This window comes from Acidovorax sp. K2F (assembly GCF_025246485.1).
GTDB lineage: Bacteria > Pseudomonadota > Gammaproteobacteria > Burkholderiales > Burkholderiaceae_C > Acidovorax > Acidovorax delafieldii.
Map to the genome: position 1 here is coordinate 1 of NZ_JAOBSQ010000036.1, position 164,693 is coordinate 164,693.

Below are 164,693 nucleotides of genomic sequence, written 5' to 3' on the forward strand. Positions count from 1 at the left end.
ACCCCAACGCCCAGCACCATGGCCGCACCCCAGCATGTTCCGTTTGTGACGGTGGAAGACGAAGACGACTGGGTGGTTTCGTTCGCCCTGGGCCCCCGAGGGACCGACCGCCTCACCCTGGTGCGCACCCCCCACCTCGAATTCATGCTGCGGCCCGAGCAACGCGGCGTGTCGGTAGGTGCCGAGGCAGGCCAGCGCCCCGCCCTGCTGGTCGCGGTGCAATGGGGCCACAAATGTGTGGACGTAGTGTCCACCGCCAAGCGCTACAGCCTGGACATCAGCAAGGTGGACAACGCCACTTGCAACGCGGCGCTGCGCATGCTGGGCAAGATGAACTTTGACCAGCGGTTTCAGCTGGCAGAAGCTTGAGGACCGAGGGTTTAATCGTTCAAAGCGACGACACGCCAAGTACCCCTGCCCCACGCTACCGCCACCGCGCCAAGCGTTCGCGGCTCGCGCACGGAAATCAGCGCATCATCTGAAAAAGCGCCGTGGTGATGGCCACCTGCGATTCATCCAGCGAAGTCACTGTGGTGGACCCAAATGCCATCCGGTCATCAATGGGCCAGGCTTGGCCATTGAGTTCAGCGATGGAATTGGCGAAGGAGATATCGCGCCAGCGCCCAAAACGCGCATCACTGCGTCCGTCGATCTGCTGGTCCAACGCAGCCGCCAAGGAAAACGTCACACCACGGACCACCATGATGTTGCGCTTGCGAGATACAAACACTCCCCCGGTGGCGCCAGGCTCAGCCCAGTCACGGCTTTGAAAACACACCCGCACTTCCTGCGGGTTCCCATTGCTGTCCAGATACACATAGCGGTCCTGCTGGCCCTCGGTACGGCCCGTGGGCAGGCGGATACCGGCGGCCAGAAATGCATTGATCATGTCCGCACCACACAGCTCTGTACCGGGCGTGGCAGCGTTTCCATTGACCTGCCCTGTGGGCGCGGTCGGGTTGTCACCGGGTGGGTAACCCACACCGTTGAAGAAGCCTTCATACGCGAGTTGCCAGCCCTGGATGAAGTCGGTGGACAGCCGCTGATTGGCGGCAGAACGCTGCAAATCACGACCAACAGCAACGGCACCCAGCAACAAGCCGATCACGATCAGAACGACGCTCAGCTCGAGAAGCGAAAAACCACGTTGTCGACGCGAGGCAGCGCCGTGAGGGTGAATGTGAAATGGGGTCATGGTGCGTCACTCAGTAAACGTCGGTCATCAAATTCATCAGTGGCCAATGGCGTCAGCCCGCAACGCGTTGGTATTAATGTCTCGTGACAATTCGGTCATTGCCGTCGTGCGTGTCGCGAAGCCATCAAAAACATCCTCAGCTTCTGCAAGAGAAAGCGCAGCATCCACCACAGCGGCCGCAGCCGCAATATCGCTGGCCACAGCCAATCCGATGCCCACAGCCGCCAGTGCTATCTGAAACGCACGAGCGCCCACAGACATGGTGGTATCTGCCACGGCGGACACCATCTCCTTCGCGGCATCTAGCGACCCAGCAGCTGCAGAAAGCGCTCCGGCCGCCGCCGCGGCAACATCAGCACGAGCCAGCACCACAGCGATGTAGAGTTGATCACGGTAGTCGTACATCGCACGCTCCATCACAAAAGCTCCCGTGGCTACGTTGAAATGAGCGTGTGAAATGGCGGACAACGCTGCCCCACATTGCAGCTCTGCAAACAGCTCGGTGTGACTCGCGGCCAGCACGATGTCATCGTACTGTTCGGTTACAGCCTGACTGGGCGAAGCGAAAGTGGGGTCAGCGTTGGATGCAGCGGCATTGGCGCCGTCAAACGCCTGGCCATTGCCTTGGGCGTCCAACAGACCTGGCGCGGCGATCACGAAGGCAGCGGTGCGCCGGGTTGCTCCGACCTGGGTGGCCAACCTGCCAGCAGGAGCCACCAAAGCATCGCTGGCGGTGTTCAGCGCCAGGCAAATGTCAATGAGATTGACCGCATTAACTACACCCAATGGACAGGCCGGGTCACCGGCAGCATCGCAGGCTGGGTTCAGTGGTGCCGCATCATTGCCAGACTGGGTAACTCCCAACACGCTGTTCAAGCTGGACAGCACTTCCGGAATGGGAGGCGCGTTTGGGTTGGGGGCCTCTGTGTGGTTCTGGGGTTTGGGAGATGGGGTGCGTACACGCAGCGGGTTCATGCGGTCGCGAGCCACCGCAAGGTCCCGGTCCGAAGGAGCGGCAACCATCGTGGCACCTGAAGGCTCGCGGTATACGCCGTACCGCAAACGTCCCGCCTCAGGACGCGGAAGGTTCAACGTACGCCAAGGGAGATAGCCCACCTGGCGAATCGCGGCACCATCCGTGCAGGACTCCACGCCATTGGCATCCGCAGCCGGGCATGGCAACCTGTAATGAGAATGCAGATAACCCAGCAGTGCCTGGCGCGACTGCTGTTGCGCGTCCATTTGCACGGCCGCCACGCGATGCCGCTCTGACAACTGCCAGAAGATGACAGCACCAGGCAATATCAGACCCAGAGCCAGCAACACCAGCGACAGCTCGACCAGTGTGAAACCCAGCATGCGGTGTCTCATGGGTTAAGCCCTTTCTCATCCAGCCGGTTCGCCGCCGTCAGCGCTTGGGTAAAAGTTTCAAACACCTCGATCACATAAGCCCGCGACGCGAGTTCCTTGTCTTTGGAGTCTTGCAGTGCCTTCTCGGCCTCACGGAGATCGTCCGCCGCAAAACCCAACTCAAAACCTGCAGCTGCTACATTGGCTACGGACAAAACCAGCCCGAAAATCGTGATCCCTTCGGTGTTGGCAGCGGAAGCGATGGCCAGTGCCGCGCTGCCAGCAGCGAGAGCAGCGTTCATGGTCGCCATGATGACGCCCGTTTGTGCGGCCTCCAGGGCTGACTGTGCCTGCTCAATATCGAACACCCGCAAAGACCAGTATTCCTGCACCACTCGCACGTTGTCATAAGCGGTGTAGGCCCCCTGCGCGGCAGCCTGCATAGCACCCAGACGCGACACGCACCCAATGCCGGACGCAAGGTCGCCCGCGCCAACAGCCACGGACAGATCATCGAAATTGCTGTCCTGCGCGCGTCCGGGCATATCGAATCTGAACCCCGCTGCACCTCCCGGCACATTGCTGCCCTCAAACACGCCATTCACCCCCGGGTGCGCGATCACAAACGCGACCGGAATACTTGCGGTGAGATTGCCCGCAGTGAGGACACCCGCCGCCGTGGGATTGGCCGCAAGACGGCGCACCACACGGCACCAGTCAAGGCCATTGATAACGGCGCGCCTGCCATTTGCTGCCGTGATGGCGCCCGTCAACGCGGCTGCAGCAGCGTTGACGCCCGCATCGGTTGACAAAGCCAGCACCGGAATAGCGGGGGTGTAATTGATGTTGAGATCAGGGAAAGCGGAGGCCGTCGGCGCACTGGCGAGATCCAGCGAAGCACCGCGATTGACGCCATAGTGCAACTGGCCCATGCGACTGGGTAACCCCAGAGTGCGCCACGGCAGCAAGACCGCAGCAGCGCTGGTGTTGCCACAGTCTTCTGTGCCATTGGTGCCGGATGCGGCGCAGGGCAGCCGATGATTGGCGAGCACAAAGCCTTCCACCGCTGCTTGGGCTTCAGTCAGCTGCCCCATGATGGCAGTGCGATCCATAGGAGCACGCGTGTCGGCCACCCATCGCCAAGTGATGATGCCAATCACCCCGACGATTGCCATGGCAACGCCCAGCTCCACCAGTGACAACCCTGTCTGGCGCAGGCGCGAAGGTAATTGCGCGTCCGCTCTCATGAACATCATCGCGTCCCTCCCTTGCGATCTACATCCGCCAAGATGGACTCGGCTTGCTCGGGTGTCATGGGCACTACGGCCGAGCCCGTGGCGTTGCAGGGCGGCGGGTTATTGACACGGTTTTGCGCCTCCAGCAACCGGGCATCGGCCGTGGCCTTGCGATCTTGCGCTGCCGCCAGACGTTGATTCAGAGCATCCAGCTCTTTTTGCAGCTTGACGGGTTTAAGGTACTTGGCGTCGGTGCTCGGGCTGGTCATCGCGCCCAGTCCAAAAAGGTCGACCAGCGCGGAGCCCAGTTGGCCCACGCTGTTGATATTGACGTCGCCAGCCTGACAGGCGGTCGTGCATCCATAGGCAACCACGGCCCCGCTGCTGTTATAGATGTTGTAGCGGGCCGTGCCGTTGACAAAGTTTGAAATGGCACTTTGGTAGCTCGTCTGCGCCGTGGAATAGGCAGCGCTGGCAGCCGTTTGCGCAGCAACGGCGTTGTCCAGTGCCGTCTGTGCGCTGGCCAGTTCAGCCACAGCTTTGTCTCGCACGGCCGTGAGTCCGGCTACATCACCAGCCAATTTGCGCTCCGCATCCTTGCCGTCACGCTCATTCTGAAGGTCTGTCTTGTTGGGCGGATTGGTGGCAATGAGCAAGTCCAGTGCAGCAATCTCGCTATTCAATCGGGCGAGAGTGCCCGGTATGTCTGCCAGCATTGCGTTGTACTTGGCGACCTCGGCCGCCCAGCGATCACGCAGCTGCGTAGCCTGCGTGACCTTGGAATCGGCGGCAGCGCTGGCGTACGATGTACTGCCCCAGGTACCGGCAGCAGCCAGCAAGGTGTTGAGCAATCCGTCGATCTGCGAACTGGCTTGGCCATTTCGAATCAGGCTGGTCAGACTGGTGACGGCGGCAGTTCGCTGCGCGATGGCGGTATTGAGTTCTGCCGTCTTGTTGTTGACAGCCGTAGTCGCGGCGGCCAGTTCGGCATTGGCATCCGTCACCTCCTGCTGCGCGATGGACAGCATGAGGTTGTTCACCGCCGGATCCATGGGAGGGCATATATCGTTAGCCGTGGCGCTACTATCGGCCAGCGTCAAAGCTGTACCGGCAATGCCAGCCGCCACTGCATTGGCAACCACGGCAAGACCGTTGGCGATGATGACGCCCCCCGCCAGCCCAATCGCTACAGTGTGCTGGGGTGCGGCCGCACAGGCATTGACCGCCAACCCCAGCGACGCCGCACAGATGGCCCACTCTGCGGCGGCGTTGCCAGCATCAGAAGCCCCCTCTGCCACGGCCAGGGCAATCTCCAGAGACGTCATGATGGCCGCCAAAGTGCTGAAGGCAACCGAACGACGGGCAGACGAGATGTTGTCGGCACGCATCTCAGCCACGTCTCCGGCCACATCATGGGCCAGAGCTACTGTGTTGATGGAATCGATCAAAGGGCGGCAATGAAAAGCCGACAGCAGGCTGTCGTAAGACCGCTCCAGCACGATGTCGTTGTACCCCGCCAGGAGCGAACGCCGGTTCGGGTCTTCCATGCGGTTGACATTGGCTGCGGCATTGGAATTGGCGCCGTCAAATAGATCACCGTCACCATCCGCATCGTTGTTTCCCGGATGGGCCAGCGCATAGGCGATGGCGCGCGGGGTCGGCGCATTGACTTGAGCCATGGTGGGTAACATCGTCGCCCTGCGGCCGGTGTCAAGTCTTTGGCACAGGTCGGTCAACGTGAGGATGTCCGCTGGGTAAGGAGCTCCGCGCATGGCGAAAAAGCCGTCGGCTCCGTCGCTGTACTCGAGAGGAGTCCACGTATCCGTCAGCATCGTGAGGTCGTTGGCACCACCTTGGCGCTGAACGAGGTAGCGCAACTGCCCCACGTCCACTCCGGGGTCAACGCCTGCCATGCGAAGGGTCGCCGTTGGCAGCCATCCCTTTTGGGTAGCCGGTGCACCGCAATCCTGCAAACCGTCTCGATCAACGTCTGGACACGGCAAGCTGCGGGCTACAGTGGCATAGGCAATCAACGCCTGATCAGCCTGTGCCAGGGCCTGACGTTCCTGGCGGGACGAATCCAACGCGGAACGTTCGCGCCATTGAAGGTAGCCCATCGTGGCAAGACCGGACATTACTGCGATGAGCAGCATCACTTGCAGCAGGCCAAATCCGCCTGCGCGGCGTGCAGCGCTTCGGAGCGGCAAGGAGAGACAGGTCGTAGACATCGGCAGCATGAAAGTGAAGGAGGGGATTGCCGTCAAGGCAGGCTCTTGCGCAACCACCCTGCCAACTGCGCAGGTGACTCCGCGATCACCACGTCATCCGACGCAAACCGCAGCGGCGCTGAAGGGCTCGCTGCGCACAAACTGGTGAGAGTGTGAGGGGCATCCAGGCGGTTCCCGTCGCCGTCTTTGTCTTGAAGTGGCACCACCACCCAGTACGCTGCAACCATTACACGATTGGCAGCGCAATCAATGGCTCCCGCCGCACCGCCGTCACCTGTGAGATACGTGCGCGCTGACGACACTGGCTTAGTAGACGCATTGTTCAAAGCAACGATCAAGTCGGTGATGTCCCGATGCGTAGGCGCACCCAGCGAATCACCCGTTCGCTCCAACTCCACAGCCAGATCTGCGTCTTGCGCAGGCACGGCGAGGTTCGCTTCTCGGAAAACCGAATAGCGGGCACGCAGTCGATCCGTGGGCAATTCCAGACCGACGCTCACATAAGGAAACCAACCCAGCTGGACCCCTGATGCACACACTCCACTGCTCAGCGCCTCATATCCGTCAGGCGTGCTCGCAGGACATGGAAGCCGCCCATTGCGCAGTGCAAATGCCCGCAGAATCGACTGCAATTGCTCTGCCTCGGCTCGACCACGTTCGATTTCCTGTTGTTCGGATACCGTCACGTACCCACTGAAAGCCGCCCAAGTCATTAGCCCCGCTACCACGAGCGCGATCGCCCCTTCGACCAGGGAAAATCCCCTCTGCGTGGCACGCTTGTGCAATGCGCCAGAGTAAGAACCACTGGAACTCATGGAGCTTTTACCTCAGGCGTGGGCTTGGGCATGAAGGCCTGCATGGCCTTTGCTTCCGCAGCCACGCGCTCGCCTATTGCACGCATTTCGGCGAGGATGGCTTCCTGTCGCGCTGCATCCTTGGGGGCCTTGCTTTTGGTGAGGACTTGCAGTTCTGCGTTGAGTTGCTGCAGTTTTGCGTTCTGGTCCAGCATCGTCCGCAGCGACTGGAAATAACGCGGATCGAAGCTGGGGCCGGACAAGGCCTCCAATTCATCCACCAACGCCCGCATTTTCTGCGGCGATGCCTGCGCCCCTTGAGCACTCAGCGCCCTGAATTCCGCGCGCACTTCCGCCAGGCGGCGGCGGCGGTCCTGCCTTGCCAAGTCTGCCTGTGGAATGCTCTGTGCTGTGCCCGGAGCCATGGAAGCCGCTGGGGCTGACGGCACGATCCGGGGGCTCGTCGTGCGAGGTGGTATTCCACCGACAACTGGCTCGGGATGCTTATCAGTTATCCATACACCGACGGCGATCGCGACCAACAGCAGCAGTCCTAGACTCGCACCTACCAAAACGGGCTTACGCATTCAGTCTCCTGCCCAGCAGAACGGGCAGGCCTCACCAGCATGAAAACTCTCAAACAAACCTATGCCAGAAACAGGGGTTGGAATGTCTGCGCGAAGTGACAACAAAGAACGTGACATCAGCCGCCTCCCATACTTTGAGTGACCGACTGCCGCACCAGGTCGTAAACAGGCAACAACAGCGCAACGATCAGGAAAAGAAACAAGCCCCCTGCAACCAGGATGATCAGAGGCTTGAGGATTTCCGCGAGCGACTTGACCAACACCTCGAGGCGCTTGCGATAGTCCGCTGCAAGGTGAGAGAGCTGCTGATCCAGGCTACCGGACTCTTCCCCCACTGAAATCATGCGCACTGCCATGGCGGGAAAACCGCCTACGCGCCGCATCGATGAGGACACGGACTCCCCGCGCGAAACCGATTCCGCCACATGGATGAGGCGGGTGCGGTAGTAGCGGTTCTTGGTGGCCCGCCCCAGAACGCGCAGGCTGGACACCATGTCTACCCCCGCACGTACGAGGATCGAGAGATGCTCGGTGATATGTGCCATGCCGGAAGACACCAGCAACGTACGAGCAATAGGCAAACGGTGCATGAAGGTATAGGTTGCAAGCTGGAATCGCTCGGACCGTCTGAAGGCAATGACGCCGATCGACACCACGATGACCGTGACCAGCAGCACCCAGGGCAGATGGGTGGACAGCAAGTTCGCAAAGGCCACCAGCCCTTCTGTGATGGGTGGCAGTTTCGCCTGCAGCTGCTTGAACAGGCGCGCCATGTTGGGCACAACGTAGTAGATCCAGAAGATGGCGACGCCAATGATGGAGGCGAACACAAACGCCGGATAGATCAGAGCAGTCTTGATATCGCGCCGGATATTGATCATGCGCTCCACGTGCTCGGCGGCTTCGCCCAGCATGCGGTCCAGAGTACCGGTCTGGTCCCCGATGGAGATCAGGTTGCGCACGGTCTCGGGGAACACATTGGGGTGCCGGTTGAAAGCTTCGGTCATGCCCACACCCGCGTTCAGGTCGTCCAGCATGTTGCGTGCAACGGACGCCATGGCAGGGTTGCCAACACTGTGGCTTTCTTCCACCAGGGTGGTCAGCGCATCGAGGGCGGGAACGCCTGCGCGCATCATGAGGCCCAGGTCGCGAAGGAAGCCCGCAAGGTCTTCGCCGCGCACTTGCTTTCGGAACAGATGCAACAGCGCATCGGCCACCACTGCAAGCCAGGCAGGAAAACGCCAGAGGCTGATCACCGTGCCGTCAGTGTCGGCCTCCAGCCGCATGCGAGCCGATAAGTCGCGCTTGACTGCCAGGCGCAACAGACCCGAGCGCACCCCGCCATGGGGCAGCAGTACGCGGTAGTAATAAGTGTTGAGATTGGCCATGCAATGCTTCCGCCAAAGCGGCTCAGTCCTCGCCCACGGTGCGGAGGATTTCCTCCATCGTGGTCTCACCTGCCAACACGCGGTGCCGCGCCAACGTCAAGATGGGTCGCATGCCTGCTGCCAGCGCGCGCTGCCGCATTTCGGCCCGCGTAGCATCAGAGGCGATGGCGTCCGCCAGATCACGGTTGACCACCAGCATTTCGTACACCGGCAGGCGGCCCAGATACCCTGTGTCGCGGCAGTGATGACAGCCGGCACCATGGAACACCTGCAGCATTTCGCCCGCAGCGCCCTGCCCCAGCCAGCGGCGCTCATCGTCAGTCGCAAGACGTGGCTTGGCACAATGCGGGCAGATTCGGCGCACGAGGCGCTGGTTGATCACTGCCACCAGGTTTTCGGCGATCGTTTCGGTATCCACGCCTAGCAGCTTGAGGCGAGGCATCACCCCAAAAATGCTGCCAACGTGCAAGGTAGACAACACCAGGTGCCCGGTAGAGGATGCGTCGAGCGCTGCGCGTGCAGTCTCGGAGTCCCGGATTTCACCCACCAGGATGATGTCGGGGTCATGCCGAAGAAAGTGCCGCATGGCATTGGCGAACTCATAGCCCGCACGGCGGTTGACTTCGGTCTGGCAGGCGACAGGGACACGGTATTCCACCGGGTCCTCCACGGTCAACACATTACGCTCGATCAAGGGCTGCATGCGCAGCGCGGCGTGCAGCGTCGTGCTCTTGCCTGAGCCGGTAGGGCCCGTGATCAGGATGAGGCCGTGCGGACGCGAGAACGCCTTGGCCATGACAGCGACATCTTCCTCCAGAAAACCGAGGTCTGCCAGCTTGTCCAGGTTGCTGCGCTCGGGCAGCAAGCGCAGCACCATACGCTCGCCAAATTCGGAGATCAAGGTGGAGACACGGATGGTGAAGTTGTGCTCCATCACCTGTGCCGTAAAGCTACCGTCCTGGGGCAGGCGCTGTTCGCTGGCATCCATGTCAGCCTGCAGCTTGACGTAGACCACCAGACGGTCCAGGGCCGGCGAGAGCGCGAACACCGGACGCAAAACGCCGTCTACGCGCAGCAGCACCGAACGGCTACGCGCCGTGGGCGCCAGATGGATATCCGTCGCACGTTCGCGCACCGCCAGGTGGAGCATGTGTTCCAGCAAACGGGCGGGGCTGTAGGCACGATCCACGTCAGCTTCGAGCTTGCGGACCTCGCTCTCGATCAGGCGTGCCGGCGGGTGCTCTGCGAAGTAATAGTGCTGCTGGATGGCCTGGGCAACACTATCGAATTCACCTTGGAAAAAATGGCATCCCTTGCCCAGCTTGCGCTGCACAAGTTCGGTCACCGTATCAGGCTGTGCGTCGCCAAGCACTACCTCGATCAGGCCTTCGTCGTTTTCCCGTACAGGCAGGAAGCCATAAGTCAGGCACAACGATCGGTTAAAGATGCCGGCTACGGCCGTATCGGGCTCCGGCATTTCATCGGCGTTGACAAAGCGAAGTCCGCGCTGGCCAGCAAGCTGGCGTGCGACCTCGTTGGCACTTGCGAAACCCAGCTCCACCAGAAGGTTGCCCATAGGCACCTTCTCGATCTTCTGTTTTTGCAACACATAGTCGATGGCGACTGCAGACACAAGGCCGGCATTGACCAATGCAGCGCCCAGGGAAGGACTCTTGTCACGCAGCACCGCCAGGCGATCCTCGGCCGTAGGGCCTGCGGGCTGCAACTGGCCCGAGGCCTCTAGCAATGATTCAGCGGGGGGATGCATCCTGATGCTCCAGAAGTAAGAAGGTCAGTTCGTCGGGCTTGCCAGTCGGCGGCAGACCCTGCTGCAGTTGAAAGCGGGCGAACGCCTCTCCAGTCTTCGAACCAAAAAAACCGTCGTCAGGCTCGCGCTTGTCCAGAAGGCCCATGCCCTTGAGCTTGCCCTGTACCTTGCGCGTGACCTGCTCGGCGGCCTCGATGTTGCGCGTGTTGTTGCGACTCAGCCATGCGACCCAGGTCTCCTTGTCCACACTGAAGCGGCACAGGCGAGTCGACGGTTTCAGGCTGTCGGCCATGCCATCGGGCAGGCGGTAAACATGCACCACCTCGTCAGCAGCAGCTGCCGCCTTGAGCTGGTTTTCACAGGCTTGGCGAGCAGGTACCGCAGCCGCAGGCTGCGCCTTGGTTGTCGGTGCAGTCGCCACGAAGGCGGTCGCAGAGCTGCCATTGGGCGGTAATGCTGAGGCCTCGCCCGACACCGTTGGCCGAACTACCTCGGGGGCGGGAGCTGCCACCACGGGGGCTGCTGGCGATACATGCTCGCTGGGTTGGGTAGCCAACCCCCAGCTGGCCAACGCGACTGTTGCTGTCGTGCCCGCCACCAGGCCAGCGAGCACCCAGGCCTTGCGACCGCGATGGCCACCAGTCACCTTGGCGATCACTGCGGCTTCATCCCCCAATGCAGGCAGATCAGCCACCGCACGCTGAACCAGGGGCTCGGTCACCACAGATGCCCTGGTACTCGCCAAACCGTACAGACAACGGTCCAGCACCAAGTGAATGCGTCGCAGGTTTCCCTGCGTGGCGCGGTGCAAAACGTCCGCTGCGGCAGGTTCGATGGAGAGACGCCCCTCTGCGCCCGCAGCGTTCACACGAAAATCGAAGTAACGGGTGACTTCATCCTTTTGCAGACCCGACAGCCGAGCGTGTTTGATGATGCGACTCTTGAGCTGACGCAACTCCGGCGTCGCCAGGGTTTCCTCCAGCTCGGGCTGTCCGACCAGCAGGATCTGCAACAGCTTTTCCTGGCCGGTTTCCAGATTGCACAACAAGCGCACCAGCTCGAGCGATTCCACACTGAGGTTCTGCGCATCATCGATCACCAGCAAGCTGATCTCGCCTGCCTGGTGCCCCGCGATCAGGAACTCGGTCAGTCGCGCCAGCCCCTGCTCTACGGAGTCCGAAGGCGGCAAACCGAAGTCAGACTGTATGGCAGACAACAGAGCACTGTCTTGCAAAAAGGTGTTCAGGATCAGCGCGGAGTGGCAGTTCTTGCCACTGAGGGTGTCCAGCAAGCGCCGCACCAGAGTGCTCTTGCCCAGCCCCACTTCTCCTGTCAGAAGAACAAAGCCCTTGCGCGCCTCGATGCAGTGCACGATCTCCGCGAAATCCTCCTCCAGCCGAGGCGTGAAGAAGTACGAACCCGCATCCGGCGTCGGCGGAAACGGGTTGCGTGACAACCCCAGCGTGGCATAGATGGAATTGGCCGTCATTGGCGTGCAGCAGGGGTGAACTGGGCCAATGCGGCCCGCAACGCAGCCGAATCTGGTTGCAGTCGCGATGCGGCATCAAGGGTTGCGCGGGCTTCTTCAGTCTTTTGCTGGCGCGACTGAATGCTGGCCAGGTTGATGGCGGCCTCTTCATCGCCAGGCAGCCGCTCAAGGATGGCGCGATAGCCGTCTGCAGCAGCAGCATCGCGGCCGGCGCGCAGGTCAAACCAGGCTTGCGCGCGCAACAGTCCCAAAGACCCTGCCGGCAGACGCTCCTTCAACGCAGCCAATTCACGTTCAGCATCGGCCGTACGTGACTCTTTCATGGCGGCGACGAAACGGGCAAAGCGCAGCTCCACCGGAGTGTCATCCACGGCCGGGGCCGTCGCCACTGCGGGCGCAGTCGCCGTATTGGAGCGGTTTGCACCATGCGCCTGTCGCATCGCACTGCTGCGGGTCACCGCAGCCGGTGCTGGCGTAGCAACATCACTGCGTGGGCTGGTTGCCACGACCATCTTGGGCGCAGCGGGCTCCATGGCAACAGCCGGAGCGGGAGTCGCTGACTGCACTGGCGCAGCTGCGGGAGCCGCCACAGCGACTGCTGGAGCTGGCACGGCAACAGGCGCAGGAACTACCGGTGCAGGAGCAGCAGCCATGGCAGAGTTGGCGGCCGCAGCAGGGTCAGCAGCGGATACCGTCACTGGCGTTGGCAACGCCGCAGCAGGCGCAGCCGTTTCAGCGACCGGCGAAGCGACCGCCACCGGGGCTGGCGCTGCAGCGGGGGCCGGACTTGGCGCAGCAGCCATCGGCGGCGGCAATGCCTTGGGCTTCATCTGGGTCTGCCAGACAAACCACCCCAGAATCCCCGCCCCCAATACGACGGCGAAAGCCAGCATGGCATCCAGCCATGCAGGACGGCCACGCACCGCCGCCTTGGAAGCCCTTGCCATGGCAGGCTTGGAATCTTGAGGCGCATCCATGGATTTCAGCGCGTCGTGGATGAGGCTCATAGCACACGCACCCGCAAGACGATCACCAGCTCACGACTTCCGTGCACTTTGTTCTCATTGCCGAACAGCTTGCCCAGCAAAGGCACGTCAGACACCCCAGGTGCTCCACGGTCGTTATTGGAGCTCCGCTGGTCGATCAACCCCCCGACCACCACCACGTCGCCATCGCCCACGTTCAAGGTCGTGGTCAGCCCCTTGTAGCTCACCTTGGGAAGGGAGACGAGGTTGTCTCCCCCCACAGCCACCAGTTGCAGGCTGGCAGGGTCGACATCGCTCTGCATGGGATTCAGCAACAGCTCGATGCGGCCATCGTCACGGACCATGGGCAGCACCCCCACCATGACACCGGAGAACACGGTGTCAGTCTGTACGCTGGAAGATGTAGTGGACGCACCGCCACCAGGAACGGTTTGCGTGGATGCGGACTGCGACACGTAGCGCGAGCTAGTGCCAACGGACAGCAATGCAGGCGTGCCGTTGCGCACTTGCACGTTGGGATTGGACAGTACCTTCAGATTTCCGTAGGAGCGCAGTGCGTTGATCACAATGCCATAGTTGCTGCCTTGGTAAGACATGCCCAGTGCAGGCCCAGCCACGCTACCGATCAGCGCTGCGGGGATGGAAATGGCCCGCGAAGGGTAGCCCGTGCCGGCATTCGGCAACGTACCCGAGCTGCCACCCAGCTGCATGGGCGACGAACCAAAGCCTGCCGCCAGACGGCTGCGCAAGGACGTCCAGTCCACACCAAACTCGAAGTTGTCAGACAGCTGTACATCGATCAGCTGCGCCTCGACATACACCTGCTTGCCCAGCACCTTGTGCACCTGGGCCAACATCTTCTCGACGGCGCGCATCTTGGAGGGACGGGCTTTTACGTACAGCGTGCCAGTCATCTTGTTCAATGTGAAGCCGCTGTCTTCATTCATCGTGGCCAAGGGCGCTTGCGGCAACTGGGCGGGACGTGTTGGGTTGGCCCCACTCCCAATCCAAGGCGACGAGGACGAGCCCGGGGTCGTCATGGTCAGGTTCTGCTGCTGCATTTGCTGCTGCTGGGCCAGGCGGTCTTGGTGCGAGTCACCCAATACCGACTTGAGGGCGGTTTCGATTTCCAGGTACGGATCCGTACTTCCGCCGCCAGAGCCCGACATGGTCAGGCTGCCCTGTTGGGCACCCGATCCGCCGCCCCCGCTGCTTCCACTCCCGCTTCCGCCCCCGCCGCCCGAATTGGAGCTGCCGAAAACGTTACCGCCAGAGCCCATCTGGATGCTGGTCTTGGTGTTGAGAAAGTTCAATGAAAAGAACTTCTCCTCGGTAAGGTTCACGCGCAGCGTATTGCCACGGAATTCGCCTGCCACGTCATAGGTGCGCAGCACTTCGTTGAAGCCTTCACGCAGTGTCACCTGGCGCAAGTGCATGTCGGCAAGCTGCCCGCCCTTCAGCACATTGGGATCAACGATCAGGTTCAGGTTTCCTGCGTCGGCAAACGCACTCAAGATCTGGCTGATGCTGGCTCGGGACATGGCCACATTGATCAGCTTGCCTTCCAGCGGATCAAACACCGGGGCCACCGGAGCGATGACCGGTGCCGCTGCCGTCTTGTTGATTTCGGCCAGCAACATCTGCTGATGTACCAGCAAACGCTGGGCCTCTTGCGCAGCGTGCTCGCGCATCTGGTCTGCTGCAGTGGTATCTGGCGGCGGGAGGCTGGAAGCGCTGCGGGGCGAAGGGCTGGCGCAACCAGCCAGCACCAGGGCGGCACATACCAGCGCCAATGGCTTGAAAAATGGAGGATTGTTCATGTCGCTGTCCTTGGCGCTACTAGCGTGATTTCTTGAAATGGTCATGAGGAGAAGCCAACGGGAGCCCACAACGCGATGCACGCGTCGAGCCGCGAGTCACGTTGTCTGTCTGCTGCCGGCGGGCCTTCGTGGTCATGGCAAGCTCTTGATAGGGCCAGGTTGTCCGCCCGGCAGACCCGAGCGGAACTCCTGGGTATTAATGCTTGCCAGCGATCCGTCGGGCCAGCGCAGCGTTCCCACCCGCAGTTCCCCCTGAGGCAGCGTCAAAGTCTGACGACCCAGCCGCTCGGTAACCACCGCCTCGCTGGGGCGCACCTGCACAACACGCCCACCGCCCTCCAGCCGTGCACCCTGGCGTGCCAGTTGGCCGTCAATCACCACAGACTGCCGCTCAGAGGCCAGATCGTCCAAATGCAATGACAGGGAGCGGCGCGGCATTTGCACACTGCCCACCACATCACTGCCAGGCACTGGCAGCGCGATCAGACGCTGCGGATCGGTGCCTGCCGCCATCGTCTGCGCCTGGATGCGAGACATGGCGCCAAAGGCCTCGGTCACGCGCTCCTGATCCGTGCGCAAAGCGGCTGGCAAGGGCGCCAGCTCCACGGTCATGGGACGCATCGACGGAGTGCGCGCTTGAGTGAGCTGAAACACGCCATAGAGCCCCCAGCCGAGCAAAAGAATGGCAAGCCCATTGAGAAGTAAAGCCGCGTATTTCATGGTTTCACATTTCCTGGAGCAGCTGCATTGGCCACCAGCTCATACGAGAAAGAACCTGGCAGCGTGAAGGTGGGATCCACTGCCCGGAGCGTCCAGCCAGCCGCTGCCATCTGGGAGACCCAGCGTGTCACAGAAGCCGAGGCACCGGGTGCGACCACGCCGTCTACACGGAAGGCTTTTTTACCGGGTTGTGCACTCCCTAAAGAGCTCGTCGTTTCCAGACGTACTCGCTGAATCCGAATGTCCTTGTTGGAGGCAGCTTTCAACACTGCCATGAACGCCACTGGGTCATGGCGCGCGCCCTCATCCAGCGTGCGCGAGAACTCGGCCACCGGCAGCAGCTTCCCCGGAGCTTCCACCAACGACACCGCCTGGATTCGGCTTTGCAGCGCCTCCAGCTCGGCGCGCTGGTTCATTCCCGCATTGCGCTGCTGATCCGCCAGTTGCCCGACCAGCACGCCCACAATGGCCAGAACGATGCCGACGAGCGCCGTTACCACGGTGATAGGAGCCACCCAGCGCTCGGCACGCCACGCCACCCGCTCCAGACTAGGATTCAGTGCATGGCGGCCTGCAGCCTTGCGCGCCAATGTCGGCATCACGGTATGTACCCGCTCAGCAGCCAGCGTCATCTCTTGCGCATGCATGATCACTGGCGCCCCGCCCACTACGCTGCGTACAGCTGCGAGGCAGGTGTCTACATCCGCAGGCTGCGTAGACCACAGCGTGCACCACTCCACAGCCTCCGCACCCAGCCGCATCAACAAGGTACTGTGGTTGCTGGTCAGCACCTGGGCCGCACTGGCCATGGCAGATGGCCCAGAACCCAGCGCCTGGGTAGAGCCAAAAACCATGCCTTCTTCGGATTGCACAAAACACATCAGCCGCCGCTGGGACAGCACGACGCGCGCACTGCCAGACGCCACGCCGTCACACAGGAGCCCGCCAGCCATCATCACCAGGCAATGGTCGTCCTGCTCCTTGGCCCATTGCGTGCAACGCTGCCACAGATCCAGCGAAATCGCCGAGAAGAACACCTGAAAGCCGCCCGGCAATTTGACCAGCCGGTGCACCACGACATGGGCCGCGCCTTCGACGAGGCCTTGCGTACGCACACGCTTTTCAACCAAAGCGGCTGCGTATTCGGTCTTGCCCTCGAAACGCCAGACGTCGGTATAGACGTCGTCCATGTCCAACACCACCAGCGCGCTGTGGGTCAGACGCGGCCATGCAGGAACTTCTTCGACCTGATGCCCGTGGCAGTGCAACCAGCCGGAGCTGGCGACGCGATACACATGTTCTGCACTCATGGAGTCACCTTCGGCGATGGAGAGACAGACGCCGTCTGAAAGTGCAGCGTGCCCGTGACACCCAGCAAAAGCCCTTGGTCGCCGGGCATCGGGGGTTGGAACAGGCTGGCTTCAGGCGACACAGTAGCGATCTCGAAAACATCAGCCACGAATATCTGCCCTGCTCCGCCACGACCCAGTTCACCCAGGAACTGAGCAGCCTCGACCCGCGTCGCGGGGGCTACGGCCCGGCGTAAGCGACGTTCACCCCATTGGGACGGGTCAAAGCCCATGCGTTCCACCTGTTGAGAAACGTCTTTGATAGAACGCACCAGTTGCTCGCGCCGCTGCACTTCAGGCACAAGACTGCGGGCGCTTTCGAGCCCCTGTTGCAACTGAGCGAATTGCTGGCGCTCCCAAGCCAGTTGCTTGAGACCGCGCTGCGCCAACCAGGCTCCACCGCCGAGCAGGGCAGTGGCCAGTGCCAGACAGGCCAGCTTGAGCGTACGGGTGCCGTTCAATTACTGCTCCATGATCCAGTGGGCGGTCAGCAAGATGACCTGGTCTTCGTCGAAGGTGCGGCCTCCAGCCGTGCCTCCCGCGTTCCCAGCGGCATTGACTACGGGCGAGCGCGCATCACTGGTGTTCATCTGAGTGCTGTTGCCGCCCACATTGATGGCAACGCCCTGCGTGTTGTTGGCCTCCCACTGGGTGCCGGGTGCATTGGCTTCGGTGGATGCCGTCTGCTGGGGGCGGCCCTGGATGCGGAAGCGGCCTTCGCGGGAATCCGGCTTGCCATCGATCACCTGGTCCATGAAACGCGCAAGATCGGGCGTCAGTCCACGAATCACCATGACGTTCCCCGCCCCGCTTGCGACGCCCGCGTTGTTGAACTGGAAGCAAACTTGCAGCTCAGCCGGGTTGCCATTGGAGTCGATGTAGAGGAAGCGGTCTTCGTGTCCTTCACCACGGCCAGGGGGCATACGCACACCAGCACGGGTCATCAGTTCGCGCAGGTTCAGTGTTGCCAGCGTAGTGTCGCCAGCACCGACCGTGTCTGCAGCGTAGCCCTGGCCAGAGCAGATTTTGCGACCACGGTCTGTGAAGCTGGCTGGAATGCCGGGAACAGCCATGGAACCCGCACGCGTACAAGCGTTGCCGCCGTTGATAGAGGTTTCAGAGCCATCCACCATGTAGGTTGGCGCCTGCTGGCAATCACCCACCACCACGCCGGTGCGCTGGTAGTACTGGTCATAGGCCATCTTCCACTGATAGGCAAACTTGTTGACGGCCTTCTGGTATTCAGCATTGCGCTGGACGTCCTTGGCGATGGCCACGGCACCGATGATCAGGCCGATGACGGCCAGCACTATAGCCAGCTCAACCAGAGTAAAACCTTGCTGGACCTTGCGGCCCAGCCCACGAAACGAATGCATCTTTTTCATTGAAACCTCCGACGAGGGGAATAAGTTGTGTAAAGGGTCAAGGGTGGAAGGGCTCAAGCCACATCACTGATTCATGCGATAGATGGCCGTGACGATGGCAATCTGGTCTTCGTCAAAAGCACGATCATTGGTCGTGCCGATCTGGTCACGGTTGGAGGCTTGCCACTCCTGCCCCGGCGCATTGGGATTGGTGCCGCCAGCGTTGTTCAGCACGCCCTGGCGACGGAAACGGCCTTCACGCTCATCCGGTTTTCCGTCGATCATTTGATCCAGCGCGCGTGCCAAGTCAGGCGTCAGGCCGGTGATGACCATCACGTTGCCCATGCCATCACCCACTGCATTCGCGGCAGAGCCATTACCGAGCGGCACGTTCCACTGGAAGCACACCTGGACTTCTTGCGGGTTGCCATTGGTGTCCAGATAGACATAGCGGTCTTCCAGACCTTCTGCACGGCCGGGAGGCATGCGGATACCGGCACGCGTCATCAGGGCGCGCAGGTCAGGATCCGTACCAGCGGTGAATCCTCGCGTCATGCCCTGCCCTGCTGCCGCACGGCAAATGGCGTTGGGTGGCGTGACACCGGTCATGTCGCGGCCAGAGCGTGTACCAGCTGCCAGAAAACGCTCGCCGTTGACCATGTTCTGAGGGGCAGTCTGGTTGTCTCCCAGCACGACGCCCGTGCGCTGGTAGTACTGGTTGTACGCCTGCTCCCACTGGTCAATGAACTTGTTCTTGATCTTGGTGTACTCGGCGTTGCGCTGCACATCCTTGCCGATGGCCACGGCACCGATGATGAGACCGATAACTGCCAGCACAACCGCCAGCTCGACCAGCGTGAAACCCTGCTGACGCGTTGATGGCGAGCGGCGGGCCAGGTTCTTGAATACTTGGTTCATGATGTTGTTTTCCTCGCCCTGATTACTGGTTCATCTTGTAGATGGCGGTCAGGGTGATGACCTGCTCTTCGTCACGGGTGTTGCCCGCGCCGGTGGCCGTGGTGGCGCCTGCGCCGCGGCCGAAGGAGTTGTTGGCAGACCATTCCACACCAGGACCATTCGGCGTGCCGTTGGCAATGCCCCGCAGGCGGAAGCGACCTTCTTGCGCGTCAGGCTTGCCATCAATCATCTGGTCCAGCATGCGTGCCAGGTCGGGAGTCAGGCCAGAGATGACCATGACGTTGCCCGAGCCCTCGGGTGTCGTGGGTCGGTTCCATTGAAAGCACACCTGGATCTCCTGCGGCGAACCGTTGGTATCGGTGTAGACATACAGGTCTTCCTGCCCCTCTGCACGACCGGGCGGCATGCGGATGCCTGCGCGCGTCATGTAGGCACGAAGGTCATTCACATTGACCGTAAAAGGAGAGTCTGAGCGCATGGTCCCGGCTTCAGGATTGCGCGAGCAAACGGGGACTGGCTCGGAGCCAACTGCGACCAGTGCAGCCATGTCACCACCCGAAGTGGGAGAACCTGCTGCTGCCACGTAAGCAGTCCCGTTCACCATGATGCGGGGCGCGGTCTGGCTATCGCCCACCACCACGCCGGTGCGCTGGTAGTACTGGTTGTACGCCTGCTCCCACTGGTCAATGAACTTGTTCTTGATCTTCGTGTACTCGGCATTGCGCTGCACATCCTTGCCGATGGCCACGGCGCCGATGATCAAGCCGATGACGGCCAGCACAACAGCCAATTCCACCAGGGTAAAACCACCCTGCGTCGCTCGGGAACCGGGAGAACAGTGTGCACGCCGAGCAGGCAGGACGGAGAAAAGTGATCGCATGATTTCCTCAGGCGTTGAAAGAAGAGTGAGCGCGGAGATTACTAAACGTAACGAAAGTAAACAATTAAAAATTGGCGTCAGCGATCCACGCGTTTTGCATCCCTCAACTGCCTTGCGGCACTGCTGGCAACGCTTGCTTGGTGGCGTCCGACCCGCATCCCATCCATCTATTTTTTTGATATGAATCAATGGCTTACTGCCACTCTTTGTTTAATCACCAACTTCAAAAGATGGTGCGCAAGCATCGCGCAAGTGCCCTCGCTTAGCCATAGTGCGTATGTATTAGTGACACAACAGCAACAAAAACAAACAATTAGTCACCATTTCCAATAGCTCAGAGCTATTGGAAAAATAAGGGTTTTCCTGGCTCGGAAATTGAGGACATTCGGAGCTTGACGCTAGCCTTGGCATGGGGCTGGTCGAGCACAGACACGTGTACGAAGCCGCTCCGCAACGTAAGCTTGATTCAGCCAACCCAGAAGACTCCGCCGAAGGTCGGGATAGCGGTTATCGCGGCAACCCAACCTTCGGAGGGATACGCGACGAGCGCCCTCCGTCCAGGGCTGCGGCCCGTGCAGCCTAAATCAGAGTCGCATGCGAGTTGTGACCCTTATCAACGCTGTTTCATCGCTTTGATCGCAGGGCTACAGCTTCCATGCGCCGCGACGCGAGCGTTGCTCAGCGCAATGCCGTCCACTTCTGCTCACTGGCCGCAGAAGCCAACACCCGCTCGATAAAGTGCACGCCACGCGCCCCGTCTTCCACGCGCGGGTAGTCGGCGTGCAGGGGGTCGGCCGCCGTGCCTGTCTGCCGCGCGCGGATGTCGGCAGCAACACCCAGGTAGACGTTGGCGAACGCTTCGATGAAGGCCTCGGGGTGGCCCGCAGGAATGCGCCCGGCCTGCAGCGCCGCCGGGCTGAGCCACGGTGAGCCGCGCGTGAGGATGCGGCGCGGGCCGTCCACCGGGGAGTGGATGAGCTGGTTGGGGTCTTCCTGCCGCCAGGTGATGGTGCCCAGCGTGCCCGACACCTGCAGGCGCAGGTCGTTCTCCAGCCCCGCTGCCACCTGCGATGCCACGATGAAGCCACGTGCACCGCTGTCGTAGCGCAGCAGCAGCTGGGCGTCGTCGTCCAGTTGCCGCCCGGCGCCAAAGGTGGTGAGGTCTGCACACACCCAGGCAGGGTGCTGGCCGGTGACGGTGGCGGCCAGGTTTTCGGCGTGTGATCCGATGTCGCCCAGGGTGCCCGCGCTGCCGCTGCGCGCCGGGTCCAGCCGCCAGTCGGCCTGCTTGTTGGCGCCGCCCTCTTCCACGGCTGTGGCCAGCCAGCCCTGGTTGTATTCGACGGTGATCTTGCGGAGCTGGCCCAGCACACCGCTGTGCACCAGGTGGCGCGCCTCACGCACCATCGGGTACCCGGTGTAGTTGTAGGTCACGCCGAACACGGTGCCCGCCTTCTTCACGGCGGCCACCAGCTCGTCGGCCTGCGCGCGGGTGTGCACCAGCGGCTTGTCGCACACCACATGGAAGCCCGCCTGCACAAACGCCAACGCCACCGGGTGGTGCACATGGTTGGGGGTGACGATGCTCACCAGGTCGATGCGCTGATGCGCCGGGCGGCGCAGTTCGTCGGCCAGCAGGTCCTGCCAGCTGCCGTGGTTGCGGTCGTCCGCCAGGCCCAGTTCGGCGCCGGATGTGCGCGCCCGCTCGGGCGATGACGAGAGCGCACCGGCCACCAGCTCGAACTGACCGTCGAGCGCCATGGCCTTGCGGTGCACCGCGCCGATGAAGGCGCCGTGGCCGCCGCCGACCATGGCGTAGCGGAGCTTTCTTTCACTGGACATACGAAAAGTCTTTGCTCGCTGTGTGTTGTTGTTATCGGTGTTATGGACGGAGCGCGGCTAGGCCTGCTTGTCGCGCGCAAACACGGCGTCGAATGCGCCAGCGGCGGGCTTGAAATCCAGCCGCTTGCAGAACGCCGCGCTCTCTGTGGCGCCGTGCACGCGGTCCATGCGGCTGTCCTCCCACTCCACCGAAAGCGGGCCCTGGTAGCCGATGTCGTTGAGCGCCACGATGATGGATTCGAAATCGATCATCCCGCGTCCCACGCTGCGAAAGTCCCAGTTCCGCCGCGCATCGCCAAAGCTGGTGTGCCCGCCAAAGGTGCCCACCGTGCCGTCGCCCTTGCCCCACCACACGTCCTTCATGTGGGCGTTGTAGATGCGGCCGGCAAACTGGCGGATGAACTTCACGCAGTCCACGCCCTGGTAAGCCAGGTGGCTGGGGTCGTAGTTGAAGCCGAAGCGCTTGTTACCGCCCACCGCCGCAATCGCGCGCTCGGCCGATGCGATGTCGAACGCGATTTCGGTGGGGTGCACCTCCAGCGCGAAGTTGATGTCGTGCTGCTCGAACACATCGAGGATGGGGCCAAAGCGCTTCGCAAAATCGGCAAAGCCCTTGTCCCAGTATTCCTGCGTGGTGGGCGGAAAGGCATAGATCGAATGCCACACCGACGAGCCGGTAAAGCCCGTCACCGTCTTCACGCCAAAGTTCGCGGCAGCGCGCGCCGTGTCTGCCAGCTCGCTAGCAGCGCGCTGGCGCACACCCTCGGGCTCGCCATCGCCCCACACATGGGGCGGCAGGATGGACTGGTGGCGCTCGTCGATCAGATCGCACACGGCCTGGCCCACCAGGTGGTTGCCGATGGCAAAACATTGCAGGCCGTGCTGGGCCAGCAGCGCATGTTTGTTTTTGACGTACTGGGGCGAAGACAGCGCCTCCTGCACGTTGAAATGGTCGCCCCAGCACGCCAGCTCCAGGCCATCGTAGCCCATGCTTTTGGCCAGGGGCGCGAGTTGCGCCAAAGGCAGGTCGGCCCACTGGCCGGTGAAGAGGGTGACGGGTCTTGGCATGGTGGCTCCAAGGGACGTTGGGTTGCAGGTTCGAAGCGGCTATAAGCTATATTTTCAATAGCTTCTAGCGCTTACTGGATAAGCGCTAGAGGCCAATTTGGCTTGATTTTTCACACATCTCAGATCGCCCCTCACTCCCGCTCCCCTGGTGGGAGAGGGCCGGGGAGAGGGGGGGGGCGAAACGGGCGCGGCGCGGGTGCAGCCCCTCTCCCCAACCCTCTCCCGCGAGGGGAGATGGGGTCAACCCCCAGCGCCGCTGCGGGTGCACGGGCTGATGTCCTCATCTGAGGGATGTTCCTGACTTGACTCACATTGACGCCATCAAAACGGCGAGTCAGGGAAGTAAAAATCCTTCGCCGTTTCCTTGGTGATCAGCACCGACGGAATGATGGTGTTGGCGGGCAGCTTCTCGCCCTTGATCCGCGCCTCGGCCGTGAGCTTGATTGAGTCGTAGATGAACTTGGGGCTGTACGACACGTTGGCCTGGATGAGCGGGTTGCTGCCGTCCATCAGCGTCTTGATCATGCCCTTGGCACCCGCGCCGCCAAACACCAGCTTGATGTCCTTGCGCTTGGCCTGCTCGATGGCCTTGAGCACGCCCACGGCCATGTCGTCGTCGGCGGCCCACACGGCGTCGATCTGCGGGAAGCGGGTCAGGTAGTCCTGCATGACTTTGAAGGCGTCATCGCGGTTCCAGTTGGCGTACTTGGCATCCAGCAGCTTGATGCCGGGGTGGTTCTTCAGCACGCTGTTGAACGCGTCCATGCGCTCGTTGTCCAACGTGGTCGCAATGCCGCGCATGGCCACCACGTTGCCCTTGCCGCCCAGTGCCTTGGCGATGTACTCGGCCGGGATCTTGCCAAACGCCGTGTTGTCACCCGCGACATACGCGTCCTGCGCGCTGGTGTCGGTCAGGCCACGGTCCACCACCGTCACGTACACGCCCTTGGCCTTCACCTGCGCCACCGGCTTGGTCAGCGCGGCCGATTCAAACGGGAAGATGACCAGCGCGTTGATCTTGTTCACCGTCACCAAGTCCTGCAACTGGTTGGCCTGCTCGGGCGCGCCGCCTGCGGTCTTCACGATGACCTGCAGGCCGGGGTGGGCCTTCTCCAGGTCCTTCTTGGCCTGGTTGGCCCAGTACACGATGCCACCGGTAAAGCCGTGCGTGGCCGACGGAATGGCCACGCCCACCACCGTCTTGTTGGCCTGCGCCATGGCGGGGGCGGCCAATACAAGGGCAGCGGCGCCCACGGCCGAGAGGGCCAGGCGGCGGGTGAAAGAAGTAAGTTGGCTGTTCATGCGTTGTCTCCTGTTGCTTTGGAATATGGCCAAGAAAGCTGGCCGGCTGGGGAACACGAAAGTCAAACGACCTACCGAGAAAACCAATCCAGAAAATCCATCACCGTTTTCCGCGCTGCATGAACGCTACGGCAATGATCACGAAGCCCTGCACCGCCGCATTCAGGTACACGCTGATGATGCTGGTGAGGTTGAGGATGTTGCTGATGACCGAGAGCAGGATGGCGCCCACCACCGTGCCGGTGATGCTGCCCGCCCCGCCCTTCAGGACGGTGCCGCCCACGATGACGGCGGCAATCGCCTCCAGCTCCCACAGCAGGCCCGTGGTGGGCGATGCAGAGCCCAGGCGCGGCACATACAGCAGCGTGGCAATGCCCACGCACACGCCGAGCAGCATGTAGGTAAGGATCTTGATCTTGTGCACATCCACCGCGGCGTACTGCGCCACCTGCTCGTTCGAGCCGATGGCCTGCACATAGCGGCCATAGGCCGTGCGGTTCAGGATCACGCCGCCGATGACAGCCACCAGCAAAGAGATCCACACGGGGATGGGCACACCCAGCAGGTTGGCGTAGTACACCGGGCTGTAGATGTCCGACAGATCGTTCTCCAGCGTGATGGCCCCGCCATTGGAGAAGTAGGTGAGGTACGCGCGGAAGATGCCCAGCGTGCCCAGCGTCACGATGAAGGGCTCGATGCGCCCCTTGGTGATGAGCAGGCCATGCACCAGCCCGAATACCGCGCCCAGCACCACCGCCAGCAGCATGCCCACCACCACGGCCGCCAGGGGCGAGCCCAGCACGGGCGCCATCGCGTTCATGAACAAGATGACCGAGCCTGCGATCAGAGCCGCCATGGAGCCCACCGACAGATCGATGCCGCCCGAGATGATCACAAAACACATGCCCACCGCGATGATGCCGATGAAGGCCGTGCGCGTGAGCACGTTCATCACGTTGTCGTAAGTGGCGAAGTTGCTGTTGAGCAGCGTGCCGGCAATGCACAGCAGCACCAGGCCGATGACAGGGCCCAGCCCGTGCAGCTTGCCCCACCAGGCCGTAGCGCCGCCGTGGCGGCCCGCTGCAGTGGTGGCGTTTTCAGCGGGTACCTGTGGCATGTGCGATCAACTCCTCTTCGGTCAAATTAGGCTCTTGGAGCGTGGTCTGCAGCCGCCCGGCGCGCATCACCGCGACGCGGTGGCACAGGCCGATCAGCTCCATCAGTTCAGACGAGATCACCACAACAGCAAGCCCCTGCTCTGCCAGGCGCTGCACCAGGTGATAAATCTCGCGCTTGGCGCCCACGTCCACGCCGCGCGTGGGTTCGTCCAGCACCACCACGCTGGGGCCGGGGTGCAGCACCTTGGCCAGCGCCAGCTTTTGCTGGTTGCCGCCCGACAGCGACGACGCGCGCACGTCCAGCGACCCGGTGCGGATACCGAACTCCTGCACCGCATCGCGCAGCGCGGCGTGCTCGGCCGCGGGGTTGAGCCAGGGCTTGGCATAGCGCTCCAGCGCCATCAGCGTCAGGTTGGGCCGCAGGCCAAAGTGCACATGCAGGCCTTTGCCCTTGCGGTCTTCGCTCAAATACGTGAGGCCATGGCGCGCCGCATCGCGCGGGCTTTTGAGCTGCACGGGTTTGCCAGCAATCTCCACCGTGCCGGCCGAGCGCGGGCGCAGGCCCAGCAGGCCCTCGAACAGCTCGGTGCGGCCAGCGCCCACCAACCCGGCAAAGCCCAGAATCTCGCCACGCCGCACGTCAAAGCTCACGTCCTCGGCCCAGCCCGGCACCGAGAGGCCACGCACCTTGATGGCGGGCTCTCCACCCGCAGGCGCGGGCAGCTTGGGTGGGAACAAATCCGCCAGCTCGCGGCCTACCATCAGGTTGGCCATCTGCCGCCGCGTCACGCTGGCCGTGGCCTCGCGCGCCACCAGCAGGCCGTCGCGCATCACCACCACCTCGTCGGTGGTGCGCTCCACTTCGTCGAGCTTGTGCGATATGTAGATGATGGTCACGCCCGCCGCCTTCAGCTCGGCCATCAGCGCAAACAGGCGCTCCGTCTCGCCCGGGGTCAGCGTGGCGGTGGGCTCGTCCATGATGAGCAGACGCGCATTGCGGGCCAGCGCGCGGGCAATCTCCACCAGCTGCTTTTCGGCCACGATGAGCTTGCGCACGCGCGTGTCGGGGTCCAGTGGCAAACCCACCTGTGCCAGGGCAGCGCGCGTCTTCTCGCGCATCGCCTTGTCGTCGAGGAAGGGGCCGCGCTTGATCTCGTGGCCCAGGAAGATGTTCTGCGCAATCGTCAGGTCGTCCGCCAGGTTGAACTCCTGGTGAATGAGCACAATGCCCTGCGCCTCCGCCGCGCGCGAGCCGCCGCCCGGGGCGCGCACCGCGCCATCCACCACCACCTCGCCGGTGGTGGGGCTCTCGTACCCCGCCAGAATCTTCATCAGCGTGGACTTGCCCGCGCCATTCTCGCCCAGCAGGCCATAGACGCGGCCCGGCTGCAGCGCAAAGCCCACGCCGTGCAGCACGCGCACGGGGCCAAACTCCTTGGTGACGTTGCGGAACTCGACGGCCACGCTCATCGCGCTGCCCCTGTTCCTACAACTGCTCCAACGCCCACACCCGCCACCGAGCCCGCGCGCGACAGGCTCTCCTGCATCGCCAGCACGCCTGCGCCCACCACACCAGCATCGTCGGCCAGCGGCGCGTACTGAATCTCCAGGTGCCGCGTAGAAAGCGCCAGCGACCGGTGGTACACGCTCTGCCGCACCGACGCCAGGAACAGAGGCCCCATGTCCGTCACCCGCCCCGCAATGAACACATGCGACGGGTTGAAGAAGTTCACGATGGACGCCAGCATCTGCCCCACCAAGCTGCCCGCGCGCTGAATGATCGCGTTGGCCGCCACATCGCCCGTGCGGCTGGCCTGGGCCACGTCTTCAATCGTCAGCGTGCCGGTGCTTTGCAGCCGCTCGGCCAGCAGTGCGCTCTCGCCGCGCTGCGCGGCCTCAGTGGCCATGCGCGCCATGGCGGGCGCTGCAGCCATCGCCTCCACACAGCCCTGGTTGCCGCAGTGGCAGCGCGGGCCGTGCTGGTCCACACAGATATGGCCCACGTCGCCCGCCGAGCCATTGGCGCCCCGGTACACCTGCCCGTGGCACACAATGCCGCAGCCAATGCCCGTGCCCACCTTGATGACCAGAAAGTTGGGCAGATTGCGCTGCAGCCGGTACATCTCGCCCAGCGCCATCAGGTTCACGTCGTTGTCCACAAACACCGGCGCGGCAAACGCCTCGCGCAGGTAGTCGCGAATGGAAAAGCCGTCCCAGTCGGGCATCAGCGGCGGGTTGACGAGTTGCCCGCTTTCAAAATCCACCGGCCCCGGCACGCCCATGCCAATGGCAATCACCTGGTGTGCCGCCAGCCCGCAGCGCGCCAGCAGCTCGCGCATCAGCCCCCGCACCCGCGCCAGGATCACGCCCGGCCCCTGGCGCACATCAATGGGCTCGCGGTGCCGCGCCAACACCGTCATGTCGGGCCTCATGATGGCTATTTGCATGCTGGTCGCGCCCAGGTCGGCGCCGATCACCACGCCCAGGGTTTCGCTCAGTCGAAGGGTTTCGGCACGCCGGCCGCCAGAGGATTCCTGCAGGCCCACCTCGTCGAGCAGGCCTTCATCGAGCAGCGCCGCCACCATGGCGTTGGCCTTGCTCTTGGAATAGGCCAGGCGCTGCGCCAGCGCATTGCGCGACGCGCCTGCGGACCAGAAGATGGTCTGCAAGACGCCCAGGTCTTCGGCGCCGCAGTGACTCCAGCGGGTGGATGGCAAGGCTTGTCTCCTGTCGTTGTTGTGCAGCACCTCATGGGGGCGGGTGCTTGACAGGGATGCTATGCGGTCTACTTTGGCCGGACAAGACTGAACTTTGACCCAAATTGAACCAAAGAAGATGCTCCGCAAGGCTACGGCGCCCTCCGTGCAAAGCTCACCGAGGACTATGTGATAAAGAGCTTGGCTGTTTGTAGTCGCTTTGCTAGGCTGATGTAGAGCTAACGACATGCCGAAACCGCCGCGCCTACGACAAAGTACTACCGCCACCGACTCTCTTTCCAATCAGTTAAACAATAAAAAATTCCAAACCCAATGGACAAGATTACAAAATCATTACTCGACACCTTCTCTAATCAGAACGATTTAGGCAAGCTAGACGAATCTACCCAGTTCGAGCACTTCTCAAATTATTGCATTACATCCAAGATCAACAGAACAAGCTTTGAGCTCGAGGATATACACACCGGAAGTGGAGGCGATTGCGCAATTGATGGATTGTTTTTAAATGTAAATGGCAAAATAATTACCGACGCCGATGAGCTACGAGAACTCGTAGAGGCAGCAGGACATCTGGATGCTGAAATTGTTTTCATACAATCTAAAACAACCTCTTCGTTCAATGGCTCCGAAATAGGATCCTTTATACACGGCGTGAAAGATTTTTTATCCGATGAACCAAAATTAGTTCAAAATGAAAAAATCAAACTAATGAAGCAATTATGGGATGAGTCCATTTCACTCTCCTCGCACATGATAAATCGCAGGCCATTTTGCAAGCTATTCTATGTTTGCACGGGCAAATGGGTCGATGATCAAAACCTACGAGCGGTGATTCAAAGTGGCGAATTCGAAATTGATGCCATTGGTGTTTTTGACGAGATCAAAATTACTCCATATGGAGCAAACGAGATTCAAAAACTATATCACGAAACAAAGAACAAATTATCAGCAACAATAAATTTTCAAAACAGAATTACACTTCCAGACATTAAAGGAGTCAAAGAAGCATACCTAGGCGTTATACCTTTTCCAGAATTTGCAAAATTAATACAAGATGAAAATCAAACCATCCACAATATATTTGACGACAACGTCAGAGACTTCCAAGGAGAAAACGCCGTAAATCAAAAAATAAAAAACACTTTGACCAAGGGTGATTTTGATCTATTCTGCGTGCTCAACAACGGCGTAACTGTAGTCGCAACCTCAATAACTCCAGCCGGCAACCGGTTCACCCTTCGCGACTATCAGATAGTCAATGGCTGTCAAACAAGCAATGTGCTTCACGACTGCCAAAATATCGAAGGTATTGAGGCAACCAATATTCCAATAAAAATCATCGTCACAGACAATGACGAGATCAAAACCGAAATCACTCTCGCAACCAATAGCCAGACAGAGGTAAAGACAGAGCAGCTAGAGGCTCTAAATGCGTTTCAAAAGAAACTTGAACTTTATTTCAACTCTGAGAAGACTGATCCACGACTCTATTATGAGCGGCGATCGCAACAATACAATTCCCTACCGGGAATTAAGCGAAATCAGATCATCAGCATACCAATCCAGATCAAGACCTTTGCTTCGATGTTCTTGCAGTCTCCGCACCTTGTTTCTGGGTACTACGGAACTATAGTGAATAGATTTAAAGGGAAAATCTTTGCATCAGATCACAAGTTTTTTGCCTTACTTTGTAAGCGCGCTTTGCTACTTTCGATTGGAGCAGATGTTCAGAAGCGGAGATTTACAAAATGAGTACAAGAAGGCACGATTTCAATTAATTTTGATTGCAAGAATCGTTGGCATGGGTGTGGATTTGGATCCACTCGGGAGCAATAAGATAGAAAAGAAATGTGAAGCATTCAAGCAAGTTTTATTGGATGACGTCAAAGCACTGAAGCTATTTTCAACAGCCATCAACATATTCAAGCAATCTGGTGTGGATCAATTAAAGTCGCGCTACAAGGCAGAAACCGAAACAGAAATGCTCGTCAAGGCAGCAGTAGAATTTGCCAATAAAAACCCGCAATTCGTTTGAAATTAATCAAAGATCAATCTTTTTGATTTAGCCCCCTGCACGCCAGCCTCCCCCGGTACAGACCCCTATAAAACATTCGCACATCAGTAAACCCCACCTCCCGAAGAATCGCCTCATCTTCCTCGGGCTTGAGCACCGCCTGCTCCGCAACCGCCTTGTCCGTGCCCTAGCCGCATACTCCGGGGCCACGCTGGACGCCGCCTGAATAGCCGCATAGCGCCATACAAAATGACAAGTCAGTAGCCTTATAGCGCGGTCGCCAGGCACGCCTGCGCTGTGCAGCCGCTGCGCTACCAAGTGCAGCATGGGCTGGTTGGGTCCACGCGCTATGTCTTTCAGCTCCAGCCTCAGGCCCCGAGCGCAACCGAGGGCGCAATGCGTGAAATACGCACTCAGCGCAAATCTCGCGGCACCACGCCCACCGCTTCGCACCAGCGGTGATAATCCGCCCGCCGATCAGCCGTTGTGATCCGCTGCAGCACCGCATGGTGCGGCCCCAGGTATTCCACGCTGCCCTTCACCACCACATGCACCAGCAGCGTTTCGGTGCCCGTCGCCTCCCACCAGTCCACATTGCCAGCAGGCTCGTGGATGTAGTCGCCCGGCCGCACCACGCGGCCGTCGTTCAGGCGGCGCTCGCCTGCCAGCGTGAGGGCGTGCACTTCGCCCGTATGCCGGTGCAGGCCCAGCCGCGTGCCGGGTGACAGGCGCATCAGTTCCACCCAGCCGGCATCGTCGGGCAGGAACTGAATGGGCAGGGACCACTTGCCTTCGCCTTCAGGAATCCAGTCCGCCAAGCCCGCAAGCTCCAGCGTCTGGGCCACGATCACGTCGGCGAGGGGGTTGTTCGTTGTCGTCATCGTCATGTCGGTGCTCCTGGGTGGGTATTGATGATGGATTGATCGCTTATTGCTCGGGGTGCTGGTGGCGGTATTCCTGCGTGCGGCCGCCAAAGCCGTATGCGGTGGCGCGAACGTCCTGCACGTAGACATAGCTTTCGGGGTGCAGCGCGCCCAGCAGGCGTTCAAAGGCTGCGAACGCTTCGGCGATGTAGCGCGCCTTTTCGGCCTTGGTGTTGGTCTCGTCCACCACCTTGACGTCGAAGTAAAAGCTCGACTGCTTCAGGTCGGCCAGCGACCGGCCGGCGACGTACCAGTCGGCGGGGTCGACAAAGGTGATGACCACGGCGGTCAGGTCGCGCCGCTTGCCGAGCACGCGGGTGGTCAGGTCCAGCAGGGTTTCTGCAATGCGGGCAGACAGCTCGGGTGTGCGTTGGGCAGACACTTTGACGTTGAGGATGGGCATGGAGGGCTCCTGTTGATTGCATTGGGTTGAACGAGCCTTCACTGTAGAAATTGCGCCCCGCCACGGAAACCGCCCGTGGTGATAATGGCTTTTGCTCCGCACGCAAAGGCGCGCTCGATGAAAAAAGAACCCCGCTCCTTCCTCCCCGATCCGGCCGACCTGCGGTGGCTGGTGCGGTCGCTCGACCTGCGCTCGTTTTCTGCGGCGGCGCGCGAGATGGATGTGGCGGTGTCGGTCGTCGCGCGCGGTGTGGACCGGCTGGAAGCCGGCTACGGCGTGCGCTTGCTGCGCCGGTCCACGCATGGCCTGTCGGCCACGCCCGAGGGCGCAGAGCTGGCGCAGGAAGCGCGTGCCTTGTTGGCGCAGCTGGAGGACATCGGTGCATCGCTGTCGGACCAGCGCAGCCGCGTGGCGGGCACCCTGCGCCTGGCCTCCAGCCAGGAGATCTGCGAAGCGCTGGTGCTGCCCCACCTGGCAGACCTGCAGGCGCGCTACCCCGCGCTGCGGGTGGAACTGCTGGCCGACGACCGCGTGGCCGACCTGGTGACGGAAGGCATTGACGTGGCGCTGCGCACCACCGTGGGCCACAGCGATCTGGTGGTGGCGCGCGCGCTGGGCCGGTTCGAGCGGCGCCTGTACGCGGCCCCGGAGTATCTGCGCCTGCACGGCACGCCCGCCGAGCCTAGCGAACTGCAGCAGCGCCACACCGTGACGCACACGGCGCAGGGGCCGGCGGTGACCTGGGCCTTTCGCAATGCACAAGGCAAGCCGCTGGAGGTAACCGTGCGCTCGCGCCTGGCCGCCAGCAGCTCGGCCCTGGTGCACCACGCACTGGTGAGCGGCGCGGGCATCGGCATGTTGTCCAGCCCGCTTGCGGCAGCCGATGTGGCGCAAGGCCGGTTGGTGGAGGTGCTGGCGCCTTTTGCGTCCGGCACCGTGCACACGCTGTACGCGGTGTCGTCACCGGGCCGGCGCAACGCGGCCAGGGTGAAGGCGGTGATTGATTTTCTGGTGAAGGCGTCGAAGGACCGGTGGGCGCTGGCGCCTGTGCGTTGAAGTTCTTTTATGCCCTACGGCTAGCTGGCCGGGGGCTGCCGACCCCAGCCGCAAGACAGCCTGACAGGGAGCAAGTTGCGGACATGCGGGTTCAATGAACTGGCCCGCTTTCATTGCTAGCTAGCAGGTCGATGCCACCCAGCCCCTGAACGCAAAGCCCATGTAAAACATCTGCACATCGCTGAATCCGGCCTCGCGCAGAATCGCCTCGTCTTCCTGCGGCGTCAGCACCGCCAGCTCCGCCGCAATCTTGTCTCGCGCCCTGGCCGCGTGCTCCGGCGGTACACCGGACGCGACCTGGAACGCGGCGTAGCGTGACAGCCACAGATCGCGCTCCCCTGCCCCGCCATCGCCGCCGACGCCTACCCCATCCGCCACGCTCAGATGCGCCACCACCAGCGGCGCCCCGGGCTTGAGCCGCCGCCGGATCTCCACCAGCATGGGCACCCGATCCTCACGCGGCACAAAGTGCAAAGTCAGCAGGCACGTCGCGCCATCGAACGGCCCGGCCGGTGCGCTCTGCACAAAGCCGTGGTGCAGCGCCACACGGTCGCCGGGCACGCCCGCGCTTTGCAGCCGCTGGGCGGCCAAGTCCAGCATGGGCTGGCTGGGGTCCACGCCGTCAAACCGCCAGCCGGGGTGCGCCCGCGCCATGTCTTCCAGCTCCAGCCCGCCGCCTGCGCCCACCACCAGCACGCGGCCGTCGGCGGGCACGCGCTCGGCCAGCAGGATGCGGGACATGCGCAGCAAAGCGTCGTAGCCGGGCACGTTGCGGCGGGGGCCTTCTGCGTAGCGGGCGACGGCGGCGAGGTCGGTGAAGGGGGACGTGGTGGGATGAGTCATGGGGTGGTCTGGTGTGCGGTGGGTGCGACGGTTGGCGATGGGCTGGGTCCGCCGGTTTGCCAAGCCCGCGCAAGGTTTTGACAGGCTCAACCCGAACGGTTGGGGTGGGCAACGTGTCAAAGAAATCAAGCCAAATTGGCCTCTAGCACTTATCCATCAAGCGCCAGCAGCTATCAATTCAGTAGTTTTCTGTTCGTGCGCCAGCACTGTTTCTGATTGCATGCTAGCATCACGCAACTTTAAATGTTGCATGAAACGAGATAGCCGACTTTCCAATGTTCTCCACGCACTGCTGCACATGGCAGAGATGGAGGGGCCCGCCACGTCTGAGGCGATGGCGCAGGCCATGCAGACCAACCCGGTGGTGGTGCGCCGCCTGATGGCGGGGCTGCGGTATGCGGGGTTTGTTTCGTCGGCCAAGGGGCATGGTGGCGGGTGGGTGCTGTCGTGCCCGCTCACCGACATCACGCTGCGCGACATCTACGAGGCGCTGGGCGCGCCCACGCTGCTGGCGGTGGGCAACCGCGTGGAGAGCCCCGGCTGCATCGTGGAGCAGGCGGTGAACCGCGCGCTGACCGAGGCCTACCAGGCGGCCGAAGAGGCGCTGCTGGCGCGGCTGGGTGCGGTGACGCTGGCACAGCTGTCGGCCGAGTTTCATGAACGCATGGTGGCCGGGTGCCACGGTCACAAGGAGATTGAGCATGGCGACAGCGGCAATGGCAAAAACCCAGGCGTATGAGGTGATCGTGATAGGCGGCAGCTTTGCCGGCCTGTCGGCCGCGATGCAGCTGGCGCGGGCTCGGCGGCGCGTGTGTGTGGTGGACGCAGGCCAGCCGCGCAACCGGTTTGCGGCAGCGTCGCACGGCTTCTTTGGGCAAGACGGCGAGCCGCCGCTGGCGATGATCGAGCAGGCGCGGCGCAAGCTGGCGGCCTATCCCAGGGTGGGTTTTGTGCAGGGCACGGTGGTGTCGGCCACGGCGCAGCAACGCGCCGGATCACCAGAGAACGGGTTTGAAGTGGTGCTGGACGATGGCACGCACATGGAGGCCCACAAGCTAGTGCTGGCCTTTGGCGTGCAGGATGGTTTGCCCGAGATTGCAGGCCTGCGCGAGCGCTGGGGCGCATCGGTTTTGCACTGCCCGTATTGCCACGGCTATGAATTTGCAGGCCAGCGGCTGGGCGTGCTTTACCACTCGGCAGGCTCAGCCATGCACGCGCAGCTGATTGCCGACTGGGGCCCAACCATCCTCTTTCTGAATGGCGACACGACGCTGGAGAGCGCCGAGCGGGAGCGTCTACAGGCGCTGGGCATCACCATCGAGCCCGCGCCCATCGCCGCGCTGGAAGGCCCGGGCCAGGCGCTGCAGGGCGTGCGCCTGCAGGCCTCCGGCAACGGTGATGCGCGCGTGGTGCCGCTGGCTGCTATGTATGTGGCCGCCACTACCCGCCCCGCCAGCCCGCTGGCCGAGCAGCTGGGCTGCGCGTTCGACGATGGGCCCATGGGCCCTTACCTCCGCACCGATGCCAACAAGATGACCACCGTGCCCGACGTGTATGCCGCTGGCGACCTGACGCTGATGCGGCACAACGCCACGCTGGCATCGGCCGAAGGCGTGCTGGCGGGCGTGGGGGCGCACCAGGCGCTGGTGTTTGGGGCGTGACCCACGCTTGCCGGGTGCGCACAGGGTGTGACTGGGGGACTCAACACACGGCACACGGACCAACGGTTGACGCAGCCCGCAGCGGGCACCTACACTGCCCTATCGCGTCCGGCCCTTTGGGCCTGAGCGAACCGTAAAGCCCTCCACCACCGTTGAGGGCTTTTCTTTTTGGTCCATCGCATTGAAGGCTCTCCCTGCTTGCAGAGAGGGCTTTTTGCATTTCTGGAGCCCTTTTTGATGCACGCCACTTCCACACACACGGCCCCCGCAGGCGCCGCCGCCGCCTCCCCGCGCATCCATCTGGTCATCGGGCCCGTGGGTGCGGGCAAGTCCACCTTTGCCCGCCAATTAGTGCACCAGCACCGCGCAGTGCCGCTGAACCTGGACGACTGGATGGCCACGCTGTTTTCGGCCGACCGGCCCGATGCGGCGGACGTCATGGCCTGGTACGTACCCCGCACGCTGCGTTGCTTGGAGCAGATCTGGAAGACAGCCGAGGCCGTGCTGAACGCGGGTGGCGATGTGGTGCTGGAGGTGGGCCTGATCCAGCAGCACCAGCGCGATGCGTTTTACGCCCGCATGGGGCCATGGGCCGATGCCATGGTGGTGTATGTGCTGGATGCCCCGCGCCATGTGCGGCGCGCGCGTGTGTTGCTGCGCAATGCTGAACAGGGCGCAACGTTTTCGATGGTGGTGCCACCCCACATCTTTGAGCTGGCCAGCGACCTGTGGCAGCCACCGGACGAAGTGGAGTGCGCGAACCACACCGTGGTGTGGGTGCCCGTGGCGGACCACGGGGCTTGAAGACATGGCGCTGGCCTGGCTGCAATTTGCACTGTGGGCAACGGCGCAGCCCGGGCCGCACCGTCCCAGCCGCGCCGCTCAGGCCTGGGCCACCTGCTGCAGCAATGCGTCGAAGTTGCCGTGCAGGGCCTGGCTGCCCAGCACACGGCGGCGGCCGGTGGCGGCGTCGCCCACTGCCAGTTGTGGCACGCCTTGCGCACCCAGGGCTTGCATGTCGGCCCGGGCGGTGGCCACGCGCTGCAGCATGGCGGCGCGCAGGGCATCGGTGGGCTCGCGCACCAACTCCGCGGCTGCATGCAGGCCCAGTGCGCTCAGCACATCGGCCAGCACGGTGGGCGCCGTGGTGTCGCGCCCGTCCACATACCGTGCGCGTTGGAAGGCGTGCAGTGCCTCCAGCTCGCGCGCGGGCTCGGTCTGCGCCACGGCGGTGAGGGCCAGCGTGGCAGGGCCCGAGTCAAAACGTCCGGCCGGCTGGCCCAGCACCTGCTCGCGATAGGCCTGGCTGAACGGCTGGCCGGTGAGCTGCGCGATGCGCTGGTCGTTGGACCAGGCGTAGGCGGCAAATTGCGCGTCCATGGGCCGGGCGCCTGCGCCTGCAAACAAGCCCGTGGGTGCCAGCACCACCTGCACGCCGGGCGTGGCTTGCAAGCGGGCCAGCACGGGTGCGGCGGCGTAGCACCAGCCGCACAGGGGGTCGAACAGGTACGTCACGGTGACGGTGGGCGTGGAGGGCATGGATCAGGGTCTCTCTTCAGAATCTTCAGGATCAGGCGGTGTGGCGGCGGCTGGTGCCCCTGGGGGCGCAGCCTGGGCAAGTTGGGCAACGTGTGCGGCCAGTGCGGCCTCAAACGCTGCGATTTCTTCGGCCAGCGTGCCCCGGCTGCGGAAGTGGCGGGCGGCGCGGTCGTACCAGTTTTCGGCGTCTTCCAGGTCGCCCTCTTGCAGGTGCAGGATGCCGTGCAGCCAGGCGCCGAGCATCGTGCCGTCGTGCTGCACCAGATCGTGCGCCGCATTCCAGCGCCCGGCGTGCAGGTGCTGCAGGACTTGTTGGAGCGGGTGCGTGGTCACGATCTGGTTCCTTTCAACAACTTGCTTTGACAGCTTTCAACACGTCATCTCACCACTTCATCTCGCCCTTGTTGACCTTGGCGCCGATGTCCAGCGACAGGCCCATGGGCGCTGCGGGGTAGGCCTTCTTCATCGCGTCGATGAGTTCGGCGCTGGTCTTGGTGGCGGCGGCGTTTTTCTCAAACGCTTGCAGGTAGCCCTTGGTGTAGCTGATGTTGGCGGCATCCAGCGCGCCACCGGCGGGCATGTGGCCGGGCACCACCACGGTGGGCTGCAGGGCGGCCATTTCGTCGAGCTGGGCCACCCAGGCGCTGCGCTCGGCCACCGTTTGCGTGTCGGCCGTCCACACATGGGTGTTGGTGCCAAACACGCCGATGGTGCCCACCACAGCCTTGATGGACGGAATCCACGCATACGGGCGGTGCGCCAGCAGGCCGGTGGTACCACGGATCTCCACGGTTTGGCCGTCCACGCTCAGCGTGTTGCCAGCAATCGCCTTGGGCAGCACGGGCGTGCGCGGTGCGTTGGCGCCCATCTTGGGGCCCCAGAAGGCGAGCTTGCCAGCCAGCTTGGCGTTGATCTTCTCCAGCACGGCGGGCGTGGTCACCACGTCGGCCTTGGGGAAGATTTCTTTCAGCGTCTCGACGCCAAAGTAGTAGTCGGGGTCGGCCTGGCTCACGTAGATGGTCTTGAGTTCTTTGCCGGTGTCGAGCACGTTGGCGGCAATGCGCAGCGCGTCGGCACGGGTAAAGCCGGCGTCGATGACCATGGCTTCCTTCTCGCCATAGACCAGCGTGGAGTTGACGTTGAAGCTGTTGCCGTCGGCGTTGTAGACCTTGACCTGCAGCGGCTGGGCGGCCTGGGCGCCGGTGAAGGCAACGGCGAGGGTGGCGGCGATGAGGGTGGTGCGGAACATGGTGGTTTCTCCGGTGTGTTGAGCGGTGGTGCAGATGACGGAACGAAGTTTATTTGCGCCAATCGATCCAATAAACCCGATAATTCGCGCATATTTGTTTCGCCAATCGATCAAATAACCCTAAAACTTTCACGTTATGGACCGCCTGACCGCCATGCATGTGTTTGCCGAAGTCGCCACCAGCGGCAGCTTCAGCGCCACGGCCGACAAACTGGAGATGTCGCGCGCCATGGTCACGCGCTACGTGGGCGAGATGGAGCAGTGGCTGCAGGCGCGGCTGCTGCAGCGCACCACCCGCAGCGTGACGCTGACCGATGCGGGCGAACACGCGCTGCGCCGCTGCCAGCAGATGCTGGCGCTGTCGCAAGACCTGGAAGAAGAAACCGCCACCACCACCGAGGGCGCATTGCGCGGGCAGCTGCGGCTGACCTGCAGCGTGTCGTTTGCGTTTGCGCAGATGGGTGCGGCGATTGCGGACTTTCTGGCACAACACCCGCAGCTCAAGATCGACCTGGACGCGAGCGAAGGCTCGCTCAACCTGGTGGAAAAGCGCATCGACCTGGCCATCCGCATCAGCGCCGAGCCCGACCCGCTGCTCATCGGCCGGCCGCTGGCCCGCTGCGATTCGGCCCTGGTGGCATCGCCCGCCTACCTGGCCGCGCACGGTGTGCCGCAGCAACCTGCCGACCTGGCGCAGCACCGGTGCCTGAGCTACGCCAACTTTGGCAAAAGCGTGTGGCAGCTGACGCGCGGCGAGGTGGTGGAGCGCGTGGGCGTGAGCGGCCATTTCAGCGCCAACGAGGCCACCACGCTGATGCGCGCCGCGCTGGCGGGCGGCGGCATTGCGATGCAGCCGACGTATCTGGTCAACCCCTACCTGCACAGTGGCGAGCTGCAGGCCGTGTTGCCGGGCTGGGACTTGCCGGTGATGACGATCTATGCGCTGTACCCGTCGCGCCGGCACTTGTCGCCTGCGGTGCGGGCGTTGCTGGATTTTTTGGTGGCCCGGTTTGCGGGGGTGCCGTGGTGAGGGTGGCAGGACGGCCAGAAAACGCTACGCTTTTGATAGCTGCTCAGACATATTTCTCTAGCGCATCCGGCCACATTGGCTGAAAAAACGCCCCCAACCCTCTTGCGAGAGGGTTTGGGGGCCTGCAGGGGACAGCACGGCACAGGGCCGTGCGGGTCGTCACGTCACCTCAGGGCAGCACGGCTGCGGCCTTGGCGCGCGCAATCTGCAGGTCCGCATCGCGCGGCAGCAGCAGGCGCTGGGCCACCAGGTCGTTGGCGGCCTGCGTCACCGCAGCCACATACCCATCCTGCGTGCCATACAGCTCCTCCAGCGACGGCCGTGCATCGCCCGCCGCCAGCCGCGCGGCGCGCGTCTTGTGGAAGGGGATGAAGCTGCCCGTGAGGTTGGCCAGGTCGGTGATGCCGGGTGTGGCCACGTAGTTGAACTCAATGCTGGTGCCCAACGGCGCGCGCGCCTCCACGCTGCGAATGCCGGCGCGGGTGAGGCCCGTGCCGCCATCGACCTGCGGCACCAGGATGGCGTAGTCGCGGCCCAGGTTGCGCGGGGGCAGCACGGTGGCAATGCCGGCCTCGTCCTGCGGGATGTACTGCGGGCCAAAGTCAAACAGCGGGAAGTTGTTGTACAGGCCCCGGTAGCTGAAGTCCGGGATCGCCGTCTGCACGCCGCCCACCGCCCAGGTCAGCCCCTTCATGGCCGGGAAGGCCAGCGCCTCGGGCCGCACCAGCGTGCCGTCGGCCAGCTTGGGCACCTGGCTGGCGGGCGGCAACGTGCCGCGCACCACCCAGTCTTCGAGGTTCAGGAACAGCGCGCGGAAGGTGTCGTTGAACTGCACCACCGTGCCGGTGGGGTACGTGGCGCGCGTGGGTGCATAGGCAATGCTGGCCGTGCCCCCTGCCCCGCCGTGCTGGGTGCTGGAGTAGTAATAGATGCGGGCGTTGTCGGGCTGCGCCAGGTCCTTGGTGCCGCTGGCGTCGGTCAGCACGGGCGAGCCCTGCAGCTGCCAGAACTCCGTGCCCGACAGGCCCAGGAAGAACTTGGGGCAGGTGCTGGTGGCAGCGCAGCGCTTCATCACGCCACCCTGGCGGCCGCTGATGTCGTCCTGGTAATCCTTGTCCAGCCCGCGCGGCGCTGTCTGGCCGAAGGCGGTGTGGTCGGTGCGCAAGCCGCCGCCGCCACCGGGCACGGCAAAGCGGGTGTTGATGTTGGTCTGGCGCGCCGCCACGTGGGCGTACATGCCGTCGAACACCTTGCCGCCATCCAGCGCCTGGTTGAAGCCCAGGTGCAGGAAGGTCTTCATGGCGTTGCCCGACTGCGAGGTGCCCTGCCCCAGCGTGTGGGTGATGCGGCCTGCGAGCGGGTTGGGGGTGCCGGTGGAATCGGCCGCCTTGCTGCGGAAGAAGCTCACCGTGTCGCGCAGCGCAGCCAAGCCCACGCCCATCACCTTAGGGTCTTTGGCAACATAGACCAGCTCGTACAGATAGGCTGGGTCAAACCCGCCCTTCAGGCACACGCTGGTGGGGCTGGGCGTGCCGGGGAAGGCGTTGGTTCCCGTGTCGCAGGTGGCGAACTTCCAGTCGCTGGCGGGCACAGGCACGCGCGCATCCGTCTCGTTGGCACGGCGGGTGAGCGAGTAGCCGGGCTGCGTGTTGTCCAGGCTGGCGGGTTCGTAAGGAATCATGGTGCCGTTGAACACGCCGCCGGGCAGCGTCATTGAGGGGCTGGCGGCGGTGGGCACCAGCTCGGCGCGGTAGGGGCCGGTGATGCTGCTGCCGTCCTTGTTCTTGGCCACGGGCACCGTCACCGTCAGGCGCGCAGCGGTGCTCTTGGGCACATCGCCCTGCCAGGCCGAATACAGCATCACATAGCCGCGCTCCAGGTACACCGCATCGCTGGGCGTGGCCGTGGGGTTCAGCATCGTGAGGATGTTGCCGCGGTTGGGTGCGTCGTAGCGCAAGACACCGCTAGCCTTGGCCATGTTTTTCGGTTTGAGCATGACGAAGTCGGCCTGGTACTCGACCATTCCGTTGGCGTTGGTGGGCGCCAGGGCCAGGTCCTGGATGACGGCGTTCTTGGGGTCCTTGGGGTCCACCTCGCCGCTGATGGTGCCGGTCACGCGCTCGTATTCGCCCACGTCGCCATAGGTGCCGGGGAAGGCTTCGGTGGCGGTGATGGCCAGCTTGAGCGCGGGGCCCTTGGGCGCATCGTTGCTGGAGCCCCCGCAGGCCGTGATGGCGGCTGCAGCGGCGGCCGTGAGCGCGAGTTTTCCGAATGCACGAAGAGGTTTCATGGTGTCTGTCTCCTTGGATGGATGGTGGTGCGGGCCGCTGGAACGGCTCTGGAACAAAACGGCAACGTCTGTTGCGCTGCGCGCGGGCAAGGCTTCGCCCAGACCTGCCAGCAAAGGCAGGCTGAGAGAAGCTAAAACGGGAATGAAACGGCCCGGTGGGTGGGCCTGGCTGGTGAGCCGGTGGATGGGCCGGTGGCTTATTCGGCCTCGATACCTGCGGCCTTGATCACCTTGCCCCACTTCTGGGTTTCGGCGGCCTGGAACTTGGAGAGTTCATCGGGCGTGGTGGTCCAGGCTTCGGAGCCGGCGTTGTCATAGAAGCTCTTGGCCGCAGCGCTCTTGGTGGCTGCCGTGAGCAGCTCGTTCAGGCGCGCCACCACCGGCGCGGGCGTGCCTGCTGGCACGTAGGCCGCAAACCAGTAGCCCATGTCGTAGCCCTTCACACCGGCTTCGTCGATGGTGGGCACGTCGGGCAGCTGGGTGCTGCGCTTTTGCGTGGAGTAGCCCAGCGCACGCAGCTTGCCCGCCTTGACCTGCGGCACGCCGGTGGAGGTGTCGGTGATCATCAGGTCGATCTGCCCGCCCAGCAGGTCGGTGATGGCCAGCGGGTTGCTCTTGTAGGGTACATGCAGGATGTCCACGGCCGCCAGCTGCTTGAGCATTTCGCCCGCCATGCGGCTCGATGAGCTGCCGCTGCCAAAGCTGAGCTTGCCGGGGTTCTTCTTGGCAAAGGCCAGCAGCTCGCCCACGTTTTTGTAGGGTGCGCTGGCGTTGACCACCAGCACCTGCCCCCCTTTGCCCAGGCCGGTGACGGGGGCGAAGTCCTTCACCGGGTCGTACGAGAGCTTTTTGTACAGGTGCTCGTTGGCGGCGTGTGTGGTGTTGGTGGTGATGAGCACGCTGTAGCCATCGGCCGCCGACTTGGCCACGGCCGACGCGGCGATCATGCCGCTGGCGCCCGCCTTGTTGTCGATGACCACGGGCTGCTTGGTGTCGTTGGTGATGGACTGGCCCAGCGCGCGCGCCAGCTGGTCGGTGGCGCTGCCTGCGGCAAAGGGCACGACAAAGGTGATGGCCTTGGCCGGGTAGGCACCGGCCGCTTGGGCGAACGCAGCGGGGGCGTGCAATGCGCCGAGCGCCAGCAGGGCGGCAGTGGCGAGCAGAGCGCGGCGGGGGGATGACTGGGTCATGTTGTCTCCTGGTGTTGGTATGGATGGAAAAGAAAACGGTGCTACACGGAAGGGCCGCCAAAGTGCGTTGCCAGGTGCGCGGGCACGGTGACGGGCATATCGAGCAGCAGGTAGCTCAGTGCCTTGCCATGGCTGTCGAGGTTGAGCGAGTCGTTCACGCCGCCGTCGAGCACGTCGTCCAGCACGAGGTTCATGGCCTGCAGCTGGGGCAGCAGGTAGCGTGTGACCTGGCGCGGGCGGCGCTGCGCAAACTGCTGTGCCACGGCGGCCTCGGTGACTTGTTCGACCAGCACATCCCACAGCGCGGGGTGCCAGGCGATGACGCTGATGTTGGAGCGGTTGCCTTTGTCGCCGGTGCGGCTGTGGGCCAGGCGATACAAGGGAACAGTGACGGTAAGGTTTGTAGTGGTCATGGCTTGAGTCCTCAATCCACCATCTCGAAGTAAACGGACACGGCCTCGCGCGGCACCAGGCACGAGACGGTACCCAGGCGCGGCCGCATCGCCGTGCGCACGCCACCACCGCCCGCGGGGCCGCAGGTGTACAGCGCGGTCACTTCGCGCACCAGGCGCTGGGCGATGACGTGGTCGCGGTGCTGCAGGGCCACGCGCAGGCGCACATCGCGGGCTTCGTCGTTGCCGTGGGCGGATGCATCCAGCCAGCGGCTGGTGTCGTCGCCAAAGATGCTGGTCACGCCGATCAGGTCGATGCGCAGCGGGCCTAGGCCGTGCAAGCGCTCGCGCAGCACCTCGCCCGCCAGGCGGGCGCGGGCCTCTGCGCGCGGGCCGGCGTAGGAGATTTCGCCCTCGGCAAACCAGCCCGATTCAAAACACACGTTGACCTTGAGCGTGGCGGGCCGCGCGTGGCCCTGCACGCCCTCCAGCCGCACCGCGTCAGCGCCCACCGTGGTCACGCGGGCGGTGGTGATGTCGGCCACCACATCGGGCGTGAGGTACGCCGCCGGGTCGTGCAGCTCGTACAGCAGCTGTTCCTTCACCGTGCGGTCGGTGATGCAGCCGCCCGTGCCCGGGGGCTTGGTGATGGTGCAGTGGCCGTCGGCGTCGATCTCGGCGATGGGGTAGCCCAGTTGCGCCAGGCCCGCCACGTCTTTGTAGCCAGGGTCGGCAAAGTAGCCGCCCGTAACCTGGGCGCCGCATTCCAGCAGATGCCCGGCCATGGTGGAGCGCGCCAGCCGATCCCGGTCGTCCAGCGCCCACCCGTAGTGCGCCAGCGCGGGGCCCAGAACCAGCGACGGATCGGCCACGCGGCCGCAGACCACGATGTCGGCGCCTGCGCGCAGCGCGTCGGCAATGGCCTGCGCGCCGATGTAGGCGTTGGCGCTGACGATGGGCTCGGTGGGCATCGCGCTGCCCAGCGCGCCCTGCAGCAGCGCGCGGTGTTCGGGGCCGCTCAGGTCGTCGCCTTGCAGCACGGCAATGCGCGGGCGGGCCAGGCCCAGCTCGGCCGCCAGCGCGTGGATGCGGCGCGCGGCACCGTGCGGGTTGGCCGCGCCAAAGTTGCTGACGATGCGCACGCGGTGCGCCAGGCACTGCGCCAGCACGGGGCGCAGCAGGTCCACCAGCAGCGGCTCATACCCAGCATCGGGGTCGGTGCGGCGCGCGAGCTGGGCCAGGGCCAGCGTGCGCTCGGCCAGCGTCTCGAAGATGAGCACCGCAGGCTGGCCGCTGGCGATGAGCGCCTGCACCACGGGCAGGGCCGCGTCGGTGCGGTCGCCCGAGAAGCCGGCGGCGCAGCCCACCAGCAGGTTGGTTTTATGGTCGTTCGGCATGAATCCGTTGTCTCCTGACCGTGAATGTAGGAACATGGCTGTATTCTGTGAAATCGATTGTTACGATGAATCCATCTGAAATTCAGATGAATCACACCCACCCCGCATGAGCGCCCCCCATCTCTCCAGCCGCCAGCTCGATGCCTTCCTCGCGCTGGCCGAGCAACGCAGCTTCACGCGCGCCGCCACGTTGTGCCACCTGTCGCAGCCCGCGTTCAGCGCGCTGATCCGCGCGCTGGAGGACGACCTGGGACTGCGGCTGTTCGACCGCAGCACGCGGCATGTGGACCTCACGCCCGAGGGGCAGAACTTTCTGGAGTCGGCCCGCCGCATCCGCGCCGAAATCACCAGCGCCCTGGCCGCCGTGCGCAGTGCCGCCACACTGCAGCGCGGGCGTGTGGCCGTGACGCTGCTGCCGTCACTGGCGGCGGGCTGGCTGCCGGGCGTGCTGGCGCAGTACCGCACCGCACACCCAGGCATCGAGATCGACATTGCCGATGTGCTGTCCGAGCCCTGCATCGACCGCGTGGCCAGCGGCCATGCCGACTTTGCACTGGCCGCCATCCGCGCTGACACGCCCGCGCTGCAGGCCGAGCCGTTTTGCAGCGACGACTTCTACCTGGTATGCCCCGCCGACCACCCGCTGGCGCGCAGGCGCAAGGCCATCACCGCGCAGGACCTGGCCGCGTGGCCCTTCATCCACCTCGCGCGCACCAGCAGCGTGCGCCAGTACCTGGAGGCCGCCCTGCACCCGCAGGCCATGCACACGCTGATGGAGGTGGAGCAGCTCGCCACCGTGATGGGCATGGTGCGCGCGGGGCTGGGCATCAGCGTGGTGCCGGCGCTCACGCTGTTCCACTTTGACCAGCCGGGGCTGGTCACACGGCCGCTGTCGCTGCCGGGGCTGACGCGACAGATCTATCTGGTGCGGCGGCGGGACGAGAGCCTGTCGGTGGCGGCGCAGGCGCTGTATGCGCTGGTGATGGCGCAGCGGCCTTGAGGGGCTTAGCGATAAAGCTACATATTTGATAGCTTAAAGCGCTCAATAGACGCGCGGTGAAGGCCGTTTTTGCTTAAAAAAACTAGCCCATCAGATCGAACTGGCTCCGGTGTTCAAACCGCCCACCCACCACTTGCCCCACCCACAGCGCAGCCACCTGGCCGGGCACAGACACGCCCGCCTGGTTGCGCTCAGCGCACCACGCGCGCGCCATGGGTGCTGACTCGAAAGTGCCTACGGTGATGTGCGGGGTGTAAGGCAGGTCCAGACGCAGCGCGTCGGCCAGCGCGCCGGTGTAGAGCGCGTCGTGCAGCAGAGACAACGCGGCATAGCCTTCGTCCGGCACCAGATAGGCATGGGCGCGCGGGCTGTGGGCGTCGGCCCCCAGCATGGCGTAGCGGCAGTGGAATGCGATGGGCGCCGTGCGCGTCGCCACCGCCGCCACATGGGCAAGGTAGGTGGCTTCGTCCACCGCGTTGCTAGCAAACACCAGGGTGAAATGCGGGCGCACCAGCGCGTGGCCGGTGGGGTCGTGGGCGGCGCGCCAGGTTTCGATGGCCTGCACGTCTTGCGGCGCGCAGGTGGGATAAGCAATGGTGTACAGGGTGGGATTCATGGGAGTAACCTCCGCACTGAGTCTGAAAAATAGCAACTGTTAGCTGAGACTGAGAGCAAGTATTCAGAGAGACAGTTCGTTGTTGGACCAAGCCACGGCGGAGCGTAAATGGAAGACATCCAACATCAAGCTCCCATAACAAACGCCACTTGTTCAATCACACCCAGGATGGGACGATGAAAGTTTATGTTGATACAGGTGGCATGTTGAAAGAGGTCGCGGAGCTTGAGGCTTCCGGACTGATCACAACTCACTACTTCCCTTTTGAACAACGCAGCCGGAAGGTGACAAATTTCGTCCCAGGATTGGCTTCCACTTGGGAACAAGCCCATTTGAGCTGGGCTGAAGATACGGGCAGTTGGGATGACGATGCACCAACAACTAACTTTGAGCCACTGAGAAAACTCATCGGTAAACGCGTCGATGCGCAACATCTCGACTCCGCTCTCAAAGCCGGGTGCTCCATCTTCATCACCAGTGACAAAACAGATATTTGGTCAAAGCGAGAGGCCATCGAAGCCATGACAGGCATCCGCGTATTACACATGCCCACGGAGCTTGAAGCGCTGAGGCGATTGGCGGGCAGTCCACCTCGCAAGTCACCGTAAACACAGCCGGCTCACGACATGAGCCGGGCCGCACGGACTAAGCGCGCGCCAGCACCGCCAGCTCCTGGTGCAGCAGCAGTTCCACCTCCGCCGGTTCAAACTGGTCCTGCAGCAGCGGGATGGCAAAGCGGTATTCGCCGCCCTCGTGTTTGCGCAGCACATAGGCCAGCTGCAGGCGTGCCAGTGACTGGCGCAGGGCCTGCGCGTCGCCCGCGATGCCGTGGCTTTGCAGCAGTTGGGCCAGGGTGACCAGGCTGGTCTGCCCGGCCTGGGCTGTGTGGTAGACCACGATGCGGTCGAGGCGGCAGGCGGCTTCGTCGTGGCTCAGGCGGCCCCAGCCGGCCAAGGCGTCTTGCACGGCTTGCGAGGCCAGGGCCTGGGTGAGGTGGCGGGCCTCAATGACACGTTCGCCGGGCAACAGCGCCTCCAGGCATTCCTGGCACAGGATGGCGACCAGGTTGGCGCGCTGGCCGCTGGCGTCCACCAGGCGGTTCACCAGGTGCTCGTTGTCAAAACCCAGCCGCAGCTTGCGCAGTGGCTCGGTGGCCAGTTCGCGGCAGGCATCGCGCTCCAGGCCGCCGATGGTCAGCACCTCGCCAAAGTTGCGCAGCGGGCTTTGGTAGTCCAGCACGGCGGTGGCGTACAAGTCCCAGAAGCCCGCGAGCATGAACCAGCAGCGGCCCTCTTCGCTGAGCGCGCGCAGGGTGGACAGCTGCACGTAGCCGTTGGCCGATTCGTCGCGGAAGAAAAGGTCGGCCTCGTCGATAAGCAGCACCAGGCGCTTGCCCTGGTACTGCGCCTGCAGGTGGTCCACGATGGCTTCGAGTGGTGTGTCGGCGGGCAGGCCAAACTGCAGCGCCATGCGTGGCGCCAGGCGGTGGTCGCGCAGCGAGACGTAATGGCACACGGTGTGCGGGTGGCCCGCCATGCGGCGCTGCACGGCCTTGAGCAGGCTACTTTTGCCCAGCTGGCGCCCACCCACCACCAGGTAGTTGGCGGGCTCGCGGTTGATGACGCGGGCCAGCAGTTGCGCGCGGCCGAAGAAGGCGCCTTCGCGCGTGACACCGCCGCGTGTCTGGTAGGGCGAGATGCGGGTGATGCGCAGCTGCGCAGCCAGCAGGCGCAGAAGCACTTGCAGGGCGTCGCCGCCAATCAGCCACTCGGTCTGGCTGGCGCTGTCGGCCATCACATGCAGGTTGGCGCGGTCTTGTGCATGCGCGTGCAGCAGCGGCCAGGGGGTGTCCACGCTGTGCTCGCTCAGGATCAGCAGCACGTCGCTGCCGGTCTGCACGGCGCGCAGCTGGCGCAGTACGGTGGCTTCGTCGATGCCGTGCGTGGGCACAAAGACCAGGCAGCGGTCCAGCGACACGGGCAGGTCGGGCGGGAACGACCACTCAAACACCGCACCGGGCAGCGCCCAGTCGGTGCTGGGCTGGCAGCGGGCGGACACGCGTTCGGCCAGCGCGCGGGCCAGGGCCGGGGCGCGCTCGCTGCCCGTGGCCTGGGCGCAGGCCACCGCGCGGCGCCAGTCCACCAGGCGAATGTCGGCGGCCTGCAGCGTGGGTTCCAGCCGCCGCAGCCAGCGCAGCAGCCGGTCGATCTGCGGCAGGCGCGCCAGCGGTGTGCGGCGCAGGCGCGCGGGTCGCAGCTGGCCCGCACCGATGAGCGGGTGGCGCACCACCCACAGCACTGCACCCACGCCAAAAATGACCGCGCACCACGTGATGAGCGAGCGCATCCAGCCGAAGGGGTCTGCGTCCGGCACCGGCTTGGCAGGCTCGAAATCGTCGGTGCTTCCTTGCTGGCAGTTGATGGGCAGGTAGCCCTGCGGGATGGGCGGGCTGCCGGGGCGGCAGGTCCAGGTGTGGGTACCAGGCTGCAGCTCCACCACCACCTGCGTGCCCGCCAGCTTGCCAAATTCAGGGTTGTGGGCAATGTCGGCCTGCAGCACATTGGGGCGCGGGGAGGTAAGGCGCAGCTGCGGGTTGGCAATGGGAGGCGCGTACTTCTGAATGTCCGTGGGCCAGGCATCCAGCTCGTTGCGGGCGTTGACCATCGCCACACGCCACTGCACAAGCTCGCCCCACAGCGGCCCGACGTTCATCGCCGCCATGAACCTGCCCCGCGTGGCCGGGTTGTGCTGGGGCGTGAACACGGCGCTGGCCACAAACAGCGTGACCAGCGCAATGACCACGGCGCGCACCACGGGCCGGGACAGCCAGGGCGTCAGTCGGCCGAGCATGAATCCAGCACCATCCAGCCGGCCTCGCGCACCGTGGGGCTGCGCCAGTGCAGCCGCGCTGCGTCCCCCACGCCGCGCGCAAGGATGAGGTTGCCCCAGAACAGGCTGCGAAGGTCGTCGTCCTGCAGGTAGGGCCGTGCGCGGCCGAGGTCGTCCGCGCCCAGCAACTGCTGCAGGCGCGCCCGGCTGGCTGGCACCTGCGCCAGCGGCAGGAACGTTTGCCACAGGCGCGGGCTGCTGGCCAGGTGGGTGCGCAGGGCGCTGAAGGCGGGCTGGCCTTCGTGCAGGCTGGCGCCCGCGCCGGGGTGGTCCACCAGCCATTGCAGGCCTTCTTCAAACAGCGCGGGGTGGCCGCCGCTCAGGGCCTGCAATGCAGCCACCATCGGCTCGGACCAGGGCTGCTCGGGCCAGCGGTGGCGGGCCAGTTGCAGCAGGTCGGCAAGCGACGGGTCGGGCCAGTGGTGGACCTGGGCGATGTTGAGCAGCGACAGGTCGCCACTGCGGTACTTGAGGTCGGCCAGCGCCTGCCCTCCGCACAGCAGCAGGTGCAGGCGGCCGCTGTGCATTTCGCTCAGGCTGCGCAAAATGCCCGCAAGGGTTTCGCGCAGCGCGGGCGTGCCCTGCTCGAATCGGCTGACCAGGCAGAAGATGCGCTCGCCCGCCAGCAGGCGGCGCTCCAGCGCGTATTCAAACTCGTAGTCCGACGCCACATCGCCCAGGCCACATTGGCGGCCGATGGCCGCGAAGTATTCGGCAGGCACCGTGCTCACGCTGTAGGGCGGCTGGATGTGCAGCACCGAGCCCTCGCCGTACTGCGCGCGGGCGCGCTGCAGCAGCTCGTGCCGGAACGGCGGCTGCCCCCAGTGCGCGGGCGACAGCAGCAGCGAGATGGGGTATGGCACCGCCTGGGCCAGTTGCGCAAACACCTTGTCCTGGAACGCGGCAAACGGCTGCGCGCCGGTGGATTCGGCCTGCAGGGGAAATTCTGGCGCAAACCCTGCGGCGCTGAGCAGGCGGTTGGCCTCACTCTCCGTCAGGCGCAGGTACCGGGTGCAGGCCACCAGCTTGTCGCGCGAGCGCGGGTTGGGCACCGAGATGCCGTTGCGCCAGTTGTTGACGGCCTCACGGCTCAGGCCAATTTCGGTGGCCACACCGGAGGCGCTGGCGCGGATGCGCCGCATGTAGACCGACAGAAGATCGGCAAAGGAATCGGGGGACATGGAGTTGTGGACTAACAAAGGCTGGTACACCGAGCCAAAACCAAGGGCTGCGAAAAACATGGGGATGGTGGGCAGGCATTGTCAGCCGTGCCAGACCACTGCCATCCCACTGCGCACTGCGGATGCACTACGCCAGGCGCTGCACCATGGGCCAGGCCTTGTAGCTGGCGAGGCCACAGGCCGTGAGTACCGGGCTGTACAGCACCATGGCGCCGACCACCGACATCAGCCAGCCGGGCTCTTCGTACTCGTCGGTATCGTCGGCCTTGGCTGTCGCGCCCTCTTTCAAGGGCTCCTTGCTGCGCCCCTCTTCTTGGCCCTCGCCCGAATCGCCGGTCATCTCCTGCACCAGCATCACGGCCACCACCAGCAGCGAGACGGCCAACAGCACCAGGTAGCCGTATTGCAGCGCGGGCTGCGTAAGCGGATAGAAGTAGCCCGCCAGCAGCACGGCCGGGGCCAGAAAGAACGCGTGCATCATGAGCCGGTACCAAGGGATGCCGTCCACCGGCCTCTCCAGCGCCCCCATGACCATGCGGTAGGTGAACGCCCCCAGCACAAAGATCACCCCACCCCACCATTCGATTTGCGTCAGCATGTTGTTGTTCTCCTGAGATTCTTTTACTGCGCTGCCACCACTGTGGCGGGGCCGTCGTCGCCAGGCGGGTCGGCGTCATCGTCTCCGTCGTCACCGCGCAGCTCCTTGTGTTCGGTGGCCATGTAGTACAGCGGCAGCGCCACGGCCAGCACCAGCCCCAGGCCCATCCACAGCCAGAAGCCCTTGAACAGCAGCACGGTGACCACCGTGAAGACCACTGCGTGCACCAGCCCCTTGAGCCCGGCGCGCAACAGCAGCACGGCCATCAGGCCCTGCACGGGCGACTTGCCGCTTTTGCCCATCGCCTTCGCCATCTCGACAAACGCTTCGGCCGCCTCCTGGGCCTCGCGCTTGCGCTTTTCTTCCTGCTGGCGCAGCTTGGCCACGGCCAGCGGCTTGGCCGGGTCTTTGGAACAGGCGTAGTGGTCTTCGGCCTCCCCGTCCTGGCCTTCGCCGTCCTGCTGCGCGGGCTCCACCACAGCGCGCCACTGCGGGTTGGCGTCCATGAACGCCCGGCGCGACACCCACTGGCCCCGGTCAAAGTGCATGCGCTCGGTTTCACCGACCTGGTCGTAGAACACCTCCAGCACCGCAGCCCGCAGGCCGTGGGCGAACAGGGTCTCCAACGCGCGCAGCGGCAGGTCATCGTGCGTGCCGGTGTCGAACCTCAGCGTGAGGTGACCGGGTTCGGCAACCGCCTCCTGGTTGAACCATTGGGCATCCCACAGCGCATCGAGATCGGCGCCGCCAAGCTTGTCGGCCCAGCGCCGTGCCTGCTCGGTGTTGCCCGTGGCAAGGTACTGGTAGACCAACTGGCCCATCTTGAGCTTGATCGGGTCTTCGAAGAACAGGTGCAGGGTATGGGTGTTTTGCGACATGGCTCTGTGGATGGGGTGGGTCCGTGTGAAAGTGCACGAATTGTTACCGCCGGATCAGGACCTGTCCCTCGCGACGTTGTCCACCCCCCACACCCTGTGCACTGGACAGGATGTCAACCGCCCACACCACCCAAGCCGCCCACGCCGCCCGCAGGTGCGGCGCACCGGGCGCGCTCAGCCCTGTGCGCGCTGGGCCTGTAGGCGCGCCCGCGTGCGCAGCGCCACGTCCTTCACCCAGGGTTGGGCAGCCCAGTGGCGCTGGGCAAAGGCCTGTATCTGATCGGCATACGCCAGCGATGCGCCGATCACATCTTGTCCCTGCAGGAACATGCTCTGGTGCCGGTCGGACAGCACAAACTGCGCGCTGTGCCCCGCGCTGCGCACCATGCGCTGCTGCACATCGATGGTAATTGCCAGGGGGCCCTGCACCTGCGCAGCCTGCGCCTTGAAGGCCTGCACATCCGCCTCGGAAACCATGGCCAGCAGCAGGCGGTTGTTGAGCGCATTGGAGTAGAAGATTTCGCCAAAGCTCGACGCCACCACGGCCCTGAAGCCGTACTGCTGCATGCCCCACACCGCGTGCTCGCGGCTGGAGCCGCAGCCATAGTTGGAGCCCGCGATGAGCACGTCCACCCCCTGGAAAGCCGCCTGGTTGAGGACGAAATCCGGGCGTGGCAATCCTTCCCCGTCAAACCGCAGGTCGTAAAACAGACCGGGAGCCAGACCCGACTTGTCGATCCCACGCAGGAACTGCTTGGGCATGATCTGGTCGGTGTCGAGGTTGGCAATGTCGAGCAGGGCTGCCTGGCCGTGCACGATGGTGTGGTGATCGGCGCTCATGCTGGCACCTCCAGGGTACGGACGTCGGTGATGCAACCGGTGACGGCGGCGGCTGCAGCCATGGCCGGGCTTACCAGGTGGGTGATGGCGCCCCGGCCCTGGCGGCCTTCGAAATTGCGGTTGGTGGTGGATGCGCAGCGCTGGCCGGGGGCGAGCACGTCGTCGTTCATGGCCAGGCACATGGAGCAGCCGGGCTGGCGCCACTCAAAGCCTGCAGCCACCAGGCGCTCGGCAATGCCTTCCGCCTCGGCCTGGGCCTTCACTGCGCCGGAGCCGGGCACCACCATGGCGCGCACGCCGTGGGCCACGTGGCGGCTGCCCACAATGCGGTCCACCTCGCGCAGGTCTTCGATGCGCGCATTGGTGCAGGAGCCGATGAAAACATGCTGCACGGGCACACCCTGCAGGGACTGGCCGGCGACGAGCCCGGTGTAGCGCAGCGCTTGCTCGGCGCTGCTGCGCTGCACGGCATCGGCCATTTCTTCGGGACGGGGAACCGTGGCGTTGATGGCCATGGCCTGGTCGGGGCTGGTGCCCCAGGTGACGAACGGGGGGACGTCAGCCGCGTCAAACACATGTTCCGCATCGAATGCCGCGCCCTCGTCACTGTGCAGGGTGGCCCAGTGCGCCAGTGCCTGCGCGCGCACGTCGCCCGCAATGTCGGGGGCCTTGGCCAGCACGTAGTCAATAGCGGTGGCGTCGGGTGCGATCAGTGCGCCGCGCGCTCCCGCCTCCACGGCCATGTTGCACAGCGTGAAGCGCGCCTCCACCGACAGCGCGCCAATGGCGCTGCCGCAGAACTCCACCACGTAGCCGCGTGCGCCCTGCGCACCGATGCGGCTGATGACCATGAGGATCAGGTCCTTGGCCGTGGTGCCGCTGGGCAGCGCGCCGTCCACGCGGATGCGCATGTCTTTGGCCAGGCGGTAGACCAGCGTCTGGGTGGCCAGCACATGCTCAACCTCCGAGGTTCCGATGCCAAAACCCAAGGCGCCCAGTGCCCCGTAGGTGGTGGTGTGGCTGTCGCCGCAGATAATGACCATGCCCGGGCGCACCATGCCGTGTTCGGGCGCGATCACGTGCTCGATGCCCTGCAAAGGGTCGTTGGTGTCGAACAGCGGGATGCCGTGGCGGTCGCAGTTGGCCTTGAGGTTGGTGGCCTGCAGGGCCGAGGGCGGGTCCTGGATGGTGCGCCAGCGCACCGGGTGCGTGGGGATGATGTGGCTCACCACCGCCACGTTCTGCCCCGGCACGGGTACGCCGCGCCCGGCCTCGTGCAGGCCGGCAAAGGCCTGGGGGCTGGTGTATTCGTTCATCAGGTGCAGGTCGCAAAACAGCAGCACGTTCTGTTCGTCCAGAACGGCCACGGTGTGCGATGCCACCAGCTTCTGGTAGAGCGTTGAGGGAGTGGTCATGGTCAGCGTCGGGGGTTGTCGTTGGGTGCGGCCTTACCGGTCGGCCAGCAGGAAGGGCAGCGCCGCGTCGAGCAGCGCATCAGGGGCCTCCTCGGCGATGTAATGGCCGCAAGGCAGTGCATGGCCGCGCACGTCGGCCGCCACACGCTGCCACTCGGCCAGGGGCTGGAAGCACTGGTGCACCACGCCCTGCTCGCCCCACAGCGCCAGCAAGGGCATGGGCAACTGGCGGCCCGCATCGCGGTCGGCACGGTCGTGCATCAGGTCGATGCCCGCCGAGGCGCGGTAGTCCTCGCAGATGCCATGGGCCGTGCCGGGCAATGCCAGGCAGCGCACGTACTCGGCCAATGCCCGCGCATCGAACGGGGCCAGACCCGCACTGCGTCGGCCCATCACGTCGCGCAGGTAGGCGGCAGGGTCCGCCTCGATCAGGCGCTCGGGCAGCGGCTCGGGCTGGATCAGGAAGAACCAGTGCCAGTAGGCACGGGCAAAGGCGTTGCTGGCCTGTTCGTACATGGCCAAGGTGGGCGCTATGTCCAGCAGCACCACGCGCTGCACGGCCGCCGGGTGGTCGGCCGCCAGGCGGTGCGCCACGCGGGCGCCCCGGTCATGGGCCAACACGGTGAAGCGCGGGTGGTCCAGGTGCTGCATCACAGCCAGCATGTCGGCGGCCATGGTGCGTTTGCTGTAGAGCGCATGCTCCGCGTCGCCCTCGGGCTTCGCCGAATCGCCATACCCACGCAGGTCCGCCAGCACCAGGGTGAAGTGCTGCGCCAGCTTTGGCGCCACCTTGTGCCAGATGGCCGAGGTCTGCGGGTGCCCGTGCAGCAGCAGCAAGGCCGGGCCTGTGCCGCCCACCAGCGTGTGGATGTGCTGGCCGTCGGGCGTAGGCACGCGGCGGGCGGTGAAGCCGGGGAAAAGCGGGGTCGTCGTGGTCGTGGTCATGGGTGTCGGTGGGTATTGCAGCGCAGGCGTGTTCACTCTGCCGTGATGCCCCGCTCCTTGATGAGCTTGGCCCACTGCGGCATTTCCTGCTCCAGCCGGGCGCGGGCCTGCTCTGGCGTCGAAGGCGTCGGGTCGAATCCATCCCTGGCCATGCGCTCTCTCAAAGCGGGGGTGTTGAGTGCCTGGTTCAGGCTGGTGTTGAGCTTATCGATGACTGGCTTGGGTGTGCCGGCCGGCGCAAACACGATGAACCAGGTTTCAAACGTGTAGCCCGGCAGGCCAGCCTCGGCAATGGTGGGCACATCGGGCATCAGTGGTGAACGTTTCGTGCCCGTGACGCCCAATGCACGCAGCTTGCCCGCCTGCACATGCGGCTGCGCTGCAGACAGCACCGGGAAGCTCATGGCCACCTGGCCGGACATGGTGTCGATCATGGCCGGGCCGCCACCACGGTAGGGGATGTGCACGATGGGCGTGCCTGCCACGGCCTTGAACAGCTCGGCCGACATGTGGAAGGTGCTGCCCGCCCCCGCTGAACCATAGGAGTATTGCCCCGGCTTGGCCTTGAGCAGGGCCACCAGTTCCTTGACGTTCTTGGCTGGCAACGCGTTGTTGACCACCAGCACATGCTGCGAACTGGCCACCATGCCGATGGGCGCCAGGTCCTTCAGGGTGTCGTAGGGCATCTTGGCCGTCAGGCTGGGGTTGATGGCCAGGGACACGGTCTGCAGGCCGATGGTGTAACCGTCCGGTGCGGACTTGGCCACCATGTCCACGCCGATGTTGCCGCCCGCGCCGCCCTTGTTCTCGATGAACAGCGAGCCGCCAAGGGCCTTGCCCCATTCGTCGGTGATCAGGCGGGCCGCAATGTCCGCGCTACCGCCGGGTGCATAGGGCACCACGAGCTTGATGGCCTTGGCGGGGTATGCCTGGGCCCATGCGCCAGCGGCGGCAGACAAGGCCAGTGCGGCCGTGGCCACGGCGCGCCATGTTCGTAACCGCCGGGGATGGGATGTGTTCATGGGTTTGTCTCCTGCAAGGTTCTTGTGTGGTGTTGCAGTGGCATCTTATGAGTGAGCAGGATTCACATAAAGTCATTCAAAATTACTTCATTCGTAAATCAAACACACTAATCACCCACAAGCCCATGGACGCTTTTTCAGACTTGCGGTTTTTTGCACTGCTGATGAAGGAAGGCAGCCTCGCGGCTGCCGCCCAGCAGATGGGCATCACTCCGCCGGCCGCCAGCAGGCGCTTGGCGCAGCTGGAACGGCGGCTGGGCGTGCGGCTGCTGCGCCGCACCACGCGACGCATGAGCCTGACGCCCGAGGGTGAGACCTACCTGCTCGATGGCGCGCGCATCCTCGGCGACCTGGATGCGCTGGAGCGCACCGTGGCAGGCGCGCGCAGTTCGCCACGCGGGCTCATCAAGCTGGCAGCCACGCTGGGTTTTGGCCGAATGCACATTGCCCCCGCCCTGTCGGCGTTTGCACGCGCCTACCCCGAGGTGGAGGTGCAGTTGCACCTGACCGACCGGCCCGTGAATCTGGTGGAACAAGGCTTTGACGCCGCCGTGCGATTTGGCGACCTGCCGGACTCACGCCTCACGGCCCGCAAACTGCTCGCCAACCGGCGTGTGCTGTGCGCATCGCCCACCTACCTTGCCCAGGCAGGCGAGCCCGTGCAACCGGCAGACCTGCTGGCCCACCAGTGCATCGTGATCCGCGAAAGCGACGAGACCTACGGCACCTGGCATCTGCGCCAGGGCGTGCGCCAGGAGACGGTGAAGGTGCGCGGCATGCTGAGCACCAACGATGGCGCAGCTGCCACCACCTGGGCGCTGGAGGGCCACGGCGTGCTGATGCGATCCGAATGGGACGTGGCGGTCCACCTTTCTGCAGGCCGCTTGCTGCGCGTGCTGCCAACATGGTCGCTGCCGGCGGCCGATGTGACGCTGGTCTACCCCACACGCAGTGATCTGTCGGCCAAGATGCGCGCGCTGACCGACTTCCTGCGGGAGTGGTTCTCGGCACCGCCACATGCATGAAGGCCCGCAGGCTGAAGTCATCGCACGGGCCACGGCTTGAGATTTCTGCGGATGTGCCGATAACACAGCATGCAGATCTCAAGTGCAACCCCTTCGACGGGCACAGCGTCCAGCGCCAGTGCAGCCAGCAACATCAACAAGCTGCAAAAACGGATGCGCGAACTGACCGACGAACTGCGCAACGTCGCCGGACAGGACATGGAGCCCAAGGCCAAGCAGGAGAAGGTCAAACTGCTGCAGGCCCAGATCCAGATGGTGCAGCAACAGATAGCAGCCATCCAGCGCCAGATGCAGCAAGAGCAGATGGACCGAGCCCAGGCACAGCAACAGGCCAAGGCCAGCCAGCAGCCACGATCCACCCCGGTGAACAAGCCGCAGAGCCTGCCGGGGTTGGGAGAGTCGGTCGATACCTTTGCTTAGTGCTGTGGCACTGCGCGAGTACATGCTGCGGAGCGTGCAGCGTCACGCCGTCTTGGATAACGGCTAGGGCCTGTTCATCAGGGTCAGCGTGGCAAACGGCAGGTGGTGCATCAGCTCGCGCAACACCAGCAGCGTGCCCGCAAAGACAGGATCCTCCGGCAGGCCTTCGTGTGCGGCCGGGCGCCCCTCGGCCACAGCGGCCAGGCGGTTGAAAAGACGCTCCATGGCCTCCAGCGTCAGCACGCGCTGGGCCCCCGGCGGCACGCCCGCCAAGGTGGCCAGGTCATACAACGCTGCATCTGCAGACCATGGTGCCCACACCTGCCCGCCGGGCAACAGGCCTTGCAGTTGCTGGTGGCCCACATGGACCTCATCCTCCACTACGGCAATGGCGTTCTCCAGTTCCAGAGGTGTGGGCACGGCATGGCGGAAAAACTGGCGCGCCGTGCGCTCGCCACCCAGCAGCAGACTCAGCCGCACGGACGGCATGGGGGTATCTGCCCCCGCAGCCCAGAGCACCTGGTGAGGCCCCAGGTGCAAGCCACAGCTCCACGCACCCGGCAGGCCGTTGCGACGCGCCTGCTGGTAGCTGCGTGTGGCCGGGTCGTCGGCAGCAAGACTGTGTTGCTGCGCCTGTGCCGAGGCGGCAGGGAGCGCAGAAAGGGATGGAGAGCTGGGATGGTTCACGGGACCTCCTTGACAACATAACGGCCGAATGCGGGAGGGGTGGAGAGGCCCCACTGCCGTTGCCCTGCAGCACTCTAACCCCGCACGGTGCAGGCTGCATGCATACATCGATGACAACGCACAGGACGTGCGGCACGCGGGCTGCTCAAAGCCCACGCTACGGCGACCACCACCGGACAGGGACACCAGACCCGCCGCACTGCCGACACCGTGCGCCAGCGCCTTCCTACACCGGGCGCATTCCACGGTCCCTACAGTCGGTTGCGAGGAGAGGGGCACAGCCAACGCGCTGGCCCCGCCACCAGAACTCACCCACAGGAGAACCCGCCATGCAAGCCATCCGCACCGCACCTCGCCGCACCCCCTGGCCGCTCATCGTGGGCGCGGCTGCGTTGATGGGCGTGCTGGTGCTGTCAGCGTGCTCGACGCCACGCACACCGGATGGCGTGCAACCCATCACGGGCTTTGACGTGGACCGGTATGCAGGGCACTGGCACGAGCTGGCGCGCATTGAAAACTCGTTTGAGCGGGGGCTGACCCAGGCCAGCGCCACGTACAGCCGCAACGCGGACAACACCATCAAGGTGGTGAACCGAGGGTACGACCCGGTGCGCAAGCATTGGAGAGAGGCCGAAGGCCGGGCAGAGTTTGTGGACAGCCCCGACCGGGCCGCACTCAAGGTGTCGTTCTTCGGACCGTTCTATGGCGGCTACAACGTGGTGGCGCTGGACGAAAACTACCAGTGGGCGATGGTGGTGGGCTCCAGCACCGACTACCTGTGGGTACTGTCGCGCGCCCCCACCCTGCCCTGGCAGGTGCGCGAACACCTGATGGAGCGCGCTAAGGCCCTGGGGGTGGATGTGAGCAAGATCGTCTGGGCGCAGCCCGGTGCAGAGCAACATGCGCGCCGGGTGGCGGTCAGAACCTGATGACAGCGCAGCGGGGCCTGAAGGCTTGCGGCGCCCAGTCAACAGCTCGGCGCCGACGGCACCAGATTATCAAAATTGATAGCAACCGGCGCATTTTGCACTAGCGCCTGCGGCAGATTTGGCCTGAAACTCACCCACCAGGCACTGTGGCGGCAGCTACCAGACGCTGGGTGTACGGGTGCTGGGGGGCATCCAGCACATCGGCCACGCTGCCACTTTCTAGCACCGCGCCGTCCTTCATCACCACCACATCGTGCGCCATGGCGCGGATCACATCCACGTCGTGGGTGATGAGCAGGTAGCTCAGGCCCTTTTCTTTTTGCAGGCGCTGCAGCAGGCCCAGCACCTGCTGCTGGATGGTCACATCGAGTGCGCTGGTGGGCTCGTCCAGAACCAGCACCTGGGGCTGCACGATCAGGGCGCGCGCAATGGCCAGCCGCTGGCGCTGGCCGCCGGAGAATTCGTGCGGGTAACGCTCGAGCAAACGCGGGTACTGGGTCTGGGCCAGGCCCACCTCGTCCAACGCGGCCTCGACGCGCACGCGGCGCTGGGCCACGGTCAGTGTGGGCTCGTGCACCTTCAGGCCCTCACCCACGATCTCTTCGACTGTGAGGCGCGGTGACAGCGATGAGAACGGGTCCTGGAACACCACCTGCACCCGGCGGCGCAGCTGCTGGTTGGCAGGGGTGTTGCGCGTGGCAGGCTGTTGCCACGCCTGCCCTCCCACCTGCAACTCACCCGCGTATGGCAGCAGTCCCAGGATGGCCTGGGCCAGCGTGGACTTGCCCGAGCCGGATTCGCCCACTACGCCCAGCGTCTGGCCGGGCAGCAGTTGCAGAGTGGCGCCTTGCACCGCCACAAACTCGCCCTTCTTGAACCAGCCCCTGATGCCCGGCAATGGCGTGGGGTAGACCACGCGCAGATCCTGTGTCTGCACCACGGGCGCAGTGCCTGCGGGTGGGTCGGCCTCCACCACATCGCGGCGCGGCTGGCTGGCGATCAGACGGCGGGTGTAGGCATGCTGGGGCGCGCCGAACACCTCGGCCACTGGGCCCTGCTCTACCAGCACCCCCTGCTCCATCACGGCCACACGGTCGGCAAAGCGGCGCACCAGATTCAGGTCGTGCGTGATCAGCAGCACCGCCATGCCCGTCTGGCGCTGCAAGTCGCTCAGCAGGTCCAGGATCTGGCCGCGCAAGGTCACGTCCAGTGCGGTGGTGGGCTCGTCGGCCAGCAAGAGCTTCGGCGCGCTGGCCAGGGCCATGGCGATCATGGCGCGCTGGCGCTGGCCGCCCGAGAGCTGGTGTGGAAAGCTGTTGGCGCGGCGCGCGGGCTCTGGGATGCCGGTTTGCGCCAGCAGCTCGATGGCGGCTTGCGCGCACTGGGCGCCGGTGAGCCCCTTCTTGAGCAGCAGGATTTCGGCGATCTGCTGGCCTATCGTCATCAGCGGGTTGAGCGCGGTCATGGGCTCCTGGAACACCATGGCGATGTCGCCGCCACGCACGCCGCGCATCTCGCGCTCGGTCATCGCCAGCAGGTCGCCCCGCCCTTGCAGCAAGGCCTGGCCGGTGATGGCGGCATTGCCCGCCAACCGCAGCAGGCTCAACGCCGTGATGGTCTTGCCCGAGCCGGACTCGCCCACCAGTGCCAGCTTTTCGCCCGCAGCCAACGTGAAGTTGACGCCGCGCACCACCTCTTTTGAGCCAAAGCGCACATGCAGGTCGTGGACGCTCAACAGCGGCAGACCCGCAGCCGAGCCGCCGCCGGGCCGCCCCAAGGCGGCGAGAGCCCCCTGGGGGGGCAGCGAGGACACGCCAGTGCCGAGCGTGGGGGACGTCATTGGTCTGCCTTTCGCGGGTCGAGGGCATCGCGCAGCGCGTCCCCCATGAAGGTCAGCAACAACAAGGTGACCACCAGCACGCCGAAGGTGGACAACGATATCCACCACGCATCAATGCTGTTCTTGCCCTGGCTGAGCAACTCGCCCAGCGAGGGCGTGCCGGGCGGCACACCCAGGCCCAGAAAATCCAGCGATGTGAGCGCCAGGATGGCCCCGCTCATGCGGAAGGGCAAAAACGTGACCACGGGCGTCAAGCTGTTGGGAAGGATGTGGCGCCAGATGATTTGGGCATTGCTCACCCCCAGGGCGCGCGCCGCCTTCACATAGTCAAGCTGGCGGTTGCGCAAGAACTCGGCCCGCACATAGTCCGACAGCCCCATCCAGCCGAACAGGCTCAGCAAGATGAGCAGCAGCGCAATGCTGGGCGCGAATACCGCGCTGAAGATGATGAGCAGATACAGCTCGGGCATGGAGCCCCAGATCTCGATGAAGCGCTGAAACGCCAGGTCGGTCTTGCCGCCAAAAAATCCCTGGATGGCGCCGGTGAGCATGCCCAGCAACACGCCTGTGATGGTGAGCGCCAGACCAAACAGCACACTCACACGGAATCCGTACAGCAGCTGCGCCAGCAGGTCACGTCCGCGGTCGTCCGTACCCAGCCAGTTGTCTGACGTGGGCGCCGAGGGGTTGGGCGCCTTGGCGAAGTAATTGAGCGTGTTGGGACCGTAGGGGTTCAAGGTGTAAAGCGCCCAGTTGCTGCCAGCGGAGAGGCGCTCCTTGATGAAGGGGTCCAGGTAATCGGTTGGTGTCTCGAAGTCTCCGCCGAAGGTCTTTTCGGGGTAGTCCTTGAGCATGGGGAAGTAGGTTTGCCCCTCGTAGCGCACGATAAGAGGCTTGTCGTTGCTGACCAGCTCGGCGCACAGGCTCACCAGCACCAGGGCGCAGAAGATCAGCAGGCTCCAGTACCCCAGGCGATTGCGCTTGAAACGCAGCCACGCGCGGCGGGAGGGCGAGAGCGAAGGCGATGCGGGAGCAGAACTCATCAGGGCCATGGGTTCGTTCGGGCTAGTCAAACTTCACGCGCGGGTCCACCCACACATAACAAAGGTCGCTGACGAGCTTGGTGACCAGCCCGATCAGCGTGAACAAATACAGCGTTCCCAGCACCACGGGGTAGTCGCGGCGGATCACGCTCTCGTAGCTGAGCAGGCCCAGGCCATCGAGCGAAAACAGGGTTTCGATGAGCAGCGAGCCCGCAAAGAACGCACCGATGAAGGCAGCGGGAAACCCGGTGATGATGGGGATGAGCGCGTTGCGGAACACATGCTTCCACAGCACCTGCCGCTCGCTCAGGCCCTTGGCACGGGCCGTCAGCACGTACTGCTTGCGGATCTCTTCGAGGAACGCGTTCTTGGTCAGCATGGCCGTCACGGCAAAGCTGCCCAGCACCATGGCGATCACCGGCAGCGTGATGTGCCACAGATAGTCCACGATGCGCGCACCCCAGGACAGTTCGTCCCAATTGGCCGACGTGAGCCCCCGCAGCGGAAACCACTGCAGCTGCCCGCCAAAGATGACCAGCAACGCCACGCCCAGCACAAAGCCCGGAATGGCGTAGCCCAGCAGGATGAGCAGCGTGGTCACCAGGTCAAACCGCGACCCGGCCCGCACCGCCTTGGCCACACCCAGCGGCACGGCGACGAGGTAGCTGATGAAGAAGGTCCAGAGGCCCAGGCTGATGGAAACGGGGAGCTTCTCGACCACCAGTTGCCACACGTCCTTGTTCTGAAAGAAGCTCTTGCCCAGATCAAAACGCGCGAACTGGCCCAGCATCTGAAAAAAACGTTCATGTGCAGGCTTGTCAAAGCCGTACAAGGCCTTGATCTGCTCCAGCCGCTTGGGGTCCACGCCCTGCGCGCCCCGGTAGCTCAGGCCGCCGCCTTCGGCACCACCGCCCCCGCCAACGCCAGCCTTGGCTTCGGCCATGTACTGCTCCACGGGACCGCCCGGCACAAACTGGATCACCACAAAGGTCAGCAGCAGCACGCCCAGCAAGGTAGGGAGCATCAGCAACACGCGTTTGAGGATGTAGGCAAACATGGGTGGGCTGGCGGGTGGTTATTTTTTGTCGGGCGCGGTCTGTGGCGGTATGCGTGCCCACCAGGTGTCAATGACCCAGCCCTCGCCGCTGGAGTACGGCGGCACCGTGGCGGGCTTGGCCAGTCTCCAGGCGTTGTAGGCCATGCGGTGCGTGGCCGCCGTCCATTGCGGAATGAGGTAGTGGCTGTGCGCAATGATGCGCTCCAGCGCGTGGCAGGCGGGCAGCAGCTGGGCTTCGGTTTTGGCCGAGGTCATGGCCTTGATCATGGCGTCCACCGCCGGGTTCTTCACGCCCGCAAAGTTGCCGGAGTCCTCCACGTCGGCCGCCTGGCTGCCGAACATGTCGGCAAACTCCTGCCCCGGGTTGTGGGTGCCCTGGAAGGCCATCGAGGTGATGTCGAAGTCAAACTTCTGCAGGCGCTGCTGGTACAGCGCAAAGTCCACGGAGCGGAAGCGCAAGGTGACACCGATCTTTTCGAGGTTGCGCATCCAGGGGGTGATGGTGCGCACTCCACCTTCGTTGCTGTCCATGTATTCCAGCACCATGGCCTCGCCCTTTGCGTTGCGCAGGGCGCCATCGCGCACCTCCCAGCCCGCCTGTTTGAGCAGGGCCTGCGCGCGGCGCAGGTTGGCACGCAATGACGAATCGCCGTCGGTGCGCGGGGGCACGGTCATGGGGCCAAAGGCGGTTGCGGGAATGTCTTTGCGGTAGGGCTCCATCAGCGCAAGCTCCTCGGGCGACGGGCTGCCCCTGGTTTCGCACGCGGTGTTGCCAAACAGGCCGTTCACGCGCTGGTAGGCGCCGTAGAACATCTGGCGGTTCATCCACTCATAGTCCATCGCCAGGCCCAGGGCCTCTCGCACGCGCGCATCCTGCAGCAGCGGGCGGCGGGTGTTGAGCACGTAGCTCTGAAAGCCCGACGGCAGCTTGTGCTTGAACTCGCCCTTGACCAGCTCGCCGGTGTCGAATTTTTTGCCCGTGACGCGGCGGGCCCAGTCGCCCGCGCTGAAGAACCGCATGAGGTCGAACTCGCCCGCCTTCAGGGCCTCCAGCCGCGCCGTGTTGTCCTTGTAGATCTTGACCAGGATGCGGTCGAAGTTGGCCGTGCCCTTGCGCACATTGAGGTCGCGCGCCCAGTACTGCGGATCGCGCACATAGGTGATGTCCTTGCCAAACCGCACGGGCCCGATCTTGTAGGGGCCGCTGCCGATGGGGATGTCCATCACCACCTGGTCAAAGGGCTTGGCCTTGCCGTTTTCCACCCCCCAGTCGCGGCCGAACACCGGCAAGCCGCCCACGGTGATGGGAAGCTCGCGGTTGGGTTGCTTGAAGCGGTAGCGCACGGTGCGGTCGTTGATCACATCCACGCCCGCCACCTCGATCAGCAAAGTCTTGTACGCAGGCGAGGTGAAGGGACCCACCAGCGTTTCGTAGCTGTGCTTCACGTCCTGGGCCAGCACTGGCTTGCCGTTGTGAAACCGCGCCTCGGGCCGTAGGCGGAAGGTGGCAGACAGCCCATCGGGGGCGACTTCCACGTCCTCGGCCAGCAGACCATAGCCGGTCGCGGTCTCGTCCATGGAGCCCACCAGCAGCGAGTCGAACATCAGCGACGACAGGTAGGCGGGTGCGTTGCCCTTGATGGTGAACGGGTTGTACTTGTCGAAGGTGGAGACGCGCAGGTTGCTGACCAGCCGCAACTCGCCGCCCTTGGGGGCGTCGGGATTCACGTAGTCGAAATGCGCAAAACCCGCCGGATAGCGCGGCGCGCCCCACAAGGCATACGCATGCGCTGCCCACGCTGGAACAGCACACCCCATCAGCAACAAAGCCAGCCAAAACCGCATGCGACAATTCTGCACTACGTTCGCAGGGGCTTGCAGCCAAAGCCGCATATCCACATGCACCGGGCGCCAAGCCTGCATTCCGCTATTCCACAAGGAGATTTCACATGGGTTTTCTGACCGGCAAGAAGCTGCTCATCACGGGCGTGCTGTCCAACCGCTCCATTGCCTACGGCATTGCCAAGGCCTGCCACGAGCAAGGCGCCGAACTGGCGTTCAGCTACGTGGGCGAGCGCTTCAAGGACCGCATCACCGACTTTGCGGCCGAGTTCAATTCCCAGCTGGTGTTTGACTGCGACGTGGCCAGCGACGAGCAGATCGCGCGCATGTTCGCGGATCTGTCGCAGACCTGGCCGAAGTTTGACGGCTTTGTGCACAGCATCGGCTTTGCACCGCGCGAAGCGATTGCGGGCAACTTTCTGGACGGCTTGAGTCGCGAAGGCTTCCGCATTGCACACGACATCAGCGCCTACAGCTTCCCGGCCATGGCCAAGGCGGCCCTGCCCTATCTGAACGACAAGTCGTCGCTGCTGACACTGAGCTACCTGGGCGCGCTGCGCTCCATCCCCAACTACAACACCATGGGTCTGGCCAAAGCCAGCCTGGAAGCCAGCGTGCGCTACCTGGCAGAGGCCGTGGGCCGCACCGAAGACGGCCGCAGCATCCGCGCCAACGGCATCAGCGCAGGTCCCATCAAGACGCTGGCTGCCAGCGGCATCAAGGACTTTGGCAAGCTGCTCAGCCGCGTGGCCGATGCCTCACCCCTGCGTCGCAACGTCACGATTGAAGACGTGGGCAATGTGGCGGCCTTCCTGCTGTCGGACCTTGCCTCGGGCATGACCGCCGAGATCACCTATGTGGACGGCGGCTTCAGCCAGACGGCGGGCCTGAGCGCCGACCAGGTGTAAATCCTCGCCAGGGCTGCACGCTCACTACGTAATTGGCTTCTAGCGCACATAAATCATGCGCTAGAAGCTATTTTTTGATAGCGCCACCTACCTATGCTCCGCAGACACTGGCTGGCCTGTATGGGCCTTGCACCCCTGGCAGCACTTGCAATACCCCAGGCCTGGGCCGCCGACGCGCCCGCCCTGTTGCTGGCCAATGTGTACCGCCCCGGCATGCGGCTGGCGGACTACTGGGTGAGCGAAAAATACGATGGCGTGCGCGGCTTTTGGGACGGCCACACACTGCGCACGCGGGGCGGCGAGACCGTGGCGGCCCCGGCATGGTTTACCGCCGGCTGGCCTGAAACTCCCATGGACGGCGAGCTGTGGGCAGGACGCGGCCGGTTCAGCCACGCCCAGTCCACCGTGCGCCAGCAGAAGCCGGACGATGCCGCATGGCGCGAGATGCGCTTTATGGTGTTTGACCTGCCCGCCCATAGCGGCACGTTTGACCAGCGCCTTCCTGCACTGAACAAGCTGGTCGAAGCGCTGGACCAGGCTTGGGTGCAGGCGGTGCCACAACAGCGTGTGGCGAGTGACGCAGCACTCCAGAAGTTGCTGCTGCGCACCGTGCGTGCGGGTGGCGAAGGACTGATGCTGCACCGTGGCGCATCCATGTACCGAGCAGGTCGCAGTGACGATCTCATCAAGGTCAAGACCCACGAAGACACCGAGGCCCGCGTGGTGGCCCATCTGCCCGGCCAAGGCCGCCACGCGGGGCGGCTGGGTGCCTTGGTGGTGGAGATGCCTTCGGGCCAGCGGTTCCGGCTGGGCGCAGGGTTGACCGACGCCGAGCGCGACCACCCGCCGCCCGTGGGCAGCTGGGTGACCTACCGCTTTCGGGGCACCCACGACAGCGGAGTGCCGCGCTTCGCGAGTTTTGTGCGAGTGCGAGAGGACGTGCCGCCGATCCGCTGACAGCGGCCACAGCGACCCCTGGCCGATCCCGGCCCTGCGATGCGGCGGCCATGCCAGCGGGCGGGCAGCCCCTCCCATCAGTTGCGCAATCAGTTCGGCAACAGGACCTTGTCCACCACGTGGATCACGCCGTTGGACTGGTACACGTCGGCAATCGTCACCGTCGCCGTACCGCCCTTTTCGTCCGTCACCATGACGGCATTGCCGCTGGCCTTGGCGGTGAGCGTACCGCCCGCCACCGTCTTGAAGTTGGCCATGCCTTTGCCGTCAGCAATCATCTTGGACAACGCAGCAGCGTCGTACTTGCCCGCCACCACGTGGTAGGTGAGCACCTTGGTCAGGGTGGGCTTGCTCTCGGGCTTGAGCAGCGTGTCCACCGTGCCGGCGGGCAACGCGGCAAACGCCGCATTGGTGGGCGCAAATACGGTGAACGGACCGGGGCCCTTGAGCGTCTCTACGAGGCCAGCCGCCTTGACCGCCGCCACCAGGGTGGTGTGGTCCTTGGAGTTCACGGCGTTGTCGATGATGTCCTTGCTGGCCAGCATGGGCGCACCGCCCACCATGACCTGTGCCGCGGCAGGCATTGCGGCAGCAGCCATGGCTGCGGTGAAGGCGATGGTGGCAAGGCGGGCGTTGAATCGAAGGGTCATGAGAATCTCCTGAGAGGTGTGTGAAGACAGTCGTCACCGCATGAAAACCACGCGGCTGACAGTCAATACGGCAGCACCACAACAGCGGATTCAAATGCACAAAAAAATCGCTCCGCCAGCCATGCCGGGGGAGCGATTTTCGAGACGCAGGTGCACCCACACACCAGCGCGAAGACGTGCTTATACGTTGCGCCCGTACGGACCGTCGTCGCCCACCTGCACCAGGTTTTTGGCCGTTGCCAGTGGCTTGGGGTTCTTGCCGGTCTTGCCTTGCTCTGCCACGCAGTCGGCGTAGTAGCGCACCTGGCCGTTCTCGTCTTCCACTTCCACCAGGCCGTGGATATCGGTCTCAAAGCCCGGGCACAGCTTGGCGAATTCGCGCGCGAACTTGAGGTAATCCACGATCTTCTTGTTGAACACCTCGCCCGGGATCAGCAGTGGAATGCCTGGGGGGTACGGTGTGACCAGACCCACGGTGATGCGGCCTTCCAGGTGGTCGATCTCCACGCGCTCGGTGGTGCGGTGCGCAATGTGCGCGTACGCATCCGAGGGCTTCATGGCGGGCGTGAGGTCCGACAGGTACATCTCGGTGGTCAGGCGCGCGATGTCGTACTTGGCGTACATCTCGTGCACGTGCTGGCACAGGTCCTTGAGGCCCATGCGTTCGTAGCGCTTGTGCTGCTGGCAGAACTCGGGAAGGATGCGCCACATGGGCTGGTTCTTCTCATAGTCGTCCTTGAACTGCTGCAGCGCAGTCAGCAGCGTGTTCCAGCGGCCCTTGGTGATGCCGATGGTGAACATGATGAAGAAGCTGTACAGGCCCGTCTTCTCCACCACCACGCCGTGCTCGGCGAGGTACTTGGTCACGATGGACGCGGGGATGCCGGTCTTGTCGAACTTGCCGTCCAGGCTCAGGCCCGGCGTGACGATGGTGGACTTGATCGGGTCCAGCATGTTGAAGCCGTCAGCCAGCTGGCCGAAGCCGTGCCACTTGCTGCCCTTCTTGCTCTTGCTGTCGCTGCGGATGATCCAGTCTTCTGCGCGACCAATGCCCTCGTCGGTGAGCTTTTCAGGGCCCCAGACCTTGAACCACCAGTCGTTCTTGCCGAACTCTTCCTCCACCTGGCGCATGGCGCGGCGGAAGTCCAGTGCCTCCAGGATGCTTTCTTCCACCAGCGCGGTGCCGCCGGGCGGCTCCATCATCGCGGCGGCCACATCGCAGCTGGCGATGATGCTGTACTGAGGGCTGGTGCTGGTGTGCATCAGGTAGGCCTCGTTGAACAGGTGGCGGTCGAGCTTGGTGGTCTGCGAATCCTGCACCAGCACATGCGATGCCTGGCTGATGCCAGCCAGCAGCTTGTGGATGGACTGTGTGGCGTACGTCACCGAATGCTTGGGGCGTGTGCGCTTTTTGCCCATGGCGTGGTAGCTGCCATAAAACGGGTGGAACGCCGCGTGCGGCAGCCAGGCCTCGTCAAAGTGCAGGTTGTCCACATAGCCATCGAGCATGCCCTTGATGGTCTCGGTGTTGTACAGCACGCCGTCGTAGGTGGACTGCGTGAGCGTCAGCACGCGGGGCTTGACCTTCTTGGCATCCACGCCTTTGAGCAGCGGGTTGGCCTTGATTTTGGCTTCGATGGCCTTGGGCTCGAACTCGCTTTGCGGGATCGGGCCGATGATGCCGAAGTGGTTGCGCGTGGGCTTCATGAACACAGGGACGGCCCCGGTCATGATGATGCTGTGCAGGATGGACTTGTGGCAGTTGCGGTCCACCACCACCACATCCCCGGGCGCCACAGTGTGGTGCCACACCATCTTGTTGGATGTGGACGTGCCGTTGGTCACAAAGAAGCAGTGGTCGGCATTGAAGATGCGCGCGGCGTTGCGCTCGCTCTCGCCAATGGCGCCGTTGTGGTCCAGCAGCTGGCCCAGCTCTTCCACCGCGTTGCACACGTCGGCGCGCAGCATGTTTTCGCCGTAGAACTGGTGGTACATCTGGCCCACGGGGCTCTTCAGGAACGCAACGCCGCCGGAGTGACCAGGGCAGTGCCAGCTGTACGAGCCGTCTTCGGCGTAGTCCAGCAGCGCCTTGAAGAACGGTGGCTGCACGCTCTCCAGGTAGCTCTTGGCCTCGCGGATGATGTGGCGCGCCACGAACTCGGGGGTGTCCTCGAACATGTGGATAAAGCCGTGCAGCTCACGCAGGATGTCGTTGGGCAGGTGGCGGCTGGTCTTGGTCTCACCGTGCACATAAATGGGCACTTCGGCGTTCTTGCGGCGCACTTCGCCAATGAAGTTGCGCAGGCTCAGCACGATGGGGTCCAGCCCTTCGCCCTCGGAGAATTCTTCATCGTCGATGGACAAGATGAAGGCACTGGCGCGGCTCTGCTGCTGCGCAAACTGCGAGAGGTCGCCATAGCTGGTGACCCCGACCACTTCAAAGCCCTCGGCCTCAATGGCCTGTGCAAGCGCACGAATGCCAAGCCCCGAGGTGTTCTCGGAACGATAGTCTTCATCGATGATGATGATGGGAAAGCGAAACTTCATGCGCAGCCTCCAAGGAGCCGTGGCCTGCCCGGCCAAAAAACGAAATAGGCGCGAAGTGTAAGGAATAACGTTGACGCGCCTTTGAACTGCCATCCTTTTGACCCAGAATGTGGTGCACTAAACACAACCACACAAGGAGGTTCTACATGGAGGCATCCACCATCTGGTGGCTGGCAGCAGGGGCCGTGGTCGTGGCAGAACTGCTCACCGGCACGTTCTATTTGCTGATGGTGGCCTTGGGGCTGGTAGCCGCCGCCCTGGCCGCCCACCTGGGCCTGGCGTCCGCAATGCAGATGGTGTCGGCTGCCATTGTGGGCGGCGGGGCCGTCGTGGCCTGCTACCTGCTGCGGAGAAAGCGCCCCGGCGATCCGTCTGCACGTGCGGACCGCAGCGTGAACATGGACGTAGGCGAAACCATCCTCATCGAAAGCTGGAGCCCCGACGGCACCACCACCGTGAAGTACCGGGGCGCCCAATGGACGGCCATGCACCGCCCCGGCGTCACCCCGTCTACTGGCATGCATCGCGTCGCCGAGCTGGTGGGCAACCGCTTGCTGGTGGACCCGCTGTAAACACCGAAGACTCCCTGTCGATCACCCAAGAAAGGTTTCCCATGGAAATTGCCATCGTCATCCTGATCATTGCCGTGATCTTCATCGCCCGCTCGGTCAAGGTCGTGCCCCAGCAAAACGCCTGGGTCAAGGAACGCCTGGGCAAATATGCGGGCACGCTGACTCCCGGGCTGAACTTTCTGATCCCCTTTGTGGACAAGGTCGCCTACAAACACAGCCTGAAGGAAATCCCGCTCGATGTGCCCAGCCAGGTCTGCATCACGCGCGACAACACGCAGCTGCAGGTGGACGGCATCCTGTACTTTCAGGTCACCGACCCCATGCGCGCCAGCTATGGGTCGAGCAACTACATCATGGCTGTGACCCAGCTGGCGCAGACCTCGCTGCGCTCGGTCATCGGTAAGCTCGAACTCGACAAGACCTTCGAAGAGCGCGACATCATCAACGCGCAGGTGGTGCAGGCCATCGACGAAGCCGCCCTGAACTGGGGTGTGAAGGTGCTGCGTTATGAAATCAAGGACCTGACCCCGCCCAAGGAAATCCTGCACGCCATGCAGGCCCAGATCACAGCGGAGCGGGAGAAGCGCGCACTGATCGCCGCCTCAGAAGGCCGCCGCCAGGAGCAGATCAACATCGCCACCGGCGAGCGTGAGGCCTTCATCGCCCGCTCCGAGGGCGAAAAACAGGCCGTCATCAACAAGGCCCAGGGCGAGGCCGAATCCATCAAGGCCGTGGCCGAAGCCAACGCCCAGGCTATCGAACGCGTGGCCGCAGCCATCCGCCAGCCCGGTGGCGAGCAGGCCGTGCAGCTCAAGGTGGCTGAAAAAGCCGTGGACGCCTACAGCCAGGTCGCGTCGGACGCCACAACCACCCTCATCGTGCCCAGCAACATGACCGAGGTTTCGGCGCTGATCGGCTCGGCGATGAAGATGGTGCAGACATCCCAAAAGGCAGGCTGACAACGTGTCGGCCCACTGAAATTTTCAGGTGACACCGATCAGTGACCGGAATGCACCCAATCCTGTGGCTATAATCGAGGGCTTCGGAGAGGTGGATGAGCGGTTTAAGTCGCACGCCTGGAAAGCGTGTGTGGGCTAATCCCCACCGCGGGTTCGAATCCCGCCCTCTCCGCCACATATCAACCCAGGTGATTCCGGTCACCTGGGTTTTTTGTTGTGGGGGCTGGCTTTTTGCACACAGGACCCCGGCGCTTTGGGCTGAACATCAACGACTGTGCGCCCCGCTCGGTGCATGACAGTGTCTGCGACAGCCATGGCCATTCATGTCAACGACCCTGCGATTGCGGGGCGGGGGCTGACCTCCAGCGTGGTGCGCAGGAGCACACCGGGGGCAGTGCCCACACTGGACCTGCAGGCCATACAGGTCCCGGTGCTGGTCTACCACCATGCCAGGAACGGCTGCAAACACTGCCAGGCCAGCGATACGCCCGCCATTCTGAGAGGGCTGGCGCGGGCGCCGGTCAAAAAGCTGACGGTAGTCCATGGCGGCACCTACCCCGTCGGTGATGAGGGTGCTGACCAAGATTGGCCCGGCTTCATTGGCATCGAGCAGGAAGCCATTGCCCAGATCACCGCGTGGATTCAGACGCCCGCGCCCTGATCTATTCATGCCGCGATGACCGCTGGACGGCTCCACAGGAGCCCTCTGCAGTCCGTCCGCTTGGCACTCCATCCGCATCCCACTCAAGGCCCTGAACCGGGCCTCCGGACGCTTGCAAGGCGCGGAACGTTTCTGGCAGGTTTGTAAAGGCAACAGGCCGTAACAGTTGCCCATGGAGCCCTGTTATGGCACTTGTCTTACACGCGGAACTGCGGCACTTTGCTGAAATCCTAGCCAGCAGCCATTGAGGTTGCACCGGGAGGTCATTGCGGCCCCCACCCTTTTTTCAAAAGGACTTCACCATGAAACGCCATTCCTTACCGCCGGGAGCGCGCGCGTTGATAGCGTTCATCGGAACCGTGGTGCTGGCAGTGCTGGCGGCGGTGTCATTGCTGATGCCGGACGTGGCCGTGCAGTCTGTGGATTCGATGTCGCACGGGCTTACCGGGCTCGACCAGATTTTGTCCACCAGCTTTCTGGACCACTGAGTTGTGATGCGTGCAGGAGTGGCTGGCGCTGCGTTGCAGCGCGTGTGCGTCCAAACAGCAACACAGTAGTAAAAAGCATAGCATCGGAGTACCATCCGGCGCTGCACACCGGGACTTTTCGGTGGCATTCTGGAATGGAGGACGATCGTGACCACACGTTTTCGCATCTCTGCAAACCGTTTTTCCTTGATTCACTCCCCGAAATTCTGGGGTTCGATGGTGTTGCTGGCCGCTGTGGCGGGCTGTTCCAGTCCCCGCGATAACGCATTGGACGAGTTCTCGCGCTGGTACGACGGTGCCAGGGCCCAGGCCCAGGCAGGGGCCATGAGCTGGAGCGAGCTGTACAAGCAAAGCTTTGACCGCCTGACCGCCCTGCCCCCCTCCCTGCAACAAGACACACGTCTCGAAAACACGGTGCTGCTGCTGTCTGTGGCCCGCAAGCTGGAGTCCAACGAGATCAGCCCCCAGCAGTTCGCCATGGAGCGAGACGACATCGAGACCCAGTTGCAGGCTCGCCTGCGCTGACGAAGCCACCAGCAGCGGCAATGCAGCTTCTGGCGGCCTGGTCAATGGCTTGAGTGGCGGTTGCTGAAGCAACTGGGGCAGCTTTTTGTGCCCCCGCCACGGCTCGTTACCTGCCTCCTCCCTAGCGCGGCGGCCAACGCTATCGAGACGTAGACCCCGACTGCTCCACCACCCTCACGCGACGGCGCAATGCGTCGGCTGCCGCAGTGTCCCCGGCAGCCTCTGCCCTTTGCACCTGCAGCAGCAACCATGCCATCAGCGGCCTGCGCCAGCCCTGTGCCGACGCGGTATCGGTGGCTGTAGCGATGACTGCCGGGCTGGCGTGCCCCGTCTGCAACAACACGCCCGCCGCCACCAGGCGCGAAAGGGGGTCGGCAATGCCCGCCAAGCTGGCAGCGTTGCCTGCAGTGGCGACCGCACGCTGCGCCGGTGGCAAGAGAGCCACCTGGCCGGCCTGCACGCGGCCCGCCAGATAGTCGGCGTAGGCCTGCTCGGGCGCAGCGGCGTCGGCGCGCAAGGCCTCAAAACGCTCGCACGGTTCGGTGACCAGACTCGCCACCTGGGCCGCGCAGCGCATCAGCTCCAGGCGCGCCAGCAGATCGGGGCGACCCGTGCGCGCCACTTCGGCGCGGGCCCGGTCCCATTCGAGCTTCTCCACGCGCGCGTTGCCGGACAGGTAGGCCTCGATGGCTTTCTGGGACGCACCCTGGGCATTCATCTGCCAGTCAGGCACCGGGGGTTGGCTGGAACACGCAGCCAATGCGAAGGCACAGCCGATGGACAGGAGCCGCAACACAGCCCGCAAACGAGGTGCAGCAGAGGGGTTCATGGCAGCTTCAGCTCCGTGTCGCGTGCAAAGGGCCATTTGCGGTTGATCTCGTTGACAAGGCTTTCCACCTTGCGCAGATTGCTTTCCACCTCGGCGCGCAGCGCGCCCAGGTCCGTCGTGGCTTCGCGGGCATTGGCGCCAATGGCCTGGGCCTCCACCAGCACGGCATCCACCTTCTTGAGGCTGGTGCGGGTGTCGGACAACAAACCATTGAGCTGGGCCACGGTGGCGCGCACCTCGGGCACCAGCGCGTCCTTGTTGCCCTCGCTGCCAAACACCTGTTTGTCGGCGCGGGCGGCCATACCGTCCAGGCGCGCCAGCAGCGCGTTGGTGCGCTCCAGCGTGGCCACAATCTTCTTCGCGTCGGCTTCGTTGCCCATCAGCACGCCCAGGGCGCCGCCCGGCCCGTTCAGGCGCTCCGTGAGGGCCTTGACGTTGGTCAGGGTGTTGCCCAGCGCGGCGTCGGGCGACGTCAGGGCGTTCAGGTTGGTCAGCAGCTCGCGCGCGGTCGCCATGAGCTGCGGGATCTCCGCCGTGGCATCTCCGCGCAACACCGGCCGCACGGCGCCATCGGGCAGTGCGGGGTCGGTCAGGATGCCGGAGTACGCCCGGATGTTGGTGCCCCCCACCAGACCGCGTACCAGCGTGAACACGCTGGACTCGCGCAGCCAGTGCGCGTCCTTGCGGGGCACGTCCACCAGGATGCGGGCATTGCCCGATTCGGCAAGCTCGATGCGCCGTACGCGGCCAATGGGAAAGCCCGAGAAGGTCATGTCCATGCCCACCACCACGCCTTCGGAGTCATCGGCCGTCAGCACCAGCGTCTGCGTGGGCTCAAAAGCGCCCCGCGCATACAGCAGGTACAGGCCCGAACCCACGATGAGGGCCAGGGTGAACAGCAGCAGCGCCGCAGCCTTGAGTTCCAGATAGGCCACCGGGCGCAGGGCCTCGACCGGAGGCGCGTCGGCCCCGGCGGGGCCATGCGATGGGTGAGGAGAATGGTCGTTCATGTCGTGGGTTTATGCGGGTGGGTGCGAGCGGCGCGGGCCGTCAGTAGTAGTTGCCCATGAGCGAGGCCACCTCGATCAGCAGCAGCACCGCAAACATGCGGGCCAGGCCGCCCAGTTCCGAGTCGGGCTGGGTGCGTTCGCCGCTGTCATACAGCCCGGCAGCCATGGGGATCAGCGCCACGGCCAGGCTGAAGAACAGGGTCTTGAGCACAAACACCATGGTCACGCTGGGCGAAAACACCTGGCCGAACATGCGCGTGTAGCTCGGCAGCCCCGCCATGTTGAAGCCGTACACCCCCAGGTACGCCAGCACCAGCGCCACCACGCAACTGAGCGCAGCGAGCGTGACGCAGGCAAACACCCCGGCAATCACGCGGGGCAGCAGTTCGATGCGCACCGGGTCGGAGCCCTGGCGGCGCAGCGCCTCGAACCGGCCCGTAAGCCGCAGGTGCGCCAGTTGCGAGCCGTTGGGAATGGTGCAGCGCATGGCCACAAACAAGGCGGCTGTGAGCGGGATGAGCTCCAGCACCAGCACGCGGATCACCATCTCCAGCGCATAGCGCGACAGCCCGTAGCTCAGCGCCGTGACCACCACAATGCGCGTGAGCACCAGGCTGATGAGCGCCGCCAGCACCGTGAAGCCCAGCAGCACCGGCGCCGTGTCCAGATACAGGTGCCGGGCCAGCGCGCGGCGGGTGCCCTTGCCGTAGCTGGACGGCGACAACACCAGCACCAGCACCACCGCGCCCAGATACAGGATGCGCCACCAGGCCACCGCCCAGCGCCGCGCCGTGTTCCACACACGTTCGGGCAGGGAGAGGCCGGGAAGGCGCGAGATCATGGGCGGATCATAGCGGGGGGCATGCGCCAGGGCAGCCCATGACAGGCTTCTGGAGATATTTGGGCCATTTTCGGGCGATAGCGCTACAAACATATGCCCAAGTAGCTATCAATTAGATAGCAAATAGCACACACGCAGCCGCGCCGTACAACAACTGCTCACACATGGCGCTTGCCCTGGCCGGGAGGGGCGTTGACGCCCACTGGCTGCGCGTCAGCCCGCGCATGCAGAGCTTCGATGATGTGGCAGGTGGCGTCCGCGCCATCGCAACGGCTGCGCAGCGCCTGCAGGTCGGCCTCCAGCGCCTGCAGCTCGGCCAGGCGGGTGCGCACATGCACCAGGTGTGCATCCAGCGTGTCGCAGGCAGCATGGCAGTCCGTCTTGCTGTCCCAGTCCAGCGCCAGCAAGGTTCTGACCTCGTCCAGCGACATGTCCATGGCGCGGCACAGGCGGATAAACCGCAGCTGGTGTACGTCGGCGCTGCTGTATAGGCGGTAGCTGTTGTCGCCGCGCGCACCGGGCGGCAGCAGCCCCTCTTTTTCGTAGTACCGGACGTTGGCGGCCGACACGCCGGACTGCTGGGCGGCCTCGCCAATGCGGAACTGTGCAGCGTGGGGGTCCATGGGCTTGACCTTCAAGTGACTTTAAGGTTTCCAATGATGCCATCGCTTTCCAAAACCGACAGGAGAAAACACCATGTCCGCCCATTGCCATCACGGCCACCACGACCACAGCGCCCCCGGCCACAGCCACGATGCCCCCGCCAGCGCAGACCCGCGCTACCGCCGCATCCTGTGGATTGCGCTCGTCGTCAACGCCGCCATGTTTGTGGTGGAACTGGGCGCGGGCACCCACTCGGGCTCGGCGTCGCTGCTGGCCGACGCCATCGACTTTCTGGGCGATGCGGCCAACTATGGCCTGTCGCTGTGGGTGCTGGCCATGGCGCTGACCTGGCGCGCGCGCGCCGCGCTGCTCAAAGGCGCCAGCATGTTGGCGTTTGGCGTGTTCGTGATCGGCCGGGTGGCCTGGGGGGTGTGGCAAGGGGTTCCGCCCGAGCCCTTCACCATGGGTGGCGTGGGCCTGATGGCGCTGGCGGCCAACCTGGGTGTGGCCGCCCTGCTCTACGCCTGGCGCGAGGGTGACGCCAACATGCGCGGCGTGTGGCTGTGCACCCGCAACGACGCGCTGGGCAACCTGGCCGTGATGGCGGCCGCGCTGGGGGTGCTGGGCACGGGCACGGCCTGGCCCGACCTGGCGGTGGCGGCCGTCATGGCGGGCCTGGCCATCAGCGGCGGCTGGAGCGTGATCCGCCACGCGCGGCAGGAGCTGGCCAGCACCGCCGGCGCCCCCGCAGCACACGGGCACTGATCCATGCGCGTACGCCTGTCCACTCCGCTCAACGCACCGCCCGAATGGGTGGCTGCGCAACTGCAAAGCACATCAGTGTTCCGCCACATCACGGCGCCTCTGGTGCGGTTCAAGCGCCCTGGCGGCGCGCCCTGGCCCACCCACTGGTCTCCCGGTGATCTGCCGTTGCAGATGCGGCTGCTGGGGCTGCTGCCCATGGGCTCGCAAACCGTGCGCATCTCCATCGAGCCATCTGCCCAGGCCGGTGCCTGCCCCACGCTGCGCGACAACGGCGAGGGCACGCTGATGCGGCGCTGGGACCACCGCATCACGCTGCAGCCGCTGCCAGACGGCCGCACGCTCTATACCGACGACATCGACGTGGTCGCGCGCCACCTGCCCTGGCTGATGACGCCCCTGAGCGCGGCGTTTGCCCAGGTGTTCTACCGGCACCGACAACGGCGCTGGCGCCAGCTGGCGGCGCGCCACGCTGCAGCACCCATGGCTGACCCCTTGCAGAGGGAGCGCGCATTCGACCACCTGCTGGCAGCGTTTGCGCACGATGCCGGCGCACCGCCTGCCACCCGCTGGCATTGGCTGGAGGCCGCGCACGTGCTGGGGCAGACCACGCTGTCCCTGCATTGGCGGTCACACAGGGCCATGCTGCGCTACGCCCTGCAGTTGCGCGACCTGCGCGAGGCCGGCGGACAGGTACTGCGGCTGGCACTGGTGCCCCTGGGCCACGCGTTGGCGCGGCTGCCCATCGGCAACACGGGCCGGGCGCAGGTCAGTGCGCTGGCGCCCATGGCGCCGCAGCCGCACATCACGCAGCTGATCGACGGAGCGTTGGCAGCTGCCAGCCTATCGTCCACCCAACTTCAGCCAAAAACCGATTCTAGCGCTTGAATCATATGCGCTGGCAGCTATCAAATCAGGAGTATCCGGCTGACTGGTGCGATGGCAAGCCGGCACCCGGAAGTTGACGCACGACAAGCCCGGCATGGGGCTTGCATGGTCCAATCCCATGCCTGTGCGCCGCCCTCTGCCCCGGGGGCCGCGAGCACAGCCTTCATCCTTTTGCCCTTTGCCCATGCCATCCCGCTCCCCTGCCGCCCCCACAGCCCCCGCCCCGCTGGTCGTGCCCCACAGCCTGACGGAAGACGCCGTGGCCATCTTCACCGGGGTGCTGCTCATCTCGGTGGGGGTGGCGTTTTTCACCAGCGCGGGGTTGCTCACGGGTGGCACGGCGGGGCTGGCGTTTTTGCTGCACTACGCCACGGGCATTGGCTTTGGCAAGATCTTCTTTGTGCTCAACCTGCCGTTTTACTGGCTGGCGCTGCGCAAGCTGGGCCGGGCCTTCACCGTCAAGACTTTCATCGCGGTGCTGCTGTTGTCGCTGCTGACCGAGCTGCAGTCGCAACTGCTGCAATTCGCGCAGCTGCAGCCGCTGTATGCCGCCATTGCGGGCGGGCTGATCACGGGCACGGGGTTTCTGGTGCTGTTCCGCCACCGCTGCAGCCTGGGCGGCGTGGGCATTGCGGCGCTGTACCTGCAGGACCGCTACGGCTGGCGCGCAGGCAAGGTGCAGATGGCTGTGGACTGCTGCATCGTGCTGCTGGCCCTGTGGACGGTGGAGCCCGTGCGCGTGGCCTGGTCCATTGCGGGCGCCGTGGCGCTCAACCTGGTGCTGGCCATGAACCACCGGCCGGGCCGCTACATGGCGGTGTAGGTCCCGGCCAAGGGCGGTTGAGCGCCCTGCAGAGACACACCTTCTACATGGACACCTGCCAGCCCAGCCCACTGTGCAGCCGGTGCTCCAGCACCTCGATGGGTACCGGGCGGCTGAACAGGTAGCCCTGCCACAGCGTGCAGCCGTGGCGCTCCAGAAACGCGCGCTGCGCCTCGGTCTCCACCCCCTCGGCAATCACGTCGATGCCCAGGCTCTGCGCCATGCCGATGATGGTCTGCACGATGAGCGCATCGGTGTGCTGGATGCCAATGTTGCGCACAAAGCTCTGGTCGATCTTGAGCTGGTCCAGCGGCAGCCGCGTGAGGTACGACAGCGACGACTGGCCGGTGCCAAAGTCATCCATCGAAAAGCGCAAGCCCAGCACGCGCAGTGCATTCATCTTGGCGATGGTGTCGTCCACGTTGTCCAGCGCCAGACTCTCGGTCAGCTCCAGCTTCAGGCGGTCGGGCCGCGCGCCGGTCTGCCGCAGCACGGCCACCACCTGCTCCATGAAGTCGGCCTGGCGGAACTGGCGCGCGCTCACGTTCACCGCCAGTTGCAGGTCGGCCGTGGCAGGGTGGTCCTGCCAGCGGCGCAGCTGGCTGCAGGCGGTCTGCAGCACCCACAGGCCGATGGGCAGGATCAGCCCGGTCTCTTCGGCCAGCGGGATGAACTCGAACGGCGGCACCATGCCGCGCGCCGGGTGGTTCCAGCGGATCAGTACCTCGGCCCCCACCACATGCTTGCCGCAGCCCACCTGTACCTGGTAGTGCAGTGTGAACTGGCCCTGTTCCAGGGCCGTGCGCAAGTCATTCTCCAGCGCCGCGCGGGCAGTGACGGCGGCCTGCATGCGCGGATCAAAAAAGCGGATGCCATTGCGCCCGGCGGTCTTGGCGGCATACATGGCCAGGTCGGCGTGTTTGACCACATCTTCCACCGTCTGCGCCTGGCCGCTGAACAGCACAGCGCCCACACTGGTGGTGCTGTGCACATGGTGTGATGCGAGCTGGTAGGGCTGGTTGAGCGCGGCCAGAATCTTTTCGCCCACCATCTGCGCCTGCTCGGCAGCGTCGGTGGCGAGGGCGCCCAGGTCTTCCAGCAGCACCAGAAACTCGTCACCACCCAGCCGCGCGACGGTGTCACCTTCACGCACACAGGCCGTCAACCGCTGGGCCACCTGCTGCAGCAGCACATCGCCCATGTCATGGCCCAGGGTGTCGTTCAGGGTCTTGAAGTGGTCCAGGTCCAGGCACAGCAGCGCCCCTTGCAGGCCCGCGCGCGCACTGGTGGCAAACGCCTGCTGCAGGCGGTCCATCATCAGGCGGCGGTTGGGCAGGTGGGTGAGCGGGTCGTAGAACGCCAGGTGCTCGATCTCCCGCGCCGCCGCCGCGCTCTGGGTGATGTCATTGAGGGTGGCGACATAGTGCGTCAGCACCCCGTGCTGGTCCGTCACGGCGGTGATGGCCATGAAGTGCAGGTTCACCTCGCCGCTCTTGCAGCGGTTCCACAGCTCGCCCTTCCACTCGCCGGTGCTGGCCAGGCTGGCCCACATGGCATCAAAAAATGCCTTGTCATGGTGGCCCGAGGCCAGCAGGCTGGTGCGGCGGCCCACCACCTCGTCGGCGCTGTAGCCGGTGATGCGGCTGAACGCGCGGTTGGTGCGCAGGATGAGGGTGTCCGCGTCGGTGACGATCATGCCCTCCTGCGACTCAAACGCAATGGCGGCAATGCGCAGCTCGTTCTCGTCGCGCTTGCGGGCGGAGATGTCCTTGCCCACGCCCCGATAGCCACAAAACGCACCGTCGTCATCAAACACGGGCGTGCCGCTGATGGACACCCAGTACGAGCAGCCCTGCTGGTCGCGGCGCTCGAACTCGAAGTCGCGGAACTCCTGGTGGCGCTCCAGCAGCGCGCGGTGCTCTTCCCACAGCGCGTCGCTCATGCCCGGTGCAGCCAGCTCCCAGCGCGTCTTGCCCATGTGCAGCGCGGCCTCCTGCACCAGCCGGTCATCGGCCCGGCCTTCCACATGCGTGAGGCGAAACTGCGCGTCCTGCTCCCAGTACCAGTCGGACGACAACGCGGTGAGGGTGCGAAAACGCGCCTCGTTGTCCTCCAGCTTGCGGCGCACGCGGTAGGACTCGCTCACGTCGCTGAACACCAGCACCACCCCCACGATCTGCCCCTGGGAGTTGCGAATGGGAGCGGCGCTATCGGCAATGTGGTACTCGGCGCCATGCCGGGCCTGCAGGGTGGTGTGGTTGCTCAATGCCACCACCTGGCCCCGGTCCATCACCAGCTGCACCGGGTCCACCTGCGGCTCGCGGGTACCGGTGTTGATGATGCGGAACACCTCGGGCAGCGGCTGGCCCATGGCCTGTGCCAACGGCCAGCCTGTCAGGCGCTCGGCCACCACGTTCATGCGGGTGATGCGGCCTTGCGCATCGGTGGCGATCACGCCATCGCCGATGGAAAGCAGCGTGATGGCCAGGTTTTCTTCGCTCTGGCGCAGTTCGGCCTCGGCTTTCTGTCGCGTCAGGGCCATGCGGTCAAAGCGGCGGCCCAGCTCGGTCAGCTCCTGCAGCCCCGTGGCGGGAACGCGCGATACATAGCGCCCCTCGGCCAGCTCGTCCGTGGCGTGCATCAGGCGCCTCAGGGGCCGCATCACGCCGCGCCGCACGCCCACTTGCGCCACGGCAAATGACAGCACCAGACCGCCCAGCAAGAACGCCATCTCGGTCCACATGCGGCTGTTGGCCGCGGCGTACAGGTTGTCCAGCGGCACGGCCAGGCTCATGGTGGCCACCGGTTTGCCGCCTGCCTCGATCAGCGGCTGGAACACCACCAGCTCGGGCGCGCCATCAGGGCGGTACCGCTGGCGCTGCCCCTGGGGCGTTTGCAGCACCAGGGCGCGGAACTCGGCATCGGCAAACGGTGCCCCCAGCTCGCTGGCATCGGGCGGGTAGCGCGCCAGCACGCGCCCCTCAGGGTCGGACACCCGGGCCACCGCGCCGTCCGGCAGCCCCAGGTCGGTGAGCCGCCGGCTCCACCACTCCAGCGACACCACCGCCACGGCGGCCGCCACCACCTCCTGCGTGCCGGGCGGTATCACCGGGTAGGCAAAGTTGACACTGGCCACCTGGGCGGCGCGGTCCACCTGAAAGCTGCCCACCGCAAAGTCCCGCCCCAAAATCGTCTGCTGAAAATATGGGCGGTTGGCGACGTTGACAGGAGCCTTGAGCGGACGCGCATTGCACAGCAGCTCGCCGTCCGCCCGTGGCACGCCAATGTTGACGTAGGTGGCATTGAGCGACAGCACTTCGGCCAGGTAACGCCCACACTGGGACGCTGAAGGGTCGTGCACCTGCGGCATGGCGGCCAGCTGCTGCAGAAACTGGCGGGTGTTCTGGATCAGCCGCTGCTGGGTGCCAGCCACCGACTGCAGGGTCTGCAGCGCGCGTTCTTCTGCCGCAGCAATCGCGTCTGTGCGGTGGGCCCGTGCCTGGTACACCACCAGCAGCACCGCTGGCAGCGTGGCCCACAGCACCAGCCAGCGAATCCGCGCGGACAAGGTGCTCCACATTCCAGCGACCCATGAGGGCATACCGACCTTTCTGTGCAAGAGAAAGAACGCTTGAGCACATATCTGCCGACAGCCGCTGACAAACGGGCAGACATGTTTCGTCACATGTTACTGCCCATGGTCGGAAAAGGCATTCACGATTTGCGCAGGGTTGCCCGCAGCGCCAGAAAGTGGTTACCTGCGGAACCTTGAGCGGCTTCGCCGTATCATTGAAGGATGCGTCGCGGCTTTTTCTTCCTGCTGATGGTAGTGCTGGTCCTTCGGGGCCTGACGGGCACGGCCATGGCGGCGGGCATTGTGGCTCCGCTGCTGCCTGCAGGCGCCGCGCAGCACACCGAGGCCCATCAGCCTACGGCGGAAGGCATGGCCCACGACCAGGGCCATTCCCTCGATCATTCCGCAACCCTGGCGCAGGCCGAGGGCGTGGCACCCGCCGACGCCCATGCCCACCATGGCGCCCCGGCCGCCGAGCCCGGCATCGACCACACCACCAGCCACTCTGCGGCCTGCCAGGACCCCGATGCGGGCTGCAAATCGGGCGACGACCACGACCACCACAGTGCCAGCTGCTCGGCCTGCGAAATCTGCCACTCGGCCATGCTGGGCCTGCCCGCATCGCTGCCCCCCGCCCCCCTGCCCGCCGGAGCCCTGCTGCCCCTGGCCTCTGCGCAGTTTGACAGCGCCCCTGCGGCGCTGGCCATCAAACCACCCATCGCCTGATCTCCGACGCCCGAAGTGCGTCTGCCATAGCCTGAGGGCCCCTGAACAACAGGGTTCGTCAGGCGGCAGTGCACTGTTTTTTCGTTCGTTGTCTGGAGATCGCCATGCGCGCCCCTGCCATTTTTCTCTCCTTGCCGTCGCCCGGGCCATCGTGGCCGATGCGACTGGCTTGTCTTGCCCTGTTGTCGCCCTTGCTGGCGCAAGCCCAGGGCCCATCTGCACCCGACGCTACCCGCGCCGATGCGCCCACGGCCCCCCCTGCCGTACACGGCCATGCCGCCGCAGCCCCCGCTGGTGGACGCCTTGCCCACACCCCAGGCCTGGCGCCAGGCGCACGAGTCCGTGGGCGCGTTCCCACGCGGCCATGCGGACATCGTGGCCTGGGAGGCGCAAAAAGGCTCGGCACCTTCCCCCACGCCCGCAGCCTCCTCCGCTACCTCCATGCCACACCATCCCCAGGGCATGCAGCACGACATGCCGCATGGGAAGCAGCGTGGCACACCCCATGAGATGCACCACGGCAGCCCAGGGAGTGCCCACCCCGCTCACCACCCCGAGCAGAAGGGCAAGCCATGATCAGCACCCATCGCCTCTCCATACTGGCTGCCGCCACCCTGCTGGCGGGCTGCGCCAGCGTGTCGCCCGATGGCCTGCGCAGTGATGTCGCGGCCCTCACTGCGGGCCGTACCGCCGGTGTGCCCCAGGCGGCCTTGCCCGCCACGGACCCGAGCGCTCGCGCAAAGGCCCAGCAGTCCATTGACGGCTGGCTCGCGCAACCCCTGACACAAGACGCCGCCGCGCGCATTGCCCTGCTCAACAACCCCGGCTTGCAAGCCCGGCTGGCCGCGCTGGGCGTGGCCGATGCCGAGCGGGTGCAGGCCATCACGCTGCCCAACCCGCACCTGACCCTGGGGCGCTTCACCAACAGCCAGGAACGCGAGATCGAACGCACCCTGGCCTTTGGCCTGATGGACCTCATCACCCTGCCCTGGCGCACCCAGCGCGAGGCCGAGCGCCTGCAGATTGCCACGCTGCAGGCCGCGCAGGACGTGGTGCAACTGGCCGCAGACACCCGCCGCGCCTGGCTGCGGGCGGTGGCGGCCGAGCAGGTGGCCGCCACGCACGACCGCATGGTGGAAGCCGCCGAGGCCGGGGCCGAGCTGGCGCACCGCATGGCGCAGGTCGGCAACTGGAGCCGCCTGCAACAAGCCCGCGAACAGGCCGTGCTGCACGATGCCACCCGCCAGCGTGCCCGCGCCCGCCTGGCCGCAGCCACCGAGCGTGAGCAGCTCAACCGCCGCATGGGCCTGTGGGGGCAGCAAACCCAATACCAACTGGCCCAGCAGCTGCCGCCCCTGCCCACCACCGCCTTACCCGCCGATGGCATCGAAGCCACCGCGCTGCGCGAGCGGCTGGACGTGCAAGCTGCCCGCCGCCAGCTGGACACCCAGGCCACGCGCCAGGGCTGGAGCCGTGCGGGCGCCGTGTTTGGTGACATTGGGCTGGCATACAGCCGCAACACCGCGACCGAACGCGACACCGGCCGCAGCGACATCAAGCGCGGCTGGGAGATCGAGCTGCCCCTGCCCCTGTTCGACTGGGGTGGTGCAGCCCGCACCCGCGCCCAGGCCGAGGTGGAGCAAAGCGCCGCCCAGCTGCAAGACACCGCCGTGCGCGCCCGCAGCGAGGTGCGCGCCGCCTGGCTCACCTACCGCACGGCCCTCGACCTGGCGCGCCAGCAGCAGGCTGAAGTAGTGCCCCTGCGCCAGCTCATCGCCGACGAGACCACGCTGCGCTACAACGGCATGCTGGCCAGCGTGTGGGACATGCTGGCCGAAGCACGCAACAGCACGCAGGCCGTGGCCAACGCCATCGAAGCGCAGCGCGACTTCTGGCTGGCCGAGACCGACCTGCAACTGGCGCTGACGGGCACCTCGCCCGGCGCACTGCAGGGCCTCACCTCCGGCGCCGCAGCCTCCTCCACCCCACAAGGCCACTGACATGAACCGCCGCAATTTCTTTTCTGGCGCCGCCACGGCCGTGGCCGCAGCCTCCGTCAGCCGCGTGGCCCTGGCCGCGCTGCCCGAGCCCGCCACACAGTCCAGCGCCGACACCGCGCCGCCGCGGCACCCGCCCACGGGCCGCCCCTACAACCCGGTGGTCACTTTGAATGGCTGGACCGCCCCCTGGCGCATGAACGCAGGCGTCAAGGAGTTCCACCTGGTGGCCGAACCCGTGGTGCGTGAGGTGGCGCCTGGCTTCATGGTCAACATGTGGGGCTACAACGGCCAGAGCCCCGGCCCCACCATCGAAGTGGTCGAAGGCGATCGCGTGCGCATCTTCGTCACCAACCGCCTGCCTGAACACACCACCATCCACTGGCACGGGCAGCGCCTGCCCAACGGCATGGACGGCGTGGGCGGCCTCACCCAGCCCGCCATCCAGCCCGGCAAGACCTTTGTATACGAGTTTGTGACGCGGCGCCCCGGCACCTTCATGTACCACCCGCATGCCGACGAGATGGTGCAGATGGCCATGGGCATGATGGGCCTGTGGATCACCCACCCCAAGGGCAGCCATCCGCAGATCGCCAAGGTGCAGCGCGACTACGCGTTTCTGCTCAACGCCTTTGACGTGGAGCCCGGCAGCATGACCCCCAAGGTCAACACCATGCTGGACCACAACATCTGGTGCTGGAACAGCCGCGTGTTCCCCGCCATCAGCCCGCTGGTGGCGCGCCAGGGCGAGCGCGTGCGCATCCGTGTGGGCAACCTCACCATGACCAACCACCCTATCCACCTGCATGGGCACGAGTTTGAAGTGACCGGCACCGACGGCGGCCCCGTGCCCAAAAGCGCGCGCTGGCCGGAGGTGACCACCGACGTGGCCGTGGGCCAGATGCGGCAGGTGGAGTTCATCGCCGACGAACCCGGCGACTGGGCCCTGCACTGCCACAAGAGCCACCACACCATGGGCGCCATGGGGCACGCCGTGCCCACCATGATCGGCGTGGACCACCGGGGCCTGGTCGGCAAGATCCAGAAGATCGTGCCCGACTACATGGTGATGGGCGAGCGCGGCATGGCCGACATGGGCGCCATGGAGATGCCGCTGCCCGACAACACCTTCCCGATGATGACCGGCACCGGCCCCTTCGGCCCGCTGGAGATGGGCGGCATGTTCACCGCGCTCAAGGTGCGCGCTGACCAACCCGCAGGCAGCTATGCCGACCCCGGCGACTTCAGGCAGCCACGCGGCACCCAGGCCTTTGAATGGCAAGGCGCACCGGCCGCCACACCACGCCCTGCACGCACCGACACCCCAGGCACCGCCCCAGGCGCGGCCAATGCACGCAAGCCCGCTGCCAGCGGCCACCAACATTGATGCCAATGATCACCATGAACACTATTAAATTCATAGCTGCCTGGGCAATATGCACTAGCGCATTCGGCACTTTTTCTGCCTATGGGCATGAAAACATGCCCCACCGCACCTCCACAGCCCCCGTGGTCAAAGAGCAAAAAGACTGGGGCATTGCAGGCGATGCCCAGCAGGTGCGCCGCACGATCACCGTGCGCATGGGCGACGACATGCGGTTCAGCCCCCGCCACATCGAAGTGCGCGAGGGCGACACCGTGCGGCTGCGCGCACAGAACAAAGGCCAGGTGCTGCACGAGATCGTGATCGGCACCAAGACGGAGCTGGACCAGCACGCCGAGATGATGAAAAAGCACCCGGGCATGGAACACGACGAGCCTTACATGGCCCATGTGGCGGCGGGCAAGGCCGGCGACATCGTGTGGCACTTCAACCGCGCAGGAAGCTTTGACTTTGCCTGCCTCATCCCCGGCCATTACCAGGCCGGCATGACCGGCACCATCACCGTGCTGCCCCGCCATCCATAACGCCAGGAGAAACACCATGCCCCTCCAACGCCCTCGCGCTGCATCCGCATCCATGACCGCGCTCCCCAGCCCTGCCCGCCGCCAATGGCTGGCCACCACTCTGCATTTGCTGGGCGCGGGGTTGGCCGTCGCTTTGCTGCCGGTTGGGTCCCGCGCAGCCACCAACACGCCCACACCGCTAGAAGTGTGGAAAGACCCCAACTGCGGCTGCTGCCAGGACTGGGTGGACCACATGCAAGCCAACGGCTTTGCCGTGAAGGTGCATGCCACCGGCAACAACGCCGTGCGCGCCCGCCTGGGCCTGCCGCCAAAACTGGGTTCGTGCCACACCGCGCTGGTGGGCGGCTACCTGGTGGAAGGCCACGTGCCCGCCAGCGATGTGCGCAAGCTGCTGCAGCAAAAGCCCAAGGCCCTGGGCCTGGCCGTGCCGGGCATGCCCGTGGGCTCGCCAGGCATGGACGGCGCCGTGTATGGCGACCGGCGCGACCCGTACGACGTGCTGCTGGTAGCGCACGACGGCAGCACGCGCATCTTCAACAGCTACAACAAAAAGGCATCCACATGACCCAGCACTTCTTCTCCATCCCGCTGGCTGCCGCCCTGTTTGTCCTGGTTGCAGGGCCCGCCCTGGCGCAGGCGCCCGCAGGGGCTGCCGCAGACAGCCACAGCAGCCACCACCCCGCCGCCACCGCACCGTCCGCGCCACAGGCGGAGTTGAGCGAAGGCGAAATCACCCGCTGGGACCCGCGCACCCTGCGCCTGACCCTCAAACACGGCGAGATCAAGAACCTGGAGATGCCGCCCATGACCATGGTGTTCCGCGTGGCAGACGCCAGCGTAGTCGGCGACCTGAAACCGGGTGACAAGGTACGCTTTCGGGCCGAACAGGTCAGCGGGGCCTACCATGTCCAGCGGATCGAGAAAGCGCCCTGAAGCGGCTCCGCGCGCGGCACCGGGGCGCTGATACTGCGCAAGTGCAGCAAGGCGCCCGGGCACCATAATCAGCGGCCATGACTTCCTCCAACACACTGGCTGGCGACGCTGGCAGCATCACCCGCGTGGCCGGCATCGAGGTCGGCCACTTCACCGAAACCCGCCGCCCCACGGGCTGCACCGTCATCATCACCCGCGAGGGCGCTGTGGCCGGGGTGGATGTGCGCGGTGCCGCACCCGGTACGCGCGAGACGGATTTGCTCCACCCCTCCAACCTGGTGGACAAGGTGCACGCCATCATGCTCGCGGGCGGCAGCGCCTGGGGGCTGGATGCCGCCACCGGCGCCGTGCGCTGGCTGGAAGAGCGCGGCGTGGGTTTCGACGTGGCCGTGGGCCGCCTGCCCATCGTGCCCGCCGCCGTGCTGTTCGACCTGCTGGTGGGCGACATGCGCGTGCGCCCCGATGCTGCGGCGGGCTACGCGGCGTGCGAGGCCGCCTCCACCGCAGACCCGGCCGAAGGTAACGTGGGCGCTGGCACCGGTGCGGCGCTGGGCAAGATCTTCGGCATTCAGCGTGCGATGAAGGGTGGCATCGGCACCGCCTCCGTCACCGTGGACGGCGTCACGGTAGGAGCCCTCATCGCCTGCAATGCGCTGGGCGACGTGATCGACCCCGACACCGCGCAAGTGATTGCCGGGGCACGCACCGACGACGGCCTGCGTTTGCGCGACACGCGCCGCGCCCTGCTGCGCGGCGACCCGCCCCAGCCCCTGCTGGCGGGCACCAACACCACCATCGGGGTGGTCGCCACTGACGCGGTCATCACCAAGGTGCAGGCCCACCGCCTGGCCGTGGCCGCGCACGACGGGCTGGCCCGCAGCATCAACCCCGTGCACACCATGTCGGACGGCGACACCCTGTTCAGCCTGGGCACGGGCCGCAGCGGCAAGAGCCCGGGCATGATGGTGCTGGCCACCATGGCGGCCGAGGCCACAGCCATCGCCACGGCGCGGGCAGCACGGGCTGCGCGCGCCATCACTACCGCCGAGGGGTTGTACCTGCCCTCGGCCGCCGATCTGGGCTGAAGCGCAAGAATCGGCATGCGCCACGCAGACGGTGCGTGGCGTCTCCTTCCCGGTGGCACCGGCTGGCGTTGACTGGCGTTGACTGGCATCTGCTGCAGGCTTCGTCCCATGCCCTGGAGCTGGCGGTTTCTGCCCCCGCGCCGGCCCTCAGGCGTATTGCGCCAGCCCGTGGCCGAAGGACCAGTTCTCCTTGGCCACCTCAACAATGTTCACGAACACATCTTCCGGCCTGAGGCCTGGGCTTTCGCCCAGAAGCTGGGCGATGCGCTGAAACAGCACCTTCTTCTGCTCCAGCGTGCGTGTGTTGTTGGCAGTGATCTGGATGAACACCACATCGTCGCTGCGTGCCACGCCCAGGTACGACGGGCTGTAGCGGAAATTCGCGGCATCGTGCTCGGTCAGGGTCATGAACTGATCGTCCTCGGGCACATTGAAGGTCTCGCGCATGGCGCGGTACAGCGTGTCGAAAATCGCTTGCCGGTAGGCAGCGGGCTTGCCGGCACGCATGGCAATGTGGATGAGCGGCATGGAGGGTCCTTTTGTGAAAAAGCTGGTGCCATGCTATCCATATTGATATGCTATTGATACTTATATCAACAATAACAAGAACATATCATGCAGCGCCCTCTGGATCTGGATGCCGTCGAGGCTTTTGTCCGTGTTGCCGAGCTGGAGAGCTTTACCCGAGCAGCCGAGGCCATGCAGACCAGCCAGGCCGCTGTGAGCCTCAAGCTCAAGCGGCTGGAGGACCGGCTGGGCTGCCGGCTGCTGGAGCGCACCCCCCGGTATGTAGAACTGTCAGCGCAGGGAGCCGCCTTCCTGGACCATGGCCGCGCACTGCTTGCTGCACATGAGCGTGCCCTGGCTGCGCTGGGTGAAGCACCGCAGCGTTTGGCCATCGGCATCAGTGACCACGTCGCCGGGCCTGAACTGCCCGCACTGATTGCTCGCATGAACGCACAAGACCCTCAGCTGTTGATCGACATCCGGATCGGCTCGTCGGGTGACCTGCTGCAAAGCTTTGACCGGCGCGAACTCGACGCGGCCATGGTCCGCATGCATGCCGGGCGCAGCGATGGCGAAGTGCTGGCCGAAGAGCGATTTGGCTGGTTTGCCGCGCCTCACTGGCAGCACCGCGCTGGTTCCACCCTGCCGCTGGCCACCCTGGCAGAGCCCTGCGGTGTGCGTGCGATGGCAGGAAAACTGCTGGATGCGGCCGCCATCCCCTGGCGCGAGGTGTTTGTGGGCGGCGGCGTGGCGGCAGTGTCCGCAGCCGTTGTTGCAGGGCTGGGCGTAGCCGCACTGGCACCCCGCATGTTGCCCTGGGGCGCGGTGGACGTAGGTGCCCGGCTTGGGCTTCCTGCACTGCCAAGCCTGCCGGTGGTGCTTCACAGCCGGGCCCCGGATGGCCGACCCAGTGATGCGATTGCAGCACTGTCTGCCGCATTCAGAAGTGCGGTGCGCGGTTAGGGCAGGTCACGCCCGCCCTCGCTTACCCCTGCACAAGCAGGGTGCCCAGCGCGCCATCCGCACCTTTCGGTCAAAAACTTCTTGACGCGCGCCGGAACCCCCAGAAGATCAGGGCCTGTGCACCATCGTGCGCCCAAGGCGGCGGCTGCGCACCGCCGCATCGATATCGCCAGAACGCCGCAGGGTGGCGGTGGCAACGTGTTGCGCCCCACGTTACGAAATGGTAAACACCGGTTTCCTGCCGCTCCTGCGTGCTCCGAAAAAGCGCCTCATCCCGTATCACCAGCTGGAGGGTCCATCGCATGAATGTCCTGCAGAACCTGAGCATCAAGACGCGTCTTGGTATTGGATATGTTGTCCTGACCTGTGCACTGATCCTGGTCGCCATCATGGGTATCCGTGGCGAGTCCATGACACAGGAGAGCCTGGACAACCAGGTCAATCACCTGAACGTGATCAAAAGCCTGGGCAACCGGGTGCTGGATACAGCCAATGCGAGGGCCGTGTCTGCCCGCAACCTGGTGATCGCGGGCTCCAAGGAAGATGCCGACGCGGAAACACGTCGCATTGGAGTCGCACATGAAGGCATGGGCAAGGCACTCCAGGGAGTCGAAGATGCCCTCAAGGTCGGCCCGCCTGAAACCGCCCCCCTCAACAAGCTGCTGGCCCAGATCAAGAACACCGAAGCGGCCTATGGCCCCGTGGCGCTGGAGATCACCCGACTGGGGAGCCAAGGGGAAAAAGATGCGGCGATCAAGAAAATCAACGAGCAATGCCGCCCCCTGCTGACCAGGCTGGTGGCCGACATCGAAGCCTTCCTGGCCGAGAGCGACGCCATCAGCAAACGTGCCAGCCAGGAATCGATGCGCCAGTTTGAATCGCTGCGGCTACAGCTGGTCTTGCTCAGCGTGGCCATGGTGGTGTTTGCCTGCGTGCTGGGTGTGGCCACCACCCGCTCCATCGTCCGGCCCCTGAACGAGGCAAGCCAGGCGACGCGGGAGTTTGCGCGGGGCAACCTGGCCACCCCACTGGTGGCGCAGGGCAAGAACGAAATTGCTTCGGTAGTCACTTCGATGGAAGCCATGCGGCTGAGTCTTTCCAACCTGGTGGCAGGGGTGCGCCAGGGATCAGAAAGCGTATCGACCGCCAGCGCCGAGATCGCGCAAGGCAACCACAACCTGTCGATGCGCACGGAACAACAGGCTAGCGCGCTGCAGCAAACCGCTGCCTCCATGGAGCAACTGGGCTCCACCGTGAAGCAGAACGCAGACAACGCGATTCATGCCAACCGCCTGGCGCATTCAGCGTCGACCGTTGCGCAACAAGGCGGTGACGTGGTGGCCATGGTGGTGGCCACCATGAAGGACATCAACGACTCCAGCCGCAAGATCAATGACATCATCAGCGTGATCGACGGCATTGCATTCCAGACCAACATCCTGGCGCTGAACGCGGCCGTGGAGGCTGCCCGTGCCGGTGACCAGGGGCGGGGCTTTGCCGTGGTGGCCAGCGAGGTTCGCAACCTGGCCCAGCGCAGCGCGGCTGCGGCCAAGGAGATCAAGCAGTTGATCACGGAAAGTGTCGGCCGCGTGGAACACGGCACGGCTCTCGTGGACAAGGCCGGCCACACCATGACAGAGGTGGTTGCCAGCATACGCAACGTCACCCACCTCATGGGGGAGATCAGTGCTGCCAGCTCTGAGCAAAGCTCGGGGGTCACGCAGGTGAGCGAGGCCGTCACGCTGATGGACCAGGCCACGCAGCAGAATGCGGCCCTTGTGGAGGAGATGGCTGCTGCTGCATCCAGCCTGCGTGGGCAGGCCGATGACCTTGTGAGTGCTGTGGCGGTGTTTCGTATTCACGGCAGCGGATCGGCGCTGCTGATCAAGTAGCGTCCCCCATCCCCTGCCGCGCCATCCAACAGGGCGGGATCAATCTTGCACCGAGCCACGTGGTGAAACGGCTGGCTGCGGGCGCATGCCGGCCAGCAGATCATTCAGCGGCATGGCACGGGCAAACTTCCAACCCTGGGCCTGGCGCACACCCCGGGCAATCAGGAAGTCCACCTGGTCCTGAGTCTCGACGCCCTCGGCAATCAGTGCCAGCTTGAGCATGTGGGCCATTTCGATGATGTGGGTAGTCACCGGGCTGATGGCGGCTTGCGCGCCGATGCTGGCGATGAAGATGCGATCAATCTTGAGGGTGTCGATGTCGATGGACTCCAGCATGGACAGGCTGGAGTAACCCGTACCGAAGTCATCCAGCGCAATCGATGCACCGATCTGCCGCGCAGCCCGTAGCGCGGGCCGTGCAGCCTCGATGTCCACCAGCCCGCGCTCGGTAACCTCCAGCATGAGCGCGCCCGGCGGCATCTCCATGGCGCTGAAGCGCCGCTGCAGGTACTGCACGGGTCCGTCGGCCACCAGATCCTGGGGCGAGAGGTTCAAACTCACATGAAAACCCGGGCGTGCCTTGAGCATCTCGGGCAAGTCGGCCAGCACCACATCCATCACGTACCGCGTGATGTGCGCGATCACACCGGCCTTCTCCGCTTCTGCAATGAATTCATCCGGGGGCACCAGGGTGCCGTTGCGGCGACGCCAGCGCAGCAGAGCCTCCGCCCCCACCCACTGGCCGGTTTCCAGATCCACGATGGGCTGATAGAGCACGAAGAACTCGTGCCGGCGCAGGGCCGCCCGCAGTCTGACGCGTGGCGACAACTGCCACCGGGTGAGCATCGCCACGCCCAGCGCAAACAGGGCACTGGCCACCAGCCCCAGGGGTGCCAGGATCAGCGCCTGGGCCTTGAGCCCTTCGTGGGCCAGCGCCTTGGGAGCCGCCGCGACCGCCGCCACATTGTTTTCCTTCGACACCCGAAAGACGATGTAGTGGGTCTCGCTTTCAGCCACGTTGTTCACATGGGGCGTGTAGAGGTTCAGCCACCGGGTATCCAGCGGACCTTTGGACCGGATCAGCGCGCGGGGCGTGCTGATCAGAAGCCCCAGCGCGACATCCGCATGAAGCACAGGCATGTCAATCACGATGCCCGGGTGAATGATCACCGCATGGCCGTTGCGGGCGTAGATGTTGAAAGGCTGCTCCGGGGCAAAGGGCAGGCGGGCGCCAATCCAGGTGGAGATACCCGTCGAGGTGACCATGTGGTTGCCGGTGAGCGGTACCACCTCATTGCCCGCGGTGAGGGTACTGCAGACCAACGCTCCGTCCCTGACCGCCCCCATGCCCTGCAGATAGAACGAGGTGCCCACCAGCTGCTGCATGCGTGTGAGGCTGGCCTGGCTGCAAGCGGGGTGCGGATCTCCGTCCAGATCGTTGAGCGCCGCCACCAGCTGCTGGCGCGAGGCCACGCCGCGTCGCAGCACCTCGTCCGCCAACGAGGTCAGATAGGCGACCTGGTCTTCCTTGGCCTGGCGGTGGGCCACCCACAGGGATGCAGCAATGGGGATGAGCGCCGCCAGCAGCAGTGGGATGGAGGCAACGACATAGAAGCGTTTCATCGGACACGGCAGTGGGTGGGTAGTACACAGGCAGACAAGGGGCTGCCCCAGCGCGATGCCATCATGCACGAACAGCCCCCGCTGCTCCAGCGAGATTTCAACCGATGGCGCCCCTGTCGCCGGGCACACAAGCATCAGACCGTCCTATGATGCCGGTGACGGTTGGTGCCCTGGGCCGGGGCCCACGGCACCACACCCATCCCCATGGCCCCTGATCGGAACAAGGAGAGTGAACCCATGAGAGACCAGGCCTTTCGGAAACATGCATGGCTGCTGTGCCTGCCATTGCTCGTGAGCACCCCGGCGGCACAGGCGCAGGACCAGTTGGTGGATTTGCAGTCCAGCGGCGGCTACACCTCCTACCGCCTCGCGGACGACGTGACCCAGGTGGATCTGGTGGAACAAACCCAGGGGGCCTGCCGCTTCAACCGCACCTGGGGCTACGACCTGACCAATCGCGAGCTGTGGACCAACGGTGGTTGCGGGGGACGTTTCAAGATCACACGCACCTATGCATCCGGTAGCAGCAGCGGCTCCAATGCCGGAGCAGCTGTGGCGGCCGTGGCGGCCATTGCCGGCATCGCGTTGCTGGCCAACCACAACCGGCACGACAACGACCGTCGCCCCGAGTACCCGGACTACCCCGGCCAGGGCGGGGACTGGGGGCGCGAGATCCGGGTGGACGGCCGTCTGTGCCTCGACGTGAGGGGTGGCAAATTCCAGCCCGGCACCACCCTGCAGGTGTACGAATGCAACGGGACGGCGTCCCAGCGTTTTGCGGTGGGGCGCGGCGGCGAGATCCGGGTGCGCGACCTGTGCGTGGACGTGGACCGAGGCGACCCACGGGACGGCGCGCGGGTGGTGCTGTGGTCCTGCTCGGGCTCGCGCAGCCAAAGCTGGTCTACCCTGGGTGGGCAGATCGTGAGCCAGCTCACCGGCAAATGCCTGGATGTAGACGCAGGCCAGGTCCGCCCTGGGGCACACACCATGGTCTGGCCCTGCAACCGCAGCCCCAGCCAACGCTGGTGGTGGTAAGGAGGTCCCATGCAAACAACTCTTCACTGGATCTGTGCAGGCGCCTGCGCCCTGGTGCTGGCAACAACGACGCACGCGGCCAATGCGGCCGACACCTCCATATCGTCGCCCACCACGCCACCACGCCCTGCCAAGGCGCACAAACCGGTGGCGCCAACCCTCACCCACCGGCTGCAGGCCATCTGCTCGGCAGCCGATCTCAATCATGACGGCAACGTGTCGCTGGACGAGTTCCACCAGGACATCGTGCAGAGCTGGCACAGCCTGGGGCCCGATGGAGAGGGCTACGTCCATCTCTCCCAGCTGGGCCAATTGCCCCGCATCGGCAAAGGCCAGCTGAGGCGGCTGGCGGCAGCCGACAAGGACGGGGACGGAAAGCTGTCGTTCAAGGAGGTGGTGCAGGCACGCATGGCCTACTTTGAGGCAGCGGATGTGGACCAGAACGACATGCTCTCGCTGCAGGAATGCATGGCCTATGAGCGCCAACGCAGGCGCCTGCCGCAGTAGGAGCCCTCGCTGGCCGGCGGTTTCAGTCCTCCAGCTATCTGAGACCTGGGCGACTCCCGGTGCGGGATGCCCGGAGCTGGTGCGCGTCGCCGCCACGCCTGCCTGGATAATCCACCGGCTCGCTGATAGCGAGATATGGCTCCGGGTCCACCCAGGGGCCGCGTCACCCCATCCAGGCATACCGCCGCCCCGTTTCGCTCTGTTTGTCCACCCCCATGCCCCAGGCCTTTCGCAACACTTTCCTCACTCTGCGCGATCTGATTGTGTCAGCAGGCCCCCTCGCCTTCTTGGCGGTCGGGCTGCTGGTGCTGGCCTATTGGTGGCTCAACCCCAATCCCCCCAAGACGGTGATCCTGGCCACAGGCCCTGCCCAAAGTGCCTATGAGGAGTTTGGCAAGCGCTACCAGAAGGCGCTGGCGGCGGACGGCATTGATGTGGTGCTGCTGCCCAGCGAGGGCTCATCGCACAACCTGCAGCTTCTGCGCGACGGCCAGGCCGATGTCGCTTTTGTACAGGGCGGCACAGCCGAACTGCAACCCGATGATCCGGACAACCTGGTATCGCTGGGCAGCCTGTTTGTAGAGCCGCTGTGGCTGTTCTACCGCACCGATGCAGCAGAGCGCATGCACAACGCACCCCGGCTCGATGGCCTGCGGCAGCTACGCGGCTGGCGGGTCAATGTGGGGTCGGAGGGCAGCGGCGTGCCCACGCTGATCGAGCGGTTGCTGCAGGCCAATAAGGTGGAGCCCAGCGCAGTCAAGCTATCGCGCCTGGAACAGACGCCCGCGACGGTGGAGTTTTTGGCGGGGAGGCTCGACGCCTTGGTATTTGCCTCGGCGCCTGAATCCCTGATGGTGCAGATGCTGCTGCAAACGCCTGGCGTGCAGCTGCTGGATTTCGCGCAGAACGAGGCCTACACACGGCGGTTTCCGTTCCTCACCCCCGTGACCTTGCCACGCGGGGTGGTGGACCTCGCGGCCAACGTGCCCCAACGCGATGTTCGGCTCGTGGCCACCACCACGTCCCTGCTGGCGCGCGACGGCACGCACCCCGCCCTGCTGACCCTGTTTGCCCAGAACGCACAAAAGCTGCACAGCGGCGCGGGCTGGTTCAACCGGGCGCGTGAGTTTCCCAACACGCGCGGCAGCGAGCTGCCGATTGCCAAGGAGGGCGACCGCGCCATGAACGAGCCGGTGCCCATGCTGCAACGCTACCTGCCGTTCTGGATGGCCAACCTGATTGAGCGCATGTGGCTGGTGCTGGGCATCTTGCTGGCCATCATGCTGCCGCTGTCGCGCATCGTGCCGCCGCTCTACCAGTTCCGGGTGCGGTCACGGGTGTTCCGCTGGTATGGCCGCCTGCGCGAGATCGAAAACGACCTGGAAATGGGCAAAAGCGACCCCTCAACCCTGCTGCGCACCCTCGACGGACTGGAAGCCCAGGCCGAAAAGGTGAGCGTGCCTCTGTCGTATGCGGACGAGCTGTATGCCCTGCGCAACCACATCCACCTGGTGCGCAAAAAACTGCTGCGCGCGTCGGAAGGGGCTGGTGGATCTGCTGACCACAGCACTCCGGGCGAAGGGATGACGAACAACAGCGTGACGGAAACAGGGAGTGCAGCAGTAACTGGGCGTTGACCAGCTCTACAGCTGCACAAGGCCGCTCGCGGCCTCAAGGTGGCACCCGCAGCGCGCGTGTCTGTGCGATCAGCGATTCTTGGGCGACTTGGCACCCGAAGCCGGGGCCAGGGGGGCGGATTTGGACAGCGGCGCCATTTTGGAGCCGAAGCCCGTACGGCCCTCGGACGACTTGCGATCTACCCCGCCCGTTTCCGTAGAGCCCGAAGCGCGGACCGCAGGCTTGGCGGGCTTGGGCGGCTGGGCCGGCACCACGCGCAGCGAGCCTTCGGCCGCCAGCTTGTCGCGCATGCGGCGGGTCATGGACTGGGTGCTGGCATCCGGCGCAGTGAACAAAAACAGGGTGCCATGCGGGCTGGCCCAGGTCAGCTGGGTGCGCACCACCCGGCCATTGGTCACCAGCTCCACCCAGGCCCCGATGACAAAATCAGCGTAAGGGTCCGGGGTGTCCAGCGGCGCCTGGGCACTGTCCTGCGGTGCAGGAGCGGACGCCTCTGCCGATTCGGACGGCTCTGTCGCCTCCGGGGCCACTTCGGGCTCTCCCGCAGGGGCGGACACTGGGGCAGGAGCCGGTTTTTCAAAAGCGGCCTGGTGCAACGCCACGAGCCGCTGCAAGAATGCGCTGGTCTGCACCGCAGGGTAGTTGATGGTCTTGAGGCCCTTGCGCAGCTTGGCCAGCAGGCCGGGGATGGCTTCGTTGAGCCGGTCCGTCTCCTGGCGCGTGAGGTCAGGCTGCGCAGTCCACAGCAACACGGGAACCAGCGCCAGGTAACCGCTGGGGTCATCTTCCTGGCTATCGTCACTGCGCATCACCTGCGCCAGCGCCACCACGTCAGCCCAGGGGCCCGCCGCAAAATCCAGCACGTCCGACGGCACCTTGTCCACATCCGGCAGCTTGCGGATATCGGCTGCGATCTTCTCGGCCAGCAGTTCGCGCTGCTCCGCCTGCAATTTGGCTTTCTGCTCGGCCTCCTGCTGGGCCTTGATCTTTTGCTCCTGGGTGTCCCAGGCAGACTGCAGCGCTTTGAGCACGGTGTCGAACGGCCCCGCGTCCTTGACCTCATGGGCAGACAGGTGGCCCACAGCCTCGGTCACCAGTCGCATGAAGCGGCTGAAGCCAGGCTCTGTCTCGGCGGTGAATGCCAAGCTGCGCTGCGTAAGCTCATCAAGCAGGCGGCGCGCAGGGTGGCTGCTGTCGGTAAAAAACCGGCCGTCGTGGTGCACCAATTGCTTGAGCGCAGGCTCCAGGCTCTTGACGGCCTGCTGCACAGGGGGCAGCAAACGGGCGTCCTGGGAGATGTTGGCCATCATGCGCCCCACCACCTCCACCGCCATGGCGGTGGACTGGGTAGCAGCCTCCATGGGCATGGCTGCATAGACCACCGGCGCAACGCCAGGCCCACGCCAGCCTGCGAGAGGCACGGGCAAAGAGCCCGCCTGGCTGACCGTGCCCCCACCGGCAAGACGGCCCACCAGGCGCTCCAGCTGCGCCATGTCTTCAATCGCTTCAGCGGCCGCACCCGACGGGTAGTAGCCCCCGGCCAACGATGACTGAGCGCTGGCGGCTCCCGCGCGGGGGTCCACCCAGCCCGGCTGACCCGCGCCGCTGGGCATGACCACCGCCTGTGCGGGCACGGCGCCGTAGACCGGAGGAGGGGCAAATGGATCACCGCCCGCCAACATCTGGCGCAGGATGCCGACCGTGAGCAATGCCTCTTCGGCAGCGTCCACGGGCACGGGCACCATGGCACCCTGCTGGGAGTCGCCGCTCCAGCCTGTGCTGGGGCCCATACCACGCCCATAACCTGTGTTGCCATAGTCCCCCATGGGCGCGTTCATTGAGGGGCCGTACCCGGAATAACCGCCCCCGTAACCCGTACCGGGCCCGCCATAGCCAGACCCACCGTAACCGGTGCCTTGGCCGCGACCGCCGCCCGCAGGCGTGCCCAGCACTGCGTAGCCCACCGGCTGTACGCCATGCTCACGCAAGCTCTGGGCGGTTTTTTTGTATTCTTCGGCCAGCAGCTTCCCGAGCAGGTCGCGCATGTGCTGCATCCACAGCTGCCGTACCTCGGCCGAGACGCCGGTCTCACCCACCACCTGCTGCAATGCACGGATGTAGCTCTCGGGCCGCAGAGGGTTGCGCTCGGGTTGCACGCTGCGCAAACCTTGCGCAGCGCTCACCAGGGTGTTGAGTTCGGCCAGTACGGCGTCGGTCGCATGCAGCGCAGACTGCTGGGCCTTGGACAGTTCCACCTGGGCCTGCATCTCGCTTTCGTCCATGAGCGAAAGCTCGCCAAAGTCCATGCCGGTGTCGTCGGCCGAACTGCGCCCCTTGGCGACCGCAGGGCCTTCGGCAAATATTTCCAGCAAGGCCATGGGATAGCCCTTGACCAGCGCAGCCTCGTGCTCGTTGAGCAGCCGCAGTGCATCACTGAACAAATTGCGCTGCTGGATGTTGCGGCTGGCCGACTCCTCGCTGGTCAAGGCACTTTGGGTGACCTTGACGAGCTGCCCCATCAAGGCCTCGCCACCGCGAACGGCGTTGACAACGCAGGCGCGGAAAACGGCTCTCAGACGCGATGCGGGCAGGGACATGGTGGGAGGGAGGAATCGGACAAGAGGTTTCCAGATGCAATCCTACTTGACCTCGGCCTTTATTTGAGGGCCTTGAAACGCATCCGCTTGGGCTTTGCACCTTCTTCACCCAGCCGCTTCTTCTTGTCGGCCTCGTACTCCTGGTAATTGCCGTCAAAGAACGTCCACTGGCTGTCACCTTCGGCGGCCAGAATGTGCGTGGCGATCCGGTCCAGGAACCAGCGATCGTGGCTGATAACCAACACTGTGCCCGCGTATTCGAGCAAAGCGTCTTCCAGCGCGCGCAGGGTTTCCACGTCCAGGTCGTTCGAAGGCTCGTCCAGCAGCAGCACGTTGCCGCCAGCAATCAGTGTCTTGGCCAAGTGCAGACGGCCACGCTCACCGCCCGACAGCATGCCCACCTTCTTTTGCTGGTCGCCACCGTTGAAGTTGAAGCGCCCTGCGTAAGCACGGCTGGCCATGGTGAACTTGCCGATGTTGATCATGTCCAGGCCGCCGGAGATGTCTTCCCACACGGTCTTGTCGTCCGACAGGGCATCGCGGTGCTGGTCCACAAAGGCCATCTTCACGGTCGAGCCGATCACCACCTCACCGCTATCCGGCTGCTCGCGGCCCGCGATGAGCTTGAACAGGGTCGATTTACCGGCACCGTTCGGACCGATGATGCCCACGATGGCACCCGCTGGGATGGTCATGGACAGGTTGTCGATGAGCACACGGTCGCCGAAAGACTTGGTGACGTTGTGGAACTCAATGACCTGGGTGCCCAGACGCTCGGCCACAGGAATGAAGATTTCCTGCGTTTCGTTGCGCTTTTGGTATTCGTAGTCGCTCAGTTCCTCGAAACGGGCGATACGCGCCTTGCTCTTGGCCTGACGGCCCTTGGCGTTCTGGCGCACCCATTCCAGTTCCTTCTTCAGGGCCTTGGCGCGTGCCTCCTCACCCTTGTTTTCAGATTCCAGACGGGCCTGCTTCTGGTCCAGCCAGGTGCTGTAGTTGCCCTTGTAGGGGTGACCGTAGCCGCGGTCCAGTTCCAAAATCCACTCCGCGGCGTTATCGAGGAAGTAGCGATCGTGGGTGATGGCCACCACGGTGCCCGGAAAGCGGTGCAGGAACTGCTCCAGCCAGTCCACCGATTCAGCATCCAAGTGGTTGGTGGGTTCGTCGAGCAGCAGCATGTCAGGCTTGGACAACAGCAGGCGGCACAGCGCAATGCGGCGCTTTTCGCCACCAGACAACAGCCCAACCTTGGCGTCCCAAGGAGGCAGGCGCAGGGCATCGGCAGCGATTTCGAGCTGGTGCTCGGAGTCCGTCCCCGCCGTCGCAATGATGGCTTCCAGGCGAGCCTGTTCAGCGGCCAGTGCGTCAAAGTCTGCATCGGCCTCGGCGTAGGCGGCGTACACCTCTTCCAGCTTGGCCTTGGCGGCAAACACCTCGCCCATGGCCTCTTCCACGCTTTCGCGGACTGTGTGCTCCGAGTTGAGCTGAGGCTCCTGGGGCAGATAGCCGATCTTGATGCCCGGCATCGGAATGGCTTCGCCTTCGATTTCCTTATCTACGCCGGCCATGATCTTGAGCAGCGTGGATTTGCCCGAGCCGTTCAGACCCAGCACACCAATCTTGGCGCCCGGGAAAAAGCTCAGGGAGATGTCCTTCAAGATCTGCCGCTTGGGCGGCACGGTCTTGGAGACGCGATTCATCGAATAAACGTATTGGGCCATGGAGGGTTCTAGCTTGCGAAAGTGGGCAGGAAGTCTGCATCCGAGCAGGTTCATAGGGCCATTTGGAGCATTCCAAAAAGACGCCGAACGCGCTCTCAAACCCTAGATTATCGGTCCATGCGACAATACCCCCGTTGTGGGCTCCAGTTGCCCGCCACATCAGCACACTGCTGGGGACGAAGGAAGCCACGCTTCCGGGCTCCCAATCCTGAACCTCATCAGCCTGAGACTGGCTCAGCAACCTCCCGGTTGCACGACAGGCGGATACCCAGCGCCCCGGACGGGCGCATCCAACGACATGACATTTGACGAACTGAACCTGGCTCCTGCCATCCTGAAGGCCGTGCACGAAACGGGCTATGAAACCCCCACGCCCATTCAGGCCCAGGCCATTCCCGCCGTTCTGGAAGGCCACGACCTTCTGGCCGGCGCGCAGACTGGCACCGGCAAGACCGCTGCGTTCACCCTGCCCATGCTGCACCGCCTCTCGCAAGGCACGGCCCCCAAGAACAAGTTTGGCGGCAAGGGCATCCGCGCCCTGGTGCTGACCCCTACCCGTGAGCTCGCGGCCCAGGTCGAAGAATCGGTGCGCGAATACGGCAAGTACCTGGACATCAACTCCACCGTGGTCTTCGGTGGTGTGGGCATGAACCCACAGATCGACCGCATCAAGCGCGGCGTGGACATCCTGGTGGCCACCCCCGGCCGTCTGCTGGACCTGCAGCAACAGGGCTTCCTGGACCTGTCCACCGTGCAGGTGCTGGTGCTTGACGAAGCCGACCGCATGCTCGACATGGGCTTCATCCACGACGTGAAGAAGGTGCTGGCTCTGGTGCCCAAGGACAAGCAAAGCCTGCTGTTCTCGGCCACCTTCAGCGACGAGATCCGCGAGCTGGCCAACACCCTGCTCAAGAACCCGCAAAGCATCCAGGTCACCCCGCGCAACACCACGGTGCAGCGTATTTCGCAAGTGATCCACCCCGTGGGCCGCGGCAAGAAAAAGCAGGTGCTGCTGCACATCATCCAGCAACACAACTGGAGCCAGGTGCTGGTGTTCACGCGCACCAAGTTCGGCGCCAACAACGTGGCCGAGTTCCTGACCAAGAACGGTGTGCAGGCCATGGCCTTGCACGGCAACAAGAGCCAGAGTGCCCGTACGCAGGCGTTGGCGGGCTTCAAGAGTGGCGAGATCCGTGCCCTGGTGGCCACCGACATCGCCGCACGTGGCATCGACATCGATGACCTGCCGCACGTCGTCAACTACGAAATCCCCAACGTCTCCGAAGACTACGTGCACCGCATCGGCCGTACGGGCCGCGCAGGCGCTACGGGCGAAGCCGTGAGCCTGGTCTGCATGGACGAAGAAGGTTTCATGATGGACATCGAGCGCTTTACCAAGCAGCAGATTCCTGTCCAGGTGATCGAAGGTTTTGGCCCAGAACCCGGAGAGAAGGCGGAACCCATCGCCATGGGCCGCCAGACCATCTGGGGCGGCGCAGGCAAGCCCCCGAGCCGTGATGTGATGCAGGCAGCCGCCAAGGCCGCCCGCAGCGAAATGATGGAGCGCATCCGCACCAACAAGGCAGGCCAGGGCGGCGGCCAAGGTGGGGAGCGCGGCCCCCGTGCAGGCAACGGTGGTGGCAGTGGTGGCCGTTCCGGCGGCGGGGCTCCACGCAACGCCCAGGGTCCAGCCGGCGGCGGCCGCGGAGGCCAGGGTGGTGGCCGGGGTGGTGCCCGTGACGGCGCCGCCCAGGCACCTGCGCGCAGCCGAGGCCCACGCCCCGAAGGCGGCGGTGGTCATCGCTACGATGACGCACAACCCCCCCGCGCCAATGCGCACCTGGGCACACACCTGGGTCACAGCAACCCAGGCCATCGCAGCTCGGGCCACGGTGCGGGCGGTCAGCCCGACCCCATGCGCACCAGCGTGGACAGCATGGCTGAACGCGGCCGCCGTGGCGGCGGCGGTGGTGGTGGGTATCGCAACTCTGGAGGTGGCGGCTATGGTGGCGGATCAGGCACGGGTGGCGGTGGTGGCCGGGGCAACGGGCCTCGTGGGCCAGGCGGTCCTCGCGGCTCTTTTAACCGCTGAGACGCGCAAAGCGCCCCCTGCCAACGCCACGGACGCAGCGGGCGCCAGCATCCATGTGCTGCACGCCAAAGGGCGGCGTGCGCCAGCACTGAACCATCCCCGCCTGCAACTGCACGCGGTGGATTTTGCGGCGATGCCCGCCTTGCCGCACGTCGATGATGTTTACATCACCCTGGGCACCACCATGGCTGCAGCCGGCAGCCAGAGCGCGTTCCGTGCGGTGGACTATGACGCCGTGATGGCCACGGCCCGCGCAGCGCGCGCGGCGGGCGCCACCCGCTGTGGCGTGGTCACCGCCTTGGGGGCCAATGCGCAGTCGCGCATTTTTTACAACCGCGTCAAAGGCGAGGTCGAGCGCGACCTTCAGCAGCTGGGTTTTGAGACGCTGGTCATCGCACGCCCATCCCTGCTGATGGGCGAACGCCGGGCGCTGCAACAGGCCCACCGGCCCGCAGAGTCCCTGTCGCTCAAACTGTTTCAGTGGCTGAACCCGGTCCTGCCCGCCAACTACCGTGCCCGCCCCGGGGCGGAGGTGGCCCGTGCGCTCGTCCGTGCCGTACAGTTGGGCCGACCCGGGCTGCAAGTGCTGTCCGGCCGCGCGCTGCAGGCCAGTTGATACAGGGGTGCAGCCGTCGTGACCCCGCCTACGCTGTACGCCCTTCATGCGCCCCAACGAACTTCCCCAACCGCTGGACACCCTCATGGTGGCCACTTGCAATGTGCTCAACCTGGCCAATCCGGGACGCCTGTTCTACGAGAACCAGGACCCCTACAGCCAGACCGAGTTTGAACGCAAGATCACCTGGCTGGGCGAGCGCTTTCGGGCACTGAACGCCGATGTACTAGCGGTGCAGGAGGTCTGGGACGACGCGGCCTTCAAAGGGGCGCTGGGTCGGGGTGGCTTGCGCTACGACTTTGTCGCCGTGCCAGGGGCAGAGAACAACGACACCCAACAGGGCGCACAGGGAACGCCCCGTGTGGGCCTGGCCACGCGGCTCAAGGTCGAGGCATTGCAGTCCTTTGCCGACTTCCCGCCGGGCTTTCAGGTGGATGTGCCTGGCATTGGCCAACACACGCGCTTCGAGCGCCCACCCCTCGTGGCCACGTTGCGGATGAAGCATGGCCAAACCCTCAACGTCCTTACCGCGCACCTCAAATCCAAGCGCCCCAAATTTCTGCAGGACGCATTGGGCCAGCCTACGGAGGACCGGGACGACCGCAAGGTGGTCGCACTGGCATCGCTGCGCTCGCTGATCATGCGCGGCGCCGAGGCCATGGCGCTGCGGTGCTTGGTGATTGACTTGTTGCACCGCACCAGCGTGCCCCTGGTGGTGCTGGGCGACTTCAACGACACCCCCGACAGCGTGACCACGCAACTGATCTGCGCCACCACCGACATCGCCTACGACCGGTCAGCCCGTGATGTGGCCCTGTTCAATGCGTACGACCTGCAGGGAGATTTCGCCTTGAAAAAGGACGTGGCCTACTCCCACATCCACCAGGGCGCGCCCTATGTGCTGGACCAGATCCTGGTCAGCGAGGAGTTCCTGCCCAATGGGCGCAACAGAGTGGGCGATGTGCGCCGGGTGGATTATTTCAACGACCACCTGCATGAGGGACGCGACCGCACGCGCTCAGACCACGGCTTTGTGCGCGCCTTGCTGCGCCTGAAACTACCCAGTTCTCCTCTGGCCCAGAGCGTCTCGCCGCCGCCCACCGACGCCACCGCACCCAGCGACACCCCTCGCTGATCACTGCGGCAGCCCACGGCGCCACGGGTTTGCAACGGGATGTACGCTGACAAGGAGAGGCGGGTGCGCGCAGGTAACATCCACGTACAAAGCGCCCCACTCGCCCCACACCAGGGGCTCTCTCTGGCAGCCCACACCATGACCCAGCACAATTTCCTGCGCCGCAGCGCCGATACCGCCCCGCTTTCCCGTCCTGAACCACGGATTGCGCGCTGGGCCGCCCCGGCCACGCTGGCAGCACTGCTGCTGACAGCCTGCGGCAGCACCCCGCTGCCCCCTTGGCCATCCCCCCCCACTGCCCAGCAGCGCAGCGCCCCCGCGCCACTGCCGCGCGTACAACAAGGTACGGTGGTACCCGCACCGCTGGGACAGCAGACGCCCTCGCAGCTGCCGCCACAACGGGCTGCCGTGGTGGCCAGCCCCCTGCCCCCGTCCGCGCCGCTCTTGGTGCGCGACGAGGCGCCCATGGCGCCGCCCTATGGCGATGCGGTGGCCGCGCGGTTCCCCAACCCTTCTGTGGTCTACAGCACACCCGGCCTGGGTGCCGACCGCAGGGCCTTCACCACCAATGCCGAGCTGGGCCAATGGCTGCGCGGGCTGAGCGACGGCGTGCCCCGTGGCGGCACACGCGCGCAGTTGCTGCAGATTGGCACCTCGCAACGCGGCGAGCCCATCCAGGGCCTGCTGCTCACCCGTGCCCCAGGCACAGACCCTGCCAGCCTGGACAAGAGCGGCCGCCCCACCGTTGTGCTGATCGGCCAGCAGCATGGCGACGAACCCGCAGGCAGTGAGGCACTGCTGGTCATCAGCCGTGAGCTGGCCCAGGGCCTGCTCGAGCCGCTGCTGGACCGCATCAACGTGGTGGTGGTGCCCCGCGCCAACCCCGATGGCGCCGAGGTGGGCACCCGCGTCACCGCCAACGGCGTGGACCTGAACCGCGACCACCTGTTGCTCAACACGCCCGAGGCCCGCGCCATTGCGCAGGTCATCAACGACTACCGCCCCATCCTGGTCGTGGACGCCCATGAATACACCGTGGTGGGTCGCTATCTGCAGAAGTTCAACGCCATCCAGCGCTACGACGCACTGCTGCAATACACCACCACTGCCAACTATCCGGAGTTCCTCACCAAGGCATCGCAGGAATGGTTTCACCAGCCCATGGTGGCAGCCCTCAAGGCCCAGGGCCTGACGAGTGACTGGTACTACACCACCTCGACCAACCTGCAGGACAAGCGCATCTCCATGGGGGGCACCCAGCCCGACACGGGGCGCAACGTCCATGGCCTCAAGAACACGGTCAGCCTGCTGATCGAGACCCGTGGGGTGGGCATTGGTCGCATGCACATCCAGCGCCGCGTGCATGCCCAGGTCACCGCCATCACCAGCGCGCTGCGGACCACCGCCGAGCGGGCGGCCAACCTGGAGCAGGTACGCTCGTTCGTGGCCCGCGACGTCAGCGCCCTGGCCTGCCGCGACCAGGTGGTCATTGAAGCGGAGGCCACGCCCACCCAGCGCGACCTGGATTTTCTGGACCCCGAGACCGGCGCCGATCGCAGCATTCGCGTGGACTGGAACTCATCGCTGACGCTGCGCAACACCAAGGTGCGTGCGCGGCCCTGCGGCTATTGGCTGTCGGCAGACGCCAGCGGTGCAGTGGAACGCCTGCGCCAGCTGGGCATCCAGGTCATGCGGGTGGCAGAGCCAGGTTCTGTCCTGGCCGAGAGCTACCGCGAAACCGCGCGCGAAACCGGCAACCGCCAGGACGTGATCGGCACCATTGCCGGTGGTGGCGACATCGTGCGTGTGCAAGTGTCTGCCGTACGCAGCGCCATTGATGCACCTGCTGGCAGCTTCTATGTGCCCCTGAACCAGCCGCGTGCCAATCTGGCCGTGGCAGCGCTGGAGCCCGACACGCAGAACAGCTACTTTGCCAACCACCTGATCCAGGACCTGGGCCAAAGCGCCCGCGTGATGGCCGTGCCATCGCTGGTGTTTGAAGAAACAGATTGATCCGTGCCTTGCGGCAGGTCGCTGCATGGCGCGAGGCTGAGGTCTGCGTTCTTGGCGGGGTCAGGTGGGACGCTCCGTGAGGACGCTGCCCGGATACTGCGCTGCGACTGTGGCTGCAGACGCACTATTGCTACCAATTTTATAGCTGCCCAGGCATATTCTTCTAGCGCTACAGGCAGATTTCTTTCAAATCATGCCGATCCATGCAGTGGCGCGGGCCGCGTGGCGCGGGCCTGGCGGTCCCGGGCACGCTCCAGCACATGGCGTGCCATCGCCTGTGCCAAGGCATCTTCTGCCAGGAACACCTGGGCATGGCTGCATTCCTGCACCAGCCGCTGGGCCTCGTCCTCATTGTGGCTGCGCACCACGATGTCGATGCCCGGGTTCAGGGCCTGCGCCGTCTCGATCATCTGGCGCACCTGCAGCGCGTCCGGGGTGGCCACCACCAGCATGGCGGCCCGCGCAATGTGGGCCTGGATCAGCACGGCAGGCTCCACCGCGTCACCAAACACGGCGGCCACGCCATCGGCCCGCAAGGATTCCACCAACTCCCGGTTCTGCTCCGCCACCACAAACGGAATATCGTTGGCCGCCAGCGTTGCCGCCACACGCCGCCCTACCCGGCCGTACCCCACCAGAACCACCTGCCGCGCGAGGTAACGCGAATCGGTGCTGGTGGGCAGTTCGGCCAAAGGGTCATCCCGCTGCTCCAGCCGCCGCGCAAGCGCCGATCGGGCACGCAGCCAGCCCTGCAACGGCGCAATGGCATGGAACAACAACGGGTTGAGCGCCATGGAGAACAGGGCCCCCGCCAATACCAAGCTGGCCCCCTCTGGCGGCAGCAGCCCCAACGAAGAACCCAGTGCGACCAGAATGAACGAGAACTCACCTATCTGCGCGAGGCTGGCCGATACGGTGAGCGCTGTGTTGAGCGGGTAACGGAACGCCAGCACCAGGCCCGCAGCGGCCACCGTCTTGCCCAGCATGATGATGGCGACCACTGCCAACACTTGCAGTGGGCGCTCCCACAAGACGGCGGGGTTGAAGAGCATGCCGACCGACACGAAAAAGAGTACGGCAAAGGCATCGCGCAAAGGCAGCGACTCATGCGCAGCGCGGTGGCTGAACTCGGACTCGCGCATCACCATGCCGGCAAAGAAGGCCCCGAGCGCAAACGATACGCCAAACAGCGCAGCCGACCCGAACGCAATGCCCACCGCTGCGGCCACCACGCACAGCGTGAACAACTCACGCGAGCCTGTGCGAGCCACCTGCCATAACAGCCAGGGAAACAGCCGGCGCCCGACCAGCAGCATCAGCACCACAAACGCGCCGACCTGCAGCAGGGTCCAACCCAGCGTGCGCCAGAGCTGCGCAGCATCCAGGTCGGCCCCGGTGCCGCCTCCCAGCCATCCCCCCAGCGGGGGTAGCAGGACCAGTACCAGCACCATGGCGAGATCCTCCACCACCAGCCAGCCCACTGCGATGCGTCCGGTGTAGCTGTCCAGAATCCCCAGGGTCTCCAGCGCACGCAACAGCACCACCGTGCTGGCCACCGACAGTGCCAGACCAAAAACCAGGGCACCACCCATGCCCCAGCCCCACCAAAGGGCCAACGCCATACCCAGCGACGTCGCCACGATCATCTGCACCACAGCACCCGGCACGGCAATCTTGCGCACGGCCAGCAGGTCGCCCCACGAAAAATGCAGGCCCACGCCAAACATCAGCAGCATCACACCGATCTCCGCCAGCTGGCTGGCCAGGGCCGCATCTGCGACAAAACCGGGAGTGAACGGGCCGATGGCCACCCCTGCCAGCAAGTACCCCACCAATGCTGGCAGCCGCAGACGGGCGGCCAGAAAGCCCAGCACCAACGCCAGGCCCAAGGTGGCAGCAATGGTGTGGATCAGCGTGACGCTGTGTGGCATGGGCAAATGCTCCAGTGAGGGGCGCAGTCAAGGGGGATGGCCCGGTTATAACCGCATCACCATCCCGGCAGCAAAATCGCCCCTGCGGCAGCGCCAAGAGCAGGGGCCAGGGCGGGTATGATTAGCGTCCTGCGTTACGCAGATGCGGACACTCCGCAAGCCCGTCCGGCCACACAGCCGGCCAATATCCATCTGCCCGTAGCTCAACTGGATAGAGCAATAGCCTTCTAAGTTGTTCGGCAAACCCAGCATCTATGAGGCCTGCAGGCCGTTTCCTGATACGCAAAGCTGTATGTTCAATCAGCTATCTGGGCCGCATTCTTTCGTTTCATGGGTGGCGGTTGCGTATCGGTTTTGGGCCGACAATTCCTCGCCATGGCAGCCAAAAACATCGTTGATCTCCCCCCACACCACCCCGGCATGGCAGAACTGCACCGCCGGGTGTCCAACGCCTTCCGCACGCACTGGATCAAGCACCCAGACAAGAAGCCGCAGAAGCTGGTCCTGACCCAAAAACAGGCCGATGACCTGCGGCTGACGCAGCTCTACGGCGGTGTCTCGATTCCCGGCTACGCGCCCGAGGTGGGCAAGTTCAACGACCGCCCGGTGGAAGTATCAGCAACGACAGCAGGCGTTCTGGTGGCCCATGACGGCACCGAAATGCCGCTGGCCGACTACGACAAGATGCCTGCGGCCTAAATACAAAGGACGAAACAGTGAACCACTGCAAAACGTGCAAATACTGGAGCCCTGCTAGGAAAAAATACCCACTTCTTCCCGCGTCGGATGACGTGGGTGCAGGTGGGTTTTGCCAAAGCCAGAAGTTGGCCGAAGATATTGGCCAGCATGACGCTGACATGCTGGTGTACTCGTACAGCGAGGGCGGCGACTTCTGGACAGGCCCTGATTTTGGATGCGTTCACCACGCACCCTCGCCAACCAGCAACGACACGATGCCCACCACCTAAACACAAATCCCCGCCCGCATAACTGCGGCGGGGATTTTCCATTGGTGCTGACGAATCAGCAGGTCAAATCGACGGACACATGCGCCAGGAAGGGTGCACCGTGGGTCGTCGCTTGAGCACACGCAGCACGAATGCCTTGGCCGCTACCAGTGCCACGCGCGGTTTCTCCTGGCCCGGGGCCTTGGTCTGCAGCTGAAAGGGTTCCACCCATGCACTGAGCAGGCGGTCGATGCCGTAGCTCACGGCGGAAGCCACACGGTCCACGGAGGCCGACATGGCGGAGGCAGCGGCCATGCAGGCCATGGCAACCAGGGAAACGAAACGGGAGGAACGGTACATGGTGGATCTCCAGATGGGTGATGCCGTGGCTACCGGCGGGGGCCCCTTGCCGTGGCGGGGAATCTCAGGGGTTGGACGGCCTATCGGCTAACCTCAACGTTCACCAAACTGCCCTTCGGTCGGTCGGGAGCAGCGGTGGTGCAGGATGCAATCAAGGCCACCATGGCAACGGTCAGCAAATCCTTGGTGGGCTGGCGGCCCAGCGAGATAGCAACCACGTAGCCGATGATGGAAATGGCCGCGATAGCAGCCAGAGCGCCCGCGATCACTGGCAGGCCTCGCAGGGTGCATCGCCCGACAGGTCGCAGGCTTTCCCGCTGGCCAGGAAGTCAGCTGCCTCAGCGGTGGGGTTGTCCGGGCGTGGGGTGCCGGCCAGATCAGCAGCGGCATCTGCATCAGTCAGCACCGGGCGGGCCAGCTCGTCGCGCAGGCGGAAGCCAAGCAGGGGCCAGATTTGCTCGACCGCAGCGGCCCGCGCCTCTTTTGCACCCATTTCTGGGCTGTGCTGTGCGGGGTCGATGGCACCGTAGTTCACACCCACGAGCTTGGTCCCGTTCTTGAGAACCAGAACAGCGATGGTCACCCGGTCCAAGCCTTCGAGCAGCGGGCAGCCGGCAAGGGCTTTGTCCAAGGTGAAGCTGTATTCCGCAGAGATTTCCGCCTGAACATCGGCGGGCGTCACGCGCGGGCCCTTGTCGGCCTTGGCCTGGATCTCGCGCTCCAGGGAGTCGGGGCCGGGGTCCACCAACGGGAGTGCGCTGGATGCATCCTTGGCGGCTTGGCCCTTCTGGTAGGGCATCCATTCCACATAGCGGCCAAACGGTACGCCTTCGCCATCAGCGGGCGGGTTTTCACCGTCGTGCACCAAAGTGACCGACAGCACGGGGAACTGACGGCCCACCATGTCGGTGACGAGCACGTTCACGCAGCGGTCGCCGTGCACGGCAATAACAGTGGCGTCCAGTGGCTGGCCAACGGCGCACTGCATGGGTACGGGGCCTTGCTGGTCGTACTTGCTTGGGCGATACCAAACCTTGCGGCCCACGGTGGGCTTGATGACAGTAGAGGTCATGGTGTTCTCAGGGAGTTGGCCCGGCATCCGGCCGGGGCGGTGGGCTCAGGGTGTTTTTGCAGTGAGGTGGCAACATCCGCCGCGCCGCGATCAAATCCCTGCCCGTTGGCGGTCGAGGCTTTCCGTCTGGCCCGGTACAGGCGCTTACCAAGGCATCAAGGGCATCGGCCATGACCTTGAGCGCGGTCTTGTCGATCAGGCCCTGCTCACTCATGGGCCGCCTTCGATGGGATCACTGGCCAGGCTTCGCGGAGGGTTCGGACATCACTTGCGTGTCCATCAGCTTTTTCGACCATCCCTGCATACGCGGCGCGGCAGTCGTTGAATACGGAGTTGACGGCAAGGGCGTACTCAAGGACGGCGGCGGGGGGAGATGCAGCGAGGCGGCGGGCGGCATCGGCGTTTTGGTCGCGCAGCCCATCAGAAACACGGTGCAGATGGTCAATTTCAGTGCGCATAAGCGCTTCACGGGTGCGGGCAGCATTGAGGGCTCCTTGGTAGGTCGATGTGATGGCGCGCTCGTCAGCGCGGGCCTGGCTCACGGCGCCAAGGCGCTCGTTCGTCTGCTCCAGCCGGACCTCGGCCACAGCGGCGTCCATGCGGGCGTCTTGGAAGATCCAGGAACCAGCAGCGGCGGCCAGGGCCACGACCAGGTGGGTGATGAGAGTGAGGTTCACGGCATGGCCTCACATTCCTTGCTGTCGCGGTAGCCGTTGCGGGCTTCGGCATAGCAGGCGCGGACGGCGGCATCGGCCCTGGCACGGTCCTGCCCACACGCTTCCAGTACCTCGCCGGCACGCAGATACCAGGCCGGCGCCAGATCAGCTTCTTGGGAAGCCGTGTTCAACAGTTCACAGGCGCTGTGGGCGGTGCCGGTGGGCACTACAGTGCAACCGCTCAGTGCAACGGCAATGCACAAGGCGATGGCAGCGGCGCGCATCAGATCGACCCCTTTTGGCGCTGGATGCCTGCCTTCACACCCAAGCCAAAGAAGTGCTTGGCCAGGCCTTCAAGCTGACGCTCCGACCAGGGCGTGCAGCCCACAGCGGCGCACTCGGCCGCGTCCTCGTCGGACACCTGCAGACCTTTGGTGGTTGCGCAGCCAGTGAGCAGTGCACTGAGCAAAACCAGAAAAATGAGTACAGCAAGTTTCACGATTGCGCTCCAAGCCGCCATGTGCGGCAAATCTCGTCGTTTGAATCGCCGCGCAGCTGCAGGCCTGGCAGCACGGTAGAAACGCCCTGCACCGTCCCACGGTTCCAGCGCGTGTTCTCTCGGCAGGCACCCACCCAGTCCCCGGCATTGGCCTTGCGGCGCATGGTGCTGTCGAAGAAATTGCCCTCGCCCTTGTTGTGCAGGAAGTCGAGGAAGGTGGCTTGCTGGAACGGGTCATAGCTGGCCCAGTGCGTGAGCAGGCGCTTGGCTTCGACCTCGTAGCCGATGTACCGGCGCTTCTCCAGCCGGTAGCAGTCGGCGGGGGTGTAGGTGCGCCCCGCCACCACCTCGGGCCCGGTCAGGCCATTGCAGACGGTGAGCGGCTGGCCCTTGCCCTGCTTGTCCACGTAGGGCGTGCCGATGTGGCGATTGCTGGATTCGTAGTAGCTGGCCATCACCATGGCGATGCGGATGCCGTCCGACACCTGGGGGTCTGCGGCCACGGCCTGGATGTAGGCGTTGGTGTTGGCCTCACGCGTGGCGGCCTCGTCCACGTAGTAGGCCCCACCACCGGCGCCCATCAGCATGACCAGGGCGGCCAGGCTGGTGCGCAGTTGGGCGGGGACGCGGCTCACTTGTCGGCTCCCAGCTCACCCAGGTCGGTATTGCCTGAAACCACGCGCCCGGTGTTGCGCATGATGTCAATGCGCATCTGGCGCTCCTGCTGGCGCAGGGCATGCTCGGCGGCCAAGCGGCGGTTTGCTTCGCGCTTGTAGTACCAGCTCACCAGGGCGCCCAGCAGCGCAATACACACGCCAAAAAGGCCGATTGCTTGGGATGAGGCAAGCCAGCCAAGAAATCCAACGACAGCACCGCCACCGGAGGTGCGACCGCCGGCCGTGGAAATGGCATCGATGGTTTCTATTTTCATGAGCCAGGAGTGTTCCGGGCATGCGCCAACTGGTCTAACCCTACTGGGGGGGAATCATTTGGCCGCGCACCTCATGCGGACACGAAGATCGTTCGATCCTCTGCGCCAACGCCAACCACGCGATCCTCGCGCGCCACTGATACCAGGCGCCTTTCGGTCGCAACTCGCACCAGCCTGTCCTCGATGGGCACCACCAGGGTTCGGCTGGGGTCGAGGGATGGCGCGGATTCAATGGCTGCGAATGTGTCTTGGCCAGTCTCCAGCGCTGCCAGCACGCCGCCGGATGCTATCTGCCCTGCAATGGCTGCGGTGTCCGCCCCGGCCTCAATGGCGGCAAGCAGCGCACTGACCAGGACCGCCCCGCTCGCGCCCAGGCTGTCGGAGCCAACCTCTACGGCAGTGAGCAACCCGGCCGAATTGGGCAAACCGCCCTGCCCGGCCATGCTGTCGCTGCCGATCTCAATGGCGGCCATGGCACCAGCGATCAGGGCGCGTACTGAAATGGTTGCTGCATCGGAACCGGACTCCACCGCAGCCATAGGCCCTGCCAGTTTGGAAGGCCCACCCGTCGCACTCAGAGCATCGGCGCCGGCTTCGGCAGCTGCCAGGCTGCCCGCTGCGCGCGGCGCTGTCACGCTCGCAGCGAGAACATCATTGGCCGACTCAACGGCAGCGAGCGCTCCTTGGCGGCCGGCGGCGCTTGAACCCGAGGCCCCGAAAACGTCCGCGCCGGACTCCACGGCTGCCAACGCGCCCTGGCGCCGCGCGGAACCTGCAGCAGCCAGCGTGTCCTGCCCACTTTCGGCGGCGGTGAGCGCCCCTTGAGCGCGGGCGGTGCCTGCGAAGCTCGCAGAGTCAGCGCCGGTGCTCGTAGCTGCAAGTGAGCCGTGGACGAGGGCCTTGCCTGACGCACTGAGTCCGTCAGCGCCAGATTCTGTTGCGGTGAGTGCGCCGGACGCCCCACCGGCCGCCCATGAGAAATTTGCCGCGCTCCCAGAAGGTGGTGTGTAGGCTGTAGCGCCAGCCCATGAGAAATTCGCCGCGCTGCCCGATGGTGGCGTGTAGCTCATACAGGCGTGAGCTTCCCAAGCACCAGCTCGTTGTATTGCGTGCCAGCCGAGTCGTCTAGCGCCACTGCATAGCACTCGCCCGTGTACGACGTGGACACGATGTACTCGCCGGCGCTCAGTGCGGCACTGCTCTGCTGAATGCGGGCGCCGATGGCCGCGTACCCTGCAGCGGTGGGGTGAATGCCGTCCGACTGCGTGAGGCTGGACTGCATGAACCCGCTGCCGTCAATGATGGGCGCCATGATGTCGATGGCCATGTAGTTGCCGCTCAGCGAAGCCGCGTTTGTGGACCACCAGGTGGTCATGTAGTCGCGCAGGTCGGGTGTCGGCGAGTTGTCAGCGCCGCCCGACTTGCCGTACATCGCGTTGAGCAAAATCGCCTGCTGCCCTGCTGCCGTGATCGCGTTCAAAGACGCCTGGATGTTGGAGGTGCGGGTGGCCTGGCTGACGCTGTTGGCTTCATCGTTGCTGGATGCGTGCAGCACCACGATGCGTGGGCCCTCGCCGGTCGCATCTGCCATACGAGCAAGGATCTGCGTGCTGGTCTGGCCACCCACCCCTTTGTTCACAATGAGGTTGTTGCGATTCGCCGGGAACATCAAGGCATTGCGCTGCCAGCTGCTTTCGTCGTTGGAGAGACCGAGGGCGTAGTTCGGCGCGAACAGCGTCTTACCCTCGCAGATGGAATCTCCAATGGCAACGATGTTTGGCTTGCAGAGCGACAGGTAGTCGAACTCCACCCATGCGCCAGCGGGGGCCGCGGTGGCGCTCACCACTTCCATGGAGGTCGAGCTGAACCACTCGCAAGCAACCCGCGCTTTGAATTTCCAGCGCCCGTCCGACTCGCGGAACCAGCACACGAGCTGCCCGAACTTGCTGTCGTATTGCAGGGCAAAGTCCACCGGCTCCGAGTTGTAGACGATGCCGGTGCCGCATGACGCAACGTTGCGGGACGTGCCGCTGTCGGTAGTCCCGCAAATGGACACCGCGCCGGCCGTCAGCGTGGTGCTGGCATTCGTCGATCCAAACCAGATCGAAACTTCCTTGGCCCCGTTGAGCATCCAGACCACGCCAACACCGTCTGTGCTGGCACGGCACCGGCCGTACAGAATCCAATCCCTGTTGGTTGGTGTGAACGAGCTGATGGTCTTTGCCATCTTGCTGTTGGACCCGCCTGCGGTCTTCGTCTGCCGCAGCCATGAGGAAGAAACGGCGAGGGAGGCGTTGGTCGCTGTCCACCCTGTCGTCGCAGCCCCCTCGTCGTTGAAGGAGGCGTTTTCGTCGGACAGGCTCGGGACTGGGCCGACCAGGATAGGGTAGGTCGTGCCGTCACTGGATTGGGTCGCGCCCAGAAGCGCCCCGGTGTCGCGCCTGTAGAGGCGCACATCCCGGACGGCAGGGCTCCCTGCGTCATTTGCGACCGAACCACGGACATACGGCATGCGTCAGCCCCGCTTAAGCGTGCGTGATGGTCGCGGAGTTGATCGTGATGGCCTGCCCGCTGGCCAGCACGTTGTTGTCCAGCACCAGGTCGGTGCCGGAGGTGCCGACGGTCAGGCCAGTGATCACATCCGTGTCACCCGAAGTCGTGATGCTGGCCTTCGTGGCAGTACCCGCAGCGGATGCGGTGGTGCTCAAGATGCCATCCGCGCCACCGTTGGCATCAGAAAGCGTAAGCACAGCGCCCGACACGGTACCCGCAGTCGCTGCCAGGTTGAAGGTGGCCAACAGAGCGTCGGCGGAGTTGAACAGCTTGAGCTTGCCCGAAGTACCGATGGTGGAAACCACGGCGTTCATGCGAGCCGTCTTGGTGGCGGTGGAGTAGATGACAGACATGGCCGGTCCTCAGCGTTGGGTGATGGAGAAATTGATGGTCCGGTCGTCGATGCGGCCGCCGGCGGTGGTGATGCGGCAGGTCACGAACTCGTCGGCGTCCACAACGCCACCCGAAACAAATGCGGTGGCGGTGGCGCTGGTGTTCGAGAAGGACTCAACCGTGATGCCCGCGCTGGGCACCCACTCAACGGACACGATCACATCCGCCAGCGGGGCGAGCCAGTCCGACCAATCGACCGTGTAGTCGAGGGTGGCGTCGGGGTCTTTCTTGATTGCTGCCATGCCCTGCAGTTTTCCGGCTGCAGGGCATGGCGTAAAACCAGACTGGGGGGCTACAAAGTAGCCCGCGCCTTCGCCGCTTCTTCCCGCAGCTGCTGGCGCATCGCCTTGGGAGCCGTGTCGGCAATCCGCTGGTCCTTGGACTTGCCCATTTCGCGCACGCGCTTGAGCACGGCAGGCATGCTCACCACGATGCGCTGGTCTGGATTCTTGCGATTCCAGTCCTCCAGGTCCGCACGGGCTTCTGCCACCAACGCAGGGTCTTTCTCGAAGATGCCCTTTGCCCACTTGGCGCGGATTTCCTGCGCCTGCTGGTTGTAGAAGTTCTTGGCCTGCTGGTTGATGAAATTGGCCTCTTGCACCTTGGACACACTGGCGGGTTGGAAGCCGATGGCCTTCATGGCCGCCTCGGCGGGGCTGGTGTCCAGCACCTTGTAGCCCTTGTCGTCGCGGTACATGCCGGTGGCGGCCATGTCGGCACCCTTGGCTGCGTTGCGCACGGCGGCAGGCGCCATTTGCAGAAGCCCGGCGCCCACATCGCCCGCCAGGATGGAGCGCGCGCCAGATGCCACGCGCTTTGCCAAGTCGCCAACGGGCCCCACCACTTCCAGCACGTCGCGGGTGTAGTCGGTCTTTTCCTTGAACAGGCCAGTGGCCGGCAGCAGGTTTCCCATGCCAAGGCGCCCAGACACGTCCAGAGGCATACCTGGCAGGCCAGTAATCCCGCGCTCAATGAAGCCTGCGCCAGCCTCACCGAACAGGCTTTCGAGCAATTCCTGCTTGGCCTTCTTGCTATTAAAATTGTAGCCTGCCAGCTGCGCCAGACCATCCACCAGATCCTCGGCGTCCTCGGCAAACGGCAGGCCGCCCGCACCACCCATCAGCATGAGCATGCCCAGCGCCAGCAGCACGGCCTTTTTGCCCTCGGGGCCGCCCTGCGTCCACATGCGGCCCAGCAGCTCCAGGTAGGCAATGGAATAGGTCTTGAAGGTCATCGCGGTGGCGCCCACTGCCCCACGGCCCCACTTCATCTTGTTCGCCTTGCTGTAGGTGAACTGGGTTTCAATCACGGCCTTCTTGGCGAAGGCGGCCGGGTTGGCCATGCCTTGCGCCTTTGCCACGCGGTACGCGGCAATGAAGGTCATGCGGCGGTTCACCTGCTCGGCCGCGCCGAACACCTTGCCCCAGGCCAGTGACAGGCGGGTGAGCGCATTACTCGCTGCGGCGCGCGCATCCCCGGCGCGCGTGCCATCGCCGGGGCGCAGCGAGCCTGAACCACGGGCCTGCGCCATGAGTTGGTGCACTTCCTGCGGGCTCACGGTGCCTTCTTCCTCGGCCTGCTTGAGCGCTGCGGCCAGATCGGCCTCGTAGCGGTGGCCACGGTTTGCCAGGTTCTTGGCAGCACGACCCAGCTCGGCGGCGGCCTGCTTGGCCCCGCCAAACTGCGACAGCCACGGGAAGGTGACGGCCGCAGGCTGGCTCATGTTCACGAAGGCCGATGCAATCGAGCCACCAAGATACTGAGCGAACAGCAGGCCGCGCACGGCCTGGGCTTCCTCCTGCGGGTTCTTCACGTACTCCGACAGCTGGATGGCAGCATCTTTCAGCTCGCCCTGCTGCTTGGGAATCGCGGTGATCGCCTCGCCCAGCTCGCCCATGTGCAGCCCAGCCGAAGTCTGGCGGGAGTTGCTGTAGATGAAGCTGGCCAGCACGCGGCCCACGTCCTCGCTGTAGCCAGCGATGCCCTGGCGGTGGATCAGGCGGCGCATGGCGCTGCGGTTGGTCTTGGTGCGGCGCAGGTACTCTTGGAAAGCCTGGTCCTTGGCCTGGTCGCCATCGGACTCCAGGCCCAGCATGTTGCCAAACAGCTCCAGCGACTCGGGCGTGATGCCGGCCAGCAGCTTGAACTCGTCGTTCGACAGGGTACCCTGCGTCACGGCGTCCTGCCCGAACTCTTTGCGCATCTTGATGGCCATCACATTGGCCTCGCGGGCAGTCTCGAACAGGCCGAAGTATTGACGCTCGCCGTTGGCATTCACCACGTCCACGGTGTATTGGCCGAAGCGCGACAGCGGTGCATAGCCCTGCTCCTGCAGTTCTTGCACGCGGGCGGCGCGGTCGAGCATCCCATTCGACAGCTGGCCGATTTCACCGGCGCGGTCAGGGTTCTCCTTGGCCAGCATCTGCAGGTGGTTGCGCAGGATCTGCGCTGCGTCTTGGGCGTCCTTGGCGTCCATCACCATGTCGCGCAGCTCGGCCACGTCCTTGCCGCCATAGCGCAGCATGTCAGCGCGTGCCATGGTGTCCAGGCTGCGGTCGGTCGCTGCGCGGAATTCCTGGTACAGCTCCACCTGCGCGTCGGTCAGTTTGAACAGAGATTTCAGCTCGGCTGGGGTCCACACCACGCCCGCCTGCAGCATCTGCGACTCGTACCGACTGGCCACCAGCTTTTCATACTGTTCCAGGGGCAGGCCCTGCCAGGCTTTCAGCATGCCCTCGCTGATCTTGTTGTTGCGCAGCAGGCGCTGGGCCTTCTGCTGTGGCGTCAGCTTTTCGGCCGCGTCAAGCAGGGTCTGCAGGCGTACAGGCTTGCCCGACTCGTCGCGCGCCCAGTCCAGCGTGCCCTCAAACACAGGCTTGGCCACGGCCGCGTTGTCGGCAGCGGTGATGGGGCGCTTGGCAATGTCGCGCCAGGTTTCCAGCTTGGGCAGCAGGCGGGGGGCCAGCTCGGCCGCGTCGGTGGCGTAGTAGCTCACGTCATCCACGAACCCCTGGGCGGAATCGAACACCCGCTTGAAGTCGGGAGAGCGCTCGGCCAGGTTGAACATGGTGCCCACGGTCTTGTGCCACCACGACAGCTTGCCTGGAGCGCCGAACGTCTTGTTCAGCTCTTCGCGGGCCTTGCCGGTGAGGTCGGCCATGCCGGAGCGGCTGAACATGGGCAAGGCATCGCCGCCGGCGTCACGGTCGAACGCAAGCAGGGCCCGCTGCAGCGACTGCTGCGGGGTTTCGTCGGAGCGCGTCACATAGCCCCGGGCGGGCAGGATGTAGCTGCGCACGATCTCATCATCCGTCAGTGCCAGCGCCTTGAACCCCGGCACGTTTGCGCGCAGCCAAGTGCGGATGGCAGCAATGGCCCGCTGCACAAACCCGATCTCGGGTGTGGTCTGCGCCATTTCGGCCAGCACTTCCTCGGCGGCGGAAAGCCGGTCCCGCGCGCTCAGGGCCGCCCAGGTGTCGCTGTCGCTCAGGCCCTTCTGCACCATGCCGTATTCCCGGGCCTTGGCCAGCACCTGGGCGCGGCGCATGGAGCCGATCTGCTGCAGCACCGGCGTCAGGCCATCACCGAAGGCGCCGCGCAGGCCGTAGTGGCCCAACACCTCGTGGAAAAGTACCTCGGCAATCTGGGCTGGGCCATTGAGCTGGTCGGCCAGCAAGTACACCTTGCCCTTGTAGATGAAGCCGCGGGCCTCCCCATCGCTGCCCTGGCTCTTGAGCTGGGCGTCGTAATCGCGCACCAGCTGCGGGATCTGCATGTCCTGCATGTTGCGGGCAACGATGATTTCAGGGGAGCGGGTCCACTTGGCCTTGATCTCGTCCACCAGCATCTGGGTGGCCACCAGGCGGGCATTGCTCAGTTTGGTGGGCTCCGGGGCCGGGCCCTGGAAGGCCGCCGGCGTGTTCGCGCGGCGGTAGCCGTTGTACTGTTTGTCAGTTAAAATTCGATTGCGCCCACGATCTCCGGGCAAGCCAGTCAATTGCGGCTGGAACGTCCCGGAGACGTGGGCGTACTTGTTTCTGTCCACGTAGCGCAGCAGCCCGTCGCTATCCCACCGGCGAAATGCATTGCTCTGTGCATCGTAGGCATTCACCAGCAAATGGGCATTTACTCCGCCTGCGGCATTCGGCTCCACAACAATGCGCACAGGACTGCCGTTCACAAGCTCTGGAGCAATGAACACCAGTCGGCCCGGCGCGGTGTCCGACTCAAACACCAACGCGGGGTTCTCCAACCACTCGGGAATCTGCTTCCTCACAGCGGCCGTCATGTGCGGATGGTTGCTCTGCCCTGCAATCACCTTGCTTTCTGCGAGATTGACCGGCCCATCACCCAGACCGAGGAAGGTCAGCATGTCGGAGCGGTCCAGCACCCTAGCGCCTTTCATGCGGGGCTTGTCTCCAGAGAACAGCGCGTCGATGCGCGCGTCGTAGGCAGACTGGGTTTCTGGCGTGCGGCTGAACAGCACTGTTTCACCGCCCTCACCTTGCTTGGTTTCCACCGTCTGGAAGAACGCATCGAACGCCCCCCGGATGACGGGCAGCTCGCCCGCCGTCGGGTATGGGTAGCCACCCTCCAGTGCGAAGGCGCTGGCCGGCAGCACGTTGGCCAAGTAGTCATTCCCCGCGTTCTGGTCCTGCAGCTTGGCGATGACGTAGCTCTCAAAAGCTCGGGCCGACATTTCCGGCTTGGTGGTCCAGTAGTCCTTGGTCTTGCGCTCGTCCAGTTTGCGGCTGCGTTCCTGCATGCCCGTGCGGTTGATGGCCGCATTGACCTCACGGAAGGCTGCGCGCATCTCCTCGCGCACGCCGGTTCCACTCTGCGAATCCAAGGTCATGTAGGTGTCGCCCGCCCCGCGCTCACGCGAGAAGTAGTTGTCCAGGCTGTGCCACCACTCATGGGCCAAGCTACCCGCACCCTCCCGCTTTGTGAGGTTGATCACCACGTTGCCGCGCTCGTAGTGCGCCGCCGCTGCATCGGTGCCCCCCGTGCCGCGCGCGCCGAAGGCCAGGCCCAAGCGTCCGCCCAGCGAAAGTGCCTTGGGCGGCACATTCAGAACGCCAGCCAGGTCCATCAGCGCGTCATAAGCGCGGTTCAGATCCTGCTGGCGGCGCCCGCCCTCCACATAGTTGCCGAACTGCACGCCTCTGAAACCGAAAGCGTCTTGGAACTGCGCGGGATTCACATCGGCGCCCTTGCGGTAGTCCTCGCCGATGCGCGGAGCGTTCTGGTCGTTGCGCACCGGGGGCACTGCCTTGTATTTGTCCAGCAGGCCTTCCAGCTCGGTTTGATTGTCGGCCAGGTACTGGCGCGCAGCCTTGATGTCTGCGAAGCCGGTTTTCAGCTCCGCCACGTTGCGGCCGATCTTCTTGCCAATGAAGAACTCCCGGGCGCCGCCCGCGCGCTTGCCGTAGATTTCGAAAGTTGCACCCTTGGTAGGCGCTCGCTCCTCGGCCAGCAGCTCGGCGGCCCGCTTCTTGAATGCGGCAATGGCCTCCTCGCGGGTGTCGCCCTTTGCCAGTTCGCGCGGCCAGCTGCCAAAGGCGCTGCTCTTGGCTTCGCGCGACACACTCCAAATGGTGCGCGGCGGGTTGTACTCCACACGGTCGTACATGGAGTAGCGGCCCACCGACACGTTGATGCCTTTCAGGGACCGTTCATGGCCCATGGCCTCGTAGAGCGCAACCTTGTCGGCGACGCCACGGGGCATGCCATCGCGGTTCAGCTTGATGCGTACTGCCGAAGGCTCCTGCTGGCCTGACAGAACATCCTCAGCAAAGCCGCGCAGCGTCTCCACCTGAGCGGACCAGCCCTTGAGCTTCCAGGACGATTGCGGCTTGGTAGGCACCGCCTCGCGCAGCGCGCGCACCAGAGACACAGCTTCCAGCGGCGCCCCGCCTTCCAGCAGCTTTTGGTAGTCGGGCTCGGGCCAGGTCTTGGAAAGCGGGTGCGCCTTGGTGTCCAGCTCCTTGGCCTTGGCCATGCCATCGGCGTAGGCCTCGGCGTAGAGCATCTTGCGGGCGCCGTGCAGCGTCTCGCCGAAGTCCTCGATCTTGGCCCCGGTCCGTTTAACCAGTTCGGCTTTTACGGCTGGCTGCTCAGCGGCAACTGGTGTTTTCATCACCGGGCCTGCAGCCATGACACGCGCCTCGGGCTGCGTAGAGTGCCAGCGTGGTCGCTCATTTGGGGCGTCAGCCCATTGGCCATCTTGCTCCAACACGCGCTGCACGCGCACGCTCCACGAGCCGCGCTCGTCCACCGGCGTGTATTCAAGAACGCGGTCGAACCCGCCGTACCCCTTCACGACGTTGCCAGGGGTGAAGTAGTCCGCGCGGGCCTTGGCCTCGGCTTCCGCCTTCTTGGCCAGAATGCCACGCGGTTTTTTGGCTGGCTTCGTCGGAGCTGCAGGCTCTGCCGGCTGCGCCTGTGCACTGGGTGAATTCTTCACCGCCTCCAGCGCCTGCTCCACCGGAGCATCCAGCACGATGGCTTTCACCGGCTTGCCATCCTCGGCTGCAGCAAGCGCCTGGTGGTGGCCGTCGATGATGTGGCCATCGTTCGACACGATCACGGCGCGGTCGCCGATGGCTTCTTTGGCCTGCTCCACCTTGGATGGCGAGAACTCAGCCTGCGTGGGCTTCAACTCGGCCGCATCCACCATCGTGGTTTCGTGCTCGATGCCTTGAGCATTCAGGTGCTTCACCAGCCCACCATGCGACTGGGTGGGCACCTGGGGCATTTCCGCGCGAGGGATGCCCAGAGTGCCAGTTTCGGGGGCGAACTGCCGCACATCACCCGCGTCATCGGCAGCCGGTTTGGCGCGCACCACGAAACGCTTGTTGTCCTGCACCACTTCGTGGGTGTCGCTCAACCCGTTGTCATCGACAAAGGCCTGCGCCTTGGCCTGCGAGAAGTAGTAAGCCTTGCCAGCATTCACTCGGTCGAGTGCTTTTTTCTGGCCTGCAGGCGCCGCAGCTTTCGCGCCAGGCGCTGCCGCAACTTGCGCTCCAAGGTTCTGAGCCGGGGTGCCATCGGTCAGTGCCCGAACTTCTGGTGCGCCAACAGCGGCTGGCGAACTGGTGCTGGCGGTTGTGGGCTCTGCGGCTGGCGCTGCTGCTGCTTGCGATGGTTGCGCGCTTGCTTGGACGGTTTGATCGGGCGAAGGCTCACGGGCTACTCCTTGGGTCGGGGGTGTGACTGCAGGCCCAGCGGCTTCCACGGCGGCGGGTCGGGCTCCGGGAACGGTGGCGGCGGCAGGGGTAGCTTGTGGCGCGGCAGCTTGGGCATTGGCAGCCTCCTGTTTCTGCGCGCGGATATTCACCAGCGCATCGCGCAGGTTGGTTGGGGCGCTTGGCGCGGGTGTGGCGGCTACTTGGCCTTGGGCGGCTTGATCTGCTCCAGCACCTTGGCGCGGGCCTGCGGGCTCATTCGCTTGAGCGCCAGCATCGACTGCAGGACGGCTTTGCGGGATTGAGGGTTGGCTGGCAGTGGCAATGGCATCTTGAATGTCCTCATCGGTAGCGCCCAGAGAGCGCAAAAATTCCTCGTCGCTCACATTGCTGGCAGCGCCGAAGTCGGGAATGTCGGTGTCGTCCTCGAAATACCGGCTCACCACCGGGTCGAAATCGTGGTTGGCAAAAAACTGCTCATAGGCGGCCTGGTCGCGGGCATCCGCTTCTTCCAGGCTGATGGGGGCAGGCGGCGCGGCTTCGGGCGCAACGGGTTGCATGGCCTGCGTCACACCGGTGTCGATGGCGGTCAGCGCAGCACCCGACAGGGCACCGCCCTGCTCTGCGGCCGCTGCCACCTGCTCGCGCACTGGGTCAATAGGGCGTGACTGCACATCGGTCACATCCCCCACATAACCGGGGGCCTGGTAGGCAGGCGTGCGGGCTGTACCGTCGCCACCCACCTGAATCACACCGCGCTCGGGTGCGGGCAGCGCCAGCGTGGGGCCTGTGCCTTGTACTGGTGCTGGTGGCTGCGCGGGCGGCGGGGCTTGGTCGGCCGGTTTATCGCCTCGCTCGCTGAACCCGGATACACCGGCTGCCGTTCCACCCATGGCCATCCCGGCCAAGGTGCCCATTACGGCCGCATCCTCCACCCCTTCGCTCCACGGCTTGTTGAGCGACAGGTTCTGCAGGATCTGCTCCGATACCGACTGGGGCAGTTCTTCCAGCCAGCCCTCGGCAATGGCGCCTTCCACTACCTGGCGGGGAATGCTCTTGGCTGACGGCACGCCCGCCGTCTTGGCCGCACCCTGCGCCAGCATGGTGTCCACGTCGCCAATACCCAGGCGCTGGGCCAGCTTGCCTCCGGCCATACCAAAGGCTGCTGTAGCGGCTCCGCTGGCTGCGGCCAGCCCGGCCTGCTTGGGGGTCAGAAGACCGTCCTGCGTTTCCTGGCGCACCTGCTCGGCCGCTGAACCGGCTCCGACCACACCTTCACCGATGGCGCCAGCGGCGAGCGCGCCCACTTTGGGGGCAACGGCCAGCGCCGCGCGTGCGGGCACGGCACCGGCGCCCATCAGGGGCACCGACTCGGCAACAGCGTTGGTGATGAGGGATGGATTCGACAATGCCGTTTTGGTCTTGTCGATGATCCCATCTGCCTGCTGAAACTCGCGCTGCTTGCCCTGCAGGTCATCCGATTGCATGTCGCTCAGGATCTGCTTGGCCTGCTTGAAGCGGACACCGTAGGCGCCGCCCTCATTCTCCAGGAACTTGCCAGCTTCGCCGCCTGTGGCAATGTCGGCCAGCCCTACGGCCGCTTCGGGCACCGCGATAACGCCTTTGGCTACCGACAAACCCAGATCGCCCGCCTTGCGCAGCAGACTGGCTGGTGCAGGCTTATCGCCATCACCCCAGCTGTCATCCTGCTTTGCAGAAGGGCTGATGGAGTTCAACGGCTTGTCGCCGGGCCCCGGCGTAAAGTCTTCCCAATTGGTGGTGGTGTTATCTGCCATCCCTCCACTGTTCCCAACCATGGCGGGGGTGTCGAACCATAGTGGGGGGCTGCTAGAGTAGTGTCAGGAGGAAGTACCAATGCCCAATCGCCGCCTCGTAGCAACCTTGGCGTTTGCCACTGCATTTCTTGCCAACTTCGCGCATGCACAGGTCCATCGCTGCCAGGACGCCAGCGGGAAGCTCGTCTATTCAGATCGCCCTTGCAACCAAGGCCAGCAGGGAGAACAGATCGAGCGTAGGAAGTCGCAGGCGGAAATCGCCCGTGAGCGCGAGCAGGCCTACAACGCCGAACTGCGCAAACAGCAGCGCAACATGGCAGAGCAACAACGCGAAGCCATCGAACAAAGCAACCGTAGCTTGACCTATCCGCAATCACCGGCGGCCCCGCAGGGCGGAGGCTGGGCAGAGCGGAAGGCGAGAGAGAATGCGGCCACATCAGCAGGCAGCATCGCCAAGAACGGGAGCACCTGGGATCGAGAGGCAGAAACGCAAAGAGCACGCGAATTGCAGGAGCAAAACCGCGTGCGCGCTGAACAGGAGGCGCGGGCTCAGGCAGAAGCCGAGGCAAGCAGGCAGCAAATGCCGAGAAAATTGCAAAGCTGCCTTGGCGACACCTGCAGGGACAGCCAGGGCGGCACCTATACAAGGTCCGCCAGCGACCGAAATCTGCTCATCGGAAACCAGGGGCAACGCTGCCGCAGAAGCGACCCCTCTCAGAGTTGGCGCTGCGACTAGCCCTGCTATCCGCTACTACCCTTTTACATAGACCACGCCATTTTTGATGTATTGAGCGCCCTTTGGAAGTGCGTCGTACTGCGCCTTGTTGGCCGGCGTCGCGGGCGCTCCGCTGGCTGATGGTGCCGCAGGGGCTTTTGGCGTGGCCCCATCGCTGAACTCGCCGGTTTGCTCATTAAATACCCTGTCGGGCACCTTGTAGGCCACGCCGTTGGCGTCAATCTGCTGGCCACCGGCTGCCACCTTGTAGCGTGCAGGCTGCTCCTTGCCTTGGAGTTCACGGATCTGGCGGGCCAGAATGGCCTGCTTGGCTGGGTCTTTCTCTGCGGTGTAGGCGTTCTGCAGGCTTTCCAGCTGCGCGGCGGCGCGGGTCTGGAAACCGGCGGCCGTGCGTTTGAGGCCCAATTCTTCCCCCGCCAAGGCTGTGCGCCCCGCTTCACGCGCTGTAGCACCTTGATCTTGAATCACCGTGCGCTCGGTAGCGCCTGCGTCCTGCACTGCCGTGCGCTGGTTGGCGCCGTTCTCGCGCATGGCCGCTTGCTCCATGCCTGGCTGGGCCTGCTGCAGCGCGAAGTCGTTGGCCAACGCGGCTTTGTAGGCCGCCACCTCCGGCGAGTCACCCGGGCCGCTCTGGTCGAATCTGCCGCCATTGGCCGTGATAGAGCTGGCGGCCGTGGCAGCGTTTTCGAGCGCCTTACGTGCTGCCCAGTCATTGGTGGAGTTACGCACCACTGGGACAGGAAGCGCAGCACCGGCACCACCAGGGACAAATCCAGTCGCCCGGGGGGTAGACAGCGCTTCCGCCGCCGCATTGTTCTGTGTTGAGATCGGGCCCGCAGTGAGTGGCTGTGCGGCGGGTGCAGCGGTTGTTTCTACGGCCGGGGCTGCAGACACAGCAGAAGGCTGCGCCGGCGCCGGGGGCGCGGGTGGTGTAGTGGCGGATGCAGTTTTGGTCGAGGGCGTTGCGGCCGGCGCAGGAGCTGTTTCACCAGCACCAAAGAACTGCTTCCCTGCATCTACGACAGTGGGCGCAACGGAGCGCAGCGCCCCACCCACCACATCGTCAACCACTGCCGGGCCATACGCCAATGCGGCGCGCGCGGTTTCTCCTGCTGCGGCTGCGTATCGCCCCTGCTTGGCAAGATCGCCAATGGTCTTGCCGGATTCGTTGAATACGGCGCGTGTCCCAGGCATGAACCCGGCCGCGACAGGAGTGAAAGACCGTGGTGAGCTAACGGGGGCGGTCGGCGGTGTCGCTGGACGGTTGGCCACAGACTCTTGTGCACCACGCACGTACATCGCCGTCTGGTTGGCCAGGCGCTTCTTTTCCTCTTCCTGCACGGTGCCGCCGTCTGCAAAAACCTGGGCCGGCGCAAAGCCTGCTGCGGCGCGCATCTTGCCGTCACCCTTGCCCGCCGCCTTGTGTGTGGCATCGCGCATCACCGTCAGCACAGACTCGCCCAACGCCTGCACGTCCTCGGGAGTGAATTCAAATTCGCCGTTGCTCAAGGCCACTGGCACGGACTCATCATCACCCGCATCGCCCTGCCCTTCCATGCTCTCGGCTTCTTCGCCCATTTCCTCGGGCTCGCCCAGTTCCTCCAGCGCCTCGGGACCGATAACCTGGGTTGAATCGGCCGGCATGATGAAGGTGCCAGGCCGCTTTTCGGTTTCGATGGAGTCACTGGTGCCGGTGCCAGGCCCGCGAATCAGACCGCCAGCCTTGAACCCGTGCGGTTTGACCATGCCGCCGTTTTTCAGGCCCTGCTCTTTCTCGCGGCGCTGCATGGCGGACATTCCTGCGTAGTCGGTGATGGCGCTTTGCGGTGCTGGCGTAGCGGGCGCGGGCTGTTGCGCAGAGCGCTCTGCCACACGGGCCGCCGCCTCGCGGTTGCGCTCCTGGGCTTTGGCGTCAGAGGCCAGTAGTTCCTCGCGCGTCTTGGGGCGCAGGCCCAGCATGCCCTTGATGGAATGCACCATGCCGCCATCTGCAAGATACTGCGGCTGCTGCTTGTATCCCATGGCCTCCATTTGAGGGATCATGGCGCGCAGGCGCGCGGTGTTGGATGTGTCCGCTGGCGCCGCTGGGGGCGGCGCAGGTTGAAAACCCATGGCCTGCATCTTGGGAATCAGGTCGCGCACGGCCGCAACACCGCGCGAGCCGAACGGTACGGGCCCGCCATCAGCGAGCTGTGGCACGGTCTTGCCCCGTGCAGATTTTGGTTGAAAGCCGTACATGGCGAATCCTTTGTGTCGCGTTGGGGTGATTCTTTCGCCTCACCGTGGGGAGGGCAAACCAGACTGGGGCGTTACCGCTGCACGAAACTGGTGGTGGTACCGTTGCTCACCGAGGTGTTCACGTTCAGGTTGTTCAGCGCAGCCGATGCCTGTGTGGCCACCTGCTGGGCCGCCGCCACCGCCGCCTTCACCTGCTCGGCCACCATCGCCAGTTTGGCTTTGAGGTTGGCGTCCGCGACGTTGAAGTCGAGGGTGGCCTTCTTGAACACTGCATCCAATGGCACCTGGGCCACCTGGGCGTCGGTGGAATACAGGCGGGTCATGGCGTCCACCAGCGTGCGGTATGCATCGGCCTCGGCGCTGGTGACGGCGCGGTACACATCCGCATCGGCGGTCACGCCTGCGCGCCAGCCTTCCACTTGGGCACGGTACAGGTCGCTTTTGGCGCCTGCCTCGGCCTTGAAAAAGTCGCTCTGTGCACCGGTGATTGTCTTGTAAACATCCGACTCCACCCCGGCCACGGCCCGGTAAATGTCGGTCTTGGCACCCGTCACCGTGCGGAACAGGTCAGCGCGCGCAGAAGCAATGCGGGTCTGGCCGTCGATCTGGGCTGTGGCCAGCGTGGTGGCAATCTGCGGGGCCACGGCCAGCGCCTGCATGTAGTTGATGGCCGCCGACATCGCCGCGCCGCGCAGGCTGATGGCCTGCTGCAACGCCAGACGAGCATTGTCCAGCTCGTCCTGGTGCGCCTTGATGGTTATGTCCCGGGACTGCTGGCTCAGGGCATTGGTCAAGCCCTGGCGAATGGTGAGCACTCCATGCACCAGAGATCCGGGGGGCAACACGTAGCCGCGGCTGGCAAACGCCGTCATTGCCTCGTCCTCTGCGCGGGCAGCCTCGGCCGCCAGGCGTGCGCGGTCACGCTCCCACAGTGCGTTTTCCACATCGGTATTGATGCTGGTGCCGCCCTCGCCCAGCGCGCGTTCCAACCAGGCCGTGGCCTTCTCGAAGTAGGTGCCGGCCGGGAACCACTCGGCCATGTAGTCGCTAAACGCCGCCTTGAGCATTTCCATGATCTCGGCGCGGTTCTCCCAGTACAGGTTTTGCAGCTGGGTCACGTCCAGATCGCCCAGGTCGGGCGGTGCATCCAGGCCAGGCGGCAGCGGGATGACCGGCGCCGGGCCCATGGTCGGCACTGCGGGAAGATCCAGCGGGTCGATCTTGGCCGGCACGACGGGCGCCGTCCGCTTCTCGGGGGCCGATGGAAGATCAGGACGCGCCACGTTCTCCTTGAACGTGGTGATGGCTTCGCTGATGGCGTTGCTCAGGTCGGGCGAGCTGATGCTGTAGTCACCATCGGCCAGGTCAATGGCCTCCTGTGTCTTGGCGTCAGCCAGCGCCGATTTGGTCTGAACGATGCCCCACAAAGCATTGATCAGTGCCTCGGCAAAGACAATCGAGTACAGCCCGTTGTCGTCTACATCCACAAGGTCGGTGGTTGCCATGGTCAGATTCTCCGTTTCAGTTCATTGACGACAAACTCCATGCGCTCCAGCGTGAAGTCGCCGCCGTCCTGGTTGTAGATTTCGAGCTCAAGGTAGTGGGCGCGCAGGCCCTTGCCGAAGTCGGCGCGTTGCGTGGCCATGAAAGCGTCGGCGCTGCGGGTCTGATACAGATAGGACTTGCCTTCGGGGGTGGTCACGCGCACAACCATCTGGCCTGTGCTCTTGACGCCCAGATAGGCGTAGCTGATGCCCTTGAGCGCCGGGCTGCCGAAATCCCGCTTGCCCAGGTTGATGGATGCACGGATGGGGGTTCCAGCGTCGTCGTCCCCCACCAGCTCGAAAATCCCGGCCTCCGAGGCGCCGTAGTTGCGCCCTCCGATCCGCGCGAAGCTGTTGAACGGGAAGTTCTCGTAGGCGGCGCTGCCGCTCTCGGGGTTCACAGACCACACCGACAGGTTCTTGCCGGGCTCGCCCATGGCCACACCGCCGTACACCACCGCCTCGATGGCTGCGCTGATGACCTGCTGCGCGTCGTAGCCCGCCACGGCCTGCGCCCCGGCGGTCAGCTGCTCGGTGAAGGTGCGCTGTGTGTCGATGGTGGCGCTGGCCACCAGGGGCGTGGGCAAGCTGGCGGTGATGACCAGGATGCCGGCCAAATTCGCAGTCGTGTTGCCGGTGCTCACCAGCGCCACGTCCACCACGCGCTGCGCGTTCCAGGTCACGCCCATGTGGCCACGGGTGGCGAAGTCCATGATCCAGCTTTGCGAGCCGCGCATGGATGTGGACACCTTGCCCCGCGCTTCATGGCGCACCGCAGGGGACACCGAAGCGTCGAAGTCTGCGGACACCTGACCCACGGTGTAGATGCCGCGATGTGGGTAGGTGGCCAGGCCCTCGGCCCACAGATCCATGCCCCTGGCAAAGCCGATCAGCTCTGCGCCGTAGTCATTGCCGTCGCCATTGGCGTTCAGCATCATTTCTGCAGCGCCGAAGGCGTAGGCGTAGTCCCCGCCGATGGCATCCAGGCGAAAGATGGGGGCGGCGCCCTCGCCGGTTTCGCCGGTGTAGCCATAGCCCACGGCGTCCAGGCCGCCCAGTTGCGCCAGACCGTTGCCATCGTCACGGTCGGAGCCGTAGGCCCACAGCGTGCCAAGGCCAGCAAGGCTCTCGCGCTGCTCCCCCGTGGCGCCCAGGTACAGCTCTGCAGTACCAAACGCATAGCCGTAGTCGCCGCCCAAGGCCGAAAGCTGGAACCCTACCGCCCCCGCCCCGGTCGCATTCAGGGGGATGAACGTGGGGTCGGTAAGCTCGTCGTCTGGGGCATAGATCGCCGCAGACAGCCGCGCGGCGCTACCGGCGAGATAGGACGGCGATTCCGCCACCAGCACGTCTTGGATGTAGTACCGCACACGCCCCGCGATCAGCGTGATCTTGCATTCATGACCCGGGCTGACGGGTGACGAATTCACCAGGTACACAGTTTCGCCAGGAGCGGGAGGAACCCCGGCCGGTGGGCTGATGTGTACGTAGGCCCGCCCCTTTTCGATCTTGAACCCATGGACGATGTGGCTTTGCACCGTGTTGGCGGTGGGCGCGGAGATTGCCAGGCCGGCCACCACGCCATCGGTCACGCCAGCGCCCACCTTGAACGTGGTCTGCAGCGGGTCGGTGAACGCACGCCCAGACCAGGCGGTGGCGTCCCAGGCGGGAGGAACAGGCGTGCTCACTGCCGGCGGCGGGGCTGGCGGAAATATAGTTTCGGTTCGGGTTTCCTCAACCTCGATGACCCCCGCAGACACCCGTTTCCAGTAGATCACCTCCAGGCTGGGGAACACACGCCCGTCTGGGAGCGTCACGTAGTTGGTGATGGTCTGCGAGTAGTCGGCCTCCGCAGCTGAGGAGACCTGGATCAGTTTGGTTTGCGGGTAGGTGCGCTTGACCTTGTAGGTGCGCGTGATAGGCGCCGGCGGCGGCGCTGGCGGTGGTGGCACCGTCCAGCGCTGAATCTTCTCCAGGGTGTTGGCCATGTCAGCGTTCCTCAAATTCAGGGTGGGCCGGGTCCACGTCGTCGGGGTACAGCAGGCTACCAATATCTCCTGTGTAGTGCAGCTCCGGGCTGCGCCACAGGATGTTGAGCACCTGCGGGTCAAGGTTGGACGGGCCGGAAAAGTCGGTCGCGCGGCGCATCGTGGTCACATCGCCGCTGGTCACGCAAACGCTGGATGGCACCCTCCAGCCCTCGTACAGTGCCACCAACTCGGGCGGTACAGCAGCGCTGGGGCCGTCTGCCGGCTTGTATGGCGCCGACATGCTCAGCATGAAGCGGGTCAGCAGCGTGGCGTCGCTCACTGAGAACCCATCGCCCGACTCGATGCCCTTGAGCGCTTTGTATTCCGCCAGGTTGTCCACCATGGGCATGCACTCTGCAGGCAGGCGCTGGCCGGTCCAGGTGTCGCCAAAATCGTTGGTCGCCCACACCGTTACCGGGTAGGCGTCTGGGTAACTGCCCCACAGCTTCTCTGGGTACTTCACAGCAGTGTTCACGGCAGCTATGGTGAAGTTTCCCGGCCCCATGGAGTAGCGGTGGCCAGGCAGCTTGTTCGGGAAGAACAAGGGCCATGCCTGCGTGTAGGTGCCGGGGTCGAAGTAGTCTCGGAACGAGATGCACGCCCACATGTCATCCATCGGCCACGGCTTGCGCACAAAGTTTTCACCATTGGTGTCCGACACAAAGAAGCGCAGCGCGCGCTGCACCGCCATGCGTCGCGTGTGCAGCGACAGGTCAAGCTCCGTGGGCGGTGTTGCAGGCTGCCCATAGGCAGCAATGGCCACACGCCCGCCACCCAGCGGCGCAGCGATGAATCCCGAATGCCAGGACACTGGCTGAAACGGGTAGTCGTAGGTCACATCGAGGCCGGTGTCCGGGTACTCGTCGGTCAGCTCTACCGTGTCCTCGGGCAGATCAGCCGCCAGGAAATCGGCGCGCTCCACGGTCCAGGTTTCCCCGAAATCGCGGCTGCGCACGAGATGAGGTGCTGAGCCTGCTGGCAGGCGCAGAGGGTGCGTGCTGTAGCGCGCGACGCCCTCCAGGCGCCCCACCTCTACGCGCTCTTGCGGCACCAGCAGCGCGAGCATGTGGCCCTTGCCCACCGCATACAGCTTGGCAGGGCCCTGGTCGTTGTCCACGTAGCCAGCCGGTGATGCGGAGAGGGTCTCGATGCCCCACCAGGCGGTTTGGTAGATAGGCGCGCCCACGCCCCAGCCGGTCAGGTACAGCGGGTTGGCTGAGTCAGGCAGGGTGGGCAGATCCACGCGGCGCAGCTTGCGCGTGGCTGTGTTGCCCACATAGGCCACGTATTTTGACCGGTACTGTGAGCTCCCCGACGGCAGCAGGCCGAAGATGCAGAACACGTACCGGTCGGTTTCGTCTTTCCAGCCGCAGGCGCAGAACGTGGGGTGCACGAACCCGTAGATGGTTTCAGCCACCAGCAAGGGCTCCACGTTGTCCAGCGCCACATTCGCCCCGACCACGTTCAGCGGTGACTCGGCGGGCACGATGGCGCCCTCCAGGTTGTCGATGCTGCGCAGGCGCGGGAAGCTGGCGCCCTGCAGCACCCCCGCCGTCGAGGTGTCGTAGCTCACGCACATATCGAGGAAGTACCCGTCGCCCACATACACCCCGTTGTTTGTGGAGCGGATCGCGGGCGTGGTGGTTTCAATGGCCTCATCAATGGCCGCGTCGCCAGGGTCCAGCCCGATGCGGCGCAGGATGTCCGACTCGGTGCCGGACTGCACCCACGGCCCGGACCACAGCAGGTACGGAGGCGGCGGTGCGGCGTTGTCGTCCTTGCGGATCAACAGATCGCCGTTGCGCTTGTGGATGACCTGGGAGCCCTGGCGAGTCTTGCTGAAAGGCGCCGTCGGGGACTGGTCGAACTCGTTGGCCCTGACCAGTGCGCCCGTGGCGCCATTGGGGCGGTCAGGGAATTTCATGCCGATCAGCCGCCCAGCAGCGACACCACGTAACTGGTCAGGCTCTGAGGCGCGCCGCTGACCAGGGCAACACTCGACAGGTTCATGTTGGCGTCAATAACGCCCACCGTCCCCTGCAAGCGCGGCGCAGTCGTTGATGCAGCCCCGGTATCCCCTGGCAGCACCAGGCGGTAGAACGTCGCGGTTCCGCTCGCCACGTTAGTGCCCGACCAAGTTTCCCCGGCGGGCTTGATGAGCGTGCCCGGTGCAGTTGTGTCATCAAAGGTCACACCGCTGGCGCCATTCTTGATGGTGCACAACAGCGTGGCAGCGCCAATGCTGTCGTTCGAGTGGGCAGGAACGATACCTGCATACAGGCGGAACTCCCCGCCGTCCATTTCCGCTTTGAAAGCACTTAGCAGAGCGGCCTTCAAGCCAACAGATGAAATTACCGGTGTGGTCATGGTGGTGTGCTCCTTATGCCGACACGATGGACAGCGAGGCGGTGACGCGCAGCACGTCGTCCACCTGCACGTTCTTGGCGGTGGCGAAGCGCGCGGCCGACAGCAGCGTGCCGGTCACAGCGCCCTTGGCCTGGCCCGATGCCATGAAGGCGCCGTACACCGTCTTGGCCGATGTGAAGGTGAATTCCGCGCGGTTGGCGGTGTTGTCGGCAGAGCCAGCCACCACGGCGCCCTCGTTGAACTCCACGCGGGTGCTGGGCGCGTAGGCCGTGCACTCCGTGGCTGCAGCGGGGAAGCCGGCGGCGGTGTCGGCATCGACAGGCGTGTAATTGCCCTCGAACAGGCCGATGTACCAGGTGGGAACCTGCGTCACGCCCTTGATGGTCACGCCCACCACATGGTTGCGGCCCTGTTCGGGCATGAGGTTGTGGATCACCTCGCGCTCGATGACTTGGCCCTTGCGGACCAGCTCCAGGGTGTAGGTCACACCAGAGGCCGCCAGTGCGGCCATTTCCTGCTTCGTTGTAGCGGTCATAGCACCACTCCTTTCCTGACGATCTCTGCGTCGAAATAGCTGCTCGCCGCAGCGGTTGTTTGCATGGGGTCACGCACTGCGGTCAGGATGTGGGTCAAGCCCTCCTGCTCGCGGTACAGGGTTGCGCCCGCAGCACCACCGGCCAGGGCCAGCTGCTTTTCTTGGGCATTGCGCACGGAGCCATCGGCGCCACCGAAGACCAGGCCGCGCGTGGAAATCCAGAACACTGTGTTGCTGTCGGTGGGGCCAGAGCCTCCCGAATGGGGCACGGCGCCGTATGGCAGCTTCTCGATCAGGCTGGCCGCTGCCAGGTCGCCGTCCAGCCAATAGGTCTTGTCGGCCACCACGAACACGCCACCGCCGCAGGGCTCCACCACCGAGACGGGCGCCGCAAACGGGATGTAGTTCTTGCTGGGCCGGAACAGGCCATTGGCGAAGGGCTCGCTGTAGCAAAGCAGGTTGCCAACGGCCACCAGCAGCCGCGCATTGGAGTGCCGCACAACGGACCCGGCGGGCATGGGCTCCAGCAGCAGGGTCTGGCAGCGCGCGCCCAGCTCGGGGGGGGCCACAATCTCCGCCACTCCTGCCGACACCTGCAGTTCCACCCGGCCGAAAACCTCGCCATTGGCGGCGGTCATGTATGCGCACAGCGTCGTGCCCGAGGCGGCCGGAGGAATGGAGCTGATGCGGATGCCGCCACCCGCAGGAAGGTCGATCACCTGGGGCGCCGTGGCCGCCGACTCACCAGCCACGCCCATCTGCGTAAAGCAAAATTGATAGCGCCCAGCGCTCAATGCGCCTTGGATTGCGCTCAATACAGGCGTGATGTTCAGGCGGGGCGTGAAGTCAATCCGCACGCCGTCGCGCACCATGCCGAGGTGACCGGAGCCGGTGTAGAAGTAGGTGCCGCCCGCCTCGCAGTACGACATGGGCTGTCCGGGCGCCAGGTCATCGCGCACCAGGCTGGCCACCACACCAGGGCCGCTCTCGCGCAGCTGGTACAGGCCTGAGCCTGCAGCGTAGAACCCCGCGTTCCCGTCGCCCCACAGCGAATGGCAGCCGTCCTGTGCAATGGCCTGGGTGAAGCCTGGGCGGCGGCGCACCTTGCCCTCGTCGGTCAGGTCCACATTCGTGGCACTGCGCAGCAGGTCGATGCTGCCGCGCTGCACTGGCTGCCGCAGGTCGTGGTCGTCGCGGCGGTTGTTGACGCCTGCGGGGAAGGGGCCGATGGTCGGGAGCTTGTTGGCCATCAGATGACCTCCCGGGTGTTCACAAAGCGCGTCCAGAACTGCGCAACGGGCTCAGTGGTTTGCTCGTACCAGGCTGCCGCGCCGTAGTAGTCATCGCTCGGATTACCATCAGGCGTGAGAGCAAGCAGCAGTACGGTGGGTAGCGTGACGCCGCCCTCGATAGCGGTGAATTTGTGGATGCCGTCGCGGTTTCCAGTGACTGTGTTCACCGCATACGTCGGGCTGTAGTCGATCCCCGCGTCGAGATAGAACACTTCGAGGAGGATTTCGTCCCCGCCGCCCGCAGGGGCGTAGGTGTGCTCCACCGTCACCACCCCATCGCTCAGACCGCCTACAAGCCCTATACTGAAGCTCTCGTAGATGAAAGCAACGTCGACGGCGGACCCTGCGTTACCTGCTGTGTACGGGGATGTCCCCGGCTGCCCGCCGACGTAGTAGGGGGTGCCCCATGCAATGGCGGTCGTCATAGAGCACCCCCGTTGCACCACCGCTTGGCGCGTACCTGGGCGGCGACCATCTGCGGCCAGTGACTGATGCCGGAGGTAGAGCGGTTCCAAACGTAACCAACACGCGGCACATAGGCAGCCCCACCTTTGGCGAGCTCCATAAACAGCGGCTGCTCCACAGAAAAATCACCGCGCGGAAGGCGCCGGGCCGCCTGCACGGCGTACTGGGTGCGCATCAGCGCCAGGTGATGCACCAGCATGGGACGGGCCTTGTGTGCGTCGGCGCTATACGGGGCAGACTTGCGCACCGACTCTTTGCCCTGATAACGGATCAGCTCGTCGGTGTAGACCAGCGGCTGGCCCTGTGCTGCGCACTCATCGAGCACGCTCAGGTAGTCGGTGGGCAGCTCGTCGTCGTCGTCCAGGTAGAAACAGAACTCGGTGCCGACGCGATCCAGAACAGCCAGGCGCAGGTCGTACAACTGTGCCACCGTCGTGATTTTCTGCACGCTCGCCAACACCACCACACCCGGGATCTCCAGGGTGACGGGTTTTGCGGACAAAACGATGGCGGTGTAGCGCTCCATGCCGCCGATGATTCCGTGGCATGGCCTTTTGCGAAAACCTGACTGGGGGGGAAGTCAGGGCCAGAAAATCTTGTTCGTCTGGGTTTCGTCGTGGCGCGTGCTGCGGCGCAGGTCTGCGTCGGGAGGCGGCCCAAAGTACGCGGTGAATTGCGTCTCTGCTTTGGCCGCGCGTGCCGGGTCGGCGGAATCCGCATCGGGCTTGCTGAATGCGCGGTGCAGCGCCCAGTGCACCAGGTAGCGGTGGTGCGCCTCGTTGATCTCGGGCTTGTCGTTGTCGTTGGCCAGGGCGCGCAGCGGCACCCGGTAGCCTTCCACATACAGCGTGCCAGCAACGGCCGGGCGGTCCACCAGCGTGATGCGCGTGTCATCCTGAATCGCAAAGTACGGCTGGGTGCTGGTGCGGTCACGCCAGCCGGGGCGAATGCGGTCCATCTCCTCGCGCGCCTTGAGGTGGACGGGCTCGGATTGGGTGGAGCCGGTGGGCTTGAAACGCAGGTGCGCCAACTCGTACAGCGACTTGTGCAGCGGGTAGGTGGCCACGCCGGCCGTCACAGCGATCTCACAAATGGCAGGGTCGGCAGCTTCGTACAGCAGGCGGCCACGGATGGTGGCCTCGGCCTGGGCCTCGGTGAGCCATGCCGCGATCCACTCGTCTTTCCACAATGGCGGGTTCGTCACCAGGTCATCCGCATCAATGCGGAACTGAGCGATCAGCTGCTCCAGGTTCATGGGGCACCGAACTGGTCAACCAGCATCGCCACTTGCTGGCGCAGGGTTTCCACACTCTTGCGGCGGTCCAAGTCCTGCCCGAAGTGGGTCTTTGCGTAGCCCTCCAAAGCCTCTTTGTCCATGGTCTGGATCAGCATATCCAGCTCTTGGCGGGCGACGTCATCGGGCGCGGTGGGCTTGGCGGCCACGGCGGGCGCGTCCTCACCAGCATATTCGCCAAGCTGGTACACATCAGGATTGCGGGCTAGCATCATCGCGGCTACATCCTCTGGCACCAGTCGCACGTCGCCTGGGCTGTCCCAGACAATGCGCGTGCCGTACAGGGCATCGGTGTGCGCCTTGCGGCGGAAAACGTACTTGACCGGCGTGAACCCTGCCGGAACCTGCACCGAAGCCTGCGCCGGGGCAGCGATTGCCTTGGGCTGTTTGTCCTGCGCCGGGGCAGCGATTGCCTGGGCGCTCTTGGGTCGGGCCATTGGATTCACTCCAGAAAAATGGGCAGGGGCCGAAGCCCCCGCGTTGGGCTGTTAGGCCACGCCAACATTGGTCACGTTGACCAGCACATCGGTCTGGGAGGCCTTGGCGTTGTCGGCCACTGCCGTGGTCAGGATGAGGTAGGCATCCTTGGGCAGAACCACGGGGCGCACCGCCGTGTTGGAGGCTGCATAGCGGCCTGCAGTGGCAATGGTGATGCCCGCGCCAAAGTAGTCGTCGTCCTGCGGCACCGCCGTGCTGTCCACGCCATCCACGTAGGCAAAGCCCAGCTTGGCGGTGATGGTGGCGGTCCAGCCGGTCGAGACAATCGCCTTGCCGTCGTCCAGGCGCATGCCCGCAGGCAAGATGCCCATGCGGACCACAGAGCCAGAAGTGACCGCAGTGGTCACATCCGCGCCCACCACAGCGCCGGTGCTGTTGGTGGCGAGCTGGTAATGCAGGGTGGTGGCAGTGCCGTAGGGGGTGCCGGTGGATTGCTTCTCGTCCTTGAGAGCGTTTTTGGTGATGGTGGCCATGTCCGTTACTCCTGAAAAATGGAGAGCGGGCCGGGTTGCCCCAGCCCTGCCCTATTAGCCTGCAACGCCCAGCTTCACCACCGTGTCGATGGCGATGATGCCGTGGTCGGTGATCTGCTTTTCGTTGCCGTGGTCCACTTCAAAGCGCACCTTGGAGCGGCCATTGATGGCGCCAACCAGCAGTTCCAGCTTGTCGCCGTGGTCCAGTTCCTTCTCACTCCAGAAGAACGGGTTACCGGTCTGGCGGTGCTTGCCCCAGGCCTCGGCCAGAGCCTGGCCACCCAGCAGGATGGCGCGGTCCACAGCGTAGGTCGTGCCAAACGATGCGGGCACCAGGTCGGTCGTGGTTTCCGACTCGCTGGTGTACGAACCGCACCAGTTGATGGCGTTGCCCGCGTAGAAGCGGATGGGCTTAGGCATCTTGACCAGCAGAATGCCGTTCCACAGCGCCGTGTCGCCGCCCATGAACAGGGGGTGATTGCCCGCCTGCTGGCCGCGCGCGATGGCGTTGGCCAGGTAGGTGCGGTAGCCCGTGGTCTGGGTGAAGGCGGCGTACTGCTCGGCAGACACCATCAGCACACGCAGGGGCGCGTCGGCCGCCAGCTTGTCGCCGTCGAACTCGACAGCGGGAGGGGGCAGCGGCATCGTGTCCAGGTGCGAGCGCAGGGCGTCCACCAGGTCGGCATTGAACACGTCGGTGGTAGCCAACGCAATTTCGTTGCCAGCGGCGCTCACACGCTCCAAGCCCGAGCCGGTGCTCAGGAAGTGGCGGTTCTTGGAAGGCGCCTTGACGGGGTTGACCAGGATTTCGGAGAAATCGGGGTCGCTCGCCAGGGGCACCGCCCATTCCACGTTGTTGTGGAAGCCACGCGCACCGGCCATGTGCACCAGCGACAGCTGATCCTGCAGGCGGTTCATGTAGGCCTCGCCCAGCGTGCGGGCCAGCTTGCGCAGCTCATGGGGCGTGCGCTGCTGGGTCATCGTGTCGCCAGCGCTGATGGGGTAGCGAGCCTGGTTAATGCGCAGCTTGTCTTGCGAGAAAGACATGGCCTTGCCGTAGCCTTCGGCGTTGCGCGCACCCATGATGGGCTTGCCGCCAAGGTGGTTCACCAGGTCAAAAGTGACCTCATCGCCCGCCATCTTCTGCAAGTCCATGCAGCGCACGATTGGCATGTTCGTGCTGGTCTGCTGACGGATCATGCTTTCCGTCTGGGCCTGCTGCGGGAACTTGCCCGTCAGACGGTTGATGGTGGTATTGCGCTGCATGTTTGCAGCAAACAGGCCAGCCGATTGCAGTTTGTTGGCAACCGGGCTGCCGTATGGGATGTTCGTCGCCATGGCTAACTCCTTCGTGTGGGATGGGGCTGCGCTTCACAGCGCTGCCGACTTCAAAAACAACAAGCTCAAAGAGCCCTCTCCAGCAAGGCCCTGATCTGCTCCGGGCTCTTGCCCATGAAGCTCGTCAGTGCGCTGCTGTCGCTCATTTCCATCAATGCCTGGGCCTCGTCGTGGTGTGCTTTCGATCCAGCCGGGATCTCCGACAGACTCGTGGGCACGGTCGCCTTGGCCTTGGCAAGTGCTGCTTGCGCAGCGGCTGCCACGTCCGGTTTCCCGTTCGTGGGTTGCTGGGCAGTCATTCCCGTGGCTTGCTTGAACGTGTCGAAAAACTCGATGATTTGGGCGGTTGAACCCTGCTGCAGGACGGCTTGATAGCCAGCCCGTGCAAAGCTCGGTTGCCGCTCAATCCAATCGGCCAGCTCCTTGCTTTCTGCAATGGAGTCAGCGTCGGGATGGGCTGCGTAGATCGCGCTCATGTGCGCCTCAGTGGCACTCACGGTCTGCTGCTGCACCAGTGGGCCTAACACCTGCGACAGCCGTTTTTCAACGGCGGCGTTGATGGTTTGTGCCTGTTGCTGCATCAGCGTCTGGATGCCCTTTGCAATACCTTCTTCGGAAAAATCCCCAAAGATGGCTGGGTCCACACCGGCGTCAATCGCAGCCTCTGCGGCAGCTACCTGGCGGTCGGTTGCGGTAGGGGCATCACCAGCGTCTGCCCGCTGCTGTGCGGCTGCCTTGAGGGCGGCCAACTCGGCGGCTGCGGCTTCTGCCTGCGCTCTCCAATGCTTTTCAGCCTCGCGCGCCTCGGCCAACTTCTCGAATGGGATGGTGTGAACACCGTCCTTTGCGAGCACCACGGCCTTTGTGGGGTCGGGTTCTGGCGTTGTCGCTTCTGTTTTCGTTTCGCTCTGCTTGCCTTGCGCGTCGTCTGGCGTGGCCTCGGCTTTTGCTGCGGCATCGGGCATGCCACCTTCCAGCAGTGCGCTGGTATCGCCCTCGGGCAGATTCATCATCTGCAGCATTTGTGCGTCGGTCAGTTCACCGTTGACTGCGTGCTCTAGGAAAAACTCGCTTTGAGTAGTCATTGCGTCCCTGCGGCTTATCGGAGCCGCACCAAAGGGTTGCGCATTCGACAGGCCGCACAGCCCGTAGGCTGCGCTGGTCCATCTCCAGCTTTGGGAAATGCGACGCCTCACGGCGTTGCGGGTTCGCCCGGCGCTTCACGGCGGGGGGCTTGGGTGGACTTTGCCTATACGCGCGATCTTGGAGAAACCGGACTGGGGGGGAACTTTGGAGCGGGCATGAAAAAACCGCCTCGGTGGGCGGTTCTCTCGGGCGGTTTCTGTTCTCAGGCGGGCATGTTGTCGGTCACGGTGGGCGTCTCAATGCCAGCCATCGGGGATGTGCCGTCATCGGGCACGGGTGGGAAAACGGGGCTGGTGTTCTGCTGAACCTGCGGCATTGCACCGTCTGGCGGTACAGCCACGGGCACCTGGGCGGTGGGGAAGTTCGGGTCGTCGCCGCGCGCAGGCTTGATGTAGCCTGCGCCTTGCATCACGGCATCGGCTACGGGCGCGATCTGCGGCATCTGGGCAATCTGCGCGCCAGCCTGCATTGCAGAGTAAGCGGCCTGCACACCGATTTGCACACTGCGGGCGTCGATTTCTCGCGTCTCCGAGTCTGCCTTGCGTTCTTTGATCGCTACCTCGCGCGCCTTCAGCTCCACCTGGGCTTTGGTCAGCGCCTCCTGCACAGCCTGGTCGATCTGCTGCTGGATCTGCTCTGGCGTGGACTGTTGGGCTGCAGCGCGTACCGCCTTGACGATTTCCTCCTTCTCGGGAATGTCCATCAGCGCCAGCATGTGCGGCAGTGCCACTACTTGCATGTTCTGCGGCATTGACTTGAAGGCTTCGCTCATCGCGTTCAACTGTTGCGCGCGGAAGCTACTGGAGGCTGGAACATCGTCCAAGGCCACTTTGAGCCGGGTGCGCTGCACATCGTTCGTGCGGTAGTGGATCTGTGCCACTGGGTCGAATGCGGGCTGGTTCAGGGCGATCTGACGGTCCTCGCGGATCGCATTGCCTGGGATAACCATGGTTTCCTCGTCCTGCATGTCCTCAATAATGAGTGACAGCAGCAACTCGCCAACTTTGGTTCGCGCCTGCTTGAAGTTGTCCATCAGCGCGGCCAGGGTCTGGGTGGCCTGCTCAATCTGGGTCTGCTCCTGCAGTCCGCTGGTAGCGGTGCCCTTCTGCCCCATGAAACCAGAGCTGATACCACTTGCGCGCTCAATGCCGATGCGCGAGTCTTGCAGCATCTTGTACTGCTGCTCGTTCAGTTGGAAATCGCGGATGACCTCAAACCGTGCGCCTTGGCGGGCCATGTGGTCCGCGTCCAGAACAATGTCCGCATCAACCCGCGACACCTGCTGCCGGAACTGGGCATCACTCATGGCCACAGCGCCCTTGGTGCGCTCCGTGCGGGTTGCGCCCAAGCCCCAGCGGATCTTGCTGGTGGTCGCGTTCACGTTGTCTTGCAGGTACACCATGCCACGGACCCGGCCAAACGGGATGCCTGTGCGGTCCTCGCGGTGTCCCCAAAATGGCACATAGGGGAAATCGTGGTGCGTGTACGGAGTCGGGCCATCGTGCAGCTTGTGCGGTCCAGCCCAAAAGCTCACGAACATGCGCGGCATCACGGCGCGCACAGGCTTCACTGCTCCGGTAGCGAGCAGCATGTCATGGGCAGGATTGGCCTTGTCATACTCCACCACGCGGCCATCCTTGCTCTTGAGCACCGTCACATTGACCCAGCGGCGATACCAAAGCTCGTACAGACACACCCGGCCTGTCTCGGAGTCGCGCCACTGCTGCTCCTCGATGCTCCAGCCGCGCTCATCCAAAAGATTCATGGCCAGGCCGGTGCTCGATGACCCGTCCATGGTCAGGTCGGAGCGGTCGGTCCAACGCCCCATGCACAACCGCAGCAGATCGGCATGCTGGGGGAACTTCAGGACCGCCTGCTCAATGTCGGTCCAGCGGCGGCGCAGCAGGTAGCGAGCATCGCTCATGTCCTGAGCTACGCTTAAGTGATCCCAGTAGATTTCATTGCGATGCACGACCGTCGCACGGTATGGGTATTTGAACGGGTCGCTCTCGCGCGCCACTTCCACCCAACCGATGCCAACGCACACTTGGGTGCGGAACGCGGCTGTGCAGGCTGCATCTGCCTTGCTCTGCCGCTCGGCCTGATTGAGCTTGTAGTTCAGGGCGGCGGCGACTTCATCGCCCTCTTTCCCTGGGTGGTCAGCACTTAGGCGCCAGTCGGTGCGCGTCTTTGCCTCCAGCCCTAGCACCGCCTCGATGGCAGGACCGATCAGCGGCTCGATGGCCGGTGGCATGCCCAGTGCTCGCTGGCGCTGCAGGACTTCGGCGTCCAGCTGGTTGCCGTCCACATAGTCCATTTCCCGGTCGGCACGCGAGCGCCAGGCGGGCTGGTTCATGATTTCGTGCAAGTAGCGGGTGAACTCGTCCAGCTCAATCCCGCCTTTTTGGCCTGCGGGTTGCTCAGATGGGGTGGTGTAGGTTGTCATGTCAGGTCCGCCAATCTGGGGGTTCTGGGGGTTCATAGCTGTCTGTCCGGGTATTCATGCGCTCCACAGACTGGCCTAGATACCGAAAAGCATCGGCGCCGTGGCTGTACTCGTCGTGGAGCGGCACGGTCGGCTCGCCGGTCTTGGTGTGAATGTCGCGGCGGTAGCGCTTAAGGCACTCCAGCAGCCGCTGGGTTTTCTTGCTATCAAAATAGCATCGCGGGAAAGCCATGCGCGCGGCTTTGATTCCTTCTTCCACGCTGGTCTGGGCCAGCACCAGGGGTGCGCGGCCCATGGCTCTCAGCAGTTCCTCGGTGCTCTTGCCTGTCTGAAAGTTGCGCGTTCTGCCATCGTGGGGGATGAAGTCTGTACCCCAGCGGTACGGGCGCTTGGCCAGCTGGGCCACATACCAATCCAGCGTGCGGTTGCTGTCCTCGATGTAGTCCAGGATGCGAACGTCCTGCGGTCCGCGCTGCACCATGATGATCGTCATGGCGTCGTTCCAGCCCAAGTCCCATACGGTGTGCACGGGTAGCAGTGGGTCATAGGGAACTGGGCAAACCCGCCCGTCCGTGTATAGGGCGTCAATCTCGTAGCGATAGATCGCGCCCTCGGCCACCATGCGCGCCTTGCCCTCCCAAATGTGCTCGTAGTCCTCTTTGAGCATCGCGCGCTTGGCTTTCAGCCGCTCGTCATTCAGTACTTCGGGGAACCATGGGTTGTCGCGCCAGTTGACCTCGCACACCCAGGTGTCAGGGCTGGGTGTTGCAATGAAGCGCTCGTACACCTCGTCCGTGGCCATGTCTGGGTTCAGCGTCATCCATATCTCTGAGCCTTCCTTGCGGATCGTGGGTATCAGCGTGTCCAGGCTCTTTTTGCTGATGGCGTGGGCTTCCTCAATCCACACCCGATCCACACCCTCAAACGACTTGATGGAGTCAACCGTGTGGCTCTGCAGTCCAGCGAACAGGAACAGCGTGCCGTTCTTGCCGCGTATTTCAGTGTCCAACACCTCATAAAAGGCCGTGAGGCCCAGCTTGACGATGTAGTCCTTGAGCAACCGGTGCACCGAATCGCGCATGGATTTCTGGATTTCCCGGGCGCACAAAATGCGCAGCGGCTGGCGCGATCCAGTCTCCAACAGCACCTGGGCCACACCATGCGACTTGCCGCCACCTCGGCCGCCGTGCATGACCTTGTACCGGCGCGGCTCGTACAGCGGCGCCAGCTTCTCGGGCAGGGTTAGGTGCAGGGCGATGCTCAGGTCGCTCATTCGTCGTCCTCATCGCGCACTGGCGGGCGCACAAAGGTGACGGTGCTGGCAACCTGGATAGCGCCACCATCGGCGCCTGTGTGCTCGGCCTGGATCTTGTCGCCGTACTTCTTGGGCGCCATCTTGCTGGCCAGCCACTTGCGGGCTTCCACGCGCAGCTTGGATCGCTGGATCACCTCAGGGTCGCTTTTGGTGTTTCCTTCGGCGTCGATGTAGGTGTCGCTGCGGCCATCATCGGCAATAGACAGGATTTCCTCGGCCAGCTTGTCTGCTTGGGCCTCGCGCGCGCGCGCATATTGCTCCGTGAAGTCTGGGTGTTTCCCATCCAGCCACACCATGATCGTGCTTTGTGCTGGCATTCCATCCAGTGCGGCAATCGTGCGCAGCGATTTCCCCGCGGCGATGTGCTCGCAAATTGCTGCAGCCAACTCGGGGGTGTACGTGCTCGGCGCGCCCAGCTTCTTTGGAGGCTTCACAGACGCACCAATGCCCGCGGCACTCTTACGCGCAGCGGGCTTCTTGGCTGGGGGCTTCTTGGGGGGCGCCTTCTTGGGCGCGGGGGTTGATGCCATGGGCCCGGAGTGTTCCGGGCGCTGGGCGGGGCGTCTAACCTGAGTGGGGGGAAGTGCGGATGGCGCGGTATCACGCCAGCAGCACCAGCTGCTTGGCCTCTACATCCGTTGCCTGCGCGTTGGATTGCAGGGCCTTGATTTGCCTGCGTGCTTCTTTCAGTTCGCGGGCCAGCTCGTGGCACAGCACCACCGCCTTGTTGGAGCTTTCGGCCTGGGCAAGTTCATGCAAGCGCCCGTAGAGCATCCGGGCCATCGTTCGTGCCTCGGCTGGGGTCAACTCCAGGTAGTCGCTACCCACCTCCAGCTTCACCATTCCGTCTGGTAGGTCCGTGGTGCTGATAGGCCGCGTTGCTGGGAATTGCTCGATCACCTCCAGCTCGCCATTCCCCGCGCGGCGCAGCTGGTCCTTTTCGATCCAGCGCTCTACATGGTCATCCACCACGCCCGGCTTGAGGCCTGTCAGATCGGCCAGGGCGCGGCGGTTGATGCGGCGCCCCGTGTTGCGCAGTTCGAGGATGGTCTGCCAGATCAAGTGACCATTCGCAAAGCGGTCGCGCTTCGTCGGGTCTTCGTTGGCAAGAAGACCGCCAGGGCTGATTTGTTGTGGCTGTGTGGACATGGTGGCTCTCCGCTGTATCATTCGATTGCTCAGGTCGAAAGATCGGGAAGGCCCGCCATGTGCGGGCTTTCTTTTTTCTACGCGCCCATCGCGCGTGCGCCCAGCTGCCACACGCTGCTTGGCACGGTTCGGGCCATGGCCAGCACCTCGTCGCCGGTGTAGCGGGGTTTCAGCAGCACCTCGTCGTCATCCTCAATGGGCTCTGGCTTTACGCTTCGCGCTGCAAACCGGTCGCGCCAGTCGGGGGCAGCTTGATAAAGAACGGGGTGCACCGTGCGGTCAGCGATCAGCAGCCCCTGGTAGGCGGCACGGCTGCAGTATTTCGCGGCGTTGCTGGTGGTCTGCGGGCCAACCATTCGCACACGAACCATGGGCGATGTAGCCTTGCCCAAGCGCTCCGTGATTTCGCACACTTCGCGGATGCGCTCCCCATTGCTCAGGCGCGGGTTCTGTGGATTGCGTGGCATATTCACTCCTGTATTGATAGCTTGCTGCGCAGTATTTGCGGACGCTAGCTGCCGATTTGCTTAGAAATTCCGGGGGTGCGATCGGATTTGTCACCCGGCCATGGCGGCAGGTTCTTGGGCCACAGGCCCAGGCTGTGCACCATGGCTCTCGTCTGCGCGCCCCATGTCCGCATAGCCTCGCGGTGGGCATCACGGCCACCGGGCAGCAGGCGGTACTGGTCGAACTTGATGTGACAGCCTTCCTCGCCGGGGCGGGCGCAGCACAGCGGCACGCCGGTGCGGTCGTCAGTTTTGAGGCCCAGTCCCTTGCCCTCGTTGCCGTGGGCGTGCTGGCTGTAGCCGTAGATCCCGCAGGCTGCGCACGGCAGACTGGCCACAGCGCGGCGGTAGGCTTCGCTGGTCGCTGCGCACTCCTTGGCGATGGGCGCGGCGTAGGCGGTAGCGCATGCCATCACGGATGCGCGGGGCGTGGCTGATGCCAGCGCACGCGCTGCGCGTTCCTCCAGGCGCTGGTCGCGGCACAGGCCGATGGTCGGTCCCAGTGCGCGAGACTTGAATACCGCGCGCGTGAGTGGGGCGGATCGCTTCATATCCTGTTGCTCCACTCCGGGCGCATCGGCAGCCGCATAGCTGCAAATGCCTTAATGCACTCCTGGTAGTTGCTCGCCCGGGGGTGCTGTGGCTTCACCAGCTGGAGCAAACAGTTCAGATTGCTTTCGCACAACCGCTGGTCGAGTGCAGCCTCTGCACGCGCAAGCTCGCGTGCCAGTCTTTCGCGCTCGATGCGGCGCTCCCGCATCTTTTGAAATTGGGTTGCTGGCTTCACCGGGTGGCTCCTTCCAGGCGGCGGTTATTGGCGTTCTCGCTGCGCCACACTTCCACCCGTAGCTGGGCGGCGGTGAGGCGCCAACGCAGCGCCTCCTCCACGCGCACGGCCTCACGCAGGCCTTCCAGCAGCGCGATGTATTCGGGGTGGCTGTAGGCGAACTGCTCGCGCGCTGCCACGGCCTTCTCCGGGCTGGCGTTCATCAGCAGCGCCTTCTTGCTTTTGCGGAAGTGCTCCAGGTGCACGCGGTCGGCCTTGGCCTGGGCGTACTGGCGCGAGTGCTCGATCAGGAAATCGACGGCGCGTTGTGGGTCCACGGGCTCAGACATGCTCCACCTCCGCGAACAGGTCCAGGGTCTGCGGGTCCGCGCGGCGCTGCCCGATGCTCGGCCGGGCCAGGCGCAGCGCCCCCGCCTTCTTGCGCGCCAACTCCAGCAATCCCGCCTTGCGTGCGCAGGTGGGGCCGATGGGCATGGCGCCAACAAACACAGCGGCGGCCAGCATGGGGCGGTTACAGAACGCGCAGCGCATCGCGCACCTCCACCCGCACGAATCCACCCACCTCATCCGACTTGATGGGAGTCAGCTGCCAGTGCTTGTCATCGACTCCCAGCACATCGGCCAAACCATCCAGGCCGGACTTCATGCGCGCCAAACAGTTGTCCAAGTCATGCGCGCGGCGGTTGGGCGGCACGAACGTGATGGTCAGGTGCAGTCGCTCGGCCTCGATGCGCTTGGCGCCCTGCTCTTTCGCGGTCCAGGCGCAGGCGGCGCGGTAGGCCTTCTTGGCGCGCGAAAGTGCGCCCCAGTGCTGGCGCGCGTTCGGGCTCAGCTCCTTGGGCGGCCACGGCAGAGTGAGCTGCAGCGTGGTCATGCGCCCTCCTTCGTGCCTCGGGCGCGGATGGCTGCAGCCACCTCACCGCATACCGGGTCGCCATCGCCGCGCCGAAACTCCATGGCAACCTTCGCACACGCCTCCCGCTCCTTGGCTCCGGCAACTTCGCCATGCGCCGGATTTCCAGCTCGGGCAGGCCCAAGGCCATCGCTTGCGCCAGCGCGGCGCGGCACCGCTCCTTGGTGGCCGACTCGCCCAGGCGCAACGTGCGCTGCAGGTACTGGATGCGCCGGGCTGCGCAATGCAGGCAGCCATCGGCAAAAAAACGGTGGTGTTTCGGCTCCACGCGCGCATCGTTGCAGCAGTGGCAGTTCATGCATTCACGCCCCCAAATGCTCGGGCGCGGGCCTCGTCTGTCAGGCGGTACACCTGTCGAATCCAACCCTCTCGCACCGGTTGCAACTCACCAGCGCGGCGCAGCTCGGTGATCGCGTCGGATACCTCTAGCGGGCTGCCACCCATGGCGGTAAAGATTTCGTCGCGGTACAGGCCGCCCAAGGCGAGCAGCTTGCGGAGGGCTTCGGCGCGGGTCATTGCCATGACATGCGCCCCTCCATGCCCAACGCCTGACGGGCCGACAGCAGGGTGTAGGGGCGGATCTTGTCGCCTGCCTCGTTGCGGGCCAGGATGCGGCGGGCCCAGTCCTTGCCATCGCCGCGCATATCGAAGCTGACCTTCATGGGCTCGGCTGGCGCTGGTGCTGGCAGGCGTGGCAAACCGGCCTCCTCGGCGTAGGTCTTGCGTGGCGTGATGGCCTCGCAAACCTTCTCCAACTGCGGCAGGTTCGGAGCGAATTCTGGGGATTCCGCCATCAGGCGCTTGGCCCCAGCCTCGATCACATCGGGGGTGAAGCGAGAAAGTGCGGCATCCCACACCAGCATGGCAGCAGCCACACCCTTGTCACCGCCAGCCTCGCTCTTTTCGCCGGTCGCGTACTTTGACAGGAACAGGCTGCCGTAAGCGCCGTGCAGCAGGACAAACAGCTTGCGGACAGTCGGAGACGCCTCGCGCTTGGCGCGCGGCTGGCTGGCAGCTTCGCGCACGGCCTCATGGGCCAGGGTTGCAACATCGTTCACAGGTTCACTCCGTCGTAGATCGTTGCGGCGGCTGCCGCGTAGCGGGTGTTGTTTGCGGACTGAAAGGCCTGCGGCGCTGCGGCGCGTTGCTGCACAGTCCAGTCGTTCAGGTAGTGCCGGTCAGGCCCGAAGAACGTGGCGGCGTGCTTCACGAAACGTGGCTCGGTGTGGTTCGCCTCGCAGTAGGCGGCGTAGCGGTTGACGCCCTGCAGGATGGTTTCCACCGCCTCGCCATCGGCGATCCGCGCTTTCCAGGCCTTGAACGCCTCGGCCTTCGAGTGGCCAGTGCGGCTCGGGTAGGCCATCCATGCCTGCTCAAAATCGACGCTGTATCCGCTCGGCTTGGCACATGACTGTTCTGAACGTAGTGAAGAACAGTTATCTGAGCTATGAGGAGCTTTCGTCCCGGGTTCGGTTTGGGTTCCGTCTTGGTTACCCTCGAAAAACCCAGTGGGTTTCTGCTGGGTTTCTTTTCGAGGCCTTCCACCTTTTTTCCCGTTCAACCTGGCGGCTTCAATTGCAGGGGCCGCTTCGGTTATTTCCTCGGTGGCCCGCTGGTTCCGGCGCAGGCCGTCATCACCCAGGGGGAAGAACAGTTCGGCAATCACGCGCACGGCTTCTTGCTCTGGCTTGGACATGGCGCGGCAGATGCGGTACAGCTCATCGAACGGACCCGGCAATGGGGCCTCAGTCGAATAGATCTCGTCCAGCAGCAGCGTGTAGGCGCCGTGTTGTGCCAGCGTCAGGCGAGCGGTCTTCCGTCCGTAGTCGGCTGGGTAGCGCTTGTAGAAGTTCATGCAGCAATCCACCCCGGCGCGAGCGAGCCATTGCCCATCGAGCGCGGGAAAAGAACCTCGCTGCGGCGGATGTGCCGGTCGCGCGCGGCCTGGGTGAACACAGCGCCCCATGCGCGTAGGTCGTCAGGCGCAATGCCCTTCTCCTGGGCGGCCAGCGTGACGTGCTCGGCGCTGAATGGGTGGCCCTTGTGCTTGCGTGCATAGGCGATCAGGAAGCCCAATGCCTCCTGGTCGAAGTTGCGCGGAGCGGGGGCCGCGCCAAAAAGGTCTTGCTGACTGGTGCGCATCACTCGGCACCTCCACCGCTGGCCGCGCGCGCCTGCTTCGCCAAGGTAGCGGCGCTGGCCGGGCGCTTCTCCAGGGTGATGCCGCCCTTGGTCTTGCGTTCCAGGCTCACCGTGCGGCGGCCGTTGCGATCCAAGGCCTGCTGCACATTGCCCTCAATGGGTGCGCGGCTGTGGTTGGTCTTGCGGGGTGCGGCTGCGGGGATTTCCAGATCGGGGCCGCGTGGGCGAACGGAGGTGAAGGCGTTCATGGCTTGGCTCGCTTGATTGGGTAGACGGCTGCTGGGGCGCGGCCCAGGTGGCGTCGGAAACGCTGAGCTAGTGCTTCCTGTGCAAGCTGCGTAGAGGCTTCATCGGTAGTGATTCCGCGCTCCCTTGCTACCTGCTCGACCACGTTCAATTCGCGGTCTGTCAGCGCTACTTCCTGCTCTTTTTGGTGCATGGGAAGTTCAAAAGGAGTTACTCAAAAGTGACATTGCAGCGACGGCAAAGCCGCCTTGCAGCCACTTTTTAGGCCGCCAAAAGTCCCGAGTTAGTGGATCGCATTTCTGTAGCAGGAAACGCAGAATTGGCGCTATGCAACACCATTTCTGCCTGCTTCAAAACCATGTCACGCAGGAGCGTCGCTTTCTGCTCGCCCGTGTAAGCGCACATGGCATCAATCAGCGCGGCCTCGCGGTCACTGAGCGACAACTTCACGAAGTTCTTGCGGATGAGGGCCGGGTCGGCGTACATGGTGGCTCCTGGGGTATTTGGGTTGGGTTGGTGGTTCAGACCGCAGCGGCTTGCTTCGATGGCGCGCGGCGTTGTGGGCCCAGCGCTTCCGAAAGCTTCAGCAGGGTTGCGTATCCGGGGTTGGGGATGTGTCCATTCACGAACTTGGAAATCCACGAATGGCTCACGCCGGCCTTGGTCGCGATCTCCAGCCACTCACCGCGCCGGAGTACGAGTTGGGCCTTGATGGAGGTGTCAAAGTTTTTGGACATGCGCCATCCTAGCAATCTATTGCTAAACATGCAAGCAACACTTTGCTAGCAATACTATGCAGACTCAGCAAATGAACGTCAGCCCTGCAAATCAAACACTCGCGGACAACCTGCGCCGCCTTATGGAAGAGGCTGACCTGAAGCAGAAGGCCCTAGAGGCCAGAAGCGGGGTTAAACAGACCACGATCAGCCTGTACTTACGTCCAGAAGATCGAATCCCAGGCAAGGATGGAAAGGCAGGCTCGGCGAAGCTCACCGAAGTTGAGCAACTGGCGCAGGCTTTCGGGATTCAGGCCTGGGAGCTATTGCAGCCACAAGAGGCCAAAGAGACGCGGGTAGGAAACGAGCTGGAACGGCAGCTGCTGGCCCTGTTTCGCGACCTGCCTCCTGGGGAGCGCGATACCGTACTAGCAATGGTCAACGGCCTGGCGAACACTGCTCGCAGCAAGTCTGGAAAAGCCACTGCTGCAGATCCGTTTCCTAATATCCCGCCGCCACCGGCGATTTCTCCATCGCCCAAACCAAAAAACCCAGCAAAGCAAAAACGTTCGGTCGATGCTGGGCACTGACACCCAGTCATCAGGAGACACAAGTGAAGAAGATTTTTGCCGTCCTGGCGCTCGCGCTGTCGGCGAGCGCCCATGCCCAAGCGCCTTTCGTTCTGATTGAGGCCTGCAACTCCATTACAGACGCAGACAGGCGCCTCGAATGTCTAAAAGCTGCGATTGGGGCCGGCGGGGCCAATGCGCAGACGCAGCCACTGAACGCCGTCAATCGCGCATTCGCTGGCATGGAAGCAAGCCTGAACGCAGGCATTTCGTACAACAACTACCAGCTCGCAGTGCTGGATCTCGCAAAGGCCGTCGCCACTTTCAAGCAGGACGCAGGTGAGGCAGGCGCCGCCTCCGCGAAGCTGTTTGAATCAGCTGTCGAGGCGTACAGCGACGCTGGCGCCCTATGGGAGCGCTCCATTTCGTTCTACGCACGCAGAGGCAATGACATTGCCTACGCCGGCGGCCTGCCGGTATCCATGAATGGGCTGGACTGGCTCGTCTCCAAGTACAGCCTGGCGACCGGGAAATCTGACATTTGGGGTTTGGAGCGTGGACTTCCGGTGCAGTCAGCACGGGCAGAAATCTGGCGCATCGCAAAGGAAAAGGCAGAAGCGGCAGCGAAGGCATACGGGAAGAAACTGGACGCTCCGGCAAAACCGGATTCGGCCAAAGATCAAAACGTAGTGGCGGTCGAGGAAGCAGCTAAGCAGGCCAGTTGCAGCGATGACCCCGCTGCAAGCCAGACAGGAGTGATCGGAGCATCCAGGCTCTTCTCGGTCTACTGCTCAAACAGGCAGACCATGAGCTTCGAATGCGTGGACGGCTCCTGCAAGCGGCTCAACTGAGGCGCGACGCCCAGAAGCTGTAAAGCTCACCGAACTACGCAATTCGCGGTGGATGAGTAGTTTTTACATCATTAATTTATGGAGGTTTGGTGCAGCTTTTGTTCATTGATGAATCCGGTACTGCCCCAAATCCGGGGAACGCCACTGAAGTAGGCTTTTTTGTGCTGGGCGGGGTAGTAATACCGGAAGAAGTCTGGGTAAAACTCGCGGCTGATCTCAAGAGAATTAAGGCAGCATACGGGGTCGATGGGGAGATCAAATGGCGTTACTTTGCCGGAGACAAAGGAAAAAGACAGACGCCCCTTTCACATCTCAGTGGGGAGCAAAAAGAGGCGTTAAGAACCGAGTTATACAAGGCCCTCACCGCATACAAGGCCGTGAAAATAATAAGTGTGGTAGCGAACGCCCCTGCTTGCTATCAAAATCGCGGCTATATCACATGCGCCGATGAAATTTATTGGCTCGCATACAAGCAACTCACAGAGCGCTTCCAGTACATGCTGCAAGACTTGTCGAGGATGATCGGCCACTCTGTGCACGGCATAGTGGTGTGCGACAACCGGGGCGCACAAGATGATGACAAGCTGCGCAACTTGCATGCGACACTCATGTCATCAGCCGGAGAAAACGTCTCTAAATATCAGAACGTAATCGAGGGGCTTTTCATAGCGCCGTCACATTTGAGTGTTGGCATTCAATTTGCAGACTTGGTGGCCGGAGCAATATTCAGGAAATTTAAGGCCGGTGACGATCGCTTTTATAACCAGATTTCACAGGCTATTAGGACCTCGTCCACTGGTCAGATTTTCGGCTATGGGATCGTGAAATTCCCAAAGGGGACGTGGTAAACAAAAAGGGCCCTTGATCTCTCAAGGGCCCTTTATAGGAATAAGGCGCCGTGTTATGGATTTCTCCACAAGCCTGCTGGTATCGACGCAGTCACGGCGTATTGCTATTGTATGGACAACCAGGGAAAATTTCAAGGATTTCTCAAAATGTTGTTGTTAGCCCCTCTGTGGCGTCCAGGTGACAAATCTACCCGCTCTGCGTTGCCGCATCGGGCTTAAGTCCTTCTTGAGAAGGCCTCTGCGTACAGAAGATTGCAATTCGCCGCAGCGACAAATCGGGCCTCACTTCGGTGGGGCCATTGCTTTTTTGGGGTTCATTTTGCCCACTCGACCGACTCGGGCGTTACCCCTGGCGGCTGCGATGTACTGTAAATTTCCACAGTACACCCATGCCCCTCCAAGTCTCCCACCCCGTCAAAGCCACCATCCTGCTGCTCTACTGCAAGGGCGGTAGGCGGCCGTTCGCCAGCAAGATGCATGAGTGCACCGGGGAACTGACCGTGGTGCGCCTGGAGGGCCGATTCGGCACGGTGCCAGCTCTGCACCTGGCCAGCTACGAACCCCAGCGCCTGTTCGAGCCGCGCATCGTGGATATGGTGGCCGGCGCCTTGGAAGTTCACGGCCTGGAGAAAACGCCCGATGGTGATTGGGTGGCCCAGGCCTGGCGGCTGCGGTTCGGGGACTGATCGGCGCACACACATGCCCACCCACTGAGGTGGGCTTTTTTTAGACGCGTACTCCGCGAGGAACCAGCGCAGAAATGCTCAGGGGGCGGAACGATTCGCCAAAGAGCAGCGAGTGGGCGCAAGTGCAATAAAGCGCCGACAACTCAGCAAGCTGGGTAGCAGACGGGCAACTGGCCCCGGTTTCCCACGCCGAAACCGACTGGCGTGTGACGCCCAGCACCTCTGCAACATGTCCCTGCGACTGCCTCACCGCCACCCTGGCCAACTTCAGTCGCATACCCAACAAACGTTTCTGTTCTTGTTTCATTGTCCGTCTCAATACTGTGTTTTTATACAGTGTTGCATAGGTTGTCAGCAGAGGCAACAGCAATTTGCGCTTGCAGTGCAAACCAGATTTGCGCCGCTTGCATTCCGATAGCGCAAAAACACGGGCCGACAACCACACTCAAAAAACAAGCAAAGTTTTGCTTGCATTACTAGCAATACTTTGCTAAATTTCACCCATCGCAGCAAAACGCAGCGACAGGGTGAGCGGATCGGCGGTCACCACGAAACGGTTCCTTAAAAACTGAGGGTGATGTGATGGGCGGCGGCGCTGAGAGAAGCGCGGCACATGGTGAGTAGATGGAGGTGCTGGCGGGGGATGCTCCGCAAAGCGACCAGTAGGGGCTGTGTGTGCAGGCATTGAGGAAGGCCATGCCGGTGACCTGTTGTCGAGACGGGTAGGTAAGAAGCTGGAAGACGTGAAGCCCACGTAAGACCTTGCCGGGTTCGCGCCCTGGCCCGCCCAACACATCACCCTCCCCATAGAGCAGAGCAATAGCCGCGCGCAGTGGTCAACAGCGCGCAGCGCGGGAAACCGTCTCCAGCCCCCGAAGTGGGTACACGGAGTAAGCGAAGGCGCCGCGAGGTGCCGACGACGCGGCAGGGCACACCGCGTGAGACCAAAGAGCCGCCCTACCCGGTGCGGGCGACAGCACCTCAACCACTAGGCAGCCCAGCGCTGCGAAGGAGAACACATGACCCCCAACTGAGCCGGACAACCCGGCCACACAAACCCCTGTCCCATCAGGCAAGGGGCCGCGAAAGCCGCGCGACAGACGGCATGGGATTCAAGTTGGCCGATGGCTGCGGGAGTGCCCACCCCGCGATAGCCAGGAGACGCCGCCACAACGCACACGCAGCCTCAGAGCGTCATAGCTTGGGCCAGACCCTTCCCACAGTGGAGCCGGATTGAGTAACCGGCGAGCCCTTCGCAAGAGGGGCATCACATCAGCGTCACGGGTTGGCACTGATGCGATGGCGACCGCATGACCGAAAGCCCTGGACCTCACGAGGCTCAGGCGGCAGACAGACCTGTGACGGCGCGACGCGGTCCTTGTGACCAAGCGGCCTATGGAATGCAGCCCGAAAAATGCGGAAGGTAGCCCGGGCGCCATCAACCAATACGGGCAAAAGCCACTTCGCAAAACTTTGGACGGTGCTGCGATTCCCCCCGGCAAGTAGCCCACCCTCTCCCTCCCCTCCTGCCTTGCGCAGGAGTTCGCCCACCTCGCGTGGGCTTTTTTCATGGAGCAACCATGCCTGAAAAGTTCACCCCAGGGCCATGGGTCGTTCGACACGACTTCAAGGCGGCAAACGGCGATCTATGCACTGGCGTAGCCGCTGCACAGATCGGGCAAGGCGCTGCGGCTGTTGCCTGGCCATGTGGGACATCCGACGAGCAGATGCTGGCAAACGCAAACCTGATTGCCAAGGCACCCGAACTTGTTGAAGAACTGCAGTTTCTGCTGGACGAGTTCGAGGAATTGTTCATCAAAGCTGGAGGTGAGCGCCCCTTTTCTGAACTGATGGACGAGTACCGGAAGCACCCGCGCGTCGTCGCGGCGCGCTCGTTGATCGCGAGAGCGACACGTTCGTAAACACAGCCCGCACCACGCGGGCTTTTTCTTTTCCGCCCAGGAGGCGCAATGCAAAACGTACACACCACTGTGCAGCCGGTGCTGCGCATCCCTGGCGCACCGCCGCCGATCTCCGAGCAAGAGCTGCAGCGCTTGCGCAATCAGGCCTGGGCAGAGGTGGCCGCCATCGAGGCCAGCGACGGCCGCTACCACCGCGCCCTGGTGGATCAGGTGCAGCACAACGCGCACATTGGGGGGTGGTCATGAGCAATACAGCAAAGCTCCATGCAGCCAGATTGTTCGCAGACGCGGCGCGGCCTTCCGCTCTGCAGATATTGGCATCACGACTGCCGCCAGCGCCACCAGCACCGCCCTCGCCATACGAGCAGATCGTCCCTACAGAGTTGGCGCACGAAATGGCTCTGATCGATGCCTACGCGGCCAACGCCGAGGAATACGGCCACACATCCGAGCACACGCTGGAGTCGCTGAAAGAGCTGGTGGCCCACCTGCTGACGCTCAAGAACAAAGGCGGTGCAACGTGATCGACCCCATCAACGCCCCGCACTTCACCAGCGCCCGCCGCGATGCCCTGGCTGCATCCATGGCAGCCCAGGCCGACACCAAGCGCCGCAACGACGAGGCCACCCGCGCGGCCGCACTCAGGGCAGAGGCTGCCGCCATTGGCGCGGAGCTGGACCCGGACGCACTTGAACAAGGAGACCCGCTATGAGCAGAAGCGGATACACCGACGACTACGGCGACGACGATCCCCTGGCCATGGGCCGCTGGCGCGCCGCTGTGAACAGCGCCCTCAACGGCAAGCGCGGCCAAGCAGCGCTGCGCGAGGTGCTGGCCGCGCTGGATGCCATGCCGGAGAAAGCTCTGATTGGCGAGTCCCTGGTCACAGCAGATGGCGACTACTGCACGCTGGGCGTGTTGGGTGCCAAGCGCGGCCTGGACATGACCACCGTTGACCCGGAGGACTGGGACGCCGTGGCCGCCCTTTTTGGAATTGCTCCCGCGATGGTCCGTGAAATCGTTTGGGAGAACGACGAGGGCACCAGTACCTATGAGTACGTGGACGTGGTGATCTGCGGGCCCATGCCGCCGCGCCATTTCCGACCGCCTTACTACGAAGAGCGCCACAACCGAACCGTGCGCGTAGAGATCGACCCCGCCATCGTTGCCCAGCGCCGCTGGCAGAGCATGCGCAACTGGGTTGCTTCACACATCAAGCAGCCCGCTGGAGAACCCACATGAAAGTAGTGATCGTTTGGACATTGGGCCCGCTGATCGCCTTCGGCATGGCCGCAGTGGCGGGCACCGCCTACGAGGACCGAGCACAGCCCACAGCACCCCAGCTGCAGCAGGCCCACCACTCCCGCGACTTCGCCGCGCGCCGTGCCTGCGAAGGCAAGCCGTTTGAGTGGCAGGGGGATGTGCTGGTTTGCTACCGGGAGCAGCCATGAAGGTCATCAAACAAGGCCAGCTGCCGCAAGACCAGATCCACCGCGAAACCTGCGGCCACTGCAAGAGCGAGCTGGAATTCAAGCACTCCGAGGTGCAGTGGTCGCCAGACCCGCGTGACGGCGCGCTCTGGTTCGTGATCTGCCCGGTGTGCTCAAAGCTCGTATGGGGGAGCCGCAAATGATCCAGCTCGCACTCGCCTTCTTCGGGCTGACCGCTCTCTACATGGCCACCGGCCACAACCCGCGTGCACGGCGCTGGGCGCCTGTGGTCGGCCTGTGCGGGCAGCCGTTCTGGCTTGTCTTCGCGGTGCAGTCATCGGCCTGGGGTCTGCTGGCCCTGTCGCTGGCCTACAGCGCCGTCTATGCGCGCGGCGCATGGGTGCAGTGGAGGCGTCCATGAGGGTCGCTGTCGCCATCTTCTTGTTCCTGACCACATCCGCAGCCCTGGCCATGTATCTGGCCTGGGATCAACAACCATTTCTCTGAGGACAACATGAGCACAGCTCTCACCACCCTGACACGCACCCTTGCAACCAAGCTGGACATGGGCGACGGCGCCGACCTGATCGACACGCTCAAGGCCACTGCATTCAAGGGGCAGGTATCCGATGCCCAAATGACCGCGCTGCTGGTCGTCGCCAACCAGTACATGCTGAACCCTTGGACCAAGGAAATCTACGCCTTCCCGGACAAGAACAACGGCATCGTTCCGGTGGTCGGCGTGGACGGCTGGAGCCGCATCATCAACACGCACCAGCAGTTTGACGGGATCGAGTTCGAGCAGAACGACGAAGCGTGCACCTGCATCATCTACCGCAAGGACCGCACGCGGCCCATCAAGGTGACGGAGTGGATGGCCGAATGCCGACGCGGCACTGGTCCATGGCAGACCCACCCGAAGCGCATGCTGCGCCATAAGGCAATGATCCAGTGCGCCCGTCTGGCCTTCGGATACGGCGGCATCTACGACCAGGATGAAGCCGAGCGCATCGTGGAGGCCCAGCCCGCCACGAAGCAGATGGGCATGGTTGAGGTTGTTGAGCCAGCGGCGCCGCCGACATGGCCCGAGGACTCGTTCAAAGCCCGCCTGCCCAAGTGGCAAGCAGCAGTCAACACCGGCTCCGATGTTGAGGAAATCGTGAAGTTCGCCCGCAGCAAGGGCGCTCTGACCGCCGAGCAGGAAGCCGCCATCCGCGCGCTCAAGCCGCAGGAACAACAGCAGAGCCCGAATTTCGACCAAGTCGCGCACCAGCTGCGCAGCGCCATGGACGCAGACGCACTCAACGTGGCCGCCGACCTGATCGGCTCCATCACCGACCCGGCCCAGCAGGCCGAACTGAACGCCATCTACGAAACCCGCATGGACGAAATGTCCGCTTGAGGAACAACATGACCATGATCGTTCACGACGTGCAGCAAGGCACGAACCAATGGCACTCTCTGCGAGCCGAGCACTTCACAGCCAGCGAGGCGCCCGCCATGATGAGCGTGTCGCCCTACCTGTCCCGCGACGAACTGCTCAAACAGAAGGCGCTGCGGCTGGTGGATGCCGAGATCGACAGCCACAAGGCGGCCTTGTTCCAGGCTGGGCACGATGCCGAGGCGGGATACCGGCCCATCGCAGAGGCGCAGATTGATGACGACCTCTACAACATCACGGGCACCCGCGATGTGGATGGCTTGCCCCTGCTGGCGAGCTTCGACGGCCTGACCATGGACCGCACCATTGGCTTTGAGCACAAGCTGTGGTCCAACAAGGTTGCCGCCCAGCTTGCAGATGCTGGCGAGCCTGCGCCGCACCACTACTGGCAGCTTGAGCAGCAGCTCCTGGTGTCTGGTGCGAAGCGCATCATGTTCGCCACCAGCGACGGTACGGATGCGCACAGCGCCTGGGTCTGGTACGAGTCCAAGCCCGAGCGCCGGGCCCAGTTGATCGCCGGGTGGAAGCAGTTTTCCGCTGATCTGGCCGCCTACGTTCCGCCCGAGGCCGCGCCCGCACCGGTTGTGGCAGCGCCCGTGGAAACGCTGCCCGCAGTCTCCGTGCGCGTGGACGGCCAGCTCGCCATCGTCTCCAACCTGCCAGCCTTCGGCGCCGCGCTGCGCAACTTCATCGACCGCATCCCCACGGCGCCCAGCACCGATCAGGAATTCGCTGACACCGAAGCCGCCTGCAAGGCGCTCAAGCAGACTGAGGACGCGCTGGAAGCGGCAGAGAGCAATGCCCTGGCCCAGCTGGCTGACGTGGACACCATGCGCCGCTTTTTTGCCGACTACCGCGCGCTGGCGCGCACGACGCGGCTGCAGCGGGAGAAGCTGGTCGCACTGCGCAAGGAAGAAATCCGGGGCGAGATCGTGGCCGGTGGCATCGCCGCGCTGCGCGAGCACATCGCCAGCCTGAACACCCGCCTGGGCAAGCCCTACATGCCTCAGGTGCCCGCCGACTTCAATGGTGTCATCAAAGGCAAGCGCACGGTGGATAGCCTGCGCGGCGCCGTGAATGATGAACTGGCCCGCGCCAAGATCGAGGCCAGCGCCATCGCTGACCGCATTCAGATCAACCTGGGCACGATGCGCGAGTTGGCCAGCGCACATGCCTTCTTGTTCGCGGACACGGCCACCATCGTGCTCAAGCAGCCCGAGGACTTGACCATGCTGGTGAAAGCGCGCGTGGCCGAGCACCAAGCCGCCGAGCAGACGCGCCTGGAAGCAGAGCGCGAGCGCATCCGCAGGGAAGAAGCAGATCGCGCGGACCGTGAGGCGCGCGAGAAGCTGGCGGCCGAGGAACGTGCAGCGCAGGCGGCCATCACGCAGGCGGCGAAGGCCGAAGCGCTGCACCCTGCAGTTGCTGCCGACCTGGGCGGCCTGGTGCGCGAGCAGCACGCCGAGGCGGTGGCCACACTGGACGCACAGCAGGTGATCGGGGCTGCGCAGCGCGCGGCTGCTGCACCGCAGTCGGCGGTTTCAGACACAGCCAATTTGCTGATCGGCGCGATCAACACGCAGCTTGGCTACATCGTCAACGCTGCTTTCCTGGCAGAACTCGGTTTTCACCCGGCACGCGTTGAGGGTGCACGCCGCTTCTACCGTGACAGCGACATGCCGCTGATTGGCCGAGCCATCGCCCAGCACACCCTGCGCGTCACACAACTGCAGACGGCCTGAGCCACACCACCCCGCAACCAAGGCCCGCCACGCGCGGGCCGTTTTCATTCCCCAGGAGATCCACATGACCATCCAACGCATCGCCCCCGCCGCCGTCACCGAAGAGAAGTACGCCCCCATACCCATGGCGCCAGTCACCAGCAACCAGGTGGCGGCCATCGGCCACGACCCGGCCACCAACACGCTGGCCGTGACCTTCACGCGCGGCTTGGGTCACGTCTATCACTACCCCGACGTGTCGGCCGAGCTGCACGCCCAGTTCGTGGGCGCCGAATCCATCGGAACGTTCTTCGGGAAGCACATCAAGCCGCTGCCGTTCAAGAAGTTCCCGGCGCCGAAGGCAAAGGGAGAAGAGGCCAAGGCAGCCTGAGCATGATTTCGCCCCGCGTTAGTCTTGTGGCCTGGGAGGACCGGCAGGCCGGTTTCATCTTCGTGGCCGTGCCCGACGAGCGCGGGCGATACCTGCGGACAGACCGCAGCGTGGCATTCGTGGCCTGCAGGCAGTGCCGCTCCATGGTGGGTGAGCCCTGCCGAAGTGGAAGCGGCGACGGTTATGCCGGGACCACCCATGTTGTGCGCCGTGTGGACGCCAGAAAGCACTGGGGCCAACGCACGGACGACGTACTGCACCAGCCTCAAATGCCGCCGCCCGTCCCGGATGAGTGGATGGAATCTGCGAATTGACCAACCCCCAAGCCCGCCCAGTGCGGGCTTTTTCATGACCACATATGACTGACTACACCAACTTCGTGACGACAAAGCTGCGCGCCGTGCCACCGATAGGCATCACGCGCCAGGTTGACCTGATCCAAGGGCTGTTCTCGCATCAGGTTGACTTGGTGCGCTGGGCGCTTCGCCGTGGCCGTGCTGCCATCTTTGCCGACACGGGGCTGGGCAAGACGCGCATGCAGGTGGCATGGGCCGATGTGGTGCAGCGGGAGACTGGCGGCGATCTGCTGATCCTGGCTCCGCTGGCGGTGGCGCAGCAAACAGTGGCGGAAGCTGCTGAGTGCGGCGTGACCATCACCCATGCGCACGACGACAGCGAAATTCGACCGGGCATCAACATCACCAACTATGACCGGCTGCACAAGTTCGATGCATCGCGGTTTGTCGGGGTCGTGCTGGACGAATCCAGCGTCATCAAGCACCACACCAGCAAGACGTTGCAGGCGCTGCTGGATGCATTCAGCCGCACGCCATACCGCCTGTGCGCCACCGCTACACCTGCGCCGAACGACTGGACAGAGCTGGGCACGCATGCCGAGTTCCTGGGAATCAGATCGCGGGCGGAAATGCTGGCCGAGTTCTTCGTGCACGACGGTGGCGACACGCAGACATGGCGCGTGAAAGGCCATGCGCGGCAGATCTTCTGGCGCTGGGTGGCTTCATGGGGCGTCATGCTGCGCAGCCCCGCAGACCTAGGGCACGACGCAACGGCCTACAACCTGCCACCACTCAGTGTGCACCAGCACACCGTCGAGAGCGATCACAGCCAAGAGGAAACGGGCTACCTGTTCGCCATGGAGGCGGCAGACCTCATGGAGCGCCGCAATGCACGAAAAGCCAGCTTGGCCACCCGCGTGCAGGAATGCGCAGCGCTGGTCAATGCCAGCGATGAACCGTGGGTTGTCTGGTGCGACCTGAATGCGGAAGGTGACGCGCTGCGTGAAGCCATCCCCGGCGCGGTCGAAATCCGTGGAGCCGACACCGAGGAAGTGAAAGAGAAACGCCTGATGGACTTCGCTGCTGGGCGCATTCGGGTGTTGATCACCAAGGCATCTATCACCGGGTGGGGGCTGAACTGGCAGCACTGCCGCAACGTGGCCTTTGTGGGCGTCACCGACTCTTGGGAAGCGTACTACCAGGCCGTGCGCCGCTGCTATCGCTTCGGCCAAAAGCGCGAGGTGCACGTCCATATCTTCGCCAGCGAGCAAGAGGGCTCTGTAGTAGCGAACTTGAAACGCAAAGAGGCAGACGCGAAGGCGATGGGCGATGCGCTGGCATCCGAAGTCATCGACAGCGTGCGCGACGAACTGATGGGCCAAGGGCGAGAGAGCAACGACTACACGCCCCGCAAGGCCATGAACCTACCAAACTTTCTGAGGCAAGCATGAACGTACTCAATCAAGCCAGCGGCGACAACTACACCGTGCTTCACGGCGACTGCGTGGACGTGCTCAAGGGCATCCCTGATGCCACGATTGACTACAGCATCTTCTCCCCGCCGTTCGCCAGCCTTTACACCTACAGCAACAGCCCGCGCGACATGGGCAACGTGCGCAACGATGCGGAATTCTTCGAGCACTTCGCATTCCTGATCGCCGAGCTGCGCAGGGTGATGAAGCCTGGGCACAACGTCAGCTTTCACTGCATGTTGATGCCCACCAGCAAGGAGCGGGATGGGTATATCGGCCTGAAAGACTTTCGGGGCGACCTGATACGCGCATTCCAGGCCCACGGATTCATCTACGCCAGCGAGGTGTGCATCTGGAAAGACCCAGTGACCTCGATGCAGCGCACAAAGGCGCTGGGCCTGCTGCACAAGACCGTGCGCACCAACGCCTGCATGAGCCGACAGGGCATCCCGGACTACTTGGTGACCATGCGCGCGCCAGGTGAAATGGTGGACAAGGTGACCCATGAACCGGACCAGTACCCGGTGGACAAGTGGCAGAAGGTGGCGAGCCCGGTCTGGATGGACATTGACCCATCGGACACCCTGCAATACCGCAGCGCGCGGGAGCACGACGACGAGCGCCATATCTGCCCGCTGCAATTGGAGGTGATCCGGCGCGGGATTGACCTGTGGACCAACCCCGGCGACGTGGTGTTGTCGCCATTCACCGGCATCGGGTCCGAAGGTTTCGTGGCGGTGGAAATGGGCCGCAAGTTCGTCGGCGCCGAGTTGAAGCAGTCCTACTTTGAGCAGGCTGCTCGCAACCTGTCCGCCGCCGAGCAGGAGCAGACACAAGACCTGTTCGCATAGCCATGGGACGCGGCTCCAAACACGGCATCCACCGGGACGAATGGGAGCAGCGCAGGACCGAGTTCTGCGCGCGCGGCCAGGACCTCCCGCAATCGAAGCTGATGGATCTGGACGTTGTAGCCATCCGATCAGCCAAGCGGCAACGCGAGAGCTTGCTCAAGCACATCCGCGAGAACCTATCCAACGCCGCGCTCGCCCGCCAGTTCGGTGTGCATGAGCGCAGCATCGAAAAGATCATGAGCAGGGAGACATGGACGCACATCTGAACAGACCCAATGAACCGCAGGCACAACCAAAGCCCGAGCAGAAGCAGTGCATCGGCTGCGGCGCCCGCCACCCCATCAACCCAGACGGCACGCCCGTGGGCGGCAGTCTCCCGTGCGGACATTGAGCATGCCAAAGCCTCCCATCACCCGCGACGCCATCACCGCCGCGCTGAAAGAGTGCGGGCCCATGACAGTGCCCGAACTGGTCGAGCACCTGGACTGGCCGCGCAACCGGGTCGATGCGTGCATCACCACGGCGCGCGAGAACCACCCGGGAAAGTTCTTCCGCATCGTGCGCTACCGCAAGCAGGTCGGTGTGCAGGGGCGCGAAGCGGCGGTATACGCAGCCGGGCCTGGGCCAGATGCACCGCGCCCTACGTTTGACGACGCGCACAAGCGGGAAATCAAGCACCGGTACTACCAGGGCAACCGGGCACTCTGGGCAGCGAAGCGCAAGAGCCGAACAGGCCGTGGAGCCGTGAACCCTTGGGCTGGATTGGTGCCGATGGCGCGCCGCTCCCCATAACCCTG

Annotated in this window: 166 protein-coding genes and 1 tRNA gene; 63 read left to right on the forward strand and 104 right to left on the reverse strand. The window is 64.3% G+C overall.

Annotation, left to right across the window (positions count from 1 at the left end):
* Positions 1–369 (forward strand): hypothetical protein (locus tag N4G42_RS12945; RefSeq protein ID WP_313771911.1); only part of this gene is annotated, 369 nt, incomplete at its 5' end.
* Positions 370–466: 97 nt separating this feature from the next.
* On the opposite strand, the gene N4G42_RS12950 is transcribed toward N4G42_RS12945, so the two are convergent.
* From N4G42_RS12950 to N4G42_RS13060, 23 genes are all read right to left on the reverse strand, one after another.
* Positions 467–1,195 (reverse strand): prepilin-type N-terminal cleavage/methylation domain-containing protein, encoded by a 729-nt coding sequence (locus N4G42_RS12950; RefSeq protein ID WP_099730532.1) that lies wholly within the window; start codon positions 1,193–1,195, stop codon positions 467–469.
* Positions 1,196–1,231: 36 nt separating this feature from the next.
* Positions 1,232–2,554 carry a prepilin-type cleavage/methylation domain-containing protein gene (locus N4G42_RS12955; RefSeq protein WP_260667430.1) on the reverse strand — a complete coding sequence of 441 codons (1,323 nt, stop codon included), beginning with the start codon at positions 2,552–2,554 and terminating at the stop codon, positions 1,232–1,234.
* A gap of 8 nt (positions 2,555–2,562) precedes the next feature.
* Positions 2,563–3,801 carry a type II secretion system protein gene (locus N4G42_RS12960; protein WP_260667431.1) on the reverse strand — a complete coding sequence of 413 codons (1,239 nt, stop codon included), beginning with the start codon at positions 3,799–3,801 and terminating at the stop codon, positions 2,563–2,565.
* On the reverse strand, positions 3,798–6,044 hold the full coding sequence (locus N4G42_RS12965; RefSeq protein ID WP_260667432.1) for a hypothetical protein: 2,247 nt from the start codon (positions 6,042–6,044) through the stop codon (positions 3,798–3,800). The genes N4G42_RS12960 and N4G42_RS12965 overlap by 4 nt, the downstream gene beginning before the upstream one ends.
* Positions 6,041–6,823 carry a type II secretion system protein gene (locus N4G42_RS12970; RefSeq protein ID WP_108497255.1) on the reverse strand — a complete coding sequence of 261 codons (783 nt, stop codon included), beginning with the start codon at positions 6,821–6,823 and terminating at the stop codon, positions 6,041–6,043. The genes N4G42_RS12965 and N4G42_RS12970 overlap by 4 nt, the downstream gene beginning before the upstream one ends.
* A complete protein-coding gene (locus N4G42_RS12975) occupies positions 6,820–7,389 on the reverse strand; it encodes a hypothetical protein (protein ID WP_108497254.1) in 570 nt (189 codons plus the stop codon). The genes N4G42_RS12970 and N4G42_RS12975 overlap by 4 nt, the downstream gene beginning before the upstream one ends.
* A gap of 116 nt (positions 7,390–7,505) precedes the next feature.
* Positions 7,506–8,777, reverse strand: a complete 1,272-nt coding sequence (locus N4G42_RS12980; protein ID WP_056063918.1) for a type II secretion system F family protein — start codon at positions 8,775–8,777, stop codon at positions 7,506–7,508.
* Positions 8,778–8,799: 22 nt separating this feature from the next.
* The gene (locus N4G42_RS12985; protein ID WP_099730536.1) at positions 8,800–10,545 is read right to left on the reverse strand and encodes a GspE/PulE family protein; all 1,746 of its coding nucleotides are present in this window, start codon (positions 10,543–10,545) and stop codon (positions 8,800–8,802) included.
* A complete protein-coding gene (locus N4G42_RS12990) occupies positions 10,529–12,034 on the reverse strand; it encodes an ExeA family protein (RefSeq protein WP_260667433.1) in 1,506 nt (501 codons plus the stop codon). Before N4G42_RS12990 ends, N4G42_RS12985 begins: the two co-directional genes overlap by 17 nt.
* A complete protein-coding gene (locus tag N4G42_RS12995; protein ID WP_260667434.1) occupies positions 12,031–13,041 on the reverse strand; it encodes a tetratricopeptide repeat protein in 1,011 nt (336 codons plus the stop codon). Before N4G42_RS12995 ends, N4G42_RS12990 begins: the two co-directional genes overlap by 4 nt.
* Positions 13,038–14,840 carry a pilus (MSHA type) biogenesis protein MshL gene (gene mshL, locus N4G42_RS13000; protein WP_099730539.1) on the reverse strand — a complete coding sequence of 601 codons (1,803 nt, stop codon included), beginning with the start codon at positions 14,838–14,840 and terminating at the stop codon, positions 13,038–13,040. Before mshL ends, N4G42_RS12995 begins: the two co-directional genes overlap by 4 nt.
* 132 nt (positions 14,841–14,972) lie before the next feature.
* The gene (locus N4G42_RS13005) at positions 14,973–15,560 is read right to left on the reverse strand and encodes a hypothetical protein (RefSeq protein WP_099730540.1); all 588 of its coding nucleotides are present in this window, start codon (positions 15,558–15,560) and stop codon (positions 14,973–14,975) included.
* Positions 15,557–16,870: a hypothetical protein gene (locus tag N4G42_RS13010; RefSeq protein ID WP_260667435.1), complete on the reverse strand. Its 1,314-nt coding sequence runs from the start codon at positions 16,868–16,870 to the stop codon at positions 15,557–15,559. The genes N4G42_RS13005 and N4G42_RS13010 overlap by 4 nt, the downstream gene beginning before the upstream one ends.
* Positions 16,867–17,370: a hypothetical protein gene (locus N4G42_RS13015; RefSeq protein ID WP_056063937.1), complete on the reverse strand. Its 504-nt coding sequence runs from the start codon at positions 17,368–17,370 to the stop codon at positions 16,867–16,869. Before N4G42_RS13015 ends, N4G42_RS13010 begins: the two co-directional genes overlap by 4 nt.
* The gene (locus N4G42_RS13020) at positions 17,371–18,294 is read right to left on the reverse strand and encodes a type II secretion system protein (RefSeq protein ID WP_056063940.1); all 924 of its coding nucleotides are present in this window, start codon (positions 18,292–18,294) and stop codon (positions 17,371–17,373) included.
* A 63-nt stretch (positions 18,295–18,357) separates the two neighbouring features.
* The gene (locus N4G42_RS13025) at positions 18,358–19,191 is read right to left on the reverse strand and encodes a type II secretion system protein (RefSeq protein WP_056063942.1); all 834 of its coding nucleotides are present in this window, start codon (positions 19,189–19,191) and stop codon (positions 18,358–18,360) included.
* A 22-nt stretch (positions 19,192–19,213) separates the two neighbouring features.
* Positions 19,214–20,071, reverse strand: coding sequence for a type II secretion system protein (locus tag N4G42_RS13030; RefSeq protein WP_099730542.1), 858 nt, complete (start codon positions 20,069–20,071; stop codon positions 19,214–19,216).
* A gap of 678 nt (positions 20,072–20,749) precedes the next feature.
* Complete coding sequence (locus N4G42_RS13035; protein WP_260667437.1) at positions 20,750–21,913, reverse strand: Gfo/Idh/MocA family protein; 1,164 nt, start codon at positions 21,911–21,913, stop codon at positions 20,750–20,752.
* Between the two features lie 57 nt (positions 21,914–21,970).
* Positions 21,971–22,981, reverse strand: coding sequence for a sugar phosphate isomerase/epimerase family protein (locus N4G42_RS13040; protein ID WP_260667438.1), 1,011 nt, complete (start codon positions 22,979–22,981; stop codon positions 21,971–21,973).
* A 321-nt stretch (positions 22,982–23,302) separates the two neighbouring features.
* Positions 23,303–24,283 carry a substrate-binding domain-containing protein gene (locus N4G42_RS13045; protein ID WP_260667439.1) on the reverse strand — a complete coding sequence of 327 codons (981 nt, stop codon included), beginning with the start codon at positions 24,281–24,283 and terminating at the stop codon, positions 23,303–23,305.
* A 100-nt stretch (positions 24,284–24,383) separates the two neighbouring features.
* Positions 24,384–25,400, reverse strand: coding sequence for an ABC transporter permease (locus N4G42_RS13050; protein ID WP_260667440.1), 1,017 nt, complete (start codon positions 25,398–25,400; stop codon positions 24,384–24,386).
* Positions 25,381–26,871, reverse strand: a complete 1,491-nt coding sequence (locus tag N4G42_RS13055; RefSeq protein WP_260667441.1) for a sugar ABC transporter ATP-binding protein — start codon at positions 26,869–26,871, stop codon at positions 25,381–25,383. The genes N4G42_RS13050 and N4G42_RS13055 overlap by 20 nt, the downstream gene beginning before the upstream one ends.
* Positions 26,868–28,118, reverse strand: coding sequence for an ROK family protein (locus N4G42_RS13060; protein WP_409557823.1), 1,251 nt, complete (start codon positions 28,116–28,118; stop codon positions 26,868–26,870). The genes N4G42_RS13055 and N4G42_RS13060 overlap by 4 nt, the downstream gene beginning before the upstream one ends.
* A gap of 312 nt (positions 28,119–28,430) precedes the next feature.
* Between N4G42_RS13060 and N4G42_RS13065 the strand changes: the two genes are divergently transcribed.
* A complete protein-coding gene (locus tag N4G42_RS13065; RefSeq protein WP_260667442.1) occupies positions 28,431–29,870 on the forward strand; it encodes an AIPR family protein in 1,440 nt (479 codons plus the stop codon).
* Between the two features lie 49 nt (positions 29,871–29,919).
* Positions 29,920–30,153: a hypothetical protein gene (locus tag N4G42_RS13070; protein WP_260667443.1), complete on the forward strand. Its 234-nt coding sequence runs from the start codon at positions 29,920–29,922 to the stop codon at positions 30,151–30,153.
* Between the two features lie 392 nt (positions 30,154–30,545).
* Here N4G42_RS13070 and N4G42_RS13075 read toward each other — a convergent pair whose 3' ends face one another.
* Positions 30,546–31,019: a cupin domain-containing protein gene (locus tag N4G42_RS13075; RefSeq protein ID WP_260667444.1), complete on the reverse strand. Its 474-nt coding sequence runs from the start codon at positions 31,017–31,019 to the stop codon at positions 30,546–30,548.
* A 40-nt stretch (positions 31,020–31,059) separates the two neighbouring features.
* Complete coding sequence (locus tag N4G42_RS13080; protein ID WP_260667445.1) at positions 31,060–31,458, reverse strand: tautomerase family protein; 399 nt, start codon at positions 31,456–31,458, stop codon at positions 31,060–31,062.
* A 117-nt stretch (positions 31,459–31,575) separates the two neighbouring features.
* Here N4G42_RS13080 and N4G42_RS13085 point away from each other — a divergent pair, with 117 nt between their 5' ends.
* Positions 31,576–32,514 carry a LysR family transcriptional regulator gene (locus N4G42_RS13085; protein WP_260667446.1) on the forward strand — a complete coding sequence of 313 codons (939 nt, stop codon included), beginning with the start codon at positions 31,576–31,578 and terminating at the stop codon, positions 32,512–32,514.
* Positions 32,515–32,634: 120 nt separating this feature from the next.
* Here N4G42_RS13085 and N4G42_RS13090 read toward each other — a convergent pair whose 3' ends face one another.
* The gene (locus N4G42_RS13090; RefSeq protein ID WP_260667447.1) at positions 32,635–33,357 is read right to left on the reverse strand and encodes a class I SAM-dependent methyltransferase; all 723 of its coding nucleotides are present in this window, start codon (positions 33,355–33,357) and stop codon (positions 32,635–32,637) included.
* Between the two features lie 250 nt (positions 33,358–33,607).
* Here N4G42_RS13090 and N4G42_RS13095 point away from each other — a divergent pair, with 250 nt between their 5' ends.
* The 3 genes from N4G42_RS13095 to N4G42_RS13105 all read left to right on the forward strand — a co-directional run bounded on the left by N4G42_RS13095 (position 33,608) and on the right by N4G42_RS13105 (position 35,822).
* Entirely contained in the window at positions 33,608–34,096 is a 489-nt protein-coding gene (locus N4G42_RS13095; protein ID WP_260667448.1) for an Rrf2 family transcriptional regulator, read from the forward strand.
* The gene (locus tag N4G42_RS13100; RefSeq protein ID WP_260667449.1) at positions 34,059–35,018 is read left to right on the forward strand and encodes an NAD(P)/FAD-dependent oxidoreductase; all 960 of its coding nucleotides are present in this window, start codon (positions 34,059–34,061) and stop codon (positions 35,016–35,018) included. The genes N4G42_RS13095 and N4G42_RS13100 overlap by 38 nt, the downstream gene beginning before the upstream one ends.
* A 237-nt stretch (positions 35,019–35,255) precedes the next feature.
* Positions 35,256–35,822, forward strand: coding sequence for an ATP-binding protein (locus tag N4G42_RS13105; RefSeq protein WP_260667450.1), 567 nt, complete (start codon positions 35,256–35,258; stop codon positions 35,820–35,822).
* A gap of 78 nt (positions 35,823–35,900) precedes the next feature.
* Here N4G42_RS13105 and N4G42_RS13110 read toward each other — a convergent pair whose 3' ends face one another.
* From N4G42_RS13110 to N4G42_RS13120, 3 genes are read right to left on the reverse strand one after another with little or no spacing between them, the layout of a single operon-like run.
* Positions 35,901–36,557: a DsbA family protein gene (locus N4G42_RS13110; protein ID WP_260667451.1), complete on the reverse strand. Its 657-nt coding sequence runs from the start codon at positions 36,555–36,557 to the stop codon at positions 35,901–35,903.
* Positions 36,558–36,560: 3 nt separating this feature from the next.
* Complete coding sequence (locus N4G42_RS13115; RefSeq protein WP_260667572.1) at positions 36,561–36,893, reverse strand: hypothetical protein; 333 nt, start codon at positions 36,891–36,893, stop codon at positions 36,561–36,563.
* 46 nt (positions 36,894–36,939) lie between these two features.
* A complete protein-coding gene (locus N4G42_RS13120) occupies positions 36,940–37,806 on the reverse strand; it encodes an MBL fold metallo-hydrolase (protein ID WP_228894821.1) in 867 nt (288 codons plus the stop codon).
* A gap of 136 nt (positions 37,807–37,942) precedes the next feature.
* Between N4G42_RS13120 and N4G42_RS13125 the strand changes: the two genes are divergently transcribed.
* Complete coding sequence (locus N4G42_RS13125; RefSeq protein ID WP_260667452.1) at positions 37,943–38,836, forward strand: LysR family transcriptional regulator; 894 nt, start codon at positions 37,943–37,945, stop codon at positions 38,834–38,836.
* Between the two features lie 169 nt (positions 38,837–39,005).
* On the opposite strand, the gene N4G42_RS13130 is transcribed toward N4G42_RS13125, so the two are convergent.
* The 4 genes from N4G42_RS13130 to N4G42_RS13145 all read right to left on the reverse strand — a co-directional run bounded on the left by N4G42_RS13130 (position 39,006) and on the right by N4G42_RS13145 (position 44,105).
* Positions 39,006–41,126 carry an alpha/beta hydrolase domain-containing protein gene (locus N4G42_RS13130; RefSeq protein ID WP_260667453.1) on the reverse strand — a complete coding sequence of 707 codons (2,121 nt, stop codon included), beginning with the start codon at positions 41,124–41,126 and terminating at the stop codon, positions 39,006–39,008.
* Positions 41,127–41,323: 197 nt separating this feature from the next.
* The gene (locus tag N4G42_RS13135) at positions 41,324–42,316 is read right to left on the reverse strand and encodes a Bug family tripartite tricarboxylate transporter substrate binding protein (RefSeq protein ID WP_260667454.1); all 993 of its coding nucleotides are present in this window, start codon (positions 42,314–42,316) and stop codon (positions 41,324–41,326) included.
* Positions 42,317–42,357: 41 nt separating this feature from the next.
* On the reverse strand, positions 42,358–42,729 hold the full coding sequence (locus N4G42_RS13140) for a hypothetical protein (protein WP_260667455.1): 372 nt from the start codon (positions 42,727–42,729) through the stop codon (positions 42,358–42,360).
* A gap of 11 nt (positions 42,730–42,740) precedes the next feature.
* Positions 42,741–44,105, reverse strand: a complete 1,365-nt coding sequence (locus N4G42_RS13145) for an acyclic terpene utilization AtuA family protein (protein WP_260667456.1) — start codon at positions 44,103–44,105, stop codon at positions 42,741–42,743.
* A gap of 106 nt (positions 44,106–44,211) precedes the next feature.
* Between N4G42_RS13145 and N4G42_RS13150 the strand changes: the two genes are divergently transcribed.
* Positions 44,212–45,105, forward strand: coding sequence for a LysR family transcriptional regulator (locus tag N4G42_RS13150; RefSeq protein ID WP_260667457.1), 894 nt, complete (start codon positions 44,212–44,214; stop codon positions 45,103–45,105).
* Between the two features lie 82 nt (positions 45,106–45,187).
* Here N4G42_RS13150 and N4G42_RS13155 read toward each other — a convergent pair whose 3' ends face one another.
* Positions 45,188–45,721: a 2'-5' RNA ligase family protein gene (locus N4G42_RS13155; protein WP_260667458.1), complete on the reverse strand. Its 534-nt coding sequence runs from the start codon at positions 45,719–45,721 to the stop codon at positions 45,188–45,190.
* A 176-nt stretch (positions 45,722–45,897) separates the two neighbouring features.
* Between N4G42_RS13155 and N4G42_RS13160 the strand changes: the two genes are divergently transcribed.
* A complete protein-coding gene (locus N4G42_RS13160; protein ID WP_260667459.1) occupies positions 45,898–46,329 on the forward strand; it encodes a hypothetical protein in 432 nt (143 codons plus the stop codon).
* Positions 46,330–46,366: 37 nt separating this feature from the next.
* On the opposite strand, the gene N4G42_RS13165 is transcribed toward N4G42_RS13160, so the two are convergent.
* The 8 genes from N4G42_RS13165 to N4G42_RS13200 form a co-directional block, all read right to left on the reverse strand.
* The gene (locus N4G42_RS13165) at positions 46,367–48,571 is read right to left on the reverse strand and encodes an ATP-binding protein (protein ID WP_260667460.1); all 2,205 of its coding nucleotides are present in this window, start codon (positions 48,569–48,571) and stop codon (positions 46,367–46,369) included.
* On the reverse strand, positions 48,556–49,791 hold the full coding sequence (locus N4G42_RS13170) for a hypothetical protein (RefSeq protein WP_260667461.1): 1,236 nt from the start codon (positions 49,789–49,791) through the stop codon (positions 48,556–48,558). Before N4G42_RS13170 ends, N4G42_RS13165 begins: the two co-directional genes overlap by 16 nt.
* Before the next feature lie 127 nt (positions 49,792–49,918).
* Complete coding sequence (locus tag N4G42_RS13175) at positions 49,919–50,389, reverse strand: hypothetical protein (RefSeq protein WP_260667462.1); 471 nt, start codon at positions 50,387–50,389, stop codon at positions 49,919–49,921.
* 23 nt (positions 50,390–50,412) lie between these two features.
* Entirely contained in the window at positions 50,413–51,267 is an 855-nt protein-coding gene (locus tag N4G42_RS13180) for a hypothetical protein (protein WP_260667463.1), read from the reverse strand.
* Positions 51,268–51,441: 174 nt separating this feature from the next.
* Positions 51,442–52,107 (reverse strand): 3-isopropylmalate dehydratase small subunit, encoded by a 666-nt coding sequence (gene leuD / locus N4G42_RS13185; protein ID WP_260667464.1) that lies wholly within the window; start codon positions 52,105–52,107, stop codon positions 51,442–51,444.
* Positions 52,104–53,522, reverse strand: coding sequence for a 3-isopropylmalate dehydratase large subunit (gene leuC / locus N4G42_RS13190; protein WP_260667465.1), 1,419 nt, complete (start codon positions 53,520–53,522; stop codon positions 52,104–52,106). Before leuC ends, leuD begins: the two co-directional genes overlap by 4 nt.
* A gap of 33 nt (positions 53,523–53,555) precedes the next feature.
* Positions 53,556–54,467: an alpha/beta fold hydrolase gene (locus N4G42_RS13195; protein ID WP_260667466.1), complete on the reverse strand. Its 912-nt coding sequence runs from the start codon at positions 54,465–54,467 to the stop codon at positions 53,556–53,558.
* 32 nt (positions 54,468–54,499) lie between these two features.
* Positions 54,500–55,489 carry a tripartite tricarboxylate transporter substrate binding protein gene (locus tag N4G42_RS13200; protein WP_260667467.1) on the reverse strand — a complete coding sequence of 330 codons (990 nt, stop codon included), beginning with the start codon at positions 55,487–55,489 and terminating at the stop codon, positions 54,500–54,502.
* Between the two features lie 125 nt (positions 55,490–55,614).
* On the opposite strand from N4G42_RS13200, the gene N4G42_RS13205 reads away from it, so the two are divergent.
* Positions 55,615–56,514: a LysR substrate-binding domain-containing protein gene (locus tag N4G42_RS13205; protein WP_260667468.1), complete on the forward strand. Its 900-nt coding sequence runs from the start codon at positions 55,615–55,617 to the stop codon at positions 56,512–56,514.
* A 69-nt stretch (positions 56,515–56,583) separates the two neighbouring features.
* Positions 56,584–56,934, forward strand: a complete 351-nt coding sequence (locus N4G42_RS13210; RefSeq protein WP_056746573.1) for a FlxA-like family protein — start codon at positions 56,584–56,586, stop codon at positions 56,932–56,934.
* Positions 56,935–56,997: 63 nt separating this feature from the next.
* On the opposite strand, the gene N4G42_RS13215 is transcribed toward N4G42_RS13210, so the two are convergent.
* A complete protein-coding gene (locus N4G42_RS13215; protein ID WP_260667469.1) occupies positions 56,998–57,621 on the reverse strand; it encodes a hypothetical protein in 624 nt (207 codons plus the stop codon).
* 329 nt (positions 57,622–57,950) lie between these two features.
* Between N4G42_RS13215 and N4G42_RS13220 the strand changes: the two genes are divergently transcribed.
* On the forward strand, positions 57,951–58,550 hold the full coding sequence (locus N4G42_RS13220) for a lipocalin family protein (protein WP_313771912.1): 600 nt from the start codon (positions 57,951–57,953) through the stop codon (positions 58,548–58,550).
* A gap of 130 nt (positions 58,551–58,680) precedes the next feature.
* Here the strand turns inward: N4G42_RS13220 and N4G42_RS13225 are convergent, their stop codons facing one another.
* From N4G42_RS13225 to N4G42_RS13240, 4 genes are read right to left on the reverse strand one after another with little or no spacing between them, the layout of a single operon-like run.
* Positions 58,681–60,390 (reverse strand): ABC transporter ATP-binding protein, encoded by a 1,710-nt coding sequence (locus tag N4G42_RS13225; protein WP_260667470.1) that lies wholly within the window; start codon positions 60,388–60,390, stop codon positions 58,681–58,683.
* Positions 60,387–61,433, reverse strand: coding sequence for an ABC transporter permease (locus tag N4G42_RS13230; protein WP_116750085.1), 1,047 nt, complete (start codon positions 61,431–61,433; stop codon positions 60,387–60,389). Before N4G42_RS13230 ends, N4G42_RS13225 begins: the two co-directional genes overlap by 4 nt.
* Before the next feature lie 22 nt (positions 61,434–61,455).
* Positions 61,456–62,490 (reverse strand): microcin C ABC transporter permease YejB, encoded by a 1,035-nt coding sequence (locus tag N4G42_RS13235; RefSeq protein ID WP_099730569.1) that lies wholly within the window; start codon positions 62,488–62,490, stop codon positions 61,456–61,458.
* An 18-nt stretch (positions 62,491–62,508) separates the two neighbouring features.
* Entirely contained in the window at positions 62,509–64,335 is a 1,827-nt protein-coding gene (locus N4G42_RS13240; RefSeq protein WP_260667471.1) for an extracellular solute-binding protein, read from the reverse strand.
* A 104-nt stretch (positions 64,336–64,439) separates the two neighbouring features.
* Here N4G42_RS13240 and fabI point away from each other — a divergent pair, with 104 nt between their 5' ends.
* Complete coding sequence (gene fabI / locus N4G42_RS13245; protein WP_056064037.1) at positions 64,440–65,240, forward strand: enoyl-ACP reductase FabI; 801 nt, start codon at positions 64,440–64,442, stop codon at positions 65,238–65,240.
* A gap of 93 nt (positions 65,241–65,333) precedes the next feature.
* Complete coding sequence (locus tag N4G42_RS13250; RefSeq protein ID WP_409557824.1) at positions 65,334–66,197, forward strand: DNA ligase; 864 nt, start codon at positions 65,334–65,336, stop codon at positions 66,195–66,197.
* A gap of 89 nt (positions 66,198–66,286) precedes the next feature.
* Here the strand turns inward: N4G42_RS13250 and N4G42_RS13255 are convergent, their stop codons facing one another.
* Positions 66,287–66,847: a fasciclin domain-containing protein gene (locus N4G42_RS13255; RefSeq protein WP_260667475.1), complete on the reverse strand. Its 561-nt coding sequence runs from the start codon at positions 66,845–66,847 to the stop codon at positions 66,287–66,289.
* A gap of 180 nt (positions 66,848–67,027) precedes the next feature.
* A complete protein-coding gene (locus N4G42_RS13260) occupies positions 67,028–69,394 on the reverse strand; it encodes an arginine/lysine/ornithine decarboxylase (protein ID WP_056064046.1) in 2,367 nt (788 codons plus the stop codon).
* Between the two features lie 146 nt (positions 69,395–69,540).
* Between N4G42_RS13260 and N4G42_RS13265 the strand changes: the two genes are divergently transcribed.
* From N4G42_RS13265 to N4G42_RS13290, 6 genes are all read left to right on the forward strand, one after another.
* A complete protein-coding gene (locus N4G42_RS13265) occupies positions 69,541–69,966 on the forward strand; it encodes an NfeD family protein (RefSeq protein WP_099730573.1) in 426 nt (141 codons plus the stop codon).
* A 41-nt stretch (positions 69,967–70,007) separates the two neighbouring features.
* Positions 70,008–70,925 carry an SPFH domain-containing protein gene (locus tag N4G42_RS13270; RefSeq protein WP_056064052.1) on the forward strand — a complete coding sequence of 306 codons (918 nt, stop codon included), beginning with the start codon at positions 70,008–70,010 and terminating at the stop codon, positions 70,923–70,925.
* Positions 70,926–71,010: 85 nt separating this feature from the next.
* Positions 71,011–71,100: transfer RNA gene (locus N4G42_RS13275), tRNA-Ser, on the forward strand.
* A 138-nt stretch (positions 71,101–71,238) separates the two neighbouring features.
* Entirely contained in the window at positions 71,239–71,586 is a 348-nt protein-coding gene (locus N4G42_RS13280) for a hypothetical protein (RefSeq protein ID WP_260667476.1), read from the forward strand.
* 302 nt (positions 71,587–71,888) lie between these two features.
* The gene (locus N4G42_RS13285) at positions 71,889–72,074 is read left to right on the forward strand and encodes a hypothetical protein (RefSeq protein ID WP_056064060.1); all 186 of its coding nucleotides are present in this window, start codon (positions 71,889–71,891) and stop codon (positions 72,072–72,074) included.
* Between the two features lie 147 nt (positions 72,075–72,221).
* A complete protein-coding gene (locus N4G42_RS13290; RefSeq protein ID WP_082565025.1) occupies positions 72,222–72,599 on the forward strand; it encodes a hypothetical protein in 378 nt (125 codons plus the stop codon).
* A gap of 139 nt (positions 72,600–72,738) precedes the next feature.
* Here N4G42_RS13290 and N4G42_RS13295 read toward each other — a convergent pair whose 3' ends face one another.
* The 4 genes from N4G42_RS13295 to N4G42_RS13310 all read right to left on the reverse strand — a co-directional run bounded on the left by N4G42_RS13295 (position 72,739) and on the right by N4G42_RS13310 (position 75,902).
* Positions 72,739–73,428, reverse strand: a complete 690-nt coding sequence (locus tag N4G42_RS13295) for a hypothetical protein (protein WP_260667477.1) — start codon at positions 73,426–73,428, stop codon at positions 72,739–72,741.
* Positions 73,425–74,438 carry an MlaD family protein gene (locus tag N4G42_RS13300; RefSeq protein ID WP_260667478.1) on the reverse strand — a complete coding sequence of 338 codons (1,014 nt, stop codon included), beginning with the start codon at positions 74,436–74,438 and terminating at the stop codon, positions 73,425–73,427. Before N4G42_RS13300 ends, N4G42_RS13295 begins: the two co-directional genes overlap by 4 nt.
* A gap of 40 nt (positions 74,439–74,478) precedes the next feature.
* The gene (locus N4G42_RS13305; protein ID WP_015014693.1) at positions 74,479–75,279 is read right to left on the reverse strand and encodes an MlaE family ABC transporter permease; all 801 of its coding nucleotides are present in this window, start codon (positions 75,277–75,279) and stop codon (positions 74,479–74,481) included.
* Between the two features lie 158 nt (positions 75,280–75,437).
* The gene (locus tag N4G42_RS13310) at positions 75,438–75,902 is read right to left on the reverse strand and encodes a Cd(II)/Pb(II)-responsive transcriptional regulator (RefSeq protein WP_260667479.1); all 465 of its coding nucleotides are present in this window, start codon (positions 75,900–75,902) and stop codon (positions 75,438–75,440) included.
* 73 nt (positions 75,903–75,975) lie between these two features.
* Between N4G42_RS13310 and N4G42_RS13315 the strand changes: the two genes are divergently transcribed.
* From N4G42_RS13315 to N4G42_RS13325, 3 genes are all read left to right on the forward strand, one after another.
* The gene (locus N4G42_RS13315) at positions 75,976–76,647 is read left to right on the forward strand and encodes a cation transporter (RefSeq protein ID WP_260667480.1); all 672 of its coding nucleotides are present in this window, start codon (positions 75,976–75,978) and stop codon (positions 76,645–76,647) included.
* A 3-nt stretch (positions 76,648–76,650) separates the two neighbouring features.
* On the forward strand, positions 76,651–77,532 hold the full coding sequence (locus tag N4G42_RS13320) for a DUF3703 domain-containing protein (RefSeq protein ID WP_260667481.1): 882 nt from the start codon (positions 76,651–76,653) through the stop codon (positions 77,530–77,532).
* Positions 77,533–77,716: 184 nt separating this feature from the next.
* Entirely contained in the window at positions 77,717–78,355 is a 639-nt protein-coding gene (locus N4G42_RS13325) for a YitT family protein (RefSeq protein ID WP_056746596.1), read from the forward strand.
* Between the two features lie 43 nt (positions 78,356–78,398).
* Here the strand turns inward: N4G42_RS13325 and N4G42_RS13330 are convergent, their stop codons facing one another.
* On the reverse strand, positions 78,399–81,956 hold the full coding sequence (locus N4G42_RS13330) for an EAL domain-containing protein (RefSeq protein ID WP_260667482.1): 3,558 nt from the start codon (positions 81,954–81,956) through the stop codon (positions 78,399–78,401).
* A 195-nt stretch (positions 81,957–82,151) separates the two neighbouring features.
* On the opposite strand from N4G42_RS13330, the gene N4G42_RS13335 reads away from it, so the two are divergent.
* The 8 genes from N4G42_RS13335 (at position 82,152) to N4G42_RS13370 (ending at position 88,578) form a co-directional block, all read left to right on the forward strand.
* Positions 82,152–82,655 carry a hypothetical protein gene (locus tag N4G42_RS13335; protein WP_260667483.1) on the forward strand — a complete coding sequence of 168 codons (504 nt, stop codon included), beginning with the start codon at positions 82,152–82,154 and terminating at the stop codon, positions 82,653–82,655.
* Positions 82,656–82,928: 273 nt separating this feature from the next.
* Positions 82,929–83,231 carry a hypothetical protein gene (locus tag N4G42_RS13340; RefSeq protein WP_260667484.1) on the forward strand — a complete coding sequence of 101 codons (303 nt, stop codon included), beginning with the start codon at positions 82,929–82,931 and terminating at the stop codon, positions 83,229–83,231.
* Entirely contained in the window at positions 83,228–84,655 is a 1,428-nt protein-coding gene (locus tag N4G42_RS13345; protein ID WP_260667485.1) for a TolC family protein, read from the forward strand. Before N4G42_RS13340 ends, N4G42_RS13345 begins: the two co-directional genes overlap by 4 nt.
* Position 84,656: 1 nt before the next feature.
* Positions 84,657–86,039, forward strand: coding sequence for a multicopper oxidase family protein (locus N4G42_RS13350; protein WP_260667487.1), 1,383 nt, complete (start codon positions 84,657–84,659; stop codon positions 86,037–86,039).
* A gap of 14 nt (positions 86,040–86,053) precedes the next feature.
* Positions 86,054–86,560 (forward strand): cupredoxin family protein, encoded by a 507-nt coding sequence (locus N4G42_RS13355; protein ID WP_260667488.1) that lies wholly within the window; start codon positions 86,054–86,056, stop codon positions 86,558–86,560.
* Between the two features lie 16 nt (positions 86,561–86,576).
* A complete protein-coding gene (locus N4G42_RS13360; RefSeq protein WP_260667489.1) occupies positions 86,577–87,125 on the forward strand; it encodes a DUF411 domain-containing protein in 549 nt (182 codons plus the stop codon).
* Positions 87,122–87,493, forward strand: a complete 372-nt coding sequence (locus tag N4G42_RS13365; RefSeq protein ID WP_116747353.1) for a copper-binding protein — start codon at positions 87,122–87,124, stop codon at positions 87,491–87,493. Before N4G42_RS13360 ends, N4G42_RS13365 begins: the two co-directional genes overlap by 4 nt.
* Before the next feature lie 77 nt (positions 87,494–87,570).
* Complete coding sequence (locus N4G42_RS13370) at positions 87,571–88,578, forward strand: P1 family peptidase (RefSeq protein ID WP_116747354.1); 1,008 nt, start codon at positions 87,571–87,573, stop codon at positions 88,576–88,578.
* Between the two features lie 147 nt (positions 88,579–88,725).
* Here the strand turns inward: N4G42_RS13370 and N4G42_RS13375 are convergent, their stop codons facing one another.
* Positions 88,726–89,106, reverse strand: a complete 381-nt coding sequence (locus tag N4G42_RS13375) for a tautomerase family protein (protein WP_260667491.1) — start codon at positions 89,104–89,106, stop codon at positions 88,726–88,728.
* 84 nt (positions 89,107–89,190) lie between these two features.
* Between N4G42_RS13375 and N4G42_RS13380 the strand changes: the two genes are divergently transcribed.
* Together N4G42_RS13380 and N4G42_RS13385 are read left to right on the forward strand one after the other, a co-directional pair.
* Positions 89,191–90,048, forward strand: coding sequence for a LysR family transcriptional regulator (locus N4G42_RS13380; protein ID WP_108499329.1), 858 nt, complete (start codon positions 89,191–89,193; stop codon positions 90,046–90,048).
* Positions 90,049–90,350: 302 nt separating this feature from the next.
* Complete coding sequence (locus tag N4G42_RS13385) at positions 90,351–91,940, forward strand: methyl-accepting chemotaxis protein (protein ID WP_116747357.1); 1,590 nt, start codon at positions 90,351–90,353, stop codon at positions 91,938–91,940.
* Positions 91,941–91,979: 39 nt separating this feature from the next.
* Here the strand turns inward: N4G42_RS13385 and N4G42_RS13390 are convergent, their stop codons facing one another.
* Entirely contained in the window at positions 91,980–93,563 is a 1,584-nt protein-coding gene (locus N4G42_RS13390) for an EAL domain-containing protein (protein ID WP_165836500.1), read from the reverse strand.
* 237 nt (positions 93,564–93,800) lie between these two features.
* Between N4G42_RS13390 and N4G42_RS13395 the strand changes: the two genes are divergently transcribed.
* From N4G42_RS13395 to N4G42_RS13405, 3 genes are all read left to right on the forward strand, one after another.
* Complete coding sequence (locus tag N4G42_RS13395) at positions 93,801–94,598, forward strand: lectin (RefSeq protein ID WP_056064106.1); 798 nt, start codon at positions 93,801–93,803, stop codon at positions 94,596–94,598.
* A gap of 9 nt (positions 94,599–94,607) precedes the next feature.
* Positions 94,608–95,105: an EF-hand domain-containing protein gene (locus tag N4G42_RS13400; RefSeq protein ID WP_260667492.1), complete on the forward strand. Its 498-nt coding sequence runs from the start codon at positions 94,608–94,610 to the stop codon at positions 95,103–95,105.
* A 215-nt stretch (positions 95,106–95,320) separates the two neighbouring features.
* On the forward strand, positions 95,321–96,742 hold the full coding sequence (locus N4G42_RS13405) for a TAXI family TRAP transporter solute-binding subunit (protein ID WP_260667493.1): 1,422 nt from the start codon (positions 95,321–95,323) through the stop codon (positions 96,740–96,742).
* A gap of 69 nt (positions 96,743–96,811) precedes the next feature.
* On the opposite strand, the gene N4G42_RS13410 is transcribed toward N4G42_RS13405, so the two are convergent.
* Together N4G42_RS13410 and ettA are read right to left on the reverse strand one after the other, a co-directional pair.
* Positions 96,812–99,340, reverse strand: coding sequence for a DUF1631 domain-containing protein (locus N4G42_RS13410; RefSeq protein WP_260667494.1), 2,529 nt, complete (start codon positions 99,338–99,340; stop codon positions 96,812–96,814).
* Positions 99,341–99,399: 59 nt separating this feature from the next.
* Positions 99,400–101,061 (reverse strand): energy-dependent translational throttle protein EttA, encoded by a 1,662-nt coding sequence (gene ettA / locus N4G42_RS13415; protein WP_056064117.1) that lies wholly within the window; start codon positions 101,059–101,061, stop codon positions 99,400–99,402.
* 298 nt (positions 101,062–101,359) lie between these two features.
* Between ettA and N4G42_RS13420 the strand changes: the two genes are divergently transcribed.
* From N4G42_RS13420 to N4G42_RS13435, 4 genes are all read left to right on the forward strand, one after another.
* Positions 101,360–103,153 (forward strand): DEAD/DEAH box helicase, encoded by a 1,794-nt coding sequence (locus N4G42_RS13420; protein WP_260667495.1) that lies wholly within the window; start codon positions 101,360–101,362, stop codon positions 103,151–103,153.
* The gene (locus N4G42_RS13425; RefSeq protein ID WP_260667496.1) at positions 103,065–103,769 is read left to right on the forward strand and encodes a nucleoside-diphosphate sugar epimerase; all 705 of its coding nucleotides are present in this window, start codon (positions 103,065–103,067) and stop codon (positions 103,767–103,769) included. The genes N4G42_RS13420 and N4G42_RS13425 overlap by 89 nt, the downstream gene beginning before the upstream one ends.
* Before the next feature lie 46 nt (positions 103,770–103,815).
* Complete coding sequence (locus N4G42_RS13430) at positions 103,816–104,904, forward strand: endonuclease/exonuclease/phosphatase family protein (protein ID WP_260667497.1); 1,089 nt, start codon at positions 103,816–103,818, stop codon at positions 104,902–104,904.
* Positions 104,905–105,042: 138 nt separating this feature from the next.
* Positions 105,043–106,917, forward strand: coding sequence for a M14 family metallopeptidase (locus N4G42_RS13435; RefSeq protein WP_260667499.1), 1,875 nt, complete (start codon positions 105,043–105,045; stop codon positions 106,915–106,917).
* A gap of 191 nt (positions 106,918–107,108) precedes the next feature.
* Here N4G42_RS13435 and ybaL read toward each other — a convergent pair whose 3' ends face one another.
* A complete protein-coding gene (ybaL, locus tag N4G42_RS13440) occupies positions 107,109–108,848 on the reverse strand; it encodes a YbaL family putative K(+) efflux transporter (RefSeq protein ID WP_260667500.1) in 1,740 nt (579 codons plus the stop codon).
* 375 nt (positions 108,849–109,223) lie between these two features.
* On the opposite strand from ybaL, the gene N4G42_RS13445 reads away from it, so the two are divergent.
* The gene (locus N4G42_RS13445) at positions 109,224–109,547 is read left to right on the forward strand and encodes a hypothetical protein (RefSeq protein WP_260667501.1); all 324 of its coding nucleotides are present in this window, start codon (positions 109,224–109,226) and stop codon (positions 109,545–109,547) included.
* A gap of 332 nt (positions 109,548–109,879) precedes the next feature.
* On the opposite strand, the gene N4G42_RS13450 is transcribed toward N4G42_RS13445, so the two are convergent.
* From N4G42_RS13450 to N4G42_RS13510, 13 genes are all read right to left on the reverse strand, one after another.
* Positions 109,880–110,155: a hypothetical protein gene (locus N4G42_RS13450; RefSeq protein ID WP_260667502.1), complete on the reverse strand. Its 276-nt coding sequence runs from the start codon at positions 110,153–110,155 to the stop codon at positions 109,880–109,882.
* 80 nt (positions 110,156–110,235) lie between these two features.
* Complete coding sequence (locus N4G42_RS13455; RefSeq protein WP_260667503.1) at positions 110,236–110,424, reverse strand: hypothetical protein; 189 nt, start codon at positions 110,422–110,424, stop codon at positions 110,236–110,238.
* Positions 110,421–111,227, reverse strand: a complete 807-nt coding sequence (locus N4G42_RS13460) for a Gp49 family protein (protein ID WP_260667504.1) — start codon at positions 111,225–111,227, stop codon at positions 110,421–110,423. The genes N4G42_RS13455 and N4G42_RS13460 overlap by 4 nt, the downstream gene beginning before the upstream one ends.
* 206 nt (positions 111,228–111,433) lie before the next feature.
* Entirely contained in the window at positions 111,434–111,904 is a 471-nt protein-coding gene (locus N4G42_RS13465) for a hypothetical protein (RefSeq protein WP_260667505.1), read from the reverse strand.
* On the reverse strand, positions 111,901–112,167 hold the full coding sequence (locus tag N4G42_RS13470; protein ID WP_260667506.1) for a hypothetical protein: 267 nt from the start codon (positions 112,165–112,167) through the stop codon (positions 111,901–111,903). Before N4G42_RS13470 ends, N4G42_RS13465 begins: the two co-directional genes overlap by 4 nt.
* Positions 112,167–112,382: a hypothetical protein gene (locus N4G42_RS13475; RefSeq protein WP_260667507.1), complete on the reverse strand. Its 216-nt coding sequence runs from the start codon at positions 112,380–112,382 to the stop codon at positions 112,167–112,169. The genes N4G42_RS13470 and N4G42_RS13475 overlap by 1 nt, the downstream gene beginning before the upstream one ends.
* Positions 112,379–113,017, reverse strand: a complete 639-nt coding sequence (locus tag N4G42_RS13480; RefSeq protein ID WP_260667508.1) for a glycoside hydrolase family protein — start codon at positions 113,015–113,017, stop codon at positions 112,379–112,381. Before N4G42_RS13480 ends, N4G42_RS13475 begins: the two co-directional genes overlap by 4 nt.
* On the reverse strand, positions 113,014–113,313 hold the full coding sequence (locus tag N4G42_RS13485) for a holin (RefSeq protein WP_260667509.1): 300 nt from the start codon (positions 113,311–113,313) through the stop codon (positions 113,014–113,016). Before N4G42_RS13485 ends, N4G42_RS13480 begins: the two co-directional genes overlap by 4 nt.
* A gap of 71 nt (positions 113,314–113,384) precedes the next feature.
* Complete coding sequence (locus tag N4G42_RS13490; protein ID WP_260667510.1) at positions 113,385–113,786, reverse strand: hypothetical protein; 402 nt, start codon at positions 113,784–113,786, stop codon at positions 113,385–113,387.
* 593 nt (positions 113,787–114,379) lie between these two features.
* Entirely contained in the window at positions 114,380–115,540 is a 1,161-nt protein-coding gene (locus N4G42_RS13495; RefSeq protein ID WP_260667511.1) for an SGNH/GDSL hydrolase family protein, read from the reverse strand.
* A gap of 298 nt (positions 115,541–115,838) precedes the next feature.
* Positions 115,839–116,219, reverse strand: a complete 381-nt coding sequence (locus N4G42_RS13500; protein ID WP_260667512.1) for a hypothetical protein — start codon at positions 116,217–116,219, stop codon at positions 115,839–115,841.
* Between the two features lie 9 nt (positions 116,220–116,228).
* Positions 116,229–116,501 (reverse strand): hypothetical protein, encoded by a 273-nt coding sequence (locus N4G42_RS13505; protein WP_260667513.1) that lies wholly within the window; start codon positions 116,499–116,501, stop codon positions 116,229–116,231.
* 50 nt (positions 116,502–116,551) lie between these two features.
* Positions 116,552–125,242: a PLxRFG domain-containing protein gene (locus tag N4G42_RS13510; protein ID WP_260667514.1), complete on the reverse strand. Its 8,691-nt coding sequence runs from the start codon at positions 125,240–125,242 to the stop codon at positions 116,552–116,554.
* Positions 125,243–125,321: 79 nt separating this feature from the next.
* Between N4G42_RS13510 and N4G42_RS13515 the strand changes: the two genes are divergently transcribed.
* A complete protein-coding gene (locus N4G42_RS13515) occupies positions 125,322–125,978 on the forward strand; it encodes a DUF4124 domain-containing protein (protein ID WP_260667515.1) in 657 nt (218 codons plus the stop codon).
* Between the two features lie 15 nt (positions 125,979–125,993).
* Here the strand turns inward: N4G42_RS13515 and N4G42_RS13520 are convergent, their stop codons facing one another.
* The 31 genes from N4G42_RS13520 to N4G42_RS13670 all read right to left on the reverse strand — a co-directional run bounded on the left by N4G42_RS13520 (position 125,994) and on the right by N4G42_RS13670 (position 151,439).
* Positions 125,994–128,216, reverse strand: coding sequence for a hypothetical protein (locus N4G42_RS13520; RefSeq protein ID WP_260667516.1), 2,223 nt, complete (start codon positions 128,214–128,216; stop codon positions 125,994–125,996).
* A gap of 71 nt (positions 128,217–128,287) precedes the next feature.
* Complete coding sequence (locus N4G42_RS13525) at positions 128,288–129,721, reverse strand: hypothetical protein (RefSeq protein ID WP_260667517.1); 1,434 nt, start codon at positions 129,719–129,721, stop codon at positions 128,288–128,290.
* A gap of 2 nt (positions 129,722–129,723) precedes the next feature.
* Positions 129,724–131,748: a hypothetical protein gene (locus N4G42_RS13530; RefSeq protein ID WP_260667518.1), complete on the reverse strand. Its 2,025-nt coding sequence runs from the start codon at positions 131,746–131,748 to the stop codon at positions 129,724–129,726.
* 1 nt (position 131,749) lies between these two features.
* A complete protein-coding gene (locus N4G42_RS13535) occupies positions 131,750–133,714 on the reverse strand; it encodes a hypothetical protein (protein ID WP_260667519.1) in 1,965 nt (654 codons plus the stop codon).
* Positions 133,715–133,719: 5 nt separating this feature from the next.
* Positions 133,720–134,157 carry a hypothetical protein gene (locus N4G42_RS13540; protein ID WP_260667520.1) on the reverse strand — a complete coding sequence of 146 codons (438 nt, stop codon included), beginning with the start codon at positions 134,155–134,157 and terminating at the stop codon, positions 133,720–133,722.
* A 13-nt stretch (positions 134,158–134,170) separates the two neighbouring features.
* Entirely contained in the window at positions 134,171–134,692 is a 522-nt protein-coding gene (locus N4G42_RS13545) for a hypothetical protein (RefSeq protein WP_260667521.1), read from the reverse strand.
* Entirely contained in the window at positions 134,689–135,942 is a 1,254-nt protein-coding gene (locus N4G42_RS13550; RefSeq protein WP_260667522.1) for a hypothetical protein, read from the reverse strand. Before N4G42_RS13550 ends, N4G42_RS13545 begins: the two co-directional genes overlap by 4 nt.
* Positions 135,942–136,409 (reverse strand): hypothetical protein, encoded by a 468-nt coding sequence (locus N4G42_RS13555; RefSeq protein ID WP_260667523.1) that lies wholly within the window; start codon positions 136,407–136,409, stop codon positions 135,942–135,944. The genes N4G42_RS13550 and N4G42_RS13555 overlap by 1 nt, the downstream gene beginning before the upstream one ends.
* Positions 136,406–136,975, reverse strand: a complete 570-nt coding sequence (locus N4G42_RS13560) for a hypothetical protein (protein WP_260667524.1) — start codon at positions 136,973–136,975, stop codon at positions 136,406–136,408. Before N4G42_RS13560 ends, N4G42_RS13555 begins: the two co-directional genes overlap by 4 nt.
* A gap of 54 nt (positions 136,976–137,029) precedes the next feature.
* On the reverse strand, positions 137,030–137,704 hold the full coding sequence (locus N4G42_RS13565) for a DUF6682 family protein (RefSeq protein ID WP_260667525.1): 675 nt from the start codon (positions 137,702–137,704) through the stop codon (positions 137,030–137,032).
* Complete coding sequence (locus N4G42_RS13570) at positions 137,701–138,180, reverse strand: hypothetical protein (protein WP_260667526.1); 480 nt, start codon at positions 138,178–138,180, stop codon at positions 137,701–137,703. Before N4G42_RS13570 ends, N4G42_RS13565 begins: the two co-directional genes overlap by 4 nt.
* A 51-nt stretch (positions 138,181–138,231) precedes the next feature.
* The gene (locus tag N4G42_RS13575) at positions 138,232–138,714 is read right to left on the reverse strand and encodes a hypothetical protein (protein ID WP_260667527.1); all 483 of its coding nucleotides are present in this window, start codon (positions 138,712–138,714) and stop codon (positions 138,232–138,234) included.
* A gap of 54 nt (positions 138,715–138,768) precedes the next feature.
* Positions 138,769–140,052 (reverse strand): N4-gp56 family major capsid protein, encoded by a 1,284-nt coding sequence (locus N4G42_RS13580; protein WP_260667528.1) that lies wholly within the window; start codon positions 140,050–140,052, stop codon positions 138,769–138,771.
* A 65-nt stretch (positions 140,053–140,117) separates the two neighbouring features.
* Complete coding sequence (locus tag N4G42_RS13585) at positions 140,118–141,137, reverse strand: hypothetical protein (protein WP_260667529.1); 1,020 nt, start codon at positions 141,135–141,137, stop codon at positions 140,118–140,120.
* Between the two features lie 263 nt (positions 141,138–141,400).
* The gene (locus N4G42_RS13590) at positions 141,401–143,644 is read right to left on the reverse strand and encodes a hypothetical protein (protein WP_260667530.1); all 2,244 of its coding nucleotides are present in this window, start codon (positions 143,642–143,644) and stop codon (positions 141,401–141,403) included.
* Between the two features lies 1 nt (position 143,645).
* Positions 143,646–144,917: a PBSX family phage terminase large subunit gene (locus tag N4G42_RS13595; RefSeq protein WP_260667531.1), complete on the reverse strand. Its 1,272-nt coding sequence runs from the start codon at positions 144,915–144,917 to the stop codon at positions 143,646–143,648.
* Positions 144,914–145,489, reverse strand: a complete 576-nt coding sequence (locus N4G42_RS13600; protein WP_260667533.1) for a terminase small subunit protein — start codon at positions 145,487–145,489, stop codon at positions 144,914–144,916. Before N4G42_RS13600 ends, N4G42_RS13595 begins: the two co-directional genes overlap by 4 nt.
* Before the next feature lie 70 nt (positions 145,490–145,559).
* Entirely contained in the window at positions 145,560–146,108 is a 549-nt protein-coding gene (locus N4G42_RS13605) for a hypothetical protein (RefSeq protein ID WP_260667534.1), read from the reverse strand.
* Positions 146,109–146,185: 77 nt separating this feature from the next.
* On the reverse strand, positions 146,186–146,575 hold the full coding sequence (locus N4G42_RS13610; RefSeq protein WP_260667535.1) for a hypothetical protein: 390 nt from the start codon (positions 146,573–146,575) through the stop codon (positions 146,186–146,188).
* Positions 146,576–146,619: 44 nt separating this feature from the next.
* On the reverse strand, positions 146,620–147,165 hold the full coding sequence (locus N4G42_RS13615) for a hypothetical protein (protein ID WP_260667536.1): 546 nt from the start codon (positions 147,163–147,165) through the stop codon (positions 146,620–146,622).
* Positions 147,162–147,401: a hypothetical protein gene (locus tag N4G42_RS13620; RefSeq protein WP_260667537.1), complete on the reverse strand. Its 240-nt coding sequence runs from the start codon at positions 147,399–147,401 to the stop codon at positions 147,162–147,164. Before N4G42_RS13620 ends, N4G42_RS13615 begins: the two co-directional genes overlap by 4 nt.
* Positions 147,398–147,730, reverse strand: a complete 333-nt coding sequence (locus tag N4G42_RS13625) for a hypothetical protein (RefSeq protein ID WP_260667538.1) — start codon at positions 147,728–147,730, stop codon at positions 147,398–147,400. The genes N4G42_RS13620 and N4G42_RS13625 overlap by 4 nt, the downstream gene beginning before the upstream one ends.
* Positions 147,723–147,905 (reverse strand): hypothetical protein, encoded by a 183-nt coding sequence (locus N4G42_RS13630; RefSeq protein WP_260667539.1) that lies wholly within the window; start codon positions 147,903–147,905, stop codon positions 147,723–147,725. The genes N4G42_RS13625 and N4G42_RS13630 overlap by 8 nt, the downstream gene beginning before the upstream one ends.
* A 7-nt stretch (positions 147,906–147,912) precedes the next feature.
* Entirely contained in the window at positions 147,913–148,275 is a 363-nt protein-coding gene (locus N4G42_RS13635; protein WP_260667540.1) for an endonuclease, read from the reverse strand.
* Between the two features lie 333 nt (positions 148,276–148,608).
* Entirely contained in the window at positions 148,609–148,836 is a 228-nt protein-coding gene (locus N4G42_RS13640) for a hypothetical protein (RefSeq protein WP_260667541.1), read from the reverse strand.
* Positions 148,827–149,372: a hypothetical protein gene (locus N4G42_RS13645; protein ID WP_260667542.1), complete on the reverse strand. Its 546-nt coding sequence runs from the start codon at positions 149,370–149,372 to the stop codon at positions 148,827–148,829. The genes N4G42_RS13640 and N4G42_RS13645 overlap by 10 nt, the downstream gene beginning before the upstream one ends.
* The gene (locus N4G42_RS13650; protein ID WP_260667543.1) at positions 149,369–150,169 is read right to left on the reverse strand and encodes a YdaU family protein; all 801 of its coding nucleotides are present in this window, start codon (positions 150,167–150,169) and stop codon (positions 149,369–149,371) included. Before N4G42_RS13650 ends, N4G42_RS13645 begins: the two co-directional genes overlap by 4 nt.
* The gene (locus tag N4G42_RS13655) at positions 150,166–150,456 is read right to left on the reverse strand and encodes a hypothetical protein (RefSeq protein WP_260667544.1); all 291 of its coding nucleotides are present in this window, start codon (positions 150,454–150,456) and stop codon (positions 150,166–150,168) included. The genes N4G42_RS13650 and N4G42_RS13655 overlap by 4 nt, the downstream gene beginning before the upstream one ends.
* Positions 150,456–150,704, reverse strand: coding sequence for a hypothetical protein (locus N4G42_RS13660; protein ID WP_260667545.1), 249 nt, complete (start codon positions 150,702–150,704; stop codon positions 150,456–150,458). Before N4G42_RS13660 ends, N4G42_RS13655 begins: the two co-directional genes overlap by 1 nt.
* A 259-nt stretch (positions 150,705–150,963) precedes the next feature.
* Positions 150,964–151,188, reverse strand: coding sequence for a hypothetical protein (locus N4G42_RS13665; protein ID WP_260667546.1), 225 nt, complete (start codon positions 151,186–151,188; stop codon positions 150,964–150,966).
* Positions 151,189–151,223: 35 nt separating this feature from the next.
* Positions 151,224–151,439 carry a helix-turn-helix domain-containing protein gene (locus tag N4G42_RS13670; protein ID WP_260667547.1) on the reverse strand — a complete coding sequence of 72 codons (216 nt, stop codon included), beginning with the start codon at positions 151,437–151,439 and terminating at the stop codon, positions 151,224–151,226.
* Between the two features lie 71 nt (positions 151,440–151,510).
* On the opposite strand from N4G42_RS13670, the gene N4G42_RS13675 reads away from it, so the two are divergent.
* The 4 genes from N4G42_RS13675 (at position 151,511) to N4G42_RS13690 (ending at position 154,372) form a co-directional block, all read left to right on the forward strand.
* Positions 151,511–152,008 carry a helix-turn-helix domain-containing protein gene (locus N4G42_RS13675; protein ID WP_260667548.1) on the forward strand — a complete coding sequence of 166 codons (498 nt, stop codon included), beginning with the start codon at positions 151,511–151,513 and terminating at the stop codon, positions 152,006–152,008.
* A 23-nt stretch (positions 152,009–152,031) separates the two neighbouring features.
* Complete coding sequence (locus N4G42_RS13680; RefSeq protein WP_260667549.1) at positions 152,032–152,838, forward strand: hypothetical protein; 807 nt, start codon at positions 152,032–152,034, stop codon at positions 152,836–152,838.
* A gap of 89 nt (positions 152,839–152,927) precedes the next feature.
* Complete coding sequence (locus N4G42_RS13685) at positions 152,928–153,686, forward strand: DUF3800 domain-containing protein (RefSeq protein ID WP_260667550.1); 759 nt, start codon at positions 152,928–152,930, stop codon at positions 153,684–153,686.
* A 389-nt stretch (positions 153,687–154,075) separates the two neighbouring features.
* Positions 154,076–154,372, forward strand: coding sequence for a hypothetical protein (locus tag N4G42_RS13690; protein WP_260667551.1), 297 nt, complete (start codon positions 154,076–154,078; stop codon positions 154,370–154,372).
* A 40-nt stretch (positions 154,373–154,412) separates the two neighbouring features.
* Here the strand turns inward: N4G42_RS13690 and N4G42_RS25665 are convergent, their stop codons facing one another.
* Positions 154,413–154,679, reverse strand: a complete 267-nt coding sequence (locus N4G42_RS25665; protein WP_409557825.1) for a helix-turn-helix transcriptional regulator — start codon at positions 154,677–154,679, stop codon at positions 154,413–154,415.
* Positions 154,680–155,952: 1,273 nt separating this feature from the next.
* On the opposite strand from N4G42_RS25665, the gene N4G42_RS13695 reads away from it, so the two are divergent.
* The 16 genes from N4G42_RS13695 to N4G42_RS13770 all read left to right on the forward strand — a co-directional run bounded on the left by N4G42_RS13695 (position 155,953) and on the right by N4G42_RS13770 (position 164,688).
* Positions 155,953–156,294 carry a hypothetical protein gene (locus N4G42_RS13695; protein ID WP_260667552.1) on the forward strand — a complete coding sequence of 114 codons (342 nt, stop codon included), beginning with the start codon at positions 155,953–155,955 and terminating at the stop codon, positions 156,292–156,294.
* Between the two features lie 48 nt (positions 156,295–156,342).
* Positions 156,343–156,540, forward strand: a complete 198-nt coding sequence (locus tag N4G42_RS13700) for a hypothetical protein (RefSeq protein ID WP_260667553.1) — start codon at positions 156,343–156,345, stop codon at positions 156,538–156,540.
* 149 nt (positions 156,541–156,689) lie between these two features.
* A complete protein-coding gene (locus N4G42_RS13705; RefSeq protein ID WP_260667554.1) occupies positions 156,690–156,818 on the forward strand; it encodes a hypothetical protein in 129 nt (42 codons plus the stop codon).
* Complete coding sequence (locus tag N4G42_RS13710) at positions 156,815–157,006, forward strand: hypothetical protein (RefSeq protein WP_260667555.1); 192 nt, start codon at positions 156,815–156,817, stop codon at positions 157,004–157,006. Before N4G42_RS13705 ends, N4G42_RS13710 begins: the two co-directional genes overlap by 4 nt.
* Positions 157,003–157,536, forward strand: coding sequence for a hypothetical protein (locus tag N4G42_RS13715; protein ID WP_260667556.1), 534 nt, complete (start codon positions 157,003–157,005; stop codon positions 157,534–157,536). Before N4G42_RS13710 ends, N4G42_RS13715 begins: the two co-directional genes overlap by 4 nt.
* Positions 157,533–157,745, forward strand: a complete 213-nt coding sequence (locus tag N4G42_RS13720; RefSeq protein ID WP_260667557.1) for a hypothetical protein — start codon at positions 157,533–157,535, stop codon at positions 157,743–157,745. The genes N4G42_RS13715 and N4G42_RS13720 overlap by 4 nt, the downstream gene beginning before the upstream one ends.
* Positions 157,742–157,927 (forward strand): hypothetical protein, encoded by a 186-nt coding sequence (locus N4G42_RS13725; RefSeq protein ID WP_260667558.1) that lies wholly within the window; start codon positions 157,742–157,744, stop codon positions 157,925–157,927. Before N4G42_RS13720 ends, N4G42_RS13725 begins: the two co-directional genes overlap by 4 nt.
* The gene (locus tag N4G42_RS13730; RefSeq protein ID WP_260667559.1) at positions 157,924–158,145 is read left to right on the forward strand and encodes a hypothetical protein; all 222 of its coding nucleotides are present in this window, start codon (positions 157,924–157,926) and stop codon (positions 158,143–158,145) included. Before N4G42_RS13725 ends, N4G42_RS13730 begins: the two co-directional genes overlap by 4 nt.
* A gap of 93 nt (positions 158,146–158,238) precedes the next feature.
* Complete coding sequence (gene bet / locus N4G42_RS13735) at positions 158,239–159,126, forward strand: phage recombination protein Bet (protein ID WP_260667560.1); 888 nt, start codon at positions 158,239–158,241, stop codon at positions 159,124–159,126.
* An 8-nt stretch (positions 159,127–159,134) separates the two neighbouring features.
* Positions 159,135–160,907 carry a YqaJ viral recombinase family protein gene (locus tag N4G42_RS13740; protein ID WP_260667561.1) on the forward strand — a complete coding sequence of 591 codons (1,773 nt, stop codon included), beginning with the start codon at positions 159,135–159,137 and terminating at the stop codon, positions 160,905–160,907.
* 64 nt (positions 160,908–160,971) lie between these two features.
* Positions 160,972–161,277 carry a KTSC domain-containing protein gene (locus N4G42_RS13745; RefSeq protein WP_260667562.1) on the forward strand — a complete coding sequence of 102 codons (306 nt, stop codon included), beginning with the start codon at positions 160,972–160,974 and terminating at the stop codon, positions 161,275–161,277.
* A gap of 2 nt (positions 161,278–161,279) precedes the next feature.
* On the forward strand, positions 161,280–161,591 hold the full coding sequence (locus N4G42_RS13750) for a hypothetical protein (RefSeq protein WP_260667564.1): 312 nt from the start codon (positions 161,280–161,282) through the stop codon (positions 161,589–161,591).
* A gap of 44 nt (positions 161,592–161,635) precedes the next feature.
* Positions 161,636–163,024, forward strand: a complete 1,389-nt coding sequence (locus tag N4G42_RS13755; RefSeq protein WP_260667566.1) for an SNF2-related protein — start codon at positions 161,636–161,638, stop codon at positions 163,022–163,024.
* Positions 163,021–163,896: a DNA-methyltransferase gene (locus N4G42_RS13760; protein ID WP_260667567.1), complete on the forward strand. Its 876-nt coding sequence runs from the start codon at positions 163,021–163,023 to the stop codon at positions 163,894–163,896. Before N4G42_RS13755 ends, N4G42_RS13760 begins: the two co-directional genes overlap by 4 nt.
* Before the next feature lie 2 nt (positions 163,897–163,898).
* On the forward strand, positions 163,899–164,162 hold the full coding sequence (locus N4G42_RS13765) for a hypothetical protein (protein ID WP_260667568.1): 264 nt from the start codon (positions 163,899–163,901) through the stop codon (positions 164,160–164,162).
* Positions 164,163–164,289: 127 nt separating this feature from the next.
* The gene (locus tag N4G42_RS13770) at positions 164,290–164,688 is read left to right on the forward strand and encodes a hypothetical protein (protein WP_260667569.1); all 399 of its coding nucleotides are present in this window, start codon (positions 164,290–164,292) and stop codon (positions 164,686–164,688) included.
* The last annotated feature ends 5 nt before the right edge of the window (positions 164,689–164,693 follow it).

Excerpts from the sequence above, each read along its gene's own strand:
- N4G42_RS12950 (WP_099730532.1), bottom strand. The coding sequence starts at position 1,195 with ATGACCCCATTTCACATTCACCCTCACGGCGCTGCCTCGCGTCGACAA.
- N4G42_RS12955 (WP_260667430.1), bottom strand. The coding sequence starts at position 2,554 with ATGCTGGGTTTCACACTGGTCGAGCTGTCGCTGGTGTTGCTGGCTCTG.
- N4G42_RS12960 (WP_260667431.1), bottom strand. The coding sequence starts at position 3,801 with ATGATGTTCATGAGAGCGGACGCGCAATTACCTTCGCGCCTGCGCCAG.
- N4G42_RS12970 (WP_108497255.1), bottom strand. The coding sequence starts at position 6,823 with ATGAGTTCCAGTGGTTCTTACTCTGGCGCATTGCACAAGCGTGCCACG.
- N4G42_RS12975 (WP_108497254.1), bottom strand. The coding sequence starts at position 7,389 with ATGCGTAAGCCCGTTTTGGTAGGTGCGAGTCTAGGACTGCTGCTGTTG.
- N4G42_RS12980 (WP_056063918.1), bottom strand. The coding sequence starts at position 8,777 with ATGGCCAATCTCAACACTTATTACTACCGCGTACTGCTGCCCCATGGC.
- N4G42_RS12985 (WP_099730536.1), bottom strand. The coding sequence starts at position 10,545 with ATGCATCCCCCCGCTGAATCATTGCTAGAGGCCTCGGGCCAGTTGCAG.
- N4G42_RS12990 (WP_260667433.1), bottom strand. The coding sequence starts at position 12,034 with ATGACGGCCAATTCCATCTATGCCACGCTGGGGTTGTCACGCAACCCG.
- N4G42_RS12995 (WP_260667434.1), bottom strand. The coding sequence starts at position 13,041 with ATGAGCCTCATCCACGACGCGCTGAAATCCATGGATGCGCCTCAAGAT.
- mshL (WP_099730539.1), bottom strand. The coding sequence starts at position 14,840 with ATGAACAATCCTCCATTTTTCAAGCCATTGGCGCTGGTATGTGCCGCC.
- N4G42_RS13005 (WP_099730540.1), bottom strand. The coding sequence starts at position 15,560 with ATGAAATACGCGGCTTTACTTCTCAATGGGCTTGCCATTCTTTTGCTC.
- N4G42_RS13010 (WP_260667435.1), bottom strand. The coding sequence starts at position 16,870 with ATGAGTGCAGAACATGTGTATCGCGTCGCCAGCTCCGGCTGGTTGCAC.
- N4G42_RS13020 (WP_056063940.1), bottom strand. The coding sequence starts at position 18,294 with ATGAAAAAGATGCATTCGTTTCGTGGGCTGGGCCGCAAGGTCCAGCAA.
- N4G42_RS13025 (WP_056063942.1), bottom strand. The coding sequence starts at position 19,191 with ATGAACCAAGTATTCAAGAACCTGGCCCGCCGCTCGCCATCAACGCGT.
- N4G42_RS13030 (WP_099730542.1), bottom strand. The coding sequence starts at position 20,071 with ATGCGATCACTTTTCTCCGTCCTGCCTGCTCGGCGTGCACACTGTTCT.
- N4G42_RS13035 (WP_260667437.1), bottom strand. The coding sequence starts at position 21,913 with ATGTCCAGTGAAAGAAAGCTCCGCTACGCCATGGTCGGCGGCGGCCAC.
- N4G42_RS13040 (WP_260667438.1), bottom strand. The coding sequence starts at position 22,981 with ATGCCAAGACCCGTCACCCTCTTCACCGGCCAGTGGGCCGACCTGCCT.
- N4G42_RS13045 (WP_260667439.1), bottom strand. The coding sequence starts at position 24,283 with ATGAACAGCCAACTTACTTCTTTCACCCGCCGCCTGGCCCTCTCGGCC.
- N4G42_RS13050 (WP_260667440.1), bottom strand. The coding sequence starts at position 25,400 with ATGCCACAGGTACCCGCTGAAAACGCCACCACTGCAGCGGGCCGCCAC.
- N4G42_RS13055 (WP_260667441.1), bottom strand. The coding sequence starts at position 26,871 with ATGAGCGTGGCCGTCGAGTTCCGCAACGTCACCAAGGAGTTTGGCCCC.
- N4G42_RS13065 (WP_260667442.1), top strand. The coding sequence starts at position 28,431 with ATGGACAAGATTACAAAATCATTACTCGACACCTTCTCTAATCAGAAC.
- N4G42_RS13070 (WP_260667443.1), top strand. The coding sequence starts at position 29,920 with ATGGGTGTGGATTTGGATCCACTCGGGAGCAATAAGATAGAAAAGAAA.
- N4G42_RS13075 (WP_260667444.1), bottom strand. The coding sequence starts at position 31,019 with ATGACGATGACGACAACGAACAACCCCCTCGCCGACGTGATCGTGGCC.
- N4G42_RS13080 (WP_260667445.1), bottom strand. The coding sequence starts at position 31,458 with ATGCCCATCCTCAACGTCAAAGTGTCTGCCCAACGCACACCCGAGCTG.
- N4G42_RS13085 (WP_260667446.1), top strand. The coding sequence starts at position 31,576 with ATGAAAAAAGAACCCCGCTCCTTCCTCCCCGATCCGGCCGACCTGCGG.
- N4G42_RS13090 (WP_260667447.1), bottom strand. The coding sequence starts at position 33,357 with ATGACTCATCCCACCACGTCCCCCTTCACCGACCTCGCCGCCGTCGCC.
- N4G42_RS13095 (WP_260667448.1), top strand. The coding sequence starts at position 33,608 with ATGAAACGAGATAGCCGACTTTCCAATGTTCTCCACGCACTGCTGCAC.
- N4G42_RS13100 (WP_260667449.1), top strand. The coding sequence starts at position 34,059 with ATGGCGACAGCGGCAATGGCAAAAACCCAGGCGTATGAGGTGATCGTG.
- N4G42_RS13105 (WP_260667450.1), top strand. The coding sequence starts at position 35,256 with ATGCACGCCACTTCCACACACACGGCCCCCGCAGGCGCCGCCGCCGCC.
- N4G42_RS13110 (WP_260667451.1), bottom strand. The coding sequence starts at position 36,557 with ATGCCCTCCACGCCCACCGTCACCGTGACGTACCTGTTCGACCCCCTG.
- N4G42_RS13120 (WP_228894821.1), bottom strand. The coding sequence starts at position 37,806 with ATGTTCCGCACCACCCTCATCGCCGCCACCCTCGCCGTTGCCTTCACC.
- N4G42_RS13125 (WP_260667452.1), top strand. The coding sequence starts at position 37,943 with ATGGACCGCCTGACCGCCATGCATGTGTTTGCCGAAGTCGCCACCAGC.
- N4G42_RS13130 (WP_260667453.1), bottom strand. The coding sequence starts at position 41,126 with ATGAAACCTCTTCGTGCATTCGGAAAACTCGCGCTCACGGCCGCCGCT.
- N4G42_RS13135 (WP_260667454.1), bottom strand. The coding sequence starts at position 42,316 with ATGACCCAGTCATCCCCCCGCCGCGCTCTGCTCGCCACTGCCGCCCTG.
- N4G42_RS13140 (WP_260667455.1), bottom strand. The coding sequence starts at position 42,729 with ATGACCACTACAAACCTTACCGTCACTGTTCCCTTGTATCGCCTGGCC.
- N4G42_RS13145 (WP_260667456.1), bottom strand. The coding sequence starts at position 44,105 with ATGCCGAACGACCATAAAACCAACCTGCTGGTGGGCTGCGCCGCCGGC.
- N4G42_RS13150 (WP_260667457.1), top strand. The coding sequence starts at position 44,212 with ATGAGCGCCCCCCATCTCTCCAGCCGCCAGCTCGATGCCTTCCTCGCG.
- N4G42_RS13155 (WP_260667458.1), bottom strand. The coding sequence starts at position 45,721 with ATGAATCCCACCCTGTACACCATTGCTTATCCCACCTGCGCGCCGCAA.
- N4G42_RS13160 (WP_260667459.1), top strand. The coding sequence starts at position 45,898 with ATGAAAGTTTATGTTGATACAGGTGGCATGTTGAAAGAGGTCGCGGAG.
- N4G42_RS13165 (WP_260667460.1), bottom strand. The coding sequence starts at position 48,571 with ATGCTCGGCCGACTGACGCCCTGGCTGTCCCGGCCCGTGGTGCGCGCC.
- N4G42_RS13170 (WP_260667461.1), bottom strand. The coding sequence starts at position 49,791 with ATGTCCCCCGATTCCTTTGCCGATCTTCTGTCGGTCTACATGCGGCGC.
- N4G42_RS13175 (WP_260667462.1), bottom strand. The coding sequence starts at position 50,389 with ATGCTGACGCAAATCGAATGGTGGGGTGGGGTGATCTTTGTGCTGGGG.
- N4G42_RS13180 (WP_260667463.1), bottom strand. The coding sequence starts at position 51,267 with ATGTCGCAAAACACCCATACCCTGCACCTGTTCTTCGAAGACCCGATC.
- leuD (WP_260667464.1), bottom strand. The coding sequence starts at position 52,107 with ATGAGCGCCGATCACCACACCATCGTGCACGGCCAGGCAGCCCTGCTC.
- leuC (WP_260667465.1), bottom strand. The coding sequence starts at position 53,522 with ATGACCACTCCCTCAACGCTCTACCAGAAGCTGGTGGCATCGCACACC.
- N4G42_RS13195 (WP_260667466.1), bottom strand. The coding sequence starts at position 54,467 with ATGACCACGACCACGACGACCCCGCTTTTCCCCGGCTTCACCGCCCGC.
- N4G42_RS13200 (WP_260667467.1), bottom strand. The coding sequence starts at position 55,489 with ATGAACACATCCCATCCCCGGCGGTTACGAACATGGCGCGCCGTGGCC.
- N4G42_RS13205 (WP_260667468.1), top strand. The coding sequence starts at position 55,615 with ATGGACGCTTTTTCAGACTTGCGGTTTTTTGCACTGCTGATGAAGGAA.
- N4G42_RS13210 (WP_056746573.1), top strand. The coding sequence starts at position 56,584 with ATGCAGATCTCAAGTGCAACCCCTTCGACGGGCACAGCGTCCAGCGCC.
- N4G42_RS13220 (WP_313771912.1), top strand. The coding sequence starts at position 57,951 with ATGCAAGCCATCCGCACCGCACCTCGCCGCACCCCCTGGCCGCTCATC.
- N4G42_RS13225 (WP_260667470.1), bottom strand. The coding sequence starts at position 60,390 with ATGACGTCCCCCACGCTCGGCACTGGCGTGTCCTCGCTGCCCCCCCAG.
- N4G42_RS13230 (WP_116750085.1), bottom strand. The coding sequence starts at position 61,433 with ATGAGTTCTGCTCCCGCATCGCCTTCGCTCTCGCCCTCCCGCCGCGCG.
- N4G42_RS13235 (WP_099730569.1), bottom strand. The coding sequence starts at position 62,490 with ATGTTTGCCTACATCCTCAAACGCGTGTTGCTGATGCTCCCTACCTTG.
- N4G42_RS13240 (WP_260667471.1), bottom strand. The coding sequence starts at position 64,335 with ATGCGGTTTTGGCTGGCTTTGTTGCTGATGGGGTGTGCTGTTCCAGCG.
- fabI (WP_056064037.1), top strand. The coding sequence starts at position 64,440 with ATGGGTTTTCTGACCGGCAAGAAGCTGCTCATCACGGGCGTGCTGTCC.
- N4G42_RS13250 (WP_409557824.1), top strand. The coding sequence starts at position 65,334 with ATGCTCCGCAGACACTGGCTGGCCTGTATGGGCCTTGCACCCCTGGCA.
- N4G42_RS13255 (WP_260667475.1), bottom strand. The coding sequence starts at position 66,847 with ATGACCCTTCGATTCAACGCCCGCCTTGCCACCATCGCCTTCACCGCA.
- N4G42_RS13260 (WP_056064046.1), bottom strand. The coding sequence starts at position 69,394 with ATGAAGTTTCGCTTTCCCATCATCATCATCGATGAAGACTATCGTTCC.
- N4G42_RS13265 (WP_099730573.1), top strand. The coding sequence starts at position 69,541 with ATGGAGGCATCCACCATCTGGTGGCTGGCAGCAGGGGCCGTGGTCGTG.
- N4G42_RS13270 (WP_056064052.1), top strand. The coding sequence starts at position 70,008 with ATGGAAATTGCCATCGTCATCCTGATCATTGCCGTGATCTTCATCGCC.
- N4G42_RS13280 (WP_260667476.1), top strand. The coding sequence starts at position 71,239 with ATGGCCATTCATGTCAACGACCCTGCGATTGCGGGGCGGGGGCTGACC.
- N4G42_RS13285 (WP_056064060.1), top strand. The coding sequence starts at position 71,889 with ATGAAACGCCATTCCTTACCGCCGGGAGCGCGCGCGTTGATAGCGTTC.
- N4G42_RS13295 (WP_260667477.1), bottom strand. The coding sequence starts at position 73,428 with ATGAACCCCTCTGCTGCACCTCGTTTGCGGGCTGTGTTGCGGCTCCTG.
- N4G42_RS13300 (WP_260667478.1), bottom strand. The coding sequence starts at position 74,438 with ATGAACGACCATTCTCCTCACCCATCGCATGGCCCCGCCGGGGCCGAC.
- N4G42_RS13305 (WP_015014693.1), bottom strand. The coding sequence starts at position 75,279 with ATGATCTCGCGCCTTCCCGGCCTCTCCCTGCCCGAACGTGTGTGGAAC.
- N4G42_RS13310 (WP_260667479.1), bottom strand. The coding sequence starts at position 75,902 with ATGGACCCCCACGCTGCACAGTTCCGCATTGGCGAGGCCGCCCAGCAG.
- N4G42_RS13315 (WP_260667480.1), top strand. The coding sequence starts at position 75,976 with ATGTCCGCCCATTGCCATCACGGCCACCACGACCACAGCGCCCCCGGC.
- N4G42_RS13320 (WP_260667481.1), top strand. The coding sequence starts at position 76,651 with ATGCGCGTACGCCTGTCCACTCCGCTCAACGCACCGCCCGAATGGGTG.
- N4G42_RS13325 (WP_056746596.1), top strand. The coding sequence starts at position 77,717 with ATGCCATCCCGCTCCCCTGCCGCCCCCACAGCCCCCGCCCCGCTGGTC.
- N4G42_RS13330 (WP_260667482.1), bottom strand. The coding sequence starts at position 81,956 with ATGCCCTCATGGGTCGCTGGAATGTGGAGCACCTTGTCCGCGCGGATT.
- N4G42_RS13335 (WP_260667483.1), top strand. The coding sequence starts at position 82,152 with ATGCGTCGCGGCTTTTTCTTCCTGCTGATGGTAGTGCTGGTCCTTCGG.
- N4G42_RS13340 (WP_260667484.1), top strand. The coding sequence starts at position 82,929 with ATGCCGCCGCAGCCCCCGCTGGTGGACGCCTTGCCCACACCCCAGGCC.
- N4G42_RS13345 (WP_260667485.1), top strand. The coding sequence starts at position 83,228 with ATGATCAGCACCCATCGCCTCTCCATACTGGCTGCCGCCACCCTGCTG.
- N4G42_RS13350 (WP_260667487.1), top strand. The coding sequence starts at position 84,657 with ATGAACCGCCGCAATTTCTTTTCTGGCGCCGCCACGGCCGTGGCCGCA.
- N4G42_RS13355 (WP_260667488.1), top strand. The coding sequence starts at position 86,054 with ATGAACACTATTAAATTCATAGCTGCCTGGGCAATATGCACTAGCGCA.
- N4G42_RS13360 (WP_260667489.1), top strand. The coding sequence starts at position 86,577 with ATGCCCCTCCAACGCCCTCGCGCTGCATCCGCATCCATGACCGCGCTC.
- N4G42_RS13365 (WP_116747353.1), top strand. The coding sequence starts at position 87,122 with ATGACCCAGCACTTCTTCTCCATCCCGCTGGCTGCCGCCCTGTTTGTC.
- N4G42_RS13370 (WP_116747354.1), top strand. The coding sequence starts at position 87,571 with ATGACTTCCTCCAACACACTGGCTGGCGACGCTGGCAGCATCACCCGC.
- N4G42_RS13375 (WP_260667491.1), bottom strand. The coding sequence starts at position 89,106 with ATGCCGCTCATCCACATTGCCATGCGTGCCGGCAAGCCCGCTGCCTAC.
- N4G42_RS13385 (WP_116747357.1), top strand. The coding sequence starts at position 90,351 with ATGAATGTCCTGCAGAACCTGAGCATCAAGACGCGTCTTGGTATTGGA.
- N4G42_RS13390 (WP_165836500.1), bottom strand. The coding sequence starts at position 93,563 with ATGAAACGCTTCTATGTCGTTGCCTCCATCCCACTGCTGCTGGCGGCG.
- N4G42_RS13395 (WP_056064106.1), top strand. The coding sequence starts at position 93,801 with ATGAGAGACCAGGCCTTTCGGAAACATGCATGGCTGCTGTGCCTGCCA.
- N4G42_RS13400 (WP_260667492.1), top strand. The coding sequence starts at position 94,608 with ATGCAAACAACTCTTCACTGGATCTGTGCAGGCGCCTGCGCCCTGGTG.
- N4G42_RS13405 (WP_260667493.1), top strand. The coding sequence starts at position 95,321 with ATGCCCCAGGCCTTTCGCAACACTTTCCTCACTCTGCGCGATCTGATT.
- N4G42_RS13410 (WP_260667494.1), bottom strand. The coding sequence starts at position 99,340 with ATGTCCCTGCCCGCATCGCGTCTGAGAGCCGTTTTCCGCGCCTGCGTT.
- ettA (WP_056064117.1), bottom strand. The coding sequence starts at position 101,061 with ATGGCCCAATACGTTTATTCGATGAATCGCGTCTCCAAGACCGTGCCG.
- N4G42_RS13420 (WP_260667495.1), top strand. The coding sequence starts at position 101,360 with ATGACATTTGACGAACTGAACCTGGCTCCTGCCATCCTGAAGGCCGTG.
- N4G42_RS13425 (WP_260667496.1), top strand. The coding sequence starts at position 103,065 with ATGGTGGCGGATCAGGCACGGGTGGCGGTGGTGGCCGGGGCAACGGGC.
- N4G42_RS13430 (WP_260667497.1), top strand. The coding sequence starts at position 103,816 with ATGCGCCCCAACGAACTTCCCCAACCGCTGGACACCCTCATGGTGGCC.
- N4G42_RS13435 (WP_260667499.1), top strand. The coding sequence starts at position 105,043 with ATGACCCAGCACAATTTCCTGCGCCGCAGCGCCGATACCGCCCCGCTT.
- ybaL (WP_260667500.1), bottom strand. The coding sequence starts at position 108,848 with ATGCCACACAGCGTCACGCTGATCCACACCATTGCTGCCACCTTGGGC.
- N4G42_RS13445 (WP_260667501.1), top strand. The coding sequence starts at position 109,224 with ATGGCAGCCAAAAACATCGTTGATCTCCCCCCACACCACCCCGGCATG.
- N4G42_RS13450 (WP_260667502.1), bottom strand. The coding sequence starts at position 110,155 with ATGTACCGTTCCTCCCGTTTCGTTTCCCTGGTTGCCATGGCCTGCATG.
- N4G42_RS13460 (WP_260667504.1), bottom strand. The coding sequence starts at position 111,227 with ATGACCTCTACTGTCATCAAGCCCACCGTGGGCCGCAAGGTTTGGTAT.
- N4G42_RS13470 (WP_260667506.1), bottom strand. The coding sequence starts at position 112,167 with ATGCGCGCCGCTGCCATCGCCTTGTGCATTGCCGTTGCACTGAGCGGT.
- N4G42_RS13485 (WP_260667509.1), bottom strand. The coding sequence starts at position 113,313 with ATGAAAATAGAAACCATCGATGCCATTTCCACGGCCGGCGGTCGCACC.
- N4G42_RS13490 (WP_260667510.1), bottom strand. The coding sequence starts at position 113,786 with ATGGCCGCCATTGAGATCGGCAGCGACAGCATGGCCGGGCAGGGCGGT.
- N4G42_RS13495 (WP_260667511.1), bottom strand. The coding sequence starts at position 115,540 with ATGGCAAAGACCATCAGCTCGTTCACACCAACCAACAGGGATTGGATT.
- N4G42_RS13500 (WP_260667512.1), bottom strand. The coding sequence starts at position 116,219 with ATGTCTGTCATCTACTCCACCGCCACCAAGACGGCTCGCATGAACGCC.
- N4G42_RS13505 (WP_260667513.1), bottom strand. The coding sequence starts at position 116,501 with ATGGCAGCAATCAAGAAAGACCCCGACGCCACCCTCGACTACACGGTC.
- N4G42_RS13510 (WP_260667514.1), bottom strand. The coding sequence starts at position 125,242 with ATGGCAGATAACACCACCACCAATTGGGAAGACTTTACGCCGGGGCCC.
- N4G42_RS13515 (WP_260667515.1), top strand. The coding sequence starts at position 125,322 with ATGCCCAATCGCCGCCTCGTAGCAACCTTGGCGTTTGCCACTGCATTT.
- N4G42_RS13520 (WP_260667516.1), bottom strand. The coding sequence starts at position 128,216 with ATGTACGGCTTTCAACCAAAATCTGCACGGGGCAAGACCGTGCCACAG.
- N4G42_RS13525 (WP_260667517.1), bottom strand. The coding sequence starts at position 129,721 with ATGGCAACCACCGACCTTGTGGATGTAGACGACAACGGGCTGTACTCG.
- N4G42_RS13530 (WP_260667518.1), bottom strand. The coding sequence starts at position 131,748 with ATGGCCAACACCCTGGAGAAGATTCAGCGCTGGACGGTGCCACCACCG.
- N4G42_RS13535 (WP_260667519.1), bottom strand. The coding sequence starts at position 133,714 with ATGAAATTCCCTGACCGCCCCAATGGCGCCACGGGCGCACTGGTCAGG.
- N4G42_RS13540 (WP_260667520.1), bottom strand. The coding sequence starts at position 134,157 with ATGACCACACCGGTAATTTCATCTGTTGGCTTGAAGGCCGCTCTGCTA.
- N4G42_RS13545 (WP_260667521.1), bottom strand. The coding sequence starts at position 134,692 with ATGACCGCTACAACGAAGCAGGAAATGGCCGCACTGGCGGCCTCTGGT.
- N4G42_RS13550 (WP_260667522.1), bottom strand. The coding sequence starts at position 135,942 with ATGGCCAACAAGCTCCCGACCATCGGCCCCTTCCCCGCAGGCGTCAAC.
- N4G42_RS13555 (WP_260667523.1), bottom strand. The coding sequence starts at position 136,409 with ATGACGACCGCCATTGCATGGGGCACCCCCTACTACGTCGGCGGGCAG.
- N4G42_RS13560 (WP_260667524.1), bottom strand. The coding sequence starts at position 136,975 with ATGGAGCGCTACACCGCCATCGTTTTGTCCGCAAAACCCGTCACCCTG.
- N4G42_RS13565 (WP_260667525.1), bottom strand. The coding sequence starts at position 137,704 with ATGAACCTGGAGCAGCTGATCGCTCAGTTCCGCATTGATGCGGATGAC.
- N4G42_RS13570 (WP_260667526.1), bottom strand. The coding sequence starts at position 138,180 with ATGGCCCGACCCAAGAGCGCCCAGGCAATCGCTGCCCCGGCGCAGGAC.
- N4G42_RS13575 (WP_260667527.1), bottom strand. The coding sequence starts at position 138,714 with ATGGCCACCATCACCAAAAACGCTCTCAAGGACGAGAAGCAATCCACC.
- N4G42_RS13580 (WP_260667528.1), bottom strand. The coding sequence starts at position 140,052 with ATGGCGACGAACATCCCATACGGCAGCCCGGTTGCCAACAAACTGCAA.
- N4G42_RS13585 (WP_260667529.1), bottom strand. The coding sequence starts at position 141,137 with ATGACTACTCAAAGCGAGTTTTTCCTAGAGCACGCAGTCAACGGTGAA.
- N4G42_RS13590 (WP_260667530.1), bottom strand. The coding sequence starts at position 143,644 with ATGACAACCTACACCACCCCATCTGAGCAACCCGCAGGCCAAAAAGGC.
- N4G42_RS13595 (WP_260667531.1), bottom strand. The coding sequence starts at position 144,917 with ATGAGCGACCTGAGCATCGCCCTGCACCTAACCCTGCCCGAGAAGCTG.
- N4G42_RS13600 (WP_260667533.1), bottom strand. The coding sequence starts at position 145,489 with ATGGCATCAACCCCCGCGCCCAAGAAGGCGCCCCCCAAGAAGCCCCCA.
- N4G42_RS13605 (WP_260667534.1), bottom strand. The coding sequence starts at position 146,108 with ATGTCCACACAGCCACAACAAATCAGCCCTGGCGGTCTTCTTGCCAAC.
- N4G42_RS13610 (WP_260667535.1), bottom strand. The coding sequence starts at position 146,575 with ATGCCACGCAATCCACAGAACCCGCGCCTGAGCAATGGGGAGCGCATC.
- N4G42_RS13615 (WP_260667536.1), bottom strand. The coding sequence starts at position 147,165 with ATGAAGCGATCCGCCCCACTCACGCGCGCGGTATTCAAGTCTCGCGCA.
- N4G42_RS13625 (WP_260667538.1), bottom strand. The coding sequence starts at position 147,730 with ATGTCTGAGCCCGTGGACCCACAACGCGCCGTCGATTTCCTGATCGAG.
- N4G42_RS13630 (WP_260667539.1), bottom strand. The coding sequence starts at position 147,905 with ATGCTGGCCGCCGCTGTGTTTGTTGGCGCCATGCCCATCGGCCCCACC.
- N4G42_RS13635 (WP_260667540.1), bottom strand. The coding sequence starts at position 148,275 with ATGACCACGCTGCAGCTCACTCTGCCGTGGCCGCCCAAGGAGCTGAGC.
- N4G42_RS13640 (WP_260667541.1), bottom strand. The coding sequence starts at position 148,836 with ATGGCAATGACCCGCGCCGAAGCCCTCCGCAAGCTGCTCGCCTTGGGC.
- N4G42_RS13650 (WP_260667543.1), bottom strand. The coding sequence starts at position 150,169 with ATGAACTTCTACAAGCGCTACCCAGCCGACTACGGACGGAAGACCGCT.
- N4G42_RS13655 (WP_260667544.1), bottom strand. The coding sequence starts at position 150,456 with ATGCGCACCAGTCAGCAAGACCTTTTTGGCGCGGCCCCCGCTCCGCGC.
- N4G42_RS13660 (WP_260667545.1), bottom strand. The coding sequence starts at position 150,704 with ATGAACGCCTTCACCTCCGTTCGCCCACGCGGCCCCGATCTGGAAATC.
- N4G42_RS13665 (WP_260667546.1), bottom strand. The coding sequence starts at position 151,188 with ATGTACGCCGACCCGGCCCTCATCCGCAAGAACTTCGTGAAGTTGTCG.
- N4G42_RS13670 (WP_260667547.1), bottom strand. The coding sequence starts at position 151,439 with ATGTCCAAAAACTTTGACACCTCCATCAAGGCCCAACTCGTACTCCGG.
- N4G42_RS13675 (WP_260667548.1), top strand. The coding sequence starts at position 151,511 with ATGAACGTCAGCCCTGCAAATCAAACACTCGCGGACAACCTGCGCCGC.
- N4G42_RS13690 (WP_260667551.1), top strand. The coding sequence starts at position 154,076 with ATGCCCCTCCAAGTCTCCCACCCCGTCAAAGCCACCATCCTGCTGCTC.
- N4G42_RS25665 (WP_409557825.1), bottom strand. The coding sequence starts at position 154,679 with ATGAAACAAGAACAGAAACGTTTGTTGGGTATGCGACTGAAGTTGGCC.
- N4G42_RS13695 (WP_260667552.1), top strand. The coding sequence starts at position 155,953 with ATGCCTGAAAAGTTCACCCCAGGGCCATGGGTCGTTCGACACGACTTC.
- N4G42_RS13700 (WP_260667553.1), top strand. The coding sequence starts at position 156,343 with ATGCAAAACGTACACACCACTGTGCAGCCGGTGCTGCGCATCCCTGGC.
- N4G42_RS13705 (WP_260667554.1), top strand. The coding sequence starts at position 156,690 with ATGGCTCTGATCGATGCCTACGCGGCCAACGCCGAGGAATACGGCCAC.
- N4G42_RS13715 (WP_260667556.1), top strand. The coding sequence starts at position 157,003 with ATGAGCAGAAGCGGATACACCGACGACTACGGCGACGACGATCCCCTG.
- N4G42_RS13720 (WP_260667557.1), top strand. The coding sequence starts at position 157,533 with ATGAAAGTAGTGATCGTTTGGACATTGGGCCCGCTGATCGCCTTCGGC.
- N4G42_RS13725 (WP_260667558.1), top strand. The coding sequence starts at position 157,742 with ATGAAGGTCATCAAACAAGGCCAGCTGCCGCAAGACCAGATCCACCGC.
- N4G42_RS13730 (WP_260667559.1), top strand. The coding sequence starts at position 157,924 with ATGATCCAGCTCGCACTCGCCTTCTTCGGGCTGACCGCTCTCTACATG.
- bet (WP_260667560.1), top strand. The coding sequence starts at position 158,239 with ATGAGCACAGCTCTCACCACCCTGACACGCACCCTTGCAACCAAGCTG.
- N4G42_RS13740 (WP_260667561.1), top strand. The coding sequence starts at position 159,135 with ATGACCATGATCGTTCACGACGTGCAGCAAGGCACGAACCAATGGCAC.
- N4G42_RS13745 (WP_260667562.1), top strand. The coding sequence starts at position 160,972 with ATGACCATCCAACGCATCGCCCCCGCCGCCGTCACCGAAGAGAAGTAC.
- N4G42_RS13750 (WP_260667564.1), top strand. The coding sequence starts at position 161,280 with ATGATTTCGCCCCGCGTTAGTCTTGTGGCCTGGGAGGACCGGCAGGCC.
- N4G42_RS13755 (WP_260667566.1), top strand. The coding sequence starts at position 161,636 with ATGACTGACTACACCAACTTCGTGACGACAAAGCTGCGCGCCGTGCCA.
- N4G42_RS13760 (WP_260667567.1), top strand. The coding sequence starts at position 163,021 with ATGAACGTACTCAATCAAGCCAGCGGCGACAACTACACCGTGCTTCAC.
- N4G42_RS13765 (WP_260667568.1), top strand. The coding sequence starts at position 163,899 with ATGGGACGCGGCTCCAAACACGGCATCCACCGGGACGAATGGGAGCAG.
- N4G42_RS13770 (WP_260667569.1), top strand. The coding sequence starts at position 164,290 with ATGCCAAAGCCTCCCATCACCCGCGACGCCATCACCGCCGCGCTGAAA.